This window comes from Thermostichus sp. OS-CIW-33, from assembly GCF_054059615.1.
This window is the reverse complement of sequence record NZ_JBSSCH010000001.1, coordinates 110,563-294,406: the sequence shown is the minus strand read 5'-3', so window position 1 is coordinate 294,406 and position 183,844 is coordinate 110,563. Positions and strand designations below refer to the sequence as shown.

At 58.1% G+C, this 183,844-nt stretch carries 173 protein-coding genes, 3 tRNA genes, 4 pseudogenes and 1 riboswitch (1 of these 181 cut by a window edge); of the genes and pseudogenes, 93 read left to right on the top strand and 87 right to left on the bottom strand.

The window, feature by feature from the left end; genetic code table 11:
• A partial coding sequence (locus ACVWZG_RS01445; protein ID WP_457415159.1) for an RNA-guided endonuclease TnpB family protein occupies nt 1–519 on the top strand: 519 nt, incomplete at its 5' end.
• Between the two features lie 135 nt (nt 520–654).
• Here the strand turns inward: ACVWZG_RS01445 and tyrS are convergent.
• Nucleotides 655–1,896: a tyrosine--tRNA ligase gene (tyrS, locus tag ACVWZG_RS01440; RefSeq protein WP_457404980.1), complete on the bottom strand. Its 1,242-nt coding sequence runs from the start codon at nt 1,894–1,896 to the stop codon at nt 655–657.
• Between the two features lie 202 nt (nt 1,897–2,098).
• Here tyrS and ACVWZG_RS01435 point away from each other — a divergent pair, with 202 nt between their 5' ends.
• The 3 genes from ACVWZG_RS01435 to ACVWZG_RS01425 all read left to right on the top strand — a co-directional run bounded on the left by ACVWZG_RS01435 (nt 2,099) and on the right by ACVWZG_RS01425 (nt 5,327).
• Nucleotides 2,099–4,087 carry a transglycosylase domain-containing protein gene (locus ACVWZG_RS01435; protein WP_414342848.1) on the top strand — a complete coding sequence of 663 codons (1,989 nt, stop codon included), beginning with the start codon at nt 2,099–2,101 and terminating at the stop codon, nt 4,085–4,087.
• Nucleotides 4,084–4,464: a hypothetical protein gene (locus tag ACVWZG_RS01430; RefSeq protein WP_414402426.1), complete on the top strand. Its 381-nt coding sequence runs from the start codon at nt 4,084–4,086 to the stop codon at nt 4,462–4,464. Before ACVWZG_RS01435 ends, ACVWZG_RS01430 begins: the two co-directional genes overlap by 4 nt.
• Nucleotides 4,465–4,727: 263 nt before the next feature.
• The gene (locus ACVWZG_RS01425; protein WP_457404977.1) at nt 4,728–5,327 is read left to right on the top strand and encodes a superoxide dismutase; all 600 of its coding nucleotides are present in this window, start codon (nt 4,728–4,730) and stop codon (nt 5,325–5,327) included.
• Nucleotides 5,328–5,424: 97 nt separating this feature from the next.
• Here ACVWZG_RS01425 and ACVWZG_RS01420 read toward each other — a convergent pair whose 3' ends face one another.
• Nucleotides 5,425–7,074, bottom strand: coding sequence for a serine/threonine protein kinase (locus tag ACVWZG_RS01420; RefSeq protein ID WP_457404976.1), 1,650 nt, complete (start codon nt 7,072–7,074; stop codon nt 5,425–5,427).
• Nucleotides 7,075–7,337: 263 nt separating this feature from the next.
• Between ACVWZG_RS01420 and ACVWZG_RS01415 the strand changes: the two genes are divergently transcribed.
• The gene (locus ACVWZG_RS01415; protein WP_457404974.1) at nt 7,338–9,416 is read left to right on the top strand and encodes a cation:proton antiporter domain-containing protein; all 2,079 of its coding nucleotides are present in this window, start codon (nt 7,338–7,340) and stop codon (nt 9,414–9,416) included.
• Nucleotides 9,417–9,595: 179 nt separating this feature from the next.
• Nucleotides 9,596–11,788, top strand: a complete 2,193-nt coding sequence (gene glyS, locus ACVWZG_RS01410) for a glycine--tRNA ligase subunit beta (protein WP_457404972.1) — start codon at nt 9,596–9,598, stop codon at nt 11,786–11,788.
• Nucleotides 11,789–11,860: 72 nt separating this feature from the next.
• On the opposite strand, the gene ACVWZG_RS01405 is transcribed toward glyS, so the two are convergent.
• From ACVWZG_RS01405 to ACVWZG_RS01395, 3 genes are all read right to left on the bottom strand, one after another.
• Nucleotides 11,861–12,784 (bottom strand): fructosamine kinase family protein, encoded by a 924-nt coding sequence (locus ACVWZG_RS01405; RefSeq protein ID WP_457404970.1) that lies wholly within the window; start codon nt 12,782–12,784, stop codon nt 11,861–11,863.
• A gap of 161 nt (nt 12,785–12,945) precedes the next feature.
• Nucleotides 12,946–13,215: an IS630 transposase-related protein gene (locus ACVWZG_RS01400; protein ID WP_414328998.1), complete on the bottom strand. Its 270-nt coding sequence runs from the start codon at nt 13,213–13,215 to the stop codon at nt 12,946–12,948.
• Between the two features lie 223 nt (nt 13,216–13,438).
• Nucleotides 13,439–14,731 carry a D-alanyl-D-alanine carboxypeptidase gene (locus ACVWZG_RS01395; protein WP_457404966.1) on the bottom strand — a complete coding sequence of 431 codons (1,293 nt, stop codon included), beginning with the start codon at nt 14,729–14,731 and terminating at the stop codon, nt 13,439–13,441.
• A 495-nt stretch (nt 14,732–15,226) separates the two neighbouring features.
• Here ACVWZG_RS01395 and ACVWZG_RS01390 point away from each other — a divergent pair, with 495 nt between their 5' ends.
• The 3 genes from ACVWZG_RS01390 to ACVWZG_RS01380 all read left to right on the top strand — a co-directional run bounded on the left by ACVWZG_RS01390 (nt 15,227) and on the right by ACVWZG_RS01380 (nt 17,395).
• Nucleotides 15,227–15,355 (top strand): hypothetical protein, encoded by a 129-nt coding sequence (locus ACVWZG_RS01390; RefSeq protein WP_414380921.1) that lies wholly within the window; start codon nt 15,227–15,229, stop codon nt 15,353–15,355.
• 55 nt (nt 15,356–15,410) lie between these two features.
• Nucleotides 15,411–16,721 carry a dihydroorotase gene (locus tag ACVWZG_RS01385; protein WP_457415156.1) on the top strand — a complete coding sequence of 437 codons (1,311 nt, stop codon included), beginning with the start codon at nt 15,411–15,413 and terminating at the stop codon, nt 16,719–16,721.
• Nucleotides 16,722–16,993: 272 nt separating this feature from the next.
• Nucleotides 16,994–17,395 carry a SaoD/DsrE family protein gene (locus ACVWZG_RS01380; protein ID WP_414331634.1) on the top strand — a complete coding sequence of 134 codons (402 nt, stop codon included), beginning with the start codon at nt 16,994–16,996 and terminating at the stop codon, nt 17,393–17,395.
• A gap of 15 nt (nt 17,396–17,410) precedes the next feature.
• Here ACVWZG_RS01380 and clpB read toward each other — a convergent pair whose 3' ends face one another.
• The 3 genes from clpB to phoU form a co-directional block, all read right to left on the bottom strand.
• Nucleotides 17,411–20,053 (bottom strand): ATP-dependent chaperone ClpB, encoded by a 2,643-nt coding sequence (gene clpB, locus ACVWZG_RS01375; RefSeq protein WP_414331635.1) that lies wholly within the window; start codon nt 20,051–20,053, stop codon nt 17,411–17,413.
• Nucleotides 20,054–20,252: 199 nt separating this feature from the next.
• The gene (locus ACVWZG_RS01370) at nt 20,253–22,538 is read right to left on the bottom strand and encodes a ribonuclease R family protein (protein ID WP_457404963.1); all 2,286 of its coding nucleotides are present in this window, start codon (nt 22,536–22,538) and stop codon (nt 20,253–20,255) included.
• A gap of 67 nt (nt 22,539–22,605) precedes the next feature.
• Nucleotides 22,606–23,247, bottom strand: coding sequence for a phosphate signaling complex protein PhoU (gene phoU / locus ACVWZG_RS01365; protein WP_457404961.1), 642 nt, complete (start codon nt 23,245–23,247; stop codon nt 22,606–22,608).
• Nucleotides 23,248–23,455: 208 nt separating this feature from the next.
• On the opposite strand from phoU, the gene ACVWZG_RS01360 reads away from it, so the two are divergent.
• The 3 genes from ACVWZG_RS01360 to ACVWZG_RS01350 all read left to right on the top strand — a co-directional run bounded on the left by ACVWZG_RS01360 (nt 23,456) and on the right by ACVWZG_RS01350 (nt 27,019).
• On the top strand, nt 23,456–24,784 hold the full coding sequence (locus tag ACVWZG_RS01360) for a four-carbon acid sugar kinase family protein (RefSeq protein ID WP_457404958.1): 1,329 nt from the start codon (nt 23,456–23,458) through the stop codon (nt 24,782–24,784).
• A 19-nt stretch (nt 24,785–24,803) separates the two neighbouring features.
• Nucleotides 24,804–26,330, top strand: coding sequence for an FAD-binding oxidoreductase (locus ACVWZG_RS01355; RefSeq protein ID WP_457404957.1), 1,527 nt, complete (start codon nt 24,804–24,806; stop codon nt 26,328–26,330).
• A 299-nt stretch (nt 26,331–26,629) separates the two neighbouring features.
• Nucleotides 26,630–27,019 (top strand): hypothetical protein, encoded by a 390-nt coding sequence (locus ACVWZG_RS01350; RefSeq protein WP_457404955.1) that lies wholly within the window; start codon nt 26,630–26,632, stop codon nt 27,017–27,019.
• A 62-nt stretch (nt 27,020–27,081) separates the two neighbouring features.
• On the opposite strand, the gene treZ is transcribed toward ACVWZG_RS01350, so the two are convergent.
• Nucleotides 27,082–28,908 (bottom strand): malto-oligosyltrehalose trehalohydrolase, encoded by a 1,827-nt coding sequence (gene treZ, locus ACVWZG_RS01345; RefSeq protein ID WP_457404994.1) that lies wholly within the window; start codon nt 28,906–28,908, stop codon nt 27,082–27,084.
• A 152-nt stretch (nt 28,909–29,060) separates the two neighbouring features.
• Here treZ and ACVWZG_RS01340 point away from each other — a divergent pair, with 152 nt between their 5' ends.
• Entirely contained in the window at nt 29,061–31,148 is a 2,088-nt protein-coding gene (locus tag ACVWZG_RS01340; RefSeq protein WP_457404953.1) for a prolyl oligopeptidase family serine peptidase, read from the top strand.
• Here ACVWZG_RS01340 and eno read toward each other — a convergent pair.
• Both eno and ntcA read right to left on the bottom strand, forming a co-directional pair.
• Complete coding sequence (gene eno, locus ACVWZG_RS01335) at nt 31,145–32,428, bottom strand: phosphopyruvate hydratase (protein WP_011434092.1); 1,284 nt, start codon at nt 32,426–32,428, stop codon at nt 31,145–31,147. The genes ACVWZG_RS01340 and eno overlap by 4 nt on opposite strands.
• 238 nt (nt 32,429–32,666) lie before the next feature.
• Nucleotides 32,667–33,341: a global nitrogen regulator NtcA gene (gene ntcA / locus ACVWZG_RS01330; protein WP_011434093.1), complete on the bottom strand. Its 675-nt coding sequence runs from the start codon at nt 33,339–33,341 to the stop codon at nt 32,667–32,669.
• Nucleotides 33,342–33,614: 273 nt separating this feature from the next.
• Between ntcA and ACVWZG_RS01325 the strand changes: the two genes are divergently transcribed.
• On the top strand, nt 33,615–35,465 hold the full coding sequence (locus ACVWZG_RS01325; RefSeq protein ID WP_457404952.1) for a M61 family metallopeptidase: 1,851 nt from the start codon (nt 33,615–33,617) through the stop codon (nt 35,463–35,465).
• A gap of 71 nt (nt 35,466–35,536) precedes the next feature.
• Nucleotides 35,537–36,790 carry a hypothetical protein gene (locus tag ACVWZG_RS01320; protein ID WP_457404951.1) on the top strand — a complete coding sequence of 418 codons (1,254 nt, stop codon included), beginning with the start codon at nt 35,537–35,539 and terminating at the stop codon, nt 36,788–36,790.
• Nucleotides 36,791–36,800: 10 nt separating this feature from the next.
• On the opposite strand, the gene ACVWZG_RS01315 is transcribed toward ACVWZG_RS01320, so the two are convergent.
• The gene (locus ACVWZG_RS01315; protein ID WP_457404948.1) at nt 36,801–37,688 is read right to left on the bottom strand and encodes a hypothetical protein; all 888 of its coding nucleotides are present in this window, start codon (nt 37,686–37,688) and stop codon (nt 36,801–36,803) included.
• A 321-nt stretch (nt 37,689–38,009) separates the two neighbouring features.
• Between ACVWZG_RS01315 and psbV the strand changes: the two genes are divergently transcribed.
• Together psbV and psbV2 are read left to right on the top strand one after the other, a co-directional pair.
• Nucleotides 38,010–38,552 (top strand): photosystem II cytochrome c-550, encoded by a 543-nt coding sequence (gene psbV / locus ACVWZG_RS01310; RefSeq protein ID WP_011434097.1) that lies wholly within the window; start codon nt 38,010–38,012, stop codon nt 38,550–38,552.
• A gap of 26 nt (nt 38,553–38,578) precedes the next feature.
• Nucleotides 38,579–39,082, top strand: a complete 504-nt coding sequence (gene psbV2 / locus ACVWZG_RS01305) for a photosystem II cytochrome PsbV2 (protein ID WP_414380910.1) — start codon at nt 38,579–38,581, stop codon at nt 39,080–39,082.
• A 449-nt stretch (nt 39,083–39,531) separates the two neighbouring features.
• On the opposite strand, the gene ACVWZG_RS01300 is transcribed toward psbV2, so the two are convergent.
• Together ACVWZG_RS01300 and hpf are read right to left on the bottom strand one after the other, a co-directional pair.
• Nucleotides 39,532–40,272 (bottom strand): urease accessory protein UreF, encoded by a 741-nt coding sequence (locus tag ACVWZG_RS01300; RefSeq protein ID WP_148202769.1) that lies wholly within the window; start codon nt 40,270–40,272, stop codon nt 39,532–39,534.
• 12 nt (nt 40,273–40,284) lie between these two features.
• Complete coding sequence (hpf, locus tag ACVWZG_RS01295; RefSeq protein ID WP_011434101.1) at nt 40,285–40,857, bottom strand: ribosome hibernation-promoting factor, HPF/YfiA family; 573 nt, start codon at nt 40,855–40,857, stop codon at nt 40,285–40,287.
• A gap of 956 nt (nt 40,858–41,813) precedes the next feature.
• On the opposite strand from hpf, the gene ACVWZG_RS01290 reads away from it, so the two are divergent.
• From ACVWZG_RS01290 to ACVWZG_RS01275, 4 genes are all read left to right on the top strand, one after another.
• A complete protein-coding gene (locus ACVWZG_RS01290; protein ID WP_457404992.1) occupies nt 41,814–43,040 on the top strand; it encodes a methionine gamma-lyase family protein in 1,227 nt (408 codons plus the stop codon).
• Between the two features lie 163 nt (nt 43,041–43,203).
• Entirely contained in the window at nt 43,204–44,010 is an 807-nt protein-coding gene (locus ACVWZG_RS01285; protein WP_457404947.1) for a PPC domain-containing protein, read from the top strand.
• Between the two features lie 329 nt (nt 44,011–44,339).
• Entirely contained in the window at nt 44,340–44,546 is a 207-nt protein-coding gene (locus tag ACVWZG_RS01280) for a hypothetical protein (RefSeq protein WP_238376795.1), read from the top strand.
• Nucleotides 44,547–44,573: 27 nt separating this feature from the next.
• On the top strand, nt 44,574–44,891 hold the full coding sequence (locus ACVWZG_RS01275) for a TMEM14 family protein (RefSeq protein WP_011434105.1): 318 nt from the start codon (nt 44,574–44,576) through the stop codon (nt 44,889–44,891).
• On the opposite strand, the gene hypA is transcribed toward ACVWZG_RS01275, so the two are convergent.
• The 3 genes and pseudogenes from hypA to argJ form a co-directional block, all read right to left on the bottom strand.
• Nucleotides 44,888–45,286 (bottom strand): hydrogenase maturation nickel metallochaperone HypA, encoded by a 399-nt coding sequence (hypA, locus tag ACVWZG_RS01270; protein WP_011434106.1) that lies wholly within the window; start codon nt 45,284–45,286, stop codon nt 44,888–44,890. The genes ACVWZG_RS01275 and hypA overlap by 4 nt on opposite strands.
• A 3-nt stretch (nt 45,287–45,289) precedes the next feature.
• Nucleotides 45,290–45,814: pseudogene (locus tag ACVWZG_RS01265) on the bottom strand (arginase family protein); the annotation flags it as partial.
• Between the two features lie 126 nt (nt 45,815–45,940).
• Entirely contained in the window at nt 45,941–47,158 is a 1,218-nt protein-coding gene (gene argJ / locus ACVWZG_RS01260) for a bifunctional glutamate N-acetyltransferase/amino-acid acetyltransferase ArgJ (protein WP_414412793.1), read from the bottom strand.
• Nucleotides 47,159–47,354: 196 nt separating this feature from the next.
• On the opposite strand from argJ, the gene ACVWZG_RS01255 reads away from it, so the two are divergent.
• Nucleotides 47,355–48,176, top strand: coding sequence for an ABC transporter ATP-binding protein (locus ACVWZG_RS01255; RefSeq protein WP_457404945.1), 822 nt, complete (start codon nt 47,355–47,357; stop codon nt 48,174–48,176).
• A 266-nt stretch (nt 48,177–48,442) separates the two neighbouring features.
• A complete protein-coding gene (locus ACVWZG_RS01250; protein ID WP_457404989.1) occupies nt 48,443–49,240 on the top strand; it encodes an ABC transporter permease in 798 nt (265 codons plus the stop codon).
• A gap of 258 nt (nt 49,241–49,498) precedes the next feature.
• Here the strand turns inward: ACVWZG_RS01250 and ACVWZG_RS01245 are convergent, their stop codons facing one another.
• A complete protein-coding gene (locus ACVWZG_RS01245; protein ID WP_457404942.1) occupies nt 49,499–50,512 on the bottom strand; it encodes a phosphate ABC transporter substrate-binding protein in 1,014 nt (337 codons plus the stop codon).
• Between the two features lie 103 nt (nt 50,513–50,615).
• Entirely contained in the window at nt 50,616–52,676 is a 2,061-nt protein-coding gene (locus ACVWZG_RS01240) for a ribonuclease catalytic domain-containing protein (protein WP_457404941.1), read from the bottom strand.
• 527 nt (nt 52,677–53,203) lie between these two features.
• Here ACVWZG_RS01240 and ACVWZG_RS01235 point away from each other — a divergent pair.
• Nucleotides 53,204–53,842: a response regulator transcription factor gene (locus tag ACVWZG_RS01235; RefSeq protein WP_457404939.1), complete on the top strand. Its 639-nt coding sequence runs from the start codon at nt 53,204–53,206 to the stop codon at nt 53,840–53,842.
• A 572-nt stretch (nt 53,843–54,414) separates the two neighbouring features.
• On the opposite strand, the gene ACVWZG_RS01230 is transcribed toward ACVWZG_RS01235, so the two are convergent.
• Nucleotides 54,415–55,296 (bottom strand): LysR family transcriptional regulator, encoded by an 882-nt coding sequence (locus ACVWZG_RS01230; RefSeq protein ID WP_011434114.1) that lies wholly within the window; start codon nt 55,294–55,296, stop codon nt 54,415–54,417.
• 174 nt (nt 55,297–55,470) lie between these two features.
• On the opposite strand from ACVWZG_RS01230, the gene ACVWZG_RS01225 reads away from it, so the two are divergent.
• The 4 genes from ACVWZG_RS01225 to rpaB all read left to right on the top strand — a co-directional run bounded on the left by ACVWZG_RS01225 (nt 55,471) and on the right by rpaB (nt 58,910).
• Entirely contained in the window at nt 55,471–55,935 is a 465-nt protein-coding gene (locus ACVWZG_RS01225) for a redox protein (protein ID WP_414343843.1), read from the top strand.
• Nucleotides 55,936–56,157: 222 nt separating this feature from the next.
• Complete coding sequence (deoC, locus tag ACVWZG_RS01220) at nt 56,158–56,853, top strand: deoxyribose-phosphate aldolase (RefSeq protein ID WP_414380898.1); 696 nt, start codon at nt 56,158–56,160, stop codon at nt 56,851–56,853.
• A complete protein-coding gene (gene recO, locus ACVWZG_RS01215; RefSeq protein ID WP_457404936.1) occupies nt 56,850–57,707 on the top strand; it encodes a DNA repair protein RecO in 858 nt (285 codons plus the stop codon). The genes deoC and recO overlap by 4 nt, the downstream gene beginning before the upstream one ends.
• Before the next feature lie 462 nt (nt 57,708–58,169).
• Nucleotides 58,170–58,910, top strand: a complete 741-nt coding sequence (gene rpaB / locus ACVWZG_RS01210) for a response regulator transcription factor RpaB (RefSeq protein WP_457404934.1) — start codon at nt 58,170–58,172, stop codon at nt 58,908–58,910.
• Here rpaB and ACVWZG_RS01205 read toward each other — a convergent pair.
• The 3 genes from ACVWZG_RS01205 to ACVWZG_RS01195 all read right to left on the bottom strand — a co-directional run bounded on the left by ACVWZG_RS01205 (nt 58,883) and on the right by ACVWZG_RS01195 (nt 62,357).
• Entirely contained in the window at nt 58,883–60,730 is a 1,848-nt protein-coding gene (locus ACVWZG_RS01205) for a tetratricopeptide repeat protein (RefSeq protein WP_457404932.1), read from the bottom strand. The genes rpaB and ACVWZG_RS01205 overlap by 28 nt on opposite strands.
• Nucleotides 60,731–60,868: 138 nt before the next feature.
• Nucleotides 60,869–61,069 (bottom strand): DUF2811 domain-containing protein, encoded by a 201-nt coding sequence (locus ACVWZG_RS01200; RefSeq protein ID WP_414413207.1) that lies wholly within the window; start codon nt 61,067–61,069, stop codon nt 60,869–60,871.
• A 619-nt stretch (nt 61,070–61,688) separates the two neighbouring features.
• Nucleotides 61,689–62,357, bottom strand: coding sequence for a RibD family protein (locus tag ACVWZG_RS01195; protein ID WP_414522722.1), 669 nt, complete (start codon nt 62,355–62,357; stop codon nt 61,689–61,691).
• Nucleotides 62,358–62,481: 124 nt separating this feature from the next.
• Here ACVWZG_RS01195 and ACVWZG_RS01190 point away from each other — a divergent pair, with 124 nt between their 5' ends.
• The 3 genes from ACVWZG_RS01190 (at nt 62,482) to clpS (ending at nt 65,342) form a co-directional block, all read left to right on the top strand.
• Nucleotides 62,482–62,877 (top strand): hypothetical protein, encoded by a 396-nt coding sequence (locus ACVWZG_RS01190; RefSeq protein ID WP_414349609.1) that lies wholly within the window; start codon nt 62,482–62,484, stop codon nt 62,875–62,877.
• 140 nt (nt 62,878–63,017) lie between these two features.
• The gene (locus ACVWZG_RS01185; RefSeq protein ID WP_457404930.1) at nt 63,018–64,859 is read left to right on the top strand and encodes a hypothetical protein; all 1,842 of its coding nucleotides are present in this window, start codon (nt 63,018–63,020) and stop codon (nt 64,857–64,859) included.
• A 177-nt stretch (nt 64,860–65,036) separates the two neighbouring features.
• Nucleotides 65,037–65,342 (top strand): ATP-dependent Clp protease adapter ClpS, encoded by a 306-nt coding sequence (clpS, locus tag ACVWZG_RS01180; protein WP_011434126.1) that lies wholly within the window; start codon nt 65,037–65,039, stop codon nt 65,340–65,342.
• Here clpS and cobT read toward each other — a convergent pair.
• Nucleotides 65,291–66,418: a nicotinate mononucleotide-dependent phosphoribosyltransferase CobT gene (gene cobT, locus ACVWZG_RS01175; protein ID WP_457404927.1), complete on the bottom strand. Its 1,128-nt coding sequence runs from the start codon at nt 66,416–66,418 to the stop codon at nt 65,291–65,293. The two genes, clpS and cobT, sit on opposite strands and share 52 nt — an antisense overlap.
• 150 nt (nt 66,419–66,568) lie before the next feature.
• On the opposite strand from cobT, the gene ACVWZG_RS01170 reads away from it, so the two are divergent.
• The 4 genes from ACVWZG_RS01170 to ACVWZG_RS01155 all read left to right on the top strand — a co-directional run bounded on the left by ACVWZG_RS01170 (nt 66,569) and on the right by ACVWZG_RS01155 (nt 68,699).
• Complete coding sequence (locus ACVWZG_RS01170; RefSeq protein WP_011434128.1) at nt 66,569–66,892, top strand: DUF1825 family protein; 324 nt, start codon at nt 66,569–66,571, stop codon at nt 66,890–66,892.
• Between the two features lie 29 nt (nt 66,893–66,921).
• Nucleotides 66,922–67,371, top strand: coding sequence for a Fur family transcriptional regulator (locus ACVWZG_RS01165; RefSeq protein ID WP_414343835.1), 450 nt, complete (start codon nt 66,922–66,924; stop codon nt 67,369–67,371).
• Nucleotides 67,368–67,871, top strand: a complete 504-nt coding sequence (locus tag ACVWZG_RS01160; RefSeq protein ID WP_414330730.1) for an AbrB family transcriptional regulator — start codon at nt 67,368–67,370, stop codon at nt 67,869–67,871. Before ACVWZG_RS01165 ends, ACVWZG_RS01160 begins: the two co-directional genes overlap by 4 nt.
• A 132-nt stretch (nt 67,872–68,003) precedes the next feature.
• Complete coding sequence (locus ACVWZG_RS01155) at nt 68,004–68,699, top strand: chorismate pyruvate-lyase family protein (RefSeq protein WP_457404925.1); 696 nt, start codon at nt 68,004–68,006, stop codon at nt 68,697–68,699.
• Here ACVWZG_RS01155 and ACVWZG_RS01150 read toward each other — a convergent pair.
• Together ACVWZG_RS01150 and ACVWZG_RS01145 are read right to left on the bottom strand one after the other, a co-directional pair.
• A complete protein-coding gene (locus tag ACVWZG_RS01150) occupies nt 68,696–69,523 on the bottom strand; it encodes a DnaJ domain-containing protein (protein WP_457404923.1) in 828 nt (275 codons plus the stop codon). The two genes, ACVWZG_RS01155 and ACVWZG_RS01150, sit on opposite strands and share 4 nt — an antisense overlap.
• Before the next feature lie 129 nt (nt 69,524–69,652).
• Complete coding sequence (locus tag ACVWZG_RS01145) at nt 69,653–71,224, bottom strand: photosystem II high light acclimation radical SAM protein (protein WP_414343837.1); 1,572 nt, start codon at nt 71,222–71,224, stop codon at nt 69,653–69,655.
• Nucleotides 71,225–71,358: 134 nt separating this feature from the next.
• Between ACVWZG_RS01145 and ACVWZG_RS01140 the strand changes: the two genes are divergently transcribed.
• The 3 genes and pseudogenes from ACVWZG_RS01140 (at nt 71,359) to ACVWZG_RS01130 (ending at nt 74,228) form a co-directional block, all read left to right on the top strand.
• Nucleotides 71,359–72,723, top strand: a complete 1,365-nt coding sequence (locus tag ACVWZG_RS01140; protein ID WP_457404920.1) for a serine/threonine protein kinase — start codon at nt 71,359–71,361, stop codon at nt 72,721–72,723.
• Between the two features lie 98 nt (nt 72,724–72,821).
• A pseudogene (locus tag ACVWZG_RS01135) lies at nt 72,822–73,375 on the top strand (IS5 family transposase); the annotation flags it as partial.
• A gap of 94 nt (nt 73,376–73,469) precedes the next feature.
• Complete coding sequence (locus ACVWZG_RS01130; RefSeq protein ID WP_457404918.1) at nt 73,470–74,228, top strand: TIGR00297 family protein; 759 nt, start codon at nt 73,470–73,472, stop codon at nt 74,226–74,228.
• 321 nt (nt 74,229–74,549) lie between these two features.
• Here the strand turns inward: ACVWZG_RS01130 and ACVWZG_RS01125 are convergent, their stop codons facing one another.
• The 4 genes from ACVWZG_RS01125 to clpP form a co-directional block, all read right to left on the bottom strand.
• Entirely contained in the window at nt 74,550–74,882 is a 333-nt protein-coding gene (locus ACVWZG_RS01125; protein WP_011434136.1) for a ribulose bisphosphate carboxylase small subunit, read from the bottom strand.
• A gap of 8 nt (nt 74,883–74,890) precedes the next feature.
• Nucleotides 74,891–75,298: a RuBisCO chaperone RbcX gene (gene rcbX / locus ACVWZG_RS01120; protein WP_414349604.1), complete on the bottom strand. Its 408-nt coding sequence runs from the start codon at nt 75,296–75,298 to the stop codon at nt 74,891–74,893.
• A 66-nt stretch (nt 75,299–75,364) separates the two neighbouring features.
• On the bottom strand, nt 75,365–76,789 hold the full coding sequence (locus ACVWZG_RS01115; protein WP_011434138.1) for a form I ribulose bisphosphate carboxylase large subunit: 1,425 nt from the start codon (nt 76,787–76,789) through the stop codon (nt 75,365–75,367).
• A gap of 508 nt (nt 76,790–77,297) precedes the next feature.
• The gene (clpP, locus tag ACVWZG_RS01110) at nt 77,298–77,900 is read right to left on the bottom strand and encodes an ATP-dependent Clp endopeptidase proteolytic subunit ClpP (RefSeq protein WP_011434140.1); all 603 of its coding nucleotides are present in this window, start codon (nt 77,898–77,900) and stop codon (nt 77,298–77,300) included.
• 390 nt (nt 77,901–78,290) lie between these two features.
• Between clpP and ACVWZG_RS01105 the strand changes: the two genes are divergently transcribed.
• A tRNA-Glu gene (locus tag ACVWZG_RS01105) sits at nt 78,291–78,363 on the top strand.
• Between the two features lie 310 nt (nt 78,364–78,673).
• Here the strand turns inward: ACVWZG_RS01105 and ACVWZG_RS01100 are convergent.
• Nucleotides 78,674–79,021, bottom strand: a complete 348-nt coding sequence (locus tag ACVWZG_RS01100; protein ID WP_011434143.1) for a DUF1815 family protein — start codon at nt 79,019–79,021, stop codon at nt 78,674–78,676.
• 485 nt (nt 79,022–79,506) lie between these two features.
• On the opposite strand from ACVWZG_RS01100, the gene ACVWZG_RS01095 reads away from it, so the two are divergent.
• Nucleotides 79,507–80,754, top strand: a complete 1,248-nt coding sequence (locus ACVWZG_RS01095) for a URC4/urg3 family protein (RefSeq protein WP_457404916.1) — start codon at nt 79,507–79,509, stop codon at nt 80,752–80,754.
• On the opposite strand, the gene ACVWZG_RS01090 is transcribed toward ACVWZG_RS01095, so the two are convergent.
• Together ACVWZG_RS01090 and cobO are read right to left on the bottom strand one after the other, a co-directional pair.
• Entirely contained in the window at nt 80,751–82,154 is a 1,404-nt protein-coding gene (locus ACVWZG_RS01090) for a cobyrinate a,c-diamide synthase (RefSeq protein WP_457404914.1), read from the bottom strand. The genes ACVWZG_RS01095 and ACVWZG_RS01090 overlap by 4 nt on opposite strands.
• Nucleotides 82,155–82,170: 16 nt before the next feature.
• Complete coding sequence (cobO, locus tag ACVWZG_RS01085) at nt 82,171–82,938, bottom strand: cob(I)yrinic acid a,c-diamide adenosyltransferase (RefSeq protein ID WP_011434146.1); 768 nt, start codon at nt 82,936–82,938, stop codon at nt 82,171–82,173.
• A gap of 132 nt (nt 82,939–83,070) precedes the next feature.
• Between cobO and ACVWZG_RS01080 the strand changes: the two genes are divergently transcribed.
• Nucleotides 83,071–83,439: a hypothetical protein gene (locus ACVWZG_RS01080; protein WP_011434147.1), complete on the top strand. Its 369-nt coding sequence runs from the start codon at nt 83,071–83,073 to the stop codon at nt 83,437–83,439.
• A 67-nt stretch (nt 83,440–83,506) separates the two neighbouring features.
• A riboswitch (SAM riboswitch) is annotated at nt 83,507–83,618 on the top strand.
• A gap of 298 nt (nt 83,619–83,916) precedes the next feature.
• Complete coding sequence (gene metK, locus ACVWZG_RS01075) at nt 83,917–85,176, top strand: methionine adenosyltransferase (RefSeq protein ID WP_457404911.1); 1,260 nt, start codon at nt 83,917–83,919, stop codon at nt 85,174–85,176.
• Nucleotides 85,177–85,204: 28 nt separating this feature from the next.
• Here the strand turns inward: metK and ACVWZG_RS01070 are convergent, their stop codons facing one another.
• From ACVWZG_RS01070 to ACVWZG_RS01055, 4 genes are all read right to left on the bottom strand, one after another.
• Nucleotides 85,205–85,720, bottom strand: a complete 516-nt coding sequence (locus tag ACVWZG_RS01070) for a MogA/MoaB family molybdenum cofactor biosynthesis protein (RefSeq protein ID WP_457402989.1) — start codon at nt 85,718–85,720, stop codon at nt 85,205–85,207.
• A 36-nt stretch (nt 85,721–85,756) separates the two neighbouring features.
• Nucleotides 85,757–86,284: a hypothetical protein gene (locus tag ACVWZG_RS01065; protein ID WP_414416521.1), complete on the bottom strand. Its 528-nt coding sequence runs from the start codon at nt 86,282–86,284 to the stop codon at nt 85,757–85,759.
• Between the two features lie 184 nt (nt 86,285–86,468).
• Nucleotides 86,469–88,847 (bottom strand): tetratricopeptide repeat protein, encoded by a 2,379-nt coding sequence (locus ACVWZG_RS01060; protein WP_457404909.1) that lies wholly within the window; start codon nt 88,845–88,847, stop codon nt 86,469–86,471.
• A gap of 380 nt (nt 88,848–89,227) precedes the next feature.
• Nucleotides 89,228–91,240, bottom strand: coding sequence for a hypothetical protein (locus ACVWZG_RS01055; RefSeq protein ID WP_457404908.1), 2,013 nt, complete (start codon nt 91,238–91,240; stop codon nt 89,228–89,230).
• Nucleotides 91,241–91,710: 470 nt separating this feature from the next.
• Between ACVWZG_RS01055 and rplC the strand changes: the two genes are divergently transcribed.
• The 23 genes from rplC (at nt 91,711) to ACVWZG_RS00940 (ending at nt 105,244) form a co-directional block, all read left to right on the top strand.
• Complete coding sequence (gene rplC, locus ACVWZG_RS01050; RefSeq protein ID WP_011434152.1) at nt 91,711–92,355, top strand: 50S ribosomal protein L3; 645 nt, start codon at nt 91,711–91,713, stop codon at nt 92,353–92,355.
• Between the two features lie 50 nt (nt 92,356–92,405).
• On the top strand, nt 92,406–93,356 hold the full coding sequence (rplD, locus tag ACVWZG_RS01045) for a 50S ribosomal protein L4 (RefSeq protein ID WP_011434153.1): 951 nt from the start codon (nt 92,406–92,408) through the stop codon (nt 93,354–93,356).
• Nucleotides 93,349–93,648, top strand: a complete 300-nt coding sequence (locus ACVWZG_RS01040; protein WP_414330452.1) for a 50S ribosomal protein L23 — start codon at nt 93,349–93,351, stop codon at nt 93,646–93,648. The genes rplD and ACVWZG_RS01040 overlap by 8 nt, the downstream gene beginning before the upstream one ends.
• Nucleotides 93,649–93,697: 49 nt before the next feature.
• Nucleotides 93,698–94,582 carry a 50S ribosomal protein L2 gene (rplB, locus tag ACVWZG_RS01035; RefSeq protein ID WP_414331930.1) on the top strand — a complete coding sequence of 295 codons (885 nt, stop codon included), beginning with the start codon at nt 93,698–93,700 and terminating at the stop codon, nt 94,580–94,582.
• A 66-nt stretch (nt 94,583–94,648) separates the two neighbouring features.
• Nucleotides 94,649–94,930 (top strand): 30S ribosomal protein S19, encoded by a 282-nt coding sequence (gene rpsS / locus ACVWZG_RS01030; RefSeq protein ID WP_414331934.1) that lies wholly within the window; start codon nt 94,649–94,651, stop codon nt 94,928–94,930.
• Nucleotides 94,931–94,975: 45 nt separating this feature from the next.
• Nucleotides 94,976–95,350, top strand: coding sequence for a 50S ribosomal protein L22 (gene rplV / locus ACVWZG_RS01025; protein ID WP_011434157.1), 375 nt, complete (start codon nt 94,976–94,978; stop codon nt 95,348–95,350).
• A 42-nt stretch (nt 95,351–95,392) separates the two neighbouring features.
• The gene (gene rpsC, locus ACVWZG_RS01020) at nt 95,393–96,166 is read left to right on the top strand and encodes a 30S ribosomal protein S3 (protein ID WP_457404905.1); all 774 of its coding nucleotides are present in this window, start codon (nt 95,393–95,395) and stop codon (nt 96,164–96,166) included.
• Nucleotides 96,167–96,224: 58 nt separating this feature from the next.
• Complete coding sequence (gene rplP, locus ACVWZG_RS01015; RefSeq protein WP_011434159.1) at nt 96,225–96,692, top strand: 50S ribosomal protein L16; 468 nt, start codon at nt 96,225–96,227, stop codon at nt 96,690–96,692.
• A 13-nt stretch (nt 96,693–96,705) separates the two neighbouring features.
• Nucleotides 96,706–96,927, top strand: coding sequence for a 50S ribosomal protein L29 (gene rpmC, locus ACVWZG_RS01010; RefSeq protein ID WP_414389718.1), 222 nt, complete (start codon nt 96,706–96,708; stop codon nt 96,925–96,927).
• The gene (gene rpsQ, locus ACVWZG_RS01005) at nt 96,927–97,178 is read left to right on the top strand and encodes a 30S ribosomal protein S17 (protein WP_011434161.1); all 252 of its coding nucleotides are present in this window, start codon (nt 96,927–96,929) and stop codon (nt 97,176–97,178) included. Before rpmC ends, rpsQ begins: the two co-directional genes overlap by 1 nt.
• Nucleotides 97,175–97,543, top strand: a complete 369-nt coding sequence (rplN, locus tag ACVWZG_RS01000) for a 50S ribosomal protein L14 (protein WP_011434162.1) — start codon at nt 97,175–97,177, stop codon at nt 97,541–97,543. Before rpsQ ends, rplN begins: the two co-directional genes overlap by 4 nt.
• Nucleotides 97,543–97,941: a 50S ribosomal protein L24 gene (gene rplX / locus ACVWZG_RS00995; protein ID WP_414389715.1), complete on the top strand. Its 399-nt coding sequence runs from the start codon at nt 97,543–97,545 to the stop codon at nt 97,939–97,941. The genes rplN and rplX overlap by 1 nt, the downstream gene beginning before the upstream one ends.
• A gap of 66 nt (nt 97,942–98,007) precedes the next feature.
• Nucleotides 98,008–98,550, top strand: a complete 543-nt coding sequence (rplE, locus tag ACVWZG_RS00990; RefSeq protein WP_414328930.1) for a 50S ribosomal protein L5 — start codon at nt 98,008–98,010, stop codon at nt 98,548–98,550.
• 59 nt (nt 98,551–98,609) lie between these two features.
• Entirely contained in the window at nt 98,610–99,020 is a 411-nt protein-coding gene (gene rpsH, locus ACVWZG_RS00985) for a 30S ribosomal protein S8 (protein ID WP_011434165.1), read from the top strand.
• Between the two features lie 33 nt (nt 99,021–99,053).
• Nucleotides 99,054–99,599: a 50S ribosomal protein L6 gene (gene rplF, locus ACVWZG_RS00980; protein ID WP_011434166.1), complete on the top strand. Its 546-nt coding sequence runs from the start codon at nt 99,054–99,056 to the stop codon at nt 99,597–99,599.
• Between the two features lie 7 nt (nt 99,600–99,606).
• Entirely contained in the window at nt 99,607–99,975 is a 369-nt protein-coding gene (rplR, locus tag ACVWZG_RS00975) for a 50S ribosomal protein L18 (protein WP_457393085.1), read from the top strand.
• An 18-nt stretch (nt 99,976–99,993) separates the two neighbouring features.
• The gene (rpsE, locus tag ACVWZG_RS00970) at nt 99,994–100,530 is read left to right on the top strand and encodes a 30S ribosomal protein S5 (RefSeq protein WP_011434168.1); all 537 of its coding nucleotides are present in this window, start codon (nt 99,994–99,996) and stop codon (nt 100,528–100,530) included.
• A gap of 37 nt (nt 100,531–100,567) precedes the next feature.
• The gene (gene rplO, locus ACVWZG_RS00965; RefSeq protein WP_414406639.1) at nt 100,568–101,020 is read left to right on the top strand and encodes a 50S ribosomal protein L15; all 453 of its coding nucleotides are present in this window, start codon (nt 100,568–100,570) and stop codon (nt 101,018–101,020) included.
• Between the two features lie 173 nt (nt 101,021–101,193).
• On the top strand, nt 101,194–102,492 hold the full coding sequence (secY, locus tag ACVWZG_RS00960; protein ID WP_414328927.1) for a preprotein translocase subunit SecY: 1,299 nt from the start codon (nt 101,194–101,196) through the stop codon (nt 102,490–102,492).
• Nucleotides 102,492–103,073: an adenylate kinase gene (locus ACVWZG_RS00955; protein WP_011434171.1), complete on the top strand. Its 582-nt coding sequence runs from the start codon at nt 102,492–102,494 to the stop codon at nt 103,071–103,073. The genes secY and ACVWZG_RS00955 overlap by 1 nt, the downstream gene beginning before the upstream one ends.
• A gap of 38 nt (nt 103,074–103,111) precedes the next feature.
• Nucleotides 103,112–103,885: a type I methionyl aminopeptidase gene (gene map / locus ACVWZG_RS00950; protein WP_414344308.1), complete on the top strand. Its 774-nt coding sequence runs from the start codon at nt 103,112–103,114 to the stop codon at nt 103,883–103,885.
• A 130-nt stretch (nt 103,886–104,015) separates the two neighbouring features.
• Nucleotides 104,016–104,240, top strand: coding sequence for a translation initiation factor IF-1 (gene infA, locus ACVWZG_RS00945; protein WP_011434173.1), 225 nt, complete (start codon nt 104,016–104,018; stop codon nt 104,238–104,240).
• A 23-nt stretch (nt 104,241–104,263) separates the two neighbouring features.
• Nucleotides 104,264–105,244 carry an alpha/beta fold hydrolase gene (locus ACVWZG_RS00940; RefSeq protein ID WP_457404901.1) on the top strand — a complete coding sequence of 327 codons (981 nt, stop codon included), beginning with the start codon at nt 104,264–104,266 and terminating at the stop codon, nt 105,242–105,244.
• Between the two features lie 157 nt (nt 105,245–105,401).
• Here ACVWZG_RS00940 and ACVWZG_RS00935 read toward each other — a convergent pair whose 3' ends face one another.
• From ACVWZG_RS00935 to ACVWZG_RS00905, 7 genes are all read right to left on the bottom strand, one after another.
• Nucleotides 105,402–106,241: a PRC-barrel domain-containing protein gene (locus tag ACVWZG_RS00935; RefSeq protein WP_457396814.1), complete on the bottom strand. Its 840-nt coding sequence runs from the start codon at nt 106,239–106,241 to the stop codon at nt 105,402–105,404.
• Nucleotides 106,242–106,349: 108 nt separating this feature from the next.
• Nucleotides 106,350–107,498, bottom strand: coding sequence for a glycosyltransferase (locus ACVWZG_RS00930; RefSeq protein WP_457404900.1), 1,149 nt, complete (start codon nt 107,496–107,498; stop codon nt 106,350–106,352).
• A 93-nt stretch (nt 107,499–107,591) separates the two neighbouring features.
• Nucleotides 107,592–108,044 carry a QcrA and Rieske domain-containing protein gene (locus ACVWZG_RS00925; RefSeq protein ID WP_457404897.1) on the bottom strand — a complete coding sequence of 151 codons (453 nt, stop codon included), beginning with the start codon at nt 108,042–108,044 and terminating at the stop codon, nt 107,592–107,594.
• A 214-nt stretch (nt 108,045–108,258) separates the two neighbouring features.
• Complete coding sequence (locus ACVWZG_RS00920; RefSeq protein ID WP_457404894.1) at nt 108,259–108,828, bottom strand: Uma2 family endonuclease; 570 nt, start codon at nt 108,826–108,828, stop codon at nt 108,259–108,261.
• Nucleotides 108,829–109,065: 237 nt separating this feature from the next.
• Nucleotides 109,066–110,949, bottom strand: a complete 1,884-nt coding sequence (locus ACVWZG_RS00915) for a R3H domain-containing nucleic acid-binding protein (protein WP_457404988.1) — start codon at nt 110,947–110,949, stop codon at nt 109,066–109,068.
• 54 nt (nt 110,950–111,003) lie between these two features.
• On the bottom strand, nt 111,004–112,044 hold the full coding sequence (locus ACVWZG_RS00910) for a Light dependent period protein LdpA domain-containing protein (protein WP_457415152.1): 1,041 nt from the start codon (nt 112,042–112,044) through the stop codon (nt 111,004–111,006).
• Nucleotides 112,045–112,132: 88 nt separating this feature from the next.
• The gene (locus ACVWZG_RS00905) at nt 112,133–112,576 is read right to left on the bottom strand and encodes an NAD(P)H-quinone oxidoreductase subunit N (protein WP_011434182.1); all 444 of its coding nucleotides are present in this window, start codon (nt 112,574–112,576) and stop codon (nt 112,133–112,135) included.
• 276 nt (nt 112,577–112,852) lie between these two features.
• Between ACVWZG_RS00905 and msrB the strand changes: the two genes are divergently transcribed.
• Nucleotides 112,853–113,344, top strand: coding sequence for a peptide-methionine (R)-S-oxide reductase MsrB (msrB, locus tag ACVWZG_RS00900; RefSeq protein WP_414344252.1), 492 nt, complete (start codon nt 112,853–112,855; stop codon nt 113,342–113,344).
• Between the two features lie 49 nt (nt 113,345–113,393).
• Nucleotides 113,394–114,197, top strand: coding sequence for an FTR1 family iron permease (locus tag ACVWZG_RS00895; RefSeq protein WP_457404888.1), 804 nt, complete (start codon nt 113,394–113,396; stop codon nt 114,195–114,197).
• Nucleotides 114,198–114,436: 239 nt separating this feature from the next.
• Here the strand turns inward: ACVWZG_RS00895 and ACVWZG_RS00890 are convergent, their stop codons facing one another.
• The 5 genes from ACVWZG_RS00890 to ACVWZG_RS00870 form a co-directional block, all read right to left on the bottom strand.
• Nucleotides 114,437–114,649, bottom strand: a complete 213-nt coding sequence (locus tag ACVWZG_RS00890) for a CP12 domain-containing protein (RefSeq protein WP_011434185.1) — start codon at nt 114,647–114,649, stop codon at nt 114,437–114,439.
• A gap of 257 nt (nt 114,650–114,906) precedes the next feature.
• A complete protein-coding gene (locus ACVWZG_RS00885; protein WP_414331746.1) occupies nt 114,907–115,587 on the bottom strand; it encodes an energy-coupling factor ABC transporter ATP-binding protein in 681 nt (226 codons plus the stop codon).
• Nucleotides 115,588–115,623: 36 nt separating this feature from the next.
• A complete protein-coding gene (locus ACVWZG_RS00880; RefSeq protein ID WP_011434187.1) occupies nt 115,624–115,893 on the bottom strand; it encodes a hypothetical protein in 270 nt (89 codons plus the stop codon).
• Between the two features lie 151 nt (nt 115,894–116,044).
• Nucleotides 116,045–116,503 (bottom strand): MAPEG family protein, encoded by a 459-nt coding sequence (locus tag ACVWZG_RS00875; protein WP_414344246.1) that lies wholly within the window; start codon nt 116,501–116,503, stop codon nt 116,045–116,047.
• Between the two features lie 130 nt (nt 116,504–116,633).
• Nucleotides 116,634–117,062, bottom strand: coding sequence for an SHOCT domain-containing protein (locus ACVWZG_RS00870; protein ID WP_457404885.1), 429 nt, complete (start codon nt 117,060–117,062; stop codon nt 116,634–116,636).
• A gap of 138 nt (nt 117,063–117,200) precedes the next feature.
• Here ACVWZG_RS00870 and glmU point away from each other — a divergent pair.
• From glmU to ACVWZG_RS00835, 7 genes and pseudogenes are all read left to right on the top strand, one after another.
• Nucleotides 117,201–118,553: pseudogene (gene glmU, locus ACVWZG_RS00865) on the top strand (bifunctional UDP-N-acetylglucosamine diphosphorylase/glucosamine-1-phosphate N-acetyltransferase GlmU); the annotation flags it as partial.
• 39 nt (nt 118,554–118,592) lie between these two features.
• The gene (locus ACVWZG_RS00860) at nt 118,593–119,099 is read left to right on the top strand and encodes a PPC domain-containing DNA-binding protein (protein WP_457404985.1); all 507 of its coding nucleotides are present in this window, start codon (nt 118,593–118,595) and stop codon (nt 119,097–119,099) included.
• Nucleotides 119,100–119,189: 90 nt separating this feature from the next.
• A pseudogene (locus ACVWZG_RS00855) lies at nt 119,190–120,472 on the top strand (RNA-guided endonuclease InsQ/TnpB family protein).
• Nucleotides 120,473–120,561: 89 nt separating this feature from the next.
• Nucleotides 120,562–121,008: a pentapeptide repeat-containing protein gene (locus ACVWZG_RS00850; protein WP_414328976.1), complete on the top strand. Its 447-nt coding sequence runs from the start codon at nt 120,562–120,564 to the stop codon at nt 121,006–121,008.
• Nucleotides 121,009–121,060: 52 nt separating this feature from the next.
• Nucleotides 121,061–121,336 carry a lipopolysaccharide assembly protein LapA domain-containing protein gene (locus tag ACVWZG_RS00845; RefSeq protein WP_011434193.1) on the top strand — a complete coding sequence of 92 codons (276 nt, stop codon included), beginning with the start codon at nt 121,061–121,063 and terminating at the stop codon, nt 121,334–121,336.
• 217 nt (nt 121,337–121,553) lie between these two features.
• On the top strand, nt 121,554–122,813 hold the full coding sequence (locus tag ACVWZG_RS00840) for a 4-hydroxy-3-methylbut-2-enyl diphosphate reductase (RefSeq protein ID WP_457404882.1): 1,260 nt from the start codon (nt 121,554–121,556) through the stop codon (nt 122,811–122,813).
• Between the two features lie 26 nt (nt 122,814–122,839).
• Nucleotides 122,840–123,772, top strand: coding sequence for an AEC family transporter (locus ACVWZG_RS00835; protein ID WP_457404880.1), 933 nt, complete (start codon nt 122,840–122,842; stop codon nt 123,770–123,772).
• On the opposite strand, the gene ACVWZG_RS00830 is transcribed toward ACVWZG_RS00835, so the two are convergent.
• Nucleotides 123,769–123,963 carry a hypothetical protein gene (locus ACVWZG_RS00830; protein ID WP_011434196.1) on the bottom strand — a complete coding sequence of 65 codons (195 nt, stop codon included), beginning with the start codon at nt 123,961–123,963 and terminating at the stop codon, nt 123,769–123,771. The genes ACVWZG_RS00835 and ACVWZG_RS00830 overlap by 4 nt on opposite strands.
• Nucleotides 123,964–124,264: 301 nt before the next feature.
• Nucleotides 124,265–125,800 (bottom strand): hypothetical protein, encoded by a 1,536-nt coding sequence (locus tag ACVWZG_RS00825; protein ID WP_457404877.1) that lies wholly within the window; start codon nt 125,798–125,800, stop codon nt 124,265–124,267.
• Between the two features lie 94 nt (nt 125,801–125,894).
• Here ACVWZG_RS00825 and ygfZ point away from each other — a divergent pair, with 94 nt between their 5' ends.
• Entirely contained in the window at nt 125,895–126,863 is a 969-nt protein-coding gene (gene ygfZ, locus ACVWZG_RS00820) for a CAF17-like 4Fe-4S cluster assembly/insertion protein YgfZ (protein ID WP_457404875.1), read from the top strand.
• Between the two features lie 64 nt (nt 126,864–126,927).
• Here the strand turns inward: ygfZ and ACVWZG_RS00815 are convergent, their stop codons facing one another.
• From ACVWZG_RS00815 to ACVWZG_RS00740, 16 genes are all read right to left on the bottom strand, one after another.
• Nucleotides 126,928–127,182, bottom strand: a complete 255-nt coding sequence (locus ACVWZG_RS00815) for an HNH endonuclease (protein WP_011430012.1) — start codon at nt 127,180–127,182, stop codon at nt 126,928–126,930.
• 2 nt (nt 127,183–127,184) lie between these two features.
• A complete protein-coding gene (locus tag ACVWZG_RS00810) occupies nt 127,185–127,601 on the bottom strand; it encodes a KGK domain-containing protein (RefSeq protein ID WP_414344169.1) in 417 nt (138 codons plus the stop codon).
• 10 nt (nt 127,602–127,611) lie between these two features.
• The gene (locus ACVWZG_RS00805; protein WP_457397549.1) at nt 127,612–127,977 is read right to left on the bottom strand and encodes a KGK domain-containing protein; all 366 of its coding nucleotides are present in this window, start codon (nt 127,975–127,977) and stop codon (nt 127,612–127,614) included.
• A 27-nt stretch (nt 127,978–128,004) separates the two neighbouring features.
• Nucleotides 128,005–128,433 (bottom strand): KGK domain-containing protein, encoded by a 429-nt coding sequence (locus tag ACVWZG_RS00800; RefSeq protein ID WP_041436828.1) that lies wholly within the window; start codon nt 128,431–128,433, stop codon nt 128,005–128,007.
• A complete protein-coding gene (locus tag ACVWZG_RS00795) occupies nt 128,408–128,818 on the bottom strand; it encodes a KGK domain-containing protein (RefSeq protein WP_414332234.1) in 411 nt (136 codons plus the stop codon). The genes ACVWZG_RS00800 and ACVWZG_RS00795 overlap by 26 nt, the downstream gene beginning before the upstream one ends.
• Nucleotides 128,819–128,865: 47 nt before the next feature.
• Nucleotides 128,866–131,400 (bottom strand): dynamin family protein, encoded by a 2,535-nt coding sequence (locus ACVWZG_RS00790; protein WP_457404873.1) that lies wholly within the window; start codon nt 131,398–131,400, stop codon nt 128,866–128,868.
• Between the two features lie 204 nt (nt 131,401–131,604).
• Nucleotides 131,605–131,677: transfer RNA gene (locus ACVWZG_RS00785), tRNA-Phe, on the bottom strand.
• Between the two features lie 59 nt (nt 131,678–131,736).
• A complete protein-coding gene (locus ACVWZG_RS00780; protein ID WP_011434200.1) occupies nt 131,737–132,390 on the bottom strand; it encodes a Crp/Fnr family transcriptional regulator in 654 nt (217 codons plus the stop codon).
• A 318-nt stretch (nt 132,391–132,708) separates the two neighbouring features.
• Nucleotides 132,709–134,304 carry a bifunctional aminoglycoside phosphotransferase/ATP-binding protein gene (locus tag ACVWZG_RS00775; RefSeq protein ID WP_457393328.1) on the bottom strand — a complete coding sequence of 532 codons (1,596 nt, stop codon included), beginning with the start codon at nt 134,302–134,304 and terminating at the stop codon, nt 132,709–132,711.
• A 75-nt stretch (nt 134,305–134,379) separates the two neighbouring features.
• A complete protein-coding gene (locus ACVWZG_RS00770) occupies nt 134,380–134,949 on the bottom strand; it encodes a hypothetical protein (protein ID WP_414332236.1) in 570 nt (189 codons plus the stop codon).
• Nucleotides 134,950–134,982: 33 nt separating this feature from the next.
• Nucleotides 134,983–135,984, bottom strand: coding sequence for a zinc-dependent alcohol dehydrogenase family protein (locus ACVWZG_RS00765; protein WP_414349833.1), 1,002 nt, complete (start codon nt 135,982–135,984; stop codon nt 134,983–134,985).
• Between the two features lie 429 nt (nt 135,985–136,413).
• The gene (locus tag ACVWZG_RS00760; RefSeq protein WP_457393121.1) at nt 136,414–137,298 is read right to left on the bottom strand and encodes a hypothetical protein; all 885 of its coding nucleotides are present in this window, start codon (nt 137,296–137,298) and stop codon (nt 136,414–136,416) included.
• A gap of 331 nt (nt 137,299–137,629) precedes the next feature.
• Entirely contained in the window at nt 137,630–139,030 is a 1,401-nt protein-coding gene (locus ACVWZG_RS00755; RefSeq protein ID WP_457404870.1) for an AtzE family amidohydrolase, read from the bottom strand.
• Nucleotides 139,027–139,215, bottom strand: coding sequence for a DUF4089 domain-containing protein (locus tag ACVWZG_RS00750; RefSeq protein WP_414328765.1), 189 nt, complete (start codon nt 139,213–139,215; stop codon nt 139,027–139,029). Before ACVWZG_RS00750 ends, ACVWZG_RS00755 begins: the two co-directional genes overlap by 4 nt.
• A 93-nt stretch (nt 139,216–139,308) precedes the next feature.
• Entirely contained in the window at nt 139,309–139,941 is a 633-nt protein-coding gene (locus ACVWZG_RS00745; RefSeq protein ID WP_457404868.1) for a hemerythrin domain-containing protein, read from the bottom strand.
• Nucleotides 139,942–140,094: 153 nt separating this feature from the next.
• Nucleotides 140,095–140,961 carry a tRNA (5-methylaminomethyl-2-thiouridine)(34)-methyltransferase MnmD gene (locus ACVWZG_RS00740; protein WP_457404867.1) on the bottom strand — a complete coding sequence of 289 codons (867 nt, stop codon included), beginning with the start codon at nt 140,959–140,961 and terminating at the stop codon, nt 140,095–140,097.
• Between the two features lie 124 nt (nt 140,962–141,085).
• Between ACVWZG_RS00740 and accD the strand changes: the two genes are divergently transcribed.
• The 3 genes from accD to ACVWZG_RS00725 all read left to right on the top strand — a co-directional run bounded on the left by accD (nt 141,086) and on the right by ACVWZG_RS00725 (nt 143,471).
• Nucleotides 141,086–142,030, top strand: coding sequence for an acetyl-CoA carboxylase, carboxyltransferase subunit beta (accD, locus tag ACVWZG_RS00735; protein WP_414374468.1), 945 nt, complete (start codon nt 141,086–141,088; stop codon nt 142,028–142,030).
• A 239-nt stretch (nt 142,031–142,269) separates the two neighbouring features.
• Nucleotides 142,270–142,665, top strand: a complete 396-nt coding sequence (locus tag ACVWZG_RS00730) for an STAS domain-containing protein (RefSeq protein WP_414374470.1) — start codon at nt 142,270–142,272, stop codon at nt 142,663–142,665.
• A gap of 101 nt (nt 142,666–142,766) precedes the next feature.
• Nucleotides 142,767–143,471: a class I SAM-dependent methyltransferase gene (locus ACVWZG_RS00725; protein WP_457404863.1), complete on the top strand. Its 705-nt coding sequence runs from the start codon at nt 142,767–142,769 to the stop codon at nt 143,469–143,471.
• Between the two features lie 75 nt (nt 143,472–143,546).
• Here the strand turns inward: ACVWZG_RS00725 and ACVWZG_RS00720 are convergent, their stop codons facing one another.
• On the bottom strand, nt 143,547–145,727 hold the full coding sequence (locus ACVWZG_RS00720; protein ID WP_414407501.1) for an NAD-binding protein: 2,181 nt from the start codon (nt 145,725–145,727) through the stop codon (nt 143,547–143,549).
• A 457-nt stretch (nt 145,728–146,184) separates the two neighbouring features.
• Between ACVWZG_RS00720 and ACVWZG_RS00715 the strand changes: the two genes are divergently transcribed.
• The 3 genes from ACVWZG_RS00715 (at nt 146,185) to ACVWZG_RS00705 (ending at nt 150,467) form a co-directional block, all read left to right on the top strand.
• A complete protein-coding gene (locus tag ACVWZG_RS00715) occupies nt 146,185–147,231 on the top strand; it encodes a Fe(3+) ABC transporter substrate-binding protein (protein WP_457404860.1) in 1,047 nt (348 codons plus the stop codon).
• A gap of 173 nt (nt 147,232–147,404) precedes the next feature.
• On the top strand, nt 147,405–148,673 hold the full coding sequence (locus ACVWZG_RS00710; protein ID WP_414390689.1) for an esterase-like activity of phytase family protein: 1,269 nt from the start codon (nt 147,405–147,407) through the stop codon (nt 148,671–148,673).
• Nucleotides 148,674–148,766: 93 nt separating this feature from the next.
• Nucleotides 148,767–150,467, top strand: coding sequence for an ABC transporter permease (locus tag ACVWZG_RS00705; protein ID WP_457404857.1), 1,701 nt, complete (start codon nt 148,767–148,769; stop codon nt 150,465–150,467).
• A gap of 5 nt (nt 150,468–150,472) precedes the next feature.
• Here the strand turns inward: ACVWZG_RS00705 and ACVWZG_RS00700 are convergent, their stop codons facing one another.
• The 8 genes from ACVWZG_RS00700 to ACVWZG_RS00665 form a co-directional block, all read right to left on the bottom strand.
• Nucleotides 150,473–151,417: a F0F1 ATP synthase subunit gamma gene (locus tag ACVWZG_RS00700; protein WP_414330493.1), complete on the bottom strand. Its 945-nt coding sequence runs from the start codon at nt 151,415–151,417 to the stop codon at nt 150,473–150,475.
• A gap of 61 nt (nt 151,418–151,478) precedes the next feature.
• Nucleotides 151,479–152,999, bottom strand: coding sequence for a F0F1 ATP synthase subunit alpha (gene atpA / locus ACVWZG_RS00695; protein ID WP_414357040.1), 1,521 nt, complete (start codon nt 152,997–152,999; stop codon nt 151,479–151,481).
• A gap of 43 nt (nt 153,000–153,042) precedes the next feature.
• Nucleotides 153,043–153,591: an ATP synthase F1 subunit delta gene (gene atpH / locus ACVWZG_RS00690; protein WP_414330491.1), complete on the bottom strand. Its 549-nt coding sequence runs from the start codon at nt 153,589–153,591 to the stop codon at nt 153,043–153,045.
• Between the two features lie 20 nt (nt 153,592–153,611).
• Nucleotides 153,612–154,175, bottom strand: a complete 564-nt coding sequence (locus ACVWZG_RS00685; RefSeq protein ID WP_457393139.1) for a F0F1 ATP synthase subunit B — start codon at nt 154,173–154,175, stop codon at nt 153,612–153,614.
• 35 nt (nt 154,176–154,210) lie between these two features.
• Nucleotides 154,211–154,684, bottom strand: a complete 474-nt coding sequence (locus ACVWZG_RS00680; protein ID WP_414349846.1) for a F0F1 ATP synthase subunit B' — start codon at nt 154,682–154,684, stop codon at nt 154,211–154,213.
• 102 nt (nt 154,685–154,786) lie between these two features.
• Nucleotides 154,787–155,032, bottom strand: coding sequence for an ATP synthase F0 subunit C (atpE, locus tag ACVWZG_RS00675; RefSeq protein WP_235280127.1), 246 nt, complete (start codon nt 155,030–155,032; stop codon nt 154,787–154,789).
• A gap of 221 nt (nt 155,033–155,253) precedes the next feature.
• Nucleotides 155,254–156,000 carry a F0F1 ATP synthase subunit A gene (atpB, locus tag ACVWZG_RS00670; protein ID WP_414330483.1) on the bottom strand — a complete coding sequence of 249 codons (747 nt, stop codon included), beginning with the start codon at nt 155,998–156,000 and terminating at the stop codon, nt 155,254–155,256.
• 5 nt (nt 156,001–156,005) lie between these two features.
• Nucleotides 156,006–156,410 carry a hypothetical protein gene (locus tag ACVWZG_RS00665; RefSeq protein ID WP_238376806.1) on the bottom strand — a complete coding sequence of 135 codons (405 nt, stop codon included), beginning with the start codon at nt 156,408–156,410 and terminating at the stop codon, nt 156,006–156,008.
• 517 nt (nt 156,411–156,927) lie between these two features.
• Here ACVWZG_RS00665 and ACVWZG_RS00660 point away from each other — a divergent pair.
• Both ACVWZG_RS00660 and ACVWZG_RS00655 read left to right on the top strand, forming a co-directional pair.
• Nucleotides 156,928–157,515 carry a DUF3177 family protein gene (locus ACVWZG_RS00660; protein ID WP_011434226.1) on the top strand — a complete coding sequence of 196 codons (588 nt, stop codon included), beginning with the start codon at nt 156,928–156,930 and terminating at the stop codon, nt 157,513–157,515.
• Nucleotides 157,512–157,826 carry a DUF7734 family protein gene (locus tag ACVWZG_RS00655; protein WP_457384614.1) on the top strand — a complete coding sequence of 105 codons (315 nt, stop codon included), beginning with the start codon at nt 157,512–157,514 and terminating at the stop codon, nt 157,824–157,826. Before ACVWZG_RS00660 ends, ACVWZG_RS00655 begins: the two co-directional genes overlap by 4 nt.
• Before the next feature lie 14 nt (nt 157,827–157,840).
• Here ACVWZG_RS00655 and gpmI read toward each other — a convergent pair whose 3' ends face one another.
• The 4 genes from gpmI to mnmE all read right to left on the bottom strand — a co-directional run bounded on the left by gpmI (nt 157,841) and on the right by mnmE (nt 162,186).
• Nucleotides 157,841–159,433 carry a 2,3-bisphosphoglycerate-independent phosphoglycerate mutase gene (gene gpmI / locus ACVWZG_RS00650; RefSeq protein WP_414413735.1) on the bottom strand — a complete coding sequence of 531 codons (1,593 nt, stop codon included), beginning with the start codon at nt 159,431–159,433 and terminating at the stop codon, nt 157,841–157,843.
• Between the two features lie 215 nt (nt 159,434–159,648).
• The gene (locus ACVWZG_RS00645) at nt 159,649–160,167 is read right to left on the bottom strand and encodes a tetratricopeptide repeat protein (RefSeq protein ID WP_011434229.1); all 519 of its coding nucleotides are present in this window, start codon (nt 160,165–160,167) and stop codon (nt 159,649–159,651) included.
• A gap of 39 nt (nt 160,168–160,206) precedes the next feature.
• A complete protein-coding gene (dps, locus tag ACVWZG_RS00640) occupies nt 160,207–160,707 on the bottom strand; it encodes a DNA starvation/stationary phase protection protein Dps (RefSeq protein ID WP_414400696.1) in 501 nt (166 codons plus the stop codon).
• A 99-nt stretch (nt 160,708–160,806) separates the two neighbouring features.
• Nucleotides 160,807–162,186: a tRNA uridine-5-carboxymethylaminomethyl(34) synthesis GTPase MnmE gene (gene mnmE, locus ACVWZG_RS00635; RefSeq protein ID WP_457404854.1), complete on the bottom strand. Its 1,380-nt coding sequence runs from the start codon at nt 162,184–162,186 to the stop codon at nt 160,807–160,809.
• Between the two features lie 150 nt (nt 162,187–162,336).
• Here mnmE and glgP point away from each other — a divergent pair, with 150 nt between their 5' ends.
• Both glgP and ACVWZG_RS00625 read left to right on the top strand, forming a co-directional pair.
• Nucleotides 162,337–164,937, top strand: a complete 2,601-nt coding sequence (glgP, locus tag ACVWZG_RS00630; protein WP_457404852.1) for an alpha-glucan family phosphorylase — start codon at nt 162,337–162,339, stop codon at nt 164,935–164,937.
• A 412-nt stretch (nt 164,938–165,349) separates the two neighbouring features.
• Nucleotides 165,350–166,396 carry a tetratricopeptide repeat protein gene (locus ACVWZG_RS00625; protein ID WP_457404849.1) on the top strand — a complete coding sequence of 349 codons (1,047 nt, stop codon included), beginning with the start codon at nt 165,350–165,352 and terminating at the stop codon, nt 166,394–166,396.
• A gap of 19 nt (nt 166,397–166,415) precedes the next feature.
• Here the strand turns inward: ACVWZG_RS00625 and ACVWZG_RS00620 are convergent, their stop codons facing one another.
• On the bottom strand, nt 166,416–167,210 hold the full coding sequence (locus tag ACVWZG_RS00620) for a response regulator transcription factor (protein ID WP_414381044.1): 795 nt from the start codon (nt 167,208–167,210) through the stop codon (nt 166,416–166,418).
• 278 nt (nt 167,211–167,488) lie between these two features.
• Here ACVWZG_RS00620 and fni point away from each other — a divergent pair, with 278 nt between their 5' ends.
• Nucleotides 167,489–168,547, top strand: a complete 1,059-nt coding sequence (fni, locus tag ACVWZG_RS00615) for a type 2 isopentenyl-diphosphate Delta-isomerase (RefSeq protein ID WP_457404846.1) — start codon at nt 167,489–167,491, stop codon at nt 168,545–168,547.
• A gap of 258 nt (nt 168,548–168,805) precedes the next feature.
• Here fni and ACVWZG_RS00610 read toward each other — a convergent pair whose 3' ends face one another.
• From ACVWZG_RS00610 to ACVWZG_RS00595, 4 genes are all read right to left on the bottom strand, one after another.
• Nucleotides 168,806–170,404, bottom strand: coding sequence for a DUF6930 domain-containing protein (locus ACVWZG_RS00610; RefSeq protein WP_457404844.1), 1,599 nt, complete (start codon nt 170,402–170,404; stop codon nt 168,806–168,808).
• Between the two features lie 189 nt (nt 170,405–170,593).
• Nucleotides 170,594–170,666 (bottom strand) — tRNA-Thr (locus tag ACVWZG_RS00605).
• Nucleotides 170,667–170,955: 289 nt separating this feature from the next.
• On the bottom strand, nt 170,956–171,768 hold the full coding sequence (locus tag ACVWZG_RS00600; protein WP_457404843.1) for a TPM domain-containing protein: 813 nt from the start codon (nt 171,766–171,768) through the stop codon (nt 170,956–170,958).
• Between the two features lie 143 nt (nt 171,769–171,911).
• Entirely contained in the window at nt 171,912–173,015 is a 1,104-nt protein-coding gene (locus ACVWZG_RS00595; RefSeq protein WP_457404842.1) for an FAD-binding oxidoreductase, read from the bottom strand.
• A 536-nt stretch (nt 173,016–173,551) separates the two neighbouring features.
• On the opposite strand from ACVWZG_RS00595, the gene ACVWZG_RS00590 reads away from it, so the two are divergent.
• The 3 genes from ACVWZG_RS00590 (at nt 173,552) to ACVWZG_RS00580 (ending at nt 177,070) form a co-directional block, all read left to right on the top strand.
• Nucleotides 173,552–174,556, top strand: coding sequence for a cytochrome c oxidase subunit II (locus ACVWZG_RS00590; protein ID WP_457404840.1), 1,005 nt, complete (start codon nt 173,552–173,554; stop codon nt 174,554–174,556).
• A gap of 77 nt (nt 174,557–174,633) precedes the next feature.
• Nucleotides 174,634–176,340, top strand: a complete 1,707-nt coding sequence (ctaD, locus tag ACVWZG_RS00585) for a cytochrome c oxidase subunit I (protein WP_457404837.1) — start codon at nt 174,634–174,636, stop codon at nt 176,338–176,340.
• A 118-nt stretch (nt 176,341–176,458) separates the two neighbouring features.
• The gene (locus tag ACVWZG_RS00580; protein WP_414351249.1) at nt 176,459–177,070 is read left to right on the top strand and encodes a cytochrome c oxidase subunit 3; all 612 of its coding nucleotides are present in this window, start codon (nt 176,459–176,461) and stop codon (nt 177,068–177,070) included.
• Here ACVWZG_RS00580 and holA read toward each other — a convergent pair.
• Entirely contained in the window at nt 177,058–178,050 is a 993-nt protein-coding gene (gene holA, locus ACVWZG_RS00575) for a DNA polymerase III subunit delta (protein WP_457404834.1), read from the bottom strand. The genes ACVWZG_RS00580 and holA overlap by 13 nt on opposite strands.
• Nucleotides 178,051–178,104: 54 nt before the next feature.
• Entirely contained in the window at nt 178,105–179,004 is a 900-nt protein-coding gene (locus ACVWZG_RS00570) for a M23 family metallopeptidase (RefSeq protein ID WP_457404833.1), read from the bottom strand.
• 959 nt (nt 179,005–179,963) lie between these two features.
• Between ACVWZG_RS00570 and ACVWZG_RS00565 the strand changes: the two genes are divergently transcribed.
• The 4 genes from ACVWZG_RS00565 to ACVWZG_RS00550 all read left to right on the top strand — a co-directional run.
• Nucleotides 179,964–181,379 (top strand): IctB family putative bicarbonate transporter, encoded by a 1,416-nt coding sequence (locus ACVWZG_RS00565; RefSeq protein WP_457404830.1) that lies wholly within the window; start codon nt 179,964–179,966, stop codon nt 181,377–181,379.
• Nucleotides 181,380–181,529: 150 nt separating this feature from the next.
• Nucleotides 181,530–181,868 carry a P-II family nitrogen regulator gene (locus ACVWZG_RS00560; RefSeq protein WP_011430352.1) on the top strand — a complete coding sequence of 113 codons (339 nt, stop codon included), beginning with the start codon at nt 181,530–181,532 and terminating at the stop codon, nt 181,866–181,868.
• Between the two features lie 154 nt (nt 181,869–182,022).
• Nucleotides 182,023–183,435 carry an ammonium transporter gene (locus ACVWZG_RS00555; protein WP_457393174.1) on the top strand — a complete coding sequence of 471 codons (1,413 nt, stop codon included), beginning with the start codon at nt 182,023–182,025 and terminating at the stop codon, nt 183,433–183,435.
• Between the two features lie 314 nt (nt 183,436–183,749).
• On the top strand, nt 183,750–183,844 hold the 5' portion of the coding sequence (locus ACVWZG_RS00550; RefSeq protein WP_240527655.1) for an ammonium transporter. Its footprint extends 1,276 nt past the window's final position; 95 of the gene's 1,371 nt are visible here — the first part of the coding sequence; its start codon is at nt 183,750–183,752; the stop codon falls past the right edge of the window.

Here is a 183,844-nt window from a genome sequence, read left to right as displayed (position 1 = left end):
TCTGGCAAGGAGAGACGCTTTCAGTCGCGTCAGCGTTGCGTAGCAAAAACGTGGGTCAATCATCGCATCTCTAAAGCTATTGTCTCTAGGGCAAAAGCTACCAACAGCGCTATCGCCCTGGAAGACCTGACAGGGATCCGGGAAAGGGTCAATCAACAGCCACGCAGCAAAACCGAAAGGCGCAGGGCCAACAGTTGGGCGTTCTACCAACTACGTCAATTTCTGGAATACAAGGCGAGGGTTGCAGGGGTTTCTCTGATTCTTGTACCGCCTGCCTACACGTCGCAGACCTGCCACCGGTGTTTGCACATCCATCCCGATCCTACGCAATCCTATCGCAGTGGGAAGCAGTTCAAGTGTGGGCACTGTGGATGGGAAGGGGATGCGGATTTGAATAGTGCGAATGTGATTACGCTTTTGGGGGCTGCCGTAAACCAGCCTAGAGGTTCGGGCCTGTTTTGTTCTCTGGTAGGGCAGAGCAGGCTCAGGGCTACTGAAAGCCCGCTCCGTACCGCTTAGCGGTCGGAGCCGGGTAGTTTACCTTCTCCTCTGTCCGATCCCCCAGCCAAGACCAGGCAGAAAAAAACCGGACTCGGCTTCAAGCCTGCCCGTTGATGGATCCCCTCACCCCTTTCCCACAGGGAGAGGGGAACACTAATCTGCGCCTTTCACTAGCCGACGAAAGGCCTTTTTGCCCACCTGCAAAATCCGCCCGGCCAGCTCCGAGGCATGGGCAAACTCCAGGTCGGGATCCTCCACCTTTTGCCCATCCAGCCGCACGGCGCCCCCTTGAATCTGCCGACGGGCCTCGGCGGCACTCTTGCACAGGCCACACTCACGCAGGATGTAGCTGAGTTTAACAGGGTAAGACAACCCATCGATGGCAAAGGTGGGGATGGATCCCGTTTCGGCAAGAATACCGTCTAGCACCAGGGCTTGGGCGGTGCGCTGGGCCTCTTCTGCCGCTGCAGGGGAGTGAAACTGGGCCACTAGGGTCTTGGCTAGGAGGATCTGCCGCTGGCGGGGATCCTGCGGCAGCTCGGCAAGGAGCACTGAGGTGAGCAACTCAAAGTAGCGCTCCACCAGGTGATCCGGCACCTTCTCCAGCTTGGAGTACATGGTGAGGGGATCCTCAGTCAGCCCCACGTAGTTGTTTTTGGACTTGGACATTTTCTGGTACCCGTCCAGCCCCTCCAAAAGCGGCACCGTCAGGCAAAACTGCGGCGTTTGGCCCTTCCAGATTTGCAGATCTCGCCCGGTGAGCAGGTTAAAGCGCTGGTCGGTTCCCCCCAGTTCCACATCGGCTGCGAGGGCCACCGAGTCGTAACCCTGCAAGAGGGGGTAGAGAAATTCGTGCAGATAAATTGGCGTCCCGGCTTGGTAGCGCTGGGCAAAGTCTTCTTTGGCCAACATCTGCCCCACCGTCATCTGGGCCTGGAGTTCGATCAGCTCGCTGAGAGTCAGGTGGGCCAGCCACTCGCTGTTGCGGCGCACCTCCAGCCGACCGGGGGTCTCAAAATCCAAAATCTTGCCGGCTTGCTCCAGATAGGTGCGGGCGTTTTCCTCCACTTCTGCTGGGGTGAGGCGGGGACGGGCCTCCGATTGGCCAGTGGGATCCCCGACCAGCGCCGTGAAGTCCCCGATGAGCAAAATAGCCACATGGCCCGCATCCTGGAACTGGCGCAACTTGCGCAACACCACCGAATGCCCCAGGTGCAGATCCGGTCGGGTGGGATCGATGCCCAGCTTCACCCGCAGGGGACGATCCGCTTGCGCCAAGCGCTCCGCCAGGGCAGCAGCTCCTCCTGGAAAGATCTCGGCCACCCCCCGCTCAACAATTTGGGCTATCAACGGATCCCGGTACGCTGGCGAAACTGAGGCTGACGATATACTCAAAGCCTGATCCTCCGGCTGAACCCATGAGCAATTTTAAGCCCACGCAAAAGATGCTCGATTCTCAACTCAAGATCTTCTCCCCCTAGCCCGGTTGGAGTTGTCGATGGGCAAGGTTGGCCATCCTGCTGCCCCAATAGACGCCGCCCTATAATGGGTCTGGCTTGTTGTTGCTTTGCAACACGGACGTGACAGGGTTTTTGACGTGACCTACGGTCGCAGACCATTGGCTCGCCGGGCGAGAAAGCCGGGGTTGGAGCGTGTCTCCAATTCCCCTTTTTCCGGATCGGGGTTTGACGAGCATGCCGACTATACCCCACCCACCCGCCCCTCCCGGATTGCCCAGGTTGCCGGTGTGGTGGGCAATCTGTTGCTGGGATCCCTGCTCTTGGGATCCACGGCAACGGCTGCCGGATTGGTGGGGCTGGCCATTAGCTTCCGCAACTTGCCGGACGTGCATCAATTGCGGGATTACGTGCCCATTGCTACCACCCACATTGTCGATATTCGGGGCGAGCCCATTGCCAGCCTACACGGGGAGGCCAACCGGGAAGTGATCTCCCTTGAACAGGTCTCGCCGGAGATGAAAAAGGCCTTGCTGGCCATTGAAGACAGCCACTTTTACACCCATCCAGGCATTAATCCGGTCAGCTTGGGCCGGGCGATCCTAGGCAGTGTGGAGGGGGGTATAGGCTCGGCGGGGGGGGGATCCACCCTGACAATGCAGTTGGTCAAGAACCTGTTTTTGAGGCCGGAGCGTACCCTCAGCCGTAAAGTCGCCGAGATCGTGTTGGCGGTGCGCCTAGAACAGGTCTTCAGCAAAGACGAGATCCTGGAGATGTACCTCAACCAGGTGTACTGGGGGCACAATCTCTACGGCATCCAGGCGGCAGCCCGCAGCTACTTCAACAAGGATGCGTCTGAACTGAACTTGGCTGAAGCGGCGATGTTGGCTGGGATCCTGCCGGCCCCGGAAACCCTCAGCCCCTTTCGCAACCTGGAGGGAGCCAAACGGCGGCAACACCTGGTGCTGGATCGTCTGGTGGAGCTGAAGTGGATTACCCCCGAGGAAGCCCAGGCGGCGCGGGAGCAAAAGCTGACCTTAGGCCGCATTACCTCCTTTCAAAGTAACGCCCCAGCAGTTACCGACGCCATTGAGGCGGAGCTGCGGCGCCGCTATGGGGAACAAGCTCTAATGCAAGGAGGTCTGCGGGTTCAGTCCACCATCGATCTGCGTCTGCAGCGCCTTGCCCAGCGCATTGTCAATGAAGATGGCCCCCGCATTGGGGCAGCTCGTCGTGCCGATCAAATGGCTTTGGCGGCAGTGGATCCCCGTACCGGCTATGTGAAGGCCATTGTGGGCGGGATCAACGCTCAGCGGGGCCAATTTAACCGCGCCACCCAGGCGTTTCGCCAAACGGGATCCACCTTTAAGCCCTATGTGTACTACGCGGCTCTGGCCAGCGGGCGCTATTCACCCGGCAGCATCTTGGAAGATACCCCCGTCACCTATCCCGGCTCGCCACCCTACAGCCCGAAAAACTACGACAACACCTTCTATGGCTCCCTCACCTTTGCTCGGGCTTTGGAGCTCTCCCGCAACGTGCCCACGGTCAAGTTGGCCGATGATGTTGGGATCCGCAACGTCATCGCAGCGGCTCAGGCCACCGGCATCAGTGCCGAGATGTTTCCCAACTTGGCTACAGCTCTGGGCTCGGCCAGCGTCAGCCCCCTGGAGATGGCGGCCAGCTATGCGGTCTTTGCCAATGGCGGATATCGGGTGGAGCCGACCCTCTTGGCCCAGGTGGTGGATCGCAACGGCCAAATCCTCTTCGAGGCCAGGCCCCAGCCGCAGCGGGTTTTGGATCCCTGGGCGGTGGCTACGCTCAACCAAATCCTCAAAGGGGTGGTGACCCAAGGCACCGGGAGGGCGGCTCGTCTGGACGATGGGCGACCCGTAGCTGGCAAAACCGGCACCACCTCTGATTTCCGCGACGCTTGGTTCATCGGCTATGTGCCGCAACTGTCTACCGCCATTTGGATCGGCAACGACAACAACTCTCCCATGCTGCCGGGTACGGCAGGAGGCGCTTTTGTGGCCCCCACCTGGAAGCGCTTTATGACCGAGGCTCTCCAAGGGATCCCACCTCAGGACTTCCCCAGCCCGCATCAATTTCCCCCTCCCCGACCATGAGCTACAGCGAGGAGCGGCTGGCGCGCATCGAGCGCACTGTCGAGGCCAACGCTCAGGCCATCGCCCAACTGGCCCGGCAAAACCAAGAGCTGATGCAAACCATTGCCGGCACCGAGGAGCGCATTGCCAGAGCCGAGGAACGCATTGCCAGAGCCGAGGAACGCATTGCCAAAGCCGAGGAACGCATTGCTGGCGCCGAAGAACGTCTGGAGGCCGAGGTCAAACGCTGGGACGAGCGGTTTTTCCAGCTCAGCCGCGATACCCTCAACTTCACCCGCAATGTAGTGACCATCGCCGCCATCACAGCGGTTTTGATCCCCCTGCTCAGGGATGTCGCTCCCCTGCTGATTGAGCTGTTGCGGGAGGGATCCCGTTAGCCCTCTGTAGCTGGGACATCTCGCTTTTCCAACCGCTGGCCAACAAGTGGTTATCGGCAATTGCGCTGAGACAGCCGCGATTCCACCTCTCTGGGGTCGAGCAGGGTTCCAACCGGAATCGAGGTGTCCAAGGGATCCCAGCGCGTACTGATTCTGAGTTACACTAAGACTGCAAAGAAAGGTAACGCCTTTTTCTGGTTCTCCTGACCCTTCACCGCGTTCTTTCTTGCATTCCTTGCACAAGACACAGAGGACAGACGATTATGGCTTTTGAACTCCCGGCTCTGCCCTATCCTGCCGACGCGCTGAAGCCCTACATGTCGGCAGAAACCTTCTCCTACCACCACGGCAAGCACCACGCGGCCTACGTAGCCAACCTGAACAAGCTCATCGAGGGCACCGATCTGGCCAACAAGTCTCTGGAAGAAATCATCAAGGCCACCTTTGGGGATCCCAACAAAGCGGGTATCTTCAACAATGCTGCCCAAGTTTGGAATCACACCTTTTTCTGGGAATCCATGAAGCCGGGCGGGGGAGGTGCGCCTACCGGGCCTATCGCCGACAAGATCAACGCCGATTTCGGCAGCTACGACAAGTTTGTCGAGGCTTTCAAGACGGCGGCTGCCACCCAGTTTGGCAGTGGTTGGGCTTGGCTGGTGCTGGAGGATGGCACCCTGAAGGTTACCAAAACCCCCAATGCCGAAAACCCCCTGGTTTACGGCCAGACGCCCCTGCTCACTTTGGATGTGTGGGAGCACGCCTACTACCTGGATTACCAAAACCGGCGGCCTGACTTCATCAGCGCCTACCTGGAGCACTTGGTGAACTGGGATGCCGCCAATGCCCGGCTGGCTGCCGCCTGACTCTACCTGTTCTGGGATCCCTTGACGGGGGATCCCATCGAAGACTAGCCCTATGTCTCTGTTTGCGAAGGGATCCTTGGGGATCCCTTTTTTGCGCCTAGTCTTTCCCCAAGCGTTCTCGCTCCTCGCGCAACCGCTCCAGAAAGCCAGGGGTGGGAGGTTGGGTTGGAGGGGCTGCAAGGGGAGCAGAAGTTGGAGCAACCCGGTTCACTTGGGGAAACAAAGGTTGATTGATGGGCTGCGGCGGGAGAGGTTTGGCTGGGACAGGGGCTGGAGAAGGTGGAGCAGGGGGAGGGGGTGTGGGCACTGCAACCGGTCGGGGTGGAGGCACAGCAGGGGCTGGAGGAGGAGGTGACACCTGCTGAGTTGGAGCAGGGGGCTGAGGGGTAGAGGACACTGCCTCTGGAGTTGCCGCTGGCCTGGGTGTGGGCTCGCTTGCGGACTCACCGATTCCCAGATCTGGGGCGGGATCATCCTCAAACACCGGTTTGCCCTCCGGATCCCGCGGCAGCCAGTCCAGCAGAGGTTCAGGAGTGGCTGAGGGATCCCGCTCAGGGTGCTCTGCACCGCCGACTGGAAGGGGGCGTTCGGGGGCAGCAGGCGGTCTTTCGCTGCCTGGGCCCGGATCCAACAGCAGACGCAGGCCCCAGAAGGTGCTCCCCGCAATGACAACAAAAAGGGCTATCCCAGCCCAGAGGGGAAACGGCTTGGCCTCGGGCTCTGCCTGGGTACTGAGCAGGTGTGTGCCCGACTGCCCTGCATCCACCGCCGCCAGGGTGCGCTCGGAGAAGATGGGTGCGGTTGGGGGGGGCGCGAGGGAAGAGCTGGCAGCGCTCTGGGAGTGCAGGGATCCCTCCAATTGGGCGCTGAGAACCTTCATATCTTGGGGCCGCCGGTCGGGATCTTTGGCCAGACAGGAGAGCACCACCTGTTCCAGCTGCAGCGGAATCTCATAGGGCAAATTTGCGCGATCGAAGGGCTGAGGCTGTTGGTAATTGTGGGCCTCGTACCAGCCGGGGAAAGAATCGCTCTTCGGCTGGAGGGGGTGTTGCCCGGTCAACATGCGGTAGAGCACTACGCCAAACGAGTAGATATCCGAGCGGGCATCCAGGGCTTCCCCGCGCACCTGTTCGGGAGAGGCGTAGCGCACCGTACCCAAAAAGCCGGTGGTCTGGGTGCCGAGGGCAAGGGAAACGTCGCTGAGGAGCTTGGCAATGCCGAAATCCAAGATTTTGACGGTCTCCCCCAACGTTTCATCTTTTAGGACGAAGAGGTTGCTGGGTTTGATGTCGCGATGGATCACCCCCTTGATGAGATGGCCATCCTGCTCAGTCTCCAGGTTGTGGGCGTAATAGAGACCGGCGCATACTTGGCGGGCCATCCTCACCACCTGTTGAGGCGGCAGCACCGGCTGCTTGAGCATTAGCTCCCCCAAACTGCGCCCCGTCAGGTATTCCATCACCAGGTAAGGTTGGTCGTTCTCTATGCCATAGTCCAATACCTTGACAATGGCAGGGTGCTCCCCCAGCAGCGTGCTGATGCGAATTTCCTGCTGAAAACGTTTGTGCAACTGGCGTCGGGTGTTGTCATCGCCTGCTAAGTTTTGGTGCAACAGCTTGACCGCCACCGGACGGTTGAACAGGCGCGTATCGACAGCCTTGAACACCCGCCCCATGCCACCTGCTGCAATGCTGTGAACCAGTTGATAGCGCTGGCCGATCACTTTTCCAGGAGCAAGCTGGTTCATGGGCAGCCCAAGAGCATGTACCCTCTGATTCTAATGCGTGTTTCTCGGGAGTTTCTCTTGCCTTTCTCCGGCCATCCCTGCCCAGCAGTCTTCATTCCCAATGTATTTGATGTGCTTTTAAGTACTTGTTAAACGCCCTGCCAGCGATTGAAGGCTGGACAAAGACTGTGGACTACGGAGATCTACTTTAGAGCCGAGGGAATCTGATAGACTCATGCGGGCGCTTTGCCGGGTCTGTTCATTAGCTGTCTGTCGGGTGATTTATGCTGGCTAACTGGCTGCAAATGTCGGGGATCCCTCTAGCCATGATTGGCCCTGTTGAGAATCCGGTGCTGGTGTTTTTGATCATCCTGACCATCATGCTGGTGGCTCCCTTGCTATTTGAGCGGCTGCGCCTGCCGGGGATCATCGGGTTAATCTTGGCTGGGCTGGTGGTGGGGCCCTACGGCTTGGGCATCTTGCGGCGGGACGAGACCATCATCCTGCTGGGCACAGTGGGGCTGTTGTTTCTCATGTTCATGGCAGGGCTGGAGACCAGCCTGGAAGATTTGAAGCTCAATGCCGGGAAGGCCACCCTCTTCGGAGCGCTCACCTTTCTGTTGCCGATGCTCATTGGCACAGTAGCGATGTTGGCCATTGGGTATGGCTTTCTGGCGGCGGTGCTGGTGGCCTCTTGTTTTGCCTCCCATACCCTGATCGGCCTGCCGATCGTCTCCAAGTTGGGCCTGATGCGCCTGCAGACGGTGACGGCAACTTTGGGGGCCACCCTTATCACGAATGTCCTGGCTTTGTTGGTGCTGGCGGTGGTGGTGCGCGCCCACCAAGGGGAGCTGTCGCTGCGCTTTTGGCTGACGTTGATCCCTTCCATTGCCCTCTACACCTTTGCCACCCTGTGGGGGGTGCCTAAGCTGGGCAGTTGGTTCTTTCAACGCTTTGGTCACGACGAGGGAGCAGAGTTTACTTTCGTGATCGCCACTTTGTTTGTGGTGGCCTACGGAGCGGGGTTGATCGGCATTGAGCCGGTGGTGGGAGCCTTTCTGGCCGGGACGGCCATCACCCCTATCATCCCGCCTCTCAGCCCCCTGATGAACCGGATTCAGTTTATCGGCAACACCCTGTTTGTGCCTTTCTTCTTGATCTCGGTGGGGATGCTGATCAATCCCGGTATTCTCTTGGGGGAGCCGCGCACGCTGCTGGTGGGCGGAGTGATGATTGCAGCGGAGGTGGTGAGCAAGTTTCTGGCCGCTTGGATCCCGGCCCAATTGTTTGGCTGGCGCTTTGCCAGCACGATGATCATGTTCGGCCTGTCGATGGCTCAGGCGGCGGCTACCCTGGCGGCGATCACGGTGGCCTTTCAGGTGAAGTTGGTGGATGAGCTGACGGTGAACGGCATCATTGCCATGATCCTCGTGACCTGTGTTGCCTCGCCTTGGATTGTGGCCCGCTGGGGAGAGCAAATGCAGCCCACCGAGGTGGCGGCAGAGTCCACCGAATTGCCCAAGCCAGATTGGGGAGCTCGCGTCTTGGTGCCGGTGGCCAACCCGGATACTGAGAGGAACCTGTTACAGTTGGCTTTGATTTTGGCCAAAAAAGATGGGGGAACGCTGCTGCCGCTGCATGTTTTGTCTGACCGTGCTGGGATCTCGCCGGCAGCCCTGGCTCGGCAAGAGCAGTTGTTGACCTTTGCAGAAGCTCTGGCCCACAGCGCCGTGACCCGAGTGGAGCCGATTCGGCGGGTGGATGACTCGGTGGAAAAAGGGATCATTCGCTCGGCGGCGGAACGGCAGGCAACCTTGGTGATCCTGGGCTGGAAGGGCTACTCCACCTATGCGGAGAACTTTTTCGGCAGCATCATTGACGCGGTGGTGCGGCAGGTGGGGATCCCAGTCTTGATTACGCGGTTTCCGGTACCCATCGAGACGGCGCGCCGCATCCTCTTGGTTGCACCGGAGCTGGAGGTCTCTCCCGGATCCCTGCAGCAGACCATTGGGCTGGCGCAAACGCTGGCCGGCGAATTGAAAGCAGGTTTGCAGATCCTGCTGGTGCAAACCCGACCCGGGCGGAAAAGCTCCCCAGCCTTGCCGGCAGAAAGCTATGCCCACTTGCCGGTTCAGCGGGTGCAGGGGGGGGTGGTGGCGGAAGCCTTCAAAGCGCTGCAGCCAGGAGATGTGTTGGTATTGGTTCCCAGCGAAACCGGCAACCGGTCGCGCCTGGGCCGAGAGCCGGAGACCATCGCCCGCAACCGACCCAGCCTTCCCATCATCGTGGTGCATTTGCCACGGGATTCAGCTCATCCCTTGCGCCAAGGAGATGGGGTTCTGGCGGCCGCAGAGCCCACTTGACAGGGATGGCATTGGGGTGTTGTCTGGCGGACTGGAGCTCTTGTCTCAACTCCGCCCCGGCTCCCCTGGTAAACTGGGATACCCCGGCTTCAGAACCATCGTGAGCCAGAAGGGAGGCTTAGAGCCATAGACTATGTTGATTGAGGAAGTGGGGATGGTACCCTACGGAGCACAGGAGTATGGTTGCCTATTTGCTGGAAGTCGGCTGTGAGGAACTCCCGGCTAGTTTTGTGGATTCGGCCCTAGAGCAGTGGCGAACCGGGATCCCGGCCTCTTTGGCGGAGGCTCATCTGCAAGCGGAGCAGATGCAGCTTTTCGGTACGCCGCGCCGCCTGGCGGTTCTGTTGCAGGGGTTGCCCACCCAGCAGCCGGATCGCACTTTGGAGGTGAAGGGGCCACCGGTTCAGGTCGCCTACCAAGATGGCCAGCTCACTCCTGCCGGGGAAAAATTTGCCCAAAAACAAGGGGTGGATCCCGGCAGCCTGGAAATCCGGCAAGTGGGCAAGGGATCCTTTGTGTTTGCGGTGCAGCGGGTGCGAGGCCGGCCAACAGCAGCTGTGCTCCAGGAACTGGCACCCGCCTGGATTACCAACTTGAGTGGTGAACGGCTGATGCGCTGGGCCTGCGGGGAGCTGAAGTTTCCGCGCCCCATCCGCTGGCTGGTCTCCCTTTGGGATGATCAGGTGCTGCCTTTGCTGCTGCCGACCCACGAGGACAATTCCATGCCGGGCTTGGTGGCGGGGCGGGTGAGCCGGGGGCACCGCGTTTTGGGATCCCAGCAGGTTGTCCTGGAGCGGGCCGAGAGCTACGTTCAGCAAATGCAAGAGGCGGGGGTCAGCCCCGATCCAACAGCGCGAGAGGCATACATTCAGGCTGAGGTGACCAAGCTGGCCAGGCAAGTGAATGGGGAAGCCCAGATTCCTGCTCCTTTGCTGCGGGAGGTGGTGCACTTGGTGGAGTGGCCGACGGCGGTTTTGGGGCGCTTTGAGCCAGAGTTTTTGCGCTTGCCCCCTGCGGTGATCGAGACGGTGATGATCACTCACCAGCGCTACTTCCCAGTACGGGATGGCCGGGATCCCAGAAAATTGCTGCCCTATTTCATCACCATCTCCAACGGCGACCCCCGGCAATCGGAGCGGATCGGGGCAGGCAACAGCCGTGTGGTGCGGGCGCGCCTGGCGGATGCCCGCTTTTTCTACGAGGAGGATCGGCGGATCCCCTTGGCGCAGCGGGTGGAACGCCTGCAGGCGGTTACTTTTGCCGAAGGGCTGGGCTCCATGCGGGACAAGGTGGAGCGCATCCGCCACATCAGCCGCCTCATTGCCGCTGCCCTGAACTTGGATCCCCAGGAGCAGGCGCTGGTGGATCGCACGGCTTACCTGTGCAAGGCGGATCTGGTTACCCAAATGGTGTACGAATTCCCCGAGCTGCAGGGGATCATGGGAGCCGAGTATGCCCGCCACGACGGTGAGCCGGAGGCGGTGGCCGAGGGGATCGAGCAGCACTACTGGCCTTTGGGGGCGGGGGACGCTTTGCCCAATTCCTTGACCGGGCGGGTGGTGGGCTGGGCGGATCGCCTGGATACCTTGGTGGGCATGTTTCGCTTGGGGCGGATCCCCAGCGGTTCCTCGGATCGCTTTGCCCTGCGGCGGGCCGCCAACAGCCTGGTGCTGGTTGCCTGGGATGCTGGCTGGACTTTTGACTTTAACTCCCTGTTGCAGAGCGTGGTGCAGGACTATGCCTTTGGCGATGTCCACACCTTGCGAGCCTTGCAGGAGTTTTTGGCCCAACGGATACAGACCCTTTTGCAGGAGGAAAAACGGATTGATTACGACTTGGCCAGGGCTGTGGTGGGGGATCCCGAGTCGGTCAAAGCGGAGGATCCCCAGAAGGCCGAGCTCACCATGCGGGCCCTGGGCAACCTGCCCTTGACTTTGCTGCGGGCGGAGTACCTGCAACACCTGCGGGCCACCGGGGAATTGGCGGATCTCTATCCCACCCTCAATCGCTGCGCCCGCCTAGCAGCCCAAGGGGATTTGGACTACGGTGTAACAGATCCAGCAGCTGCCGTGGATCCCGACCAGTTGCAGGAGGCGGCAGAAAGGGAGTTGTACGAGGCTTGCCAGAAGGTCTATCGTCTGGGGGTGGAGCCGGCCTTACGGGGAGATTTTGTCCCCTTGGTGGAAGCTCTGCAAGCGGCAGCCCCTCAGGTAGCCCAGTTTTTTGAAGCCGTTCTGGTGATGGATCCGGATCCTGTGCGACGGGCCAACCGGCTTAATTTGCTGGGGGTATTGCGCAACCAGTCCCGCCTGTTGGGGGACATGGGGGCTGTGGTTATGGCAGGGGAGTCGTCGCCGGAGAAGACCTCCTAGCTGGCCAATCCAGACACGCTTGGAACCCTCACTCCCGGCCCCTCGGGAGCTTGGGAATGGACATGCAACCTATTATCCAAGGAAGCGCAGACATTGCCGCAAAGCCCGCTGCACCGAGGCCAGGTAGCCCTCTCCAAACAGGTTGAGATGGTTGAGCCAGTGGTAGAGCTGGTAGAGGGGCTTGCGGTGGGGATACCCCTCGTCCAAGGGGTAGGCCTGCTGATAAGCCCGATAGAACTCGGCTGGAAAGCCCCCAAACAATTCTGTCATCGCCAGATCTGTCTCCCGATCCCCGTAGTAGGTGGCCGGATCGAAAATCACCGGGGATCCATCGGGCAAGGCCCCGTAGTTGCCGCCCCACAGATCTCCATGCAACAGAGCGGGTTCTGGCCTGTAATCCTGAAAAAAAGCTTCTAGCTCCGCCATCACCCGCTCTGCGTGAGCCACCCACTCACCCCGGTAGCCTCGCTGACAAGCCAGCCTGACCTGGTAGAGCAGCCGTTGATCCCGGTAGAAGTCCAGCCAGCTCTGCCGCCAACTGTTGATCTGCGGCGTGGAGCCGATGGTGTTGTCCCGCTCCCAACCGTAGCTGCCGTTGGGGGATAGGGTGCGGTGCAACTGGGCCAACTGGGATCCCAATAAACCCGCAGTCTGCGGACGGGGCGAGGTTAGCTCCAGGTATTCCAGCACCAAGTAGGCCTGCTCTCCTACGGATCCCCAGACAATGGGCTGGGGCACGCGAATGGCCTGGGCAGCCGCTAGGGTTTGCAAGCCCGCAGCTTCCGCTGCAAACATCTCCAGCGCCCTTTCTCCCCCACGGGCCAATTTGACGAAGTAGTCTTTTACCCCTTCTGCAAGAGGGCTTTGGGAAGCGCAGGAAAACCGATAGGTGGCGTTGATGCTGCCTCCGCCCACAGAACGATACTGTAGGGGCTGGATGGGATCCCCTGTTGCTTCTGAAAGGTGCTGGGCGATGGTCTGCCAAAGAGTTTGCATCAGCAGCAAAAGTCAATTGTCGGAGAAAAACAGGTACTTATGGTCATTTCGGGTAGTCATTTCAGGTTAGGGTGAGACGCCTGAGCCATTGCCTGGGCCATTGAGAAAAGCCCTATGGCCCCGTGCATTCAAAGTTTTAGGTGTGGGCGCAGTCTCCTGGTTTAATTGAAATGACCATAACTCTTTTTTTGTGCTACTTTCACCTTCTCATTCTCAAGAGCACAGTCAATAGCGCGAGGACTCCGTCCCGCTGGCAGGACGGGTTGGACGCCAGACCGGGCTCTATCCTTCAGTCGAGCTTCTGGGTACTGGTCTCCGTCTTGCTGCAGGGCAGCCGAGTCTATCTTGCGCTTGCGGGTCTTGACCTTTGTCGGCCTCAGGTCTTCTCGGTTCAGCCAGCGATAAACTGTTGCACGACTAACCTTGTTCATCCGTGCAACTGCTCCCTTCCTGGACATACCCTATGACTCTCTCTCAGGTCTAAGCTTCCTCCTGAGGTCTACCTCCATGCCTTCTTAGCTGCAGGGCCGTCTCATTCTTAAATGAATTGACCCTGTTCCTAACCTGTGGGGCTCTGGGGTCTTGAGCTTCCGCCTCCTATGGGGAAAGTGGGGGAGAGCTGTATCTCAAATTAAGTTCGAATTGAGGTCAGCATTAGCGGCGGAGAGGCTCAGAAATGGCCACCACATCCTGCAGAAACTGATCCTGTTGCTGGCGCAAAATGCCCAGGTCAGGACCTTGGTTGAGCAGGACAAAGTGGATGCCATTCGGCAGCTGCCCCATCGTCATCAGCCGATCCGCAGCGGATCCCACCTGAGCAGCCGTGCCTGGGGGCAAGGTGCGCGCCCGCAGGGTGCTGTGGCCAGTGCCCGCTCTGGGCAAGATCCGAGTCGGATCCCCATCTGTGAAATCTACCAGGTGTTCCCAGAGATGAGCTAGGGCGCGGGGGGAAAGGTACAGCGCTCGCCCTCTTTGCCCCAGGCGAATGTCTTGCTCGGCGGGGGCCATTTGGGAATCCAGGCGGGAAATGGGCTGAGCCACCAACCGCTGCCGCAGGTACTCCAGCAGGGCTGTTTCGCCCCCCAGTTCCGCCAACAGGGCTTCTGCCATGGCTCGGTCGTTGCTGCCATTGAGGATCTGCAACAGGGATCCCAGCCGTAGCGAGGTGTAGCTGACCAGGCAGTGGGCGTCCGCGGGGAGGGCTGTTAGGACTGACACCGAGCCGCGAATGACAACCGGATGGGGTTGTTGAGTATTGCTGAGGAGTTCTGCCAAACGCTGAGCGCCGCCCAAAGGATCGGGTTGGCCCAGCAAACGGAAGGGGGGCAACACCTTCACATCCCCGTCGATCTGGCGAATGTTGAGGCTATGCAAATGGCGGGCCAGCTCTGCCACATTCGCTTCCGTGAAATAGGGATCCCCGCCACCCACCAGGATCAAATCTCCCGTCAAGCGATGGCCCAACCGATGGCCTGTGGTGTAGAAGCGGGTCTCAAAGCGATGCTCGTAACCCCAAGTCTCCAGGGCCATCAAGCTGATGGCCAACTGATCCAAGGCTCCCACCGGCAAAGGTCGATCCAGCCCATGCTCCGCCAACAGCTCCCCTTCCGGCGTCCAGAGCAGGATCCCCTGTTGAGAGAGCGCTCCCCCTTGGGCCGCCAATCCTTGCAAAAAGCCGGACAAGACCGAAGCGTAAGGAGAATCTTCCCACTGCGGCGATTGGGCGCGGGGCCACCAAGGGGGAAGGCCCGGAGTCCCACTTGGGGAAGGCAGCGGCGGCGGTGGAGTGGGGATGGGGGGGAAGGGATTCTGAGTCAATGTGGGAGACTCGACTTCAGCACCTGTGGGGTTGCTCCAGCAGGCCCCCAAGGCCAAAGCACCAGCTAACGGGATCCCTGCCCAGAGGAGACGACGATGGGGGCGCAACCCCTGTGGGATAAGCGGCATGATGACCTCACAAAGACACTTGCAAAGGACAACGGGCTGGCAAAAGACTTGACGCTACTCTAGTGCCATCCGAACTGCCTTGGCAAATCTCTGTGCCAGCCTTTTCCAGCGTTATCGACTCCGGCCAAGGCAAGCCCATCTTTTGCTTGTCAGGGATCCCAGTCGGCTGTGACGTAAACTACCCGACACCAACCGCTAGGCGGTACGGAGCGGGCTTTTAGTAGCCCTGCAGTTAGCAAGCAAACCACGAGCCTCTGGGGTGGTTTACAGCACCCCCAATCGACCGTTACCAGTGCCTTAAACAACCGTTTCTGGTGTCCGCAGTATTATTATAGCATTCCTCCCAACACTGAACCTACGGGTACAGTGCGGGGCTCCTACAATTTCTAGCTGATCCGGCGGCAGCGAGATCCTGAGGATCGGCGGATTTGGCGGGTCTACCTCACACCTGCAGGGGAGGAGCTGAAAGACGTTTTACCCCCTCTGATTTGGCAGTTGCGGGAGCAAACCTACGGCTGTCTCAGCCCAGAAGAACAGGCAACCCTCTCGCGGTTGGTGGATCGGCTGATCGCCCATCTGTCAGTGGATCCAGATGCGGCTGTGCTGGCGGAGCCAAGTCAATAGTCTTTATCTTATCTTGAGAGCGCCTTTGGGGGAGGGCGGAGCTTTGTCTGGAGATTTGCTGATCCGAAATGCTGAGCTGCTGGTGCCGGAAGGGGATCCCTGGCGGGGGGATGTGCTGGTGCGGGAGGGGCGCATTGCCCAAATCGGCCAAAACCTCTCGCCAGAAGGGGTGGCCAAGGTCATCGACGCCGAGGGCCATACCTTGATGCCGGGGGTGATCGATCCGCAAGTTCACTTCCGCGAGCCGGGCCGAGAGCACAAAGAAGACCTGCAGACGGGATCCTGGGCCTGTGCCCGGGGCGGGGTGACCAGCTTTTTGGAGATGCCCAACACCGACCCGCTGACGATTGACCAAGCGACGCTGGATGACAAGTTGGCCCGTGCAGGCAGCAAGTGTGTGGTCAATTACGGCTTTTTCATCGGGGCCACTGCCGATAACTTAGAAGAGTTGCAAACGGTGCAGGGAGCCTGTGGCATCAAAATCTTCATGGGATCCATGCATGGCCCCCTCTTGGTGGATGATCAGGCGGCGCTGGAGCGGATTTTCGGGGAAACGGATCCCAACTTCTTAATTGCCGTCCATGCTGAAGATCTGTCTCGCATCAAAGCCCGTAAGGCCCTGTTTGCCGGACGCACAGATGTAGCCGTTCACTCGCAAATTCAGGACGAGGAATCGGCCCTGATCGCCTCACGGCGGGCTTTGGACTTGGCCACCCGCTACCGCCATCGGCTGCACATTTTGCACCTCTCCACCGGCCTAGAGGTGGAACTGCTGCGCCAGCACAAGCCGGCCTGGGTGACGGCAGAAGTGACCCCTCAGCACCTGCTGCTCAGCACCGCCGATTACGCCCGGCTGGGATCCCTGGCCCAGATGAACCCCCCCCTGCGGGATCCCCCCAATTCGGAGCAACTGTGGCAGGGGCTGCAGGACGGGATCCTGGATTGCATTGCCACCGACCATGCCCCTCATACTTTGGAAGAAAAGGCTCAGCCCTATCCCCACTCCCCTTCCGGTATGCCCGGCGTGGAAACCGCTTTGCCTCTGATGTTGACGGCAGCCCAGCAGGGGCGTTGTACGCTGGCGCAGGTGGTGCAGTGGATGTGTGAGGCGCCGGCCCGCCTCTACCGGATCCCCAACAAAGGGCGGCTGCAGGTGGGCTACGACGCCGACCTGGTGCTGGTGGATCGCCACACACCCAAACCGGTGCGGCGGGAAGAGCTGCTGACCAAATGCGGCTGGAGTCCCTTCGAGGGCTGGGAATTGGTGGGCTGGCCCCTAGTCACGATCGTGGGCGGACAGATTGCCTTTCAAAACGGCCAGGTGGATCCCTCGGTGCGGGGAAAGGCTCTTCAGTTTCAGCGCTAGCCAGGGATCCCTGCTATCCCGCAAGGGCTTCCGATAGCAGCAGGACAGAAGTGGCGCAGTAGCCTATCCTAGCTTCCCTCTCCCTTTGTGGGAGAGAAGCCAGGCCTGAGGGCGGGATGGCGCAAAAGCATCAGGAACGGTCTCAGGCTGGTTTGCCGATCACCACACACCTCGGCCTGCTGGGTCCGGCAACTCTGGCCCAGAAACTCGTGTTACTTTGAAAATGATAATTACTGATAATCAAAATAAATTGAAAACGGCAAGGGGGCCTCATGAAAGTTGCCTACGTGTTCACTCACCCTCGCTGCGGCACCTATAAGTTGGGCCAGATGATCCTGCCCCAGCTAGAAGCAGGGGTGCATGGAGCGCAGGTGGTGGGCATGTTCTTTTTCGACGACAACTGCTTTGTTTTGCGGCAGGGGGATCCCATTGGCGAGCGCTTGGCCAAAGTTGCCCAAGAGCAAAACATCCTGCTGATGATGTGTGACATGTGCGCTCTGGAGCGCAACCTAGCCGAAGGGGAACCCCGCTGGTGCGACGCTCAAGGACGCGGGCGCAGAGAGCCAGCTCGGTGCGTTCCCAAAAACGTCGTCAAAGGAGTGCAGGTGGGCTGTTTCCCTGACCTCTACGAGGCCTTGAAGGACAACCCACCTGACCAAGTGATTACGCTTTGACGGAAGGACCCCGACTTAGCTGACGGCCACAGCCGCCGGCGGCTCTTGGCTGGGCTGAGAGCCGATCTTGCGGAAGATCAACCGCTCGTTGGCTACATCCACCAAAATGCGGTCGCCGGGTAGGAACTCGTTTTCCAGCAGCTTGGTGGCAATGGGATTTTCGATCTCCCGCTGGATCACCCGCTTCAGGGGACGGGCCCCGAACACGGGGTCGTAGCCCACCTCTGCCAGGTAGTCCTTGGCTTCTTCGGTGAGCAGGATCTCGATTTGCTGATCTGCCAGCAGCTTTTCCACCCGCTGCATTTGCAGGCCGACAATCTGGCGAATTTGCTCTTTGGTGAGGGCGTGGAAGATGATCAGCTCGTCCACCCGGTTGAGGAACTCCGGTCGGAAGTGGTGCCGCAGCATGGCCAGCACCTGAGTTTTCATCTCCTCGTAGCGGCTTTCATCGGCCCCAATTTCCAGGATGAGGTCGCTGCCGATGTTGCTGGTCATGATGATGATGGTGTTTTTGAAGTCCACTGTCCGCCCTTGGGAGTCGGTGATGCGGCCATCGTCCAGCACCTGCAGCAGGATGTTGAAGACATCCGGGTGGGCTTTTTCCACCTCGTCAAACAGCACCACCGAGTAGGGGCGTCGCCGCACCGCCTCGGAGAGCTGCCCGCCTTCTTCGTAGCCCACGTAGCCTGGAGGAGCTCCGATTAGACGAGAGACCGAGTGCTTCTCCATGTACTCGGACATGTCGATGCGCACCATCGCCTCGGAAGTGTCGAAGAGGAACTCCGCCAAAGCACGGGCCAGCTCGGTTTTCCCCACGCCAGTGGGCCCCATGAACAGGAAAGAGCCGATGGGGCGATTGGGATCCTTCATGCCGGCCCGGGCGCGCCGAATGGCTGCCGCTACGGCGGCTACCGCCTCGTCTTGGCCCACCACCCGCTGGTGCAAATGGGCTTCCAGGCGCAGCAGCTTCTGCTTTTCCGACTCCATCAGGCTGGTGACTGGGATCCCGGTCCAGCGGGAGACGATCTCAGCGATATCTTCAGGAGTCACTTGCTCCCGCAGCAGCGGCTCGCCGTTGGTCTGCAGCTTGGCCAGGTGAGCCTCCTGCTCTTGGATTTGCCGCTCCAATTCCATCAGCTTGCCGTACTTGAGCTCGGCAGCGCGGTTGAGGTCATATTTTTGTTCAGCCTGTTCGATTTGAAGCTTGACGGCGTCCCGCTCGGCTTTAAGGCTTTGCAGGCGTTCGATAGCCTCTTTTTCAAATTGCCAGCGAGCATTCAACTCCCGTTGTCGCTCCGTCAGGTTGGCCAGCTCCTGCTCAATTTTGCTGAGGCGATCTCTAGAGGCAGCATCATCTTCTTTTTTCAGGGAGAGCTCCTCCATCTGCAGTTGCATGATGCGCCGGTCGATCTCGTCCAGCTCGACGGGCTTGGAGGTGATCTCCATCTTCAGCTTGGCCGCCGCCTCGTCCACCAGGTCGATGGCTTTGTCGGGCAGGAAGCGCTCGGAGATGTAGCGGTTGGAGAGCACCGCTGCCGCCACCAAGGCGGAGTCGCTGATTTTGACCCCATGGTGCAGCTCGTAGCGCTCTTTGAGGCCGCGCAGGATGGAGATGGTATCTTCCACCGAAGGCTGATCCACGTACACCGGCTGAAAGCGGCGTTCTAGGGCCGCATCTTTTTCGATGTGCTTGCGGTATTCATCCAGGGTGGTGGCGCCGATACAGCGCAACTCGCCCCGCGCCAGCATGGGTTTGAGCAAGTTGCCGGCATCCATGGCCCCTTCGCCGGCCCCGGCGCCGACAACGGTGTGCAACTCGTCGATGAAGAGGATGATCTGGCCTTCGGATTCAGTGACCTCTTTGAGCACAGCTTTGAGGCGGTCTTCAAATTCCCCGCGGTACTTGGCCCCGGCAATGAGAGCGCCCATGTCCAGAGCAATGACTCGCCGGTTTTTCAGAGACTCCGGCACATCTCCCCGGTTGATGCGCTGGGCTAGGCCCTCCACAATGGCTGTTTTCCCCACGCCGGGCTCGCCGATGAGGACGGGGTTGTTTTTGGTGCGGCGGGAGAGCACCTGAATGACGCGGCGGATCTCGTCATCTCGCCCGATCACCGGGTCCAGCTTCCCTTCGCGGGCCGCCTGGGTGAGATCGCGGCCATAGCGCTCCAGGGCTTCGTAGCGGGATTCGGGGTTTTTGTCGGTGACCCGCTGTTTGCCTCGCACCTCTTTGATGACCGGTTTGAGGCGCTCTACCGTCAGGCCCAGGGGTGCCAAGACCCGCTTGCCCACCCGCTCATCTTGCAGGGATCCCAAAAACAAGTGCTCCACCGAGATGAAATCATCGCCGTACTCTTTGCGAAACTCCTCGGCCCGATCCAGGGTGGTTTCCAGGCCGCGACCCAAGTAGAGCTGATCCACCCGCGCCAACTTGGGCTGCTGGTTGATGAAGCTTTCCACTTTATCCCGCACCAGCCTCGGATCGATACCTGCCCGTTGCAGGAGGGTTTGGGTGAGCCCCCCCTCTTGATCCAGAAGGGAGATCAGCAAATGCTCGGTTTCCAACTGTTGCTGCTGGTGCCGCCGGGCCACATCTTGGGATTGGACAATGGCGCTCCAAGCTTTTTCGGTAAATTGGTTGGGATTGGTGGGCTGCATAGGAGTTCGGCAGAGCTTTGCTACTCAGTATAGGAAGGCAATACAGACACAGGGAGCACCCTGGACTCTTTCGGGGCAGTAGAGCTGGGTGCCGGAAGCTCCGGTAGGATCTTCCTGATCTAGGTATCGCCTATTTTGCCAGAGCCAGAGTTCGCAACAACCGTCCTCTCCAGCTGCGATCCATGGAGGGATCCCCGCCTTATTCTTCTTCTTCGTAGGGACGGCCTTCCCCGATTACCGCCAGGTCAATTTGTTGGCGGTAGTAATCCACGTTCTTAATCTGCACCTCCACCCGATCCCCCAGGCGAAACTGGCGCCGACTCTTGCGTCCCACCAGCGCCTGCTGACGGCTGCGGTACTCGTACCAATCGTTTTTCAGGGTGCTGACCCGCACCAAGCCTTCCGCCAAGATGGGATCCACCTGGACAAAAAAGCCGTAGTTCTGGACGCCGATGATCAGGCCGGGGAACACCTCTCCCAGGTGCTTTTGCATGAACTCAGAGCGCTTCAGGCCCATCAGCTCCCGTTCCGCCTGCTGCCGGATCCGGTACCCCTCCTGAATTTTGGGCAGTTGCGCCTGGAGAAACGCCTGCCATTCCTCCTGCACCTTGGGCGGCAACACCTGCCAGTCGATTTGGCCGTAGCCGCTGGGGCCGTGCAGATCCACCACGGTTTTGGAGCGAGGGCTGCGGCGATCGCGTCCTTTGCTCAGGGCCAGGTGCAGGGCACGCAAATTGAGCAAGTCGGCATAGCGGCGCAAGGGGGCCGTAAAGGTGGCGTAGGGTTCTTTGAGGCCCAACCCAAAATGGCCGAGTTGCTCTTCCAGAGGCTGGAGACGATACTCCACCGGGGGCAAGGTGGCCAGCATCTGCGCCACCAAGGCCGGGCTCGCGCCAGAGGCCAACACATCGGGAGCGGTGATGCGGGCACAAATCCGCTGCCAGTCCGCCAGAGTTACGACAGCGGGATCTTGCAAATTCAGATCCAGCTTCATGGCATTGGCCAGGCGCAAAAAGCTCTGCAGGGCCTCGGCGGCAGGGGCAGGCTGCACGCGGGCCAAAGAAGGGATCCCCAACTGGCGCAAATGGTGGCCCAGGATTTGGTTGGCCAGCAGGAGAATTTCCGTCATCAGGGCATGGGCGCCGAGGCGATCGCTGATCAAGAGGGGGCCGTAGCCGCTTTCATCGGCAGAGTGGGGAGTGAGCAAATCCAACAGGGGCAGGTCAAATCCCCCCGCCTGGTGACGTTTGGCCCGCAGGATCTGGCTGAGGCGCAGCAGGTTTTGCAGCAGGGCCATCAACTCCGGCACTTCTTCGTCGGGGCCCAAGTCGGCGGTGGTGGCCAAAAGAGCCTGCACCTGACCATAGGACAGGTGAGCCCGCGATTGCACCAGGCTGGGGTAAATCTCGAAGTTTTGTACCACCCCTTCTGGGTCGAGGGTCACTAGCAGTGAATAGGCCAAGCGCTCCTGCTGTGGCAACAGAGCCAGGCGGTTGTGCACCTCCGGCGGAAAGAGAGGCAGCACCATCGTATCGAGGTAGACGGTGGCCGTCCGCTGCTGAGCCTCTTGCTCCAAGGGGTGGTCGGGATCCAGCCAATGGGCCACGTCAGCAATGTGGATCCCCAGCAGCCAGTGGTCATTCTCTTGCCGCTGCAAGGAAACAGCCACGTTGGGTTCCAAGCCGTGGGGATGCTGCAGATCCAAAGGCTCCAAAGTGATGCAAAACCAATCGCGCAGATCGCGGCGGCCCTTTTGGTCAGAGCGGCTGAGCTTTTTGGGCAGAGCTGCTGCTGCCTCCAACACTGGAGCGGGAAACTCCTGCGGTAGGTCGTACTTGCAACAGACCAAATCTGCATCGATGGAGGCCTCTGGGCCGTCGCCCAAAATTTTGCGAATGGTTCCGGTTGGGGGCAGATCCCCCAGCGGGTAGCGATTCACCTCCACATAGGCCACCCGCCCCTCTGCCAGCTCGACAGGGGATCCCTCCGTCAGGGCCAGCTCGAACAGCAGCCGGTCGTCCAAGGGCACCACCCGAAAACCCTGTTCCGTCTGTTTGAGGCGACCCACTAGGGCAGAATTGGCCCGCTCCACAACGGCCACCACCTCTCCCTCAGGGCTGCGGCGACGGTTGCCATCTTTGGTGACCCGCGCCAACACCTGATCCCCATTCCAAGCGCCGCTGAGGTTGCTGCCGTGGATGTACACATCCTCCACCCCCGGCTCGTCCCGAATGGCGAAGCAGAAGCCTTTGCTGGAACAGCGCAAACGCCCCACCACCAAAGATTCGTCCGGCTTGCGCCGATAACGGGGTGGATCCCCGGATCGTTCCAGAAACCCGGCCCGCACCAGGCCATCGAGGGCAATCTCGAGCATTTCCGGCGCTTCTGGGTCGGGGGACTGCAAGAGGGCAAGAAGAGTATCTTTGTCGGTCAATTGATCGGGAGGCTGAGAGAGAAAATGCTGAAAAATTCGAGAGAAGTCCATTTTGGGTATTGGCAAAAGAGGAGAGAAGAAGAGGGGTTAAGACATCGCAAGACCCAACCCGTTGGCGTTAGTCACGCTGGCCGGTGACGATAAAAGCTACCCGCTGGCCGATGTTGGTGCTGTGGTCGGCCAGACGCTCCAGGTAACGGATCGCCAGCAACATCAATAGAATAGGCTCGACCGATCCGCGAATGTCAGACTGCTGCGCCAACGTATTGTAAAGGTTAGTGTAATCTTCATCAACGGCGTCGTCTTCCCGCTTCAGTTGTCGGCCCAGGTCGGCGTCCAATTCTGTCAGGGCCACCAGGCTGTGGCTGAGCATTTTCTGGCAGCGCTGCATCATCACGCGAATACGACCCAGCTCCGGGGGCGGCGGGTACATGACCAAGCGCAGGGCCACTTCGGCCAAATCTTTGGCGTAGTCGCCAATCCGCTCCAGATCGCGTACCAGTTGCATCAGGGTACTGATCCAGCGCAGATCCCGCGCCACCGGGGAGCGCAAGGCAATCAAATTAATACAGTCTTTCTCGATTTGACGATAAAAACGGTCAATTTGCTTGTCTTGGGCGATCACCTGTTCGGCGGCGGCCAAGTTCTGTTCAAACAGGGCCTGCTGGGCCAAGACCACCGATTTTTCCACTAATGCCCCCATACGCAGCACGTCCTGCTGAATCCGCTTAATCTGAAGTTGCAGCTCAGCTTGCCCCATGGCTTTCTCCCATGGATGTGGGCAGGGGGGGGAAGGGTTGCAGTTGTTTTGGATCACCAGAGCCAGCTGATCTCAATCATGGCAAACTTCGCCTGGAATAGGGGCAGGGAAGATGGCCAACTTGGGGGAAGATGAAAATAGCGGTTGCCCTTTGAGGGGGATTCGTCTGTCTGGAGTTCTCGGGTTGCTTTGTCATTGAGACGGTCTCATGGCTCTCCCCCCTATCGTTGTGTTGGACGATGATCCCACCGGATCCCAAACCGTTCACAGTTGCTTGCTCCTCACCCGCTGGGATCCGCAGACTTTGAAGCTGGGGTTGCAGGATAGCTCGCCAATTCGCTTTATCCTCACCAACACCCGATCCCTGCCGCCGGCCAAGGCCGAAGAGGTGACGCGGTCGGTCTGCCGGGCCCTCAAGCAGGCCATGGGGGAGCTGGGGTGGGAGCGGGCCCTTTTTGTTAGCCGCTCCGACTCGACGCTGCGGGGGCATTACCCCCTGGAAACGGATGTGATGGCAGCAGAGCTGGGGCCTTTTGATGCCCATTTTCTGGTGCCGGCCTTTTTTGAGGGAGGGCGCATCACCCGCAACAGTGTCCACTACCTACGGGTGGGGGAGCGCTGGATCCCGGTGCATGAGACGGAGTTTGCCCGCGACTCGGTGTTTGCCTACCACCACAGCTATTTGCCGGACTATGTGCAGGAGAAAACCCAGGGGCGGATCCGGGCTGAGCAGGTGGAGCGATTGACCCTGGAGCAGATTCGCTCTGGCTGTTTGCCGCGGCTGCTGGCCTTGCAGGGGAATGTCTGCTGTGTGGTGGATGGAGAAACCCAGGCGGATCTGGATCGGTTTGCCCAAGATGTTTTGGCGGCAGCCTCTCAAGGCAAACGCTTTTTGTTTCGCAGTGCCGCCAGCCTCCTGACGGCTCTGGCCCAGTTGCCGCCACAACCCGTTCCCCCGGAACAGATGGGGCAGTTTGTTCGCTCCTCTCAACCGGGGGTGGTGATTGTGGGATCCCATGTGCAAAAGTCCAGCCAGCAGTTGGCCCGCCTTCTGCAGGAGCCAGGGATCCAGGGCATTGAGGTGGAGGTAAAACGCCTGTTGGAGCCGGGGGGAGCGGCCGAGCTGCTGCCTGGGATCCTGGCCCAAGTTCACAGCGCCTATGAGCAGGGTCTGACGCCGGTGGTCTACACCAGCCGAGAGGAACTGACTTTTGAAAAGGGCTCCGTGGAAAGGCGCCTGGCTTTTGGACAGAAGGTTTCGCGGTTGTTGATGGGCGTGGTGCAGGGGTTGCCGCCGGGAATTGGCTACCTCATCAGCAAGGGTGGCATCACCTCCAACGACACCCTCAGCACTGGCCTCGACTTGCCGGCAGTGCGTTTGCTGGGGCAAATTTACCCAGGGATCTCGATGGTGATCACCCCGGCAGACCATCCCCGCTTTCCCAACCTGCCGGTGGTGTTGTTTCCGGGCAATGTCGGCGAGGTGGATACGCTGGTTTTGATTCATCGTCGCCTCAAAAGTCGGGGCTTGGTCTAGAGTGAAGTTCCTCCTGCCGATGGCTGAAGTTGTCCCCCCGCCGGAAGCCTTGCCCGCCTCGGATGCCTGGTGGGGATCCCTGCGGCAGAGGCGGAGGGAGTTACCGCCGACAGTCGTGCAGCAGGCTTCCCAGAGCTTGGGCAGCTGGGAGGTGGATGTTGTCATTGCCGGTGGCACCCTGGGGATCTTCTTGGCAGCGGCTTTGGCCAAGCGGGGCTGGCGGGTGATCCTGCTGGAGCGCGGGATCCTGCGGGGGCGGGAGCAGGAGTGGAACACCTCACACCAGGAGCTGCAGGTGTTGTTAGAGCTGGAGCTGCTTACCCCGCCCGAGTGGGAGGCAGTCCAGGTTACCCACTACCCGAGGGGGCGGATTGGCTTTGGGGAGGGCCCCCACTGGTGGGTGGAGGGAGTGCTGAATGTGGGCGTGGATCCAGTCAGCCTCCTGGAGTTCCTCAAGCAGCATTTCCTGGCCTGGGGGGGCCAAGTGTGGGAGCAGACTGCCTTTCAAAGTGCCACCGTTCACCCCGATGGGATCTGCCTCCAGACCACCAAGGGACAGATCCGTGCTCAACTGCTGGTGGATGCCATGGGGCACCGCTCGCCCATCGCGGCCCAGGCTCGCCAAGGGCAGCCGCCAGATAGCGTCTGTCTGGTGGTGGGATCCTGTGCCCAGGGGCTGCCCGACCAACCCACGGGAGATCTCTTCTACAGCTTTACCCCAGCCCAGAACGGCTACCAGCCCTTTTGGGAAGCTTTCCCTGCCTGCGATGGGCGCACCACCTATCTTTTTACCTACTGCGACCGGGATCCCCGGCGGCCTAGTCTAGATCAGCTCTGGCGGGATTACTGCCGGCTGCTGCCAGCCTACCAGGGGGTGGAGCTGGCCCAGATCCGCTGGGTGCGCAAGCTATGTGGCGTTTTCCCCGCCTACCGCCGCAGCCCGCTGCAACTGCCCTGGGATCGCCTATTGGCGGTGGGGGATAGCAGTGGCAGCCAGTCGCCTCTAAGCTTTGGCGGCTTTGGCGCCATGTTGCGCCACCTGGATCGCCTACAGCAGGGGATCCACGAGGCCCTGGCGCAACGGCAGTTGAACCAGGCAGCCCTGGCCCTGCTGCAACCCTACCAGCCCAACTTGGCCGTGACCTGGCTATTTCAGAAGGCCATGATCCCCCCTCTGCGGGAGAAAACCTGGGATCCCAATAGCATTAACCGCCTGTTGAGCAGGGTGTTTGCAGCCATGGTTGCCGCTGGCCCCCAGGTGGTGCAGCCCTTTTTGCAGGATGTGGTGCAGTTTGGCGGCTTGGCCCAGGCCCTGTGGGGGGTGACGCGTCGGGATCCCAGCTTGGTAGCCAGACTTTTGCCTCGGTTGGGGTTGCCGGAGCTGGTGGCATGGGCGGGCCACTTTGGCGCCCTTGGCCTCTACGAGCTGCTGCAAAGGCTAACAGATCGCCCGGAGCCGGAAACCAACCCCCAAGACTACTTCTGGAAGCGGCGCCGCGAGGCTTGGCGCTACGGCTGCGGTCAAGATTACAAGTTATTTCCATAGTGATTCTGTAGATATTCTATCTGAAAATAGGGGCTTTGAACGAGCTTGAGACGTTCCCCTGACAATCTGCACCGCCGAGGCCCTAACTCGCAGTTTTTATCTCATTAGGAAGAGGAAAGTTGAGAGCCAAGGAGCGGTTGCACTACTGTAATTCAACATAGCTGCAATCAAGACACTCAAGAGATATCGAAACATTGTCAATGTGATCAAGCTCACCATTACGTTTCATGACGTTTGATATCCATAGTGGAAGAGTTGGGAATTCTTTATCCATCCACTCGTCAGTGTAGGAGTTAGCCATGGTTATTCTCGACTACAGCGATACAGACAGTGGCTTCTGGGCTTCGACTCCTCAGGGTTTGGTGGAGGTGATCAAGTTTCAGAATCACTTCTACGCCCTTCGGCAAGTGTACAAACGCGCCCAAGACGCGATATCTGCCTGTCGCGCCGACATTGAAAGGGGATTTCTTAGCATTGTGGTGCAGTTTGAGAATCACGCGGAAGTGTGGGCTCAACTGTCGCCGGGCGTACCCGTGCAGTCCCAACCAGAGGCTGCTCCTACGGGCAACCCTGCCAAGCCCAAGCTGACCTATCGCGGCCAACCGGTGAGCAAACCTTCCCGAAATCCCAGCCTCGCCCGCAGGCCCTTGCCTGACTCCCTCTATTTCCGCGGCGCGAAGATCGGCTAGACCGTTTCCGTTTGCCAGGTCTGGAGCGGTCGAGATTTCCCTTCTGGCCGCAGCCATCTGCGTTAGCGGTGCAAAGCACCATAGAGGCCCACCCCATAGCCCAGTACCTCAACCGGATCCCCTTGGCTTTCTGCCGGCAGTTGGGATCCCTTTCCCAACCACTGGGCCTCGTGGCTATCCAAAAGCTTCTCCCAGGTGCCGCTGGGCCATTGGGTATAGGTGACTAGCTGATCGGGGCTGAAGTTGAAAAGGGCAAGCAAAGACTGGGATCCCTGGCGGCGGTGCAGAGCTAGGCCAGAGTTGGAAAAGAGCTCCACTTCCACCCCGTCCCGCTCCAGATGCTGGAGAGCCGGTTGGGTTTTGCGCAGCCGGATCAGGGTCTGGTACCACTTCCAGAGAACCTGGTGGTGACCGGCTTTTTTCAAGTCCCAATTGAGCTTGGAGCGCAGGAAAGTCTCCTCAGCTTGGGGATCCGGCGGCTCTCCCTGCCAGGCAAAGGCGCTGAACTCGCGGCGGCGTCCCTGTCGTACCGCTTCCACCAGGTCGGGATCCCCGTGGCTGACAAAATACAGAAAGGGGGCCACCTCCCCGTATTCTTCCCCCATAAACAGCAGCGGCAGCATGGGGGCCAACAGCAGGGCAGCGGCAGCCAATTTGAGGCCCTCGAAAGAGGTGAGCTGGCTAAGGCGCTCTCCCAGCCTGCGGTTGCCCACCTGGTCGTGGTTTTGAATGCAGACAACAAATTGGGATCCCGGTCGCCCAACAGCGGAGTTGCCGTGACGCCTGGCGCGGTAGCAGGAGTACTGGCCAGAATAAACGTAGCTCTCCCGGTAAGCCTTGGCCAGGTGCTCCAATTCGCCAAAGTCCTGGTAGTAGCCTGTCTTTTCCCCGGTAAGCAGGGTGTGAAGTGAGTGGTGGAAGTCATCGCACCACTGGGCATCTAGCCCGTAGCCCCCTTGCTCTCGGGGGGTGATGAGGCGGACATCGTTGAGGTCGCTTTCGGCAATGAGAACCCTGGGCCGGCCAGTGCGAGCTTCTAGGGCATCCACCTGCTCTGCCAATTCCTGCAAGAAGGGGTAGGCGCTGAAGTCGTAGATGGCATGCACCGCGTCCAGCCGCAGCCCATCGAGATGAAACTCCTCCAGCCAGTACTCGGCGTTTTGTAGGAAAAACTCTCGCACGCCGTCAGAATAGCGGTCGTCGAAGTTGAGGGCATCCCCCCAAGGGGTGTGGTACTTGTCGGTGAAGTAGGGGCCAAAATCCCGCAGGTAGTTCCCCTCCGGCCCCAGGTGGTTGTAGACCACATCCAAGATGACGGCCAAACCCAGTTGGTGGCAGGCATTGACTAGGGCTTTGAAGCCTGCCGCTCCTCCATAGCTGGTCTGCACCGCGTAGGGGTAGACGCCGTCGTAGCCCCAGTTGCGCTCTCCTGGAAACTGGGCCACCGGCATCAGCTCCAGCACGTTTACCCCCAACTCCACCAACTCCGGCAGGCGAGGGATCAGAGCAGCAAAGGTGCCCTCGAGGGTAAAGGTGCCTACATGCAGCTCGTAGAGGATCCACTGAGACAGGGGGATCCCCTTCCACCCCTGATCCTGCCAGTCGAAGTGGGGATCCACCACCCGCGAGGGGCCATGAACGCCATGCGGTTGACAGCGGGAGGCCGGGTCTGGTCGCTCCACTACCCCTGCCTGGGTGTGCAGACGGTAGAGATAGTCCACCGGCCCAGGTGGGATCCCGTCCACCTCCCCCTGCCAATAGCCCTGCTCATCCCGCACTAGAGTAAAGCAACGTTGGACAGGGCTGAGCAGCTTCAGCTCCACCTGCTCAACCAAGGGCGCCCACACCGAGAAGTGATAGCAGCCTGAGCCCAGGGGATAGGCGCCCATCCGCCCGGCCTGGAAGAAAGGAGAAGCCTGCAACACAGAATCTATCCCGCAACTCGGCTTCCACTATAGCGAGCATGCCTGGCAAAGGCCGGAGAGTGGGTTTTTGGCTTCTCCTCTGCCATAGTGGAATGGGTCTCTAGCGCTTAGGTCTCATGCTCAACTACCCGCCCAGCTATCCGGATCCCACCGTTGTCGACATCTACCACGGGCAGGCGGTACCGGATCCCTACCGCTGGCTGGAGGATCTGGATTCGGAGCAGACGCGGGCCTGGATTGAGGCGCAAAACCACCTTACCTTTAACTACTTGCAGCAGATCCCAGCCCGGCAGCGGATCCGAGAACGCCTGACCCAGCTCTGGAACTATGAAAAATACAGCCAGCCCTTCAAAGAAGGGGGCCGCTACTTCTACTTCAAAAACGACGGCCTGCAAAACCAGAGCGTTCTCTACACCCAAGAAAGTCTAGAGGGCCAGGCGCGGGTTTTGCTGGATCCCAACACCTTCTCGGAAGACGGCACGGTGGCTCTAGCGGGCATTGCCATCAGCCGCGCTCGCGACAGCGGTGCGGAGCACGCTGGACGGTATCTAGCCTATGGCCTCTCCTGCTCCGGCTCCGATTGGCAAGAGTGGAAGGTGCGGGACATCGAGACCGGCGAGGATTTGCCGGATCACCTGCGCTGGATTAAGTTCTCGGGAGTAAGCTGGACCCTGGACGGGCAGGGATTTTTCTACAGCCGCTACGACGAACCAGCCCCGGGCAGCGAATACGAAAGCGCCAACTACTTCCAGAAGCTCTACTACCACCGCCTGGGCACCCCCCAGTTAGAAGATGTTTTGGTCTATCACCGCCCCGACCAAAAAGAGTGGGGCTTTGCCGGCGGGGTTACTGAAGATGGGAATTACCTCATCATCTCCGTCTGGCGGGGCACGGATCCCAAAAACCTCATCTTCTACAAAGACTTGCGGGATCCCCAGTCTCCTGTAGTAGAGCTCATCCGCGAGTTTGAGGCCGAATACAGCTTCGTGGGCAACGACGGATCCCGCTTTTGGCTGTTGACGGACTGCCAAGCTCCTCGGCGGCGACTGGTGGCGATTGACTTGGAGCAGCCCGACCAGGTGCAGGAGGTGATCCCCGAGGCGGAGGAGACCCTGCAGGGGGTTAGCTTGATCAACAATCAGTTTGTGGCCTTCTACCTCAAAGACGCCCACACCCAGATCAAGACCTTTGCTTTAGACGGTAGCTACCTGGGGGAAATTCCGCTGCCCGGGCTGGGATCCGCCAGCGGCTTTGGCGGCAAGCGCTACGACACCGAGACCTTCTACACCTTCACCAGCTTCACCACCCCACCCACCATCTACCGCTACGATTTCACCAGCGGCACCAGCACCCTGTTCCGTCAGCCCCAGGTGGATTTCGATCCCCAGGCCTACGAGGTGCAGCAGGTGTTCTACACTAGCAAAGATGGCACCCGCATCCCCATGTTTCTTGTCCACCGCCGCGGCCTGGCTCGGACAGGGGATCACCCCACTCTGCTGTATGGCTACGGCGGCTTTGGCATCTCTCTTACCCCCAGCTTTTCAGTGGGTCTGGTGGCCTGGCTGGAAATGGGCGGTGTCTATGCCCAGCCAAGTTTGCGCGGCGGCGGCGAGTACGGAGAAGAGTGGCACCAGGCGGGCACCAAGCTCAACAAGCAAAAGGTGTTCGACGACTTTATTGCCGCTGCCGAGTGGCTGATAGCCCATGGCTACACCAACCCCGCCAAGTTGGCCATCTCTGGCGGCAGCAACGGCGGCCTCTTAGTGGGGGCCTGCCTGGTTCAGAGGCCGGAGCTGTTTGCAGCGGCCCTGCCGGCAGTGGGGGTGTTCGACATGCTGCGCTTTCATAAGTTCACCATCGGCTGGGCCTGGATCTCCGAGTACGGATCCCCGGAGAACCCAGAGGAATTCAAGGCCCTCTACGCCTATTCCCCTCTGCACAACCTCAAGCCCGGCACTGCCTATCCCGCCACCCTGATCACCACCGCAGATCACGACGACCGGGTGGTGCCCGCCCACAGCTTCAAGTTTGCCGCTGCCCTGCAGGCAGCCCAGGGGGGATCCCAGCCCATCCTCATCCGCATCGACACCAAGGCAGGGCACGGGGCCGGCAAGCCCACCAGCAAGCTGATTGAGGAAGCTGCCGACCGCTGGGCCTTTTTGGTGCAGGTGCTAGGGATCCCCTGGGACGGAACGGGAAGTTAGCGAGCTCTAGGACCCAGGCCCACCCGACCGGCATAAACTGCCGCTTCCCCCAGCTCGTCTTCGATGCGCAGCAGTTGGTTGTACTTGGCAATGCGCTCGCTGCGGCAGAGGGATCCGGTTTTGATCTGCCCGGCACGGGTGGCCACCGCCAAGTCGGCAATGGTGGTGTCTTCCGTCTCGCCAGAGCGGTGGCTGATGATGGTGCGAAAGCCGGCTTGAACTGCCAATTGGATGGCCGAGACGGTCTCCGTCAGGGTGCCGATTTGGTTGGGCTTGATCAAAATGGCGTTGGCGGCGGCGCTGTCGATACCCTTTTGCAGGCGGGTCAGGTTGGTTACAAACAGGTCATCTCCCACCAGCTGTACCCGGGATCCCAGTTGAGCGGTCATGGCTTGCCAACCGGCCCAGTCTTCTTCCGCTAGCCCATCTTCAATGGAAAGGATGGGATAGTTGGCCAGCAGTTGCTGGTAGTAAGCCACCATATCAGCCGCGCTGTGGGCTTTGCCCTCAAAGTGATATTGCCCATCCTGCAGCAGCTCGTTGGCGGCCACATCCAAGGCCAAGGCGATATCTGCTCCCGGTTTGTAGCCTGCCTGTTCAATAGCCGTCATCAGCAGATCCAAAGCCGCCGCATTGGAGTCGAGATCAGGAGCAAACCCCCCTTCATCCCCCACACCGGTGGACAGCCCCTTCTGCTGCAGCACTTGTTTTAGTACCGCAAACACCTCAGCCCCGTAGCGCAGCGCCTCGCGAAAGCTGGCCGCTCCAATGGGCACAAGCATAAATTCTTGAATATCGACGTTGTTGTCGGCGTGGGCGCCGCCGTTGAGCACGTTCATCAGCGGCACCGGCAGCAGGTTGGCAAAGGGCCCCCCCAGGTATTTGTAAAGAGGCAAGCCCACTGCTTCCGCAGCCGCTTTGGCTGTCGCCAGAGAAACTGCCAAAATAGCGTTGGCCCCCAGGCGGGACTTGTTGGGGGTGCCGTCCAGGTCGATCAGCAACTGGTCAATACGGGCTTGGTTGAGGGCATCTTCTCCCTGCAGCTCCGACTGGATGGGGCCAAGGATGTTTTCCACCGCCCTCAGCACGCCCTTACCGCCGTAGCGTTTGGGATCCCCGTCCCGCAGCTCATGGGCCTCGAAGGTACCGGTCGAGGCACCGCTGGGAACCTGCGCCAAGCCCGTTGCTCCATTGGCTAGACCCACCAGGGCTTCTAGGGTGGGACGCCCTCGCGAGTCGAGGATCTCATGGGCGGTAATCCACTCGATGGCTGTTTCCACAGTTACACCTCAGCAATTGGCTAGATAGCTCTGGCCAAAGCCAGATCCCCCCATAGACTAGTAGGTTTTTGCCCGCGATCCGGTCAGCTTCCAGAAAACTTTAAGTCTGTCCTTCGGGCACAGAGATTCTTCAAGGCTGCAGCAGTAGATTGAACATAGGCCGGCCAGAGCTTCAACCAACCATCGAGCGGGGTTTGCCTAGGCAGGGTGCTGCTCAGGAGGTGTTCTCCTCTTCCTTCTAGGCAAAGCGATGGCTCAGCCGCATCGGGTCGTGTACGGTGATCTTCTTCTTGTGAATGGAGATGTACTTCTTCTTGCGCAGCTCTCCCAACAGGCGGGTGATGGTGACGCGGGTTGAGCCAATGGCCTCGGCAATGGCCTGGTGAGACAGCTTGAGATCGATGGTGACCCCATCTGGGCCAGGCACCCCGAAATCGCGACAGAGAATCAACAAAAAGCTGACCAGACGGGATCCCATGTCGCGATGAGCCAGTGTCTCGATCATCATCTCCGTTTGCAAAATGCGGGACGACAGGCTTTTAACCAGCAACATGGCCAGTTCGGCGTTCTCCTGTAGGGATTTCTCCACCTGCTCGATCGGTAGAGAGAGTAACTCGGTAGGTGTAAAAGCCACCGAGTGATAAAAGCGGTCGGAGCGCTGTCCCGTGATAAAGGAGAGCACGCCGAAGATGCTGTTTTCCCGCAGGAGGGCAACGGTGATTTCCTCTCCCATTTCGTAGACCCGCGAGAGCTTAACGGCTCCCTTTACCAAAAAGTAAACCCGCTCCGCCGGATCCCCTGGAAAAAAAATGGTCTTCCCGCGCTCGAACGTTTCGATAACCGGAGGATGGTGAGGGCCTCCCAATTGCTTGAAGGCTGTGATCAGAGATTTTTCCGCTACGGCCACCGCCATACTCATCAACCTTTTAAGGTCAGTTTATACCTAAGATCAACCTACTAAGATCAATCTAGAAGCATTAGGCTAGGTTGCAACCCATTGACTTCAGAATCTACGAGGATACCAAGATTTACCCTAAAGTAGAAGGTTCTGCCTAGGTATCTTTGTAGCACGCGCTACATTTTTAAGTCTCGTTGCTGCTCTCCAGCCAAAGGCAGAGGTTAGGATAGGAGCCATTGCCGCTGGGGGCTGCGCCAGCCCTTGGCAGTAGAGGGTAGGGTGGGTTCTATGGGGATCCCAGAGGTTATCGTTGCTGCACCTTCTCAACTGAGCCGCCAGCATTTCACAGTGCGGATGCCGGATCCGGCCAATCACCTGCTGGAGGTGGAACTGCAGATCCAAGAGGTGGATCCAGAGGTGCCTTTGCGGCTGCGACTGCCGGTGTGGACGCCGGGATCCTACTTGGTGCGGGAGTATGCCCGTCATGTGCAGGAGTTTCAGGCGGCAACTGAGCAAGGGATCCCTTTGGCCTGGCGGAAGGTGGACAAGAACACCTGGCAGATCGATCCGCCGGGCTGTTCTGCCGTGAAGGTGTGCTACCGGGTCTATGCCTATGAGCTGACGGTGCGCACGAACCATCTGGATTTGACCCACGCCTATTTCAACGGGGCAGCGCTCTTCCTCTACGTGCCCGGTCGCGAGCGGGAACCCTACACTTTGACGGTGATCCCCCCCAAGCCAGATTGGCACATCGCCACCAGTTTGCGGCCCTTGACCTCTCCTTCTGAGGATCCCACTTCCGGCCAGTCTTTTGTGGCGGAAGACTACGACGAGCTGGTGGATAGCCCGGTGGAGGTGGGTCCACATCGAGTGCAATCGTTTGAGGTGGAAGGGATCCCCCATTACTTTGTGGTTTGGGGGGCGGGCACTCTGGATGTGGAGCGGGCTGTCGCTGATGCTAAGGCGATTGTCAAAACCACAGCCGCGTTTTTCGGTGGGCTACCCTACGACCGCTACTGGTTCATTGTGCATTTGTCGCCGGGAGGATTTGGTGGCCTTGAGCACAAGTACAGCACCACCCTTCTTTACTCTGGGCTAGAGCTGCATCAGCCAGAGTCCTATCGTCGGTTTTTGGCTCTGATGGCCCACGAGTTGTTTCATGCCTGGAATGTCAAGCGTCTGCGTCCTCTGGCATTGGAAAAGATCGATTACAACCAGGAAAATTATCTGGAATGTCTGTGGTTTTGTGAGGGGGCGACCAGCTATTACGAAAACGTCATATTATTGAGGGCAGGGATCCTCAGTGCCGGCGATTTTTTAAAAGTTCTTTCCGAACAGATTGGCCGCTTGCAGCGTACTCCGGGCCGGGCTGTGCAATCGCTGCGGGAGTCCAGCTTCGATACCTGGATCAAACTCTACCGCCCCCACGAAAACACCCTCAACAGCCAGGTTTCTTATTACTTAAAGGGGGCTTTGGTCTGTTGGCTGCTGGATCTGCACATTCGCCACCTTTCCGGCGGTCAGGGATCCCTGGATACAGCTTTGCAGGATCTGTGGCAGCGCTTTGGTCGGTCAGAGAAGGGCTACAGCGACCAAGACTTGCGGGAGGCGTTTGAGCGGGCAGCCGGTGCCGATCTTGGCCGGTTTTTCTCCGCCTATGTGGAAGGCACAGAAGAGCTAGACTACAACACTTACCTACACCCCTTTGGCCTCACCCTTAAAGCCCACTTCAGCCGCCCCAACCCCATCCCATACCTGGGCCTCAATTTCAACGGCGAGGGCAATCGCATCAGCGCAGTAGAGATGGGATCCCCGGCGCAAAAAGCGGGCATCTGGGCCGGCGATGAGCTGGTGGCCCTGGATGGGTTCAGGGTGAGCGCTGCCAACTTGGCGGAACGCTTGACGGCCTATCAGCCCCACCAGATCATTTGTTTGAGCGTTTTTCAAGCCGATCAGTTGAAACATTTCTGGATCCCGTTGGATCCCCCTCGGCCCGATGTCTACACGTTGGAGGTGTTGCCTGAACTGACTCCTGCTCAAGAAGCTCTTCAGCAAGGCTGGCTGGGATCCCTTGTCGGCGCCCAGCTTCGGTCAGAGGTAGGTCCCCATCTGCTTGAAAATTCACCTATCTTCTCCTAGCATGTTGAGGCAAGCAGGTAATCCAGTTAACTGGAAAGAAAAGTAACAGCAGCAGAGGACAGGAGTATCTGATGGACTTAGTTTTGGTTTTATTGATTGGGGCAGCTGTTGGTTTCTCGGTAGGCATTTACGTTGCTCGCCAGTATGGGGCCAGTCCTAAACTGGAAATCTGGAAACGAGAGATTATCAGAGATATATCTTCGCAGCTAAGCCAACACAGCCAAAAACTCAACGACCCGGACAAAGCACTCATCAAGTTGAGCGAAGGATTGGTAGACAAGATTTCTCAAAAGTTACAGGAAAAGTTACAGGCCGTCCAAGCTACCCTTGAAGAGTTTAAATTTCGCCTTGCTGACAGCCAGCAAAGCTTGCTACAGGACTGGGGCAGAGACTTTCTACAAGCTATATCTGTAAAGTTGGCCGAACATGGCCAGCAACTGAACAATCAGCTAGCCATTCTGGAAAATCGAGCGACAAATCAAGCAGTAAGTTGGGACTCACAAGAAGTTGCTGTTGTCAAAGCGCTTGAGGAAAGTTCCCAGGAAGTCATTGATCATATCAGCCGTGATAAGTTGAGGTTAGCTTTATTTCTGTTTCTGTGGTCTAAAGGAATAAGAATTAAAAGCTTGGAAACCAAGGAAGCAAGTAGGGTTGGTAGCAAACTGAACAGCAAGCTAAATCAGATATCCAACTTTATGGGAGATAGATATTATTCAATTAGAAAACTCTACAAGTCGATAAAGTCAAACATGAACGAAGGAGAGGCTTTCTCCCTGATTCTGAAAGACGAGCCAAACCAGGTAGTATCAGATAGTTGCCAACTTGCGAATATGCTCTGTAGTATCGCCTTCTTGGAGGAGTACCATTATTTGAAGTCTCCTAGATCTATAGAAGCAAAGCCGAGCAGAGACCCAAATGCATTGAACTTTCTATCAGGAGGATGGCTGGAGCGATATGTCAAAGAAAAGCTAGTAAAGATTGCCAGTCAGCAAGGCAAAAAGATCAGTTTTTCTTACATCATGAATACTCAAGTTACTTTGCCGGATGGAAATGATTTTGAAATAGATTTATTCTTTTATGTCAATGATAAGTTTTACTGGGTAGAATCCAAAACGGGTGATTATCATGAAAGTATAGACAAGTACTCTAGGTTGGCTTCCAGTCTTGGTCTTCAGCAGAATCAGGCTTTTGTAGTCTTGACTGATGTTGATCAGGATAAGAAAATTAGCCTGTCTTCCAGTTATAAGCTGTCAGTAATCGGCGTTGACGATGTTGAGCCGACCTTTATCAAAATTCTGAAAAGTCATGTCCGAAAGAGCACCTGACAAAAGCTAGCTAGGCTACAATCTTGACAGCTTGTTCCATACACCACCAGGGATCCTCGGCAAAAGCTGGCATGGGAGTGCTGCCTGCTTTGCCCAGAATGGCCAGCCGGACTTCCCGATCCAGGCGGGATCCGGCCCCGTAGGGATCTTCTGAGGGAGGTTCCAGCCGTTGCCCCAGAGGGGGCATCACCATAATGCCTGGCTGCATGCTGGTGCTGCTGACCCAGATTTTGAAGCGATCCACCGCTACGTCTGTTCCTTCTGGCAGCTGCATCTGCAGCAGGTAGCGGGGGCCAGAGCCAATCAGCAGGCTCTCGTTGGGGCGTAAACGGGCAGGCAGATCTGGTTGATAGGGGTAAACCAAATCCACGCTGTACCGCCGCTCGTCAAAGACGGTGACATAAACATGCACTGGAGTGGGGGCTCTGTTTCTCAAGGCAATGGCCAGGTTGCGGCCTGCTTGGATTTGCACTTTCCCTTGGGGATCCCGCGGCAGGGGGCTCACTTCGGCAGGGGCAGAGCTGCTGGCCGGGGTTTCCAGTTGGAGAAATTCCACTTCCAAGATGCTGCTCAGCGCATCGCTGGCAGGTTGCAGGTTCAAAAGATTACCAAAAGCAGCCACGTGCTCCAACAGCCGCACCAGCTTGCGAGGCAGGGCCTGTAGCTTTTTCACCGGGATCCGGAAGGCCGCCAGAGCCACCTCTTCCCCCCGACGGTAAAAGTGATAAATGGCATCGGGCAACAGCTCTACCCGCAAGTCTGCTGCTTCCGGATCTGTGTAGGCCAGAAGCGGTGAGGCCGGCAAGGCCGCCAGCAAATCGGCAACGGGCATTTGCACTTGACTGGGATCCGCACAGGTGAAAGCCACCCGCAACGGCTGGAATCGGATAGAGGACATGGGGAAAACCTGGAACGGAGTCTGCCGTATTCTCCTGCTCTGAGGTTGCCAGGCAAGCAAGCCAAGCTCTATATTACCTGCTCATTACCTGCTCAGTTCTCTCGACTGGGCTGTGGCCAAGTCAGCTCTCGGCCAACAGACTCCCAACAGGCCATAGCTCCGTAATCAAACTTAACACCAAAGGCAAATGGAACCATTGGGAAACTATCCCGGATCCCATCTGCAAATGATCTCTTAATGGTCTATTCTTGATCCTGTTGTCGGGTTTGTGGCTGGAGTGGAGCCCACCTCTCCTCTTTCTAGGCTGATCTACGGAGAACCATGTTTAGCAAAGCTTTTTCTTTTCAGAAGGTGTTTGCGCCAGCGCGTCGTCGGTTGCTTGTCCTGCTGTTGGCTGCGTTGATGGCTGGGTTTGGCTGGGGTCTGGCTCCAGTGTTTGCAGCTAGGGATATTCCTGCAGTGGCTCTGTCGCCAACTGAGTCTATTACCTTTACCGAAGCCCAGTTGGCCAAAGGGAAGAAGCTATTCAACACCGCATGCGCCCAGTGCCATGTGGGCGGCCAGACCTATCCCAACCCGGATGTGAGCTTGAAGCTTTCGGATCTGGAGGGGGCAACTCCCCCACGGGATAATGTGCTGGCGATTGTGGATTACATCAAGAATCCAGTCACCTATGACGGGGTGGAGTCTCTGTTGGAGTATCACCCCAACACCCAGCTCACCAGTGAGTATCCACGTCTGCGCAACCTCACCGACGAGGATCTGAAGCTGATTGCGGGCTACATTCTGGTGCAGGCCAAGACCGTTCCCGGCTGGGGTGGTACCAAGAACGAAAGCCACAGCGACCTATCAGCCTATCTCTAATGCCGCATCTGGATCAGAAGTTGCCTATGAGATGGCGGATCCCGTCTCGCCTCTGGGCCTGGGTCGGGATCCTAGCTTTGTTGTGGCTGGGGCTGGCCAGTCCGGTGGCTGCCCGCATTGATCCTTACGTGAACCAGTATTTGCGGGTGAGTGGCCCTGTGGAATTGCCTCTAGATGCCGCAGGGCATACCCTCACCTTTACCCCAGAGCAGCTCACGGACGGCAAAAATCGTTTTCAGTCCGCCTGTTTGAATTGTCATGTGGGCGGTGCCACTTTGCCGGCTCCCAACATTTCCCTCTCTTTGAAGGACTTGCGCGGTGCCACTCCACCCCGAGATACCCTTCAAGCCTTGATGGAGTACCAGCGGGATCCCCGCAGCTACGATGGCTCGGATTCTAGCTATGGATGCCGACCTGTACCCCCTTCCTGGATGGACGACGAAGCCCTGAGAAATCTGGCTGCCTTTATTCTCAGAGCGGCTCAGGTTGCCCCTGGCTGGGGATCCAACGATTTGATCGATGCCGGTTAGGGTGTAGCACAAAAGCCACCGTGCTAGGCCCGCCAAGGCGAGCTGCATAGCGGTACGGCAGGGCTTTAGACCCAATTCTTTGGTAAGGGCACCTTCTTTTCGCTTTTCAATGCGCTTCTGGCCGCGCGAACCCATCTTTGCCCAAGAGAAGCAGAGGAGAACTGAGCAGATCAGGGGTGAGCGAATAGCCAACCAATCCTCAAAAAGGAAGGCAATTGTATACTCGTTTCAGCTTGGGGTGAGATGCCTGGGCTACTGAGAAAAACCTTTTGGATCCCTTGCATTATTGCTCCGCAACGCTATTGCTCCGCAACGCTGACGCGAAGACGCGACCAAGGTTTTAGGTGTGGGTGCAGTGTCCTGGTTTGAATCAAGATGACCCTAAAAACTCTTCCCTGAACTCCCCTCTCCCTCTGGGAGAAGGGTTTAGGGGTGAGGGTTGACGGCTTTCAAGATTGAAAAAGGCGGGAATAGAGCTGTTGGTGGACTTGACAATCGCGTTCTTGTAGGAGGGTGAAGCTGCCCAAAGCCGGCCAGCTGGGGGAGAGGTTTGGCCTTTCGGCCCGCTTCACAACCGGCAGGATCTCTTGGTGTACCACTGCCTCGATGGGCTCGTACAACTGAGCCAATAGGCTTTGCCCCTCGGTATGCCCCAAAGGTACCAGACGCACCGCTGCCGAGACCAGCCCAGTGAGGGAGGAGAACAAGAAGGCACGCAGGGTATCTTCCAACCCAATGCCCGCCTGAGCGCAGATCCAGCCAAACACCACGGAATGATGCAGTGGATCCCCCTCTGCCTTGGGGACAGAGATTCCCCAGGTGCGTTCTGCCAGTTGAGCTAGGCGTTTCCCCAAATCTAGGCTGGCTTGGCGCGGCTCTGCCGCCCAACGGGTTGCTTGCAGCTGTTGCTGCAGCTTCTCCACTCCCGACTCGGATCCCAATCGGGATAGACGATGGGCCAAGGCACAGGCTCTGCCCTCGGTGGGGGCTAAGCCCATGTGCAAAACCCCCAACAGGTACTGCTGCACCCCAGCCCGATCGCGAAGTTGACCCGCTTGAACGGCAGCTTCCAAGCCCCAGGAGTGGGAATAAGCCCCAATCGGCAGGGCAGAATCGGTGAGCTGTAGCAACAGATAGAAAGTGCCGCTGGATCCTGGAGAAGTAAGTTGGGAGGAGAGCTCACCACGCATCTTCACCAAGCCTTAGCGGGGGCGGATCAGGCCATAGCCGCCATGGTTGCGGACGTAGATAACGTTGATCTCGCCATTTTCGATATTGCGGAAAACGTAGAAGTCGTGATCCACCAGCTCCAACTGGTGCAACGCTTCCTGAACCGTCATGGGTGGCATGGCGAAGTATTTGGTGCGCACCACCTCTGCGGGTAACTCCGCTTGCCGTTCCGTATTTAGCGGATCGGTGACGGGCTGCTGGGCCACTGCCACGGAGGTTTTGGGGGTGTGGCGGACGCGGTGAATGCCGTTCCGTTCTTTGTATTTGCGCAACTTGCGGGCCAGCTTGTCGGCCACACGGTCGATGCTGGCATAGAGGTTTTCGCTGCTTTCTTCCGCCCGGATCACGGTGCCATTGGCGTAGACGGTCACTTCGGCAGATTGGCTGGCACTGATACGGGGGTTGCGGGCTACCGATAGATTGACATCAACCTCACTGGTGATCTGGGCAAAATGACTGACAGCACGCTCAATTTTTTCTTGAACGTAGCTGCGGATGGCGTCGGTAATCTCGACGTTTTTCCCTTGGATCACAAGCTTAGTCATGAGGACTCTCCCAGTCATGTCGGTTTATACCTGAGATAGCGCCTCATCCCCACCCGGGATCCCTCTAACTCTGGAAAGCGATCCCAGCTCACAGGCGACGTCAGCCCTTTAATTGGCAAAAATGGAGCCCTGTCATCAAGGGTGAGCAGATCGGCTTTGGGAGTGGCACTAACCTCTTGGGTTAAGTCTAGGTTAACATCTCGCTCAAGGATCTCTGCCAGAGGTTAAGAATAAATTTAGGCTCTCTTAATGTTTCAGAGATGTTGAATTGATGTTGAATTCCAGATTTTCCCGAATCGCAGGAGCTCTGTAGAGAAGCGGGATCCCCGCCCTGCAAGACATGCACTTCTATTGGCTGTGTTGAGTGTCTTTGGGAAAGGTTTTTTAGAGTTTAAGTTGCAAGTTCCTCAGTCAAAAGCCAAATCTATCATCAAACTCATAGACAGATCTAGCCTGCTAAAAATCTTCCTGAGCTGGATTTTGAGTTGGTTAAACAATGTCTCTAACTCTGACCTGTTTTTGAGAGACTGAAGGTGGGCCCTATTGCCCATAAGCTCGGCAATCCAGATGCTTCAGCTTTCCTCCAGGGTATGTTGGTATTATCCTACAGCCTAGCAGCATCTTGATTGGATAGTCATTGACAGCAAAAATGAAGGGATATTGATATAAATTAAGCTTTTTATCGATTTTTTATCAATATGAGGCTTTCGACTTGAGAGATGGTGTTGTTGTCGGTATTAGCTTTGACAAGCCTGTTGTTCACTGTTCCATGCTGTAAGGTTTCTATCGGAGAGCTACATAAGTACATAAGAACTTGGAACTCGGTTCTGCCGCTGCAGTCACCTTGAGGAGCGGTGGGGAGAAGGCCAACTCTTTCCGGGGTGGCTGAAATGCTACCCTCGAAACCAGCTTGGTGTGCAAAAGGTGGGGCAGACTGGGTGGGCGGAGGGATCCCGTTGAAGGCGGCAGAGCTTTTAGACAGAGCAGAAGAGGCTCTACAGGAGCAGTTTCAGGCGGTGGAGAAGACCCTCAGAGAGAACCTGGCGCGGGTGTTGCGGGCCTTTCGCGAGCAGCGGGTGGGATCCCATCACTTTGCCGGGGTGTCGGGGTATGGCCACGACGACCAGGGGCGGCAGGTTTTGGATCGGGTGTTTGCCCAGATTATGGGCTGTGAGGCAGCGGTGGTGCGGCTGCAGATGGTGTCTGGTACCCATGCCATCGCCTGTGCTTTGTTTGGGGTGCTGCGTCCGGGGGATGAGCTGCTGAGCATTACCGGCCCCCCCTACGACACCCTTGAGGAGGTCATCGGCCTGCGGGGTTCCGGGCGGGGATCCCTACGGGAGTTTGGCATCGGTTACCGCCAGTTGGATTTGCGGGAGGGAACTGTCGATTGGCAGGCCCTGAAAACCGCCCTCAGACCGCAAACCCGCTTGGTTCACATTCAGCGGTCCTGTGGCTACGATTGGCGGCCCAGCTTTTCCATTGCCCAGATTGCCGAGATGATCCAAATGGTCAAAGCGCAAAACCCCGAAGTTGTCGTTTTTGTGGACAATTGCTACGGCGAATTTGTGGAAACCCAGGAGCCAACCCATGTGGGCGCAGATCTGATTGCCGGATCCCTGATCAAAAATCCGGGGGGCACCCTCGTTCCCGCAGGGGGCTATGTGGCCGGGCGGGCAGAGCTGGTGGAGCAAGCCGCTTGTCGGTTAACGGCTCCGGGCATTGGTTCGGAGGGGGGGGCAACTCTAGATCTCAACCGCCTTCTGTTTCAAGGCTTGTTCTTGGCCCCGCAGATGGTGGCCGAAGCGGTGAAGATCGCCCATCTGGCGGCGCAGGTGTTTTCTGATCTGGGCTACCCGGTCTCGCCTCTGCCTCAAGCTCCTCGCACCGATATCATCCAGGCCATTCAATTGGGATCCCCGCAAAAGCTGCAGGCCTTTTGCCACGCCATTCAAAACAGTTCTCCTGTGGATTCCTACCTCACCCCAGTTCCGGAGGTGATGCCCGGTTATGCAGACCCGGTGGTGATGGCAGCAGGCACCTTTATTGCCGGGAGCAGCGCCGAGCTGTCTGCCGATGGGCCGATGCGGGATCCCTACACCGTCTACTTGCAGGGGGGAACCCATCTCTACCATGGGCGGCTGGCCCTGGAAGCCGTCTTGCAAGCTTGGGAAACCCTGTAGGCCAACAGTTTGCTCTCGGCTGAAACAGCAAGGAAGGGGCAAGCCAACAACCTCAAAACTCAGCACGAAGTTGGCAGAAGTTGTCGTCTCTGACCAACTTTTCGCTCAATCAATCAGGGGGTAGGATCAGTCTACAGTTGCCATTCTTTAGGGATCCCTTCCGATGTTGAGCTGGTATCGTTCTTGCGCATCTCCTCGCCGTTGGGGATCCCGTTTGACTCTGGCTCTGGTGGCATTGGGGTTGGCCGGCGGCTGTCGGCTGCTGGATCGGGTGGGAGAGAGCGGCTTGCCGGTGGGATCTGCGCTGACCCGTTCTGCTCTGTGGAGAGGCAGCCAAACCGTGACGGGAGCGCTGGAGGTGGGAGATCAAGTCAGCCGCCAGTACGGCAGCTTTTGGGATGGGATCCCCGTCACCGCTGAGCCGGGACAGATTTTGATTGCGGCCCTAGAGAGCGAAGATTTTGATGCTTATCTGGAGCTGGTGGACGGTCAAGGGCGGGTGATTGGCTTTGACGATGACTCTGGCCTGGATGTGAATGCCCTGTTGGCAGTGCGTCTGCCGGAGGGAGGCACCTATACCCTGCGGGCCACCAGCTTTGAGCCGGAATCCACCGGCAACTACCGGCTCACCTATATCCTCACCCAGGTAGATTGGCAGGAAAGCCTATCGGGCCGTCTGCAGGAGGGATCCCTTCAGCATCCCGAGGATGGCAGTTGGATGGACGAATATCCCATTGCCGCCCGCGCCGGCCAGATCCTGATCGCTTCCATGACCAGCTCCGATTTCGATGCCTTTTTGCAGCTGCTGGATCCCAGTGGAGAAGTCAGGGCTTGGGATGATGACCAAGGGGGTGGAACCGATGCTCTGATGATTGCCTTTCTGCCCCGCACCGGCACTTATACCCTGCGGGCCAACACCCATAAGCCACGAGAAGAAGGAGCCTATAGGTTACAGTACGCCTTGCGCTAGCCCCTGCTCGCCCAGATTCCCTGTCTTACAGCTTGGATAAGGGGGCTTGTGAACCTTCTAATGCTGATGTCGAGATTTTGACAGGAATCATCGTTTTTTAACGCCTAATGTTGATATATGTCAGGAGTTGCCAGTTTACCTTCCTAAGATCCTCACAAAGCCAGAAGGGGCACTGCTTGCTGAGCTTTGTGGGAAAGCATAACGTCTTATCCTAAGTTGTGACGGAGCTGAAATATTGTCCTCGGGGATGAGGTCTTTTTTCTAGAATCGAATCGATGGCCTAGACCATTCTTTTGCAGTTCAGCCCCTATCTCCACAAAATGGATGCCATGACTCCTGAAATGGTACGCCAGTTTTGGTCTTTGGTCAGCGAGATTGGCAGGCCAGATTGGCTCACAAAGCGTGACGATGACTTGGTGAACCTGCTTCTGAGCGCCTGTCAGAAAAAACACGCCCTCAGCAGTGTCGATGCCTCAATTCTCAATCGCTACATCAGCATTCGCTTGCCCTTGATTCGCGATATCCTCGTGGATTAAACCTAGAGAGGACAAGGTTTTCCCATCATGCTGGCCGCACAAATCACCTTGCTGGTCTACGGGGCACTGCTTTTGGTGGGCGGAGCAATCGGCTATAGCAAAGGCAAAAGCTCCAAGTCTCTCATCGGGGGGCTGGTTGGGGCTGCCCTCAGCGGAGTCAGCTATGGGCTGCTGGGGGTGGATCCCCGCTGGGGGCTGGGCTTGGGCCTGGGGACGACAGTGCTGGGATCTATCGTATTCGCCCTGCGCTACCGCAAAACCCGAACGTTAATGCCTGCCGGCTTGATGTTCATCCTCAGCTTGGGAGCAGCTGTCCTTCTGGGACTTAGCTTTGGAGCGGCCTAGGCGACTTCTGGTTGCGCCGGTGGGGTGAAGTTTGTTGAACATTCGATGTAGTCAATTTCGATGTAGTCAATTTTCAGCTCTCGGCCCGAGCGAATCTCTTCCATCGGGGATCCACAGTTGGGGCAAGCATAGCGCCGGCCTATTTCTGGCTTGTATTCTTGGCCGCAGGGATGGCAATAGGCAATGAGCGGCGTTTCCCGGATGACCAACTGGGATCCCTGTAGGAAAGTACCCTGGGTTTGTGCGGCATAGGCAAAGGTTAGGCTGGCCGGCTCTACACAGGTAAACTGTCCCACCACCAGGTGCACCCGAGCAATCTGAGGCTGTCCCGGCTGACTTTGCCACCAGTCACGTAGTGTTTGGATCAAGGCGCGGGTCATGTCGGTCTCGTGCATCTCTTACCTCCAGTCGCCGGCCATTTCTGGCGTCGCCTCCGGGTGGATGTAGGCGGGCTTCTCTCGGCGCGGCAGTTGCCCAGATACCACCAAATGGGCCAGCGTATCGCAAATAACTCGGGTGGCCATTAGAGCTGTGATATCGCTAATGTCGTAGGGGGGAGAGACTTCCACCACCTCCAGGCCACAGATCGGTGCTTCCCGCACAATGCGCTTGAGCAAGTAGAGCGCTTCCCGCGGCAGCAGCCCACCCGGCTCTGGCCAGCCTGTACCGGGTACAAAGCCGGCATCGATGCAGTCGATATCGAAGCTGATGTACACACAATCGGTGCCGTCTAGGGCTTTTTCGAGGGCGAAATCGGCGGCTGCATCCAAGCCCATTTCGGTGATGTCGGTAACGGTGAGGATGTGGGTGGCCCGCTCCCGGCACACCTTCACCCCTTGCCGTGGCACTTGCCAGCCGCCAATGCCCAGTTGCGCCAGGTTGTGGGCCGGTGCGTTGCGGATGTTGGTGGCATGAAACCAAGGCTAAGCCTCGACTCATTGTTGCCAGCCGGATAGGGAAAGCCTCGCTTCCTTGGCCAAAGCCGCTTGGGCTTCGGTGGAAAAGCCGTTATTTGCGTTCGATTCGGTGGTCATGGCTGGGATCCCCCATTAGGTGGTGTATTCGGCGTTGATGCGCACGTAGTCGTAGCTGAGATCGCAGCCCCAGGCCACGCCCTGGCCGGATCCCTGATGGAGATCCACGGTAAAGGTCACCGGATCCCCTTTCAAGTACTCAGAGGCTGCCTTGCGATCGAAAGCCAGGGGCATTCCCGCCTGCATGAGCAGAAAATCCCCCAGACGGATATCCAACCGGCGGCTGTCGAAGGGGATCCCGGCTCGGCCGGCGGCGGCTGCCACCCGTCCCCAGTTGGGATCGTTGCCAAAAGCTGCCGCCTTCACCAAGGGAGAGCTGGCGATCACACGGGCCATATGCCGGGCTGCCCCATCATCCACAGCCCCACACACCCGAATTTCCAGCAGCTTGGTAGCTCCTTCCCCATCGCGGGCAATGGCCTTAGCCAGATGAATGCAAACTTGGTTGACCATCTCCGCCAAAGTCTGGGCAGCTTCTGTGCCGGCTTGCAGGGTTGGGATCCCACTTTGGCCGTTGGCCAGAGCCAAGAGCATGTCGTTGGTGCTGGTATCCCCATCCACCGTGATTTGGTTAAAGCTGAGGTCAGCAGCTTGCTTGAGGATCTGCTGCCACAGGCGGGGATCCACAGCCGCGTCGCAGGTTAAAAAAGCCAGCATCGTGGCCAAGTTGGGGTGGATCATGCCGGATCCCTTGGCAATGCCCCCGACCCTGACGGTGTACCCGTCGATCTCAGCTTGCAGGGCAACGCTTTTGGTCACCAAGTCGGTGGTGATGATGGCGCGGGCGGCGCTCTCCCCCCCCTCTGGAGAGAGGCTGTCGATAAGGCCAGGCAGGGCTGCTTGGATTTTCGGCATTTCCAGTTGTCGCCCGATGACCCCTGTGGAGGCCGTGAGCACCTGATGGGCCGGGATCCCCAACCGTTCTGCCACCCAGAGGGCCAGTTGGGCGTTGTTGCGCTCCCCTTCTTCGCCGGTACAGGCATTGGCTTGCCCGGCATTGCAGAGGATGGCCCGCACCGGCTGCTGTTGGGCGAGGATCCCTTGGTTGTAGGTAACACAGGCTGCTTTGACCTGATTGGTGGTAAAAACGCCTGCCCCAACCGCATCGCACTCGGAAACGATCAAAGCCAGATCCGCAGCTCCTGAGGGCTTGAGGCCAGCGGCCACTCCAGCGGCTCGAAATCCTCGCGGGGCTGTAACAGCACCTGCAACCGGTTTAAATGGGGATCCCATGTGTTCCTTGGCCAGAGGGTGGTCGGCAACATCATACCGACTTGCTGCTCCGATTTGGGTCATCGCAAGCTTTCCGTGAGAAACTCTCTGGAAACCGGTTCTGAGGGAAAGAGTTGTAGTTACGCCTACCAAGCAGAGGCGGCAGAGAGGGTTATTTTGAAAGTGTGTGCTTCCTCTGCTCCGGGAATTGCCAGCCATGCCCACCCCTGTCATTACCCTCAACCATGTCAGCAAGGTCTATTCCAATGGCACGGTGGCTTTGCAGGACATGAATATGACCATCCAAGAAGGGCAGTTCGTTAGCTTGGTGGGGCCATCCGGCTGTGGGAAAAGCACAGTGCTACGGTTGGTGGCAGGTCTGGGGCATCTGACCACAGGCTCTATCGAATGGGGGCAAAATCTTGAGAAGGATGCTCCCCAAGGGGAACCCAAGTTGGCCTTTGTGTTTCAGGAACCGGCCCTTATGCCTTGGGCGACGGTGATGGACAATGTGGGGCTACCCTTAAAGTTGGCAGGTGAGCCCAAGCCAAAAGCCAATCGAGATGTCTTGGAAGCTCTGCAACGGGTGGGCCTGCGGGGGTTTGAGCGCAGTTTTCCCCGCGAGCTATCGGGCGGCATGCGCATGCGGGTTTCCATTGCTCGCGCCCTGGTAACCAAGCCGCAGGTGTTGCTGATGGATGAACCCTTCGGAGCTCTGGATGAAATCACCCGCAGCAAGTTGAACAGCGACCTGTTGGAGCTGTGGCAAGAAAAGCGCTGGACGGTGATCTTTGTTACCCACAACATTTACGAGGCCGTCTACCTGTCCAACCGCGTGGTGGTGATGGCGGCTCGCCCAGGGCGGGTGATAGCCGATATTCCCATCGATGCGCCCTATCCCCGCTCGGAAGACTTTCGCACCTCTTCCCTTTACAACAACTACTGCCGTGAAGTGTCGGCCCGTCTGCACGAGGCCATGCACGGCTCAGCTCAGGATCCCCCCTATTTGCGCCCCCTCTCTGCTGGACGTTTGCGCTGATGGGATCCCTGGCTTAGCGGTGTTCTCTCTGTTGCGTAAGTCCCTTGATGCCCCAACCTCACGATATGTTCGACCTGTTTGTCCAGCTTCTCGAGCCATGGCGCCGTTGGCTGGGATCCCTTGTTGGCTTGGGGGAGAGCTGGCCTCTCCATTGGCCAGATTGGTCTCTGCCCAAGCTGACCGGCGCAGTTGGAGAAAAACTCGGATCCCAACCCACGGATGAGGCAGACATACCGAGTGCCGGCTCAGGGGTGCCTGCAAAGGGGTTGAATCTGGGCCGTTGGTTCAACCTGGAAGTGATTGCCCCCCTTATCGTCGGGATCCTCTTCTTGGTGGGCTGGGAAGTGGCGGTGCGGGTAACGGGAGTGCCCCACTACCTCTTGCCGGGGCCGATTTTGGTGGTGCAAACCCTCATCCGCGACTGGGGAACGCTTTTTCCTTCCCTGTTGATCACTGTGCAAATTACGGTGGTGGCCTTTTTGGCTGCCACAGTATCGGGGCTTTTGGTCGCGATTGTGTTCACCCAGAGCAAGTGGATCGAGCGCAGCTTTTTCCCCTATGCGGTGATTTTACAGACGATGCCCATTGTCTCCATCGCCCCGCTGATCATCATTTGGCTGCGCAACAACACCTTTGCCGCGATGGTGGTGTGCGCCTGGATTGTGGCTTTTTTCCCGATTCTTTCCAACACCACTCTGGGGCTGAACAGCGTCGATCACAACCTGCTCAACCTGTTCCAACTGTACAAGGCCAACCGCTGGCAAACGTTGATCTACTTGCGGCTACCCAGTGCCATGCCCTATTTCATGGGGGGCCTGCGCATCAGCGGTGGCCTCTCTTTGATTGGGGCGGTGGTGGCGGAGTTTGTCGCTGGTACTGGCGGGCAGCGGGCCGGGATCGCCTACCAGATCTTGATCTCCAGCTTCAACCTGCAGGTGCCCCGCATGTTTGCGGCCTTGATCTTGGTCACCGGCTTGGGGATCCTGATCTTTATTTCCTTAAGTGCTCTATCCGACAGGGTGTTGGGCAAGTGGCATGAGAGCGCTGTGCGCCGAGAGAACTGAAAAATTGAACTTTGGTGAAAATTAGGGCCCCCTCTCTAACATCTAGGGTCATTTGGATTCAAACTAGGACGCTGCACCCACCCCTAAAACGTTGAACGCACGCGGCCAAAGGCTTTTCTCAATAGCTCAGGCGCCTCACTCTAACCTGAAACGACTAAGTGCCTTGAATAGGAGCAGGTGAAAGGCGTCTTCTGGAAAAGCCCAGAGATATCGCTGCGCTTGCTGTCGGCGGCTATCTCAGATGCTATTTTTGGGTTGCTATCGGAGGGGGATGAACTCAGTGCGGCCAATGATTTGCTGGCCTTGATCCGAGAGCGCGTAGTTGATGAAATCGGCCACCACAGGGCTAGTCCTCTGAGGTGCCACCAAAAACACATTCCGCGCCAAGGGGTAGCTGCCCCTCTGGATGGCCTCACGGGTGGGCATCTGGCCGTCGATGGGCACAATCCGCACCGTTTGCTGGTTTTGCACCTGATCGACAGTGCTGTAGGTGATGCCATCTTCTCCCAAAGCCCGCAGCAGCGGGGTGGTGACATCTTCTGTGGCGGTGGTGAAGTAGGGAGGGTTATCGGGAGCAAAGGGCGACCCCAATAACACCAGCTCTTGGAAAACGCTGTAGGTGCCGCTCTGGGGGGCGCGATTGAGGACCCGAATCCGCCGATCCGGGCCGCCCACCTGGCTCCAATTGGTGATCCGACCCTGGAAGATATCGGCCAATTGCTGCAGCGTCAGTCCTCCTTTGTAGGGGTTGTTCACCCCCACCGCCACCGCCAGGGCATCTTTGGCCACCGGGATCGCCTGTAGACCCGCCTGCACTTCGCTGGCATTGAGGGGGCGGGAGCTAGCGGCCATCTGGATGCGACCTTCCATCAGGGCCTTCAGGCCGGCATTGGATCCATTGGGCTTGCCATCCGGGATCCCATAGGTGAGGGGAATGCCGGGGTTGCGCTGGGTGTAGCCTCCCTTCAGGGCCAAGACGAGCCGGATCATCGTGACGCTGCCATCCATCTGGAGCACTGCTGGGTTGGGCAGAGAAGTATCCAGATTAACGGCGTTGGCAGGCGGGTTGGGTACCTGGGCCTGAGGGGGGTTGGGCGCTGTTGGGGGTTGGGGCTGGGCAGCTGGAATCTGGCTGGGGATAGGAGGCGTGTTCTCTCTATTCAGGAATGAGTCCAACAGGCCGGAACGATAGGCATACCAGCCGCCGCCTCCCAGTATCGCGAACAAAAGAATGTAAACGATTGGAGGTGGGCCGGAAGGTCGTGCAGTCATGGGATCCCCCCTAAAGAAAATTCACGATCCAGACTTTTGAGACTTCCCCCTCTGTTGTATCAGCTATCCACGCAGATTGGGTGAGCGACAGGTCAAGGCATATCTATCCGCCCATGGCAGCCTCTCGTCCCACCTCGCGCAGCTCGATCACATCCGCACGGGGATCCGCCTGCACAACTTCCAACTCGATCCAAGCCCCCAGAGGAATCTGGCGTTCTAGGCGCACCGGCACCCGAAAGGCAATCTCATCCAGCATGGCCAACACCAAGTTTTCCTGCTCGCGCAGGTAGCCCAAGACCAGAGCCCGCCAAATTTGCCCCGGTCGCAGGCGCAGGTATTCGATGCTCCAATAGCGCTTGGATTTCCGCTCCACCTGGTTGGCCTCAGCGGTGCCCGGCTCAATCCCCAGCAGCAGCTGCTGCACATCCGCCTCCGTCAACGGCAAGGGATCCCCGCGCAAAAAGGCCTTGATCTGGTAGTGGGCCACCAAGTCCAGGTAGCGCCGAATCGGGGAGGTAACCTGACAGTAGGCCTCAAGCCCCAGCCCTGTATGTCGCCCCGGCTGGGTGGCTACTTCCGCCCGCGATAGACAGCGCATGATGGCAAAAGACCGAACCGGCCCCTGAGGGTACCTATCCAGCACTTCGGGTGGGGGTAAGTCGGGAGCCGGCTGCAGACGATAGGGCACCGGGATCCCATTTTGGCTGGCGAAGCGAGCCGCCACCTCGCCGGTGAGCACCATCATTTCCGCCACCATCTGCCGCGCAGGAGTATCCTCGATCACCCGGAGGTGGGGGATCTCGTCGATGACCTTGATATCTTGCTCGGGCAAGCCAATTTGGATTGCCCCTTGAGCCATCCGCCAGGCATAACGCCACTGGGCTGCCCGGGCAATGGCTGTCAGTTGAGCCTCTGCCCCCAACTCCAACATTTCATCGGCATCTTCGTAGGTGAGGCGGTAGGTCACTTTGATCTGGCTGAGGCAAATTTCGAAATCCCGGATCTGGCCGTCGGATCCCAGTAGAATGCCAAAGCTGAGGGCGGGCCGCACCTCTCCCTGCACCAAGCTCATCGGGCCAGTGGACAACTCCGGTGGGAACATCGGGATCACCCGCTCCGGCAAATAGACACTGGTGCCACGCTTGCGGGCTTCCAAATCGAGGGGATCCCCCCACTGCACCCAACAACTGGGATCGGCAATGTGGATCCAGAGCTTCACCGCGTCATCCGACCAGAACTCGACGCTGAGGGCATCGTCAATGTCGCGGGTGCTGGCATCATCGATGGTGTAGGTGTGGAGGTGGGTGAGATCCTGCCGCAGGTGGGGATCCCAGAAAGAGGGAGGCTGGCTGAGCAGGGCTTGGGTGTATCGCTCCACCGCCTTCGGGAACTGGGTTGGGATCCCGGTGAGGCGCAGGGCCAGGTTCTCGTGGCGGCTCCACAGCCCCAGAGCCACCAAAGCCTCAAAGGCCCCCTGCGGAGTGTCAGGAAACCCCATCAGCTCCAGCAGTTGCGAGGCCCGTTCCCGATCCGACGGGTTGAGATTGGAAGAGAGATCCTCGTGGCTGCGAATGGCTGCTGCTGCTCCCTGCAGGGCCAGGCGCTCCAGCAACTCCAAACGGGCCCGCTCGGCAGGAGTCCAGGGATACCCTTGACCGGGATGAGCCAGAGCCTCCCGCAGGTGGGCCTCAAACTCTGCTTGTTCCTGCTGCCGTTGTTGGGCGACGGCCATTTGATGGAGGATCTCCTTCACCTGAGCCGGAGTGCGGGGTTCGTAGCTTTCCCCCTTTTGCTTGAAGTAGGTGCGATCCTCGCTCAAGAGGCGGTAGGCGGCATAGGTGGAGACCGGGGAATCATCAGAAAACAACAGCCGAGCCATCTCCGCCAAGCTCAGGGGCTGACGCTCCTCCTGCACCAGTTCCCAGGCCAACGCCAAACTTTCGGGATCCAACTTTGCCTGCACCGCCTGCCAAAAGCCGGGAATGTCGGAAGCCGTGAAGCTGGATCCCCCGTTCAAAGCAAAGGTAATCTGGCGAGGGTGAACACTATGAACCTGCCCGGAAGGCACCCCCAGCAGTAGGTTCTTCTTGCCCTCGGTGCCCTGAACCACTGCCAACACACGGTCGTTATTGTAACGAAACTCCACCAGTGTGCCCTTTTCCACCCGTTCTCCTTATGTCGGCTGTTGTTAGATCGCAGGCTCTCTTCTATTCTCCACCAGCTCTGCCCGCCTGCCTATGTGGAGACCCGCGCCAGAAGGCATACGGCCACTTGAACGGTTAACAGACATTCGACACATGGGTACTTAGGTATATAGGTTTATGACATATAGACATACGAGATACAAGGTAGATTACGGCCATGTATTGGACACTGCGATTCCAAGGCACAGGCAAGTTCTGCCAAGTTCGTGGGATGAGGTTACCAACTAGGGCTCCTAAATTGCGTAGAGATACTGTTGCCAGTGTTTCCCGGACATGTATTTTCACTTCCATGTGTGATATCCTAGATGCTAGGGGTAGGGCACAGTTATCATGGATCGCTGACTGATCTAGCAACCAAGAAGGTAGCATTCAGGGGTTGTTTCCCTTCCGTGAAGGTCATCGAAACAGAAAGCTCTCCCCCGAAGTTTCTTAGTGCTTTTTAGCACTCGCAAGGTCTTAGTGCTTTTTAGCACTCGCAAGGTTAGCCGTGGACAATCCAAAGCGACTGTTGCTCATCGATGACGATCCGAACTTGATCCTTCTGGCTAAGGATTACCTGGAGTTTCGCGGCTATGAGGTGGTGGCGGCGAGCAACGGTCTGGAGGGGTTGGAAGCAATGCGCCAGTTCACTCCAGACCTGATCATCTGCGATGTGATGATGCCAGAGATGGATGGCTACACCTTCGTGGAAACCATTCGCTCCAACAGTGCGACGGACTGGATACCGGTCATTTTTCTATCGGCGCGTGGGCAAACGGCAGATCGGGTGCGCGGCCTGAACACAGGGGCAGACGTTTACATGGTCAAGCCCTTTGAGCCGGAAGAATTGGTGGCGCAGGTGGAATCTTCTCTCAAACATACCGAGCGCCTGTTACAAGTGCAGAATGTGGGCATTCAGCCGGTCATAAAACTGGATCGGGAAATTGAACTTACGCCAACGGAAACCAAGGTGATCCAGTACGTGGCCAGGGGCATGTCCAACCGCGAGATTGCCGAAACTCTTGGGGTGAGCCAGCGCACCGTTGAAAGCCACGTCAGCAACATGCTGGGCAAAACCGGCCTGCACAACCGCACAGAACTGGCCCGCTGGGCGATAGAAAGTGGTCTGGGCAAAAAATCGTTGTAATTCCCGCCACCCCTTTCAACGGCTGGAGAACTCTATCTCCTCGGCGCGATTGGAGATAGGGTAGTGATCGCACTTGAAGGGCAAGGTAACTGGGGTGGGCAAGTCTTTTCAAAAATTGGCGGGGGAGGATCTGCTGGCCTTGCCCCAACGTACATTGGCCGCCGATTTTCACTGCGTTACCCAAAAACTGGGTCTAAAGCCCCGTCCTTCCAGGACAGTTTTTGCCTTGTTGTTGTCATTTTAAACAGGAATGAAACATTTCCGTTGCATTGCTTCCTAGCTCCTTTCTCCCTCTGGGACAGGATCTAAAGGTGATTGTGGAAGCGGCGTGGAACGTTTGGGCAGCAGCGGGGGTGTCTCAATCTAGTTTGAAATGACTATAGACCTGCAATGATATAGACCTGCAATGAAATAAACCCATGCTGGTCAGGGAAGCCAAACTCCTCAACGCCGCTCCAGCGCCATACCAAGCCTTGGATGAGGCCCTGCCCAGTTTGTCCGCAACCAATGCTTGCGTCACTGGATGGATGAGCGTGGTGTCAACAAAGCTGCCTTGTACTCCCGATGCAATGTTAACTTGGCAACTGGGATGGGTTTCCCCGCAAGGCTTCCAGGAAGGCAAATACTGCAGGCGGATGCAGCGCAGAGGCCAGAACGGCAGCCCCGATCACCCGCTCCAGTGGGATCGGCAGCCGACGGATCTGGATCCCTTCGGGAATGGGGATGGCGGCCAAGCGGGGCAAGATGGCAGCCCCCAGACCCTGTGCCACCATGTTCACAATGGTGGAGTCTTCCTTCACCAAGTAGGCCACCTTGAGGGTTTGGTGAGCGGCTTCCCAGTGGTTCCGCACCGCGGTGGTGCATTCGGCGTAGTTGTAGAGAATGTAGGAAAAACGGGAAAGATCCTCCCAGGTCAGGGTTTCCGGCAGGGGCCCAAAACTCAGCGGAACCAACACAATGAACTCATCGCGGGCAATCTCCCACGTCTGTAGATCCTCACCAGCCCGCGGCAGGGGCAACAGGCCAATATCCACCTGGCCTGATCGCAACAGATGTTCGACAGTGGCCGGATCTTCTTCTGTGAGGGTGAGGGTAATCTGCGGAAATTGTTGGCGGAAGCGGGCGATCACCGGTGGCAACAAATGAGTTGCAGCACTGCGAAAAGCGGCAACCCGCACATTTCCCCCCCGCAACCCTTTTTCCAGGTTGGCCTCATAATCCATTTGTTCCCGCAGTTGCAGCATTTTGCGGACATGGCGCAGCAGTCGCTCTCCCACCGGGGTTAGGCGCGCCCCAAAGCGACCGCGCACCAGTAGAGTCACCCCCAATTCTTCCTCTAGGCTGGCAATGGCCCGGCTCACCGCCGACTGGGAAATGTGCAATTGCAGAGCGGCATCGCTGAAATTCCCCCGCTCTACCACAGCCACCAGGGTTTGCAGTTGCGAGATGTTCATGGATCCCATCTATTCGATCTGCGCATAGATGTGATGCTATCTCAGGTTTGAACCCTCCGCCGCGCCTGACTAAACTACGACATAGCTTCCCCTTCACACTGCGAAACAGCGGGAAACAGTGTGAAATCATCTTTATCTTCCTGTCGTTGGTCAAGTGTCCCTATGTCGAGATCCATGTTTGCCCTATTGCCTTTCCATCAATTTCGAGATACTCCCGGCGTGCGTTTTTTTGACATCACGGTTGCGCGATCCAACGCCCGCGATTTGGTTTACCACGATGGGCCGGCCATCAGTCCCCCCAATAATCCGCAGGGCTATTGGCAGTTTTATATGCATCCACACCAAGAGGACAACCTACTGGCTCTATGGGGCGGACGGACGTTTTACCTGGTGAATTTTAGCTGGAGGGATCCCTTCCATATTGTGCGCCTGGAAGCGAATCGAGGTATTTTGCGCATTCCTCCCGGCACTTTTCACCGTTCCGTCTCCGATCCAGAGGGATCCATTGTGTTGAACCAGGCGGTGCGCGACGAAAAAGCCATCTTGGAAAAAGAATTTCGCATCTACGACAGCAGCCGCATCCCCCGATTGCTGCAGGTGACCTCGGCGCCTGCACCTTTGCCCCGCATTTGTGCCTGAGGGCAACCCAATCATCCTCCCCCGTTCCCTTAACCTAGCCGCGAGTCAATCGAGGCTCGCAAGTGGGCAGCAGCCTGTGTGAGCTGTGCCGAGGGAATGGACACTGTGGGGTCGAAGGGATGCCCTGGTGGGTTGGCTGTGGCCAGAGGCTCAGCCCTCTTTGGGGATCCCTGCAGGTGAAAACTGAAGCTAGAGTAAAGATGGGTGCTGGGGGATCGACCAATGCTCTCTCTGGAGCGCAAGGGCATAGCGGATAGCTCGCTCAATTTGGCGGAGTACATCGACCACACGCTGCTGTTGCCGATGGTTACTCCAGAACAGATTGACCAGGGGTGTGAGATTGCCTTGCGCTATGGCTTCCCCACTTTTTGTGTTCCTCCTTGCTACGTGCCGCGGGTGGTGGAGCGGCTGCACGGATCCCCGGTCAAGGTGAGCACGGTGGTGGGGTTTCCCCTGGGCACAACCACTGCAGAGGCCAAGCTTTACGAGGCCCAACTGGCGGTGGAGCAGGGGTGCCGGGAGCTGGATGTCCGCATCAACTTGGCTTGGCTCAAGGCGGGAGAGCTGGATCGCCTCCATGCCGAGATTGCCCAACTGGTGGAAGAAACGGGGGTTTGCGTCAAGGCCATTTTGGAAACGGCTCTGCTGACCGAGGAGGAGAAAAAGCTGGCCGGGGAGATTTGTATCGATGCGGGGGCGGCTTTTTTGATGACCTCCACCGGCTGGATGGGGGGGGCGACGCTGGCAGATGTGCAACTGTTGTGGCAACTCAGCCGCGGTAAAGTGGGGGTGAAAGCGTCGGGCGGCATTCGCACAGTGGCTCAAGCAGAGGCCATGATCCAGGCGGGGGCCAGCCGTATTGGCACCTCTTGGGGGCTGGAGCTGATGCAAGAGCTGAAAGCCAGAGGAACCCCATGAGTGGCCGCACCTACCGGGTTACGGGCATCAACCTGAAAGGGATCCCCCTGGGAGAGTCGGATCGGATTGTTACCATCTTGACCCGCGAGCAAGGGTTGATCCGGGCGGTGGCCAAGGGATCCCGTAAGCAGCCTTCCAAGCTGGGCGGGCGGATGGAGCCTTTTGTCATCAACGATTTGCTGATGGTGCGGGGGCGCTGGTCTGCCCAAACAGAGACTTCCCAGCGTTTACAGCGCATTGTCCAAGCGGAAACCCTCCAGACTTTTCCTCGTCTCAGCCGCAGCTTAGCCCATCTCACAGCAGCGCAGTATTTGGCGGAGGTGGCCTTGCTGTTGGCCTTGCCCGATCAAGCCCAGGAAGAGCTGTTTGTGGTGTTGGTCGAACACTTGGAACGCATCGAGCGGGCTGCTTCGGAACAGGCCGTTCTGCCCTTGCTCACCCATGGGTTGTATCACCTCCTGGCGTTGGCAGGGTTTGCCCCTCAGGTACAAGCCTGCTACTTCTGTCAAGGGGGGTTGGTCGACGGCGTTTTTTTCAGCCCCCAATGGGGTGGCTTGGTCTGTGATCCCTGCCGGGTGGCCCAGCGGCCCAGCCCAATTGCCTGGGTCTCCGCTTCTGCCTTACGTGCCTTGGGATCCCTGCCCAACTCGACACTGCCTCTGCCTGAGGATTCGCTGCCTTTGGCTGCTTGGCTGGAGGCAGAACGTCTGTTGCGGCGTGTTTTGGAGCATCATACAGATCGAGAAATCCGTTCCGCCGAGCTATTGGCCAGTTGCTACGCTGTTCCCACCGCAAACGGCCAGGGATCCCCAGCTTTTCCTGAGGGACATCCCAAAACATGGGCATCGGCCTGAAAAAGTTGTGAAGGTATGTATCAAGTCCGGCCCAATAGCCGCAAAATAGAGCATCGAGGCGGGTTGGCAGCCGATTTTGGATGATAAATTAGGTTATGGAAAGTAACTTCTTACGAAGGCCTCTCAGGTTTGAGCAATGTTTTTTGGGGAGGAGTGCCTTGCACCAGGTACTGGACAGCATCATCAGGTGGGATTGAAGTTGGAGCTTTTAACAAGATTGAATCCACTGCCGAGAGGGCCTTCTGTTTTGTGCTTGTTTCCCGGAGCTGCATCCCTGAGGTGCGGCTTTGGTTAATTGCAGATGATTGCTTGTGAGTGTTCAATTTCCTCGGTGAGTCTGCCCAACTGAGGAGCAGCCCCTGAGGTTCCTGCATCCGCCCAACTCAAGATAGCGCCCACCTCAGTTCTTTTTCAGATTTCTCTTTTACCGAGTACCGTTAGAAGTTCAGGAGTTGCAGCACCGTGGAAGCACAGCGTAAGGAACGGATTCTGGTGGTCGATGATGAGGCCAGCATTCGACGCATCTTGGAAACCCGTCTGTCCATGATCGGATACGACGTGGTCACAGCTTCGGACGGCGAGGAGGCGCTGGAGGTTTTCCACAAGCAGGATCCCGACCTGGTGGTGCTGGATGTGATGATGCCGAAGCTGGATGGCTATGGGGTCTGCCAGGAGCTGCGCAAAGAATCGGACATCCCCATCATCATGCTGACGGCGCTGGGAGATGTAGCCGACCGTATCACAGGGCTGGAGCTGGGGGCAGACGACTATGTGGTCAAGCCCTTTTCGCCCAAGGAGCTGGAAGCTCGCATTCGGTCGGTGTTGCGACGGGTGGCGCGGTCGGCCCACGATGGGATCCCCAGTTCCGGGGTGATTCAAGTGGGGGACATCCGCATCGATACCAACAAGCGGCAGGTCTACAAACGGGACGAACGCATTCGCCTGACGGGGATGGAGTTTAGTCTGCTGGAGCTGCTGGTCAGTCGGTCGGGGGAGCCTTTTTCTCGTTCCGAGATTTTGCAAGAGGTGTGGGGCTACACGCCGGAGCGCCATGTGGATACGCGGGTGGTGGATGTCCACATTTCGCGGCTGCGGGCCAAGCTGGAGGATGACCCCAGCAACCCAGAGCTGATCCTGACGGCCCGAGGCACCGGCTATCTGTTTCAGCGCATCGTTCAGGGAGAGGAACAGGCACGGCCTTGAGAGGGGATCCCTCGCAACCTCTCTTCAAGAGCGGCCTGCACCCGCCTCAACACGCCAACCCAGTCTCCCGGTGTGTCTTGTCGAAACAGTCGCATTACCCCGGGGTACCAGGGGCTATCTTCTCGATGGAGCAGCCAGCGCCAATCGGCGGCAAAGGGGAGCAGCACCCATACCGGCTTGCCCATCGCCCCGGCCAAATGAGCAACGGCTGTATCAACGCTGATCACCAGATCCAACTGGGCAACGGCTGCGGCTGTATCGACAAAACTGCGGAAACGGGATCCCAGCTCCACCACCTGGTACTGCTCCAATAAGGCTCCCACCGGGTGAGGACTCTGTCCGAGTGGCGCGGACAGATCTTCCCCCACCTGCAGGCTAACCCACTGGATGGAAGGCACATGCAAGTGCTGGAGCAGCAGATCCAGAGGACAACTTTTCAGCCTTTGTACGCGGTTGAGCTCAGGATGGGCACGCCGACCGCTGGCCCACACCAGCCCCACCTTCATCCGCTCCTGGGAAAGCTCCGGCCAGTCTTCCCGCCAGGAGAGGCTCAAAGGGATCTGCGGCCCGCCGGCATGAACGGGATAGACAAGATAGGGGATGCGGGCCGGGATCGTCTCCAGAGTGGTGCCCAACCGCTGCGGCAAGCTGAGCAAGGGCAGATGGCAATCGAAAGAGGGCAAGGGATCCGTTTCCGAGATCACCTGCACCTGGGGAAGGGGGAAGCACCCTCTGAACAGCTCCACGAGGGATTCCTGGCAGCGAAGGCAGATTTGCGCTTGGGGATGGGCCTCGGCCAGCAGCGGCAAGTAGCGCACAAACTGAATCGTGTCCCCCAACCCTTGTTCGGCGCAGATCAGCAGGGTCTGATGGCTCAGGGGGGATCCCGTCCACAGAGGCGAAAGAAAGCGCGGGTAGGCCGCCTCTTGTCGCTGCAGCCGCCATTCGTATTCCCGCCACCCCTCCTCGTAGCGGCCCAGGGTAAGCAAAGCCGTGCCCAGGTTGTAGTGGATCTCCGGCCAGTGGGGGGCCAACTGCAAGCTGCGCCGATAGGCTTCAATGGCCGCTTCCAACCGGTTTTGTTCCTGCAAGATGGTGCCCAGGTTGTTGTGAGGCTGGGCATCCCTCGGCAACAGCGAGATGGCCCGTTGCAGACAATCGGCGGCCTCCTCCAAGCGATCTTGCAGGTGCAGGCAGTGGCCGAGGTTAACGAGAATTCGCCCCTCCTGGGGTGCAAGGGCGAGAGCTTGGCGAAACCAACTTTCCGCTTCCCCAGCTTGGCCATCAAGCATCAGGGCATTCCCCAAAGCTGCCAAGGCATAGACCTGGGGAGGCTGGGCTGCTGCTGCCTGTTGCAACACCTCAATTGCCTGGGCCAATTTCCCCAGGGTGAGCCAACAACTGCCCAATCGGAAAAGCAATTGCCCATCACCGGGGGCAAAGGCCAGGCCCTGTTCGTAGGCTCGCGCCGCTTCCTCTGGGTTGCCGAGCTGCATCCAGGCATCGCCCAGATCCTGCCAGGCCGGCACCCAATCCCCCCGCAGGTGCAGAGCCAGTTGCAAGGGGGTCAAAGCTTGGCGGGGATCCCCCATCTGGAGATAAAGGGATCCCAGCAACGCCTGAGCAGCGAACAAACGCGGCTGGGTGCGGGTAAGCTGCCGGCAGAGGTGCAGAGCAGTCTTCAGATCCCCCGCCTGTCGGTAGCGTTGAACCCACGTCAGAGCCGCCTGCGAAGAGGATGGGATCTCGGATCCCCGCTCTGGATCCTGTGACTCAGTCGCTTGCCGGTTGTCTTTTCCTCGCCCAAAGCCCCGTGGCACGTCTTTGCCTCTTTTGAGATCCCTTTCACTTCTTAGCCCCCTCCCCCCAGTGTCCAAATGACAGCGGTGGGACAGGATCCCTACCCAGGCTAACAAAAGGTTCCCACTGCCCCGGTTTTCACGGGCCATCCTTGGGGCTCAGTTGCGGCGAAACAGGCTGTCCAAGTAGATGCGCGCCGCCCGCCGGTCGCTCTCCCCGCTTTGGAGCAGGAATAACGAGAGCGCTGCCGTCACCACCCGATCCTGATCCCAGTCGGGATGGCGAGAGAGGTAGTTTTTGAGGGTGTCATGCAGCTCCTCGGGAATTTCGCTCAAAATGCTGACGCTGTGAGAACTCATAGTCCAACCACTCACTCGGGGTCAAGAGGGGAGAAAACGGCATCCCGCAAAACCTGCGGCCACAGCCAGAACTTGGGCAGCCCGAACAGAGCGAGCCCGCAACACCAAAACCCAACCTAGGTAGGCTAGGGGCCTCAGCAGGCCCGCAAGAAGAAAAGCAAGCGATATAGGTTCATAGCTTGCCCCTATCCCGGCGGATGGGAGGGAGGGCATTCACAACTGTTCCTAAGCCTGTCGTGGGCCGTAGAACAGATGAAGTCTTTTCTTTCTAAGGAGAGCGCTCGGGAAAATCTCCACACCACTCACCCTCAGGTGGGGCTATTCTGCCCTCTGCCCTATGGGGGGTGTCAATCCCAAGTCAGGGATCCAACCGGACAAAAGCCTGCCATTGGCCTTGATGGGATGGGAAAAAATGGCGCGATCCCGTTACGTTTCTCAGGGTGTAGTCGCCTGAACCTTACCCACCTCAACTTTTCCACAGAAACCCCCGATGCCGCCCCCCGAGGAAAAAGCCCTGTGGAAAACGGCCCGCCCGCCTGTGGAAAGCCTGGGGAAAACCTGTGGATTTCTGGGAAATCTGAATTTGTCCAAAAATTTTTGTGTTTGTATAGAGCATTTCTCAGGGCCACTCGACTCGGTAGCGCAAAAACAGCTCCTTGGAGCCACGGCGGCATTCCAGCAGCTCCAACTGGGGCGGGGATCCCTGCACTTGCCAACCCTCAATGCTGGCAGGGGCATCGGCGTATCCACTCAGCAGCACCGGAGCGAGGGTAACCCACAGCTCATCCAAGGCTCCTGCCTGCAGAAATGCCCCCAAAAGCCGCCCCCCACCCAACAACCCCACCCGTTCAATGCCCAAGCTGCGCAGGCGCGCCAGCCGTGCCGGCAGATCCCAATCGGCAGCCACCCAGATATCCTCAAAGCCGGTTCGGTTCTGCCAAATTTGGGATCCCTTGGGAGTTGTCCACAGCCAACGGGTGAGGGGCTGGCGAAAAAACGGCAAATCCTCAGGAATATCTCCGCTGCCAGAGCAGATGATCGTCAGAGGCTGGGGGGATAGGCCCTGAGCGGTTCTGCGTTGGATCAACTCGGGATCCCGAATACGCAGACTGGTGCCGTAGGCCCGCAGAGTGGCTGCCCCCATGATCAAAGCCTGTTGCTGAGCAGCTTGGGTTTCCAAATGCCGATAGTCCTCAGGGCTGCTGAAGGAGGGCCTCTGCGCTCGGTGGGCTGCGATCTTTCCATCCAAGCTCTGGGCGAAGATGGCAACCAAGTGGGGACGATTCAAAGGCAAGATCGCTGGGAAAGGGTGGGCAAACCCCACAAATTGACCAGAATAGAGTCAGGCATCGCCGGGGGAACCGTGGCACAGACTGTTGTGCCGGTCACCAGCTCGCCCATGCGGAACGGATATGTTAGGAACATTTCAATCATCCACCATCCGGGTTGAAGTCGAGGCCAGTGCATCGACCGTGCAGCGCTGTCTGACAGAGGTGGGATTGTTGCAGCAGTGGATCTGGCCCCAGCAACTGCAGGGATCCCTTCCCGAAAGGCTGGAGCTGGGCAGCACCTTTGCGGCCCAATGGGGCCCCCTCTCGATCATGCACCAGGTGGAAACCCTGCTGCCGGAACGGCTGCGCCTGCTGATGTGGGGAGGAGCCGATGGCTACTGTGACTGGCTGTGGGGGAACGGCTGGGTGCAGTTGCGGGTAGAGGCCGTCTCTCTCCTGCCCTTGGGCTTGGGACAATTGCTGATGCTGCGGCGGCTGCAACAGTTTGCCCAAAGCCAAGAACAGCGCCCCTCTTAGGACTTAAAAAGCGACCTTCCGGCAAAATCCGTGGATCCTCGGCTTGACAAAATGCGTTTCGGTTGCAGCATGCTACTTCTCTAAGGATTTTCCACTACGATAGTTGTAGCAGAGCTTACTCTTCCCGTCCGAGAGGCCCAATGAATCCGCCGACCAGCCCCACCCCAACCGCCATCGAGCAGGAAAGGTTCGAGATCCGCTTGGGAGAAGCTCTCAACCGAGCAGGACTGCTCACCCCCGCCCAACTGGCTCAGGCCATGTGGGAAAAGGCCGATACCCCCTTGATGTTGGGGGAGCTGTGTATGCAGCACGGCTGGATTGCCCCCCAAGATCTCTATCCGTTGATCCCGGTCGAACTGGTGCGTATCGGCGAGATCTTGATGCTGCATGGGTATCTGGAGCTGGAGCACATCCATCAGGCCCTGATTCAGCAGCGGCAGCACCCGGAGCGCAAGCTGGGGGAGATCTTGCTGCAGCAGGGCTGGGTACAACCCCACTGGTTGGAATGGGCCTTGGACAAGCAGCAGCGGCTGCGGCGCCAGAAAGGAGCTGCCAACAGTTGGGAGGTGATGGTGGAGCAGTGGTCCACCATTCCCGATCAGCCCCCTCTTTATGTCTCCCCTCTACAGGTAGCCCAAGAGACCTACAGAGTTACCCAGCAATACAAAGCCCAGCTGGAGCGCTACCAAGAGCAAATTGCCATCTTAGAAGCGCAACTGGAGCAGCAGCGGCAGCAGCAACAGCTCCTGGTCGAACAATCGCTGCAGCAGGTTGCCGACTATCAAGCCCGCCAGCAGGAGCAGCAGCAGCGCATTGCCCAATTGGAAGCCCAAATCCAGCAGGGCACTGAACAACAAAAGGCTGCCCAGCAGCGCATTCGGGAACTGGAGGAGCAACTCCAAGCTCAGCAAGCTCAGGGATCCGCGCAACTGCAAGCCGCCCAAGCAGAGCTGGAAATCCTACGTCGCCGCTGCCACGAGTTGACAGAATGGCAATCTCAGGCCAAACACCAGCTGCAAGAGCTGGGATCCCAACTGCAGGAGCAGCAGAAGATACAGCAGGATCAGGCACAGCAGCTCCAAGAGCAAACCCACCTGCGTCATACTCTGCAGCAAATGGAAGCCCAAGTGGCTGCCCTGAACCAGTCGCTGCAGGAGCACCAACACCAACTCCAACTGGCCCAGTCCACGAAACAGCGCTTAACTGCCGACCTGGCCCACGTTCGCCAAGAAGCTGCCGAGGCCACCCACCGCCTGCAAGTGCAGCTCCAAGAAACCCAAGCCCAACTGCGAGAAACTCAAGATCGCTTGCAGCAAGCCCAAGCCCAAGTGAGCCAGCTCCAGGCCCAACTGCAAGCGGCTCAAGTGGAAAACCGTGCCCTAGCTGCAGCGCTAGCCGAAGCCCGACGAACTTCCCCACCCGCAGCTGCACCGACCCCAGCTCCAGAGAAAGCCCGGCCAGAGGCAGAGGATCTCAAGGCCCTGACCGTAGCCGACTGGGCAGCCGAGCTGAGTGCCCCAGAAAGCGAATTGCCCCCGCAGCAATATTTGGGGGAAGAGGACTTGGAAGCTCTACAGCGGGCTACCCCCTGGGTACAGCGGGTATTGACCCAATTGCGGGCGGCTGGCCTGATCGACAATGCCGGCATCGAAACCGTCATTCACGCTTGGGAAAAGGAAGGGGGCACCTTCACGGATGTGCTGGCCCACCACAGTGGCCTCAAGCCGGAGACCGTCAAATTTTTCAGCGAAGGGGGCTACTCCGTTCAACTGGCGGGGGGACGCCACGTGGCCGATTACCTCAAGGCTTCTGGATTGGTCAGCGCCGCCCAAATCGAACAGATCCAGAAGCACCTGCCGCCAGGGGGATCCCTGTGTCAGGCCCTTGCCCAAGCCGGGATTCTACGCCGGGCCACTGCCCTGTATTTCGAGCGCCACTTCGGCGGGCAAAAGCCCCGCCGCCCGCTGCGGGAAGAGCTTTAGAGGAACCATGCTCTATCGCTGACGCCAACGACCGACAAGGGATCCGAATACAGACACAAGCTGCCAACAAGATGCCAATTAGACTAGAAACTAGATAGAGATAGATCATCAGAAGCGACCGGTTTCTCACCCCTGAGAGACCCAAGTTACTCGGTAGTTGTGTCGATCTCTTCTGCTATGACTACGGAAGCTCCAACTCGACCTGCTCAGCAGTTCTCGCCCTCGAGAACCCAGGTTCGCCAGCCCTACCCCCACTTCAAGGTGATCGTCTTGGATGACGATTTCAATACCTTTCAGCACGTTACGGAATGTCTGCTGAAATACATCCCCGGCATGACTTTGCCCCTAGCGCGGCAACTGACCGTGCAGGTGGATGCCGAAGGGCAAGCAGTTGTTTGGGTCGGCCCTCAAGAACAGGCGGAGCTCTACCATCAGCAATTGCTGCGGGAGGGGTTGACCATGGCCCCCTTGGAGCCGGCCTGAAGCACCAGGCGTTCGTAGCTGCGCTCAACTGCTGCCAACAGCTCCGCTTGGCCCCAACCGGCGTAAAGGCTGCTGGCAATGGCCAGCCCACCCGCCCCCACCCCTTCCTTGACATAGCCCCGCTCGTAAGCCTGTAGAGGCAGATAGCGGCTATTGGCAAAGCTCAGTTGGGTGGCCAAAAGGGGAGCAACCCCCAACAACTCTGCCAAGGCCACCGTATTGCCCGAGGGATCCTCTGCCACCCAGCGGGTGGTTCCCACAACCACGTTCTCCGGGGGCCAAGGGATCCCCTGCTCTTCCCCCCAGCGCTGCATCAAGGCCAGCACCGCCAACATTTGGGTTCCCCCTGCCAGCAGCACCGCTCCCCGTTGCGCTGCGCCCATCGCCAACCCGGCCACAAAGGGCTGCATGGGATCCCCCACTGCCGCCACCACCTCAGCAGCAGAAGCTCCCCTTGGCAGACGGGCCAATCCCTGCCGGGCCAAGGCCAGCTTTTGGGCGTGGTTGCAGACCGGGTGGCTGCTGTTTACCATGCCCTCTGCTGCCCACCCCAGTCCCAACAACACCGCCAGCGCCGTGGTGGTGCCCCCTGCCACGCATTCTCCAATCACACAGTAGCCTTGCTCCAGCCGGGATCCGCGGTCGTACCCTTCTTGCCAAAGGGATCCCACCTGCTCCAAAGACAGAGCCTGTCCTGTGCTCAAGCAGCGGGCCACTCCCCCAGAGCTCACCATTTCTGCCCCCGGCAAAGGTTCCGGCAAGCCACAATCGAACACTCGGCACGGGATCCCCAAATCCCTCAGGATGGCGCAGCTGATCACCACTGGGGAAGGATAGCCATCCGGAGAGGTGGGCAAGCGGTGAGAATGGCCCGCCAGCAACACTTCCCCATCGGCAAGAGCTGTGTAGCGACGCAAGGAGGGGGTAGCGCCGGCAGCCGAAATGCCCGGAACAAGAGCCGTTTCGGTAAACCCCAAGCAGGCCAGAAACAGAGGTCGGGATCCCTGCACCCGTTCGCACCACCGCCGGGCCACAGCCGGCTGAGTGTAAGCCTTAACGCAAGGAAACGGAAGCATACCGGACACCGAGGCAAACAAGCCAGAGTCTATCCTGAGCCAGAAGGGCGGGATCCCGTACTCGCAGGAGGGGTTGCCTCCTGCTGAGGCAATCGGATTGGGATAGGATGGGTATACCCAATGCAGTTTATTCAGGGCAAACGGAAGGCCATGAGCTTCTTCGACTCTGAGATCGTCCAAGAGGAAGCCAAGCAACTGTTTCAGGATTTCCAAAACCTGATGCAGCTTGGTCAACGGTACGGCCAATTCGACCGGGAAGGCAAAAAAATCTTCATCGAACAGATGGAGGAGTTGCTGGAGCGCCAGCGCATTTTCATGAAGCGGCTGGAACTCTCCGACGACTTTATGGCTCAAATGACCATCAAACAACTGCAAACTCAGCTTGGGGGGTTTGGGCTCTCCCTGACCCAAATGTTTGACCAGATGCACCAGACCCTAGAGCGCATGAAAGCTGAGGCAGACGCTGAGCGTTGACCCCCAAGAACGACCTACACGAAGGGATCATGTCTTCTTCCCGCCAGACCCGCAACCAGAAATTGATTCTGGAGGTGCTAGAGCAGCAGTCGCAGCCCCTTTCGGCGCAAGAGATCTTTCTGGAGTTGCGCAATGCCAACCACACCGTCGGTCTGGCCACGGTTTATCGAGTTTTGGATGCTCTGCGCAATGAGGGCAAGCTGCAAGCGGTCAACTTGGGAGACCAGCAGACCTACTACCAGGTTCTGCCCAGCAATGGCCACAACCGCCACCACCTGATCTGCACCGAATGTCGGCGGGTGGTGCCTTTGCCCGATTGTCCGGTGGAAGATTTGGAGGCACAGCTTTCCAGCCGATACCAATTTGCGATCGAGTACCATGTGCTTGACTTCTACGGCGTCTGTGCCCAGTGCCGTAGAGGGGTTGGGCCAAGCCCGGACTCACAGCGTTCCTCTTTTCTCAAAGCTAAGCCCAAATGATGAGCTATCTCTGGACGGTGTTGATCGGGCTGGCCGGCGCCCTGATCGGGGTCAAGCTGAGGCTTCCGGCAGGAGCGCTGGTGGGCTCCATGGTGGCGGTGGGTCTGGTGAATGTCTGGGGGGCGATCCCAATTCCCGCTCCCCCAGCCGGGATCCGTTTTGCCATGCAGGTGGTGTTGGGCATTCTTTTGGGTACTAAGCTCACTGCCGATACGCTTCTGGCCCTGAAAGATCTGTGGCGACCAGCCCTGCTCTGTACAGTGATTGCGGTGGGCACGGGGGTCTTGTCGGGGTACCTGATCTCCCGTTGGCTGGGGATCGAGCGCTTGACTGCCATCTTGGGCACAGCTCCAGGAGGCATTTCCGACATGAGCCTGATAGCCCTGGACATGGGAGCCCAAACCAGCACAGTGGTGGTCATGCACTTGGCACGCCTGATCAGTGTCGTCGTGGTCGTCCCCTGGGTGGTGCGACTGCTCGTTCAGCCGGGCACGAGTTAGCTAGACCGCCGGGAAGCCCCGCCCTCTGTGCATCAGCATGAGTGCCGGAGTATGTCACGAAAGTCCTCGGAGCAGAGATGGTGGGTGGGTTAGACTAAGGGCGATACAGAACTTAACAACTGAACCGCTGCCTTGGAACTTTCCCCTTCTCCACTCACCTGCCATGCCGACGTTGCCGGATCCCCTTGGAGCGCTACTCTCTGTTCTGCAGATGGCTCTTTGGGGAATGTCTCCTCTGGCCAAGGCGATTGGTGGCCTCTACAGCTGCATTGGCAGGGGGAGCCAGACCCGGTACAGCCTGAGCTGGTGCAGGTGGATCCCGTGCTGCGCTTGCTGCTTTTGGGGGATGGCTTTACCACCCGTAATCTTGCTGCCTTGATCCAAGAGCCGATTCAGGCTCATCTGCTGGACACGGGCCGGGTTGATTTACAGGCAGAGCAGGGCACTGCCCCCAAGTCCATGCAACAGCTGGCCAGAGATTTGGGGCGGCTGGGATCCCCTTTGATGCGGCGGCGGGTTTGGCTGTGCGGAGTAACCTCTCAACAGCCCTTGCTCTATGCCACCTCTTGGTGGAACTCCGAACATTTGGCCCAATACTTGCCCCATCCCGATCAGCCCATCGGCCAAAATCTGATCCAAGAAAAACTGGAGACCTTTCGCGAGCTGCGCGGCCTTTACCACGGCGAGGCAGACCCGGTTGCCCGGCTGCTGCAGTGTCCCGGTCCCTTCTGGGCTAGGCATTATCTTTTGTTGCACAGGGGCCAGCCTTTGACCGTCATCTACGAGGTGTTTTCTCCACGGCTGGCCGCAAGGGCCCTGTCCCGCTAGCGCGACGGAGACCTCCAACGGCGCACGGCTGCGGTGATGGCGGCTGCCACCTGCGGATCCAATTGGGCGCTGGCGGAGATGCGCTGATAGTCCTCTGGGGTCAGTTGATGGGCGACGATGATCTCGGCAGCAGCAGCCTCAAACTGTTGTTCGATTTGCCGACGTTCCTCGCTGCTGTTGGCCTGTTGGAGGCGATTTTGGGTGCTCTCCAGAAGAGGTTGCACCGCCAGGAGGGTGCGGGCAAAGCGGTCAATCTGCTCAGAAGAAGGTGGAGAGGTGGCTTCAGAAAGACTAGCCGGGGCCGAGGTCATCGTCTCTGAAGAGGTTGCGGGCAGATCCCCATCCCATCCGGAGTCTGGCCTGGGCGAGGGAGAGGGATCCGGGTTGGCAGGAGCCTGGAGGGCCACTCTGCCGGCTGCGTCCAAGTCTTGGGCCGGGTTGAGGGCATTCCAAAGGGCCAAGCCCGCCAAACACAGAGCAGCCCCTATCAGTCCAGCACTCAAGAGGGCGAGCCAACTGACAGAGGTCGCAGTCGGCTCAAGCACCACCTGCACCGGCGCATGAGGAGGCAAGGGTTTGGACATGAGCCTGAGATCGTAAGCCCGACGCTGCTGGCTATCGCTGAGAACTCGGTAGGCGTGTTGTAGCTGGAGGAACTCCCGCTGGGCCAACTGCCGCAACCCTGCGGGGATATCGGCAGGCAACCGATCCGGGTGCAGTTCGCGTGCCCGCTGGCGGTAGGCAGCTTTGATCTCCTCCAGGCTGGCTTGGGGAGAAAGCCCCAGCTGTTGGTAGTAGGTGGGGGAAGCAGGCAGAGTAGGCATGGGAGCAGTTGGTTGCAGAACAGAGGGAGAACCGGCTGCCTTCGAAGGCCAGCCACCTTACCCCAACAGGGATCCCTCCTTTCGGACCAGCATATCCTGCCCGGTTCAGCGAGGCTGCTGGCCCAAGAGCTAAGACACGTAAACCCCTGTTAGAGGCGCGCTCAGGGCTTCTTCCAACTCTGCCAGGCCAAGACGACGCTCCAGGATATCCATCACCTCGCGGCCAAAATCATGGGGGTTGCGATCCCAGGCTTCCAGACACACTTCCCCAAAAAAGGATCCCAGGGGTTCTGGGTTCCAGAGCAGTTTGCGCGCCGTCCAAGGAGTCATGTGCATGGGGTTAAAGCGGTCGTCGATAACACCGATTTTGCGAGCAAAATCTTCTAGATGAGTGTGGGGTTGCAGGCCGATGAAGAAGATGGCCGGCTCAACTTTGTCGCGACCAAAGATGGCTTCCAGCTCGCGGTGATACCGTACTGTTTGCCGAATGGTTTCCGGTCGCTCGTCGATAACATTAAAGGAGTAATTGACCGAAACCAGGTCGTTAAATCCTGCCTGTTTGAGGTAGCGGCAACTCTCCAGTACCGTGCGCAGGTTATAGCCCATGCGCATTTTGCGCACCAGCTCCTGGGATCCGCTGGTGATGCCGATCTCGAAGTAGCTCATGCCGGTTTTCACCATGAGCTCGGCCAGCTTTGGGGTGAGGTTGTCGGCCCGAATATAGGCAGCCCAACGAATATCGGTCATGCCGGCATCAAGGATTTTCTGCAGCAATTCCTCCGCATCCTCAATGTAGCGGCGGGCAGGGATAAACTGGGCGTCAGTAAACCAAAAGTTTCGCACTCCTCGCTCGTACAACTGCATCATTTCTCGGATCACCTCATCCACAGGGTTGAGGCGCACCTGCTTGCCTTCGATGACGGTGTAGATGCAGTAGCAGCAGTTGTGGGGGCAGCCGCGCTTGGTTTGTACCCCAATGTAAAAGTCGCCCCCTTCTAAGTAGTAGTCAATTTCCGGCCAAATGGCGGTGATGTAGGTGTAATCACAGGCGGTTTTTTGCAGAGGTTGAGGCGGCTCGTGGATCAAACCTGGGCGAGGTTGCTCCAGCTTGGCCCGATAGCAGCGCTCTGTGGCTAGGCTTTGCCCTTGGATGACTTTTTCCAGCAGCGTTTCTCCTTCCCCCACCGAGATGATGGTGCCTTGGGGCAGGTAGCGGCCCAATTGTTCGTAGAAGACGCTGACTGCCCCACCCCCCAACACCGCTTCAGCGTGAGGTTTGTAGCGCCTGGCTCTGCGGATCCCCTGCCAGACCAGCCGGGTGTTGCGCCAAATCTCGCCATAGTAGGCCAGCACCAGCCTGAGGCTATTCAGGGATCCCCGCAATTTTTTCAGGGGGTTGCGGGCGTAGAAAAACTCAAAAGAGTGTTGCAACAGGTTGCCGGCCCGCCCGTTCACCGGCGCATAGACTTGAATATCTCGCCAAGAGAAAACCAGCAAATCCGGCTGAAACTGATCGATTTGCTCCAGCATGCGGCGGCGAAAATCTAGGGGCGGGAAGGTGCCCATATCGAAGATGCGCTGCTCAACTTGGGGGAACAGCTTGTGGACGTGATCGGCCAAATAAACCACCCCAATGGGAAAAATGGGGTTGCAGGGCAGCCGCACATAGAGGATTTTTTGAATCTTCAGGTTCGAGGCCATATAACCTGAGAGCTTACTTTACATCTCTTCACTCACTCTAGTCGGTTTTTGAGGGGCGCGGCGGCAGGGATCCAAAAGGGACAAGGATAAGCTAAAGCTGAAACAACCAGCAGGGTCAGACCTGAGGAGGGGATATGGCTCCAGAGCGTCCAATTTGGCACAGTCGCTATCGGCCAGAGCGGCGATTGAGCAAGCGCAGCGGCAGACATACCTATCTGGCGCAGGATCTCCTCACCTCAGAGCGGGTTGTGATCAAGCTGCTGCTCTTCGGGCCAGATTTCGATTGGGCCGACCTGAAACTGTTTGAGCGGGAAGCCCAGATCCTACAAACCCTCTCCCATCCGGCCATTCCCCAATACCGTGACCACTTCGAGATCAGCCTCAAGGGAGGGCGTGGCTTAGCGCTGGTACAAACCTATATCGAAGCCCCCTCGCTACAGGAGTGGATGGAGCAAGGGCGGCGCTTTGCCGAGCCGGAGGTGCGGGATCTGGCGCAAAAGCTGCTGCGCATTCTCGTCTACCTGCACGAACTCCATCCCCCCGTCATTCACCGGGATCTCAAGCCCAGCAACATTCTCTTGGGATCCGACCAGCAGGTGTATCTGGTGGACTTTGGTTCGGTTCAGGCGGCTGCTCCACGGGAGCAGGGATCCTACACCGTGGTGGGGAGCTACGGCTACATGCCCCTGGAGCAATTTGGCGGCAGAACCGTGCCCGCTTCCGACCTCTACAGCCTGGGTGCCACCCTGATTCACCTGCTCACCGGCCAACACCCGGCGGATCTGCCCCAGGAGGGATCCCGGATTGCGTTCGAGCAAGCGGTGCAACTGAGCCCGCCCTTTCGCGACTGGCTGCGGTGGATGACGGAACCTGTGGTGGCGGATCGTCCTGCTTCCGCCCGGCAGGCCCTGGAGGCGCTGGAGCATTTGGATCGTCGTCCCGCCTTGATTCCCTCAGACGCAGCAGCAGTCCCTACTCGACAGCCAGCAGGCAGCCGGATTCAACTGCACAAGTCCGAACAGACCTTTCAGGTGGTGATCCCGGCCCGGCAAATCGGTGTTTTGGCGTTGCTGCCTTTCGCCATCGCTTGGAACTCCTTCATCACCTTTTTCACGATCACGTCGGTTGGGCTTGCGCCTTTTCCGGCCAATTTGGTGTTTGGCCTGTTCACCCTGCCCTTCTGGACGGTGGGGTTGGGGATGGTGGGCGGGATCCTCTACGGCCTATTCGGCAAGGCCCACCTACGGATCGACACAGAATACATTCGCCTGGTTCACGAGGTGCTTGGCCTGAGGTTTCGCAACGTTCCCCCCAGTCGGCGATGGGATATTGACCGGCTGGAGCTGATCCCACGCCAAAGCCCACAGTTGAACATCTGGGCGGGCAACCGCAAATACGAGTTGGGAGCGGGGATCCCTTTGCAGGAGCCAGAGCTGGAGTGGTTGGCCTCGGAACTAAGCCGTTGGCTGAAGATCCCAGTTGAACGGCAAAAGGTGTAGTCGTTAGGTTTTTTGCATTTAGTTATGATAAGGACAGTTTTTGGGTAAGGTCTGATGAGTTATCTTGCTGCAGATCACAGCAAATAAAATAGCAAAAAATTATAGCTTTCCTGAAAACAGAATCCAGATCCACATCGGCAAAGAGGCAGGATGCAAACAGTTTATCCAAGGCCTGCTGTAATAGCTCGCTCTGGATCCCCGTGGCGCTACCTCCCAAAAAGATATGGAAAATGATACACCAGAGATTCCATCGCTGGAGTTGCTTGGGAGTTTGGGAAAGACCCTGACTTAGAGCATCTTATCCTTGACTCAACTGTCGTTCGTGCTCACCCCTGGGCAGCCGCAAAAAAAGGGGAGCAAGCTTTGGGGAGGAGTCGAGGTGGATACAGCACTCAGATCCATGTGAGTGTGGATGGTTTGGGGAAGCCGTTAGTGTTTAGAATCACAGCAGGGCAAAGCAGGATATTACCCAAGCAGAGGCATTACCAGAGAGTTGGCAAGAAGAGCATACGAAGGTGATAGGGGATAAGATTCTCAGGAATTCAGGGAGAGGATAGACAAGGGAAGGCCGGGTGCTGATTCCTTCTAAGAGGAATAGGAGGGTGGTGGGAGATTTGACCGGCACGTTTACAGGGAGAGGCATTTAGTCGATAAAAGATTTTTTTGCGATTTAACACGGATTGCTATATTGGTGCTTGTGCTGAGAATTATCTGGCCAAATTGCTGTGGCTAAAGTTTAAGGGTATATGTGGCAAGCGTGGCTTCTGAGTCAGTGGGGGGTGGCACTCTGGCTCAACCTGGCTCTGGTGGTGCTGGGTCTGCTGAGCCCTCAGAAGGCTTTGACGCGAGCAGGGGTCATCCACGCGGGCCTGCTGGGCCTGCTGGTGTGGGGGGGGCTGGGGGGGCGGGGCTACGCGGTGGTAGCTGCCTATTTTTTAGTGGGAACAGCCGTAACCAAACTGGGGATCCGGCGCAAGCAGGCGCAGGGGATCGCCGAAAAGCGAGAGGGGGCGCGAGGGCCGGAGAACGTCTGGGGATCCGCTTTAACCGGGGCAGTATGTGCGCTAGGATACGCTTTCTTCCCGCATCCCCTGTGGTGGTTGGGATACAGCGCCAGCTTTGCAGCGAAATTGGCCGATACCGTCAGCAGCGAGGTGGGGAAAGCCTACGGACGTCAGACCTTCTTGATCACCACCTTGCAGCCGGTGCCGGCAGGCACAGAAGGAGCTGTAAGCCTAGAGGGATCCCTGGCGGGGGTGGCGGCAGCGGCAGGGATGGCCGGGTTGGCCTGGGGGATTGGCGGGGAGTGGGTGGGGGAAAGCCCATTTTGGTTGGGCATCTGCTGGCTGGCTGGGATCCTGGCCACCCTGGCGGAAAGCTGGATGGGAGTGGTGTTACAACCCCGTTTGGCCTGGATGACCAACGAAGTTGTAAACAGTATTCAAACAACCCTGGCCGCTCTTCTGGCGGTAGGGCTGGGATCCCTTATGGGCATCGGATCCTAGAAATAGGGTCACCATGAACTACCCCACCGTATAGGCAGATGGGGTTTCTAGTGCCCCATCCCCTTAACAGTGAGGTTTTTGTCCCTTCCTCTGTCCCAGTTGCTTCATAGACCCGCAGGTCTCTGAAGGAGTGCTGCAACATCCGAGACCAACGAGGCTGGTTCCCAACCCCGGTTGCCCGTTGACGGCAACGTTGTACATGACCATTACCGAACCACGGTCTCTATTGCCGTGCCACCGAGAACGGCCATACAAAGAAGTCAAGCCAGGAGGCTTGACCAAAAGGGGAGAAGCTCTCCCCTTTCGCTGACCAGAGCTCCCTTAGCGCAGGCCGCTGGGCTTATAGACCAGGAAGCTGAGCACTTGGCACTGCTTAATGTTGTCGAACCCCACCACGCGAATGAAACAGTTGGGGTAGGCGCTGCGGCAAGCCTGCACTTCGCTGAGCACCTCCTGGGGAGAAGTGGCGCTGAACAGGGGCAGCTTCCACAGCGTCCAATAGCGAACCGTTGGTTCAGACGATTCGTTGAACTCTATGGCCGGGATGTAGCCCTGATCCAAGATGTACTGCACCTGCTTGATGATCTGCAGATCCGTCAGCGGCGGCAGATAGGAGAGGGTTTCGTAGCGGCGCTCTTTCGGTAAGGTTTGCATGATGGGTATCACTCCGTTTCGGGTCTAGGGTTTTGTGGGGGGGATCCCGCTTCCGGGTGGGTAACGGGTAGGGATCCTGTTGCTGAGGTGATCCGTTCTAGATGATTGCGGCGGTGCTCCATGTTGGCTTGCTGGATGCCGGCTTTGGCCATTTCCGGCAGGTAATCGACCACCTCCGCAGCAATGTGTTCACGAACGGTCATGATGCGATAGGCCAACTCAGGACGCTCAGCCAGCAAAGCCCGCAGGTAGGCTTCCCCATCCTGAAGGTTTTGCCGAGCGGAGAACTGCTGTAGCCAAAGAGCCCTGGGGGGATCTGTTTCGCTCAGTTGAGCCAGCACCGTGCGCATCGCCTGATAAGTCAGGTAGCTGATCAAGGTCTTGGCGGTGTCTTTGGCGATCTGTTTCAGATCCATTGCCGATCCAGGGAGGGAGCCAGTAGGGCAAGAGAGCCGTGGGGATCCCTTGCCCCCAGCAGATCTCTAGAGGGTGTCGACGGCCTTGAACTCGAACTTGATTTCCTTCCACAGCTCGCAGGCAGCCGCCAGCTCTGGCGACCACTTGGCTGCTTCCCGGATAATGTCGTTGCCTTCGCGGGCCAGATCTCGACCTTCGTTACGAGCTTGGATACACGCTTCCAAGGCCACCCGGTTGGCGGTTGCGCCCGGCGCGTTGCCCCAGGGGTGTCCCAGGGTTCCGCCGCCAAACTGCAGCACCGAGTCGTCGCCGAAGATTTCCACCAGCGCCGGCATGTGCCAAACGTGGATCCCACCGGAAGCCACTGGCATCACCCCTGGCATGGAAGCCCAATCTTGGGTGAAGAAAATGCCGCGGGAGCGATCGGCCTCTACGTAGTTTTCCCGCATGAGATCCACAAAGCCCATCGTGATGGCGCGGTCGCCTTCCAACTTGCCCACCACCGTCCCAGAGTGCAGGTGGTCGCCACCGGACATGCGCAAACACTTGGCCAACACCCGGAAGTGGATGCCATGGTTTTTCTGCCGGTCGATCACCGCGTGCATGGCCCGGTGAATGTGCAGCAGAATGCCGTTATCCCGGCACCACTTGGCCAAGCTGGTGTTGGCAGTGAAGCCAGCTGTCAAGTAGTCGTGCATGATGATAGGGGCGCCCAACTCCTTGGCAAACTCGGCCCGCTTGAACATCTCTTCGCAGGTGGGCGCCGTCACGTTCAAATAGTGGCCCTTGATCTCGCCGGTTTCCGCTTGGGCCTTGTGGACAGCCTCCATCACGAACAAGTAGCGATCCCGCCAGCGCTGGAAGGGCTGGGAGTTAATGTTTTCGTCATCTTTGGTGAAGTCCAGGCCGCCCCGCAGAGCTTCATACACGGCCCGCCCGTAATTTTTGGCAGAAAGGCCCAACTTGGGTTTGATGGTGCAGCCCAGCAGCGGACGGCCATACTTATTCAACTTATCCCGCTCCACCTGAATGCCGTGGGGAGGGCCTTGGAAGGTTTTCAGGTAGGCCACCGGAATTCGTACATCTTCCAGCCGCAGCGCCTTTAGGGCCTTAAAGCCAAAAACGTTGCCCACAATCGAGGTGAGCATGTTGGTCACCGAGCCTTCCTCGAACAGATCCAGCGGATAGGCGACGAAGCAGAAGTACTGGTTGTCTTCGCCGGGAACCGGCTCGATGTCATAGCAGCGGCCTTTGTACCGATCCAAGTCGGTAAGCAAATCGGTCCATACCGTTGTCCAGGTGCCCGTCGAAGACTCAGCCGCCACGGCTGCCCCCGCCTCTTCGGGAGGAACGCCCGGTTGAGGGGTAACTCGGAAACAGGCCAAGACATCGGTATCCTTGGGTGTGTAGTCGGGAGTGTAATAGGTGAGTCGGTAATCCTTCACCCCGGCTTGATAGCCGCTTTTGGATTGGGTTGCTGAGTAGGCCACGTTGATCTCCCTCTGAACGAATTACAGAACCAGAAAATGCCCTTCACGGATGCAACCAAGAGGAAAAACTCAGGGCCAAAACTCGAGACCGCCGAGTTTCCGTGAATAAGACCGCCCCACAACCATGAGGCCAAAGTTGGGCTTTAAGACACTCTTCATCCCGGCGGATGGAAGCCCTAAACCCTTCTTTTCGAGCGCCTTCAATCACTAGCTTCGACTCCCTGGATTTGCAAACCCAGCGGAAAGGAATTTATACAGCGCCTAAGCTAGAATCTCGGCAAACACAACTCTATATAGGTTTAATCCTAAGCTACCATCCGCAATAATGGGCTGATCATTACTTTCTTTATGAGTTTGATTAGTTTAATTAAAGTAAGACCCCCTGCTTCCCGCTGAGAATACAGATTTCTTTGGCTTTCTTAATATCTTTTGGGTGGGATCCCCGGCCAAAACCAAAAGCTCCCTTCTTTGAGGGAGCGGAGCAAGTCCACCCACAGGATCTGGAGGGTCAAGAAACGGCTGCCAGGGTTGGCTGGGGTCTCTTGCTGATCACCTGGTCGATAAGGCCGTACTCTTTGGCTTGTTCTGGGGTCATGAAGTTGTCGCGGTCGGTATCTCGTTCGATGCGCTCTAGAGGTTGACCGGTGTGGTAGGCCAGCAAGCTATTGAGGCTGTTTTTGATGAAGAGGATCTCTTTGGCCTGAATTTCAATATCGGTAGCTGGCCCCTGAGCTCCACCAAGGGGTTGGTGGATCATGATGCGGGCGTGGGGAAGGGCAATGCGCTTGCCTTTGGTGCCCCCTGCCAGCAGAAAGGCTCCCATGCTGGCAGCCAAACCAATGCAGATGGTGGAGACATCCGGCTGAATGTGCTGCATGGTGTCGTAAATGGCCATGCCAGCATAGACAGAGCCGCCGGGGGAGTTGATGTAGAGGTAGATGTCTTTTTCAGGGTCTTCGGACTCCAAGTAGAGCATCTGGGCCACAATCAGGTTGGCAATGTCGTCGTCCACCTGGGTGCCCAAGAAAATGATCCGATCCCGCAAAAGACGCGAGTAGATGTCAAAGGCGCGCTCGCCTCGCGCAGATTGCTCAATAACGGTGGGAATCATGCCAGTCCAAGCGATGGGTCAGTCCTTACTAGTGTAGTCTAAGCCACCGGACGGATGCTTTGCTCAGGACGACTCACCGGCCCGCCTCCGTACGGGGCTCGATGGGGTGTGAGCCGGCTAGAACAGCAAAGAGACGGGGTGGTTATGGCGGGATCCCTCTTCTTCTGGGATGTGGAACGGGTCTGAGGTGTGGCTCTTTGTGATGTGGTGAGGTGAAGCCAAGATGGACGTGATCCCAGATGAACCGATTGTGATTGCCAGCCTGCTGAGCCTGGCTTTGCTGGGGATCTTGATTCTGAGCTTGGCAGGGCGTGGGTCTGGGGATGCAGATTAAAAGGTTGACAAGCTTACTTATCCTTCTTTAGGATTAGGATCGCCTTGTCGGAGAGCGCCCCCATCGTCTAGAGGCCTAGGACACATCCCTTTCACGGATGCGACAGGGGTTCGAATCCCCTTGGGGGTATTGGGTCAGAGTTATAAGATAAAGCCGTCAACAGGGGATCCCTGGCAGCGGTGACACCTTACTCAGACTTTACTCAGAGAGGCTTTGCCGCCACAAACCACTCCAGATACAAGCTGGGAGAGCGGGTCATCTGGGATCCCCATACAAGCGGCATGGGCAGCCAGCCAACTGCCACTCCGTCGAGGGGGATCCCTATTCCACCCTTACTCCTCAACAGGGGAAAAATCTCCAAAGCAGCGGCCTAGAAGGTTAGGCTTAGTTGTCCAATCGGCTACGGCTTGGGTTTGAGCAGACCTAGGGCCTGCCAGGATCAGGTGCTGGCCACCAGAGCTTCAGCCGGCGTGGCGGCGACCAACAGCTCGTCTTTGATGAGCTCTGCCAGCTCTTGCAGTTGGCGAATTGCCTCTGCTCCTTCCAATTTCATGAGCTCTCGGTCATCCCGCATTTCTGTCCAGCTAATGGAGCATTCGGAAACCAAAAAGCGGATTAGGTGCCCCTCTCGTAAGCTGACCATAAACGAGGCACTCTCGAAAGACGTACCACAGGTGTAGCAAGAGGCTGGGTAGCCCCGCTTCTCCAAAACGATGGCCAGAGCCTGCAAACTCATCACCAGATCTTGAACATAGCTGCGGTATTGTTCCGCCAACCGTGTGAACATCACACTCCTCCCTAATGAATTGGCCTCTGTGGGGCTCCGCCTAGCTGCAAATGACCTAACTAGTAATTTATGCTTAGGACTAGGATTACATCTATCATAACAATCGACAACCCCTCAAGGAAGTGATTAAGGCCACAGAGTAGGCGAAGTCTACTTCAGTGAAATGTAGTATTCAACACTTCTCTTAACAGGGACATCAAAATTTACCTCGAGTCAATGCTCTTATCTATCGGGATCCTCACCCAGTGCTTGGCCCAGTCTTTTCTCAAAATGGCTCAGGGCTGCTCGTGTCAGCAGGACAGTTGCCTCAAAGCTTTCTCTTGCAAGGGTCTCACCGATCGCGAAGTAAGACGCGGTCTTTTGACAAGAGACCGGCGGGAGTGTCAAGTGGGCCAAGGCTTGCAGACGAATGCAGATCAAGGTGGGTTCCCGCCCGATTATGCTGAGAAAATTCTCGGCATGGACAATTGAGAAGGAACGGCTTGATGCTGACACCTGTTGATCTGGAAAAACGAGTGGCTTATTTGCAGAGTCCCCAAGCCATTCGGGATCGCTGTCGGTTGCTATTGGAAAGGGTTTTGGCCGGTGAATCAGAGCATTTTCGCCTCGACCTGAACCGGCTGGGATCCGTAGCCGACTATGTGATCACCACAATGCGGGCCCATTATCCCAACGGGGAAATTCCCTTCCACAGCCGCTGGCAACATTTTCAAGTGGGATCCGGGGAGCGCCTAGCCCGTTTGGAAAATCGACTTAAAGACATGGATCCGCTGGAGCGGCTGCGATGCAAGTGGGATCTGGCCATCGTCAGCGTGTTGCTGGACGCAGGGGCAGGCTCTGCCTGGAAGTACCGGGATCCAGAAAGTCAGACGGTGGTGGGTCGTTCCGAAGGTTTGGCCTTGGCCAGTTTCGACTGGTTCTGGCAAGGTGGGTTTTCCAGCGATCCCCAGCAGCCTCTGCAGGTGGATGCGGCGGGCCTGGAGCGGATCACCTTGGCGGATTTGGCAGCAGCTTTCCAGGTGGGGCCGGAAAATCCTTTACTGGGACTGGAGGGGCGCTGGCAACTGCTGCAAAGGTTGGCACAAACTTTGCGGGCTCAACCTCATTACTTTGGATCTGGTCACAATCTTCCTCGTCCAGGCCGGTTGTGGGACGCCATCCAGCCTGAGGATCCCAGCGGTGGGATCGAGGCAGCACAGGTCTTACAGGCGGTTCAGAGGGGGGTTGGCCCCATTTGGCCTGGGCGAGTCTCGCTGGCCGGGATCCCTCTGGGGGATGTCTGGCCCTATCCCCACCTGCCCCAAACGGAGCCGGGGAGCCATTGGGTGCCTTTTCACAAGTTGTCCCAATGGATGACCTATTCCCTGCTGGAGCCGTTGCAGCAGGAGGGGATCCCGATCTGGGGTTTGGATGAGCTGACGGGTTTGGCGGAGTATCGCAACGGGGGGTTGTTTGTGGATTTGGGGGTGATCCAACTTAAGCAGCCGGAGATTGGTCAGCAACCGTATCCTCCAGATTCGACGGTGATTGTGGAGTGGCGGGCCCTGACGGTGATTTTGCTGGATCAAGTTGCCTCCTTAATCCGGGAAAGACTGGGTTGCTCTGCCCAAGAGTTGCCCCTGGTGAAGATACTGCAAGGGGGAACCTGGACGGCAGGACGGCAAATAGCGGCCCAGCTCAGGCCAGATGCTTCTCCTCCCATCCAACTGCTCAGCGATGGCACGGTTTTTTAGGGATCCCCTTTCGAGATTCTTAAGAAGTTCTGTAATAATCTCAGGGCCAAATCAGGACGGGATCCCCAGTGCAGATGCAGGTACGAAGCGTGAAGGCGCTCGGTGGCCCATCCTTCCTGTTGAGGCTGGGCGGGGGATCCCCAGCTGTAGATTGGGCTGGGGGAGATGGGGGTGCTGCGGGAGCGGTGAAATTCATGCCCGCGCAGGCGATCCCCAGCTGGCGCCAGCAGGGTTGGGCGCAAAACGGCAGCTGCGCGGTAGCCCAAACATAGCCGGTTGGCCATGTCTACTGTGATGGGCAACAGCCCGGCCATCGGGTAGGTCTTTCCCTGAAAATCGGTAAGGGATTGGCCCAGCACCATCAGTCCGCCGCACTCGGCGTAGAGGGGTGGGTGGGTGGGCGGGGGAGGTTGTTGGTTAATTCTCTCAGATAGAGGTGCTGCAAACAATTCCGGGAACCCTCCCCCCAGCAGCACGCCGTCGCAGGGCTCCGGTGGCCATAGCCCCACCTGGAGGGGGGAATACTCCAGCAGCTCGGCTCCACAGGCCCGCAACAGATCCAAGTTGTCGGCGTAGTAGAAGTTAAAGGCGTGGTCTTGGGCCACCGCCACCCGTACCTGTTCGCAGCGGCGGGGCGGAGTCCTTTCGGTGAGAGGGGGGATCCCTGGCCACAGCTCTCCTACCGCTGGAGGAAGCCTCCGAATGAGGGGCAATAGGCTATCCCAATTGACGTGTTGCTCCGCCAGCTCGGCCCAGGCAGCTTGCCAGCGGGGAAAGTGATCCAGTTCTGAGACAGGCACCAACCCCAGGTGTCGGCTGGGCAACCGCAAATCCTCCCGCCGGGGAAACTGGCCCAAGACTGGGATCCCCGCTGCAGCCGCTGCCTGCTGCAAGATTTGTCCATGCCGCTCCGAGGCCACCCGGTTGAAAATCACCCCAGCAATGGAGAGGCGGGGATCCCAGCGGCTCAAGCCGTAGAGCAAAGCGGCCACCGTCGTTCCCATGCCGCTGCCATCGATCACCAGCACCACAGGGATCCCGAGCAGGCGGGCCACATGGGCGCTGCTGGCAAAAAAAGGCTCCGTTCCGCCCTCGGGGAGGGGCAGGGATCCCGGCGCTCGTCCATCGAAGAGGCCCATTACCCCCTCCACAATGGCTCCATCCTTGCCCTGGCAATGGTGGCGAAAGCAGCGCTGCACAAAGTCCTCGTCGGTCAAGAAGGGATCCAAAGTGCGACAGGGGATCCCGCTCACCGCCGTGTGAAACAGAGGATCAATGTAATCCGGCCCCACCTTGAAAGGTTGGATGCGCAGGCCCCGTCGCCTCAGAGCGGCCAACAGAGCCAGAGTGATGGTGGTTTTGCCGCTGCCGCTTGCTGCCGCCGCCAGCAGAATGGCCATCTTTCCTGCCCAAGGGTTAGAACTCGATGCCGATTTGCGCCTTGATCCCCTGGTCACGGAAGGGATGCTTGACCAAAGTCATCTCCGTCACCAGATCGGCTCGGTCGATCAACGCTGCCGGCGCGCCCCGCCCCGTCAAGATCAGGTGAACCCGCTCCGGTTTCTCCGCTAGCCCGGCCAACACCCTGTCCGGCGAGAGATATCCCAACTTGAGGGCGACATTGATCTCATCCAGAAGCACCAACTGAAACTCCCCGCTGGTGAACAGCTCCCGCCCCTTTTCCCAGGCCGCCTGTGCATGGGCGATGTCTCGCTCCCGGTCTTGGGTTTCCCAGGTAAAGCCCTCTCCCATGGCGTAAAAAGCTATTTTCCCCAGGCCCAGCTCTGGATGCTCGGCCAATTTCCGCAATAGCTTGGCTTCTCCTGGATCCCAGGCCCCCTTGATAAATTGCACCACCCCCACCGACAATCCCTGGCCGAGGGCGCGGAAGATCATGCCAAAGGCAGCCGTGGTCTTTCCCTTGCCCTGCCCGGTGTGTACGATGATCAAGCCCTTGTCATCTCGCATGCCCGACAGACGCTGCCGCTGGATCTGCTGGCGTTTTTGCATTCTTTGGCGGTGCCGCCAGTTTGGGTCGGCCTCTGCGCCCGGTGAAGACTCCGCACCGCTATCGCAAGCGTCCTCAAGTTCTGTTGTTGAGAGGGGTTGGGATCCGGAAGCCGGTGCAGGCCAGCCAGACAGGGCGGGTTGGGCCATAATCATAAAAATTGAGATTCGCCACACAAGCTGAGGGGAAGGTGCTGTGCCTACGGCAGGGGAACTGCACCGCTGACGCGACTGTTAGGGCAAACTCAAGTTCCCCCACAGCAGACCGCCCCCATCCTAATCCCTCATCTGGTTGCATTGGCTGGGATCATGAGAGAACCGGCTGCTGCTTTCCGAGATAGCCTGCTAATGTACTGCTTCATCTGGGCAGTGCTGGCAATAGGGTGTTTTCAAGTCTTGCCCCGCATCCAAGTCGTATCTGCCGCCGAGTTGCAACCGTGGCTAGCGCCCAGCTACTTTGCAGGTCTGGGGGGATCCCTATTGGCAGCCTTGGGATCCCTGTTGGCCATCTCAGCCGAAACGACGCCAAATCCTGCCGACAAAAAGCATCTGCACCGCTTGGCTTGGGGATTGGGGACAGTTGGCTTTCTCGGCGTTCTCTCCCCCCTGGGCTTGGCCGGCGCATTCTTTCTCAAAGCCGCTCAGGGGACAGACTGGTGGCAGGGTCTGTTTGGCTGAAGCCGCCCACAGCTTATTTTTTTGACAAATGGGCGGAGGTTGGGGGTACTATAGGGACAAGTTCCGTTCTTTATCCAGAGCAGACTGAGGGACCAGGCCCAATGAAGCTGCGGCAACCCGGCGGAAGCCTCCGCTACGGTGCCAATTCCTGCGGTTAGTCAGTAACCGAAAGATAAAGGCAATAAAGTTTTCTCTAGAGGATAGCCCTCTTTGGCGGGGGACTTTTCTGGCAACTTTATCCTTTAGCAGCTCCCATAGCTCTGGTCGCGGCAGCGGGGCAAGGCCTTCGCGGCAGTGCTGGTGCGTCAGCGGTGCAGAACGCTTGCTGGTTGCTGGGCCTTTCCTCTGGCTGAGTTGGGGCTGGTGCGGAGCACCTGGGGATCCCTGGTTGGCTCTTTCTCCGACGGATAATGAACGAGCGGGTGAGCCTTGTTTTTTGTTCAGGTTCTCAGTTCTAGCTTTTAAGGAGAAGGTTCGTTGTCCAAGTCGTTTTTGTTTTCCTCGGAGTCGGTGACGGAGGGGCACCCCGACAAAATCTGCGATCAGATCTCCGATGCCATCGTGGATGCCCTCTTGACGGCGGATCCCCTCAGTCGGGTGGCCGCCGAGGTGGTGGTCAGTACGGGCCTGGTTCTGTTGACCGGGGAGATCACCTCGCAAGCGCAGGTCAACTTCACCCGTCTGGTGCGGGACAAGGTGGCCGAAATTGGCTATACCGATGCCAAGAATGGGTTTTGTGCAGAAAGCTGCGCGGTGTTGGTGGCTTTCGATGAGCAATCTCCCGATATTGCCCAAGGGGTGAATGTGGCCCTGGAAAGTCGCGGCTCCCAGGAAGATCAATTCGACTTGGTCGGGGCCGGGGATCAGGGGTTGATGTTTGGCTTTGCCTGCGATGAAACTCCCGAGTTGATGCCCTTGCCCATTAGCTTGGCCCACCGCCTCAGCCGCCAGTTGGCCACGGTTCGCAAAAACGGCACCCTGCCCTATCTGCGCCCGGATGGCAAAACGCAGGTGACTGTGGCCTATGAGGAAGGTCGCCCGGTGGGCATTCACACCCTGCTCATCTCCACCCAGCACACACCCACGATTGGCGCCATTACGGAAGAGGCGGCGGTGCAAGAGCGGATCCGCGCCGATCTCTGGGAGGCAGTGGTCACGCCGGTGTTTGCCGAGCTGCCCATCAAGCCGGATAGCCACACCCGCTTCCTCACCAATCCCACCGGCAAGTTTGTCATCGGCGGCCCTCAGGGAGATGCGGGCCTGACCGGACGCAAGATCATCGTCGATACCTACGGCGGTTATTCTCGCCATGGGGGCGGGGCCTTCTCCGGCAAGGATCCCACCAAGGTGGATCGCAGCGCTGCCTATGCGGCTCGTTACGTGGCCAAGAACATCGTGGCGGCTGGCTTGGCGCAGAAGTGTGAAGTGCAGGTGAGCTACGCCATCGGGGTAGCCCGCCCCATCAACATTTTGGTGGAAACCTTCGGCACAGGGCGCATCCCTGACGAGGAGCTGTTGCGGCTGGTGCAGCGCCACTTCGATCTGAGGCCGGCAGCCATTTTGGCTCAGTTCCAACTGCGGGAGTTGCCTCGCCAACGGGGAGGGCGCTTCTACCAAGACGTAGCGGTCTATGGGCACTTTGGGCAAACCCATCTGGATCTGCCCTGGGAGCGCACCGACAAAGCTGCTCTGCTGCGGGAGGAGGCTCTTGCCAAGGCGACTGCCCTCTTGGCCTAAGAGGGGATCACTAAGACGGCCTGCTGCCTCAATGCTTGCCCTGGTGCAGTTGCTTAACCAGGTGGGGTAGCTCCGGCAGGATCAGGCTGCGCATAGCCAGTTGCACGGCTGCTGGGGAGCCAGGCATGGAAAAGATCAAGCACTTTCCGTGGATCCCGGCGATGGCCCGAGAGGCGATGGCCCGACTGCCAATCTGGGCATAGCTGAGCTGGCGGAAGATCTCCCCAAAGCCGGGCAAGGTCTTTTCCAGGAGAGCCTCGATGGCGTCGTAAGTGGTGTCGCGGGGGGCGATGCCTGTGCCGCCATTCAACAAGATCACCGGCAGGGATCCGGCCCAATCCTGAACCTGCTCTCGAATGAGCTGCGGTTCATCTCGGAGAATGCAATATCTCTCCACCCGGTGGCCGGACTCCTGGAGGGCTGTGCAGATGAACTGGCCGCTGTGATCGGTTTCAGGGGTGCGCGTGTCGCTGACGGTGATCACCCCACAGGGCAAGGAGGCAATGTGCTCCGCACCGCTGTCGCAATCGAGGGGAAAGTTCATGGCCAGGATCCCTGAGGAAAGAGAGTGGCAAGCCCATCAAGACTGTCCCTGAGGGGGCTCGGCAGGAGTTGGAGGGTCAACGACCGTCTGCTGGAGCTCTAGGATCCCTGAGGACTCTGCCCCACCAGCACGGGCGAGTTGGGGAGGAGGGGACTGGGCAAGCAGGCGGCGCAGCTTGGGGGGAAGCTCCTGCAACTGCTCCAACAACAAGTTTAGAGATATGGCCGGTTCTCTGGAAAACAGGGATCCTGCGAGGGGTACCGGCGGCAGAGGAGAACAGGCAAAGGCAGCCGCAGCCAAAGAGCGGATCCGCTCCTGCTGCTCCTGCCAAAGGAACTGGCCGATTTCTGGGGGAAAGGTGAGATGAGGAGAGCCGCGACGCTGCCAAAGGCGGAGAAGCTGCTCCACAGAGGCGGCCTTGTACCGCCCCTGGTAGAGGGCTTCTAGCAAGGCTGCCGGGATCCAAAGATCCGGGAACAACTGGCTCCAGCGCTCCACCCAAACCTGGCTGGGTTGACCTTCCAGCTCAAACCCATAGTGCTCCAGAAAGGTGGCAGGATCCATCAGCCCATGGCAGCCCAAGGAAACTCAACCCAAGCTAGTCCAGATCCGCCGAGACAAAGGGGAGATAAAGCCTTTCTCCCTGGATCTCGCAAGACAGCTCTCGTCCAAGAATACCCCTATTTGCCTTTCATGAAGGCTCTGTGAAGAGGCTATAAAGCTGCAAAGCTGCGGTACGCTTAAAGACTCAGTGGCTGACGGGCCCCAGCTCAAGCGCTGCCTCCAGAGCGCGCTCGCTATCAGGAAACTGCGTCAGCAGCCGTCCTAGGAAGGCGACATCTCCCGTCAGGCCGTACAGAGCCATGAGCACATCCCCGGCATAGCGGCTCTGGGGGAAGCGGTTCAGCAGCTCATTGCCGGCGTAGATCGCCTGGCGGGCATAGCCATCCTGCAGGGCTTTGGCTTCCAGAAAGTAGCTGTAGCTGAGGCTGCCAGGATCCACGTAGTCCGGCAGTGACGTGTCGAACAAGCTGGTATCTTCTGTCACTCCTGGGGGGAAGCCCGGCAGCGGATAGATGGCTGCCGTTTCCTCGGGAGGGTAGGTGGTGTACTGGCGGTAGAGGATCAGCACCTGCCGGTACAGGCTTTCTTCCTGAAGATGGGCAGGGGCGGTGGGATCCGCCAGCACAGAGCCGAGTAACTCTGCTGCTACAGCATGGTGATTGGCCCGCTGATAGTCCAATAGAGAACTGGAGGAAGCTGGTTGCGGCGGCGCGCTTCCATCAGCATCCCCACTCAGGCCACCGGCACGGGTTTGGTTAAACAGCCACAGGTACCCATTGCGCCAACCGTCGGCAGCGGCCCAGTGGGCGGCCAGTTGATAGCGTTGTTGGGTAGTGGATTGGGCTTGCCAACGGCTCAATTGGCGCCAGCGTTCTCGTTGGGCCTGGATTTTCGGTTGCAGAGGGGTGCGGCTGGCGGGCACGGGATCCCAGTCGTCCAGCCAGTAGCCGCCATCCAGCAAGGGGTAGCGATCCAACACAGCATCCAAAGCCAGATTTTCCGTCAGCTGCAGGGCTAGGTCGTAGCGGTGTTCGCGGGCGAAGCGAACCGCCAGAGCATAGCGGACGGCGGCGGCCAGAGGATGCTCGCCGTGGCGGTCGAGAAAAGCTTGCAACTCGCTGGGGGTTGCACCGCTGTCTAAGAGCAAAAGCAGGCGGCGGCGCAAGACGTAGCGCATGTCTCCATCGCCGAAGGGATCCGCCAGCCAATTGGCCAAAAGGACCAGTGCTTCTTCCCTTTTGCCCTGCCACTCCAAGGTGCGTGTCAGCCAGAAGAGGGCATCGTCGGCACCGGGATGATTCGGGTAGACGGTCAGCCAAGTCCGCCAAAGGGTCTCTTCCTCTGCCGGGGGGAAAGGCCGCGGGATCGGTTCGCCGGTCTCGGGGTTGTAGAGGGAATGGCCAAAATAGCTGCCCCCCCGAATGCGGGCGTATTCCCGGCAAGCTTGCGTAAAGCGGGAATTGGGAAAAGCTTCTGCCAACTGCAGCAAAACCAGGTGGTCGTCGATGCCGTGAAGAGAGGCAAAGTCCTCGTTGAGAGCCTTCTGCAGCAGCGGCTCCCCGCTGGGATCCCCTTTTAAGTAGAGAAGAGCCGCCGCCAAAAACCGCTGCGGGTCAGCATCATCGCCCACCACGCTGCGCAGCAACACCTGAGCGGCAGGGGGGAGAGTTTCTGGATCCGCTATCTGCAGCAGAAAAAAGTGTCGGGATGGGGGCGGTAAATCTTCGTACAAAGGGCGCACCGTTTGCACCGTCGGCTGTTCTAGGATCAACACTTGGCCGGCACGCCCATAAACATCAGTGTATGGAGAAACATTCCCCGCAACCCGCTGCCGCACCGCCTGCACCTGCGACAGCGCCCAAGAGGGGATCCTTTCCTCCTCGTAGGGCAAGGCGCTCAAGAGTTTCTTTGCCCGCTGCGGAGAGCTGCTTTCCAAGGCGGGGAGCAGCGCTCTGTAGACCTGATCTCGCAAGGGAAATTCTTCTTGGGTCAGCAAGCTGTTGAGCCAGTTGAGATTAAAACTCCACTCGGGGCTATCGGCTTGGATCCCGGCCAAGGCCAGCTCGGTGAGGCGCTGCACCGACTCTGGCCGATCCAGCCCAAACAGCTCGTATTGAGGCGCAATCTCCTGCCCGCTTGAGTAGTCATAGCCCCCGAACAAAGCTGCTGGGGCGAAAAACTGAGCCGAATTTTGCCGCAGCCGATCCTCCAACCACCAACGGCTGTAGGGCAGGCCATGGCTTTGCAAGGTGTAGAAGGCGTAGCTGCGGCGGCTCGGGTCGGCGGATCCCCCCCAGCGGGCCAACACCGGATAGGTAAGAGGAAACCAGCGATCACTTTGGCCGGGATCGAACGCTGGCGAGCCTCCATAGCCAAACTCAGAAAAGACGGTGTACCGATAGAAGATCAGATCCCGGTGCATCTGCAGCCGTAGCCGCTGCAGTAAGGCATAGCCCCCCGCTCCTAACCCCGCCAAGAAGCCGGCAGTGAGGGCCACCATTGCTACGGGACGAAGGGGAAAGCGGCGGGACGAGGGCGCAGCAGGAGGGGTAGCTGGATTCATAAAACCCAATCCAAATCAAAGCAGGCGCCCCCACTCTACTCGATACTCGACTGTGTTGGAAGACAGAGGGAATGCCCACAGCCGTTTCCAGCCGGCTTGAGACGCCGGCCCTCTGCGCCACCCAAGGTCATCAGTCTTACCCCTGCCTGAGAGGGATCCCGGCCAGCCATTTCTTGGAAAGGCTCTGCTGTATTGCTTTATCGTTGTTTCAAACAAGATTAAGACACTTTTAAGACACTTTGCCGCCGACTCCTACCCCCACAATAAGAGGGGCGGCTGCGCCGCTCTTCTAAAACCCTTGCCTTTGACCATTCTTGCAGTGCATCCCCCGATTTCTTGGAGGCCTGAGTTGCCAGCACCCTTTCAGGATAGGCTCTCCCTTAGCCGGCGGTTGCCATGGCCTTCAACCCCTTCAAAATCAGGTAGTCCAGAATACTGGTGTTCTCCTCGCCGCGATAATTAAAATTGGAGCGCACCAGCCACAGCCCCTTCTGAGTGCGGCAACAGAGGTTCAGCAGCGTGCGGGCCAAAATCTGTTGACGCGCCTGTAAATCCCGCGCCGCATCGAAAACCTCCCCGTCCCATTCCGGCGTCAGCACACGGCTGTTGTAGAGCACATGCCAGAGGGAGCGGGACCAGCTGGGGTTGGTGATATCAAACCAAAATTGGTAATCCGCCTCCAAACCCCGAGTGATGTAGGCCCCCGGAGTTGCAACTACCAAGTAATGGGAATAGTCGGGCTCGAAGCGGCTGCTGCTGGGGGTCTGTCCCGAGCGGATCATGGCCAAAAAGGCGGGATCCCCTTCGGCGGGGAAGGCCTGGCGAAACCGCCGTGCCGCTTCCATCAATACGCGCAGCAGCTCTTGATCCTGAGGGGAAGCAATCGCCGGGGCTAAGTGATCGGCAAAAAACTGCTGGAAGAAAGCGGCCAATGAAGGGCCGGGATGATAGCCGCGCAGCCAATCGAACAGTCGCTGGTAGCGCTCCAGGTTGGCAAACCCCACCCGCTCCGGCTGCCGTACTGCCGTTCGGGGACGCAGAGAACGCCCCACCGGATCCCAGGTATCTTCGGCCAACAGAGCTGCCCGGATGGGATCCAGCCCCAGCACCCAGCTCAACATCAGCCGCCAAGCCGGCAAAGTGGGAAAAGCACCCCACTCGGGATGGGCCAATTCTGCTGCCGTCAGCACCGCCCGCACCAAGGGATAGCGGATCAACGCCGGGAAGGGGGCAATCGACAAAACCGGCACTTCCGACAACTGCTCCTGCAAGCTCAGGCTCACCCCCACATCCATACGGGGCAGCAAAACAGCAATGCGATGGGCCGGGATCCCGGCCCCCAAAAGCCGGCGAATTTGAGCAACCATCACCTCCACTGCCGCAAACTGGGTCTCTTCCTCCAGCGTTTGCACCAGCGGCAGTCCTCCCCCCTGCGGCTCGGGCAGCGGATGAGAAAACTGGGGATCCAACACCCGCGCAATCTGCACCCCTAAGCGGATCATGCCTGCTGAAGCGCGATGGCTCCCCTCCAGAAACCGAACCTGCGTTTTTGCCATCAAGAAGTCAGCTACTGCCTCTGGGATCCCGGTCAAAGAGACCCCGCCGCCGAGGGTGTAGCTGAAAAATTGGCTTTGCAGATGGGATTGCCCCTGCCGGTAAAACTCCAGCGCCACGGCACAACTGTCTTCCGCCTGATCCACAATCAGGTGATCCCACTCTTGCCAAAACTCCGCCAGCGGCAGGATGTGTTCGCCAAACAGCCGAATTTGCAGGCCAAAATCCAAGGATCCCAACCGAAGCGCTGCCTCCCACAGCCGCCCCACACAGCAGCCCATTGCCTGCAAAGCCTCTGCCCGCCGCGGATCCGCCTCTTCCGGCCAAGCCCGGGCCAGCCGGGATCCCACCACCTCTGCCGGCAAACCCGAAGCCCCCGCAATGTAAGCAGCACTGCTGATCTGATCCCAGATCTGGAACTCCTTGAGCCCGACCCCGGCAAAGGCTTCCCCATGCCGAGGGCACAAAGCGCAGGCTCGTTCGCAGAGAAATTGAGTGAGATCTTTGGCCAAGGGGATCGGCTCAAACTGAGGAGGCAACTGAGGAAGGCGGGCACACACCTGCGGCCAATGATCGGCCAGAGAGCGCCCAACCCGCTGCAAGAACGTCTCGATCCGCCACGGCCCCACCAAGCCCGAACTGGACTGCTGCAAGCGCCGCAGCACCTCATCCGCTTGCCGTTGACTCCGCACCAAAAATAAGACCCGGCCCGGATCGGCTCCTGCCTGCAACAATCTCCGATAGTGATCTACACAAGCCTGGGTCAGCCCACTGCCTGCCCAGCCCATTACACTTTGGAAGGGAGATGGCTTCCCTGGCCAATGGCTCTTTTCTTCCACTTGAGCTGCCCTTACCCTCTCCGGCCTCTCCAACCAACCCATTTTCTCAGCAAAAGTCTGGACAAACGGGCCTTCGCTTCATTATGATTGTTTTCCGTTGCCAACTGAGTCCATCCGCTTTGGCGACCCGGCGCGCTGCTACACCAGATACTGCCTCTTTAGCAGGTAAGTCTGAGCAGCTCTCAACAAAAGCAGTTTGGCGTGCAGCTTTGGGGGTGAACTAAGCAAAAGGCTCAGCGTTGCCGGCGCTGAACTTGGCCTCGGGGGATCCCTACCTTGCTCTTTCGCCTCAGCCGGCAGACTCAGCTTTGTCTTGAGCTTCCTGCTGCCACGCTATTGCTGTATGCCTATCCATCCGGCTAACTGAGCCATTGGCCTACGGCCCGCTTCGCGAACGGCTAGCCGATTGTCGGAGTGAGCTGGCTCTCAGTTGATGAAAACGAGTCGTGCAGACTCGATTGGAGGTTCTTGTGGCACTTGGCATCCTCGGAAGAAAAGTCGGCATGACCCAGATCTTCTCTCCAGAAGGGCTGGCCATTCCGGTTACCGTCGTGCAGGCGGGGCCTTGCACCGTGACCCAGATCAAAACCCAAGCCACAGATGGCTACAACGCCATTCAGTTGGGCTACTTGCCCACTGCCGAAAAGCATCTCACGCGGGCGCAGCGGGGCCACCTCACCAAAGCGGGGGTGACAGAGCTGCTGCGCCACCTGCGGGAGTTCCGGGTTGACCAGCCAGAAGCCTACCAGTTGGGGCAGAAAATTACCGTCGAGATGTTCTCCCCTGGCCAATTGGTGGATGTGGCCGGTACCTCCATCGGGCGAGGGTTTGCCGGCTATCAAAAGCGCCACCACTTTGGTCGTGGCCCCATGTCCCACGGCTCCAAAAACCACCGCCGACCGGGCTCCATTGGCGCCGGTACAACCCCAGGCCGCGTGTTTCCGGGGATGCGCATGGCGGGGCGGTTGGGAGGTGGCCGAGTCACCACCCGCAAATTGCAGTTGGTGCAGGTGGATCCAGAGCGGGATCTGCTGGTGATCAAGGGTTGCGTGCCCGGGGTAGAAGGAGGGCTGCTGGAGATCACCCCTGCCAAGCAGGTGGGCAACAAGCGCTAAGGAGGGATCCCTGGCAAAGGCTGATCCGCATCCGCAAAGACGAGGAAACCATGGCAAGTTGTGTGGTGAAAAATTGGCAAGGGGAAACGGTGGGCAGCGCGGAGCTGAGCCTTAAAGTTGCTCGTCCCGAAACAGCCGCCCACATCCTCTATCTGGCACTGCGCCGGCAGATGACCAATGCTCGTCAGGGCAACGCCCACACCAAGACCCGAGCTGAGGTGCGCGGCGGCGGTCGCAAGCCTTGGAAGCAGAAAGGCACCGGTCGGGCCCGTGCCGGCTCCATCCGCTCCCCACTTTGGCGCAAAGGGGGGGTGATCTTCGGCCCCCGCAAGCGGGAATACAACCTGGCCATGAACCGCAAAGAACGGCAACTGGCCCTGCGCACCGCTCTGCAAAGTCGGGTGGAAGACCTGATCGTGGTGGAGGATTTCCAGGAGCAGCTCAACCCGCCCAAAACCCGTGCTGTGGCCCAGGCTTTGCTGCGCTGGGGGGTGATGGAAGATCAATCGGCTCTGCTCATCGTTGCCGAACGCTCGGAAGCCGTAGAGCGGGCCGTGCGCAACATCGCCCGCGTTAAGCTGATCGGCCTGGATCAGATCAACGTTTTCGATCTGCTCAACGTCGATTGGGTGCTGATCACCGTTTCTGCCCTAGAGCAGCTCAAGGCCCGTTGGGGATCCGACGCTGCGCCGGCAGTTCTGGAGACTCCCTCTGAGGATGCACCTCAGGCCGACATAGCCGAAGATCAGGCCCTGCCCGGAGATGGGCCGGAAGATCAGGCCGTTCCAGAAAGCGAACACGAGGAAGCAGAGCAAACCCCAGCCCAACCTGAGGCCCAGGAAAACCAAGCTGCCCTCCAAGGACGTCCAGCAGATCCGCAGGGGCCAGAAGAGCAAACCGAAGAGCCCCAAGATCCAGCAGAAGAACTGGCTCAAGGAGCAGAGCCGTCAACGGTAGAAGAGGCCGAAACAGCCCCAGCAGAGGAGGAAAGCGATGACTGAGAGCAAGCGGATCCTGGCCGACGTCCTGTTGCGCCCCGTCATCACCGAAAAGGCAACCGCCTTGATGGAGCAGCGCAAATATGTCTTTGAAGTGCTGCCCACCGCCACCAAGCCGCTCATCCGAGCTGCCGTCGAAGAAATGTTCCGCGTGCGAGTTACTTCCGTCAACACCCTGAAGCTCCCGCGCAAGCAACGGCGGGTGGGCCGCTTTGTGGGCTACCGCACCCGTCCCAAGCGAGCCATCGTGACCTTGGCGGAGGGAGATTCCATCACCCTCTTCCCGGACACCTAACCCCCCTTTTTGAGTTGTTGTCATCCCATCCCCCACCCCTACCCGAGCCATGGGCATTCGTACTCTCCGACCCTACACCCCCAGCACCCGTCACATGACGGTCTCTGACTTCGAGGAGCTGTCCCGTGACGAGAACGGCAAGCGGCCCAGACCGGAAAAGTCGCTGCTGCAATTTATTCACCGCAAGAAAGGGCGCAACAACCGTGGCGTCATCACCTGCCGGCACCGCGGTGGTGGCCACAAGCGGCTTTACCGCATCATCGACTTCCGTCGCGACAAGCGGGGGATCCCGGCGACCGTCAAAACTGTGGAGTACGATCCCAACCGTAGCGCCCACATCTGCCTGGTGGAATACGAAGACGGCGAGAAACGCTACATCCTCGCTCCCCGCAACCTACAGGTGGGATCCACCATCATGGCTGGGCCAGAGGCCCCCTTTGAGATCGGCAATGCCATGCCCCTGGAGCGGATCCCCCTGGGAACGGTGGTTCACAACGTGGAGCTGTATCCTGGTCGCGGCGGACAGATGGTTCGCGCTGCCGGGGCTGGCGCTCAAGTGGTGGCCAGAGAAGGCAAATATGTCTCCCTCAAGCTGCCCTCTGGTGAGGTTCGCATGATCCGCGGCGAGTGCTACGCCACCATCGGCCAACTGGGCAATGTTGACCACAACAACATCAGCCTGGGCAAGGCGGGTCGCAGTCGTTGGTTGGGGCGCCGTCCTAAGGTGCGTGGCTCGGTGATGAACCCTGTGGATCATCCCCATGGCGGCGGGGAAGGGCGAGCCCCCATAGGCCGCAGTACCCCCGTCACCCCTTGGGGTAAGCCCACCCTGGGATACAAAACCCGCAAACGCAACAAGCCCAGCAGCAAGTTCATCGTGCGCGGTCGTCGTCGCGGGGGCCGTCGAGACAAGGGCGGAAGGGCTGCCCAATAGCCGTCTGGCCATGCGCTTCCTGAAGCTTCTTCGATGGTCATTGCTTGTCAAACAGTTGAGGTTCTTATGGGACGTTCGCTGAAAAAAGGCCCCTTTGTGGATGCCAAGCTGCTTCTCAAGGTGGAGAAGATGAACGAGCGCAACGAGAAGCACATGATCAAGACCTGGTCGCGGGCCAGCACCATCTTGCCGGTCATGATCGGCCACACCATCGCCGTTCACAACGGCAAGCAACACGTGCCCATCTACATCACCGATCAGATGGTGGGTCACAAGCTGGGGGAATTCGTTCCCACCCGTACCTTCCGCGGTCACGCGGGGAGCGACAAAAAAGCCGCTCGCCGTTGAGAGGAATAACGAACAGGAAAGTATCGAGTAGGCAAGGAGAGGGCCATGGCCGATTCATCCCCTGAGGTTAAAGCGGTAGCCCGCTATATCCGCATGTCCCCCTTTAAAGTGCGGCGGGTGTTGGATCAGATCCGTGGGCGCACCTATGCCGATGCCCTGATTCTTTTGGAGTTCATGCCCTACGCTGCCTGTGAGCCGGTTCGTAAGGTGCTGCGCTCGGCGGTGGCCAACGCAGAGCACAACAACGGCTTGGATCCTCGGGATCTGGTGATCAGCCAGGCCTATGCTGATCAGGGGCCCGTCCTGAAACGGTTTCGCCCCCGCGCCCAAGGGCGGGCCTACCCCATTCGCAAGCGCACCTGTCACATCACCATCGCCGTCCGGCCCATAGAGGAAGCTGAAGCGGCGACGGCCTCTTAACCTCCTGTATTTCTAGCCCTTTACCCTTCAACCGACACCACCATGGGACAGAAGATCCACCCCACCGGTTTCCGCCTCGGCGTGATTAAGGAGCATCGCAGCCGCTGGTTTGCCGATCCAGCCCGCTACCCAGCCTTGTTACAGGAGGACGACCAGATTCGCACCTACCTGACCAAGCAACTGAGCAGTGCTGGTTTGGCCGATATCCAAATCGAGCGCAAAGCGGATCAAATTGACCTGGAGATCCGGGCTGCTCGCCCTGGGGTGGTCGTGGGTCGGGGCGGATCCAGCCTAGAGACTTTGCGCCAAGGTCTACAGAAAGAGCTGTCCGCGCTAGCGGGACAAAGCCCTGGTTCACGAGGTGGTGGCGAGCGAACCATTCGCATCAATGTAGTAGAGGTCACCCGTGCCGATGCCGAGGCGACCTTGTTGGCGGAAAACATTGCCCAACAGTTGGAACGGCGGATTGCCTTTCGCCGCATCGTGCGCCAGGTGATCCAACGGGCCCAGCGGGCAGGTGTACAAGGGATCAAAATCCAAATTGCCGGGCGTCTGAACGGGGCCGAGATTGCCCGCACCGAATGGACGCGGGAGGGGCGGATCCCTTTGCATACTTTGCGGGCCGACATCGACTACGCCGAGCACCTCGCCCACACCACTTTCGGCATCATCGGGGTCAAGGTCTGGGTCTTCAAAGGGGAAGTTCTGCCCGGGCAGGAACGTCACGAACAAAAGTTTCCCCTGCAACAGCCCAAACGTCGGCAGCAGCGGCGGCGGCCCACCTTTGAAGATCGCTCGGCTCAAGCAGAGGCTTGACCGCCGGTTTGGCAATGCCCAGGGATCCCCATCAGTTACCCATGATTGAGGAACGGCCATGTTAAGCCCCAAACGCACCAAATACCGCAAGCAACAGCGCGGGCGCATGAAAGGCAAAGCGACCCGTGGCAACCGCATCAACTTTGGGGAATACGGCCTTGTGGCCCTAGAACCCGCCTGGATTACAGCTCGACAGATCGAGGCCAGCCGTCGAGCCATGACCCGCTATGTTCGGCGGGGCGGCCAAATCTGGATTCGCATCTTTCCCGACAAGCCCGTTACCCAGCGAGCCGCGGAAACCCGCATGGGATCCGGCAAAGGCAACCCTGAGTACTGGGTTTGTGTCGTCAAGCCGGGCCGTATCCTCTTCGAAATGGGGGGAGTGGCAGAGCCCATCGCCCGCGAGGCCATGCGCCTTGCCGCCCAGAAGCTGCCCATTAAGGTCAAGTTTGTAACCAAAGCCGACTTTGAAAAGCCAGAGCCCGCCCAGGCAACGGCTTCAGAGGTGGCCACCAGCAGTGTATGAGGAGAGTTCAGCCATGCCCATGCCCAAAATTGCTGATGCCCGTGCTTTATCGGACGAAGAGCTGAGCAACGAAATCTACGCCGTCAAGAAAGAGCTGTTTGAGCTGCGTTTGCAGCAGGCCACGCGGCAGTTGAACCAGCCCCATCTCATCCGGCTGCGCAAACACAAGCTGGCGCAACTACTAACTGTGGAGGGAGAGCGTAAGCGGGGCAAACGCCCAACCCAGGAGGAGTAATGGCTGTTCGGGAGAAGATTGGCATTGTTGTCAGCAACAAGATGCAAAAAACGGTGGTTGTTGCTGTGGAAAATCGAGTTGCTCACCCGAAGTACGGCAAGATCGTCGTCAAGACCAAGAAGTTTAAGGCCCACGACGAGGAAAACCGCTGTCAAGAAGGGGATCTGGTGCGCATCACGGAAACCCGTCCCCTTAGCCGCACCAAGCGTTGGCAAGTTGCCGAAATCCTGAGGGAGGTGAAGAAACTATGATTCAGCAGCAAACTATGCTGACGGTGGCCGACAACACCGGTGCTCGCAAGATGATGTGTATTCGCGTGCTGGGCAGCAGTGGCCGTCGCTACGCCAGCTTGGGCGATGTGATCATTGGTGTCGTCAAGGATGCCCTGCCCAACATGCCCGTCAAAAAATCCGATGTTGTCAAGGCCGTTGTTATCCGCACCGTCGATACGGTACGTCGCCCTGACGGCATGTGCATCCGCTTCGACGACAATGCTGCCGTGATCATCAACAATGATGGCAATCCCCGTGGAACTCGTGTTTTCGGCCCTGTAGCCCGCGAGCTGCGGGAGAAAAACTTCACCAAGATCATCTCCCTGGCCCCGGAGGTACTCTGATGGTTCGCCCCCTCAAACCCAGCCAAATTCAGCGCCTAGTTCGGCGCCCCGGCATTCGCAAGCACCGCAACAGCCTGCGCTACAAAATGCGTATCAAGCAAGGGGATACCGTGCAGGTGATCTCCGGCGATGACAAAGGCAAAATCGGCGAGGTGCTGCGCGTTTTTCCCGAGCGCAACATGGTTTTGGTGGAAGGGGTTAACATTGTTACCTACCACCGCAAACCTCAGCGAGAAGGGGAAAGTGGCCGAATTGAGACCAAGGAAGCTCCCATTCCCGTCTGCAAAGTGATGGCCTATTCCAAGAAGCAGGAGGTGGCCAGCCGTATCGGCTATCAAATCACCGCCGATGGTCGCAAGGTTCGCGTCCTTAAGAAAACGGGTGAGATTCTCGACTAAGCTTTTGATCCCTTTCCACCATTGGTTTGGCTCTGACCCAGCCCAGAGCCACAAGGAGAAGCCACCATGCCCCAGCGTCTGCAAATCCACTACAACACCGTCATCGTCCCCAAGCTGCAAAAGGAGTTGGGCTACACCAACATCCATCAGGTGCCCCGCCTGGAGAAGATCGTCATCAACCGCGGCTTGGGGGAAGCTTCCCAAAATGCCAAGGCTCTGGAATCTTCCATTGCCGAGATCAGCGCCATCACCGGTCAGCGTCCGGTGATCACCCGCGCCAAAAAGGCAATTGCCAGCTTCAAGATTCGCAAGGGCATGCCGGTTGGCCTGATGGTAACCCTACGGCGGGAGCGCATGTATGCGTTTTTGGATCGCCTGATCAACATTGCTCTGCCCCGTATCCGTGACTTCCGCGGCGTCAGCCCCAAAGCCTTTGATGGACGAGGCAACTACACCCTCGGCATCCGCGAACAACTGATTTTTCCCGAAATCAACTATGACTCTGTGGATCAGTTGCGAGGTATGGATATTTCAATTGTGACCACTGCTAAAACCGACGAAGAGGGCCGTGCCCTGCTCAAAGCGTTTGGCATGCCCTTTGCCTCCTAGGTTGCCCACCCTGACTTTTCTTGATCTGCATCGATCTTCCGAGGAGCACTGACCCACCGATGGCCCACACCAACGACACGATCGCCGATATGCTCACCCGCATTCGCAATGCCACCATGGCTCGGCACGAGTCGGTGGCAGTTCCGGCCACACGCATGACCCGCAGCATCGCTCGCGTTCTTCATGAGGAAGGGTTCGTCAGCGAATGGAAGGAGGAGGGAGAAGGGATCCAAGCCCGAGTGGTGTTGCGATTGAAGTACAAGGGCAAAGGCCGCAACTGCAGGCCCATCATCAATGGCTTAAAGCGGGTGAGCCGACCCGGCCTGCGGGTTTACCGCAACCACAAAGAGCTGCCCCGAGTGCTGGGAGGAATTGGGATCGCCATCATCTCCACCTCCAACGGCATCATGACCGACCGGGAGGCTCGTAAGCAGGGCATTGGTGGTGAAGTCCTCTGTCTTGTCTACTAGACCTTAAGTTTTCTCTGGTCAGGAGTTTTTCCCATGTCCCGTATCGGTAGACGCCCCATCGCCCTTCCTGCCAAGGTGGAGATCCAGATCGACGGCCAACACATTGCAGTGAAAGGCCCGAAAGGTCAACTGTCCCGCAGTTTGCCGCCCTTGATCACAGTCCAGCAAAACGCTCAGATGCTCACGGTCAGCCGTCTCAACGATTCTCGTCCTGCCCGCCAACTGCACGGCCTCTGCCGCACCTTGGTCGCCAACATGGTAGACGGAGTGTCCAAGGGATTTGAGCGGCGGCTGGAATTGGTGGGCGTGGGCTACCGGGCTGCCATCCAAGGCAGCAAGTTGGTTTTGAACGTTGGCTACAGCCATCCTGTGGAGATCCCCTTTCCCCCTGGCATCCAAATTGCCGTTGAGGGAAACAACATCATTGTTGTCTCAGGCACAGATAAAGAACTGGTGGGCAATACTGCCGCCCGTATCCGAGCCGTCCGGCCCCCAGAGCCCTACAAGGGGAAAGGGATCCGTTATCTAGGGGAACAAGTTCGCCGCAAGGCAGGTAAATCGGGGAAAGCGAAGAAGTGAATAGCCTATGAAAGCCAGCCGCAAAATCACCACCCAACGTCGTCATCGGCGCATTCGCCGCAAAGTCTTCGGCACTGCCGAGCGGCCTCGCCTGGCCGTGTTTCGCTCCCATCGACACATCTACGCCCAGGTGATCGACGATGTAGCCCAGCATACCTTAACCTCCGCCTCCACCTTGGACACGGAGCTGCGCGAAAAATTCAAAGAAACGGGGACGGCTACTCAAGAAGCGGCTGCCTTGGTGGGCCGCTCAGTTGCCGAACGAGCCTTACAGATGGGCATTTCCCGCGTGGTTTTCGATCGGGGGGGCAAGCTCTATCACGGGCGCGTTCAGGCTTTGGCAGAAGCTGCCCGAGAAGCAGGGTTACAGTTCTAGCTACTGAGGACATAGCACATGGCTGAGCAGAGGGAACGTCGCAGAAGCAAAAAAAACCGCGAAGAGCAACCCACCGAGTGGCAAGAGCGGGTCATCCAGATTCGCCGCGTCACCAAGGTGGTCAAGGGCGGCAAGAAGTTGAGCTTCCGCGCTGTGGTGGTGGTCGGCAACGAGCGGGGCCAAGTCGGGGTTGGCGTGGGCAAAGCCAACGATGTGATCGGAGCAGTGCGCAAGGGAGTTGTGGACGGTAAAAAACACCTGATTGAGGTGCCCCTCACCAAAGGTTTGTCCGTACCCCATCCCATGCAGGGGGCAGGCGGCGGTGCCACTGTCTTGGTCATGCCAGCAGCTCCTGGCACAGGAGTCATTGCAGGGGGGGCAGTCCGCACCGTTCTGGAGCTGGCGGGTGTACGCAACAGCTTGGCCAAGCAACTGGGATCCAGCAACCCCCTTAACAATGCCCGTGCCACCATCGATGCGCTGCGGCGGATGCGTACCTTCAAGCAGGTGGCCCAAGACCGAGACATCGATGTGCGCCGCCTACTTGGCAAGTGATGGACAGGTATATCGAGCAAGTGAGCCAGAGGTAGACATGCGACTGGAAGACATTCGGCCTCAAGCAGGTTCGACGCGGCGGCGGCGGCGCCTAGGTCGTGGCGTCTCTGCTGGACAGGGAGCCTCCTGTGGCAAGGGGATGCGGGGGCAAAAGGCCCGCAAGGGGGGCAGTACACGACCCGGCTTCGAAGGGGGGCAGACTCCCCTCTACCGGCGTTTGCCCAAGCTTAAGCATTTCCCCCGCTACAGGCGGCGTCTGGAATACACCCTGGTCAACCTGCGCGCCTTGGCGGATCTGCCTGCCGGCAGCGAGGTCAGCCTGCAAAGCTTAATGGAACGAGGGATCGTCACCACCAACGATGGCCCGCTGAAGATCTTGGGAGATGGGGAAGTCAGCGTGCCCCTGACGATCAGGGCGGCGGCTATTACCGCTTCAGCCAAAGCCAAGATCGAGGCAGCCGGAGGTCGGGTGGAAATCTTGGGATCCTAAACCCCTTCTTCCCGTTGCTCTGGCCGGCTTCTGCCGGGTGGCGCTGAGTTGCACTTTCTCTGGATTTACTTTGATTTCTCTGGATTTACTTTGATTTTGCCGACTGCACCACCGGCAGCGTAGAGTGGTAGATAGCTCACCTTACCTTTTGCTCCCGCGAGATTCTCTTCCCTATGGTTGACACACGAGGCTCCGCCCCTTCTGCCCAAGAGACCTTTATGCAGATGGCTATGGCCTCTGGCCTGCGCAGCCGTCTGTTTCTCACCTTGGGCTTGCTGCTGTTGGTCAGACTGGGCATTTACATCCCCATTCCCAGTATCGATCGGGCCCGCTTTGCCGCCGAAGCTGCCAACAGCCCTGTGTTTGGCTTGCTGGATGTCTTCTCCGGCGGGGGGATTTCTGCTTTGGGAATTTTCGCCCTTGGGATCCTGCCCTTCATCAATGCCTCAATTATCATGCAGTTGCTGGTCTCGGCCATTCCAGCCTTGGAGAACCTGCAGAAAAACGAGGGAGAACAGGGGCGGCGGCAGATTTCTCAGTACACCCGCTATGTCACCTTGGGCTGGGCCATCATCCAGGGCATTGGCATTTCCTTTTGGGTGCGGGAGTTTGCCAGTACTACCAATGAGTTGGCCTTCATGGCCTCCACCACCCTGGCTCTGGCGGCGGGATCCCTGTTTGTGATGTGGCTGGGAGAGATGATCACGGAGAAAGGGGTGGGAAGTGGCCCTTCGCTCTTGATCTTCGTCAACATTGTTGCCACTCTGCCCCGTGCCCTCGGACAGACTATTAGCCTGGCCCGTGCCGATAGCAGCACCATCGGTGGCATCTTGCTGTTGCTGGCAATCTTTTTGGTCACCATTGTCGGCATTGTCTTTGTCCAAGAAGGCAGCCGCAAGATCCCTATCGTCTACGCCAAGCGCCAGGTGGGCAACAAGCTGTTCCGCGAGCAGAAAAGCTATCTGCCCCTGAGGCTAAACCAAGGGGGGGTGATGCCGATCATCTTTGCCTACTCGGTGATGTCCCTGCCTCTGGCCCTGGCCCAGTACACCCAAAACCTGACTTTGGTGCAAGTGGCCAACTTCCTATCCCCCACCTCCTGGTTCTACATTCCTTTTTATTTCGTGCTGATCCTCTTCTTCAGCTACTTCTACGCCTCTTTGCTCATCAACCCGGTGGATCTGGCTCAAAACTTGAAGAAGATGGGGGCCAGCATTCCAGGGGTACGCCCAGGCAAGGCCACTGCCGAGTATGTCGAAGGGATCCTCAACCGCCTGACGCTGCTGGGGGCTTTGTTCCTGTGCGCGGTGGCCATCATCCCGACGACGGTGGAACGGGCAACCGGCATCACCACTTTCCAAGGTTTGGGGGCGACCTCGCTGCTGATTTTGGTGGGGGTGGCGATTGAGACCTCCAAGCAGATCCAGACTTATGTCATCTCACAACGCTACGAAGGGATGGTCAAACAGTAGTGCCGAGGTTGATCTTTCTGGGGCCGCCGGGGGCGGGCAAAGGTACACAGGCGGAGCGACTGGCGGCCATTTACCACACGCCCAAAATTTCCACAGGCGATCTGTTGCGGGCCGAGGTGAAAGCCCAAACGCCCCTGGGGTGCCAGGCCAAGGTTTACATGGATGCGGGAGAGCTGGTGCCTGACGAGGTGCTGATCGGAATGGTGAAGGGGCAGTTGCAGCAATCTCCAGAGCAGGGCTGGATCCTAGATGGATTTCCTCGCACCTTAGCCCAGGCAGAGGCCTTGGAAGAGCTGCTGCAAGAGCTGGGCCAAGATTATGACTACGTCCTCAACTTGGAGGTGCCGGATGAGGTGGTGGTGGCCCGGCTGCTGGCCCGGGGCAAGGAACAGGGGCGCAGCGATGATGCGGATCGGTCGGTGATTCTCAAGCGTCTGGAGGTCTATCGGCAGCAGACGGCTCCCCTAATTGATTTTTATGAGGCCAAGGGGCGCTTGCAACGGGTCAACGGCAACCAGCCGATGGAATCCGTACAGGAACATCTGCAGGCTCTTTTGGAAGGCTTCAGGAGGACGGCGTGATCAGAGCAGGAGCTGGAAATCCCTCCCAGCGGCGGGGCATGCAGCTTATTGAGATCAAATCTCGCCGCGAAGTGGAGAAAATGCGGCGGGCCGGTCGGGTGGTGGCCCAAGTATTGCAGGAGATCGCGGAGCGCCTAGAGCCGGGCTGGACTACGGCAGATATCGATACCTATGCTGAGAGACGGGTGGCCCAACTCAATGCTTTGCCCAGTTTCAAGGGCTACTACGGCTTTCCCGCCTGCGTTTGTGTCAGTGTCAACCATGAGGTGGTGCACGGGATCCCCAGTCCCCGTAAAGTGGTGCAGCCGGGAGATGTGGTCAAAGTGGATTTTGGTGCCATCGTCGAGGGCTGGCATGCGGATTCCTGTATCACCATCGGCCTGGAACCCCTGAGCGACGCAGCTCGGGATCTGATCGATACTGCGGCCAAAGCCCTGCAGACGGGCATCGACTGTGTGCGCCACGGCGTTTGGCTTCAGGATGTCTCAGGCGCCATTGAAGATTACATCGAGGGGCGGGGCTATTCTGTGGTGAAGCAGTATGTCGGTCACGGGGTGGGGCGCAACCTGCACGAGGAGCCGCAGTTTCCCAACTATCGCACCCGCGATCTGCCCAATCCCAAGCTGCGCTCCGGCATGACAGTGGCCATTGAGCCGATGGTGAATGCGGGGGGAGAGGCAACCCGAGTGTTGCCAGACCAATGGACGGTGGTCACAGTAGATGGCTCTTGGTCAGCTCAGTTTGAGCACACGGTCTTGGTCACCGAGTCTGGGGCAGAAATTTTGACCGATCGCACGCCTTTTCAGTCCTAAGGGATCTCCTGATGAAGGACTGCAACGGTTAGGATAGAAGAGGTGGAGTATATTTTCATTTCTTAACAGCGCGTGTCGTCGCGGCTGTGGATTGTTCTGTTGTTTGTTATGTCGTTTTTGGGAGGGCTCATTGTCTAAGGAAGATGCCATTGAAATGGAGGGGGTTGTTACGGAATCCCTGCCCAACGCCATGTTCCGAGTGGATCTGGACAACGGCTTCAACGTGCTCGCTCATATCTCCGGCAAAATTCGCCGCAACTACATCAAGATCTTGCCCGGCGACCGGGTTAAGGTGGAGCTGAGCCCCTATGACCTCAACAAAGGGCGCATCACCTACCGCCTTAAGAAAAAGTAGGTTCCCTAGCTGGGCTGCTGAGGATGAAAGAGCTGAGCCAAGTTCTCAAGATCGGGCTCTGGACTACTGTCGGCGGGTTGGGTGCTCTAGCCGTTTTCAACGCTTGGATCTCTTCCCAAACTCAGCCTCTGCAGAGCCTGCTGCCGGGAGAGGAAAGGCATCACTTCTGGCGCGGCCACCGCCTGTTTTACAAGGTCATGGGATCCGGCCAGCCGTTGTTGTTGTTGCACGGCATTGGGGCAGGCTCCTCCAGCTATGAGTTTCGTGCCATTATGGCGGAGCTGGGGCAGCACTATCAAGTCTATGCTCTGGATTTGTTGGGGTGGGGCAACTCAGAACGTCCAGATTTGGAGTACACCGGCAGTCTCTACGCCGAGATGATCGGGGATTTTGTCCAGCAGGTGATCGGGCGACCCTGTCACGTCATTGCCAATTCCCTCTCGGCAGGGTTTGCGCTGCGCTCGGCCCGTCTACAACCCCACCATTGGCAGAAGCTGTTGCTCATCGCCCCTCTGGGAGACAACAGCCTCATCCCCGATGCCCTCGGGATCCCTTTGGCCCAGATTGCCTATGGATTCCTCAGCCTGCCCGTTTTGGGGTTGGCCTTCTACAACGGCATCACCGCCCCCTGGAGTGTACGCTTGTTTACAGAGCAGAGCTTGTTCTCCCCCAGCTACGCCCTGGATGAGGCGGTGGTGGACTACTATTACCGGGCAGCTCACCAAGCGGGGGCTCAATTTGCCCCCCGTTCTTTTCTCACCGGCAAGCTCAACTTGCCCATCGAAGACGACTTTCGCGTGGTGGCCAAGCCCATGGCTCTGGTCTGGGGAGAACAAAATCGTCTCACCGGCCCAGAACAGGCAGAGCGATATCGCACCTTGCGCCCGGAGGTGCCGATATACCGGTTGCCAGGGGCTGCTTTTCCGCACATTGAAGCGCCGCAGACCTTTTTGTCGGTGGCTTTGCGCTTCTTGGCCGAAGCCGATCCTGCCCTGCCGGGATAGACAGATGGGGGATCCCTTCACCCCTTGGAAGAAAACAGCTGGGGATTGACGCAAGAAGCAGCCCTGACATCAGGGGGAACGACCGTACTCTCGGCTGACGCGACCACCCCCAGCCACTTCCCTGAGGGGAAAGGGGAGTTGATACAAGCCCGGCAACTTAAGTGGGCTCCCCGGCCTTATCCTCCCAGGGATCACTATCCACAGGAGTGGAGCTGGAAGGGGGAGGGGTCTCTTCTTTGGCATACTCCTGTTCCCAAGCCGGTTGTTCGGGGGCGGGTGCGGGCTCAGGCGGGCGTGGACGCACAGGCTGCGGCTCAGGTTCAGGCTCTTCTTCTGCGTAAACGTCTTCTTCTTCGGCTTCGTATTCCTCGTCGTATTCTTCTTCGTAATCTTCCTCGACGGCGGAACTCTCGACAGCACTGGGCAGGGCAGGAGCAGGGCTAACTCCGGCTTCCCAAGGGGGCTTGCCGATTCCCAGGGTTTCCAAAATCCCCTTGGCCAGTTGGGTTAGGCGGGTCTCGGCGCCATCGGCAACAATGAGGCGATCCCCGCCCACAGAGACAATCTCGTCAGTGGAGAGCAGATAGGTGCTGAGGATAAAGCCAGGTAAAAAGGTGAGGCCAAGGTTGGAGAGCACCAAGCCCGTGATGATGCCGGAGACGGAGTTGAACTCAAAATCCTTAACTTTGCCGAGGCGGATCCCTTCCTCGGTCACCACCTCGCTGCCAACCACGCGACTCAGGCCCTCCAAATCCAAGTTATCGAAAACTTCTTCGCTGGGGACAAGAACTGCATCCTGACCCAACGCTGTTACCTGCCGCAGCTCCATCAAACGGGGGGATCCGGCAAGGGCTTTTTCCAGCACCCCCAGCACCAGAACCTGCTTGGCTTCCAGATCTGCCCAAACTTCGCTGACTACCCCAAGCCGGGCTGCGTTGCCCTGGCTGATCACCTGCGTTCCCAGAACCTGTGACCGCCGACGAACCTCTGATCGCACCAGCGCAACAGATCCTTTCCCAGTCGTCATGATGGTTTCCCCGTCGTAAGTCAAAACGTTCCCGTTGTTGGGCTGCGTGTCTGACACAGTTCGCCAGAATTAAGTAAGTTAATAGTACCACTGCCTGTCTCCTCCCTCGCGGGCTGCCCAGGTGGGATCCCGGCCAATCTGCCTGCTCCAGGCCAGAAACTGCTCTGCCATCGCGCCCAGGGAATAGTGCTCTTCTGCCCGTTGCCGACAGCGGCTCCTGTCGATGTGATCTAGGCGCTCTACAGCCTCTGCCAAAGCTGCCACGTTGTCCGGCTCGACGATCCAGCCGGTTTCTCCATCGCTGACAATTTCCGCGGGCCCACCCCGGCGGTAGGTAATCACCGGCACGCCACAGGCCAAAGCTTCCACCGCCACCAAGCCAAAGGCCTCCACCCACTTGGGGGTCATGATCAAGGCTGAGCATTGCCCCAAGATCCGCTGCATTTGCGGGGTGGGCAAAAACCCTCGGTAATCCAATTGGGCATGCGGGTACTGCTCTTGGATCTGCTGCCAGTAGCCTGGCTCTTGCAGGTGGCCTAGGATCACCACCGGCCTTCCCGTCTTCTCGGCTAGGGCAGCACAGTCTTCTAGGCCCTTCTCCGGGGCAATGCGGCCAATCCAACACAGGGATCCATTCCCTTGGGGCACAAAGTTGTAGAGGCGCAGATCCACCCCGCAGGGCAGATAGACAAAGGGATCCCGACCTGCCGCCATCTCGGCTCGGGCAAAGGCAAAGGTCTGGGCTTGCGCCCGCGAATGCACCGCCAGCCGACCAGGGTAGCGATGGGCAATGTGCTCTAGAGCCTGATCGACGGCATCGCTGAGGGATCCCATGCTAACAATGTGGGCCACCGGGGTGCGGAAAAAATCCGTCAAATAAAACGAGAGCCAATCGTAGCTCCAGTTCACGATTAGATCGAACTGGTCTTGCAGGTGGGCAGCCCGCTGCCACAGGTTGGCCAGCAGAGAGGGGGTGTGGATCAGAACCGGCTGATCGCGGCGCTGGGTTTGCGCATAGGCCGGGGGAAGGCCCGCCACCGGCTCGATCACCTCCTCCGGCAACTCCGCCATTCGGGATCCCACAGGGGCCAACACCCGCACTTGGGATCCCATCTGAAGTAAGACACGCGTCAGGTTGGCAAGATTGAGCTCCACACCACCACCGGCCCCGGATCCCAGAGGTCCAACAGGGGTGGAGAGGAACAGATAGCGGTAGGGACGAGCCATAGGGAGAGCCTCGGTAGCTCAGCCCATTGTCTTCTCAATCCGGATACCCGACTCCTTTTGCCTGGCCTCAAAGCCCACAGCCTGCCCAGAACTTTATGAGGCTTTGGCTACAAAAATTTCTCCCTTCTCCACCTTGACCTTGTAGATGGCCAGGTCTGCCTTGGCCGGGCCACGGGTACGGCTGCCATCGGCAGCAAAAGCCGAGCCATGACAGGGGCAGACAAAGTTCTCCCCCCGCCAGTTCACATCACACCCCGCATGGGGACAGGCGGCATCCAAAGCCAGCAGAGAATCTTCTTTTTGCGGATCCCCTACCAACCAGAGGGTGACGGTGTTTTTCCCAAAGGCGTTTTCCACCTTGAAGGGGCCATCTTTGAGATCGGCCAGAGTGGCAACTTTCACAAACTCCGGCTCAGAAGCCTTAGAGCCAGAAGCAGTTCCCTGGGCCAGGGCAAAACGGCGCTGGGTAAACCCAGGTAACCAACCCACCAACGAGCCAAACCCGAGAGCCAGCCAGCGAAGAAAACCACGACGATTGTTGTACATGGCTATGTGTCCTTGGAGGTGTGCGAAATGTAGGTCATGGGCCAGCGAAAGCCCGGCCCCTTCAGAAGGGATCCCGGTGCAAATGCTGCCCTTAACATCTTGTTACACCAGAACGGTTTCGCCCAGGGCCAAGCCGCACTTTTTCCGGGTAGAGTACGCAGCAGCAGGCACCCTGGTTGCTTGGGTACCCTATGGCCTGTTGCAGTGCTGGAGCCTAACGTCGAGAGGTAAACAGCTCAGCAACCGTGCAGACAAAGCCGGGCAACAGGGGGGAAGACAACGAATCCTGAGCCAACAGCGTTTCTACCAAGACCAACTGGGCCTGTTGTCTGCGATACACCTCTACTCTCTGAGCCAGCCGATCGACGATCCAGTACTCTTGCACCCCATACACAGAGTAGAGTTTCCGTTTTGCCAAGCGGTCTCGATCCTCATGAACTTTTCCAGGTGATAGGACTTCAACCACCAGCTCAGGGGCACCCCGAAAATGTCCTGCTTCATCTTGAATCTGTGATAGCCGCTCATAACTAACCCAAACAACATCGGGAGACACATTATCAAATTCGGAAAAGAGGATCCCTGGCATGATTGAGGGTTCTCCCAATCCTGTTTCTAGCGACCACCGATGCAGTGCGGAGAACAAACACCCGATAATGTGCTGATGTTTGTGATGAGGAGAGCGAGTCACCAGCAGTTCTCCGTCGATGATCTCGTAGCGGATCCATTCATTCTCTGGAAGAGCCTCGATATCCCGAGTGGTCCAGCGTACTTCTGTAGCAGTCATTAGCTATCCCTATAGCAATAAATGGTGCTATGCCCAGGGCACCCTGCTGCTGTACCTACGACACTGGGCCGACAACTGCAACGCTGTCGCAACAGCGGGAACCGCACTTGGCGTAGCCAAATCTTAGCCCAGGATCCCGTTCACAGAAGCGGGACGGAGCCCTCCCTCTCTGGCCACGACGGCTCAATGGGTAGAGCTTCTACGGAGCTGAACTATCGGTTGAGCTATCGTGTGGGGCTAGTTGGGATAGATGCGCAAGCGGCGGTTGGGCTCTTCCCCAAAGCTTTGGGCCCGCAGGTGGTAATGTTCCACCAACTGGTGTTGGAGCTTGCGGATCAGAGGCGAACGGGGCAAAAGTTCCACTGGCTGAGACTTGGGAATGACAATTTGCTCCACCGCCAGGCGGGCTTCTTCCAGAGCTTCGGTTTCATCGCCTGAGCTGGCGCGAATGAACAGCTCCAGGTCGGAATCGGATCCCTCTTCGCTTTCGATGTTGAGAATATGGCGCAGGGCGCGAGCCAGGGCAATCAGAGTATTGGCCTTAACGGTGTGAATCGGGATCTGGCGGGAGTGGGCCATCTGCTGGATCTTGGAACGGCTACGCACTTGGGATCGCAAGGCCAAGACAATGTCTGCCTCGTCTAGATCTTTGGTGACATCCGCCGACAGTTTCAGGGTTTGGATCACCTGCTCCAGGTAGAAGCGGCTCACTCCGTAGGGGTAGATCATCAGCGGCCCATCTGGATTCTGCTGCCGCTCTGGTGGGGCCAGGGCGGATCCCTCCCAGTCCAAATCTTCTTCATCAGAGCCGGATTCCGCTTTGGATTCGGCCACCACCTGAGGGGCAGGACGGGATCCCGCCGGCGTTAACGGGACAGAGTCCTCTTGCCTATCCAGGAGCAAACCCGATGCTCCTCCCTGCGGCGAGCGACTTTCAAGCGGCTCTGAAGGCAGAGCTTCCATCCGTCCAGAGCGTTGCCATCCTCCCCGCTCCCGTGCTGCGGAGATTGTGCTGCCGGCAGGGGGCCATTGGGGGCCAGATAGAGCCGGGCGCCCGTTTGCGCCAGCGGTGCTCCGCACTATCACCACCTGGCCGCGTTCGTCTAGACTGCGGGTTTGGGTCAGGGGCTCGCGGTTGCGCAAGAGGCGATCCACAGTGGCGGCCACATCTTCATGGATGACCCAGCGGGATCGCTCCAGCATCTCTATGGCAATCTCAAACGTAGGGGGAGCTTTGCGCTCCAACACACTCTTTTGAGAGCCGCGCCGCCGCGCCTCTTCATCTCCTAGGGTGACGGATTGGATCCCGCCTACCAAGTCGGAGAGGGTGGGATTTTTGATCAGGTTGTCGATGCGGTTGCCATGGGCAGTGGCCACCAGTTGTACCCCCCGCTCGGCAATGGTACGAGAGGCCAAAGCTTCCAGTTCAGTGCCGATCTCGTCGATGACCACCACTTCGGGCATGTGGTTCTCCACCGCCTCAATCATCACCTTGTGCTGCAGCTCTGGGCTGGCCACCTGCATCCGTCTGGCCCGGCCAATGCCCGGGTGGGGCACATCGCCATCGCCGGCAATCTCGTTGGAAGTGTCGATAATAACCACTCGTTTGCCCAGCTCATCCGCCAGCACACGGGCAATTTCCCGCAGGGCCGTGGTTTTGCCCACCCCTGGTCGGCCTAGCAACAGCATGGAGCGCCCCTGTTCCACCAAGTCGCGGATCATGCTGATCACGCCGATAACGCAGCGACCCACCCGGCAGGTGAGGCCAATGATTGTGCCTTGGCGGTTGCGGATGGCACTGATCCGGTGCAGGGTAGAGGCAATGCCTGCGCGGTTGTCACTGCTGAACTCTCCAACCCGGCTGATCACCTGATCCAAGTCGGCCCGGGTGATCACGTCTTCTGAAAGGTAATCGGCAAAGCCGGGGAAGCGGGCTTCGGGGCGGCGACCCAAATCCAGCACCACCTCCACCAACCGATCCAAGTGGGGATGCTGTTCTAGGCGCTCACGAATCGGAGCAGGCAGGATATCCAAAAGCTTACTCAGGTCGTCGCTGTATTGAACCTGGCCGGGAAAGCCGGTACGTTCACGTAAGCGGTGCGGAGCACTTTCCGGATCCATCGACGGACTTGGGGTTGAGGGCTGTACGGGGAAACTCATGGCTGAGCAACGTCGTTAAACGCAGGAAAAACAGGTTTGCCTAAAAGCAACGGATCGCCGCTTTACTTGCTGCACCAACTGCTTGGCCAACGGGATCCCTGCCACCAATCCAGGATTCCATCCTGACTCCGATGAGCTGTGAGCTGGCTCTTCCAGATAGGCTGACACCAACTGTCGCGCATAGCTGCCGAAGGCCACCCCCGCCACTGGCCATCGGGGATCCAACAGCGGCACCGTTTGGGCGTTGGTTCCTCCTGCCAATTGCACATAGCCCGGCAGGCCCATGTTCAGCACCTTCTCGGCCAATTTCAGGGTGGCTTTGCCGGTGCCAGCTCCGATATCGCCACTCATAGGCCGGCCATCCACCTGCCAGATCAGCACTTCCGGCAAGGGATCCATAAGAGCCAGCAAATCCCTCAAGTAAGCCTCTAGGCCCGGGCCATCGTTAAAGCTAATTGAGATTGCCTGGAGCTGAGGTAGCCAGGGCTTCAGGGATCCCCACAATTGCTCGAATGACCTCTGGCGACCAATGCAGGTGTGGATCTCCACCGCCTGAATGCCCAGCTCGACCAAAGGCGGCAAAACTTCTGACAGAGCCACTTGGTAGCCGAAGGTAGCAATGCGCCGGTGGGGGCAAACCGGCTCGCAGCGCCCACAGCCGTAGCACAGCTCTGTCTGGATGTGGACTTGAGCAGGAAGGGCTGCCTGGGTCAAGGCATGGGGAGGACAGACTGCCAAACAAGGCTGAGGACAGTCGGCAGGACAGACGGGAGCCGTCAGCACCGCCTTGCGGAAATGGACGTCTTCGCCGTCATTGACGCTGACCATCAACCAAGGGAACCCCGCCTGGGGATCTTCGGCTTGTGCCCGTTGGATCCCTTCTTGAGCGGCCCGCACAATGGCCGGATCGGCAGCAACATCAATGCAATCTGCCCCGGCCAGCGTGTAAAGGAAAGCCAGCTCCCGAACCGAGGGCAAGTGGTGGAAACTTGCGCCGCAGATCAGCTTAAACCAAGTACCCTGTTGCAGCGAGGCGGTTGGCAAGGTCACAGGCACGAGAAACCGCTAGCAGGATGGGGATCTGAGCCGCAGGCCATCTACTTGAGATGGTAGCAAAGAAATTTCCAGGATCCTGAAGAGAGGTTCAGGCGCTCTGCAGAGGTTGCCAACGAATTGACCGTTCTCGGCCCAGTTCCACCACAAACTTCACTCCCTTGTCTTCCCGACTCAGCTTCACCAGGTAGGAGAGTTCCTGTTGGCTGAACACATGCCCTTCGTAAAACCAGAACACCAACCCCTTAGCTTTTGGGGGCAAGGTGGCCCGATACTGCTCGATCAACGCGGGAAAGAAATAGGTGCGCCGCTCCGATTTGCCCAGCGTGGCAGGCCGTACCCCATGAATGCGCGTCAAATAGCTGGCCAGGTCCCCGATTCCCTTACTGGAGAGGGTGACCACCTCATACCCAGCTCCGCGCAGCCGCCGCAGGTAGTGCCCTTCGGATCCCCCCTCTGGGGTTACATAGATGGCCAAAGCTCCAGCTTGCTCCAGTTGCTGTACAAACTTTGCACCTGAGCCGACCAGCAGCATAGGAAGAACTCCATGACTCGTCTAGGGTTGGACAAGCAGCCCACCTGCGCTCATTGTAACGGGATGGCGCCTGAAGCTGGGGATAGAAGCTGCCAATGGAACCCATAGAATACTGGCTATCTCCCTGTTTTGCAGAAGGGAGCGTAAAGAAGGGTTAAGATACGGGTAACCTGCTTGCAGGTCTCAACCCACAGGTGGCGGACAAAGGCGGATGAATCCCTCTGAGCAGGGATCGCCTCCCTGTCACTCACACAGCGACGACAGATGAACCTCATCATGCGACGACGCGAGCTATTGACCTCGGCAGTGGCCGGGTTCGTCACAGCACCCCTCAGCTTGGCAGGAGAGCAAAGAGCAATGGCCCAACAGACTTATCCCTTCACCAAAACCGACGCCGAGTGGCGGCAACTGCTCACCGAAGAGCAATACTATGTGCTGCGCCAAGAGGGCACTGAGCCCCCCTTCCGCAACGCTTACTACGACAACAAAGCTGCGGGCATCTACGTCTGTGCCGGCTGTGGGCAGGAGCTGTTTTCCTCGGCGGCCAAGTACGACAGTGGCACCGGTTGGCCCAGCTTTTGGGAGCCGATTGCTCCCCATGTGATCGGCACCAAGACGGACTGGAAATTGTTTGTGCCCCGCACGGAAGTCCACTGCTCTAACTGCGGTGGGCATCTGGGGCATGTGTTTCGGGATGGCCCCCCACCCACGGGTTTGCGCTACTGCATCAATTCTGCTGCCCTCAAGTTCATCCCAGCCACCACTTAGAAATCCTCTTGGCTCCAGCTAAAACTGAGCCGCCTGTCTGGGTGAGCCTATGTCGGACTACACGTTCCTGGATGCTGCTTCGATTCTGCTGCGGGAGGGCCTAGAGGCTCTCTTGGTGTTGGTGGCGCTGCTGGCCCTTTTGAGCAAGAGCGGGCAATCGGCTCAGAAGCGCTGGGTGTGGCTAGGGGGATCCGCAGGCTTGCTGGCAGCGGTGATGCTCGGCCTGCTGGTGAAGCTGTTTTTCCAGCAGATGCTCACCCACACGCGGCAAGAGGTGCTGGAAGGGATCACCGGGCTGGCGGCAGCAGGTTTGTTGTTCTCGGTCAGCCTTTGGTTGCACCGCCGGGCTGCAGTGGTTTCTTGGCAAACCTTTGTGCAGGAACAGGCGCAGGCGGCACTGGCCACCGGTCAAGTGTTTTCCTTGGCTTTTCTGGCATTTATGGCGGTGTTTCGCGAGGGGGCGGAAACGGTGCTGTTTTATGTGGGGTTGGCCTCTTCCCTCTCGGCAAAAGATTTTTGGGCGGGGATCGGCCTAGGATCCCTGGTGTTGGTGGCACTGGCGATCTTGCTGCTGCAGGTGGGGCTGAAATTGCCGCTGGGAGTTTTTTTCCGGGGTCTAAGTCTGCTGATTTTCTACTTGGGCTTTAAGTTTTTGGGCAGTGGCTTGCACGCTCTACAGGTGGCGGACTGGCTGCCCATCACCCCCCTGGTCGGGATCCCAAAGCTGCGCTGGCTGGGCATATATCCCACTTGGCAGACGCTGCTCCCCCAACTGCTGCTGCTGGGAATAGCTTTCGCCTTGTGGGTGAGGCAATGGCTGCGAGCTGATCCGGCTCGAAAGCTTTCTTCGTGAAAAACGTTCTCCACGAGCCCTGTGGATTCCACCAGCCTTGAGCTTGATGAGTCCTGGTTTTGGTTTCGATGGATGGCAACCAAAAGGCCGCACCCAGTCAAGCCTTCCAGTCCAAGAAAGCAAAGCCTACCGGCAGGGATCCGGCAGGCCGCTGGATTTTGTCGGAGATCCCCAGTAGGAAACCCTGTCGATCGCTACGGAATCGACAGAGAGCATCCACTCTGTGGGGTTCCCGAGAATCAGGTATCGTAGACCCGGCATTCAACAGCATCTGGGTTTTCGGCGCAGTGCTGCTCTAGGCTGCTGGGAGTCCTCGGCTGGTGGCTGCGAGCTGCCAGCACTTCTTCAACTGCGTCCCAGGCCGCACGGCAGTGGGGATCCCCTTCGCCGTACTCAGAGCAGACGTTGCGAGCATTTTCCAGCTCTTTGGCGATCACTTCAGACAGTCCCATGTTCTCAAGCTCCTCTAGACTAGATGGGGCCAGTGGCCCGCTGATGTAACCGGTTGACGCAGAACCTGTAGGGATTCGGTGTAACCGAGGATCAACAGGTAAAAACCAGCCGATCCAGACGGGGAATAAGTTCAGGATAATGACCTTGTGCCAACCGAATTGATCAACCGGATACATTACCCATTCTAAACAGTGACGGCAGGGGGGTGCAGCTGCGCTTTCGCGATCTCTTTGGGATCAGGATGCGCAGGGATCCCTCAGGCCCCAAACAGTTGTTCAATCCGTTGCCGCACCTGCTCTGGGGATCCCTGTTGACGCACTTGGCCTTCCGAGAGCAAAATCGCCCCGTCTGCCCACTCCAGTTCTGCCAGCCGATGGGTTACCCAAAGGGCGGTGATGCCTTCTTGATCCACCAGTTGCCGGATGCACCGCAGCAAATCCGCCTGGCTGTCGGGATCCAACAGAGCTGTCGGCTCGTCCAAAAGCAGCACCTCACTGCGCCGGGCCAAAGCCCCTGCCACTGCCACCCGTTGCTTCTGTCCGCCGCTGAGGCCGTGGATGGGCCGACGGATCAGGTGCTTTAATCCGACTTGCTCCAAGGCTGTTTCCACCCGCTGGTGAATTTCCGCCAAGGTCAGAGCCTCTGCCCCCAAGCCAAAGGCCACATCAGCTCCCACCGTGGGCATGAACAGTTGGTGATCCGGGTTTTGAAACACATAGCCCAGCCGACCGCGAATCTCCAGGTGGCCCGAAAGGGGCTGGGGATGGGTCAGGGATCCGGACAACAGTTGCAACAAAGTGGACTTGCCGCTGCCATTGGGCCCCAACAGCATCCACAACTGGCCCTTGGGAATGACAAAACTGCACGCCTGCAAAACCGGCGGACGTTCCGGCCAAGCAAAGGTCAGGCTCTCCACCCGAATGGCCACCTCAGACATGGGGATCCCTTAGCGGCAGAGAGAAAAGGGCTGTCCTCAGCTTTGCAACTGGGCCAAAAAACCGGGACGGGTTCCCATGGGGCTGGCGCTGCCTGACTTAGAAGTCATTTGCACGCCACACAACTCACCGGTGAGCAGGAACACCTTTTTGCCGGTGCGGTCACAGGTCAGCTCCAAACTCTGAGGGGATCCACTCTGCAGAGCATTGACGATGCTTTGGTAGGCCCGGTTGGCCGCTTCTTCCTCTTTTTGGTGGACAACGATGGGGGCAGGGTTCCCTTTCAGGAGCAGTTCCAGAGTGTACATGGCTGACCGTTGCGTAGTGGGCCGTGGGACAAAAGAGAGGCACCCAGAGGACGCCGTTGGCGACAGCAGGATGAAGTCCTTTTCCAGTATCGCAGGTTGGGCCAGGGTACCGGCAGGCTCAACAAATGACGGGGGAGTTTCTCTCGCCAGATTAGGCCAGGCCGGTGCCGAGAAAAGGCAGCAGGCTGATCAGCAACAGGCCCAACGTGGCCAGGGATCCCGCCAAGAAGGAGAGGGATCGCCCAATGGGAATATCGGCAATGTAGAAAAAGTTGTAGAGCAGCCGCGCCAGCAGAAACACCCCACACAGCACAGCTACCCCTTCATCTCCGCTGAGGCCAAAATACCAGGGATCCGAGTGAGGGCCGGTGATGTAGGCGATCAACGCTGCTGCCGCAAACATCCCAAAGGTCTCAAACCCGTTGGCGTGGGCCCAGGTGGCCCGTTGCCCGTAGGGAGGTAGCCTATCAAACATAGCCCGAGGAGCATGCAGGTCGTAGCCAACGCGGGCACGGGCATAGCCCACCACCCCCATGGGCAGATAGACCAAGAGCATGGCTGCCGCGATGGAGAACAGGGGGATAGCTGCGAGAGGAAGGCTTGGCAACATAAGGCAAAAGGACGGTGCAAGATAACAGGGGAGAGGAAGGAGCCCAGCTCGGGCAGGAGCTATTGCCGGGAAAACCAACACCAGAACCATTATCCATCTATCGGGCTGTCTATCCAGGCAGATGCTTGCGTCAGGAAATCTTGCGGATTTGCCGGCGGCGCTCCTCATATTCAGCGCGGGTGATCAAGCCCTGTTTCAACAGGCTTTCCAACTGCTGTTCGGGATCCCGGGCTTCTCGCCCTTCCACACTGGTCCATTCCAGCTCGATCAACTCTCGGTTGAATCGAAAATCGAAATCGGCATTGCTCATGGTCAGGATCCACAGCCCTTCCAGCAAACAAAGGGCGCGTACCCCGTAGCTGAGGATCTGCAGCGGGATGGAAGGAACGAACACCATCAGCCCCACCACCAAGTAGCCCCAGCCCCAGCGTTGGTGCCCCATATAGAAGCGCTGCAACCCTGGGATCAGCACCCCCAGCATCGCCAGCCAACCGGCCACCTCGCGGACCAACCGCCGACGTTCCTGTGGGGGCATATCAGGGCCCCTGCTCTCGGCCATAGACTGCACCAGCTAGATGTGCCATTAAGCTAGCTCAGTTTTGGCCGCACAGGGCTCAGGAACTTGGATCCAACCTCAGAAGATTTTTGAGCAGCATCCCGCCGCCTATACTTGATGGGGGCGGTTCGGGGAAGGAACATGGCAGAGCGGGAACTATCGGTAGCGATCTTGGCAGCGGGCAAAGGTACCCGGATGCGGTCGCAGTTGCCCAAGGTGCTGCACAAGCTGGGATCCCTGTCTTTGATCGAGCGGCTGCTGCGCACGGTGCTAACCTTGAAACCCCACCGCTGTCTGGTGATTGTGGGTTATGAACAGGAGCAGGTGCGCCAAGCCCTGCGGGAGTACCCGGTTGAATTTGTGGAGCAGGCCCAGCAATTGGGCACCGGACACGCCGTTCAGCAACTGTTGCCCGTCCTGGGCGGTTTTCAGGGGGATCTGCTGGTGATCAACGGGGATGTGCCCCTGCTGCGGGCAGAAACCCTGCAGGCTCTGGTGGAGCGCCACCGCCAGATGAACCCAGAGGTAACCTTGCTCTCGGCTCAGGTGGCGGATCCCTATGGCTATGGACGGGTGTTCTGCGATGCCCAACAGCGAGTGCTGGAACTGGTGGAAGAGCGAGACTGCACCCCGGCCCAACGGCAAAATCGCCGCATCAACAGTGGGGTGTATTGTTTCCACTGGCCGGCTCTGGCCCAGGTTTTGCCCCATCTCAACAGCAACAACGCACAGCAGGAGTACTACCTAACGGATGCCGTCAAGCGGGTGGGCAAAGCCATCGCTCTGGATGTTGCCGATCCGCAAGAAATTGTGGGCATCAACGACCGCCGCCAACTGGCCCAGGCGTACCAGATTTTGCAGGATCGCCTCAAAGAAGCCTGGATGGAAGCCGGGGTCACCTTTGTGGATCCCGATAGCAGCAGCCTGGAGGAAACGGTGGAATTGGCCCCCGATGTGGTGATCGAGCCCCAAACCCATCTGCGAGGGGTGTGCCGCATTGGCTCGGGAACCCGCCTGGGGCCGGGCAGTTGGATCGAGTCCAGCGAGATTGGATCTGGGTGTCACATTCTCTACTCGGTGGTCAGCCACAGCCGCATCGGCAACCACGTCTGGATAGGCCCCTACGCCCACGTGCGCCCCCACAGCCAGATTGGGGATCATTGCCGCATCGGCAACTTTGTGGAAACCAAAAATACCCAGATCGGATCCCACAGCAACGCCGCCCACTTGGCCTACCTGGGCGATGCCAAGCTGGGATCCCAGGTCAACATCGGGGCGGGCACCATCATCGCCAACTACGACGGCCAGCAAAAGCACTTTACCGAAATTGGGGATCGCAGCAAAACAGGCGCCAACTCGGTTCTGGTGGCTCCTTTGCAGGTGGGATCCGATGTCACCATTGCTGCCGGCTCCACCATCCCTGCCCGCTACCCCCTGCCGGATGACTGCTTAGTGATCGCTCGCTCCCGCCCGGTGGTCAAGCCCGGTTGGCGACTTGGGATCCGCTCTTCCCGCCCCCAGGAGCCCCAGCCCATGCCACCGGGATCCCTCAAGATTTATCCCTTGCGCCTCTTCCCCGGCCAAGATCTCAAGCAGGAACTGGAGCGAGTGGCCCGGCAGCAGCCCTTGCAAGCGGGGTTTGTCCTCAGCGCCGTCGGCAGCCTTAGCCAAGCCACCCTGCGCCTGGCCGACCAAATGGGGGATCACCTGCTGTCGGAACGCCTGGAGATCCTGGCCCTGAGTGGATCCCTGTGCCCTGACGGAGTCCATCTCCATCTCACCGTTGCCGATGCCCGAGGCCAAACCTGGGGGGGACACCTGCGCCCCGGCTGCCTCATCTACACCACCGCCGAAATTGTCCTCGCCGACAGCCCGGAGTATCGCTTCTCCCGTCAACCGGATCCGGCCACCGGCTACCTGGAGTTGCACATCGAACCCGTGGCAGGGGATCCCTGCTGGCCGTCCCCACTCCCCCAACCCCAGCAAAACCAGCAGACAAAACCAGAGGCTGACAACAGCAGGCCGAAAAGCTTACAGTAGTCAACATGAGTTACCTAAAGCTAAAGGGGGCTTGTGAGCGCCAAGCCGAAAGCTTCACGGAACTCATGGACGCTTTGCGGTGTGGCGGGCATGTTACTGGGTTTTCGGACGCAACTCATTCTTAACTTCTTAACCGCAAGCAAACAACTCTAGCCGCCCAACACGCTGGGGTAGCCCGCCACGCCTATAACTGGGGCTTAGAAGTCTGTCGGCAAGCCCTGGAGAACCAGCAAAAACTTCCCACCGCCATTGACCTGCACAAGCGCCTAGTGGCCGAGGTGAAGAAAGAACATCGCTGGTACTACCAGGTCTCCAAATGCGCCCCTCAGCAGGCATTACGCAACTTGGAGCAAGCCCTTAAGCGCTGGCGGGGTGGGTTGGGGAAGTTTCCCCGCTTCAAACGCAAGGGAGTGCGAGACAGCTTTTACCTGGAAGGGAGTATTCGCACTTCTGGCAACCGCATCAAGGTACCTATCTTTGGTTGGCTGCGCTGTGCAGAGCTGCTCCCGGTGACCACACCCAAGAACGTGGTTGTTAGCTTGAGAGCCGGACATTGGTACATCTCCTTCAAGTACGAAGCTCCAACACCCCAGGTGGAGAAGACCGGAGAGGTGGTGGGAGTGGATTTGGGTATCCATCACCTGGCCACCTGCTCCGGCGGGGAAGTGTTTCCCAATCCCAAGCCCTACCGCAAGGCCCAGCGGCGTTTGGTCAGGCTGCAACGGCGGCTGAGCCGTAAGCAGAAAGGCTCTGCCAACCGCAAGAAGGCGGTGGTGCAGTTGGGCAAAGCTCACAAGCGGGTGGCAGACATAAGGACTCCGTCCCGCTTACGCGATCGGCAAGACAATCTGCACAAGCTGACGACTTACCTGGCCAAGAGATACCGAGTGGTGGTGATAGAGGACTTGCAGGTGAGGAACCTGCTCAAGAACCGCAAACTGGCGGGATCCCTGTCAGACTGTGGGTTCTACGAGCTGAGGACTCCGTCCCGCTATCGCGAACGGCGACAGCTAGAGTACAAGGCCCGGCTCTACGGCTGTCAGGTGGTGGTGGCGGATAAGTTTTATCCGTCCAGCCAACTGTGTTCAGGGTGTGGCCACAAACAGAAGATGCCACTCAGCGAGCGGGTATTTCGCTGCCCGTGTTGTGGTCTGGGGATAGACCGCGACCGCAATGCAGCGCTGAACCTGGTGCGGTGGTATTTTGAGTGCTACTTAAAGCGCTCAACTACCCCAAGCTCTGGGGAAAGAGACGCCTGTGGAGATTCCTCTGGCGGGGTGGTAAGCCTGAAGCTTACTACCAGTCACGAGTCGTGGAAGCAGGAAGAAAGCAGAGACGCGACAGGCACTGAACACTCTGGAAGTGTTTGTTAGCGTTTCGTAGGTCTTTCGGAGCGGTCATCAGTACCCCGTTGAGCAGCCAGAAATTGCTAAGCTTAACGCACGGATGGCAGTATCCGGCCATGCCCCGAGTGACAACTGCTGACGAGCTGCTGACAGAATATGCCTCTGGCGAGCGCAACTTTCAAGAATCCAACCTGGTGGGGGTGGACTTGGTGCGCTCCAACTTGCAAGGGGTGAATCTGAGAGGGGCCAACCTCTCCTTTGGCAAGCTGAGTGGCATTAACCTGCAGGAAGCCGATTTGCGCGGCGCCGATCTCAGCTCGGCCAACTTGATGGGGGCCAACCTCCGCGGGGCCAATCTTTGGGAAGCCAACTTGATCGGCGCGGATCTCAGCTTTGCCGACTTGCGAGAAGCCAACTTGCACGGTGCCTACCTTTGGGAAGCCAAGCTAACCCGTGCACAACTGCAGGGATCCGATCTAAGCGGGGCAAAAATCGGCGGAGCAGTGCTGACCGGCGCTGACCTCAGCGGAGCCACCCTACCCGACGGGAGTGTGCGGGCTTGAGCCACCCCCCCAGCAGACAAGGCAGAATGGAACTGTTGCGACGGGATCCCTGATGTTGCTGCTGTTCAACTTGGTCTTGACACTGCTGCTGGCTTTGGGAGTGGCAGTCCTGGCCGGGCAAAACCCCACCACCCTGACCGTACATTTCTTAATGTGGCGCTCGGTGGAGCTGCCTTTGGGATTTCTCATTGCCGCGGCTGTCGGCTTGGGCCTGTTGACGGTGGGGCTGGGCTCTCTCCTCTGGCCTGGGCGCAGCTTTTCTGCCACCGCCCGCCAATTACAGGAACGGGTGCGCCAACTGGAAATGCAGGATCAACCGCCCCAATAACGGCCAATTCCCAAAGGGATCCCCCTGCTTTCTGGCTTTGGCTCAACAGCTTCGATCCCCTGCAATTCTACCTGCAATTCTATAGTTGACTTGACAATCTTGTCGCTGGCCCTAGGGAAAGCATGCTGGAATGGCCCACCGATGCGAGACTGGGCGTAAGCTGAGATCAGGATCCCTTCGCCGTCTGCTTGATCAGTGCGTATCTCCAACCGTAACCATGCCTCATTCCCAACCCACTCCCCCGGATAGCTCTCCCCAAGACCCACGGGCCCTGCGCAAAGCCCTGCGCGGATCCAGCACCTACTTTGCCAAGGGATTTGAAGAACACAAGGATCAGGCTCAACTGGAGCTGCAAACCACCTACAAAAGCCCCCTTGTGGAGCAAATCCGTGCCCAGTCCTACCGCTATCAGCGGGGTGACATCACCATTCACCTGGCCAAAGCCTTTGGCTTTTGCTGGGGTGTGGAACGGGCGGTGGAATATGCTTATGAAGCGCGGCGACGCTTTCCGGATCGGCAACTGTGGATCACCAACGAGATCATCCACAACCCTTTGGTAAACCAGCACCTGAAGGAGATGGGGATCCGCTTTGTGGAGAAAGGCCCGGACGGCAAGAAGGACTTTTCTCAGATCCGGCCTCAAGATGTGGTGATCTGGCCTGCTTTTGGGGCGAGTGCCTCGGAAATGGCGTTTTTCCGGTCGCAGGGCAATGAGATCGTCGATACCACCTGCCCCTGGGTTTCCCGCGTGTGGAACCAAGTGGACAAGCACCGCGCGGCTCAATTCACCTCTGTGATCCACGGCAAGTACAACCACGAGGAAACCGTAGCCACCAGCTCCTTTGCCGAAAAATATCTGGTGGTGCTGAACCTGGAAGAAGCAGAATGGGTCGCTCGCTACATTTTGCAAGGCGGAGATGCGGCAGAATTTCGGCGGCGCTTTGGCAAGGCCACTTCCCCCGGTTTTGATCCGGATCGCGATCTAGAGCGGATCGGCATCGCCAACCAAACCACCATGCTAGAGGGGGAGACCCGCGCCATTGCTAAGCTCTTTGAGACCACCATGCTGCGCAAATATGGCCCCCAGGAGTTGGACAATCACTTCATGAGCTTCAACACCATCTGCAATGCCACCCAAGAGCGGCAGGACGCCATGTTCGAGCTGCTGGAGCAGCCTTTGGATGTGGTGGTGGTGATCGGGGGGTTTAATTCCTCGAATACCACCCACCTGCAGGAAATTGCCCTGGCCAAGGGCTTGCCTTCCTTCCACATCGATGGCCCCGACTGCATCCAACCCAACAACCGCATCCGCCACAAGCCCCTTCACCAAGACCCGACAGTTACCGAAGGTTGGCTGCCCGCCGGGCCGGTGCAAATCGGCATTACCTCCGGTGCCTCTACCCCAGACCGCGTTGTCGAGGAGGTGATTCAACGCATCTTCGCCCTGCGTGAAGAACCTCGGCGGATCCCTGCCTAGGGATCCCTTCCCTCTTCCCTTTGAGCGTGCTCAACACCCTTTTTCAGGTTTATCCTCCCTTGCTGGGCTGGACGCTGCTGGGTTTTTTTCTCCAGAAGGGGCTGCCCGGCGGCTGGAATCGTTGGCTGGATCCCCACGCCTTGGGGCGGTTCATGTTTTGGGTGGGAGTGCCCCTCAGCATTGTTGGGTTTATGCAGGGGGTGGATCTGTCGGGCCAAATCTGGGTCGCCCCTCTGATCTGTTGGCTGTCGGTGGGGCTGGGGTTTGCCTTGACCAGCGCTTGGCTGTGGTGGCAGCGCCACAACTGTTGGAGCAGTGCCCAGCAGGGCAGCTTTCACCTAACCGCCACCCTGGGGAACACCGGGTATTTGGGCTATCCCATCTGTCTGGCTGTGGCCGGAAGGGCTTACTTTGGCTGGGCCCTGTTCTACGATCTGCTGGGCACTCTGTTCATGGCCTACGGGTTTGGCGTGTGGGTGGCCAGCCGCCACGGCAGTTCCCATGCTCAGCCTTGGCAGGTGGGCCTCCACATTCTGCGCACCCCTGCTCTTTGGTCTTTTGCTATGGGCCTACTGCTGACCCGCGAACCTCTGCCGGGTTGGCTCTCTCAAGCGTTGGCGGCTTTTGCTTGGAGCATGATCCCGCTCAGCTTGATGATCCTGGGGATGCGATTGGCCCAGGTGAAGCGCTGGGGATCCTTTCTTGCCGCCGGAGTGGCCCTCTTGATCAAAATTGTGATTGTGCCGCTCTTGGTGGGAATCGGCCTTGCCTTCACCCCCTACCCGCCTCTGGCCAAGCTGGTGCTGGTCCTGCAGAGCGGTATGCCCCCCGCCATCGCCACCCTGGTGCTCACGGAAGAATACGACTTGGATCGGGAAATTACCGTAACTGCCTTGGCCGTGGGGTACTTGGCCGCCTTGCTGACCTTGCCCCTCTGGCTGGGACTCTGGGGATCCTAATAGGCCAGGTGAGACAAGGTTTGCTCGAGGTAGCTATGCACCAGTTGATCCAGCTCTGCTTCCTGAGTGGGCAACTCCCGGCCCTGGAGCCATCCCCGAAAACCCGAGCTTTCCACAATGGCCTGCCGCAATGGCTTCCAAACTGCTTGCGTGCGCAGTGCTGTATCGGAGCTGAGAGCAGGACTGATCATGAGAAGAAGGTGAGTAGGAGTGATTCACCCTCAGAATAGCTTGGATCCCAGTTGACTTTGGCTCTCTAGGATACAAATCTCCCCTCTATGCTGAGCAAGCCTTCTCTCAGTCGCTCAAGCCAAAAAATCCTCAATATAGTCATTCCAAACTAGATTGAGACACTCCCCAGGCGTTCCGCGCTGCTTCCGCGGCCACCCCCAGACCTTCTCCCAGAGGGAGAGAGGAGCTGGACAGAAATGTTTCATTCCTGTTTAAAATGACCATACATCCCATCAACTCGAGCAAGAGGCCCAGGGATCCCTAAACGAACAATTGGCTGCGCTGCTCGACCCGTAAAGTTGGCCCCAAGGCATTGAGAAGAGAGACGCCGTAGCTGCGGACGATAATGCGGCTATCCAAAATAGCCACCCATCGAGTGGGGGAGCTGGGGTCTTCTCCCGAATCAGAGCCTTGCCGCAGAGGCGCGACGGCCCGTTGCAACTGGGCAGCAGCCACCGGCAAAAGGTACTGACGAAACCAGTCCTGCTGGGTGCGTTGCAGATATTGCACCCGTCCGGCCACCCTTGGGTCTTCCACAGAAGGGAAGGGCAAAGTGGCGATCACCATCAGCTCAGGGCGCGGCAAGCCGGCCTTGTGGTGCAGCCAGTAGGGCCAGTCGCAGACCAAAATGCCCTTTTCGCCGGGGAACGGGCTGTTTACCCGCACCCGTGAGCCGAATTCGGCAGCCAAAGCCGCTCCCACCTGTGCTTGCAGAGGCTGATCCGACACCAACACCACCACAAAGCCTTGCGCTTGAGGGATCAAGTTTTTCAGCTCTTGCAGCAGGTGATCCTGAAATAGAGGGCTGTTGGGCAGGGGGAGGCGCGGCAAGTAAAGGGAAAGCTCCGCCCCGCCAGAACGTGGCCAACCCTCGCCTGAGGCAAACCGCAGCGGCGTCAGATCCGGCAAGCCCAACCGTCGCCGATAGGTTTCCGCCTGGCGATCCAGATCCAGCGCTTCCCCAATAATCACCACCGGCTGTGTGGCCCAAATGGGGGCCAACCAATCCTGCAGAGCCGCCGGGCTGTGGTGAAGGGTGAGGCGACCGGTTTCTCGGTCGGTTTCGGCCCACCAAATCCATTTGGAGACGGGATCCCCCTCAGAGCTGAGCCGCCGGCGGATTTGATCCCAGGGATCCGGCAGCCAGCCGGGGTAGCCTGTCACCAAAGACAGCACAGCATCCAGGTGAACCTGTTCATCCGCATGAAGCAGACAGCGGGAAAGAGGCCGCCGCAAAAGCTGCAGGGACAAATTGACCTGAACCTGGGAGAGCTGCTCCGCCTCGGCAGGGAAGATTTGCCGGAGCTGTTGCCAATGGCTGGCTTCCAGGGTCACCGTTAGCGCCTGGTAGGCCCAATCTTCTAGGTCTTCGGCTCCGTCGAGGATCAGAGGGATCCCTGTCGGCACTTGCGAGGATCCCTTTCTCAAGCGAGCTTGCAGCCAATCCAGGGGATCCACCAACAGCAACCCCTGGAAATCGGGATCCGGCCAGCGGTCTTTTTGCAGGACGGGCTTATGCAACTGCAGGGTGTGCTGTAGCCAGGGGATCTCTTCCCCCAAAATTTGCGCCTGCACAGGAGCTGTAGCGCAGAGCAAGGTGGGGTTGGGCCACATCAGGGCCGGCAGCAGATAACTGAGGCGGTGCTGACCCCCAGCAGGCACCTGGATCAAGGTGCTGCGACCCAACCGCAACCCTCGCGCCACCATGCGAGCCATCGTCAACTGGTGGGGCCACAGGGCTTCGGGAGACTGCCGCAAAAGCTGCCGCAACTGTTGGTGGACTTCAACCTCAATCACAGTTCAGTACGCCGGGGATCTGCCACAGACGGTAGGGTGAACTAGCCTATTCTAGGGTAGAGAAGAAAACCAAATCCCATCTCTGGGGTGAGCGATGTCTCTTCTAGCTGCTGTTTCCACGGGATCCCTGCTTCTGGATCGCTCCGGGTGGGGCCGTTTGCGCATGAAGGGATCCCCAGGCTTGGACTATCTGCACAACCAAAGCACCCAAAATCTGAAGGCCCTCAAGCCAGGGCAGGGGGCCGACACGGTTTTCGTGACCCCCACCGCCGGCATCCTGGATCTGGCCACGGTGTACGCGGGAGAAGAAGACTGCTGGATCTGGACTTCGCCCCAGCGGCGCAGCCTGCTGATGCAGAGTTTGGGGCGTATGCTGCCTTTGGTGCGGGGAGCAGAGTTGAAAGATGAGACGGACCAGACCTTTGGTTTTGGGTTGCTCGGCCCCCAGAGTCAGGCTCTCCTGGAGAAAGTGGTGAGCTCAGAAGAGATTCCGACCAGGCTCAATGAGCACTGCGCCGTGGAGATCCAGGGGATCCCTGTCCATCTGGCTTGTGGCACGGGTCTTGCCCAGCCGGGGTTTACCCTCTGGGGCACCATTGACCAGAAAGTCGCTCTTGAAGAATGCTTGCTCCAAGCCGGAGCCAAGCTGGCCCCACCTGAGCTGTGGGAAGTCCTCCGCCTAGAAGCAGGTCGCCCCGCCGCCGACCGAGAGCTGACCTCAGACTACAACCCCCTAGAAGCCGGCCTGTGGCGAGCTGTTTCCCTTGACAAAGGTTGCTACGTTGGCCAGGAAGTCTTGGCCAAGCAGGTAACCTACCGGCGCATTCGGCAAACTTTGTGGGGGATCCGCCTCCAAGGAGAAGCTCATCCTGGCACAGAGATTTTGCGGCAGGGGGAAAAGATTGGGCTGCTGACCAGTGCAGGCCTAACTTCGCAAGAGTACCTGGGATTGGGATACGTGCGCACCAAATTCAATCCTGCCGAGGGGCTGGAAGTTGAAGTCGGCTCAGTGCCAGGAGTGCTGACCCGAATGCCGTTTTCCAGCTTCCCGCCTATTGTCTAGCATTACTTTTGCGGCAAAAAGCTCTCCTGCTTTGTAGAGAGAAAATGGGCAAAGGATTAAGAACTTACCAGTCAAAGTGGCGGCGAAAGCGGGGATCCCGTCGATCCTTTTTGCGTCGGTTGCAGGTTTTGCACAACGTTTGCAGATTGCTGATGTCGTTGCTGCCCCCTTGGGCAATGGGGATGATGTGATCGATCTGAAGCTGAACCTCTGGGGGCGACTTTCCGCAACCGCGACAACGGAAGCCGTCTCTTTGGAAAACATACTCCCGCACGGCTGCTGGAATTAGAATCCTTTCGCCGGATTTTCTTTCTTTCATCGTTATTCATCCATACTGCGAAGATCGTCCAGTGGAGACTTTTCATCTAGAGGTTCTAATATCTCTTGGTCGGGTTCTTTTATCAGAAATTCAGGATTGTCAGGATAAAAGTCAATCGTAACTTCTACTCTTACTTTTACTCTACCGGTCTGCCAACCGTTAGTTTTAGGAGAAAGAATCGAGCATGGAACTCCTTTATGGAAAAAATGAACCTGATCTTCATAGGGAATACCTGTTTGTATCTCAGACGAACTCAAGTGACTGTTTAGTCCGCTTCCCATTTGGTCAAACCTCAGGAAATAAGAATTGATAGAATCGCAAAGCTTGGAAATCATGTAGACTTTCTGCTTATTGTTCTTGTTGATAAAAGTGATAACTCCGTCTCCCAGTTGGCTAAGATTAATGGATGTTTTTGTCATCTTATCGACCTCAAGACATAGAGACAACTTGAACAGCCCGTAAATCATCCAGTATAGAATCCTCTAGTTTTCTGGGAGCGCTATCTCCAGAATCTCTATATGGGTCATCAGGAACAAACTCGAGATAAACTTTGACTGATATCTTGCCAGAGATCCACGACTTTCTGGGCTGTAAGACTCTAGATTCTATTCCATCCACGAGCATTCTAATGTCCGCATAAACCTTTCTTGATTTAAGGTAACCGTTTGTCCCTAAAGTATCTGAAAGAAGGTAATTAATAATTGCTCTATGCAAGCTACTTGGAAGGTAGACTTGATCACCAATTTCAACGACAGTTTCCCTATCATCTGACCTAAAAACTATCGGATCGACCACGGCATTGTCTCCTATTGCTAACAGACTTTACTGACTGACATCTCCCCGAATGTCATCCAAAGGCGATCTACTGCTCCCTGATCCCGTTTCTTCTGGCTCAAACTCAACCACTAGTCTCATCCTAACTCTACCAGCAATCCACGGTGAGCCAGGACGTAAGAGTTTAGCAGGAATTCCTTTCACGTTAGTTATTCCGTTCAAGTTGCTCCATAGAATCGAGACTCCCTTTTCGCTAAGTTTGCTGGATAAGTAGGATCTGATACTCTCATAAACAATCTCTGAGTACACCTGAGCAAACTCTTGCGAGTAGATTAGGCGTCCTCCTATATCAATGACAGTATTTTGGAAAATATCTAGCTCAACAAAGCACTCCTGAGATTGATCATTACTTGACACTTGCCCAACCCCCTCTATGTCTCTCTGGCTTAGGCTAGCTCTCACTTTCGCGAAGGTCATCCAGAGGGGATCCGCTGCTGCTCTCTGAGCCTGTATCCTCTGGCTCAAACTCTACAGTGATCCGCAATCTGACTCTGCCTTTTTCCCAATCTTTCTTGCCCGGCACCAAGAGCTGACAAGCAAGTCCCTGCCCAAACCACTTCGCTTCTTGCAACAATTTTTCTTCTGGCTTGGGAGCAAGAAGGCTACTGGCAATGTTGAGCAAGTCTTCCGGCGGCAGGATCCCTGAGGATCTCAAGGCCGCAATGAACAAGCGATGCAGCTCTTCTTTCTTGGTCAAGTCCTCTTGGGCTGCTTTGACCAAGTTGGCAACCTTGAAAGTTTTCTCCCTTACAGAGAGGATCCCTTCTGGGTGCTGCTGTAGAGGTATCGATTTGGATCCCATGACTTTATCTGGATCAAGTGAAAGGCCAAAAACAAAGACAAGCCGCTCTATCTCAGATCATCGAGAATGCTATCCAACTCTGGAAAACTCTCGTCTATGGGTGTAGAACGACCAAGAGCGACTGCTTCGCTTGCATTGCTGTCACCTACTTGCTGTTCAGGAAGACTTGCCAAAATTTGAACTGACTCACCAACAGAGGAAGGCTCAGGACGAGTAATCAAGGGCAGCATCTCACGATTGAGGCCCAAAGCTTGCAAGCAGAGGTTGATCCTAGAAACAGCTTGGTTGTACTTGTCTATGCTTGCCTCCAGTTCTTTCAGCCGCTGTTGGTTAAGCGCAATTTTCTCTTCAGCCTCTTTTCTGAGAGTTGCTTCCATGAACTGCTTTGCTTCTGGGTACTTTTGCAAAATCTCATCGGCTACTTGCTTGGCAACCGGCAATAGCTGAGTTTTTAGAGTGTTGTTGGTCTCTTGTCGGAAGCTAGAACGCACTGTCTGGCTAATTTTCGGCTCAAAGTCAAGCTTGAGTAATTGTCGGATTCCAGGCTCTGCGTCGCGAATAGCAGAGATGTCATAAGATTGGCTGGTTTGCTTTAGGACTTCTCGAAACTGGTAGATCGAGAATGTTCCTTCGTCATAGAAGCGGGGGCTTTCTCTGAGGTAGCGGTCGCACTCTTTTCGGGCACCATTGACAAGAGAGCTCAAAGTTACATCTCTAACCAAAAGAAGCTTTTTCTCCAAGTCCCCATCGGATCCCAGTAGGCGAAACAACTGCCTGTAGTAGCTCGAGCTGCGAACTTCATCAACAAGGCGACGAAAGAAGTTCTCTACAAGCGTGCTGGCTGATTCTACCAGGATGTCTTCTAGATGGTTGGACAAATAATAAAAGGCTTCGACCAATACAGCTAAGAATGGAGCTGTGGAGTTGCGGGGACGAATGCGAACGGCTTGACTGTAAACATTGTCCAACGAAAAAGTATCCAAAAGCTCATCTAGCCTCCGTACCATCCTAGCCTGCAATTTACGGAAATCGTTCTCAAATTCTTTGTTTTCTCCGTTAATAACTTTATTGACTACTGTCTGGATATGCTCGTCAAACTCTCGGCCAATACTGGCTAGCTGCTGATTGATCAGCGTCAGCTCATAGGAAATCATGCTGTCAATCTCTTTGGGCTGGCTATCAATGTCTCGGTAGAGATCTAGATAGGACTTCCTCATCTCGATGCAGAGAGGTTGCAAATCATCAGCCAGCGCAGAAAATAGCTGTGGTCGCTTTTCTTCCGTTAAATAACGAGTGATCCCAGCCCGAAAGTCTTCAATACCGCTATCTTTAATCATATACTCAATCAAAGGTTTTCCCCACTCCCTCAGAATCCGAACGTAGTTATTTATGGGTGTGTCGTACCCATGTACAGAAGGGCGGAACGGGGATCCAACCAACCTACCTGACGTGCAGTACTTGTTAAACTCGCTGACAAACTGGGGTGTTTCTTCCCCACCACCCAATTCTTTGATGCTTTCTGAAAAAATCGTATCCAGTCCAAATCGATCCTCGGGGGTAGTTGCCTTGATCTGGGAACCATAGAAGCCAAGAAGGCCGCTTGTCTTAAATACGCGGAGTTGACGAAACTGCTGGTCGATAATGTTTTCTAGTCTCTGCTTTAGTTGTGCGTTGTACCAAGTCTCGTCAATCCGGTTAAATACATAGAAGACGCGATCCCTGATGCTATCATTACTTTGAATATGCTCAATAAGCTCTGTCTCTTCCTTGGTCAGCTCACCCGTTGCAGCACATTTGAGAACGCAAACAACTGCAGACGTATCCGGATCGGCAATTTTTCGATAAGTACGCTCTGCATCCGCTTTGACTGGAGCATCGATCCCAGGAGTATCGACAATAACGTTTCCATCTTCCAGTAAGGGGTGATGGCAGTAGTATTCGACTTTTCGGAGAACTGCGCTATTGGCGCCGCGCCGGGCAAAACCCGCAGCTTCTCTTAGGTTGCCGAAGTTGAGCTGCTCCATTGAGAAAACTTTGTTCTCGGTAGGGTGAATTTTGTCCCGGTTCTGCTGGAAACCTGTAATCAACAAGCGAAGTGCATCCGCCTGCTTCGCCCGCTCTGACTTGCTTTTGCCTCCCTCCTGCTGAATAATAGCCTCAGCACGCTCCTTCAGGGGATTCAGTGCAGTGTCTTCCAGCCTGCTGAGTGACGGAGCCAAGTTTAGGAAAGCGCAGAAGGCGGTCATCTGTTCTTGCACTTCCTGCTCGCTAAGAAAAGTGAGCACTACCCTCTCCGCATTTGGCTCTGCGTAGGCGATGTAGCACTCTGTCCCTGTGGCGTGCCCTTCGGCGCTGTAGAGAAGCTCTCTTTCTAAGAGGGCATTGATTAGCATAGACTTGCCAGCACTGAAAGCACCGGCAAAGACAATCTCGAAGGTTGGAGAAATAGCTTTGCTGAGGGAAGCTTGAATCCGAGTGGTATCTTGCTTGCCTGAAAAAGTGGAATCCTGATGCCAGAGTTGCAGGATAGCTTCAACCTGCTCTTTCAAGTTCTCACACTGAGGCAGGAGCTTTACAGACATAAGAGAGCAATCTCCACAGAGGCTGCCGGGATTATAACTTGCCTATGCTTGAGGTGAGGATTCCTACAACAATTTTCTTCAGTCCCGGAGCTGTGTGGCTATATGTACATACACGTGAAGAGAGAAGAGCAGAACTCCCCAGACCGACATAGCAAAAAGGCTTAGGTCGTTGACCCAAGCCCGCCTCAGCATACTCATACCAGATGCCAGGAACCAGACTTGAACTGGTGACACGAGGATTTTCAGTCCTCTGCTCTACCAACTGAGCTATCCCGGCTCTGGACCTACTATCTTACGATGTCGAGGGGGGTTTTGACAACTGGTGGCGCCCCCAATTTAGCCAATCAATTTCTCCAAAGCCTCCATCTGGGGGATGCAGAGAACATCTCGGTTGCGATCCCGGCGGATCAGCTCCTCTTGCTCCAGCTTGGACAGGACGCGAGTGACCGTTTCCCGGGCTAGGCCACTTAGGCTGCTCAGCTCCCGATGGGGCAAGTTGGGGATCTCTACGCCACTTCGGCTAACCCGGCCACGGGATTCGGCCAAAAACAGCAGGATATCGGCAACACGGGCCGTACTACTGGCCTCGCGCAACTGCAGACGACGGTTGATCTGCCGTAAGCGGCGCGACATGAGCTGAGCAAGGCGGATGCCGGCCTGAGGATCAGAAGCCAAAAAAGCCAGGAAGTGTTGGGCCGACAGACAACTGACTTTGGTGGCTGTTAGGGCTACAACGTCGGTGGAACGAGGCGCTTCGTCCAAAGCAGCCATTTCCCCGAAGATTTCCCCTGGACCAAGAATGGTGAGGGTGATCTCCCGGCCTTCGAGATCATGGGTGCGAATCTTGACCCACCCTTCCAGGATGAAATAAACGGCGTTACCCCAGTCATTTTGTAACAAGATGGCCTGGTTGACCGGGTGGGAGCGCAACGACATTTGCCCGGCCAGAGGCTCTAGCCTCTCAGGAGGAAAGCCCTCAAACAGGAGCATCAGGCGTAGGTCATCTGGAGTTACATCGCTCACCGTGGGATCCTCCTGCACGTGGTCAGTTCTGGTCGAGTGGGATGGGAAAAGGGTGGGCCTGCACAGACACGTCAACATGCCCCTCAGCCTACCGTCTCTCTCAGGTCTATGGCCCGCCGAGGCGAACTGCGTAGCGATAGGGCAGGGCTTTAGACCCAATTTTTACCGCTACTTTGGAAAGGGATCCCTGCACAACAAAAGCTGCTGCCATCCTCTAGCCCAGAAACGGCAAAATCCATCTTGCTGATAGCAATTTTCTCGAGTTTGTGCAGTTTGAGTCGAGATCTAGACCTGCTGAAGTTGAGATGGCCAATCTTGGCTGGTATCCAAAATCTTTAAAAAAGGCCGTTCCGAATCGGAAAAATCCTGCCAGTGGGCCTGCTGTTGGGAGAGCATCTCGGCGGTGGCATCAGCAATGTCGGCAGAGTGCTGCTGATCCCCATCGATGCAGCCGGCTGGGGCCAAGAGGGGTTGAGGAGCTGGGCTGCGGCGTTGCAGGCGCTCCCGCAAAACAGGTTCAGGGGCGTAGCAGTGGAGGATGCGCAGTGGGATCCCTTGGCGTTGGGCCTGATCAATGGCCATCCCCCGCAGGGCTTGCCGGTCAAACTTGGCGTCCAGAATCACGGTGTAGCCTTCCTGGGCCAGCTCTACTCCCAACTGCACCAAGCGGCGGTAGGTTTTATCGGTCATCTCCGGGGTATAAACCTCCGGCCCCCCCCGTTGCCGCAGAGGGATCCCGGCCAAATGCTTGCGCACCGCATCGGAGCGAATGTGAATGGCTCCCCGCTGACGGGCCAAGTGGCGGGCTACCGTGCTTTTGCCGGATCCCGACAATCCCGACATCAGGAACAACTGCCCCCGCTTGGGGAGGGTGTATTCCCAGGCAAGACGGTAATAGCGGGCGGCGGTGCTAAAGGCTGTGGCCTTGGCTTCCTCTGCTGCAGTGGGATCCTCCAGCAAAAAAGAGGTGACCTTGGCCCGCACGTAGGCCTGCCGATTGAGGTAAATAGGCAAGATCTTCAACCCTTCCCAATCTCCGGTTTCTTCCAGGTAGGTGTTCAAATAGGCGTTTCCCAGATCGGGGCGATGGCGGGCATCCAAATCCATCACCCCATAGGATATGTCGTACATGACATCCACAAAGCGGAAGGCTTCATTAAACTCGATGCAATCAAAAAGCAGGATCTTCCCTTCCCAAAAACAGATGTTGCCTAGGTGCAGGTCTCCGTGGCATTCACGAATGCGGTTTTGTTCTATTCTTTGTTGAAACAGCTCCTGCCGCTCAGCAAAAAAGCGATCGGTGTAGGCTTGGGTTTCTCGATATTGCTGAGCTGTTTGTGGGCCGCCGACGTAGCGCTGGGTTTGGGCGTAATTCTCGTCAAAGGCTTCTCGCACCCGTTCTGGCCGGCCAAAGCTGCGGATGTAGTCGTTGGTCTCGGTTTGGGCATGAAACGTCGCCACCACCCGCCCCAGCTCCTCCATCAAGGACGGCGTTAGCTCTCCCCGCTCAAACAGGTTGCTGAACAGTTGCTCTTGGGGAAATTGCCGCATTTGCAGAGCGTATTCTATGGGCTCGCCGCTGCTGTTGAACTGAAATCGGCCATCGGTCTGGACAATGGGCAACACTTGCAGATAAAGGCCGGGAGCACCGCGCTGGTTCATGCGCAGCTCTTCTTGGCAAAAGTGGCGCCGCCTCTCCAGGGTGGTGAAGTTCAAAAAGCCAAAGTCCAAAGGCTTTTTCACTTTATAGGCATAGTCGCCTGTCAGCAGAATATAGGAAATGTGGGTTTGAATAAGCCGAATGGGATCCTGTACCGGATGAGGGTAGAAGGCGGGATCCAGCATCGCTTGGATCAAGGGGGGCAGGTGGGTATCGACCATGAAAAACGATAGAGATGGAAAAAGGGCTTGGACGGGGATCCCTATCTTCCGCCGACAGAGCAGATTGTCCTCCACCTATTCCTTAAAGGGCAAGGCGGCTTCTTGGGGGGAAAGACGGATGAGGCTGATCCCCTGCTGAATTAGCGTATCTTGAGCAGCACCGGAAAGAGCGTAGGGCCAGACCAGATATTTGGTGTTGATGTAGTCTTGTCCGCGCTTGGCCAGGTTTACCTGTTCCGAGAGCATGCGCACGTCTGGCCCGCGGCTGATAGTGGCTTCGGCCCGGCGAATGCGCTGCATCAGTTGGCTGAACAGCTCTTGGGGCTGCTGCACAAACACCACAATGGCCAAGTCGCAGGGGTTGTAATAGTTGCCGATGCCGCAGAGGAGCAGGGCTTCACTGGAGAGAACAAGGGTTTCTTGATCCCCCAGAGCCACCACCGGATACAGAAAGGTGCGCACATCCTCCAGTTGCCAGTGGTTAAAAGAGTGGCTATCTACCTCCCCCCGCACCCAAGAGGAGATGGCAGGAAAAACTGCTTCGCTCAACAGTCGATAGGCCGTCTGGGGTCGCCCTAGCCAGCAGAGGGCATTTTCGTAGAAGCTCTCGTTCTCCAGCAGGTGGGGGGTGAGAGGAGCAACCATGGGCAGATCCTCAACGGGCTTTCTCCAGCATGCCTACTCGGGGATGGTTAAGGCAATTTTGCCCAGAACGGATCCCTGCTCCAGCAACCGGTGGGCGGCAGCCGCTTCGGCCAGAGGAAAGGTGTGGCTGAGCTGGATCCGCAGTTGGCCTTGGTCGATGAGGCGGGCACATTGCCTGAGGATTTCCGCCTGATTTTGTTGGGCGTTGGTCAGGCTTTTCAGCATCGGGGTGAGCATCAGCTCAAATCCCACCCGCAAGTTGCGGTCGCGAGCCACCCGCCAGTCGATCTCTGGGGCCGGGGCCAGCAGGGTGACGATATCTCCGTACACGCGCACTGCGGGGAAGGTCTGCTCCAATAGCTTGCCGCCCAAGGTATCTAGGGCAAGATCTACCCCCTCTCCCCCTGTCCAGTCCAAAACGGCGCGCACAAAGTCTGTCTGCCGGTAGAAGATGGGCAAGCCGGCGCCTAGGGAACGGACAAACTCCGCCTTTTCCGGGGTGCTCACGGTGGTGGCCACTTTGGATCCCCGTAGACGGGCCAGTTGAATGGCCACATGGCCAACTCCACCCGCTCCCCCGTGGATGAGCACACTTTGGCCGGCCTGGAGACGCCCCCGGTCGTAAAGCGCTTCCCAGGCGGTGATCAGCACCAGCGGGGCAGCAGCAGCCTCCGCAAAGCTCAGAGTTCTGGGCTTGGGAGCCACAAAACGCTCGTCCACCACGATCAGCTCGGCGTAATTCCCCGCCTGCCTGCCCAGACCCCCGTGGCAGAAGTACACCTCGTCTCCCACTGTAAAGTGCCTAACTCCGGATCCCACGGCTTCCACAACGCCGGCACCGTCACACCCCAAAATGGCGGGCATCTCCTCTGGATAGAAGGTGCCCCGTTGCCGCAGTTTGGTGTCGATGGGGTTGACGCCGGCTGCCCTCAGACGGATGCGCAGCTCCCGCTCGCCGCGAATTTGGGGCTCAGGTACTTCTCGGAGCTGCAGAACCTCTGGCCCGCCGGGCACACTCATGACTACGGCTTTCATGCGCTCAAGTTGTCAGCTTCAGTTGGGTTGGCCCGCTCAAAGGATGCAGGGTAGAGTTTGTTCTGGTGATGAGAAGATGGGCATCTCCCCATTGGGGTGTTGCTTTGCAACCCTGCGGAGTCTTGCAGCTGCTCTCTAGCCTATTTTAGCTAAACCGCCGAGAAGCCCCGCGCTGTATGCGCAGGGTCAACATACCCACGCAAAACCGAAGCCGTCACCCCACTCCATGAAGCAATAAAAAGGCTAGTGACTAGTGACTAGTCACTACGCACTACTCTACAGGGCGGTGGGGCATCCCGTCCTTTTCGCGTCAGCGGGACGTAGTCCTTAAGCTCAGGAAATGTCTGAAGCGATAGCAGGGGTCACTGAGAAGCCCGCGCTGTGTGCGTAGCAACCCTGCGGGAAGCTAGCTACAGCGTCGGGAGTATGTCACGCAGCCTGCGACTTCATGGGCTCCGAGTAGGCCAAAATGAACTGAATGAACTGGTCGATCTCCAGCAGAATGTGTTCCGCCTCGGCCAGAGAGGTCGGTACGGTTGCCAGCACCTGGGCATCTACTTCTGCAGCCTGCCCCGCTTCTCGCAAGAGGTTCATCGAGTTATGGCTGAGCAGGAGCTCCAGCTCGTTCAGGGTTACCATGGCCAGCTGCTCCTCGGCTTGATGGAGCTTATTTTGCAAAGTCTGAACTTGTTCGGTTTGCACCTTCAGCCTAGCTTCCGCCTGCTCAGCGCGAGATACAGCCAGTTGTGCAGCTTGCTGGGCCTCATCCCGCTGAGCTTTCAGGAAGGCCATCTCTTGCTCCAATTGTGCCAATCGCTCTTGCAGGCTGTAAATGTGCTGATCCCGGTCTCCCAAAGCTCGCTCCAGCTCGCGATTTCGAGCCTCCATCTGCTGACAAGCTTCGTTCGCTTGGGCCAGCTGTTCCGCCAAGTTTGCCATTTCCTCTTCCATGTTGGTGAGCCGACTCAAGCGTTCCAAAACCTGAGCATTTTCGGCTTCCAGTTTCTCAATCAGCGCTTGAGCGCTCAACAGTTCTGCTTTGGTAGAGTCCAGCTCGCCGCAGACTTGGTCGTAGTTGGCGATTAGCTCGCCAAGCCGGGCCTCTTTGGCTTGCAGTTCTTCTCGTAAGGAGTTCATCCAGCGGTCGCTCTGCTTAAGCTGCTCTTGCAAAATCGGCTTGAGCGGAAAGAGTCGTTTGATGTAGCGCTGTAGGCGGCTGTGGGACTGATCCAATTTGGCGAAGGCTTCATTGAGAGAGAGATAAGCCTCGCAGAGTTTCGTGTAGCGCCGAGCCACAGAATCAGGATGATCCATAGGGTTATAGAGTCCAGGTGGGGGTGCCGTGTCTATTTTATGCTGTTCATTCTATTGGCCAAGCCTGGAGAAGGAGGCATTTGATACAACAACTGGGGGCTTAATTTTACTTTAATATCCGGTGCCCCAATCTCTCTTGCGAGCCAAGGCCAAAGAGTCTGCCCAAATCCAGCTTCAGACATTGCCCACGGGCCATACGGAGACTAGAGCTTCTCCCCCAAGGCAATCATTCTCTTGACCGCAAAATGTTTATCTACACATTTAGTGTCTACAAGAGGATGCCCGCGAGTCCTAACGCTAGATACGCTGCAAAAGCAGGGCTCTTCATGGCTCAGACCGGCTGGGCATTGGGGATCCCTAGCTTCTCCAAATAGGCGGCTGCCCGCAGCAACTTGGCTTCTTGGTAGGGGGCGGCCACCAGTTGTACGCCAAAGGGCAGGGATCCACTCTCGCGCAACGGCAGCGAAAGCACCGGCAGACCGATAAACGAGAGGGGCTGGGTGTAGAGGCCGAGGTTGGGCCGAGTGAGAACCTCTACCCCATCGATCACCATCTTCTCTTGGCCGAGCAAGGGGGCAAAGCAGGGGGTGGTGGGGGCGATGAACAGATCGATCTCCTGAAAAATGGCCTGCACCTGCTGGCGATACCAGCGGCGAAAGCGCTGTGCCTGCAAGATCCAACTGGCGGGCAGCAAAGCTCCGGCCAAAAAGCGATCCCGGGTGGCCGGGTCAAAGTCGTGGGGGCGAGTTCGCAGGTTGGGCAAGTGCAGGTTGGCTCCCTCAGCAGCCGTGATCAGGAAGGCGGCGGCACGGGCGCGCTGGGCTTCCGGGATCCGCACAGTCTGGCCGACCCCCAAGGCTTGGGCCACTTTTTCTACTCCGGCCAAGATGGGGGGCTCTGCCCCTCGGGCAAAGTAATCATCCGCCACCGCGATGCGCAAGCCCTCGATCCCCTGCCCCAATTGCCCAAAGGTGGGATCTACAGGACGCCGGGTACAGACGGGATCTTGGGGATCCGGCCCTTGCATGACATCGAAGCTGAGGGCAATATCGGCCACCGAACGGGCCAAGGGGCCCACGTGGTCAAAGCTGGCGGCAAACAGAGCCGCTCCTGCCCGCGATAGACGGCCATAGGTGGGCTTGAGGCCGTAGACGCCACACAAAGAGGCCGGTACCCGAATCGAGCCGTTGGTGTCGCTGCCCAGGGCAAGGGGCACCAAACCTCCTGCTACTGCAGCTGCCGAGCCGCCGGAGGATCCCCCCGCACTGCGGCTGAGATCGTGGGGGTTGTGGGTGGGGCCGTAGTGGCTGTTTTCGGTGACGAAGCCGTAGGCGTACTCGTCCATGTTGAGGGTGCCCACCAAGATTGCCCCTGCCTGCTTGAGACGAGCCACCACCGTTGCATCTTGGATGGCCGGGGGATTCTCGCGGTTGATCGCCGAGCCAGCCAGGGTGGTGAGGCCGGCCACGTCAAATAAGTTCTTGACGGCAAAAGGCACCCCTGCCAACGGGCCTACAGGGATCCCTTGAGCCACCTGTCGATCCACCTGCTCCGCCGCTTGTAAGGTCGATTCCTCCAAGACAGCTGTAAAGGCATTGAGCTGGGGATCCCGCCGGCGAATCCGCTCCAGACAGGCGGCCACCACCGCTTGGGCGCTCACGGATCCCTGGCGGACAGCCCTGGCAATAGAGACCGCGTCAGCGCTGCCGAGAAGGTGGGGATCCCCGGTCATGGCTGAGGGTCAAAGGTGGGATCTGGCTCAACTATCGGCGGCAACGGGAACTCCAGCACCTGTTGAGCAATGGGCAGAAAGCGGGCAAAATTTTCGATCACCCCTGCTCGGTGGTCGGGATGCAGGGGCAGTTGCAGCAGTTGGGCCATCTGGTCGACGTAGGTTTCCGGATCCCAGGGTTGCATGGTTCTAGGGTCAGCAGGCCGGTTGCGGCAAAGATACCACAAGCTCGCCTGCGAACACCACCAGGCAGCCTCCAACAACAAGACCGTCGTTGGCTAGGGAGCGGCCATCTGCACAGCGTTGCCCTGCAGCGACCAGAAGCGCTCGTTGGGCAAGACAGGACGGGTTACCGCTTGCCGTTCCAGCTCCTCCAGAGCGACGCGGCGGCTACTTGCAGAGCTATTGGCGGCAGCGCTGGCTTGCAGGCGTTTGCGGAACAGACGCAACTGCTGCTGCTCTGCTTCGGGAGAAACATGCTGGGCAAAGAGGGGATGCAAGATTTTCTCCTCCTGATCAAACTGGGCCCGCAGTTTCCGATAGAAGTGAAGGGCAGCAGAGGGATCCACCTGCTGGGGAGTGCGCTCTGATTGGTGCAAAAAGCGCGTCAGCTCTGGAATCTGATCCCGCAGATGTTGCTCCAGCCGCTCAGTTTGGGCGCTAAGGTGGGGATCCGCCTGGAGAGCCGACCTGAGCAGGGGGTAGAGAACATGGCGCTCCAGTTGAATGTGGCGGGAGAGGCGCTGTCGCAACCTTTGTACACAGAGGCGTCGCTGCTCCAGATCCAACTCCGGCGCTCGAGACAGGCGAGTCAAAAACTGCAGGATGACGCGGTGCTGTTCAGCACAAAGGGCAACCAGCGTACCGGCAGAGGCTGCTCGCGTCAGCGGGAGGGACTCCTCAGAGGACATGGCATTCACAGCAGAAAAGTTTCATCCTAGCTTAACTTTGTCAAGAAATGGTGGCTTGCGTAAGGGTACGGGAATAGCGCAGGTGTCTTGGATACACTCGGGCAGCAATCCTGGGAAAAGTTGTCCAGATCTGAACTCCGGCAACGCCACTCTCTAGGCTTGCACAGGCCAGCGGCGTTTCCAAGCGGAAGTGGGCTCCAAAGAGGAGGCCTGCTGTTCCTGCTGGCGTTGCAGCCGGATTTGGGATCGCTCCCCTTGCAAGGTGGGATCCCGATAGGGCACGGCAGCGCGAGTTTTCAGGTGCTCCCACTCCATGGGGGAAAGAGGCGGCAGGTGGTCAGGTTGGGGCGAGGCCACTGTCCCCGGCCAAGGACGACCTACCGGGGGGGTAGAGCCGATGAAAAGCCCTGCTTCCAACAGAGCCGCTCGCACCGCCGCTGCACAGGAATAGGTGGCCAAAATGCCGGTTGGTCGCATCCGTTCAGCCACGGCCCGCAGGAAATCCACCGTCCACAGCTCTGGGCAAACCGAAGGGGAGAAGGGATCCAAAAACACCGCATCTGCCCACCCCAGCGGCACCTGCAACACCGTTTGCCGGGCATCGCCCCACAGCAACGTTCCGCGCCAGCGCTCCGATTGCCAGGATCCCTGTTCAATCCAGTGTTGCCATTCTTGCCCAAAGCTCCAGGTGGATCCCACCCCCGCCTGCCAAGCCTGGCGAGGCACTTCCGGGGATCGCTCCAGGCCGATTACTTCTACAGAACAGTGGGGCCGGATTTGCCAAATGGTTTCTAGGGCAAGGCCGGAGTTGTAGCCCAAGCCAAAGCAAATATCCAAAAGGCGAATGGGCTGGGCGGGATCCCGTTCCAACGGCAGCCGATCCAGCCGGCAAGGGCGGACAAACTTCTCCAGAGCCTCCTGGGCGGCACCACTGACGTTGTGAAAAGCCTGTCCAAACTCTTCCGAGAAAAAGGTCAGGGATCCATCCCCTGTGGTCAGCACCTGCCACCGAGTCTCCATCGCTTGCTGTTGTCTCTATTTTCAGTCGGGCGATTCTTTGATAGCTTGAGAACGTTGAGATGTGTTTCGCAGCTTACCGGCAGGGCTCTCGACATCCCTGAGTAGGGAGGATATTTCAACAGCTATGTCTCTACTGGATTGGTTTGCGGAGCGGCGCAGACAAACCTCTCTGAACCTGACAGGTAGCAGCCCCTTCGACAAAGAGCGTCAGGTGAGAGAAATTGCCGATGGCCTCTGGCAAAAGTGTCCTGCCTGTGACACCCTGACCTACACCAAGGATCTGCAGCAAAACTGGCAAGTTTGCCCTAGCTGTGGGCATCACCACCGCATTACAGCCCCAGAGCGTCTGGAACAGCTTTTGGATCCCGGATCCTGGCAGCCCCTGGACGAACACCTGGCTCCCACGGATCCCCTGCACTTTTTCGACCAAAAGCCCTACTCCGAGCGCCTGGCCTCTTATCAGGAGCGCACTCAGCTCAAGGATGCCATCGCCACAGGGCTGGGGAGTCTGGAAGGGATCCCGGTGGCGATTGGAGTGATGGACTTTCGCTTCATGGGCGGCAGTATGGGCTCGGTGGTGGGAGAGAAGATCGCCCGCCTCACGGAACGGGCCACCTGCGATCACCTGCCCTTGATCCTCTTTTCGGCTTCGGGGGGGGCCCGCATGCAGGAAGGGATCCTCAGCCTGATGCAGATGGCCAAGACCTCAGCCGCCCTACAAAGGCACCGCGACGCCAGACAATTGTTCATCTCCGTGCTCACCCATCCCACCTATGGCGGGGTAACTGCCAGCTTTGCCATGCTGGGAGATTTGATCCTGGCCGAGCCGGGCGCGCAGGTGGGGTTTGCCGGGCCCAACGTAATCGAGCAAACCATTGGCAAGGGCAAGCTGCCAGAAGGCTTCCAAACCGCCGAGTACCTGCTGGCCCAAGGGCTCATCGACGCGATTGTGCCCCGTACTGAGCTGCGCAAGCGGCTGGCCCAGTTGCTCTCTATGCACCGTCCCCGTTTGCACATGTCCCTTCCCTCCATAGACTCGGAGGCTTTAACCCTGCAACCTATGCTGTAGGTAGATCCGCCTAAGATGCGGAATTTGTGGCCGAGGCCGGATCCCTTCCCTGCGGGGGATGGAGTTCCTGCTAAGCTCTGGGGCGGCTCTTACTTCATGGGTTTACACGGCTTCCCTCTGGCTTGTTGGGAGAGGAGCTGGGGGCGAGAGGGCAGATGTTTTTGGAGGGAGCCGCGCTGTCCCTGGGGATCTTCACAAGATTTCCTGGTGGGCGGTAGCGGATGGTGTTAAGGTGGGGCATGAGGTCTTCACTGGAAACGATGGATTTCAAGCTGCGCATCCGTACTGCTGAAACTCCGCAAGGGCAAAAACTGGCAATTGTGCCCCTGGAAGGTCGTTTTGACGCCAAGGCCGCCTCAGAAGTTCGGCAATTGCTCCAGCAGGTTTTAGATTTCGGTTATCCCAATATGTTGATCGACATGTCATCGGTCACTTTTATGGACAGCTCTGGGCTGGGGGTGTTGATCTCGGCTTTGCGCAAGTGCCGTGCTGCCGGGGGCAACATTAGCCTTTGTTGCGTGCCGGAAAGTGTGGCCCTCGTCCTCAACCTCACCTCCATGGAAAAGGTACTGACCTGCTTTAGCGACCTGGAGACCGGCATTGCCAACTTTTCCAGCGCTCCCACTGCTCGTTAGGCCGACATTAGGCCTTACTTTTGGGGATCCCCCGATGCTCTTTTCAGCCCATCAGCGAATTCTGGTGATCCCTCTAGCAATTTTCTCAACAATCTTCAGCCATGCCCCAGACCGGCCTCGATACCTTTCAGCTTCTCTACCAGCACCACCGTGGCCCCAGCTTCTGCGAGCGCATGGTGGCGACGGCTCCTGGGCGCTTTAACGAGGCGTTTTGGCAGTTCTGGCAGATGCACATCGAGCCCTGTCTGCCTCCTGCACCGCGCTTGTTGGATCTGGGAACCGGGCCGGGGTTTGCTCTGGGTCAGTGGGCGCAACGCTATCCCGGAGGACACTTCATCGGGGTGGATGTGATGCCCTACATGTTGGAGCGAGCGGCGGCAGATTTGAAAGGGATCCCTGGAGTCCATTTGCTGCAGGCCGACCTGCACGACCCTCACTTGCCGCTTGCGGCCAACAGCATCGATGCAGCTCAGGCAGTGGTGGTGTTGCACGAGATGGTGCAGCCCTTGCGCCTGTTGCAGGAGGTGCTGCGTCTACTCAAGCCGGGGGGGCGATTTTTGCTGGTGGATTGGGTGCGCGCCCCGCTCAGCCTCTACTTCGATGCCGATACAGAGGCCCAACTCTTCCAGTCGGACACGCCTTTGGAAACGCTGCTGGATCAGTTTACCCACTTCTACGAGCACAATCGCTTCAGCGCCGAAGACCTGGTGTGGTTGCTGGAGAAGGTGGGTTTCGCAGTGGTGGCTCAGCAGCTCTACAACCAAAATCGCTTTGTGCGACTTGCAGCCGAAAAGCCTATCTCCTGAATGTCCAACTGCCCATAACGAGATGTTTTGGACTACGGAGTGCAGAATAGACCAATAAACAGAACAGTGTCCAAATCAATTCAGATTACTCTCGCTGTTTTCGTTCATGGCTGCAGGGATCCAATGGGCAGGCTGCGCCTGGGCAAACACCTGCACTTCAGTGCTCATCTTGCGCAGTTGGCGGGCTAACTTGATTGCCTTGTCGCGGGGAAGGGGTGGGCTCACCACCGCCGGCAGACAGCCCAATAGGGGTTTCAGGGCCGTTTTGGGCAGGCGTGCGTAGAACGATAAAGCCGAGAGGATCTCCTCTTCAAAATAGGGGTTGCGATACTCTAGGAGGCGCACCTGATACAGCTCTGGGGGAAGAGGCCGTCCTTGGGTTAAGCGAATCAGGGATTCCACCGTTCCCATCACATAGAGTTGATCGCCTTCTTTCAACAGGGTCTTGCCCTCTTTTTGCCAGATCTTGGGAAAAACACAGGGTTTCCCCGGTCGGGAGCGATGCAGCAAGATCACCAGGTCATAGTCCTGGGCCAGTTGGCGCAAGGATAGCCCCAGGTAGTGGCAATCGGCCGAGACCTCCAGCAGCGTCACCAGCAGAGTTTCCCCTTGCCAAGCCAGAGTGCCGTAGACGGATCCCACCAGTGCTGCTGTGGCAAAAGCCCGTGCCCCCAACCCGGTAGCGCTGTAGCTGATCCCCAGGGTCTGCATGTGGCGCTGCATGCGAGCCGCCAATTCGGGATCGGTAACCCGCAAAATGGTGCGGATCCCCGGCTGCAGGCTGTGGGCCGTCAGGGCCGTCTCCAGGTTGGTGAGATCGTCAGGGGTGGTGCAGATCAGGCAGCGGCTGCCTTGAATGCGAGCCTGCTGCAGCGTGCTTGCCAGGGCATAATCCCCACGAACCACCACCGCTCCCTCCCGTTCCGCTGCCTCCAAGAGAGGGTTCTCGCTATTGGGATCCACCACCACCACCTCGTAGCCCATCTGCCGCAACAACTGCAGCACCAAATAGCTCAGCCGCCCCAACCCTGCGATCACCACATGATCCTCTTTGGGCATACGGGCAGCCCGACCCAAGCCAAAGCGACTGCTCACCAATTTGTCGGTCACCAAGCCGTAAATCAACCCCACCAGGGCAGCCCCCACCAAGGTCATCATCACCGCCAGCACCTTCACCCCCAGCGGTGTTTCCGGCTGTTGAAAAGCCTCAATATCCCCGTAGCCCCCTGTCAGCACCACGATCGTCAGCAAAAGCCCATCGATGAGGGGTTTGCCGATCATCCTGAAGTTGATCACCCCCAGCACCAGCATGGCCCCCAAGGTGAAGGTGAGGGTGCGCACGATGGGCTTGACCTGTAGGAGTCCCTGCACTCCTCTGCGCAGCCAAGACCCAAGGGATCCCCGCCCCAACGACCTGCCTTGCCGTTGTTGTCGCTTGTCCTGCATCTGGCCGCTGGCCCAGCGCTGTGCCCGTGAGGAGCCCCGTCGCCCGTTGCGTTCCAACAGTTGCAGGTAGGCTCTGGGATCGCAAATGACCAAAACGCGATCCCCCTCCAGCAGCTCTGCCTCGTGGTCAAAGTCGTCGAAAACTCGCTGTTTGGAAAAGTTAGAAAGCCCATCCACCGGGTAATGAAACAGCACCCGCGCCCCAAAAGTTTCCTCCAGCTCCGAGAGGGGCATATGCAGCAGGCGGGAGTTGTATCCGATGGTCAGCTCTACCACGTTCCAGAGGGTGGTCTCTCGGTCTGAGACAAAGTAAGCCGGATCTGCCAGCTCTGGCGGAAGCGTGGCCGGCTGGGCTTCCAGCTGGGGCAGCTCAAAGTAGCCAACAAATTCGTCGGAAACAGCCTTAAGGGCAAAAGCCGGGGCAGCCAAAGCCGCCACCGATAGGGAAAAATGCTGCGGCAAAGCCGAGTCGAGATAGCGGGCAAGGCTGTGGTTGAACAGACGGGAGACGACACGCACCTGTGGATTGAGATCTCGAATCAGCAAAGCCAGCTCGAAATTGGCTTGGTCGCTGTCCTCCAGGAGCAGCGCCACCCTAATCCGCTCGATCCCAGCCCGCTGCAACACCCCCGGCTGGCGGGGATCCGCCTGTAGGTATTGCCACTGCTCTTCCAAATGAGGGGGCAGATCGGGAGCAACTACTACAGCGCGATGTCCAAAAGCTTCTAGGGCTTGGAGAGTGAGCTCCACCAAATCGTTGTAGCCGCAGACCAGGATAGAGACACCTGGATCCCTGCTATTCTCTTGCACCTGTGCATGAGGCGATCTCGAAAGGGAGCTCACCATAGCTCTGTCATCTACCCTGCTCCCTTTATACCCGAAGCCTCTTCAGCTTTCGCGAGTGCTGTCAATACCGCTGACCGCAAAGCCCTGGGTAGAGACCCGTTGCTCAACAAGACCGGCTGCGTTGCTGGCCATCTCAGGCGCTGTCGAGGACAAGGGGAAGCCACCCAGTTTCATCCCAAAGGGTGAAAAGTGAGAACAACTCCCAAGAGCTTGACCTGGTACTTGAGATCTCCTATCATTTCCTCAAGGCAAAGTTCTTGAATAAAAGTCTCAATAAGGTTGGCCCAAGATAAGAGCCAACAGAGTGAGGCTTGCGGGGACTGTCTTTGTCCTTTGGGCTTGGCTTTCCGGTGCTTTCTCAGAGAGAGCCTGGCCGGTGGAGCTGTGTCTCTTGAGATGTTTTTGAACTTAGGAGTTGGGTATGCGCTTATCGCGACGGCAATTTGTCAGTGGAGCCACGCTAGGTTCTGCGGCTCTGGCAGCAGGGTCTCTTCTGCGTCCGGCCCATGGCGCCAATCGGGAAGTGAACCTCTACACCTCGCGGCACTACGGCACAGACGAGAAATTGTACGAACTTTTCCAGCAGAAAACGGGCATTACCGTGAATTGGGTGCAGGGCAACGCCGATGAGATCGTCCAGCGCATCCGCAGCGAGGGATCCAACAGCCCCGCCGACATCTTCATGACGGTGGATATTGCCCGGTTGTGGCGCGCTCAGAACGAGGGCTTGTTTCAACCCATCCAGTCGGAGACGCTCTCCAAAAATATTCCCGAGTCTCTGCGGGATCCAGAGGGGTACTGGTTTGGCCTCACCAAGCGGGCGCGGGTGATCATGTACAACAAAGACAAGGTGGATCCCAAGGAGTTGTCCACCTATGAGGACTTGGCAAACCCCAAGTGGCGGGGCAAGGTGCTCACCCGCTCCTCCAGCAACGTTTACAGCCAATCCTTGACGGCTTCGATCATCTTGGCCCACGGGATCCCGGAAACGGAGCAATGGGCCCGGGGCTTGGTGGCCAACTTTGCCCGTCCGCCGGAAGGGGGAGACACGGATCAGATCAAGGCCGTGGCCGCCGGGGTGGGAGACGTGGCTTTGGCCAACACCTACTATTTGCCGCGTTTGATCAAATCCGACAATCCAGAAGAGCGCGCCGTAGCCGAGAAAATCGGCGTCTTCTTCCCCAACCAGCAGGATCGTGGCACCCACGTCAACATCAGCGGGGCCGGCATTCTGAAAACAGCTCCCAACAAAGACGCGGCCATCCAATTTTTGGAGTTTCTCTCCGGGCCAGAGGCGCAGGCCATTTTTGCCCAGAGCAACAATGAGTACCCGGTACTGCCCGGGGCTGAGATCGACTCGGTGGTGGCCAGCTTTGGCACCTTTAAGGAAGATACGATCAACGCCGCCAGCATTGGCCGCGTCACCCCTGATGCCCTAAAGGTAATGGATCGGGCCGGTTGGAAGTAGATCAGGCCTCCAGGACAGGCCCTGAGTGCAGCCTTTCATTGCTTGACGCCGTGAACGTTAAGCAGCTTGACGGTTCTTGGCCAAGCGTCGATACTCTAGGACGGCGTTGCTTCCGTTCGAGGCCGCTCAGGCGTCCTGTCTTTCTTTTTCAAAAGCTTCTGGAGGTTTGCCAAATGAAACAACTGCGAACAGCAGGCTTGTTCTTGCTCCTGCTTTCTTTAACTTCTTTCTACACCAATAGCCCGGCAAAGGCAATTGAAAACCTTCCCGAAAAGGCTCCTGTTCCAAAGCGGGATCTGCTTTTGACCACAGAAAACGGCGTCAAAATCTACAATGGTGGGTTTGGCTCTGGCCTTGCCTTTGATGGCCAATATTTTTATGTGCTCACCGATCGCGGTCCCAATATTGATGGAGCTGAGTCAAACGACAAGATTTTCCCTAAGCCAGACTTTACCCCTCAAGTTGCCAGATTGTCTTTGGACGGCAAGGGCTTCAAGTTGGACAGGGTCATCCTGCTGCAAGACGAGACAGGCAAAAATCTCACCGGGATCCCCAATCCATCTGACTCGGGGGGAACGGGAGAGAATGCCTACGATCTCAGCGGCAAGCAGCTTGCGCCGGATCCCAAAGGTATCGATCCAGAGGGGATCGCGGTGGCCAAAGATGGAAGCTTTTGGGTTGCCGACGAATACGGACCTCACTTGATCCATTTTGATTCCAATGGCAAGGCCATCGAGTGGCTAAATCCTTTTGGAAGTGGAGTTGGCGGCAAAAAGCTTCCAGAAGTTTACAAAAATCGGCGCCCCAATCGCGGCATGGAGGGGCTAACTCTGACGCCCGATCAGAAATACTTGGTCGGCATCATGCAGTCTCCGCTTTTGAACCCCAACAAAGATGTTCAAAAGACCGCAACTGTTTGCAGGATACTCTTCTATGAACTGGCCACGGGCAAGTTCAAAGAATACCTCTATCCTTTAGAGGGAACTGGCACCGCTGTTAGCGAAATTGTCGCCATTACCGACACAACCTTCCTGGTTCTCGAACGGGATGGCAAAACGCCGGGAGAGGACAAAGAGGTTACGAAGAAGATCTACAAAATCGATACTGCCGCTGCCACGGATGTCTTTGATCCTGGTCCAAATGGCCTGCTGGTTAACGGCAAGACTCTGGAGCAGTTAACCCAAGAGGAAATCATTGCAGCGGGGATCAAGCCCGTTTCCAAAGAAGAAGTATTTGACATTATGTCGATCCCCAATTATCCCCACGACAAGCCCGAGGGGTTGGCCATTCTCAACTCAACTACCCTAGCGATAGTTAACGACGACGACTTTGGCATCGTCTCGGAAAAGGGCGCGGTTCAAGAAAAAACTATGCCTTACCTTGGTAACAAGCAAGACGAGAACATCGTTTATTTCGTTAAGCTGCCCAAGAGCTTGTTTTGAGAGAAAACTTGGTTGGGGATCCCTGGAGGATCCCCTTTTCTTCCCCAGGAGTTGCTCAAGAGGTAGCTCCCGCCTGTTGAGATGGACAAAGAGATGAGGTTGAAGTTGTTGAGCAAATCTCTGCCGGGAAGTGGCTTCTTTCCTCTGAACGGCTGGGCGCTTCTGACTCTGACCCTCAGCGGTCTCATTCTCGTTCCTGTCCTTACGGTGTTGCTCAGCCTTTTTGCGGACGAGCGGCAGGTTTGGGAGCACCTGGCCGATACGGTCTTGGGGCTTTATGTGCGCAATAGCCTGGTGATGATGGCAGGGGTGGCGGCGGGGGTCATCCTGGTGGGCAGTGGCACTGCCTGGCTGGTGACCATGTGTCAGTTTTGGGGGCGGGCCTGGCTGGAGTGGATGTTGGTGCTGCCCCTGGCGGCCCCCACCTATGTGTTGGCCTACGCCTACACCGATTTTTTGCAGGTAACCGGCGGTTTCCAGATCTGGCTGCGGCGGGTAACAGGTTGGGGGATCGGCGACTACTGGTTCCCTAACATTCGCTCGTTGTGGGGGGCGATCCTGCTGCTGATCCTCACCCTCTATCCCTATGTTTACCTCTCGGCCCGGCTGGCCTTTCAGGAGCAATCGGTGGCCTGCTTAGAGGTAAGCCGCTCCTTGGGCTACGGGCCTTGGGCCAGCTTTTTCAAGGTGGCTTTGCCGCTGGCCCGACCGGGGATCGTGGCCGGCTGTCTGCTGGCCTTGATGGAAACCCTCAACGATTTCGGCACCGTCAGCTATTTCGGGGTAGATACCTTTACAACCGGCATCTACCGCACCTGGACGGCCCTGGGCAATCCGGTGGCGGCGGCTCAGCTTTCGGCGCTGCTGTTGCTGCTGGTGTTGCTGCTGATGGCGGTGGAGCAATTCTCCCGCCGGCGGGCGCGCTACTATCGCCAAGGGTTCAAACCCACCCCAACCCGTTACCGCCTACAAGGGATCCGGGCGGTGGGGGCTTGGCTAGCCTGTGGGATCCCAATTGGGCTGGGCTTCGTCGTGCCGGCCTTGATTCTGCTCAATATGACCCTGCGCCAGGGGGAGCTGGGTCGCCGCTTTTGGAGCTACGCCCAGAACAGCTTTCTGCTATCGACCATCACGGCTGTCATTGCCGTTTCCGTGTCGGTGGTGGTGCTGTACGGGCTGCGCATGCAGGGGCTAGGACGGGCGGGATCCCCGTGGGGCCTGCGGCTGGCAGTGCAGTTGTCTTCTCTGGGCTATGCGCTGCCTGGGGTGGTGATTGCAGTGGGGGTTCTGATTCCCCTAGGGTGGTTGGATCAACTGCTGAGCTACCTGCGGCAGGTGGTGCTGCAACAGCCACCCGGCCTGGTGATCAGTGGCACCCTCACGGCTTTGGTGTTCGGCTATCTGGTGCGGTTTTTGGCCGTTTCTTTGGCCACCGTTGAGGCCACGCTGCTGCGCATTCCCCCCAGTTTGGATGAGGCAGCCCGCAGCCTGGGGCAGGGATCCCTGGGCACCCTGTGGCAGGTGCATTTGCCCTTGATGAGGGGTGGCCTCTTGGGGGCTATGCTGCTGGTATTTGTGGATGTGATGAAGGAGCTGCCGGCCACGATGGTGCTGCGGCCCTTCAACTTCGACACCTTGGCGGTGCAAACCTACCGCTTGGCAGCCGATGAGCGTCTCGCGGAGGCAGGGGCACCGGCTTTGGCCATTGTCTTGGTGGGGATTTTGCCGGTGGTTCTGCTCAACTCCCAGATGGCGCGGCAACGCAACCTCGGCTCCTCAGGGGATCTCCTTTGAGAACCCTACAAGGCCTCCGCTCCGGCCACCACCTCCAGGATCTCCTGGGTAATAGCCGCCTGGCGAGCTTTGTTGTAGGCAAGACCCAGCGTGCGAATGAGCTCGCTGGCATTGTCGCTGGCGTTGTTCATGGCCGTCATGCGAGCTGCCAATTCGCTGGCCGCCGCCTCCTGCAAGGCCCGTAGCAACTGGTTGTTCAGGTACAGCGGCAGCAGTGCATCCAAAATCTGCACGGGATCCTGCTCAAAGATCATGTCCTGAGGTGGGGCCGAGACCGCTGCGATGACTTTGCTGCGCTCGACAGTAAACTCTCCGCCCCGCACCAAAAGACGAAAAATTTCATCGTCTTGAGTGGCCAACCGCGACGGATCGAGGGGCAACAGGGATTGCACCACCGGACGGGAGCTGATCAAAGAGACAAAGCGGGTATAGAGCAGCTCTACCTTGTCCACCTTCTCCGACAAGAAGGCCGAGAGGAGCTGATCCCCAATCTGGGCAGCCTCAGCCGCCGTGGGGATCTGCGACAAATTCACGTAGGTCTTGGCGATGGGAGCGGAGCGCCGCTGGAAATACTGCACCGCCTTGCGGCCCACCAGGTAAAGCTGCACCTGCTGCCCTGTCTCCTGCAGCTCGCGAACCCGCTCCTCGGTGCGCTTAATCACGTTGGCGTTGTAGGCTCCGCACAAGCCCCGATCCCCGGCCACCACCAACAGCCCCACCGTCTGGATGGGCCGCTGCTTCAGCAGAGGCAAGTTGACATCCTCCAGCCGCAGCCGCGTCTGCAGTCGATAGAAAACCTGGGCCAGCCGGTCGGCGAAGGGACGGGTGGCCATCACTTGCTCTTGGGCGCGCCGCACCCGAGCTGCTGCCACCAGCCGCATGGCCTCGGTAATTTTGCGGGTGTTTTTCACCGCCTTGATGCGATCGCGGATGCGCTTGAGGTTTGCCATAACCTACTCCCTCTATTTTGGTGGTCGACAGGGATCCGGGCCAGGAGAGATCCGCGTCACCCTAGGCCGCCTTGGCCACGAAGCTCTGCTTGAACTCTGTGATGGCCGTTTTCAAGATTTCTTCTGCCTCGTCGGTGAGCTGCTTGGTGGAGAGGACGATCTCGCCATACTTGGGATGGGTGGTGCCCAGGTAAGCCAAAAGGCCCTGTTTGAAGCTGGAGACCTTCTCCACCGGAATGTCATCCAAATAGCCTCGTGTTCCCGCATAGATAATGGCCACCTGCTGATCCAGAGACAGGGGAGAGTATTGCGGCTGTTTCAGCAACTCCTGCAGCCGTTGGCCGCGGGCCAACTGCTTTTGGGTGGCCTCATCCAGGTCAGAGGCAAATTGGGCAAAGGCTTCCAGATCCCGAAATTGGGCCAGTTCCACCTTGATGGAGCCAGCCACCTTTTTCATCGCCTTGGTCTGAGCCGCAGAGCCGACGCGGCTGACGGAAATCCCGACGTTGATGGCCGGGCGGATGCCAGCGTTGAACAGATCCGATTCCAAGAAGATCTGCCCATCGGTGATGGAGATAACATTGGTGGGAATGTAGGCCGACACGTCATTGGCCTGGGTTTCCACGATCGGCAGCGCCGTCATGGATCCCTCTCCCAGTTGGCTGCTCAGCTTGGCGGCTCGCTCCAATAGCCGCGAGTGCAGGTAGAACACATCCCCAGGATAGGCTTCTCGACCGGGTGGACGGCGCAGCAGCAGTGACATTTGCCGATAAGCCACCGCCTGCTTGGAGAGGTCGTCATAGACCACCAGGGTGTGTTTGCCCTGGTACATGAAGTATTCGGCAATGGTGGCACCACAATAGGGGGCCAGCCACTGCAACGGGGCCGGGCTATCGGCGCCGGCAGCCACCACAATGCTGTAGTCCATAGCCCCTCGCTCGGTCAGGATGCCCACCACCTGGGCGATGGTGCTCTGCTTCTGGCCAATGGCCACGTAAATGCAGATCACATCCTGCCCTTTTTGGTTCAGGATTGTGTCCACAGCAACGGTGGTCTTGCCGGTTTGGCGGTCGCCGATGATCAGTTCCCGCTGCCCCCGCCCGATGGGGATCAGGGCATCGATGGCGGTAATGCCGGTTTGCAGGGGCTCGTACACAGAGCGGCGATCGACAATGCCAGGTGCCGGAGATTCGATCAGGCGAGACTCCGTACACTGGATCGGGCCTTTGCCGTCGAGGGGGTTGCACAGGGGATCCACCACGCGGCCCAAGAGGGCTTCCCCCACCGGGATGCTGGCAATCTTGCCCGTGGATTTGACGGTGGATCCCTCTTGGATATTCCGCCCGGAGCCGATCAGCACGGCACCGATGTTGTCTTCTTCCAGGTTGAGGGCAATACCGGTGGTGCCATCCTCAAATTCCAGCAGCTCGCTGGCCATCACCTTATCCAAACCGTAGATGCGGGCAATGCCATCCCCCACCTGCAGAACTGTCCCCACATTGGAGACCTGCATCTCCTGGTTGTACTGCTCAATCTGCTGTTTGATGATGGTGCTAATCTCGTCTGGGCGAATGGTAGGCATAGCAGTCCTCTCAAGTAATGGGAAGGGATCCTCAAAAACCAACTTAGGCCAACTGCAAGGCAAGCCGGCGCAACTGTCCACGCAAGCTGAGGTCGATCACCTGGGATCCAATCTTGATGACCACCCCTCCCAGCAGCTCCGGATCCTGAGTGGCTTGCAACTCCACACCGCTGGCCTGGGTGAAGTCCATCACCCGCTCGCGAATCGATTGCTGCTGAGCTTCCGTCAAGGGTATCGCCGTCGTCACCTCGGCCAGGACGATGTTCTGGAGCTTCCGTTGCAGATCCAAAAAGCGCCGGCAGACAGCCCCGAGAAACATAATACGGCGGCGGTCGGTCAACAACTTCAGCGCATTCAGCAGCAGAGGGTGGATCTGATCGGCAAATACTTGCTGCAGCAGGTTCTTTTTGGCCTCGGCCTTGATTACCGGGTTGGCGAGAAACTGGCCCAGCTCCGGCGTAGCCCGCAAAACCTCGGCAATAAAGCGCATATCGGCGGCAAAAGTGTCCAGCAATCCCTGGCCTGACCCAAGAGCAATGAGAGCCTCGGCATAGGGATCCACCACCTTCTCAGCCATTGTGCTGCTGATCATACCTTTCTCCTCCTTGAGAGTTAGCGGGCAATCATTTGGATCCCTCTCTCGATCAAGCTGCGGTGAACCTCTTCGTTGAGGTGCTGCGGCAACTCCTGCTCCACCTTGCTCAAGGCTTGGCGAACGATCTGCCGACGCAACTCCTGAAAAACCCGCTCCTGCTCGCTAGACAACTCTTTCTCGGCATTGGCCCGCAGCCGCTCAACTTCCCGCTCCGCCTGCTCCAACAACTCTTGCCGACGGGCTTCGGCGTTGGCTTCCGCCTGCTTGCGGATACGTTCAGCCTCCTGCTGAGCCTGGGCCAGCTTTTGCTGCTCCTCCGCCAGCTTCTCGATGGCTTCCTGTTTGCGCTGCTCCGCCTGCCGCAGTTCTTCTAGGATCCCCTCCCGCCGCTTGGCCAGGGCTTCTCCCACCACTTTGCGACCCAAGATAAACAGCAAGGTGAGAATGATCGCGATGTTGATCAGGTTGCTCTCGAGAATCTTGGCCAAGAGATCCCCCTCTCCTGCCTTGGCTTCTGGGAGTAGCTCCGTGGTCTCGGCCACAGCCAAGATCCAACCGGCCACCCAACTCCACACAGGCATCGCAAGCTCCTCCAAAAGTACTTCCAACCAGCGATCTAACGAGCACTGCCCAACAGTTTCTGGGTAATCTGGGCGGCAATGGCATCCACCTGCTGCTGCAGCTGTTCGAGGGCTGCCTGCTTCTCTTGCTCGACCTGTAGCCGCGCCGCCTCCAGCTTCTGCTGGATCTCTGCCTGCACAGCAGCCAGTTTCTCGGAACGAATGCGAGCAGCTGCAGCCTCTGCCTCAGCGATCACCTGCTGGGCTTGCAAGCGGGCCTGGCTGATCTCAGACTCATACTGTCGGGTCAACGACACCGCCTTGTCCAACCGCTCTTGGGCTTCCGCTTGAGTGGTGCGGATGTAGTCGCTGCGGCTGTCGATAGCCCGCGTAACCGGCTCATAGAAGAGGGAGTTGAGCACTGCCACCAACAGCAAAAACTGAATGGCAATCAGGGGCAGGGTGGCATCCAGATCGAAAAGACCACCTTTTTCAGCCGCTTCAACAGCCAATAGAGTTTGGAAGAGCATGGGTGTTATGACCCCAACAGAAACTTAGGTCTACCGTCAGGCCGGGTTGGGGGGCGGATATGGCTCACCTCGGCCATCGCTGCGGCCCGCCCCCGTAGGACACTAGGCGAAGGGGTTGGCAAACAAGAGCACCAAAGCCACCACCAAGCCGTAGATGGTCAGAGCTTCCATGAAGGCCAGGCTAACCAGCAGGTTGCCGCGGATCTTGTCTTCCGCCTCAGGTTGGCGGGCCACCCCTTCCATCGCAGCAGCAGCGGCGTTCCCCTGTCCGATCCCAGGACCCAGGGATCCCAGACCAATGGCCAGAGCAGCAGCCAGAACAGAAGCAGCAGAGGTTAACGGATCCATAGTGAGATGCTCCTTGGTGATTGACACAACAACAACGTCTCTTGAGCTTCAGAGGTGATCGGGTCTGATACACTACAGCCTCAAATCACTCCCTTGTCGGCGGCTTTCAGAACCAATCTGTCAGCCCCAACAAACCTTACCAAAAGAAGGGATCCCTTGCGCTGGCCCATTTGAGATGATCCTCCCGAAAAGGTTCAAGATGGATCGACCGACCAGCGGGATCAATCGTGGTGATCCCCTCCTCCATGACCTTCCAGCGCCTCTCCAATGTAAGCTGCCGAGAGGGTTGAGAAGATCAAAGCCTGAATTGCCCCCGTAAACAGAAACAAAATCATCACCGGCACGGGGATAAACAAGGGCACCAGCAACACCAACACCGCAATCACCAGCTCTTCTGCCAGGATGTTGCCGAACAGACGGAAACTCAGGGAAAGGGGCTTGGTGAAATCTTCTAAAACGTTGATGGGCAGCAGAATCGGGGTAGGCTCGATGTACTTTTTGAAGTAAGACAGCCCCCGCTTGCTGATGCCGGCCACGAAATACATGATGCTGGTGAGCAGCGCCAACCCGGCAGTGGTGTTGATGTCGTTGGTGGGGGAGGCCAACTCCCCTTCCGGCAGGGGAATTAACTTCCAGGGGAAGAGGTTGCCCATCCAGTTGGAGACGAAGATGAACAGGAACAAGGTGCCGACATAGGGTACCCAGGGCCGGAAGTTTTTCTCGCCAATCTGGGCACGGGCAATGCTCTGCACAAATTCCAGGGCATACTCGACAAAGTTTTGCAGACCAGCCGGCTCCCGCTGCAGTTGACGGGTGCCCAAGATAACCACCGTCAAGATCAGGGCAATGGCGATCCAGCTGGCGATCAAAACCTGCCCGTGAACCGTGAATTTGCCCAGGTGCCAGTAAAGGTGATGGCCGACCTCGAGTTCTGCCAAAAGAGGAGGAGAGGAGAAGGACAGGTTCATGGGCATCACACAGAAGAAGATGAACGGGTCAAGGTCTGGACAAGATGAATGAGCAGGGTGACCTTGTAGGTCATGAACCCCAGGAAAATGGGCAATATCTGTAAAGACTTCACCTGAGTGGCTAAAACGATCAGCCCGACAAACAGAGCCAAACGCGTCACCCCCAAACGGTTGCGGCTTTTGCCCAGCTCCGCTACGCCGCGGCCCAGCATGCGCAGATAAACCACGCCAACAACCGCCCCCAGCAAGTAGTTGGCAGCTACCCCCAGAGAGTAAACCAGGGCCACTCCCACGGCAATGGCCAGACTTACCCCCAAGGTAACCAGCACCAGCCACAGCTGCAGCGCTTCATAGCTCCCGCTGCCAGCAACTGCTGCCCCCCTAGCTCCACCCTTCACCTTCCTCGCCAAATCGGGCTTCCCCAGGGCAAGGGGTGGCTCTGACGCAACTGGATCCCCTGTCTCTTCCTCCCGCTTCGGAGAAGGAGGTGCATTCTCCAAGGGAGGCAGTGGTCTGGGCTTCCACTGGGTCGCCTTCCAACGGGTAGAACTGTGAGAGAGGAGTCTGGAAGAACGGGCCATGGTTTCGAGGTCATGCCTCTCAAGGTTTGACCTTAACCCAAGATAACACGATTAAGTAACAATACTTAATGAGATTAAGTTGGGCCAAGGTCTGAAGGAGACTCCGCTGGTCGCTCAGACAGGCAGCTGGCCTTCCGAACGACAGGGATACTCCTCTGAGGAGCTAGCTAAGAATCTACCACTTTCGGGGATCGGTAGCGGCAAAATGGAAAACTTTCTGAAAGCTGTCTGGTGTAAAGTTTTGCTGGGGATGGTCAGCAGGCGTTAACATTCCGTAACTCTCTGTGTCCCGTCCTGGATCCCCCAGGTTTCATATACTAAGGGGCAGGAGTGGCAGAGGGTGAGGATGACTCCCCAGAGTTGGCTGGTGGATGCAATCTGGCTGGACTACCGCTTGGCAGTGGCGCTGACGGTGGTGATGCCATTGCTGCTGCTGATTTGGGCTTTTGCGGTGGGGTTGCGGCCCTTGATTCAGCTATTGATCGTTTATTGGCGGGTATCGAGCCTCTTGGCGGTGACGGTGTACCTGATGATTGGGGGCCTGCCCGTCAGCTTTCTCAGTGGAGCAATGGCGCGGCTGTTGATCTTGGTTTGTCTTTGGTTTTGGCGGGACTGGAGTGCTGCTCTCGAGCAGTCGAGAACCTGGGCGGCGCGAGCCTTTTTGCTCTGGCGGTGGGGCCTGACTGGTTATATGGGGGCCGGGATCCTCTTTTCGGGGGCCTTTGTGCCCTGTGCTTTCCGCACTTCTCTGCCGGAGGAGTGCCGGGCTTGGTTTGGGCCACCGCTGGGGTTTCGGGAGATCTTCCATCCCAATGTATCGCCGGAGCTGCTGGGGAGCGTGGGGGCCTGGGGGCTGGTGGCCTACCTGCTCTACAGCCTCTACTTTGTCTGGCGGCTGCGACCCGGAACTGATAAGGGGGAACTGGAAGCATGAGGGCCCTGCCTTGGCCCTTGGCCTTGGAGCGCTACAGCCAAGACCACCCGCAGGAGGTGCTCCGGGTTGAGGTGGAAAGCGAGGGAGAAATGGACTTGGTTCTTATCTACCGAGGCTACAGCAGCTCTTTGAGGCGAGCTACCCCCAGCGACCCCGAAGCGGCGGTGATCCCTCCCCAGGCCCGCTTTTTGCAGTTGGAGCGCTTGGCTGCCCCCTATCACCCCGATCGCTCACGGGTTCTGGCTGTCTATCGCAACTGGGGAGAGCTAACAGCATGGCTGGCCCAAGAAGGGATCCCAGTGACGGAGTAAGGGATCCCTGGCACCTACCGCCCCACAGGGCTGGGTTGCCGCTGGAGGATGGTGTATTCTGCCGGCTGCAAAAGCGAACGTCCTGTCATTTCGGGGGGCTGAGGCAGGCCCAAGATCTCCAGCAGGGTGGGGGCCACATCAGCCAAAGTGCCGTTGGAGCGCAACTTGACATCGCCGCCACAGCCGGGGATTTTGCGCCTTTCCCCCTCCACCAGAATGCAGGGAACGGGGTTGGTGGTGTGGGCCGTCCAGGGGTTGCCGTTCTCATCCCACATCAGCTCGGCATTGCCGTGATCCGCCAGGATCAAAGTGGTGCCTCCTGCATCCACCACTGCCGCCAGCAACCTGCCCAAACAGCGATCTACCGTCTCCAAAGCGCGGATGGTGGCTTCGTAGTTGCCAGTGTGACCTACCATGTCGGGATTGGCATAGTTGAGCACCACCAGGCTGTATTCGCGGCGGGCGATGGCCTCTATCGCTTTGTCGGTCACTTCCACTGCCGACATCTCCGGCGCCTGGTCGTAGGTGGTCACCAGCGGGCTTTGCACCAGGATGCGATCCTCACCGGGGAAGGGCTGCTCGATGCCGCCGTTGAAGAAGTAGGTGACATGGGCGTATTTTTCCGTCTCGGCAATGCGCAATTGCTTGAGGCCGGCCTCGCTCACCACTTGGCCCAGCAGGTGATCCAGGTTCTGGGGCTTGAACAGCACCTGCACCGGCAGCTCCGCCTCGTACTGAGTCATGGTGATGAAGGTGAGATCCGGCAGCAAGGGGCGCTGAAAGCCTGAGAAATCTGGGCAGACAAAGGCTTGGGTAAGTTGGCGGGCGCGATCTGGGCGGAAGTTGAAGAAAAGCACCGCATCTCCCGGCTGCACAGCCCCCGGAGCCAGGCGGGTGGGCGGGATGAACTCATCTGTGAGATCCTGGGCATAGAAAGCTTCCATCACCTCCGCGGCGCTTTGTCCACGGCCAGGGCCGTCTTGGGTCATGATCTCGTAGGCCTTTTGGGTGCGCTCCCAACGGCGATCCCGATCCATGGCGTAGTAGCGTCCGCTCAGGGTGGCGATGACGCCATTGCCCAGCCATTGCAGCTCTTTTTCCAGGGCGGCCAGAACCCTGGCACCATCGCGGGGCAAGGTGTCGCGGCCATCGGTGATGGCGTGGACATAGGCCGGAATCTCAGCCTGGGCCGCCAGCTTGAGCAACCCATAGAGATGGTCGATGTGGGAGTGAACCCCCCCCTCGGAGCAAAGGCCAACGAAGTGAAAACGGCCCCCTCGCTCTCTGAGCTGGCGACAAACTTGCATCAACAAGGGATCCTGGAAAAGGGATCCTGTCTCTATCGCGTCGCTGATGCGCACCAATTCCTGCGGCACTACCCGCCCTGCCCCCAAGGTCAGGTGCCCGACTTCAGAGTTGCCCATCTGTCCTGCCGGCAGGCCCACAGCCCGACCCGAAGCTTGCAGCAGGGTGTGGGGATAGGCAGCCCAAAGGCTATCCAGGACAGGGGTTTCCGCAGCCAGCACCGCGTTGCCATCGAGAGCATCCCGATAACCCCAGCCATCCAGGATCACCAAAACCACAGGTGCTACCGATTGCGAATCCATGAAATGGCCTCTCGTTTTATTTAAGACATAATACCAGCCCAGGCAACACGATACCGGATCTTACATTTGCGCTCAAGATTTCAGTATTATCAATCTTCTTTTGAGAGGATAAGGAAGTGCCTGCACAGGCAGGATGGAGTCTTTAGAGCCAACTCCTATGGACAACTGTGCTGCGGTCAAGAGTATTTCTGCGGATGGAATTGCAGATGGGATCCTCAGGGGCTGGGCTGCAACCGTTTGCGCAGAGACTCCGAGCGCCGCTTAGCAATGGCATTTCGGGGATCCAACTTCAGGGCAGTTTCGTAAGCTTCCAAGCTTGGGCCATAGAGATTTTTCTTCTCATAGGCATGGGCCAGATTGTTCCAAGCAGTTACATAACCGGGATCCGCAGCCACGGCATCCTTGTAGTAGCGGATGGCCAAGTCGTACTGCCCCTGGCTGAAGTAGGCAAAACCGAGGGCGTTGCAGACGGGGGGAATGTTCTCCCCGGCCACTTCTAGGGCTTTTTTGAGCTGGGCAACCGCCTGGTCGTAGAGGCCTTTTTGCAAATAGACGCTGCCCAACTCGTAGTGCTCCTGCGGGGATCCCTTGCCTTTGCTCAGGCGGGGCTGCAGCTCACGGATGACCTTTTCCTGGGCCCGTACCCGCAGCACCTCCCGCAGGACAAAGAAGCCCGCCACGCCGAGGATACTGGCCAGAGCCACCAAATACAGGAGGGGAACGTTAACGCCCATTTTGCTTGATCCACTTGCCTGTGACTGGCCTCGCTGGCGTCACGCCTGCAGGTGAGCCTCGATAAACCAAAGATCTTTGTCAATCTGGCGCGAGATCTCGGTGAACAGGTCTGCTGTGTCGGCATCCCCCAGTTCGGTGGTGCGGTCAATGTTGCGGCGGACGGAAGCTGCATAGTGAGCGTAACGGGCTGCCAAAGCCTGCAGGTGATCCCGACCCTCTTCAGCGGCCAGATCGTACTCCGGCAAGGTGGAGGTTTGGGCAACGATGCGAGCCGTGCCGCGGGCGATGCCCCCCAGCGCCGTAACCCGTTCCGCCAGCATGTCCACGTAGTTTTCCAGGGTGCTGGCAAAAGTGTCGAACATCTCGTGCAAGGCGATGAAGTGCATGCCTTTAACGTTCCAGTGGGCCTGTTTCACCTGCGTCTTCAGATCCAACGTGTCTGCCAAGGACTGGTTGAGCAGCTCCACCAGTTGCGCGCGAGCCTCTGCTGGCAAATCGATCTGGGTGGGGTAGAGACGGGTTTTCTCGGCGGTAACCATGGCCAACCTCCTAACTGTGTTTCCATTATCGGGGATCCGCTTCGGCTTCCCAACTGAGCCCATAGTAACACAAACTCAAAATGAGTATGAGTTAGGGGGCTACTTACCGATGCAGAAGCGGCTGAAAATCTGATCCAGCACTGATTCCGAGATCTCCTCGCCAGTGATCTGGCCAAGGGCATGCAGGGCGCCCCGTAGGTCGATGCTCCAAAAGTCCAGGGGGAGCTGAGCTTGGATGGCCTGCCCCACCTGTTCCAGGCTGACTTGGGCTTGTTGGAGGGCAGCGGCCTGCCGCTGGTTCAGGCTTATCTCCAGATTGGGCTGGGGACGTCCCTGGGTGACAAGCTGCTCCAGGGCTTCTTCCAGCTCCGGGATCCCTTTCCCTTGGGCGGCAACGGCGGGGACGCGGTGGGCAATTTCGGGGGGGAGAGGGATCCCCTCTGGCGGGGCGAGGTCGGTTTTGTTGATCACCAGGATGAGGGGGCGATGGCGGATCGACTCGTAGATGGCGGCGTCGGCAGCCGTCCAGCCCGCTTGGGCGTCGATGACCAGCACCAGCACATCGGCAGCCTGGGCTAGGCGTTGGGAGCGCTCCACCCCCAGCCGTTCCACCGGATCTTCGGTGGCGCGGATGCCGGCAGTGTCCAGCAGTTGAACGGGGATCCCTTTCACCACCAGGTGGGATTCCACCACGTCGCGGGTGGTGCCGGGCAGATCGGTGACGATGGCCCGATCCTGTCCTGACCAAGCATTGAGCAGGCTGGACTTGCCCACATTGGGCCTCCCGACAATGGCCACCTTCACCCCGGTGCGCAGCAGTTGTCTCCGTTCTGCCGTGGCCAGCAGGGCTTGCATCTGGGCTTGAATAGCTTGGAGCCGGGCCTGCCAAGCAGCAACGTCCAAGGGGGGCAGATCCTCTTCAAAATCGATGCGAGCCTCAATTTCTGCCAATAAACCCAGCAGCTCCTGGCGCAGGGCGCGAATGGATCCCCCTAACTTACCCTGCAAGCCTGCTAGGGCCATCCGGGCCGCCTGAGGGGAGCGGGCCGCCACCAGATCGGCCACACTCTCGGCCTGGGTGAGGTCAATGCGGCCATTCAGAAAAGCGCGCAGGCTAAACTCCCCCGGCTGAGCCAGCCGCGCCCCCTGCCGCAGGCATTGTTGCAACGTGGCCTGAACCACCATGATGCCACCGTGGCAATGCAGCTCTGCCACATCTTCGCGGGTGTAAGAACGGGGGGCCTGCATCCAAACGGCCAGCGCTTCGTCTAGGATTTGGCCTTTCTCGTCGCGGATCCAGCCGTAGAGGAGCCGATGGCTCTCCCAGACTGCGTTGCGGCGGGCAGGGGTGAAGATGGCTTGGACAATGGGAAGGGCTCGTGACCCGGAAAGGCGCACAATCCCCACGCTGCCCTGTTCAGGCACCACCGCAGTGGCAATGGCAGCGATCGTATCGGCCAGGGGCGCAGTCGGATCCATCCCAAATAGAGCCCTGAGGGAGTTCGAGCAGCCGTTGGATTACAGCTCGGCATCCACTGGATTACAAATCGACATTCAAGTTAAAAAGCCACGCCCTCAGGCTGAGGGCAAGGTAGCCTGACAGTGGAAACAACGCTCCTCCCAGTCTTTATGAAGCCGCTACGCACGTTTAAGGTCACTCCCTACCTGCCTACTCCGCTGGAAAGTCTGCGCTTGTTGGCTTACAACCTGCATTTTAGTTGGAACGTAGAAACCCGCAGCCTATTCCGGCGCATGGATCCCGATCTGTGGGATGCCTGTGCCCACAACCCGGTGGCTCTTCTGGGTCGGATCCGGCAGGAACGGCTGGATGAATTGGCGGAGGATCCCGGCTTTTTGGCCCAGTTGGAACGGGCCAGCCAACAACTGCAGAGCTATCTGCAGGAAGACACTTGGTACCGCAAGTATCGTTCGGCCCAAGCGGTGGAGGGGGAATGCTATGCCTATTTTTCGGCCGAGTTTGGCTTGGCCGATTGTCTGCCCATTTACTCAGGGGGCTTGGGGGTGTTGGCCGGGGATCACCTCAAGGCGGCCAGCGATCTGGGCTTGCCCCTGGTGGGTGTGGGCTTGCTCTACCAAAAGGGGTATTTCCGCCAGTACCTCAACCCCGACGGCTGGCAGCAGGAACGCTACCCAGTTAACGATTTCTTTAACATGCCCCTGGAGCTGCAGAGAGATGCGGAGGGCCGCGAAATTCGCATTGAGGTGGATTATCCCAACCGCAAGGTGTTCGCCCGCATTTGGAAGGTGACGGTGGGGAGGGTGCCCCTCTATCTTCTGGACACCAACATCGAGCCCAACAGCCAGTACGACCAAGACATCACCGATGAGCTGTACGGTGGCGACCAAGATCTGCGCATCCACCAGGAGATCATGCTGGGGATCGGCGGCGTGCGGGCTTTGCGCGCCCTTGGCATCCATCCCACCGTCTACCACATGAACGAAGGGCACTCGGCCTTTTTGGCAGTAGAGCGGATTCGCCTGTTGATGGTGGAGCAGGGGCTGAGCTTTGAAGAGGCCTGGCAGGTGGCCAAGTCCAGCCAGATGTTTACCACCCACACGCCGGTGCCCGCCGGGATCGACCTATTCCCGCCCGACAAGATCGATTACTACCTCGGCTTCTACTACAGCCAGATGGGCCTGAGCCGGGAGCGCTTTTTGGCTTTGGGACGGGAAAATACCGGCGACTTCCAATCTCCCTTCAGCATGGCAGTGCTGGCCATCAACATGGCCTCTTTTGTGAACGGTGTGAGCAAGCTGCATGGGGCGGTTTCCCGCAAGATGTTCAGCCGGCTGTGGCCTGGGATCCCGCTGGAAGAAGTGCCGATTACTTCCATCACCAACGGGGTACATGTCCGCACCTGGGTGGGGGAGGAGAACCAAGCCCTCTACGACCGCTACCTGGGGCCGGATTGGGCAGAGGCTCCTCCTTCGGATCCCCTCTGGAAAAAGGTGGATCGGATTCCGGATGGGGAATTGTGGCGGGCCCACGAGCGCAGCCGCTCCCGCCTGATTAACTTTACCCGCGAGCGCTTGATGGAACAGCTCCAGAAACGGGCTGCCTCAGCGGCTGAGATCCAACGGGCCTCTGAGGCCCTCAACCCGGAGGTGCTTACCATTGGGTTTGCCCGCCGCTTTGCCACCTACAAGCGGGCCACCCTTTTGTTCCACAACCTGGAACGGCTCAAGGCTTTGCTCAACCATCCTCAGTACCCGATGCAGTTTATCTTTGCCGGCAAGGCCCACCCCCGCGACATACCCGGCAAAGAGCTGATCCGCCAGATCGTGCAGGTGTCGCGGCAGCCGGAGTTTCGCCAGCGCTTGGTTTTCATTGAGGACTACGACATGTATGTCACCAGCTTGATGGTGGCCGGGGTGGATGTGTGGCTGAACAACCCCTTGCGCCCCCGGGAGGCCAGCGGCACCAGTGGCATGAAGGCGGCAGCCAACGGTGGACAGAACCTCAGTATTTTGGACGGCTGGTGGGACGAGGCTGACTATTACCAGACCGGCTGGCCCATTGGCCGCGGTGAGGAGTATGAGGATCGCGCCTATCAAGATGAGGTGGAGTCGAATGCCCTCTACGACCTGCTGGAACAAGAGGTTGCCCCTCTCTTCTACCAGCGCGGCAGCGATGGCCTACCCCATCAGTGGATCCAGCGCATGAAGCAGGCGATTCGCCTCAATTGCCCCCAGTTCAGCACGCAGCGCATGGTGTTGGAGTACGTCCAGCGAGCCTACATTCCTCTCAGCAACTACTTCGACCGCATGCGCCGTGACCACTTCGAGTCGGCCCGCCAGTTCGTTCGTTGGCAAAACCACCTGCAGGAGCATTGGTACAACATCCAGGTTCTCAACGTCCAGATCGAAACCCCGAAGAAAGCTGCCGCTGCCGGCCTTGCCTTGGCACAGGATGACCAAGTGGTGATGGCCAGGGATCCCCTCACCGTGACGGTGGAAGTGCGGCTGGGATCCCTGCAACCTCAGGATGTGATCGTGCAAGCTTATCAGGGGCCGGTCAATGATGAGGGCCAGATTCAGAAGGGACAGGCGACCCCCCTGCGCTATGTGGAGACGCTGGAGGATCGGGCCATCTTTTCCGGCCAGATTTGCTATGAGGCCAGCGGCTTGCAAGGGTTAGCCATCCGCTTGCTGCCCTTTCACCCCGATATGCACGATCCCTATGAGCTGCGGTTGATGCTCTGGGCGTGACATACTCCCATCACTGACCCTACGGGTACAGTGTGGGCTTCTCGCTTCATCGGGGAGCCTACGCAAGAACCCTCTGCGAGCAGACACGGGATGTCCCACCGCGCAGCTGCACCAGATTCCGGCAAAGCCGTTTTGTGCAACTACTCTCATCATACACCATGTGGGGGTATCTGTATCCCGACACTGACGCTACGGGTACAGTGCGGGGCTTAGCTACCCCCACACCCCCACAAGCTAAAGGGTTGGGAGGAGCACGGGGATCCCCTTTCTACTCTTGATCCAAGTGAGCTACGGGAGCTTTTTGGGCTTGAGCTGTTCGGCGTTTTTCGCTGCCAAATCGGGCAGAATCAGAGAGAAGCTCGCGAGCAGATTAAAAAAACAGGATACGCTCGTAACAGCGGTGCAGAGCAGTATGTTCAGAGCCCACGACTCTGCCGGTTTGCGCCTTTTGATTGCGGTTGCCCTGTTGCTGGGGAGCATGGCCAGCTGGCGGCAGGATCGTCTTTTGGCAGTGATGGGCCTGGTGGGTGCAGCCGCCATCTCTGCCTTTACCCGTCCGGCCATCTTGGCCTACAACCGTGGTCGAGAACGGTGGCTGAACCGGGATTTGCTGGGGGCTATTGAACAGCTCAGCTTGGCTCTGCAACGGGATCCCTGCCTGGCCAACGCCTACATTTTGCGGGGAGAAGCCTACTTTGCCCTCGGCCAAGTTCCCCAAGCCTTGGAGGATTTCGGCCAGGCGATCCGGTTGGCCCCGCGGCGACCAGAACCCTATTTTTATCGCGGGCTGATTCGTCAATCTCAGGGGGATCTCCAGGGAGCAACGGCGGAGTTTGCTGAGCTGGTGCGCCTACACCCCAATGTCCCCCACCACCTCAGCTTGGCCAACCTGCTCATGCAACAGGGATCCCTGCCTTTGGCCCTAGCTCATCTGGATGAAGCCATTCGCTTGGATCCCACCTCAGCGCTTGCCCATTCCCAGCGGGCCCGTTTACACAGCTACCTGGGCACCTGGGAGGCGGCTTTGTCCGATTGGTCGCAGGCTATTGACTGGGATCCCAGCCCAGCCCATTACTACCAGCGGGGTGTGGCTTATGCCTGTGGTGATCACTTTGACGAGGCCATTGCCGACCTCAGCCGCAGCTTAGAAAGAGAACCCCAGCAGCCCAACGTTCTCTACATCAGGGGCAACCTTCTCTATGCGCTGGGGGAGATCAAAGCTGCTTTGGACGACTACGAGCGGGCCTTTCGCCTGGAAGCGGATATGAACCGGATTGACCTCTCCGACGAGTATGGCTTGTACGGACGAGGGCTGGCCTACTGGAATATGGGAGATAAAGCAACAGCTTTTTCGGATTTGCAGGCAGCTTTGCAGGTCAGCCGCCAACATCACAACCTGGCTCTGGAGCAGCGGGTGCGCCGGTCTCTGCTGCAACTTAGCAATCCCGATTCTGCTTAGCGGAATTGACGTTAACTAGCTATTCCTTAGTAGGTGCTTTGCCTGACGCTGCGACTCCACGACGCTGCCGCTGAGGCCCAGATCCTGAATCGCCTGCAGCGGCTGACAGAGTTTTCTGTTCCTGAAGCAGCGGGGGGCTGAGGCCAAAGCAGTAGCCGACATTGCGCACTGTGTGGATCAAGCTGGGCTGGCGCGGATCCCGTTCCAGCTTTTTGCGCAACGAGAGGATATGGGTATCGACGGTGCGAGGGTTATCGGTGGAATCCGGCCACGCTCGCTCTAGTAGCTCTAGACGAGAGACGGGATCCCCGTCCGCCTGCACCAGCACCATCAGCAGGCTAAACTCCTGGGGCGTGAGGTCGATCCCTTCCCCGGCCAAGGCGACGCGCCGTTGCACCAAGTCAATTTTGAGATCCCCGTACTGCAGAAAGGTAGGGGGGATATGACGCTGTCGCCGCCGAGCCAAGGCTAGAAGGTGGGCATCCAGCAGTTGCATACTAAAGGGCTTGGTGAGGTAATCGTCCGCTCCTGCTTCTAGGCCGGCGATAATGTCCGCTTCGGATCCCCGGTGGGAGAGTAGCAAAATCAGCAGATCGTACTGGCGATGGGCCCACCGGCACAATTGCAGCCCGCCGCGGTTGGACAGCTCCGCATCCAAAATCAGCAGGTGAATGGGCTGGTGTTGCAGCAGAGTCTTTGCTTGGCGAAGGGTCTCTGCTTCCCAAACTTGGTGTCCGGCCTGTTGCAAATGCCAACACAGCAAGCTGCGCAGATGAGGGTTGCCTTCTGCCAGCAAGATGTGCAAGGGTTGCATGGCTGTCCGGTTGGGATCCCGCCCACATCATAGTGCTCCGCACCGCTGACGCGACAGTGCTATGCCTCCGGCACCCTACCGGGAACCGCACCGCTAACGCGACAGTGCCATGCCTCCGGCACCCTACCGGGAACCGCACTGCTGTCCCAGTAGATAGCGAGTCACCTTGGACTCCGTCCCGCTAGCGCGAACGGGCAATGCTGTTCGCCTTTGGCAGCGCACGGCGTTGTAGACTGACAATCTCTACCAAGACCAAAGGGCTCTGCACTGCTGACGCGATGGCCGATTCTCTCCCCCCCATTTCCGAGCGCAAACAGGATCACCTGGACATTATTCTGCAGCAGGATGTGGCTGCCAAAGGGATCCGCACCGGCTTTGAGCGGTTTTTCTTTGAGCACGTGGCGTTGCCGGAGCTGCTATTGTCGGAGATCGACCTGAGCTGCGAGTTCTTGGGAAAACGCCTACAGGCACCCCTGCTCATCAGCAGCATGACGGGGGGAACAAAGGCTGCCCGTGAGTTGAACCGACAACTGGCCGCCGCCGCCCAACAGTTGGGCATTGCCATGGGGGTGGGATCCCAGCGGGCAGCTTTGGAACATCCAGAGCTGGCCCGGACTTACCAGGTGCGCCAAGTGGCCCCGAATATTCTGCTGCTGGCCAACCTGGGTGCCGTTCAGCTCAACTACGGCTATGGGGTGGAGCAGGCGCGACGGGCGGTGGAGATGATCGAGGCGGATGCATTGATTCTGCACCTCAATCCTCTCCAGGAGGCGGTTCAACCCCAAGGGGATCCCGACTGGCGTGGATTGTATGGCCGCATCGAACGGTTGGTGGCGCAGTTGCCGGTGCCGGTGGTGGTGAAGGAAGTGGGCAATGGCCTCAGTGCCAAAGTAGCCCAGCGGCTGGCCGAATGCGGTGTGGCGGCCCTAGATGTGGCGGGAGCGGGCGGCACCAGTTGGAGCGAGGTGGAGGCCCATCGCCAACCAGATGCTCTCAAGAAACGCATCGCCCACAGCTTTAGGGATTGGGGGATCCCAACGGCTTTGTCCCTGCTGGAAATTCGTCGCCTGCTGCCGGACTTACCCCTGGTGGCCAGCGGCGGCATCCGCAATGGCATCGACGCGGCCAAAGCTATCCGTCTGGGAGCCGATGTGGTGGGTATGGCCGCCCCCGCTTTACACGCCGTCTCCCAAGGACAGATGCAGGCAGTGGTGGACACCTTTCGCGCCGTGATCGAGGAGCTGCGCATTGTTGCCTTTTGCACTGGATCGGCCAACTTGGCTCGGCTGCGACAAGCTACCCTGCGGCGGCAGGATACTTGGGATCCCTTGCCCTAAACTCCAAGCACTTGCCACAACCTGAGGGTCAATACCAGAGCCCCCAGATGATAGGGCCACTGTATGCTTTGTCGAGATGCTTTGTCGAGCTATTTTGCCGGTCAGCACCCAGGAGAGAACCAGAGCCAAGATAGCGTGGATCCCTGGAAAAACCGAATCACCGCCCGGTCAACCTGCCAGAGATAGAAAGAAGGGATCCCGGCTGGGAGAAAGTTGCTCAGGTTACCAGCAGCACCTAACCTGCCTCCATCTGGACGGTCAAGGCAAGTGCAATTGTCGGCTAATCCGCACCATCGGCCCCAGTCCCAGTCCCGTTGGGTTCAAAGCCTGCATCTCAAACAAGGCCAGAATGTGGCGCACTTGCAGCTCTGGGCGCGTAGAATTCACCCCCATCGCCACCACCAAGCCGCAATAGCCACCCGTATCCCGGCAACGCCGCTCCCAGCGCTTGCGAGCCATGGAGTGAACGGGATCATCTTCGGGAAACTCCCCAAACAGGTGCAGATCGCGATTGCCCGTTTGCACAATTTCCAAGTCGTAGCGATCGCCATCGAAGGGATCCACCCCTGTGTTGAAACAAACGCCTTGCGGCCCACCTTCCCCACGCAAATTCTCGATGAGCTGCTTTGCTTTTGATCGAGAGGTGCGCACAATCACCACCGGCAGCCCTTCTCCATTTTTCACCAGCTTGCTTTGGGGGAGAGGATGCCATTGCCCCGTGCGACGCAGCATTTCCACCGTTGTCCACGGCAAGACCCCCAGGCCTATCTGCGCGCCCTCGGGCACCAAATCATCCCGCAGCAGGGTTTGGGCAGGTTCTTCCTCCTCCCCTTCCAGCTGCAGCAGCTCTTCAGCCACGTCCGGCAGAGTGCGCACCTGCACCGAAAGGGTTGCTCCCTTCTCTTGGGGGTTGGGAATGCGGTACCGACCTTGATAGGAGCGAAAGTCATCTTCCAGCTTGCGGTGGTACTGCTTGAAGAAGCGATGCAAGGCTTCCAAGGCCACCGATAAGGCCGCCGCCTCATCCTCCTGCAAAGTCACGCGCAAGCCTTCCAGGGGGTGAATGGTGCCAAAGTTCGGCTCAACTTCCTCGGGATCCAAATCTGCCAAGTCCAGATCCGGCAGTTCGTTAAGTTCAGGATTGCGAGCTTGGAAGGTGAGATAGAGACAATCTTGTCTGAGGAAGGCTTCCTCCATCTCTTCGGGAGTATCCGGCTGGCCCGCATCCTGGCGAAACTGTTTGAGGGAGGGCAGCGAGCGATAGAAAAGTACCCCATACTCCATGCCCAACCGCCCCATCACCGAGACATAAAGGGTTTGGATATCCCAGTGATTTAGGTCGATCGCCAGGATTTGGTGATCCTCTAGGTAATCCCAGGGAGCATCTCGCCAGAGGGTAAGGGCTTTGCCGGCCAGCAACTCAGCATAGTGTTCCGGCAGAGGGGGAGGGATCCGCTCGTTGGCCTCTTCAAAGCTCTGCAGGATCTCGTCGATCAGAGGCAATTCCGGCTGGCATTCCACCTTGATGTCCAGCTCGTGCAGGATGCCGCGCAAGAAAAATTGCACCTCTCGATCCCGCACGATGATCTTCTGGGGACGAGCAGGTGGGGCAGCATGGGGCCGCTCCATAGCCATGATCAAGGTTCGCACCATCGGCTCAAAGCCAGAACCGGCGGGCACCACCTCCATGGCCCGTACCACGCCCTGAACGCCATCCACCCAAAGAATGCACTCCCCCTCTGTCTGGGATCCCATGGGTGGCGATCCTGAGAGCTTGTGGCGATCCCCTTCCCACACCGAGGGCACCTGGGGCAGCTTTTGCAATCGACGAACCGTAGCGGCTGGGAGACCGGACATAGACATCCAAGGAGAATCAGGAGAACAACCCAATCGGCTGAGTAGGTATGCCAAACTGAGCAGGGATCGGCCTTGGCCTCCTGTCAACAAGACCCAGGGATCCCGCTAATGCCAATCTAACCACCAGTGTAGAAGCTGAGTTCGGCTTCAGCGAGAGGAGACAGCAGAGCCAAGTTCCATGGCACCAGAAGCTGATGGTCAGATTCGAACTGACGACCGCTCGATTACAAGTCGAGTGCTCTACCAACTGAGCTACACCAGCAATTTGGCTTTACCAAGCCTAGCATTTTCCAGGATTCCCCCTTGGCCTTGTCCTGTGGATCCCAGCACCACAAGAGAAGGGCTCGGACAGTTGCTGCTGAGAGCTTCTCCAGAGATGCAACCATAGTCATCTCAAATAGCCAGCTTGCTCCCTCAATCCCTGGCCGCCCTCTCCCTTTGGGGGGGCGGAAGCGGCTCGGAGCGTTTGGGCAGCAGCCCAGAGCCCTTGGGGAGGGCCTTAATCTTCTCTAAATCTAATCATAACTCACCCATCCGACTTCACGAGTCAGCTACTGCTGATCCACTGCCGGGCGAGCAATGGGAGCTAGGTAGATCACCAAAGCCCCTGCCAGAAACCCCAAGACGTTGCGCAAGACCGGGATCCAATCCTGAGTACGTGTGACCACCGGCCCGATACCGAAAGCCCCGAACAAAATGAACCACAGGGGAGAAATGAGCAAGGCCCAACGCCAGTTAAACAGCTCCTCCGCATGGCGGGGCTTGCCGGCAAACCCAAGGACAATCCCCCCCAAAATCGAGGTCTCCAGCGTCAGGATCCACTGCTCTTGAGGCAGGCCGGGCACCACACGGCAGCCCCCCTGATGAAAGCAGCGATCCAAGACATCAACGGTCTCTAAGATGGCGCGGTGGGTGCCGTGCTCCCGCACATAGAATTGGTTGCCAAAGCGAGATTGCAGCTCAATCCAAAAGGTACGTGGCAAGATCTCGCGCACAGCATCCCCCACATTAAACGCCAGTAAGTTGCCCCCCCTGGGATCCGCCACCATCAGAACGCTGCGCTCATTCAAGCCCCAGTATTCCTTCACCTGACGACCCGGTGTTTGGTCGAACTGAGTCAGCACCCGCAGCTTCCAGCCGGTGTCTTGCTCTAACTTGTTCAGATGCTGGGCCAGTTGAGCTTCCTGATTGCTGGTCAACTGATCCGCTAAGTCCAAGACCGGCACAGGCGGCTGAGGCAGCTCCATCGGCACCACCGGCAGGGCAGGTTGCGCCCAGGTCAGGGATCCCCCGCCCACCGCAATCAACAGCCCAAGGCAAAAGCCCACCCCAACGCGGAGTATCCGTTGCCACTCGATGCTCATGCTGATCCCTCTCTTAGCTTTGACGCTGAGATACTGAGAAATGATGTTAAGAAATGTTTCAATTTCTTATAGATCTATCATGCACCGGAACAAGACGTTTGGCCAGAGGGATCCCGAGGAAGCAGCGGTGGCGAGGGCGATGTTTATATCAAGCTGGGGCTAAAGGTGCCGGCGGGGTCGAAGTGCTGCTTCAGCTTGCGCATCAGACTTGCAGCCGGGCCAAAGTCATGGGCAAGAGCCTTCTTCAGAGCCGGCGGCGCCTCCAGAAGCAGGAGAAATCCGCCCGCAGACTTGAGGTAGCGCTGCAGTTGCATCAGGGATCCCACTTCTGGCTGAACCAGCCAAGCCCGTCCTAGCCCACAGCCTCGGTGCAGTTGCACCTGAGCTCCAGGAAACAGGGTTTGAAACTGCTCCAGTGTTGCCAAGCTCTGACTGGGCAGGCACCCGAACTTGGCCAGCACTGCTCCTGAGCCGGGTTGAGGCAGGGACAGAGAGTCGGGATTCACTTCCTGCAAAGTCAGCCCTGCAGGGGCCAGCCGCCGCGTTTGGGCCATCTGCTGGGCAATCGCCCGCTCCGAGCCGTGAAAGCTGAGCCAAACTTGGGATCCCTCTGCCCTTAGCCAGAGATCCACCCCCACAGGGTTAACCGGGCCGGTCAGCACCTGCTGACACAGGACCTCCAGCTCCGGCAAAGATCCTGTAGCCAGCAAAGCAGACTGAGCTGCCGGCAACGGGTAAAGCCGTAGGCTCACCTGGGTCAAAATTCCTAGGCTGCCCAAGGATCCGGTGAACAGCTTCATCAGGTCATAGCCAGCAACATTCTTGACAACCCGCCCGCCCGCTTTGGCCACTTCCCCATCCGCCCGCACCCAGGCTATGCCCAGCAGCAAGTCGCGGATCCCGCCGTAACGCCAGCGCAGAGAACCCGTATCGGCAGTGGCGATAATGCCCCCCAGGGTAGCCCGCTCCGGATAGAGGGGATCCACCGGCCACCATTGCCCCCGCTCGGCCAAGATGTGTTGCAGTTCCGCCAAAGTCATGCCAGCTTCCACCGTGACGGTGAGATCAGCAGCCGCATGGTCGATGAGCCGGCGTAAGCCGCGCGTGCTGAGAACCAAATCCACCGGCTCCACAGAGTGGGCCCAGCCCCACTTGCTCCCCTGCCCCAGCGGCAGCACTTTCCGCCCTTGGCACTCCTTTAAGATTCCGGCCAATTCCGAGACCGTTGATGGAGTCTGGATCGGCAAGGGATCTCCTAGATCGGATAAAAAGGTCGCCAGTGAATGAGGAGAAGACATTGGGGAAAGCGAAGCAGAGATTAAACAGAAGCAGAGATTAAAGAGAGAAAACCTGTCCAAACCAGCCCAATTGCGGGGTTATCCCACCCTACCTCAGTCTACAGCCAGCAAAAATCTCAGCTTGGAGAGATGACCCTCAACCAGAGCCAGCCTTCAATGTGGTACCGCCCTTACACAGGTCTGCCTAAAATCTCGGAACCAAAGCTCTGTCTCGTCACTGCTCACCCTGAAAGATCCTGAAGAGATCCATAAGCCTGCAGGGTTTCTCTCTCCCGCAGACTACTATCTGATACTAGTGGAGAAGCCGTGCGCAGCGAAGCAGACTCTACAATCGGAAAACTTTGTAAACTCCGTAAACAATGCAAACAAAAATAAAAAACGGCAACAGTAAAAAACGACGGATTAAGTTGAGCAAGGTAGTTTGCAGACGCTGTGAGCAGATTATCTGCTAGGATGGACGCTCTTTGTATTGGGGAAAAGCAGTCGTGAGTGCGCTGAGCAACATCATCTTGGTGGCTATGGGGATCCTCCTGACCCTTGCCAGCCTTTGGTACGGGCAAAACCACCATCTGCTTCCCGAATCTGCTGCCGAATCAGCCCCCTTGTTCGACAGCCTCTTTAACAGCACCATAACCATTGCCACAGGGATCTTTTTGGTGGTACAGGGTGTACTTCTCTACTGTATTGTCCGCTACCGCAAGCGGCGAGGCGACAAAGGCGACGGGGATCCCAGCCACGGCAATGTGCTGCTGGAGATCGTGTGGACGGCGGTGCCGGCGGTGATCATTCTTTGGTTGGGCTTGGCCAGCCTAGATGTCTATCAAGCTGTTTACGGGGGTGCTCACGTCGGCGGCCATATCCACGCGGCCATGGCGATGGAGTCTTCCCACGAAGCTGAGGCGGGGGATCCCGGCTACGCTTATACCCCTGTAGTGCTACCCGGGAAGGAAATGGGCCAGCCGGATCTGGTCGTCCAAGTGCAGGGCATGCAATATGCTTGGATGTTCACCTACCCGGATTCCGGCCTGGTGGCCAGCGAGCTGCACCTTCCTCTGAACAAGCGGGTGCGCTTGGATATGACGGCTCTGGATGTGAACCATGCCTTCTGGGTGCCGCAGTTTCGCCTCAAGCAGGATGTGATCCCGGGCCGAGAGACCCACCTGGAGTTTGTGCCTACCCAACTGGGGCAGTACCCCATTGTCTGCGCAGAGCTGTGCGGCCCCTATCATGGGGTGATGGCAGGGCAATTGTTTGTGGATACGCCGGAAGACTTCGAGCGCTGGCAGCAGGAGCAAGTTTTGGCCGCCCGTGGCGAGGGCAGCACCTTGGCCCTCGTTTCAGATTTCTCGCCAGTCCATCCCTCTCCTCGGCCAGGCTCCCCTGAGGCCGAGTCTGCCTTTGCCCATGTCCACCACCAGCGTTTGGGCGTCTCCCCCTCAGATTTGAAGTCTCTCCAGTCCCATTCTGGATCCCTTCCTTCCGCAGGCTAGCCGGGATCCCTGACGCCCCTTTGGCCTGCGCTTGTGGGAACAACATTCTGCCAACGCGATATAGGAGCTTTTGTGCAATGACCCAGCTGCAAGACAGCCCAAGACTTGTTGCTGCACCGAAGGTTGAACTTGAACTTCCTGCTGAGCCTTGGTGGCGCTTCTTTACCTTCTCCACCGATCACAAGGTCATCGGGATCCAGTACTTGGTGACCACCTTTTTCTTCTACTTGGTGGGAGGGGCGCTGGCGACGGCAGTACGGGCAGAGCTGGCTACTCCAGAGGCCGACTTTCTCGGCTTTGAGCGGTACAACGGCGCCTTTACCCTGCACGCCACGATCATGATCTTCTTGTGGATCGTGCCGGCGCTGACAGGGGGCTTTGGCAACTACCTAGTACCGCTGATGATTGGGGCGCGGGATATGGCCTTCCCCAAGCTGAATGCAGTGGCCTTTTGGCTGGTTCCGCCCACAGGGATCCTGCTTTTGGCCAGCCTGTTCATAGAGGCTCCGGCTGCCGGCTGGACTTCCTACCCCCCCCTCAGCTTGATCAGCGGCAAGGTGGGGGAAGAACTCTGGATCCTGAGCATTTTGTTGGCAGGAACCTCTTCCATCCTGGCGGCGGTTAACTTCATCACCACCATTCTGAAGATGCGCATGCCCGGCATGAAGATGGAAGACATGCCCCTGTTTTGTTGGGCCATGCTGGCAGCATCTATTCTTACCCTCATTGCAACGCCAGTTTTGGCTGGTGCGTTGATCTTGCTCAGCTTTGACCTGTTGGCGGGCACGGCCTTTTTCAACCCCAGCGGCGGCGGGGATCCGGTGGTCTACCAGCACATGTTCTGGTTCTACTCCCACCCGGCGGTGTACATCATGATCTTGCCGGTCTTTGGCATGATCTCCGAGATTTTGCCGGTGCATGCCCGCAAGCCCATCTTTGCTTACAAAGCCATTGCCTATTCCAGCTTGGCCATCTGCTTTTTGGGGTTGATCGTCTGGGCTCACCACATGTTCACCAGTGGCACCCCTGACTGGATGCGGGTGTTCTTCATGATCGCCACCATGGCCATTGCCGTTCCCACTGGGATCAAGGTGTTTAGCTGGCTGGCCACTTTGTGGGGCGGCAAAATCCACTTCCGCTCGGCCATGCTGTTTGGCATGGGTTTTGTCTCGATGTTCGTGATCGGCGGCTTGAGCGGGATTATCCTCGCCTCGGTGCCTCTGGATATCCACGTTCACGACACCTACTTTGTGGTGGCCCACCTACACTACGTGTTGTTTGGCGGCAGCGTCTTTGGGATCTATGCCGGCATCTACCACTGGTTCCCCAAGATGACGGGGCGGCTGCTGAACGAGTTTTGGGGGCGGGTGCACTTTGTGTTGACCTTTGTCGGCTTTAACATGTGCTTCTTGCCGATGCACAAGCTGGGCCTGATGGGGATGCCCCGCCGGGTGGCCCAGTACGATCCCCAATTTGCCGACCTCAACTGGATCAGCTCGGTGGGGGCCTTTGTTCTGGCCATTTCCACCCTGCCCTTTTTGGTTAACGCCATCTACTCCTGGGTGGCCGGGCCAAAAGCTGGGGATAATCCTTGGCAGGCCCTGACACTGGAGTGGACAACTTCTTCTCCCCCGCCCCATCACAACTTTTATGGGGATCCCATTCTGCTAACTGGCCCCTACGACTACGGCTTGCACAGCAAAGAGACGCTGGACTACTTTGCTGCTCAGTTGCAGAGCTTGCGGGAGCTGGCACTGGCGGAAGCGGAGCCTACTTCTTCTTAGCAGGCCGGATGCCCGGTGGGCGGCTGATCCCCTGCTCACTGGGTATTCCAGTCTTGGCTGGGCTGCTTGTACAGCCTCAAGAAGTCTCAGGAATTCAGGAATTTAGGTGGAAAGGAATATGCAAGGATCCCTCGCCTCTGAAACGCTGATGGTTGGCCACTCAAGGGCCCACACTGCCCATGCTGAGCACCCAGATCATCGCGTCTTTGGCATCTTGATGTTTTTGGTGGCAGAAGGCTGTCTTTTCCTAGGGCTGTTCATGGCCTACCTGGCCTATAGCCTCACCGCCCCGGTGTGGCCGCCGGAGGGAACCCCAGAGCGGGAATTGCTTTTGCCTGGGATCAACACGGTGATTTTGCTCTCCAGCAGCTTCGTCATTCACAAAGCTGGGTCGGCCATCAAGGCCGATGATGTCAGGGGTCTGCGGCTGTGGTTTGCCCTCACAGCGCTGATGGGGGCGGTTTTCCTGGCAGGGCAACTCTATGAGTACAGCAACCTGGAGTTTGGCCTCACCACCAATTTGTTTGCCAGCACCTTCTATGTTTTAACGGGGTTTCATGGTCTCCACGTGATGGCAGGGTTGCTGTTTATTCTGGCGGTGCTCTGGCGCTCCTTTAAACCCGGCCACTACAGCGCTCAACATCATTTTGGCGTCGAAGCTGCTGAGATCTACTGGCACTTTGTGGATGGGGTTTGGGTTGTGCTGTTTATTCTGCTCTACTTGCTCTGAGCTCGGCCTTCACCCAATATAGCCACGATTTGGATCAGCGCTTCTTGAAAGGCATCTCGTTCCGGCTGTCCTTGCTTGAGGTTGTATTCCAATTGCAAAAGCTGCTGCATTGCTTTCAGTAAAGCTGTGGTCTTCAGGGATCCCACCTCTTTTTGCAGAAAGTAAACCCGGTTGGGATTCCCGATTTCTGCTTTCTGGGCGATGACCTTGGGATCCCGTTCTCCCTGATCCAGCAGCAGCCGCACCCATAGCCAGGTGCGAAATTGGCCTACCAACACCGCCAGAACCTTCAGAGCCGGCTCGTTGTGATCCAGCAGATGGGTCAAGATGCGTAGGGCTTGTTCCAGATTCCCTTTGCGCAGGGATCCCGCCAATTGAAAGCTGTTGTAGGCGCTGGCGGGAACTAACGCCTCGACTTGTTCAGGAGAAATGGGATCCTGTTGACCTGCCGTAAACAGGGCCAGCTTTTCCAATTCCATCGCCAAGCGACGGGAGTCATTGCCCACCGCCTCGGCCAATTTCTGGGCGGCTGCCGGGCTGAGGGCCAGATCCCGTTGTTCGGCTTCCCGCTGCACCTGCTGGAGAATGCCCTCCTCATCCCAAGGGGCCAGTTGCGAAAACTCGCGGACAATGGCCGTTTTTTTGAGGATTTTGGTGGATTTCAGGCGCCCATCCGGTTTGCTGCTGGTGGTCAAGAGCAAATGGGTGGTGGGGGGCAACTGGGCCAGTGTGCGCTCCACTTCTTCCCACAGATCTTCCGAGCAATGGTGGGTGAGTGTCGTCTCTTCCAGCCAAACCAAGCGGGCGTTGGATCCCAGCGGCGGGGTCATGGCTTGGTTGAGCCCGGCAATCGTGGATTCCGGCGGCAGGCGATCGTAGTTAAAAGCTGCCCAGTGGGGATCCAGCACTTGATCCCGCAACTGCTGTACCGCCTGCATCAGGCGATAGGTATCATCCCCCCAGTACAGGTAAACGGGCACGCTTCGACCGATTGATCCCCAATCTCCCAGCGGAGATCTCCATTTATTCACAATCTACTCAATAGCCAAATGCAGCCATGGCACGGGATCCACCGAATGGTTGTGGACAAATAGCCCCCAATGCAAGTGGGGCCCCGTAGCCGTTCCCGTAGCCCCAATGGCCCCAACCGGCTGGCCGGCTTCCACCCACTCTCCCTCTCGCACATCGATGCGGCTCAAATGCAGCAACAAGCTGGTCACTCCTTGGCCGTGATCGATGCCGATGGTATTCCCGTGAACGCGAAAGCCTTCCGATTCGTAGCCCACCAGCCTAACCCAACCGGCTGCGGGAGCCACCACCACTGCCCCCACAGGGCCTGCATAGTCAATACCGCGATGATAATAATCTTCCGCAAACTGGCCGTTGTAGTAGCGGCGCACCCCAAACGCAGTGGTAACCGGGCCTTGGGCTGGACGGTGAAAATACCCTTGCCAGTACTTCTCCGGGCTGATGTGCTGCCGAAAAGCCTCTACCTTAGTCCATTCCACCTCTGTGGCCCAGACGCTGGCCCCCGCCGGTAGGCGAATCCTTTGAACGGGGAACTCTCGCGGTTGCAAAGACAGTTGCAAGGGAGGTGGGATGGCATCTTGGATAAACCCTTGGATCTGAATCTGGCGAGCTCCAGGAGCATCCAAAGGGGTAGTGGGGATCAACGCCCGCCAACGGTTGGCCGCTATCTGGAAAGCTGGGTAGTGGGCTTGTGTGCCATCGGGATGGATTAGGCTGACCCTAGGCCAATCCCCAAGCAAAGTTTCCGGTGCGGCTGTGATTTGCACAGAAACGGTGTACCCCAAAGGGGGATCGGGAGGGCTCACCTGCACCTGGAGAGTACTGGCCTCAGCAGAGGGCGCTCCCAGACAGATCCCACAGCCCAAGCCCAAGATGATCTTTATCTCGGATCTTTGTCTCGACATTCATCCTCACCCCTTCCCACCTCATCCGTATTTTCCCCATACTTCATTTTGCGTAAGCCAGCTCACCTTGTCTAAGCGATTTGGCTGGGATCCCTGCTCAACTTGGTGGAGGGAGTCAGTCCAAGTGAAGATACCGAGCCCAGCTTGACTCAAGTTGTTTAAGAATAGGTCAAGTACTCGCCCTGTCTGGCGAAAACAAAGGCATCTTTACATAACTTTCATAATCCAGAAGTCTCCGCAGCTCAAAAAGTTCTGTATTCCCACTGAAGAGGTTTCGTAGACCTTCTCCTACAGTTGAATTAGGAGCAGAGACTGCAGGGTTAAAGATTATGGATGGCATTGGCGAGTTTGAGTTTAAGGTGCAAATCTTAGCCCGTTGCATGGGATCCGCCCTGGGTCTGGGCCGTCCTACTCGTATTCAGATTCACTATTCCAACTCCAATTCCCAGAACGCAGTTAGAGCCAAGGAAGGTTGGTCTGGATCCCGCTTAGGCGATCAAATCCCTTCTCCTAATGCCGAAGGTGAAAGAGGATCCCAAGGTCAAGCTTTAGCCTATGTTGCCTGAAGAGTCTTTCGAGAATTAATCTGTGGTAATTCAGGAGGATTTTTGACTGCGGCGATCCAACACTTACTTAGAAATTGGGACAGATCTTTCTTGTGGTTTTTCTCGTTACTCTTTCTTTGCATTCTATAGCGATTTTTTCTTAAGACCGAAAACTCAACTTTGACAATTCTTCTTTGACAATTCTTCGATGCTTTTCGTCTTGTAGAGTCTTGTGAGTTAGCCGATTCTTTATTTTTGTTAACGAGGACTTTGTCCGGCTGGCGCGATAAGAAGTTGCGCTCTTCTTCGTTGTCTCTTTGCCTCTGGGGATATAAGCTAGAACTTCGTCCCACCGACGCAATCGGAAGGTGACTTGGGGCGTATGAACTTGTGCCCAACAGGCTCCGGAGGGTTATGGAACGAGCAACGCAACGGTGGCACGGTTTTCTGCTGCGCGATTTTCCCATCAAGGCTTGGCAGCAGGGAAGCCTTTTGGGTCGTCTATTGGGATCCCTGCAGAGTTGGGGGAAGAGCAGCATATTGGTTCAAACTTCCGACCGGATTGGCCTGGGGCTAGTGCTGCTCTACTGGATTTTCTCTGCGCAAAGCTCCACCGGCATCCTGGGCCTGATTTTGCTGGCTATGGCCGCTCTGGTGGGCCTGGGCACTTTGGTGGAAACGCCGATTGGGCTGCCGCTGCATCTGCCCCTGGTCCTTTTCTGGGGAATTGCCACCTTGGCGACGATTCTCTCTCCGGTTGCCTACGCAGCACGGGATGGCTGGCTGAAGTTGACTCTCTACCTGGCTGGTTATCTGTTGTTGCATCGTCTGCTGCGCAAACCCCAATTCCGAGATGGGATCGTTGGATCCCTGCTTTTGGTCAGCTTGGTGATGGGGATCCATGGCCTGCGGCAATACTTATATGGGGCAGCGGAACTGGCCACCTGGGTGGATCCGGAGTCGGGTTTGGCGGGTCTGACGCGGGTGTACAGCTATCTGCGCAATCCAAATCTGTATGGGGGCTACTTGATCCCGGTCATTCCTCTGGGGCTGGCCGCCACTTGGATTTGGCCCAGTTGGGGGGCGAAACTCCTGGCCGGGTTTACGACGGCGGTGAACCTGATTTGCCTGTTGCTCACCTACAGTCGTGGCGCCTGGATTGGGGGGCTGGCCACGCTCACCCTGATGGCCGTGCTGTTGGCGCAGTGGCATTCTGTCGATTTGCCAGCCCGCTGGCGGCGTTGGGCCTTGCCGGCCCTGTTGGGCGGAGGGGGGGCTGCTCTGTTGCTCGGGATCCTGACGGTACGCTCCCTGCGGCTGCGGGTGCAGAGCCTTTTTTGGGGGCGGTTGGATACCAGCAACAACTTTCGCCTCAATGTCTGGGCGGCGGTGCTGGAGATGATCCGCGACTTTCCCATCTTGGGGATCGGCCCCGGCAATGTCGCCTTTAACCGCGTCTACCCCCTTTACCAACGAGGCAACTTCAGCGCCCTTGGAGCCTATTCGGTGCCGCTGCAGCTCACCGTAGAGACTGGCTTCATCGGATCTTTAACTTTCGCCTGGTTCCTCTTGGTGCTCTGGGATCACGGCTGGAGATGCTGGAAAACTTTGCTCAACTTGCGGGATCCCCAGGGTCTGTGGGTGGCAGCAGGCTTGGCCGCTTGCACCGGCATGATGGCCCACGGCTTGGTGGATACCATCTGGTATCGTCCCCAGGTACAAATGCTGTGGTGGCTTGCGGTAGCGCTCATTACAGCCAGCTTGGCCTCTCTTAGCCCTCAGCCGCCCGTGGATGTTGGTGAGACCCCATCGGAGACTTCCTCCCGTTAAGGTAGCTTAAGCTTGGCCTTCCGGTCTTGACGGGAGCAAATCCAGAGTGGTAAGCATCTTCAGTAGGAGATAAAAATGTATCTGTTTTTACAATTTGCAGGTGTCAGTAGTGTTAGAAATTAGCGGAATTGTCCGGGGTGCAGGAGGCAAATGAAAAAAATCGAGGCCGTAATCCGGCCATTCAAGTTGGATGAGGTCAAAATTGCTTTGGTCAATGCCGGAATTGTCGGCATGACTGTAAGTGAAGTGCGGGGCTTTGGTCGCCAAAAGGGACAAACCGAGCGTTATCGGGGATCCGAGTACACGGTAGAGTTCCTACAAAAGCTGAAAGTGGAGATCGTGGTTGAAGATGACCTGGTGGATACGGTGGTGGAGAAGCTGATTGCAGCGGCTCGCACCGGCGAAATCGGGGATGGCAAGATTTTCATCAGCCCCGTCGAAAAAACCATCCGCATCCGCACTGGCGAACTCAACCAAGATGCCCTATGAGAAGGGATCACGTTCAGGGTTTGGGTTGCCCGGCCTGAGCCTCGTGTGAGTTTGCTTCATGTCTCTTTTGCTGTATATCTGATGAGGTGTTCTTGCCCTACTTTTCGGGTAATGTGTTGCGAGAAGTACTGTCACTTTAGGTGAGTCGAAAAGCATGAGTACGACAATGATCCAAAAGCTCAAGAGCCAGGTGCCCCAGTGGCTTTGGCGACCGGCCAAGTGGAGTCTGACTGCCGCTCTAATGGCTGCGCTGGTTTTTCTATTCGGCCAGGGAACTGCCTTTGCTCAAGAGGCCGAGGAAGTTCAGAAACACGCTGACGTTGTTTGGACGATCGTGGCAGCAGCCTTGGTGTTCTTCATGCAGGCGGGGTTCGCCATGGTAGAGACGGGCTTTACCCGCGCCAAGAATGCCGCCAACATCATGATGAAGAACTTGATGGACTTCTGCATGGGCTGTTGCGCCTTCTGGTTCATCGGGTTTGGCCTCATGTTCGGCAAAAGTGTTGGCTTCTTCGGCACCGACTGGTTTGCTTTTGGCTGGCAGCAGGCTTACGAGGCAGACGGCTGGCCTTTCACCTTTTTTGTTTTCCAGATGGTGTTTGCCGCCACTGCCGCCACCATTGTTTCCGGAGCCATGGCGGAGCGCACCAAGTTCTTGGCCTACTTGATCTACTCCATCGTTATTTCTGGGCTAATCTACCCCATCTCTGGGGGTTGGGCCTGGAACGGGCTGTTCGGCGACTACAACGGCGGCACAGCCGGCTGGCTGGAAAATCTGGGCTACATCGACTACGCCGGGTCGGGGGTGGTGCATTTGGTAGGGGGCGCTGCGGCCTTGGCAGGTGCGATCGCGCTTGGCCCTCGCATTGGCAAGTACGGCCCCAATGGAGAGCCGCGGGCTATTCCCGGCCACAACCTGCCGCTGGGGATGTTGGGGGTGTTTATCCTCGCCTTGGGCTGGATCGGGTTTAATGCCGGTTCCACCACTGCAGCCTCTGTCGATATTGGCTGGATTGCCATGAATACGCTGCTGGCAGCTTCGGCTGGAGCAATTGGGGCGATGTTCACCTCTTGGGTTCATTTTGGCAAGCCGGATATGACCTTTGCCGCCAACGGTGTCCTGGCCGGCTTGGTGGGGATCACTGCCCCTTGCGATAGCGTCCATCCTTTGGGTGCTCTGATCATCGGCTCGGTGGCCGGGATTCTGGTGGTGATTTCGGTGGTGATCCTGGATACGGTGCTGAAAATTGATGACCCGGTGGGCGCGATTTCGGTACACGGCACCTGTGGTATCTGGGGGGTGTTGGCAGCAGGGATCCCCTTCTTTGCCAATGCCAACTATGCTGAAGAGGTCACCTGGGCCCAATTTGGGGTACAAGTGGTGGGCGCTCTGGCCTACTTCCTCTGGCCCTTTATTACCTGCTTGATTCTGTTCTTTATCCTCAAGGCTGTAACCGGCCTGCGCACCAGCGCCGAGGAAGAGATCGCCGGTTTGGATGTGGGCGAGCATGGCAACGTGGCCTACCCCGACTTCGTTACTGCCGCCACCGATTCGGAGCAATCTTGAGCCGTTGTGCTCGGTCTGACCTGGGGTTGCCGGATCGGAGCATTGCTGAACTGAGCATCAAATGAGCATCAAAAGGGAGGGTCAGGGCTGGCCCTCTCTTTTGTGGCTTGTTGATGTATTTGGTGGCATTGGTGTAGGTGGTTACGGGTAGGAGGGGAGAAATAGCTCAAAATCGAGGTGTGGGACTTGGAATCGAGATGAAAAGTCAGATAGGTGAGACTGTTTTCTCTCGTCTTCGGCAGGGGATCCTTTTGGGTTTGAGGACAGGGGGGAAAGTCCTGCTGGGGGTTGGAGCTTTGCTGGGGTTGGGAAGTTTGGTTGCCCCGCCTGCTCTGGCCCAGACGGATCTCACGGCTCTGGAACAGGCTCTCCCACCCGAGGCTTGGGCTGAGCTACAAACCTTACTGAA

Bases quoted from the DNA above. Each gene is read 5' to 3' on its own strand.
- ACVWZG_RS01070 (WP_457402989.1), bottom strand. From the start codon at position 85,720: ATGAACTTTCCCCTCGATTGCGACAGCGGTGCGGAGCACATTGCCTCC.
- ACVWZG_RS00870 (WP_457404885.1), bottom strand. From the start codon at position 117,062: ATGGCCGAGAGCAGGGGCCCTGATATGCCCCCACAGGAACGTCGGCGG.
- ACVWZG_RS00840 (WP_457404882.1), top strand. From the start codon at position 121,554: ATGCCTCATTCCCAACCCACTCCCCCGGATAGCTCTCCCCAAGACCCA.
- accD (WP_414374468.1), top strand. From the start codon at position 141,086: ATGTCTCTACTGGATTGGTTTGCGGAGCGGCGCAGACAAACCTCTCTG.
- ACVWZG_RS00895 (WP_457404888.1), top strand. From the start codon at position 113,394: ATGTCGGACTACACGTTCCTGGATGCTGCTTCGATTCTGCTGCGGGAG.
- ACVWZG_RS01275 (WP_011434105.1), top strand. From the start codon at position 44,574: ATGCTGGCCGCACAAATCACCTTGCTGGTCTACGGGGCACTGCTTTTG.
- ACVWZG_RS00890 (WP_011434185.1), bottom strand. From the start codon at position 114,649: ATGGGACTGTCTGAAGTGATCGCCAAAGAGCTGGAAAATGCTCGCAAC.
- rplP (WP_011434159.1), top strand. From the start codon at position 96,225: ATGTTAAGCCCCAAACGCACCAAATACCGCAAGCAACAGCGCGGGCGC.
- ACVWZG_RS01430 (WP_414402426.1), top strand. From the start codon at position 4,084: ATGAGCTACAGCGAGGAGCGGCTGGCGCGCATCGAGCGCACTGTCGAG.
- ntcA (WP_011434093.1), bottom strand. From the start codon at position 33,341: ATGGCGGTGGCCGTAGCGGAAAAATCTCTGATCACAGCCTTCAAGCAA.
- ACVWZG_RS00730 (WP_414374470.1), top strand. From the start codon at position 142,270: ATGAGGTCTTCACTGGAAACGATGGATTTCAAGCTGCGCATCCGTACT.
- ACVWZG_RS00760 (WP_457393121.1), bottom strand. From the start codon at position 137,298: ATGGATCATCCTGATTCTGTGGCTCGGCGCTACACGAAACTCTGCGAG.
- ACVWZG_RS00740 (WP_457404867.1), bottom strand. From the start codon at position 140,961: ATGGAGACTCGGTGGCAGGTGCTGACCACAGGGGATGGATCCCTGACC.
- dps (WP_414400696.1), bottom strand. From the start codon at position 160,707: ATGGTTACCGCCGAGAAAACCCGTCTCTACCCCACCCAGATCGATTTG.
- ACVWZG_RS00655 (WP_457384614.1), top strand. From the start codon at position 157,512: ATGAGGGCCCTGCCTTGGCCCTTGGCCTTGGAGCGCTACAGCCAAGAC.
- ACVWZG_RS00830 (WP_011434196.1), bottom strand. From the start codon at position 123,963: ATGATCAGTCCTGCTCTCAGCTCCGATACAGCACTGCGCACGCAAGCA.
- clpS (WP_011434126.1), top strand. From the start codon at position 65,037: ATGACTACGGAAGCTCCAACTCGACCTGCTCAGCAGTTCTCGCCCTCG.
- ACVWZG_RS01040 (WP_414330452.1), top strand. From the start codon at position 93,349: ATGACTGAGAGCAAGCGGATCCTGGCCGACGTCCTGTTGCGCCCCGTC.
- ACVWZG_RS01245 (WP_457404942.1), bottom strand. From the start codon at position 50,512: ATGACTGCACGACCTTCCGGCCCACCTCCAATCGTTTACATTCTTTTG.
- hpf (WP_011434101.1), bottom strand. From the start codon at position 40,857: ATGACTAAGCTTGTGATCCAAGGGAAAAACGTCGAGATTACCGACGCC.
- atpB (WP_414330483.1), bottom strand. From the start codon at position 156,000: ATGAACCTGTCCTTCTCCTCTCCTCCTCTTTTGGCAGAACTCGAGGTC.
- ACVWZG_RS01350 (WP_457404955.1), top strand. From the start codon at position 26,630: ATGGTTATTCTCGACTACAGCGATACAGACAGTGGCTTCTGGGCTTCG.
- ACVWZG_RS00810 (WP_414344169.1), bottom strand. From the start codon at position 127,601: ATGACAAAAACATCCATTAATCTTAGCCAACTGGGAGACGGAGTTATC.
- rplD (WP_011434153.1), top strand. From the start codon at position 92,406: ATGGCAAGTTGTGTGGTGAAAAATTGGCAAGGGGAAACGGTGGGCAGC.
- ACVWZG_RS01395 (WP_457404966.1), bottom strand. From the start codon at position 14,731: ATGCCGCTTATCCCACAGGGGTTGCGCCCCCATCGTCGTCTCCTCTGG.
- ACVWZG_RS00705 (WP_457404857.1), top strand. From the start codon at position 148,767: ATGAGGTTGAAGTTGTTGAGCAAATCTCTGCCGGGAAGTGGCTTCTTT.
- ACVWZG_RS01355 (WP_457404957.1), top strand. From the start codon at position 24,804: ATGGCTGAAGTTGTCCCCCCGCCGGAAGCCTTGCCCGCCTCGGATGCC.
- rplN (WP_011434162.1), top strand. From the start codon at position 97,175: ATGATTCAGCAGCAAACTATGCTGACGGTGGCCGACAACACCGGTGCT.
- ACVWZG_RS00930 (WP_457404900.1), bottom strand. From the start codon at position 107,498: ATGGCTCGTCCCTACCGCTATCTGTTCCTCTCCACCCCTGTTGGACCT.
- ACVWZG_RS00570 (WP_457404833.1), bottom strand. From the start codon at position 179,004: ATGTCGAGACAAAGATCCGAGATAAAGATCATCTTGGGCTTGGGCTGT.
- rpsS (WP_414331934.1), top strand. From the start codon at position 94,649: ATGGGACGTTCGCTGAAAAAAGGCCCCTTTGTGGATGCCAAGCTGCTT.
- rpsH (WP_011434165.1), top strand. From the start codon at position 98,610: ATGGCCCACACCAACGACACGATCGCCGATATGCTCACCCGCATTCGC.
- ACVWZG_RS00795 (WP_414332234.1), bottom strand. From the start codon at position 128,818: ATGGGATCCAAATCGATACCTCTACAGCAGCACCCAGAAGGGATCCTC.
- ACVWZG_RS01170 (WP_011434128.1), top strand. From the start codon at position 66,569: ATGAGCTTCTTCGACTCTGAGATCGTCCAAGAGGAAGCCAAGCAACTG.
- ACVWZG_RS01145 (WP_414343837.1), bottom strand. From the start codon at position 71,224: ATGGCCTCGAACCTGAAGATTCAAAAAATCCTCTATGTGCGGCTGCCC.
- ACVWZG_RS01280 (WP_238376795.1), top strand. From the start codon at position 44,340: ATGACTCCTGAAATGGTACGCCAGTTTTGGTCTTTGGTCAGCGAGATT.
- ACVWZG_RS01380 (WP_414331634.1), top strand. From the start codon at position 16,994: ATGAAAGTTGCCTACGTGTTCACTCACCCTCGCTGCGGCACCTATAAG.
- ACVWZG_RS00560 (WP_011430352.1), top strand. From the start codon at position 181,530: ATGAAAAAAATCGAGGCCGTAATCCGGCCATTCAAGTTGGATGAGGTC.
- ACVWZG_RS01340 (WP_457404953.1), top strand. From the start codon at position 29,061: ATGCTCAACTACCCGCCCAGCTATCCGGATCCCACCGTTGTCGACATC.
- atpA (WP_414357040.1), bottom strand. From the start codon at position 152,999: ATGCCTACCATTCGCCCAGACGAGATTAGCACCATCATCAAACAGCAG.
- glyS (WP_457404972.1), top strand. From the start codon at position 9,596: ATGGTTGCCTATTTGCTGGAAGTCGGCTGTGAGGAACTCCCGGCTAGT.
- ACVWZG_RS01230 (WP_011434114.1), bottom strand. From the start codon at position 55,296: ATGAACATCTCGCAACTGCAAACCCTGGTGGCTGTGGTAGAGCGGGGG.
- clpB (WP_414331635.1), bottom strand. From the start codon at position 20,053: ATGCAGCCCACCAATCCCAACCAATTTACCGAAAAAGCTTGGAGCGCC.
- ACVWZG_RS00815 (WP_011430012.1), bottom strand. From the start codon at position 127,182: ATGAAAGAAAGAAAATCCGGCGAAAGGATTCTAATTCCAGCAGCCGTG.
- ACVWZG_RS01370 (WP_457404963.1), bottom strand. From the start codon at position 22,538: ATGGACTTCTCTCGAATTTTTCAGCATTTTCTCTCTCAGCCTCCCGAT.
- rpsC (WP_457404905.1), top strand. From the start codon at position 95,393: ATGGGACAGAAGATCCACCCCACCGGTTTCCGCCTCGGCGTGATTAAG.
- ACVWZG_RS00770 (WP_414332236.1), bottom strand. From the start codon at position 134,949: ATGGTTGCTCCTCTCACCCCCCACCTGCTGGAGAACGAGAGCTTCTAC.
- ACVWZG_RS00790 (WP_457404873.1), bottom strand. From the start codon at position 131,400: ATGTCTGTAAAGCTCCTGCCTCAGTGTGAGAACTTGAAAGAGCAGGTT.
- ACVWZG_RS01405 (WP_457404970.1), bottom strand. From the start codon at position 12,784: ATGCAAACTCTTTGGCAGACCATCGCCCAGCACCTTTCAGAAGCAACA.
- glgP (WP_457404852.1), top strand. From the start codon at position 162,337: ATGAAGCCGCTACGCACGTTTAAGGTCACTCCCTACCTGCCTACTCCG.
- ACVWZG_RS00610 (WP_457404844.1), bottom strand. From the start codon at position 170,404: ATGTCCGGTCTCCCAGCCGCTACGGTTCGTCGATTGCAAAAGCTGCCC.
- phoU (WP_457404961.1), bottom strand. From the start codon at position 23,247: ATGGGGCAAGCTGAGCTGCAACTTCAGATTAAGCGGATTCAGCAGGAC.
- ACVWZG_RS01150 (WP_457404923.1), bottom strand. From the start codon at position 69,523: ATGCCTACTCTGCCTGCTTCCCCCACCTACTACCAACAGCTGGGGCTT.
- atpE (WP_235280127.1), bottom strand. From the start codon at position 155,032: ATGGATCCGTTAACCTCTGCTGCTTCTGTTCTGGCTGCTGCTCTGGCC.
- ACVWZG_RS01425 (WP_457404977.1), top strand. From the start codon at position 4,728: ATGGCTTTTGAACTCCCGGCTCTGCCCTATCCTGCCGACGCGCTGAAG.
- ACVWZG_RS00750 (WP_414328765.1), bottom strand. From the start codon at position 139,215: ATGCAACCCTGGGATCCGGAAACCTACGTCGACCAGATGGCCCAACTG.
- ACVWZG_RS00555 (WP_457393174.1), top strand. From the start codon at position 182,023: ATGAGTACGACAATGATCCAAAAGCTCAAGAGCCAGGTGCCCCAGTGG.
- ACVWZG_RS00875 (WP_414344246.1), bottom strand. From the start codon at position 116,503: ATGTTGCCAAGCCTTCCTCTCGCAGCTATCCCCCTGTTCTCCATCGCG.
- ACVWZG_RS01095 (WP_457404916.1), top strand. From the start codon at position 79,507: ATGCTGACACCTGTTGATCTGGAAAAACGAGTGGCTTATTTGCAGAGT.
- ACVWZG_RS00920 (WP_457404894.1), bottom strand. From the start codon at position 108,828: ATGACTGCTACAGAAGTACGCTGGACCACTCGGGATATCGAGGCTCTT.
- ACVWZG_RS00745 (WP_457404868.1), bottom strand. From the start codon at position 139,941: ATGTCCTCTGAGGAGTCCCTCCCGCTGACGCGAGCAGCCTCTGCCGGT.
- rplR (WP_457393085.1), top strand. From the start codon at position 99,607: ATGAAAGCCAGCCGCAAAATCACCACCCAACGTCGTCATCGGCGCATT.
- ACVWZG_RS01080 (WP_011434147.1), top strand. From the start codon at position 83,071: ATGAGAGAACCGGCTGCTGCTTTCCGAGATAGCCTGCTAATGTACTGC.
- ctaD (WP_457404837.1), top strand. From the start codon at position 174,634: ATGACCCAGCTGCAAGACAGCCCAAGACTTGTTGCTGCACCGAAGGTT.
- ACVWZG_RS00800 (WP_041436828.1), bottom strand. From the start codon at position 128,433: ATGACCTTCGCGAAAGTGAGAGCTAGCCTAAGCCAGAGAGACATAGAG.
- ACVWZG_RS00755 (WP_457404870.1), bottom strand. From the start codon at position 139,030: ATGACCGGGGATCCCCACCTTCTCGGCAGCGCTGACGCGGTCTCTATT.
- ACVWZG_RS01125 (WP_011434136.1), bottom strand. From the start codon at position 74,882: ATGCAAACCTTACCGAAAGAGCGCCGCTACGAAACCCTCTCCTATCTG.
- ACVWZG_RS00860 (WP_457404985.1), top strand. From the start codon at position 118,593: ATGCCACCGGGATCCCTCAAGATTTATCCCTTGCGCCTCTTCCCCGGC.
- map (WP_414344308.1), top strand. From the start codon at position 103,112: ATGCAGCTTATTGAGATCAAATCTCGCCGCGAAGTGGAGAAAATGCGG.
- rplX (WP_414389715.1), top strand. From the start codon at position 97,543: ATGGTTCGCCCCCTCAAACCCAGCCAAATTCAGCGCCTAGTTCGGCGC.
- ACVWZG_RS01100 (WP_011434143.1), bottom strand. From the start codon at position 79,021: ATGTTCACACGGTTGGCGGAACAATACCGCAGCTATGTTCAAGATCTG.
- ACVWZG_RS01315 (WP_457404948.1), bottom strand. From the start codon at position 37,688: ATGTCCTCTATCCGATTCCAGCCGTTGCGGGTGGCTTTCACCTGTGCG.
- ACVWZG_RS01165 (WP_414343835.1), top strand. From the start codon at position 66,922: ATGTCTTCTTCCCGCCAGACCCGCAACCAGAAATTGATTCTGGAGGTG.
- psbV2 (WP_414380910.1), top strand. From the start codon at position 38,579: ATGAGATGGCGGATCCCGTCTCGCCTCTGGGCCTGGGTCGGGATCCTA.
- ACVWZG_RS01200 (WP_414413207.1), bottom strand. From the start codon at position 61,069: ATGAGTTCTCACAGCGTCAGCATTTTGAGCGAAATTCCCGAGGAGCTG.
- ACVWZG_RS00680 (WP_414349846.1), bottom strand. From the start codon at position 154,684: ATGCTCTTCCAAACTCTATTGGCTGTTGAAGCGGCTGAAAAAGGTGGT.
- secY (WP_414328927.1), top strand. From the start codon at position 101,194: ATGGTTGACACACGAGGCTCCGCCCCTTCTGCCCAAGAGACCTTTATG.
- ACVWZG_RS00710 (WP_414390689.1), top strand. From the start codon at position 147,405: ATGAAACAACTGCGAACAGCAGGCTTGTTCTTGCTCCTGCTTTCTTTA.
- ACVWZG_RS01420 (WP_457404976.1), bottom strand. From the start codon at position 7,074: ATGAACCAGCTTGCTCCTGGAAAAGTGATCGGCCAGCGCTATCAACTG.
- rplO (WP_414406639.1), top strand. From the start codon at position 100,568: ATGCGACTGGAAGACATTCGGCCTCAAGCAGGTTCGACGCGGCGGCGG.
- ACVWZG_RS01400 (WP_414328998.1), bottom strand. From the start codon at position 13,215: ATGAACAAGGTTAGTCGTGCAACAGTTTATCGCTGGCTGAACCGAGAA.
- ACVWZG_RS01185 (WP_457404930.1), top strand. From the start codon at position 63,018: ATGAATCCGCCGACCAGCCCCACCCCAACCGCCATCGAGCAGGAAAGG.
- ACVWZG_RS00850 (WP_414328976.1), top strand. From the start codon at position 120,562: ATGCCCCGAGTGACAACTGCTGACGAGCTGCTGACAGAATATGCCTCT.
- ACVWZG_RS01065 (WP_414416521.1), bottom strand. From the start codon at position 86,284: ATGGATCCTGCCACCTTTCTGGAGCACTATGGGTTTGAGCTGGAAGGT.
- ACVWZG_RS01160 (WP_414330730.1), top strand. From the start codon at position 67,368: ATGATGAGCTATCTCTGGACGGTGTTGATCGGGCTGGCCGGCGCCCTG.
- treZ (WP_457404994.1), bottom strand. From the start codon at position 28,908: ATGGGCGCCTATCCCCTGGGCTCAGGCTGCTATCACTTCTCGGTGTGG.
- ACVWZG_RS01130 (WP_457404918.1), top strand. From the start codon at position 73,470: ATGTGGCAAGCGTGGCTTCTGAGTCAGTGGGGGGTGGCACTCTGGCTC.
- ACVWZG_RS00685 (WP_457393139.1), bottom strand. From the start codon at position 154,175: ATGCCTGTGTGGAGTTGGGTGGCCGGTTGGATCTTGGCTGTGGCCGAG.
- clpP (WP_011434140.1), bottom strand. From the start codon at position 77,900: ATGATTCCCACCGTTATTGAGCAATCTGCGCGAGGCGAGCGCGCCTTT.
- ACVWZG_RS01140 (WP_457404920.1), top strand. From the start codon at position 71,359: ATGGCTCCAGAGCGTCCAATTTGGCACAGTCGCTATCGGCCAGAGCGG.
- ACVWZG_RS01320 (WP_457404951.1), top strand. From the start codon at position 35,537: ATGGACTTAGTTTTGGTTTTATTGATTGGGGCAGCTGTTGGTTTCTCG.
- hypA (WP_011434106.1), bottom strand. From the start codon at position 45,286: ATGCACGAGACCGACATGACCCGCGCCTTGATCCAAACACTACGTGAC.
- fni (WP_457404846.1), top strand. From the start codon at position 167,489: ATGGCCGATTCTCTCCCCCCCATTTCCGAGCGCAAACAGGATCACCTG.
- ACVWZG_RS00880 (WP_011434187.1), bottom strand. From the start codon at position 115,893: ATGTACACTCTGGAACTGCTCCTGAAAGGGAACCCTGCCCCCATCGTT.
- ACVWZG_RS00940 (WP_457404901.1), top strand. From the start codon at position 104,264: ATGAAAGAGCTGAGCCAAGTTCTCAAGATCGGGCTCTGGACTACTGTC.
- atpH (WP_414330491.1), bottom strand. From the start codon at position 153,591: ATGATCAGCAGCACAATGGCTGAGAAGGTGGTGGATCCCTATGCCGAG.
- recO (WP_457404936.1), top strand. From the start codon at position 56,850: ATGAGTGGCCGCACCTACCGGGTTACGGGCATCAACCTGAAAGGGATC.
- ACVWZG_RS01190 (WP_414349609.1), top strand. From the start codon at position 62,482: ATGTTAGGAACATTTCAATCATCCACCATCCGGGTTGAAGTCGAGGCC.
- ACVWZG_RS00775 (WP_457393328.1), bottom strand. From the start codon at position 134,304: ATGGTCGATACCCACCTGCCCCCCTTGATCCAAGCGATGCTGGATCCC.
- ACVWZG_RS01255 (WP_457404945.1), top strand. From the start codon at position 47,355: ATGCCCACCCCTGTCATTACCCTCAACCATGTCAGCAAGGTCTATTCC.
- ACVWZG_RS00600 (WP_457404843.1), bottom strand. From the start codon at position 171,768: ATGAGCATCGAGTGGCAACGGATACTCCGCGTTGGGGTGGGCTTTTGC.
- ACVWZG_RS00625 (WP_457404849.1), top strand. From the start codon at position 165,350: ATGTTCAGAGCCCACGACTCTGCCGGTTTGCGCCTTTTGATTGCGGTT.
- rpsQ (WP_011434161.1), top strand. From the start codon at position 96,927: ATGGCTGTTCGGGAGAAGATTGGCATTGTTGTCAGCAACAAGATGCAA.
- ACVWZG_RS00660 (WP_011434226.1), top strand. From the start codon at position 156,928: ATGACTCCCCAGAGTTGGCTGGTGGATGCAATCTGGCTGGACTACCGC.
- mnmE (WP_457404854.1), bottom strand. From the start codon at position 162,186: ATGGATCCGACTGCGCCCCTGGCCGATACGATCGCTGCCATTGCCACT.
- ACVWZG_RS00905 (WP_011434182.1), bottom strand. From the start codon at position 112,576: ATGCTGCTGGTCGGCTCAGGTGCAAAGTTTGTACAGCAACTGGAGCAA.
- rpsE (WP_011434168.1), top strand. From the start codon at position 99,994: ATGGCTGAGCAGAGGGAACGTCGCAGAAGCAAAAAAAACCGCGAAGAG.
- ACVWZG_RS01225 (WP_414343843.1), top strand. From the start codon at position 55,471: ATGTTTGCCCTATTGCCTTTCCATCAATTTCGAGATACTCCCGGCGTG.
- ACVWZG_RS00700 (WP_414330493.1), bottom strand. From the start codon at position 151,417: ATGGCAAACCTCAAGCGCATCCGCGATCGCATCAAGGCGGTGAAAAAC.
- ACVWZG_RS00915 (WP_457404988.1), bottom strand. From the start codon at position 110,949: ATGGATCCGGAAAGTGCTCCGCACCGCTTACGTGAACGTACCGGCTTT.
- ACVWZG_RS00620 (WP_414381044.1), bottom strand. From the start codon at position 167,210: ATGCAACCCTTGCACATCTTGCTGGCAGAAGGCAACCCTCATCTGCGC.
- rplE (WP_414328930.1), top strand. From the start codon at position 98,008: ATGCCCCAGCGTCTGCAAATCCACTACAACACCGTCATCGTCCCCAAG.
- ACVWZG_RS00725 (WP_457404863.1), top strand. From the start codon at position 142,767: ATGCCCCAGACCGGCCTCGATACCTTTCAGCTTCTCTACCAGCACCAC.
- ACVWZG_RS01360 (WP_457404958.1), top strand. From the start codon at position 23,456: ATGGCTCTCCCCCCTATCGTTGTGTTGGACGATGATCCCACCGGATCC.
- ACVWZG_RS00580 (WP_414351249.1), top strand. From the start codon at position 176,459: ATGCAAGGATCCCTCGCCTCTGAAACGCTGATGGTTGGCCACTCAAGG.
- deoC (WP_414380898.1), top strand. From the start codon at position 56,158: ATGCTCTCTCTGGAGCGCAAGGGCATAGCGGATAGCTCGCTCAATTTG.
- cobT (WP_457404927.1), bottom strand. From the start codon at position 66,418: ATGCTTCCGTTTCCTTGCGTTAAGGCTTACACTCAGCCGGCTGTGGCC.
- ACVWZG_RS00565 (WP_457404830.1), top strand. From the start codon at position 179,964: ATGGAACGAGCAACGCAACGGTGGCACGGTTTTCTGCTGCGCGATTTT.
- rpmC (WP_414389718.1), top strand. From the start codon at position 96,706: ATGCCCATGCCCAAAATTGCTGATGCCCGTGCTTTATCGGACGAAGAG.
- msrB (WP_414344252.1), top strand. From the start codon at position 112,853: ATGCGACGACGCGAGCTATTGACCTCGGCAGTGGCCGGGTTCGTCACA.
- ACVWZG_RS01300 (WP_148202769.1), bottom strand. From the start codon at position 40,272: ATGCGTGGTGAGCTCTCCTCCCAACTTACTTCTCCAGGATCCAGCGGC.
- ACVWZG_RS00715 (WP_457404860.1), top strand. From the start codon at position 146,185: ATGCGCTTATCGCGACGGCAATTTGTCAGTGGAGCCACGCTAGGTTCT.
- rplF (WP_011434166.1), top strand. From the start codon at position 99,054: ATGTCCCGTATCGGTAGACGCCCCATCGCCCTTCCTGCCAAGGTGGAG.
- ACVWZG_RS00845 (WP_011434193.1), top strand. From the start codon at position 121,061: ATGTTGCTGCTGTTCAACTTGGTCTTGACACTGCTGCTGGCTTTGGGA.
- psbV (WP_011434097.1), top strand. From the start codon at position 38,010: ATGTTTAGCAAAGCTTTTTCTTTTCAGAAGGTGTTTGCGCCAGCGCGT.
- ACVWZG_RS00645 (WP_011434229.1), bottom strand. From the start codon at position 160,167: ATGGGCGTTAACGTTCCCCTCCTGTATTTGGTGGCTCTGGCCAGTATC.
- ACVWZG_RS00925 (WP_457404897.1), bottom strand. From the start codon at position 108,044: ATGTACAACAATCGTCGTGGTTTTCTTCGCTGGCTGGCTCTCGGGTTT.
- rcbX (WP_414349604.1), bottom strand. From the start codon at position 75,298: ATGGATCTGAAACAGATCGCCAAAGACACCGCCAAGACCTTGATCAGC.
- gpmI (WP_414413735.1), bottom strand. From the start codon at position 159,433: ATGGATTCGCAATCGGTAGCACCTGTGGTTTTGGTGATCCTGGATGGC.
- argJ (WP_414412793.1), bottom strand. From the start codon at position 47,158: ATGGGATCCCCATTTAAACCGGTTGCAGGTGCTGTTACAGCCCCGCGA.
- ACVWZG_RS01060 (WP_457404909.1), bottom strand. From the start codon at position 88,847: ATGAATCCAGCTACCCCTCCTGCTGCGCCCTCGTCCCGCCGCTTTCCC.
- ACVWZG_RS01325 (WP_457404952.1), top strand. From the start codon at position 33,615: ATGGGGATCCCAGAGGTTATCGTTGCTGCACCTTCTCAACTGAGCCGC.
- ACVWZG_RS00885 (WP_414331746.1), bottom strand. From the start codon at position 115,587: ATGTCTGAGGTGGCCATTCGGGTGGAGAGCCTGACCTTTGCTTGGCCG.
- ygfZ (WP_457404875.1), top strand. From the start codon at position 125,895: ATGTCTCTTCTAGCTGCTGTTTCCACGGGATCCCTGCTTCTGGATCGC.
- rplV (WP_011434157.1), top strand. From the start codon at position 94,976: ATGGCCGATTCATCCCCTGAGGTTAAAGCGGTAGCCCGCTATATCCGC.
- rplB (WP_414331930.1), top strand. From the start codon at position 93,698: ATGGGCATTCGTACTCTCCGACCCTACACCCCCAGCACCCGTCACATG.
- ACVWZG_RS01285 (WP_457404947.1), top strand. From the start codon at position 43,204: ATGTTGAGCTGGTATCGTTCTTGCGCATCTCCTCGCCGTTGGGGATCC.
- ACVWZG_RS00765 (WP_414349833.1), bottom strand. From the start codon at position 135,984: ATGAAAGCCGTAGTCATGAGTGTGCCCGGCGGGCCAGAGGTTCTGCAG.
- ACVWZG_RS01415 (WP_457404974.1), top strand. From the start codon at position 7,338: ATGCTGGCTAACTGGCTGCAAATGTCGGGGATCCCTCTAGCCATGATT.
- ACVWZG_RS01090 (WP_457404914.1), bottom strand. From the start codon at position 82,154: ATGGCCATTCTGCTGGCGGCGGCAGCAAGCGGCAGCGGCAAAACCACC.
- ACVWZG_RS00780 (WP_011434200.1), bottom strand. From the start codon at position 132,390: ATGCTCCTGTTTGAGGGCTTTCCTCCTGAGAGGCTAGAGCCTCTGGCC.